Raw genomic sequence first — 230,686 nt, 5'->3', positions numbered from 1 at the left:
CTACGTAGAACCCTAAGGAAATATCAAAGTAGGAGTTTTTGATTTCTGCACCGTCAATTTCGGTTTTCCCTATAAGATTATAGCTTGCGGCTAGGCGAAATTTTCCCCACTCGAAACCAGTGCGTATCAAACCACCGAATTTTCCATCTAATTCTGCTTCAGCATCCGGACCAAAATCTTTAAAACTGATATTTGCCAAAGCATTATAGCCTGCTCCAGCTCCTACAAATGGGGCAAATGAGGAACTTCCATTATGGAAGTAGTAATCAAAAGTTCCCAAATACGATGAGCTGGCAGCCAAATCAGCCTCTAAAGAGACGCCATCTGAGGATACATTTTTAGCTAGAAAGGCTGACTCAAATCGTATCCCGACGTTCATATTATCTGCAACATTGTATTTGGCTTCAAAAGCAGTAGAAATACCGCCACCACCATCAGGCATTGCATATCCAAAATCTAGGCCAGCTCGGAATTTGCCTTCCTCTTGTGCTTGGACTGTTTGTAAGATTGATGTCATGATAGCCAAAGCATAAAATAGTTTTTTCATAATAATAGTTTAAGAATTGGATAATGATTTTATTATCGGGTTCCTTCCCGATATCTGGGCAGCGAAATAATATCATTGGATTTGTTTAAAAGGCTGTTAATTAATGTATGGGCGTTTTGGGTTTATAAATACATTACCTGAATTGATGCTTGTATCTGAAGTACAGCCTTTATTTTTGTAACTGTAGAATTTAATTGTCAATTGTTATTTTAAATTTTTGAACCTTTTGGGGCCATTTCAATTTAAACAGTTTACCATCCATCAAGACCAATGTGCTATGAAAGTGGGCACAGATGGGGTGCTGTTGGGTGCTTGGACTGCATTGAACCACAGTCCCAATTCTATTTTGGACATTGGTGCCGGTACAGGATTGATAGCGTTGCAATTGGCCCAAAGATGTAATGCCGAACTCATTGACGCCATTGAGCTGGACGACGCTGCCTACGAACAATGTGTAGCCAATTTCGAGGCTTCACCTTGGGGCGATCGCTTGTTCTGCTACCACGCCGGTTTTGATGAATTTGTTGAAGAAATGGATGAGCAATACGATCTTATTGTTTCCAATCCGCCGTTTTATTCCGAAGAAGTGGGAAGCGGAGATGTATCACGCGACAAGGCAAGACAAAACAATTCGTTGCCCTTTGATGAACTTTTGGAAGGTGTGTCTAGCATATTGAATGAAGAAGGCATATTTTCGGTGATCATTCCCTATAAGGAAGAAATGGAATTTGTGAAGTTGGCAGATGTTTATGGGTTATATCCCAAACGCATTACTCGGGTAAAAGGGAATCCAACGGTGGATTTTAAGCGAAGTTTGATGGAATTTGGATTTGAAAAGGGCAACGTTTTGGAAGCGGAGTTGACCATTGAAACAGCGCGCCATAAGTATACTGAGGAGTACATGGAACTGACCAGACCCTTTTATTTGAAAATGTAACATTAGCACAATGAAATGTTATATTTCGTCATTATATTTGATCAAAACTTAAGCACATGAAGCCTGATTTGTTTGAAGCCCCTGATTACTACAATTTGGACGATTTATTGTCCGAAGAACATAAATTGGTGAGGGATGCTGCCCGTCAATGGGTGAAAAGGGATGTATCTCCCATTATTGAGGAATATGCCCAAAAAGCAGAGTTTCCGAAACAAATTATAGGTGGATTGGCCGAAATAGGGGCTTTCGGACCCTACATTCCGGAGGAATATGGTGGAGCGGGTTTGGACCAGATCAGTTATGGTTTGATCATGCAAGAAATCGAAAGGGGTGATAGTGGTGTTCGTTCCACGGCATCGGTTCAGTCTTCTTTGGTGATGTATCCCATTTTTGCCTACGGATCGGAAGCACAACGTAAAAAATATTTGCCCAAATTGGCCTCCGGTGAATGGATGGGCTGTTTCGGGCTTACCGAACCCAACCATGGATCCAACCCGGGAGGAATGGAAACCAAATTCAAGGACATGGGCGATCATTATTTGCTGAATGGTGCCAAGCTGTGGATTTCCAACTCCCCTTTTGCCGATGTAGCGGTGGTTTGGGCCAAAAATGAAGAAGGGCGCATCCATGGGTTGATTGTGGAGCGTGGTATGGAAGGTTTCTCTACCCCCGAAACTCACAACAAATGGTCGCTTCGGGCTTCGGCCACTGGTGAATTGATCTTTGACAATGTGAAAGTGCCCAAAGAAAATCTATTGCCGGGCAAGAACGGATTGGGCGCTCCGCTTGGTTGCTTGGATTCAGCACGATATGGTATTGCATGGGGTGCCATTGGCGCTGCCATGGATTGTTACGATACCGCCTTACGTTATGCCAAGGAGCGTATCCAATTTGGAAAACCCATTGCCGCCTACCAATTGCAACAGAAAAAGTTGGCCGAGATGATCACGGAGATTACCAAAGCACAATTGTTGGCCTTCCGATTGGGGCAACTCAAAAATGAAGGTCGCGCCACCACGGCCCAAATCTCCATGGCCAAGCGCAACAATGTGGAAATGGCCATCAAAATTGCCAGGGAAGCCAGGCAAGTGTTGGGAGGAATGGGCATAACGGGCGAATACAGTATTATGCGCCATATGATGAACCTGGAAAGTGTGATCACTTACGAAGGTACCCACGACATCCACCTATTGATCACAGGGGCAGATATTACCGGCATTTCTGCCTTTAAATAATCAGGTGCTTAAGACTGACTTGCCTGTTAATTTAGCTATCGTTTCAAATTGAAAAAATCCATTACCTCATCATAATTGTAGACGTCCACGCCCTTAATTTCGAGATTTTTTATGATGTCGGTTTTACCCAATTTTGAAGATAGGGTGGAAGCTTCCGCTATTATAATTGTGATATTCTGAACAATGTTTGCAGGAAAATCAAAACCAATTTTATTGGCATCATAAAAGTTGATTATAAGTTTTCCTTCATACATGGCCACAGCAACGTCCAGAACTGGATCTGTTGAAATTGTTCCTGGTATGAAATAATATATTCCACCGATATCAAGGTAAAACATAAAGGAATTGTTTTGTATCAAATCAATGGTAAATTCAGGGACATCGATTTTCCATTGGTTTCCTGAAAATTGACTGGTATCAATAATCAATTTCTTCACATTTGCATTCCCATCTTGGCCTTGTTCGCCCTGTGGTCCTTGCTCTCCTTGCTCTCCTTGGGCTCCTTGCTCTCCTTGTTCGCCCTGTGGTCCTTGCTCTCCTTGAATTCCCTGGGCTCCTTGTGGTCCTTGTGGTCCTTGTTCACCGGTATCACCGGTACAGGATACATTATTAACGGAAACAACTAATGCAATTAAAATCAATTGAAGATACTTTCTCATAATAAATTTTTGAACAATAATAGGAAGAATGTATCCTTGATTCTAAGAGAAGTTTATAGATGTCCTAAATCAATTGATGGATATTAATTTTTAATTGATGGAGGTATTTAACTGAAGCACTCAAGTATTTTAGGAATTAAGCAACTTCAAAAGTTAATGGAAGGTATCATTGGTTTTCTCTACAATGACCTTAATAGATTTACTGATTGGAGTCTGACTTTTGTCGGCAAATTGGTCTATGGGCACCAGTAAATTGGTTTCGGGAAAATACGCAGCCATGTTCCCTTTAGGTATGTTGTACGGCACTACCAAGAACTGTTCTGCCGTTCGTTTGACACCTCCATAATTACTGTGTAAATTGACCACATCCAAACGTTGCAGGTTTCTTTTGGCCATGTCCTTCTTGTTCATGAATACCACCCTACGTTCGTTGTGGATGCCCCGATAACGGTCATTTAATCCATAAATGGTCGTATTGAACTGGTCATGGGAACGAATCGTCATCAACAGCAGTTCGTCAGGTTGTAGATTATGTTCGGGCAAGGTGTTGATGGTCAAACGGGCCATACCGTTGGGCAGCATCCGAAAGTCACGTTCCCTTACATTGTTCGGTAAATAATAGCCAAATCCCTTGGACCGTTCACTTGTGTTTTCGAAGCCCTTCACCGTTTTGTCGATCAATTCTCGAATCAGGTCATAATTCTGGCCCAATGCAAACCAATCCATGCTATGGTTGCCCTTAAAATACGCGTGGGCCATCAAAGCAGTGATTTCCGGTTCACTTTTGATATGCTCCGAGGCCGGTTTCAATATCCCTTTGCTCTGACGCACTTTGCCGGTACTGCTTTCCATGGTCAAAAATTGGGCAGTCCCATTTTTCTCATCCTTTTCGGAACGGCCAAAGGTCGGCAGCAAGAGGGCCGTTCTTCCCGTGATCAAATGGCTTCTGTTCAATTTGGTGCTGATCTGGACGGTAAGACTGCAATTTTGAACGGCCTTTGCCGTATATGCCGTATCCGAGGCAGCCATAACAAAGTTGCCTCCCAAACAAATAAACACTTTGGCCTTTTCATCATGCATGGCCTGAATTGCATGCACGGTATCGTAGCCCGGTTCGGTTGGAGGGTCAAAATTGAGATGTTCCCTTATTTTTTCATTCAAGGTTTTGTTTACATAATGCATAATGCCGACGGAACGATCGCCCTGTACATTGCTATGTCCGCGAACCGGGCAGGTCCCGGCAAATGGTTTGCCAATGGCGCCTTTCAACAAGAGGATATTCACATATTCCTGAATACATTCAACAGCATTTTTATGTTGGGTAAGGCCCATGGCCCAACACACAATGATTTTGGAATTTTCGGCCAATAGCTGCGCCACTTGGTCAATTTTTCGCATTGATACCCCGGTTCTGCGCTGCAAGAATTCTTCATCGTACTGCCTCAGGTCCTCAATGAGCGCGTCATAGCCCTCCACATATTCCACAATAAAGGGGTGGTCCAGTACATTTGAATTTTTGGCATCCAAAGCAACCAATTTCTTCAAGATCAATTTGGCCAGTGCTACATCTTCATTAATCCGAACAGGTAGGTGGACGTCGGCCATCGGTTGGCCACTGCCCAACATGTCCGAAACATTTTGGGGATTTTTAAAATTGACCAACCCGGTTTCTTCCAGTGGGTTGATGCTGATGACCTTACCACCGTTCTTCTTGCATTTTTCCAATGCCGAGAGCATCCGCGGATGATTGGTGCCTGGGTTTTGACCGACCACCAGAACTACCTCTGCGCCATAAAGGTCATCCAAGGTAACGGAGCCTTTTCCAATGCCAAGGGTCTGCGAAAGGGCCACTCCCGATGATTCATGGCACATGTTGGAGCAATCGGGCATGTTGTTGGTGCCAAAGGCACGGGCAAACATCCCGTATAAAAAAGCGGCCTCGTTGCTCGACCGTCCGGAGGTGTAAAAAATGGCCTCGTTGGGGTCTTTCAATTGATGGAGTTCATCAGCGATCAATTCGAAGGCATCTTGCCACGAAATCGGTTCGTAATGGACTTTTCCGGGTTTCAGTACCAAAGGTTCCACAACCCGGCCCAATTTGTTCAGTTCATAATCCGAGAGTTGGGAAAGCTCCTCCACGGAATGTTTGGCAAAGAATTCCGCTCCAATATGGTCCCGGGTTGCTTCATCGGCCAAGGCCTTGGCCCCATTTTCACAATACTCTGCAATTTTGGAAGGATGCTCTGGAACGGGCCACGCGCAGCTCGGACACCGAAAACCGTCCTCTTGGTTCATTTCCAAAAGGGTTTTCATCGACCGAACGATTCCCATTTCCTTGAACGTGTGCCGCATGGCTTCCTTTACACCTGTAAATCCGGCAGAAATTTGCATGGGCTCCTTAAGGCGAAGTCCTGTGAATTGTATATTCCCGGTCAATGATACGTTTCGTTGGGTCTCTTTTTCCATGGTCGACTTAACATTGCAATTTTGGGTTGGGGTAATTGTCCGATTCATCTTCCGAGCGATTTTCCAAACAGGTAAAATCCTTTTCCAGCAATAGATGCAGGGTATTGCCTTCGGGAAGAACCATTTGGTTTTCAAAACCTATGGTTTCGTCTTGGAACCATGTTTTTCCCATGGTTTCCGGGACCAAAAGAGTCACCTGATTGTCCGCATAGCTTGCTTGTAGCTGTTCAATATCTGGATGCAATGCCACCTGATAGCGAAACGTTGTTGGGCCAAATGGAGTGGTTTCCCTTACGTTGCCGGTTTCTGATAATTGCCGTACCTCGGATTGGGTAAGCCTTAATCGGATCGTATTGCCTTTGATGCGGATTTTCATGGATGTTGGATTCTACATCCTAAGTTACGGTATTCCGCTCACTTGTTCGAACCCAACCTTTTTTTGCTGGTCCGCATGTCGGCATATCGGGGGTCTTGGATGTAATCCTGCTTCTGCATTTTGACGACCTCGATGCTCAAAAACCCGAATTCTTCCACCACTTTGCCATAAAAGCGGTAAATGCCCTTGCCCCGGAAATAGTACTTGGCAGCGACCGGGGGAAAAAGTACGGTATCGAAGACTTCGCCATGCTGGTCCACCAGAGTGGCAAAATACATGCGCTTGCCATCGTGGGTCGAAGTATTCTTTACGGTCACCAGATAGCCATAAATGTCGATATGTTTGTTCAGGTATTGGGGAAGGTCTCTTTGCCCGTGGGCGTTTTTGGGAGGTTCCGCCAAAAGCTCAAAGGGACTGCAAAGGCAGAAGCCCAAAAGTTCGAGCTGTTCAAAGGCGGTTTCCAACTGCGTGGTGTTCAGTTTCGGAATCTGAAAGTTTTGATGTCTTGGCGGGAATAGCTTGGGATGCTCCAACCGGTCGTTCTTGGAGAGCATGAGGTGTGCCTTCCACAGCAGTTCGTGTTTGTTGATGCCGGTGAACCGAAACGCATCGATACGGATAAGGATGGCCAATTGTTCCATCGATATGAACACGCGGTCCAAAAAATCTTCCATGGAAGTGAATGCCCCGTGCTGCAGCCGTTCCTTAATGATGCGCTCCATGACCCTGTTTTCAAGGTCCCGCAGGTACATCAATCCCAAATAGATGTGCTTCCCATAGATCCGATTTACCCCCATGCTGTTGTTCACGCAAGGAGGGTGAATGGTGGCTCCCAACATCCGGGCATCATGGATGTAGAATTCCGAACGGTAAAATCCACCTCCGTTGTTGAGCACGGCCACCAAATATTCCAACGGAAAATAGGCCCGAAGGAACAGGCTTTGGTAACTCTCCACGGCATAGGAAGCGGAGTGCCCCTTGGCAAAGGCATAACCGGCAAAACTGGCCACTTGGTTCCACACTTCGGAAATCAACTTTTCGTCATAGCCCTTTTTTCTGCAGTTGGCAATGAACTTGTCCTGCACTTTTTGGAACTCTGCCCGGGAACGGAACTTGCCGCTCATGCCACGGCGGAGCACATCGGCCTCGCCCAGGTCCAAACCCGCAAAATGGTGGGCCACCTTGATCACATCCTCTTGGTAGACCATCACGCCGTAAGTGTCGGGCATAATGTCCAACATAACCGGGTGTCCTTTTTCTTCGGCTCTCCCTGGGTTTCGATGCCGTAGGATGTATTCCCGCATCATCCCACTTTTGGCCACTCCGGGCCGGATGATGGAGCTGGCTGCCACAAGTCCCAAATAGTTGTCCACTTCCAATTTTTTCAGCAACATGCGCATAGCGGGCGATTCCACATAAAAACAGCCCATGCACTGTGCTGTCTTGACCAAGTTGTTGATGGTTCCATCTTTTTTAAAGCCTTTGATGTCGTGGATGTCGATATCCCCATGCTTTTCGGGTTGGTTGTAGGCCACAATTTCCAAAGCTTCCTTGATCTTGCCCAATCCACGTTGCCCGAGAATGTCAAATTTGTACAGGCCCACATCTTCGGCGATCACCATGTCGTATTGGGTGGTGGGAAATCCTTTTGGGGGCAGATGGGTGGCCGAAAACCAGTGCAGGGGCTTTTCACTGATCAAAATACCCCCGGCATGGATGCTCAGGTAATTCGGTTTGCCCATCAGGAGTTTGCCATACTTCAACACCAATTTAGACATTTGGTCCAGTTCGTTGGGATTATACCTGCCTTCCGATAAAAAATCAATTTCATGGGGCGGGAGCCCGAAGACTTTTCCCAATTCCCGTATAACCCCTCGTTCTTTAAACGTCACATAAGTCCCGAGCAGGGCAACGTGCTTGAACCGTTTAAAAATGTATTGGGTCATGGCTGGCCGGTCTTTCCAGGAAAAATCAATATCGAAATCGGGGGGATTGGTCCGGTACAAGTTGATGAACCGCTCAAAATAGAGATCGAGTTCCATGGGATCTACATCGGTGATGCGCAATAGGTAGGCCACAATACTGTTGGCGCCACTGCCGCGGCCCACATAAAAAAATCCCCTGCGGCGCGCTTCGGAAACAATGTCCCAATTGATCAAGAAGTAGGATACAAACCCCATTTTTTTGATGAGGTCCAGTTCTTTCTGCAAGCGATGGGCGATGGGCTCGTCCACTTTTTCATAACGGTAGGGGAGCCCCTCGGCGCAGAGTTGTTCAATAAGCCTTTCGTCTTCTGCTACGCTGCCCAAATAGGTTTTCAGGTTTTGGGGTTTTCTGTCCTTGGAAAAATCGAAATGGATGGTACAACTGTTGAGCAGTTTTTCGGTGTTCTCCAGAATAAAGGGAAATTCGGAAAAGGCTGCCGCCAGATTTTGAACAGGGTACATTTTTTCCTCTTCGTCCGCTTCTTGATCACTGGACAGTTTGCTCAAGAGCACATTGTTGTCGATGGCCCGGAGCAATCGGTGTGCATTAAAATCCTGTTTGTTCCGAAAAGTCACGGGTTGCTGTACCACCAATTTGTGCCTTTGTGCCGCTAATCGTGAAAACGGCAGTCGACGCAGGTCTTTGATGGAAATCCCGATGAACTCATGATCGAGGAAATTTTCCAGTTCATTGAGGAGTACCTGTTCAAAAGGATAAACCACAAATGCGTGTTTAAAGCTTGGTGCCCTGTCCGGTATTTTCAGTTCGTGGTGAAGGTGGTGCGACAGAAAATCGTTCAGTTCCAAATAGCCTTCGTTGTTTTGGGCAATGCCAATGAAGCAGGGTTGCACCCCATTCCTGAAATCGATGCCCAAAAGGGGGCGTACCCCAAACTCAGGTGCCTTTCGAACAAAGTTGAGCCCGGCGGAGGTATTGTTGATATCGGTGAGCACCAGTTGGGTCACGTGGTTTTGTTGGGCCAACTGCAATAGTTCCACCTCCGAGAAAGTCCCGAAACGTAGGCTGTAATATGTGTGACAGTTGAGGTACAATCTTTAGTTATCAGTTATCAGTTATCAGTTATCAGTTGTCAGTTGTCAGTTGTCAGTTGTCAGGGCGAGCGGAGTCGAGAGGCGAGATCGACTTGTATATTTTGAATTTAAATGACCTCTCGATTTAAGTTTGGTTTATATCCAGTGGTCGTCTTGTATCTTGTGTCTAACAGCGTAGCGGTCTCAGGTCTGACTACTGTTTTCTATGGGCCAATACCACGGGCGGTTCCCCATTAAAAGGGTTGTGCATGCTTCCGATGGTCTTGGCACCCATGGCCGAGGCGCGCAACACGCTCCGATTCCCAAATCGGTTTCTTACATAGTCCATGGCTTGGTATAGGTTCAGGGTCTCCTCCGTATCCTCGAAAAGGTTGATCTGGTAATTGCCGGACACCAAATGGCTGAACCGGATGCCGATCAACCGCACCAACATCCGTTTGTTGTACAGACCGTTGAACAGGTCCAAAATTTTAGGAATGAGCACATGGTCTGCACTGGTATAGGGAATGCGGAGTTGCTTGGAATAGGTGTTGAAATCGGAATAGCGGATCTTTACAGCAATGCAGGCCGTCAATTTATCCCCACGCCGTAATTGATAGGCCAGGTTTTCCGTCATGGCGACCAAGATGCCTTTCAGTTTGACCACATCAATGGTATCCCTGTCAAAGGTACGTTCCGTAGAAATGGACTTTCGTTCGTGAAAGGGAATCACGGGGGTGTTGTCTATGCCGTTGGCCCTTTTCCAAATTACAGTTCCATTGGTGCCCAGCACCCGCTGCATGATATCCATGGGCATTTCCTGAATGGTCCTTACCTGTCGTATGCCCAAATTTCTTAGGGTTTGATAGGTTTTGTCGCCCACCATGGGAATTTTTTTGATGGAAAGGGGAGCCAAAAACGGTTTTTCCAGGCCAAAGTCTATTTTAAGTTGGTTGTTGGGTTTTGCCTCATTGGTGGCCACCTTGGATACCACCTTGTTCACCGACAGCCCGAAGGAAATGGGGAGTCCGGTTTCCCGAATGATCTTTTGCCGCATCTCCGTAGCATATTTGTAGCAGCCAAAAAAGCGGTCCATGCCCGAGAGGTCGGCATAGAATTCATCAATGCTCGATTTTTCAAAAACGGGCACATGTTCTTTGATGATCTCCGTGACCGTATCTGAATATTTGCTGTACGTGCCGGCATTCCCTCGGATCACCACGGCCTCGGGACAAAGTTCCTTGGCCATTTTCATGGGCATGCCGGAATGCACGCCAAATCCACGGGTCTCGTAGCTGCAGGCAGCCACTACACCACGGTCGCTCGTGCCCCCTACCAATAAGGGCTTGTGTTTGAGTTCTGTGTTGATCAAGCGTTCCACGGACACATAAAATGTGTCCAGGTCCAAGTGCAAAATTGTCTTTTTCATGTTTAGCCGAAGATGAAGACTAAATTATGGAATAAATCCAAAAAAAAGGAAATAATCCAAAAAATAATACAAACAAAATCCACAGTTGTTTTTTCCGGAAAAATCACCATATCTTTGTCCCGTTGTGTTGGATTCCGATCTTAAGGATTGGAATCAGGTTGAAGCATCGAAGGATGCTCGCCAATGAAAGGCTTTCCGTTTGGAAGGCTTTTTTTGTTTGTGAGACCGGTTTTGAACCAGTTCAAAACTTAGGTCGAACAAATTCCGCTGAAAAGCGGAATCTTCTCCTTATAAAAGGCATCAATTTGACCATACAAAGTATTAGTGAAATTCCTGCCTGCGGCAGACAGGCGTGTCAAACCATTCCACGCATTAGATTCTTCACTCCGTTCAGAATGACAATTTGAAACACTGTCAACTTCCTGAAACCGCATGCGCCACGTAGTGCACCAAAGAAGCGGCCAACTTGGCGGTTTGCCCGTCAATATCAAATCTGGGGTTCATCTCGGCAATATCCAAACTGATGAGTTTTCCTGAGGCAATAATGGTTTTTAAGCATTCCAGAACGATGTGCGGGGTGAAACCCATGGGCGAAGGGGCACTTACTCCCGGGGCGAAGGCTGAAGAAAAACCATCCAAATCGATGGTCACATAAATATGGTCCACATTTTTGGCAAATGCATTGATAAAAGTGGTGATTTCTTGTAAAAAAGCGGGCTGGAAGGTCTCTGACATCACATAAATTACATCGAGATCCTTGGCCGTTTGGAAAAGGTTCCGGTCGTTGGCATCCCTACGGATTCCGAGGCAGAGGTAATTGAAATCGATGCCTTCTTGCCGGCACTCTTTGGCAATTTGATAAAATGGGGTTCCGGAATTGCCTTGGTCCGTTTTTTTTCGCAGATCGAAATGGGCATCAAAATTAATGATACCGATGGACTGTCCCTGTTTTTTGGCATCCAGATATTGCTTAATGCCACAATAATGGCCATAGGCCATGTCGTGACCACCACCCAGCACAATAGGAAACTGTTTTTTATGCAATAGGGTACAAACCGCCTCCGCAAGTTGACTTTGGGAAGCTTCCATATCGCTGTTTGCACAAGTGATGGAACCCGCATCGTGCAAGAGCACATGACTGGCCAAATGGTTGGGCATTTTGCCAAAACTGCTTTTGATCACATCGGGTCCGTCCACGGCACCAACACGCCCTTGATTACGGTGGACACCGGCATCACAGGCATACCCCAATAACACAATGGACTTTTTCTGGGCTTCCGGCATTTCATTCAAGGGGGTGCAATGTACTTTTTCGTGCAAGTACAGCCATTTGTTGGAAATCCGTCCGCTCCAAAGATCCTTTTTCGGGGGTTCGTAGTGTTTCATGACATTAAAAAAGGTTGTCCAATAGTTCCGACTTGACCAGATGGGGCAAAGTTACTTTTAAATTTGGAGTACGCTCCATTTCCCGTTCTATGGCAAACCGAGCTTCTTTGTTCCGAGCCCAGCTTCTTCGAGATATGCCATTGTTCACATCGAAGAACAGCATACGCTTCAATCGGATGGATGCTTCTTCGGAGCCGTCGAGCACCATGCCGAAGCCACCGTTGATCACTTCACCCCAGCCAACGCCCCCACCGTTGTGGATGGATACCCAAGTGGCGCCCCTAAAACTGTCGCCGATCACATTTTGGATGGCCATGTCTGCGGTGAACTTGCTGCCGTCATAAATATTGCTGGTCTCCCGAAAGGGCGAATCCGTGCCGCTTACATCATGATGATCTCGGCCCAACACCACCGGAGCGCTGATTTCACCCTCGGCAATGGCCGTATTGAAGGCATCGGCTATTTTGCTTCGCCCTTCGGCATCGGCGTACAAGATTCTTGCCTGTGATCCCACCACCAATTTGTTTTGTTCCGCTTCGGAAATCCATTTGATGTTGTCCTGCATCTGCTGTTGAATTTCCTCAGGAGCTTCCGCTTTGATGTTTCTCATCACTTCAAGGGCAATGGCATCGGTTTTTTGTAGGTCTTTTGGGTTGCCCGAGGTGCACACCCATCGGAAGGGTCCAAAACCATAATCGAAGCACATGGGTCCCAAAATGTCCTGCACGTAGGAAGGATATCTAAAATCGATATTGTTTTCGGACATCACATCGCCACCTGCACGGGAAACTTCCAACAAAAAGGCATTGCCATAATCAAAAAAGTAGGTGCCTTTTGAAGTGTGCTTGTTAATGGCGTTGATCTGTCTGCGAAGGGATTCCTGTACTTTTTCCTTGAACGCTTCCGGATTTTCCACCATAAGTGCATTGGATTCTTCAAAGGAGAGCCCAACGGGATAATACCCTCCTGCCCACGGATTGTGCAAGGAGGTTTGGTCGGATCCCAAATGCACAAAAATGCCTTCTTCATAAAAATGCTCCCAAACATCCACCACATTGCCGATGTAGGCCAGCGAAACCACTTCGTTGTTGGCAATGGCTTCCTTCACCCTGACCATCAATAGTTGTAGGTCCACCAACAATTCGTCCACCCAACCTTGCTCGTGTCGTTTTTTGGCAGCTTCCGGATTTACCTCTGCACAAACGGTGATGCATCCGGCAATGTTACCGGCTTTGGGTTGTGCCCCGCTCATGCCTCCCAAGCCTGCGGTCAGGAACACCTTTCCTTCGGGGGATTCATTTTTGGCCAATACTTTTCTGAAGGCATTCATCACCGTAATTGCCGTTCCATGTACAATGCCCTGCGGACCGATGTACATGTACGAGCCTGCCGTCATTTGCCCGTATTGGGTAACCCCAAGCGCATTGTAGCGCTCCCAGTCGTCCGGTTTGGAATAATTAGGAATCATCATACCATTGGTGACCACCACGCGAGGAGCTTCTTTGTGTGATGGAAACAGCCCCATGGGGTGACCTGAATACATGTGCAATGTTTGCTCCTCGGTCATTTGGGCGAGATATTGCATAGTGAGCAGATATTGCGCCCAGTTCTGGAAAACGGCCCCATTGCCACCATAGGTGATCAGCTCCTCAGGGTGCTGTGCCACTGCAGGGTCCAAATTGTTTTGGATCATCAGCATAATGGCGGCAGCCTGTTTGGTTTTGGCAGGATATTCGGAAATGGGTCGGGCCTGCATTTTATAGTCCGGCTTAAAACGATGCATGTAGATCCGACCAAATGTTTTTAACTCCTCGGCAAACTCCTGGGCCAATTCTTTGTGCCAAGCTTCCGGAAAATAGCGCAATGCATTTTGCACCGCCAGCTTTTTCTCTTCTAGGGACAAAATATCTTTGCGTTTCGGTGCTGGATTTCCATTTTTGGGATACGGTTTCTTTTTAGGGAGTTCGTTAGGGATTCCCTGCAGTATTTGTTTATGAAATGCAGTCAATGTCGAAGTCATGATCAATCGTTTTGGTGGATAGGTTCCCCTTTCTTCCAGACTTGGCTGGGTTTCAATTGGCCTTGATGATAGGTGATTACCTGATAATTATTTGTAGGGAACACAACAAAATCGGCCCAAGTTCCCGATGCCAGTTTTCCTCGATCGGCCATGCGCAATGCCGCAGCTGCCCTAAAGGTGATTCCTGCCAAAACCTCGGTGTTTGATAGCTTCTCGAACGTGCCCAAAATACTGGCTTGGGTCAACAGGTCGCCCATGGGGGCTGAACCCGGATTGTGGTCGCTGGCAATGGACAGGGCGCCGCCGGCATCCAAAATTTTACGCGCTGGCGTGTAGGCGCAACCCAAACCAAGTGATGCTCCCGGAAGGGCAGTGGCAATGGTGTTGCTTTTGGCCAACAACTGGATTTCCTTTTCGGTGCTGGCTTCCAAATGGTCGGCACTCACGGCACCAAAATCTACGGCCACCTGGCTTCCGCCAATGGTAAACTGATCGGCATGTACGGTGATGTCGAATCCCATGTCCTTGGCTTTTTGAAAATAGGGTTTGATCTCTTCGGGGGAAAAAGCACTTTCCTCCACAAAGGCATCTACCCGTTGTGCCAAGTTTTCAGACTTGATGATGGGGAAAAGAGTGTTAATGATTTCGTCAAGATAGGCCTTATCCTGATTCCAGTCCTTCGGTTTCATGTGTGCCGCCAAGCAAGTAGGCACCAAAGTGGCCGAAACGGTTGCATTGGCTTTTTTGATGGCACGGAGCATTTTAAGTTCTTCATCCACGGAAAGGCCATAACCACTTTTAACCTCAATGGTAGTGATTCCGTTTTTCAGATGCTTCTTACTTCTTGAAACGATACCTTGCACCAATGCTTCCTCGGAAGCCTTTCGGGTTTGGGTCACCGTGTCCCAGATGCCACCCCCGGCCTTCGCAATTTCCAAATAGGTCTTCCCGGCATTTCGGAAGGCATAGTCCCTGGCTCGGGTTCCTGCAAAGCAGATGTGGGTATGTGAATCCACAAATCCGGGGAGACACACGGCATCACCTTGAATTTGATGGATATCCGCATCCTCGGATTTCAGATCTTCAAAAGTTCCGACTTTCAAAATTTTTCCTTCGTGCACCAAAATTGCACCGTTTTCAATGATGGGCAATTGTTCGTCCTTCAAGGCGCCTTTTAAGGGCAGTCCTGTCATGGGCAATAATTGGGTAAAGGGTCCTATTAAAAGTGGTTTCATATCAATACGTGTCAAATTCTTCAATATGGGGTGTTTCCCATTCCAGATTTTTCTCTTGCATCACGGTTTCCACCAAGGAGATGATTTCACGGTTCTGAAGCATGTTAATGCCCGTTTCAATATCATCCGCAAAAACCCGATCGTTTTCGGCAAACGCAACCTTGGTACGAAGGTATTGATGGATTTCGTCCAATACGATGCCCGATTTCAGGGGTTTTCTGTATTCAAATGCTTGGGCTGCGGTAAGCAGTTCAATGGCTTGGATCTTTTCAACATTTTCTATGATCTGCAATGCCTTTCTCCCACTGATGGATCCCATGCTCACATGGTCTTCCTGCCCCAAGGAAGTGGGAATACTATCGGCACTTGCCGGGAAACACAAGCTTTTGTTTTCACTGGCCAATGCGGCTGAGGTATACTGCAGAATCATGTAACCTGAATTGATGCCCGTGTCCTTCATCAACAGTTTTGGTACTCCGGGGCTGTTGCCTTCCAAAGCCAGATAGATACGACGGTCCGAAATATTTCCGATTTCTGAAGCGGCCAAAGCGGCATAATCCAAGGCCATGGCCAACGGTTGCCCGTGAAAATTTCCACCACTTATGGTGAGCTCATCGTCAATGATCACTGGATTGTCGGTCACGGAGTTGAGCTCGATTTCCAGCAATTCCTTCAAGTGTAGCCAAGCATTTCGCGATGCGCCGTGCACTTGGGGAATACAACGTAAAGAGTAAGGGTCCTGAACCCGTTCGCAATCGATATGGTCTTCCAAGATTTCGGAGCCCTGCAATAGGGTGCGGATCCTACCGGCCACATGTTGGTTGCCTTTAAACGGGCGCAACTGGTGCAATTCCTCATAAAAGGGTTTCATGGATCCTTGCAGCCCCTCGATCATCATGGCACCGATAATGTCGGCATTTTTTAAGCAATGTTGCAGCTTCTGCACTACCAAAACCCCATGTGCAGCGATAAACTGGGTGCCATTGATCAGGGCAAGCCCTTCTTTGGGTCCCAGTTCCAATGGTAGCAAACTGGTTTTTTGAAAGAGTTCTTTGGTAGTAATGGTCTTTCCTTGATACTCCACCTTGCCCAATCCAATCAATGGCAGAAACAAATGGGAAAGCGGAGCCAGATCACCGGATGCCCCCACCGAACCTTGACTGGGAACTACGGGAATGGCATCGTTTTCCAAATGCCAGAGCATACGTTGCAAGGTGCTTTCGGCAATGCCGGAAAACCCTTTGGCCAAGGCATGAATTTTTAGGATCAGCATCACCTTTGCCAATTCGGTGGCAATGGGCGTGCCCACCCCCACACTGTGACTCTGTAGTATATTGGATTGGAGGATTTTGGTGTCCTCTTTCGAAATCTTGGTGTTGCACAAGGGACCAAATCCTGTATTGATGCCGTATACCGTGTGACCTTTTTCCACAATGCGTTGTACGCGTTGGTAACTGGCATTCACGTTTTTAAGGCATTCATCAGTGAATGTTCCTGTAACGGTGCCACGGGCCAATCCCAGGGCAATACCTGCGGTTAAGTGGTCCTCTCCAAATCGAAAAGTCTTGGGCATGGCTGTAAATTTCTTTTGAACCTAAAATTAGAACATTGGTTTAATAATCACCAATACTTATTTTTGTAATAATCAATAAGTATGAATTATCAAATAGAACTCCGACATTTCATTTATTTTTTGGCCGTCGCCGAAGAACTGCACTATCGAAAGGCGGCGGAAAAATTGTTTATATCCCAACCCGGACTGAGCACCCAGATCAAACAGATGGAAGAAATATTGGGGACACAACTGTTCGTGCGTGACAAGAAAAAAGTGCAATTAACGCCGGCAGGTGCCTATTTGAAAAAAGAAGTGGAATTTATCCTGAACCACTTGGACCAGACCAAAAAACAGGTGAAACTTATCGGTAGTGGACAAATGGGTGAGGTGCGCATCGGATTTTTAGGATCGGCCATGCAAAGTGTGGTTCCCGATCTGTTGTTGCAATTGAAAGAAAAATTCCCAGGAGTGCATACCACATTGGAAGAATTGTCGAACCGGTCACAGATCAATGCCATTTTGGCCGATCGACTCGATTTGGGGTTTGTGCGGTTGGCTCGGGTACCCAAAGGACTTGAAGTAAAATCGGTTTTTGAGGACACCTTTTCCTTGGTTTTACCAGAGGATCATCCTTTGGATGAAAGGGATTTTAAACATATTGGACAAGTGGCCAACGAGGATTTCATTCTGTTTTCCCAGGATTATAGTCCCATGTACTACGATACCGTGCTCAGTATTTGTGAAGACCGTGGCTTTGTTCCGAATGTTTCGCACAAATCGGTACACGCGCAGACCATTTTTAAATTGGTGGAGAACAAACTGGGCATTGCCATAGTGCCCACGACATTGCAGCATGGGTTTCAGATGAAAGTAAAGTTCATTGAAATGAAGAACATCAAACAACGGGCTGTGCTCTCCATGGTTTGGAAAAGCGACAATCGCAACCCGGCCCTCCAAAATTGCATGGATTTGCTCCTAAAATTATGAGAACAACTTTTTCAAGAGTAACTTTGGGACTCAACATAATATGATGCTATGATTTTTGACCTTATTGCCAAAAGACGGAGTATTTTTCCCGTTCAATACAACGATAAACCCATCGATAAAGCTACCCTCGAAAAAATTTTGGAAGCAGCCAATTGGGCACCTACGCACAAGAAAACGGAGCCTTGGCGCTTTAAGGTGCTAACAGGTAAAAAGAAGGATGAAATGGGTGCGTTTTTGTCCAAAAAATACCAAGAGGTGGATCCCAAACCCAAACAGGTGACCATCAAAAAATTGGAAGACAATGCCGTGCGTTCGGCAGCGGCCATTGCCATTTGCATGCAACGGGATCCCATGGAAAGTTTGCCCGAGTGGGAAGAAGTGGCCTCCGTGGCGATGGCAGTCCAGAATATGTGGTTGTGCTGTACCGAATTGGGCATTGGCTGTTACTGGGCTTCTCCTGGGCTCATCAAGTTTATGGGCGAATTTTTCGACCTGAACGAAGGGGAGCGTTGCCTAGGCTTTTTATATATGGGCAATTATGATGGAGAAGTGGAACCATCGGCCCGAAAACCCATTTCCGAAAAAGTGGAGTGGTTGGATTAGGAAAAGCTAAATAGATCTCCCGCATATTTTATGGTGATGTACACGTAAATTATGGCGTAGAAAACAGTCACCACAAATTTCATAAAGGTGCCCGTTAAGAATCCCAAAAAAGAACCAAAAGCCGCCTTCATGGCGGTTTTTTGATGGGTTTTGTTCAATAATTCCCCCACCAAGGCCCCAATAAAGGGCCAGATAATAATACCAAGTGGACCGAAAATAGGTACAAAAATGGCCACCAAAAGTCCAACAATGGTGCCCCACATACCTGCCTTGCTGCCACCAAAACGTTTGGTGCCCATGGCTGGGATTACATAATCCAAAATAGTAATGGTGATGGCAATCACAAAGGTGATGGCCAACACCCACCAGTTATCGGGCACGGCCTTGGTCAGGTACAGCAGCAGCAGACCCACCCAGCTGATGGGAGGCCCGGGCAAAACAGGCAAAAAACTGCCCAAGATGCCGACCAACATCAACAAGAATCCCAAAATCAATAAGGCAATGTCCATGGTTCTATTTTACTGTTAGACAAATTTACTACTGATTTGTTACGCCCGTACATTAAAAAACATTGAGTTTGGAATAGCCAGGAGGTTTAATATCGTTCATACGCAGATAGGTGATTGCCTGCGCCCTGTGATGTGCAGTATGGCTTTCTCCCCGAAGTATCAAATCGAGGTTGGTGTGACCGGCAAGATACCATGGTTTTTCCTTTTCCAATCCTTTGCTGAGGTCATTATCAGTAAGCGTTTGTAAACTGGAAATCACAAAATCAAAGGTGGTGTTCAGGTAATTTGCCACGAGGGTTTTGTTGACTTCGGGCGACCTTTTTACCAAAACGTCCGGTTGAAATAGGTTAATCGGGTCCGGACGTTCCAATAAAAAATCGGCCTTCATCATTGCATCAAAGTCGGGATAGGTTTTGGGATCGATCAGAATACCGATAAAACTATTGTTGGTAAATCCCAAGTGCATAAAATGTTGTGCAAAGCTCATCTGTTCGGGTGAAGGTCTAAACTCCAATTGTTCCAAAGGCATGGCATCCAGAATGGCCAAGGTATAGGTTTGGGACTGTTTCCATCTTTTGACAAGATTGGCCACAAGGGGATTGTCCAAGGATGGGATTTTGGCAGAGAGCAAGGCCAACGGACCAAGACCGACCATGCCAAATAAAAATCTTCGATTCATACGATGTGTGTTTGTATGTGCAATGCTTTTAAAGGTATCGCATTAAAATGAAATTGTAGGAAGGTTTAAGAGTTGTTTATCAGACCTTTTCACTCCAAGGGATATTTTTTAACTAAAAAATTAGTTTAAACTAAATATTTAGTTATATTTGTTTCATAATGAACTAAAAAATTAGTTGAAAAATGAAACAACTCACCAAGGCGGAAGAAGAAGTAATGCAATTGCTTTGGCAATTAAAAAAAGCCAATGTAGCCTCACTTTTGGATGAATTGCCCGAACCCAAGCCGGCCTACAATACGGTTTCCACCATTGTCAGGATTTTGGAGGACAAAGGTTTTGTCTCACATGAAAAAGTAGGGAAGGGGCATGTATACTTTCCTTTGGTAAAGAAGGAAGAATATAGCAACCAACGCATCAACACCTTGGTGGATGGCTACTTTCAAGGGTCGTTTAAAAGTATGGTGTCCTTTTTTATGAAGAAGAACGACATCAGCCTGAAGGAACTGGAAGAAATCATGAAAAACATTAAAGAGGAAGAAAAATGATTACCTATATCTTGGAAACCTTGGCATTTCAGTTGGTCTTTTTGTTGGCCTACGACCTTTTTCTAAAGAAAGAAACTTTTTTTCAATGGAACCGACTCTACCTTTTGGCCACCTTCGGGTTGAGTTTGGTGCTGCCGTGGATAAAAGTGGAAGCTCTAAAATCCAGTATGCCGGAACAATTGGGAACCGCTACCGTTTACCTGAACCAATTGGACGGGTTGGTTTTGGGACCGGAAGGCACCGAAGCTTCTTTTTGGTCGATCATGCCCTGGTATTTTTGGGTAATGGCAATCGGTGCTGCGGTGGCAGCTTTTTGGTTTGGACAAAAACTGTTTCAGTTGGCGCAACTTCGTCGCCAAGGGATCGTGGACCAATTCCCGGAGTTCACCAAAGTCACCGTAAAGGAAAGCGCATTGGCCTTTTCTTTTTTTAGGAACATTTTTTTGGGAGCGGAAATCCGAAAGGATAAGGAGGCCAACATCATCGCCCACGAATTGGTGCATGTACGGCAGCACCATTCCTTGGACCTGCTCTTATTTGAATTGGCCCGTATTGTCTTTTGGTTCAATCCGCTGGTATATGTGTACCAAAACCGCATGGCCGAACTGCACGAGTTCATTGCAGATGCCCAGGCCGTGAAGCACAATAAAAAAGAACATTTTGAAATCCTGTTGTCCGAAGCGTTCAGCACGCAACGCATCAGTTTCGTCAATCAATTTTTTACGAAATCATTAATCAAAAAACGAATAGTCATGTTACAAAAAAAACGTTCGAAAGCCGTTTGGCAGTTAAAGTATGTATTGTTGTTGCCCTTGGTATTGGGGATGTTGGTGTATACTTCCTGTGAATCAGAAGTACCTGAACCTGTAAAAGTATCAGAGAATGAAACCTTGGAAGCAAAGTTGACCATATTGAACAAGGAAATTGAATCTATGGATTCACTTACACCCAATGAGAGGGAAAGCATCATGAAAATCACCCAAACATTGGTAAAAAAAATAAATGAATCTCCCCAAAATGTAAATGGTTGGACTGTTACAACGGGTATGAATAATCCCAATGTTGAATTAGTTCCTTTCGCTACCATAGATGAGGTGCCAGTTTTTCCTGGTTGTGTAAATGTTGAGGATAAAAGAGCTTGCTTTCAAGAGCAGATATTTCAGCATATTCGCAAGCATTTCAACTATCCCAAGGAGGCGCAAGAAAAGGGAATTCAAGGAAAAGTGAATATGGTATTTATCATTGGAGCAGATGGCACCATTAAAGATATTAGAACAAAAGGTCCTGATCCGTTATTGGAAGAAGAGGCGAAGCGCATAGTAAGTCGATTACCTTTAATGGAACCGGGAAAACATCAAGGTCAGGCAGTAGATGTTCCGTTTTCTGTTCCAATAACCTTTAAATTGAAGTAAAAAAACATTGAAAAAAATCCTTGTTCTCTTTTTGTTGATATCATTACAAGCCGGTGCCCAGTCATCGGCTTTGTCCGTTGCCGACAGTCTGTACACCATGGGCAATTATGCGGCAGCCATAAACGAATATGCCAAAGAAGGCAATGCGCAAGCCAGTCTTCAGATTGCCCGTGCGTACCATGCCGTCGGGAACTTCGATAAGGCATTGGCCCAATACGAGGCCACCCTTAAAAGTTACCCCAATATGGAGATTGCCCGGTTCGAGTTCGGTAAACTCCTGCTCAAAACCAAAAATTACCAACCTGCACTGGAGGCCTTCAACACTTTGATTGTGGAGAACCAACAGAACCCGGAATATTTTTACTACTTGGGTCGCACTTTGGAAAACTCCCTTAAGCAAGAAGAGGCCAATGAAGCTTTCCGAAAAGCAGTTGCTCTGGACAGTACCCATTTGCGCAGTCTCTATTCCCTTGGAAAGTATTTTGTGGGGCAGGAAATTAGGGATTCTGCGTTGGTCTATGTGGATCAAGGACTTCGGTTTTATGAAAATGATGTGTCCATGATCAACCTTAAGGCACAGGCCTATTTCAACAATGGGCAGTACCAACCAGCCATTCCCTGGTTTGAAAAGTTGATCGCGTTGGGAGAGGATAGGCCTTTTGTTTTGGAACGATTGGCACACAGTTATTACCGTAGCTACGAAAACGAAAAAGCCGTTGAAGCTTATCGAATGTTGTCTGTAGTGCCTGGTTATTTGGCCGAAGCCTATTTGGGAATGGGGCAAGCGTTTATGCAGGACAAACAGTTGGACAGTGCCCAGGTATATATCAAAAAATCCATCGAAGAACGCACCGAAACCTTTGAAAAGGAATATGCCGATCTGGGCCGCATTGCCCGCCTTCAAAACAAGACCAAGGAATCGATGGCGTACTACAAAATGGCGTGGGAAGAAAACAAGGAGAATCCATACAATTATTATCAGGTCTGCGTTCTTGCCGATGAATACTTCAAGGACCCCAAAACAAGGTTACCCTATTTTGAACGGTTGTTGGACCTATATCCCGATCTACCGCCATTTTTAAAGGAACGGGTGCTGAAACGCGTTTCTGAGATTAAGGAGGAAATACACTACGCGGGCAATTAATTTCTTTAAAATGTCGTAATTTCAGCCAAATTCTAGGGGCTGTTATGCGGAAGTTTTTGTGGATGTCACTTTTTGTAGGGCTGCTCGCTTCGTGCGAGCTTTTTGAGTCCAAAGAGGACAAGGCCCAAAAATTGGTCAACGAGGAACTTTTAGCCATCGATTGGAACGATGTGGACCAATATCCCCACTTCGATAGTTGTGACGAATTGGCCGTTAAGGAGGCCCAAAAACAATGTTTCCAAACCGTAATGATCGATACCTTCTCGAAAGCGTTGTCCGGACTCAAATTTCAGGTACAGCACGATTTGAATGATACGGTCTACGTTGATTTTTTGATCGATGAACATGGTTTCATCTCGGTACTCAATGTGGAGGAAAAGACTTCCGTGCTCAATGAAATAGCCGATTTCAACGCAAAAATAACGGCACGTTTGAACGATTTGACCACAGTGGCCCCGGCCTTGAAAAGAGGGAATCCAGTGAGTCTTCGGTTTAGGCTCCCACTCTTGTTAAACACCAATTGAACTTTGGCAACAGAAAAAATCATATTGGGGATAGACCCCGGAACCACCATCATGGGTTTTGGCATCATAAAAGTGATCAACAAACAGATGCACTTTGTACAGATGAACGAATTGCTGCTCAAAAAATATGAAGATCCCTATACCAAGCTCAAGCTTATATTTGAGCGGACCATAGAGCTCATCGATACCTACCACCCCGATGAAATTGCCATTGAGGCCCCTTTTTATGGAAAAAATGTGCAGTCCATGCTCAAATTGGGCCGTGCCCAGGGGGTGGCCATGGCGGCGGGGCTATCCCGCCAGATTCCAATCACGGAGTACATGCCCAAAAAAATCAAGATGGCCATAACCGGAAATGGAAATGCAAGCAAAGAGCAAGTGGCCAAAATGCTTCAAAGTGTTTTAAAATTGAAATCCCTTCCCAAAAATTTGGATAGTACCGATGGACTTGCAGCTGCTGTTTGCCATTTTTACAATGAAGGTAGGGTAGAGGTAGGTAAGAGCTACACCGGTTGGGAAGCCTTCGTCAAACAAAATCCGGATAAGCTCAATAAACAATAAACAGTCAAAATCTGATGTCAGACATCAGATATCAGATATCCGATTGCCAAATGATTGATAATTGTACCTTGTTTATTGCTAATTGTTAATTGAATGAGTGGCGTTTATATTCATGTGCCTTTTTGCAAGCAAGCTTGCCATTATTGTGACTTTCATTTTTCCACCCAAACGGGAAAAAAGGAGGCCATGGTCGATGCATTGGTGAAGGAAATAAAGATGCGGAAGGATGAGGTGCAAGATACTCTGGAGACCATCTATTTTGGGGGTGGTACTCCTTCGGTTTTAACGACTGAAGAAATTGAACGCTTGATCCAAACCGTTTATGACCATTACAAAGTAATTGATTACCCAGAAATCACCTTGGAAGCAAATCCGGACGATTTGTCCAGCCATCAAATCATCCAATTGTCCAAAAGTCGAATTAATCGTCTCAGCATCGGCATCCAATCCTTTTTTGATGAAGATCTGAAGCTGATGAACCGTGCCCACAACGCGAGTGAAGCGGAACAAAGCATTCAAGAGGCCACGGAATATTTTGATAACATCACCATTGATTTGATCTACGGGATTCCGGGAATGGACAATGCCCGGTGGGAAGCCAACATCCAAAAAGCACTGGAATTGGGTTTGCCCCATATTTCAAGCTACGCCTTAACGGTGGAGCCCAAGACCGCACTCAAAAAATTCATTGAAAAAGGGGTTGTGCCCAATGTGGATGATGAACAGGCCCAAGAGCAATTCTATATGTTGGTGGACATTTTGGAAGCCCATGGATTTGTAAACTATGAAATCTCCAACTTTGGCAAACCGGGCTATTTTTCCCAAAACAATACCTCCTATTGGCTGGGTAAAAAATACATCGGGATAGGTCCGTCCGCACATTCTTTTGATGGGGAGCATCGCAGTTGGAACGTGCGTAACAACCCCACCTATATCAAAAAAATAAAGGAAGGGGTCTTGCCCAGTGACGTGGAAACCCTTACCACTATTGATCGTTACAACGAATCTGTGATGACGGGCCTTCGTACCATTTGGGGCGTACCACTAAAAACCATTGAAGATGACTTTGGCCCAAATTATCTCAAGTATCTGGAAATTCAAGCCGCCAAGTTTGTCGAACAAGGATTTTTGCAGTGGGATGAAGACGTGCTGAAGACCACCAAAAAAGGAAAGTTTTTGGCCGATGGAATTGCTTCGGATTTATTTATGGTTAACTTGGGATTATGATTGCGACCATAAAACATAACTCCCGAAATTATAAGATCGACCTGTCCCAACCATTGGATATTTCCATCCCGTTGACCGGGGCACAAAACAATGTGAACGCTTGGTATTTGGGTCCTCCCACCATCCAACCGCACAAAGAAGGGGATTTTGTGGGCAGTGTAGCCGAAGGCGCGCCAGTAAACTTTAACGATATCTGGTTCAACCCGCACTCACACGTAACCCATACCGAATGTTTGGGGCATATCACGGAAGAGTTTCATTCGGTGAACAAAAGCCTTAAAAAGTTTTTTTGTCTGGCCGAGTTGATCACAGTGGCCCCTGAGCAGCTGAACGGTGATTTTGTCATATCCGAAAAGCAATTGAAATATGCCTTGGGCAACAAAAAACGGCAAGCAGTGGTGATTCGGACCATTCCCAACCTAAGCGATAAAAAGTTCAGACAATATTCCGATTCCAACCCACCCTATTTGCTGGAAGAGGCTACCCACTATTTGGTTCAAAAGGGTGTGGACCATTTGCTCATCGATCTGCCTTCCGTGGACAAGGAAAAGGATGATGGTGAACTTTTGGCCCACAAAGCTTTCTGGAACATGAACGGGAAGCGACGCAAAAAGGCCACGATCACCGAATTTATATTTGTGCCCAATCCCGTCACCGATGGCACCTATTTTTTGGACTTGCAGGTTGCACCATTCGAGAACGATGCCAGCCCAAGCCGGCCGGTGCTCTATAAAATTGAGGAATGATGAAGACGATCATTAAATTGGAAGAGGTAATGATGTTGGCGTTGGGCATCTATCTGTTTGATCAACTGGATTTTGCCTGGTGGTGGTTTGTGGTACTGTTGCTGGTCCCAGATATTGGCATGTTGGGCTATTTGTTCGGCAATAAGGTAGGGGCGGCCACTTACAATCTTTTTCACCATAAGGGAATCGCTATTTTGGTGTATTTGACGGGGACGTACATTGCATTGCCCGTTCTGCAGTTGGCAGGAATCATCCTGTTTTCGCACTCTTCGTTTGACCGCGCCCTAGGATACGGCTTAAAATATGACAATGGATTTAAATACACCCATTTAGGGGAAATTGGAAATTGAGATGGGAGAAGTTGTAGATACCATTCTTGGACTTGTTCTTGGTGCCATTCTGATGTATTGGATGTTCTCCCTGTTCCGTAAAAAGCGAAACAAAGAAGTAACCTTACAGCAGTCCACGGTACTATTGGAAAAAATACGCAGTGTGTACAAATTGGTCTCTGTGGAAGGGGATTTTGCTGAAATCTACCACTACGAGAACACCAAGGACAGTTTTATGAGCCTTTTCCGAAGCAAGAAAAAGGCGTTGATCGTCATTAAGGCCAAGGCACATATCGGGTACGACCTGAATAAACTGGAACTTAAGGCCGATAACGAAAACCGAAAAATCATTTTAAGCCGTTTTCCACAACCGGAAGTGTTGTCGATTGAGCCCGATCTGCAGTTCTATGATATCAAAAACGGGATTTTCAACAGCTTTTCACCGACAGACCTTACCCAGCTTAATCAAGAAGCAAAGGAACATATCAAAAACAAGATCCCAGAAAGTGGATTGATGGAAACTGCACGGAAAGAAGCGTTGCAAGCTGTCTTTGTCGTGGAAAAAATCGTGGAGACCATTGGCTGGAAATTGGACTACTCCGCCTTGGAAATATCAAATCGTGAAAAACAATTTATAGAAGAATAAATATGAAAATCAAGTTTTTGACTTTAATGTTGATGGGTATGATCACAGCAGTTGGCTTTTCGCAAAGCAAAGAGCAAACCTTTGACCACGCCTTTGCCCACGTGGTTTATTTTTGGTTGAAAAATCCGGATAGCAAAGCAGATCGGGCAAAGTTCGAGGCCTCCTTGCAAAAGTTCTTGGATAATTCCGAATATGCCAAAACCAAGTTTATCGGGAAACCGCCCAAAGCCATCCGGGCTGTGGTGGACGACTCGTTCACCTATTCCTTGATCTTATCTTTTGATTCGGCGGAAGCGCAGGCAGCATACCAGGTAGAAGCGCCCCATTTGGTCTTCATCAACGAGTGTGAAGATTTGTGGGAAAAGGTCATTGTGTACGATTCTGAAGGTCTTTAAAAATGAATGTCGAAGAACTCCGTCTGCGGTGTTTGGCAAAAAAGGGAGTAACGGAAGAGTTTCCTTTTGATGCCGATACCTTGGTGTTCAAGGTAATGGGTAAAATGTTCGCCTTGGTACCTTTAGAGCGGATGCCCCCGCAATGCAACCTGAAATGTGATCCGGAAAAATCGGAGGAACTTCGGGAACAGTATGATAGATTGATAACACCTGGGTACCACATGAGCAAGGTACATTGGAACACGTTGTATTACGAACAATTGCCACCACAATTGGTTGCCGAATTGATAGATCATTCCTATGACTTGATTGTGGGCAGCCTTACCAAAAAACTCAAACAACAATTAGCGGATCTTGGCTAAAAATTACATGGAGCAACAACTGGAATTTTATACTTCGCAAAGGAACAAATATCGTCAACAGCTGCAGCAGGTAAAAAAGAGGCTGGCCCTTTTGGCCACGTTGCGGCTCTTCGTTTTTTTGGGACTTGTGGGTAGCATTTATTTACTGTGGGGTTCTGTTTGGTTATGGGGGTTGGTACCTTTGGGTTTATCACTTTTCTTGGTGCTGGTTGCACGTTTTGCCAATCTGAAATCCGAAAAGGGATATTTGGAGCGGTTGATCCAAATCAATGAAACCGAATTGTCCGTACTCGAGCGAAAATTTCATCATTTGCCGAATGGAAAGGAGTTTTTGGAGCCGGAACATCCCTTTGCACAAGACTTGGATCTGTTCGGAAGAGGTTCCTTCTACCAATACCTGAACAGAACGGCCCTTGATCAAGGTAGTGGTATTTTGGCCGGACTATTATTGAGTGATCGACCCAAAAACATACCCCAAAAACAAGAGGCCATAAAGGAATTGGCCCAGCTTCCCGAATGGCGACAGCGTTTTTGGGCCTTGGCAGGGGGAACCAGACCTGAGGTATCGCACAGCGTGGTTTCCAATTGGTTAAAAGGGCACAAGCCTTTTCTTCCTAAATGGATAAAATTTGGCGCTCCTGTCTTTACATTGATTTCCATTTTAATAGTGGTGTTTGGGGTCATGGGCCAAATACCCGAAGTCCTGATCTTATATTGGTATTTGTTCGGGTTATTATTGGTAGGTTCCAAGGCAAAAAAGATAGTGGCATTCTCAACCGCCATTTCAAAGGTGCAGGATACCATCGATCAATACCAAAGGCTCATTTTGGAGTTGGAACAGCAAACATTTCAGTCGGATGTATTGAAAGAACAGCAGGAAAAACTACTGTTGGATGGGCAAAAAACTTCTAAGGTTTTAAAGCGTTTCACACAACACATGGCGATGTTGGACCAACAAAACAATTTGTTGGTGCTGATGCTTGGCCAAGGATTCATGCTTTGGAGTTTGTACTTTGCCTATCAGGTGGAGGATTGGGTGGCAAAATACGGACATCGGGTAGAGGGTTGGTTCGAGGCCATTGCCTTTTTTGATGCCTACAACTGTTTGGGCAACTATGCCTTTAACCACCCCGATCATACTTTCCCCAAAATTGTGGATGACAAAGGGGTTTTACGGGCCAGAGCGGTGGGACACCCCTTGATTGCCCCAATCAAAAATGTGTTAAACGATTTTTCCATTGACAAAGGCCGTTTTTGTATTGTGACTGGAGCCAACATGGCCGGAAAAAGTACCTTTCTTCGCGCTGTTGGACTGCAGATCGTGATGGCCAATATGGGGTTGCCGGTGTTAGGGAAAGATGTAAAATATGCTCCGGTACGATTGTTGACCAGCATGCGTTCCTCGGATTCTTTGACGGATGAAACCTCCTATTTCTATGCCGAATTGAAACGATTGAAATTCATCGTCGAGGAATTGGAAAAAGGGGATTGTTTCGTCATTCTGGATGAAATCCTTAAAGGGACCAACAGTGTGGACAAGGCCGAAGGTTCCAAAAAGTTTGTGGAACGCTTGGTGCGCGCCGGGGCCACTGGCTTGATAGCCACCCACGACCTAAGTCTTTGCACCCTTGCGGATGTGTTGCCCCATGTGGAAAACCGCTATTTCGATGCCCAGATCAAAAATGACGAACTCTACTTTGACTACAAATTTAAAGAGGGTATCTGCCAGAACATGAATGCCTCCTTTCTCTTAAAACATATGGGGATTGTGGATTAGAGTCGCCAAATGGTGCTTTTTGATGTTCAGTCACAGCGGATGTACTGGTGCTTTACAGTAAGCCAAAAAAAGGAATTACACTTATCGGTTAGTATAAGAGTAGTGGCGGATTTAAGACCACAATTTTTTCCACCATGACCGTTGTTTATTGTTTGCATTAGTTTTCAATTTAGCATTATCCCCGCCATTTCTTTTATACATTGTTGGGCGTAGACTTTCTTCTTCCATTTCTTTATCTGGGTTATAAACTTTAACTTCAACTTTTTCTCTATCGGTAACAACAATTCCTTTTTCATTTGGCCAATTAGAATTCACGTATTCGAATTTTCCAATTTCCACCATTTTTTCTAAAATTCTCCTACCCTCAGCATAATCACAGTAGATTTCAACTGGCAAAGGCAGATATTCTTTAGTCGACTTAATAAATCCTGTAAAAAAATAAGGGTCAAGTTGTCCGAATTCCAATCCGTAAGTCAAAGGAATTTCAATTCGTTGTCCAGTTTTATTATTGGTTAACCCACAATGTATTCCATGAAAAGCATATCTCCATCCGTTCATTTGTCCAACTGGCTTATATCCGAACTTCTCAGTATGACGTAGAGTGTTCATTGGGTATTCAGGGTCAATTTTTACGTTATATTTTTCAGCAAATTCATTTATCAGTTTAGTTGCTAAATTCCGATAATCCTTTGCGCATTTTACAAAGAACTCTTGGTGTTCCTCGATTTCTTTGTCCGTAATTAACTTGACAATATTTATTTCAGGTTCAATTGTATGAACTGCAATTTGGAATTCAGGATGTTCAAATTTCCATTGACCACCAATTTTTTCTCTTTTTGATTTAATCTTATTACCAAATACAATTTTCCATTCAATTCCTCTTTCAAGTGATTTGATGGCTTTAAAATCTGGAATATCATCCAGACCATTACAAACTTGTATTTTTTTGATTAGTTCCAATTTTTTCAGAGCACTCACAACATTAAAGATATGATTCGTTTCAATACTTCGGCTGCGCTCAGTACAAAGTGAATTATATCGACTGATACCTGCCTGTCGGCAGACAGGAGTGAAGTTAGGGTTTTTCCGGTTAAAATTCCATCGCCAATGGATGGACATCTTTTTTAAATTGATAACCTAGTAAGATAATTGGGTTTTGGGCTCAATTTTGGCTATAAGCCCTTTACCTGAACATTGTGGAAAGAGTCGGCCTGAAGTCGCAACAATTCCTCGGCTTTTTGCTTTTTATAGCGGTACAGTTCCTCCTCGTTTTTGATGTCTGCGTAAATTTGTTCGTTGATCTCGCCATCGGTAGCCAACAACAATTTGCGTTGTTCCACTTTCTGGGTCACCCATGTGGCCACCACACTTTCTTGTTCTTCAAATTTGAAATCGTACTCCCCTTTGGGTGCCAACAGTTTGGCAATGATCGGGGCCGTTTCAATGGCCAGGAACAACAAAAAAATAAAAAAGGAAGGAAACCAAGGTAATTTACCCAAGGCGTTGATACGGGCCATGAGTCCATCAAAACCATCGATAATGGGTTGGGAGTTGGTTACAGCCGAGTTGTAATCAGTTTCAAGGGCCGCAATTTGTGCTTCAATGCCAGCTATTTTGGCAGCATTGGCTTCTTTTAGGGCATTGAGCTCCGCCAAGGCGGCATCATGCTTTTCCCGTTTTTCCTTGTACACGGGTCCTTTGCCCAACAAGCCTGTGCCTGCCGTTCCTTCCGCTTCAGAAATATAGGTATCGTATAAAGCGTTGGTTTCGGCTTCTTTGGTGGCAATTTCCCCTTTTAGGTTGGCAATGTCCTGGTTCAGGCTTTCCATTTTTGGGGTGTATTGCAAGGCCAATTGTTCCTTGTTGTTCAAAGTCATGCTGTTTTTTTCCTCCAGCAATACCTGATTGATTTCCTTTTCAAAAATTTTCATCTCCAAAGGCTTGGAAATCACCACGGCGATAATGATGGCCAAAAGGATTCGCGGGGTCGCCTGAAAAATTTCACTTTTAATGTTGTCCCGTTTCTTGATGGTGGAAACTATGTATCGGTCCAAATTGAAGATCAACAGTCCCCAGATCAATCCAAAAAAGATGGCGGTGTAGATGTTGTCAAAAACAGTGAATAGGGCATAGCCGCTGGCAATAAATGCCATTACGGCGGTAAAGAATACAGTGGCCCCGATGCCCGCATATTTGTTCTGCTCTCCATTGGAACAGGTTTTTAAAATGTCGGTATCGGCACCGGAACAAAAAATAAAAAAACGTTGTAGCATAATCGTGTTCTCTTTGATTGATAGGGTATTAGAACGTGGTTTTGGGGTATTTGTTACATAAAAAGCCCCAATTATGGGGCTTTTAACATTATTTGGAACTGAAGGACCCTAGTTTTCGATTACAATGGGTTGGTTGGATAGCTTAACAACAGGATGTTCTCCATTCGATTCCCGGGAGTCTATGTTAATTTTACGATTGTTCTGAAGCACCTTGATCGCCTCCTTGGCAGTAATTTCTTTGCCATTGTACCAGAAGGTTGCTCCCTTCGCGGCCATTTCCTTGACGTGCTCCATTGGGGATTTGGGTATTGGCGGAGCAGGGGGTGCAGGGGGTAGGTTGGGCTGTATTTCGCTTACATTTTTAGTTGCCGAGGGCGGCATCGGGGGTTTGGTGGCGTCCGGAGCTGGTGGTGGAGGGGGGAAGTTGGGAAACGACTCTGCATCTTCCTGTTGCTTTTTGGACATTTTGCCATACAGCACTTTTAACCGCATTACCTCTTTTTTGTTGATGACCATGTGGCTTTGATCCATGTCGTTGTACTTTTTGGCCAACGCATTGTACTCTTTCATTTCTTCCCGGGAAGCGCTTTGCTGTTGCATTTTGTTGGTTGGCAAACACTCGGGAAATGGTGCTGCATTCTCCTTTTGTATATTGTCCATATTGCCATAAATGCTTTCCAACACTTTCAGATCTTTTAAGGGAATTACCCTTTTAGCAATGGGCACGGCATTGTATTTTTTGGCCAATTGGTTGTAGATTTTCAAATCGGATGGAGAAACGTTACTTTCCAAACCAATAATTTGGTCAGCAGAATTATCGATTTCAATTTGACGCTTTTCGGCAAATCCCGATAGCAATAAAGCCGTTAATGGAAGAACCAACAGGCTTCTCCATACAATTGATTTTCTTGATGTGTTTGTTTTCATGACTGTAAAACGTTTTTTGATTGATGAATAATTAATGGCATTGGCAATGCCGGTCGACTGATATGTTCCAAAACTATCGTGTGATAAATACGACAATAAAGTGTTTTGATAAGCTGATGGATTCCTGTGTCTATTGACGACTTCCCGATCCGCCAAAAACTCATGGTTTAATTTGATGTAGGATTTTAAGAGATAGATCAACGGGTTGAACCAAAAAACCACTTGGGCCAGTTCGATCAGCAAAATATCGAGACTATGTTTTTGTTTTGCATGCGTTTCCTCGTGAAGGATTACATCTTCAGGAATTTTTTGAGCTTCAAATTGGTTTTTGTTCAAAAAAACAAAGTTGAAAAAAGTATGGGGCGGCAGTTGTTGCGCCAATAATACCCGGGTAATAAAATGGTCTTTGAATCTTGGGTTCTGGCGGATGCGCAGCCAAATTTGCCCTAGATTTTTGATGAACCGAAAGGCAAATACCAAAACGCCCAAAAAATAAATGCTCCAAAGAATTTCGCGCCATTCCATTTCGGCAGCATCCGTTAGTGGTTCTGCTAAAGGGGTTATCGTATTGTTGAAATCTGAAATCGAAGTGGGGACTGCATCGTTTTGTGCCATGTCCACATACTCCACAAAGACCATATTGGGAATGATAATTGATGCCAAAAGCGCTCCCAGCAGATAAAAGCGTTTGAAATGGTGCATACTTTCATTTTCCAACACTAGTTTATAAAAGACCAGAAAAATGGCCAGGCAAGCGGTCGATTTTACAAGAAACGGTAGCATGGTTACTTCTTTTTGATTTCGTTATCGATCAATTTCTTCAGTTCTTCCAATTCGGCTTTGCTCAAATTGGTTTCTTGGGTAAAAAATGATGCAAATTGGGTGGCGCTATCATTAAAAAAGTTTTTGATGAGTCCGTTCACATGTTTGGAGAAATAGTCCTTCTTCTTCACCAAGGGATAATACTCCCTGCTTCTGCCAACATTGTTGTAGGCAACAAACCCTTTGTCCGTCATCCGTTTTAAAAGTGTTGCAACCGTGGTTGTGGCCGGTTTGGGTTCCGGGTAGGCATCCAAAAGATCCTTCATAAAGGCTTTCCTTAATTTCCAAACGATGTTCATCAGCTCTTCCTCGGATTTTGACAACTGCATGGTGCAAAATTTTGAATTGTTATTCTACAAACATAGAATAAAAATATTAATTCTACAAATGTAGAGTTTAATTATTTTGAAAAGGGCTGTACAAGCTGTTCTAAAATGTTAAGTTTGCCGTAAAATAGCATACCATGGGATTATTTGAAGATTTACAGGAAAGAAGTGGAAGTAAATGTGAGCTTTGTGGCTCCACGGAAGGGTTGGGGATTTATGAAGTAACACCTGTTTCCACTGGAGGTTTGGATGGTAGTGTTTTGGCTTGCAATACCTGTAAATCCCAAATTGAAAACCCGGATTCGATGGACTCCAACCATTGGCGTTGTTTAAACGATAGCATGTGGAGCGAACACGATGCCGTAAAGGTGGTGGCATGGCGAATGTTGAACCGATTAAAGTCGGAAGGCTGGCCCCAAGACCTGTTGGACATGATGTATTTGGAAGATGAGGTATTTGCTTGGGCCAAGGCAACAGGGGAAGGCCAGGATGCCGGCGAACAAATTGTACACAGGGATGCCAACGGTGCCATTTTGGAAGCTGGTGACAATGTGGTGTTGATCAAAGATTTGAAAGTAAAAGGATCAAGCATGGTCGCAAAACAGGGAACCGCCGTTAGACGGATTTCCCTGGATCACGAAAATGCTGAATATATTGAAGGCAAGGTGGACGGACAACAAATCGTTATCCTTACCAAATACGTCAAGAAAACCTAAGCTTTCAGTTCCGCATAATATTTATAGAAGTAAGGGATGGTCTCTATCCCTTTCAAAAAGTTGAACACGCCAAAGTGTTCGTTCGGGGAGTGGATCGCATCACTGTCCAACCCGAATCCCAATAAAATGGTCTTGCTTTCCAACACTTTCTCAAAAAGTGCCACAATGGGAATACTGCCGCCGGTCCGTTGGGGAACGGGACTTTTTCCAAAGGTTTTTTCAATGGCCTTGGCCGCTGCCTGGTAACCCTCACTATCAATTGGGGTTACATAGGCTTGTCCGCCATGGTGTGGGGTTACTTTCACCTTCACACTTTTGGGAGCCAAGGATGTAAAATATTCGGTAAACAATCTCGTGATTTCATGCCAGTCTTGGTCAGGCACCAATCGCATCGAAATTTTGGCATAGGCCTTACTGGCAATCACCGTTTTGGCACCTTCTCCGGTGTAGCCGCCCCAAATTCCGTTTACATCCAAGGTGGGTCTAATGCCGAAGCGCTCTGGGGTTGTATATCCTTTTTCCCCCATAACATCATCAATATCCAAGGATTCCTTGTATTCCTCGAGGTCGAAGGGGGCCTTGGCCATTTCGGCACGTTCCTCGTCGGAAATGATTTGGACCTTGTCATAAAATCCGGGAATGGTAATATGGTTGTTTTCATCGTGCAGGGCCGCGATCATTTTGGCCAGTACATTGATGGGATTGGGCGCCGCTCCACCGTAAATCCCGGAATGTAGGTCACGATTGGCACCGGTGACCTCCACTTCCACATAACTCAATCCCCTTAGTCCGGTTGTAATGGAAGGGTCTTGGTTGGAAATCATCCCTGTATCCGAAATAAGGATGATATCATTTTTCAGTTTCTCTTTGTTTTCCGCAAGGAATCCGGCCAAACTATCGCTGCCCACTTCTTCTTCCCCCTCGATCATAAACTTGACGTTGCAGGGCAATTGGTTGTTTTTGATCATGAACTCCACAGCCTTCACGTGCATGAAAAACTGGCCTTTGTCGTCGCAAGCACCTCGGGCAAAGATGGCCCCATCGGGGTGCAATTTGGTGGTTTTGATCACCGGCTCAAAAGGAGGGGAATCCCAGAGGTTCAAAGGGTCTGGCGGTTGCACATCGTAGTGTCCGTAGACCAAAACGGTAGGCAATTTTGGGTCGATGATCTTATCGGCATAGACCACGGGATATCCTTTGGTCTCACAGATTTCCGCGTTTTCGCAGCCAGCCTCGATCAAGGATTGCTTCACTGCCTTTGCGGTTTCCAAAACATCTTGGGAATAAGCGGTATCCGCGCTTATGGACGGGAGTTTTAATAGTTCGACAAGTTCGTTGATGAATCGGTCTTTGTGGGTGTTGATGTAATTATTGATATCTTCCATAGGTAGTTTAAAATGGACACTAAAAGTACAAAAAACAAGTTTTTAAAGTGACCCGGTTTGCAAATCGGAAAATTGAATTATATTTGCACTCCTTTCCGCGGGTGTGGTGGAACTGGTAGACACGCTAGACTTAGGATCTAGTGCTGCAAGGCGTGGGGGTTCGACTCCCTTCACCCGCACTTCAAAAAAGACCCGAACAATTGTTCGGGTCTTTTTTATTTCCTCATGTTCCACTAAGGTTTCGCCTGCTGCTTTTCCAAAATAAATGTTATCTAAAGTTCTACTTCCAATTTTAATCCGTTCCTTTACGGAACATTAAAATTATGGACGAAAATTATACCGGTCCTTAAATAAAAAAGACAGCCCGTCAAATCACCTCATAAACAAAGGGCCCTTCTTAATTATTTTTCGCTTGTACAAATATTCGAATTTCAATGGTCGGTAGGCCATACAACGAAATTACAGTTGCTATTCACCACATTGTGCCCTGATCCTACGGCCCTCTATTTTGTCTTCAACTCCATAATTCATGGTTAAAATTTTCATTAACTAAAATGATCGAAAAATGCTTAAAGTAAAAATAGTACCGGGTGAAAACATTGAAAGGGCTTTGAAAAGGTACCGAAACAAAGTGAGAAACACCCAACAGTTGAAACGTATACGGAACAATGAACAGTTCACCAAAAAATCAAAAGTGAAACGGGAACAATTGGCCAAGGCCGTGTACCGTAACGAGTACATGCAAAAGATGGAGGAGTAATTTTATGGAGAAAGATTTGAACCTGGCCGTTTTGATAGACGGGGATAATATTCCATCCAGGTATGTAAAGGAGATGTTGGAAGAAATTGCAAAATATGGTAATCCGAGTATCAAAAGAATTTATGGGGACTGGACAAAACCAAGTCTGGTAAAATGGAAGGACGTACTGCTTAAAAACGCCATTACCCCCGTACAACAATATGGCTATACCACGGGCAAAAATGCCACGGATAGTGCCATGATCATCGATGCCATGGATATCCTTTATTCGGGAAAGGTCAATGGTTTTTCATTGGTTTCAAGCGATAGTGACTTTACCCGGCTGGCCATTCGGTTAAGGGAAGCGGGCATGACCGTATTTGGCATCGGGGAACGAAAAACACCCGATCCGTTCATAGTATCCTGTGACAAGTTCATCTACCTCGAAATTTTGCACAAGACCGATCCGGCGGAATCCACCACCATCAAAAAAGAAAAGAATGCAGGTGTTGATAAAATAACCCCAAAGGTGATTGACTTGATTCTTTCGACCATTGCCGATGTGGAGGACGAGGAAGGCTGGGCCTTTTTGGGAGAGGTCGGGGCGCTTATACAAAAGAAACAGCCCAATTTCGATGCCCGTAATTATGGCTTTCGAAAATTGACCCCCTTGGTCAAATCCTTGAACCAAATTGAAATAGGTACACGGAAAAACCCAAAAGGAAATGGAAACTTGATATATGTAAGGGCAATTTCTTAAAGAAAAATTCTATGCGGTCACTCACAATAGCGAAACAGATTACCAAAAGAGACACCCCTGCCCTCACCAAATACCTCAATGATATCAGTCGAATTCCGATGATTACCGAGGAAGAGGAGGTGGAGTTGGCCGTACGCATTCGAAAGGGTGATGCCCAAGCATTGGATAAATTGGTAACGGCGAACCTAAGGTTTGTTGTTTCGGTGGCCAAGCAATATCAATCCAGAGGACTCAACTTGCATGACCTGATCAATGAGGGTAATCTTGGATTGGTCAAGGCGGCCTCAAAGTTTGATGAAACACGTGGCTTCAAGTTCATTTCCTATGCAGTTTGGTGGGTGCGACAGGGAATTATTCAGGCATTGACCGAAAAATCCAGAATGGTTAGGCTGCCATTGAACAAAATAAACGTCATCAATAAAATCAACCAGGTTTCTTCCCATTTTGAACAGATCCATCAACGACCACCATCGGCGGATGAAATTTCCGAGCGTATCGATTTTTCGTTGACGGAGATCGAACTCTGCTTAAAACATTCATCATGGCCAATAAGTATGGATCAACCATTGGCTCCGGGTGATAGCAGTTTGAACCTTTACGATAAAATGGGTTCCGATGGTTCCGATAGCCCTGAAAAGGACATGCTGTCACAATCGTTAAGGGTGGAGATGAACGATATGTTGGAGATGTTGTCGTACCGTGAGGCTTACGTGATCAAAATGCATTTCGGTATCGATTCAAATGCTCCCTTAGCCTTCGAACAGATAGCAGCCGATCTGAATATTACCAAGGAACGTGTGCGTCAAATCAAAATCCGGGCGCTGGCCAGGTTGAGACAATCCAGTAAAAGCGACATCTTAAAGGAATACTTGGATTGATTGGATTTTAGTCTCATTTTACAATAAAATTTGGGCAAGAAAGTTCTTCTATATTAAAAAATGAGTAATTTTTTCCGACCTTTAGTTTAGATAGCTAAAAAAAACCAATCAACTTAACTACAACTGCCAGAATTATGTACAAGGAAATTTATTTGGTCGATGATGAAGACCTGGTCAATACTGTAAATACCATCCATTTTAGACGAATGGGTATGGAGGACAGGGTCAAAAGCTTTACAAATCCTGAATTGGCCCTTGACGAGCTTAGATTTCGAGACAACCCCAATGTTAAAACGCTGATTCTTTTGGATATCAACATGCCAGAGATGAGCGGTTTTGAATTTTTGGAGTTTATGATGCTTGAAGAATTTCCTGAAACCAACGAAGTACTGCTAGTAACTTCCTCAGAATCCGATGCGGACAAGGAGGAGGCCAAAAAGTATGAAAAGTACGTTAAAGAATTTATTACCAAACCTTTGCAGATCAGTCACTTGGAAGATTATTTGCAAGGTTCGTTCAAATAATACACCCAATTCACGGCCAATTTGTAATACCAACCCTCTCTTAAACCTTGGATTTTGAAAGAGAAGCAGATACTTATTCATAACAAAGTAGAAATTGTTGAGGATAGAGACGATGTGGTTTGGGCCATGGATAGTGATTACAGGCTGACCGCCTTTAACTCTTCTTTTGAACTACGACTCCGTGTTGAGGGTCTGGGTAATGCCATGAAGGGAATGGATATGAGGCCTGTTTATGAAAAAGGCGTGTTCTTTAGCCCGTGCAAGCAAGGTTGTGAGCGCGCCTTAAAACGGTATGCCACAACTTCCGAACATACCTTTCTCCAAAATCATGAAACGGTTGTGCATGAGTTCTCCTTTCAACCTTTCATGGATAGTTCTGGGAATGTGATTGGGTGTTGTATTTGGCAAAAGGATATTACATGGGAACTCGATAACATCCGCCGGCTGGAAGAGAGTGAGCAAAAATATCGGGAAGCCCAGGAAATCGCAAATGTAGGCCATTGGAACTGGGACATGGTGCGGGATGAGATTACCTGGTCCGACCAGTTGTTCCGGATATTTGGCCAAGAACCGGGCAAGTTTGAGGCAACCTATAGTGCGTTAATGGAGATTATTCATCCCGATGATCAGGAAGCTTTCAATACCAATGTTGAAAAATGCATCCGAAATGAAGCACTGCACGACATCGTGCATAGGATCGTGGTCAACGACGGGCAGATCAGATATGTCCATCAAAAAGGTAAGGCCTATTTTGATGAGCAAGGTGTTCCCTACCGAATGTCGGGTACCACCCAGGATGTGACCAAAGATATATTGGCCAACCAACAGATTGTGAATCAGAATCACGAACTCCAAAATTTTGTCCGTATTATATCCCATAATTTAAGGGGGCCCATCGCCAATCTTTTGATGCTCTCCAAAATCTATGAGTTTGGGAAGGATGAGGTGAACGATGACATTGTTGGGAAGATAGAACTGACTACCGAAGCCTTGGATCAGACCATTAAGGATCTTAATCTGTCACTCTCTTTAAAGAATGCCAACAGGGAATCGTTTCGGGAGGTACAATTTTCGGAAGTGATGAAAGATGTGGATGGCCTATTGGTCGAGGAAATTTTAAAAAATAAGGCTATTGTTCAAACCGATTTTTCGGAGGCCGATAGTATTGTGGGCATTAAAAGTTACTTTGTAAACATCTTTTACAACCTCATACTGAATGCCTTGAACTATTCCAAGGACGATGTTAGGCCCGAGATTCAAATTTCCACAGAAGATGTGGGAACGGCCATCATTCTTCGGGTTGCCGATAATGGAATCGGGATGGAGTTGTCCCCGGAACGCGAGCGCAAAATTTTTGATATGTATGGGAGACTCAGTGGTGAAACCGAAGGTAAGGGATTGGGGTTGTATCTGGTGAAAACGCAAGCGGAGGCCATGAATGGAAAAATCCATGTGGTGAGTGAAAAGGAGATGGGTACCACCTTTATTTTTCAATTCGAGAAGAGTTAAATGACTCAATCCACTAATAAGGCAATTGCCCCAGATCTACATTTCCTCCGGAAATGATCACACCGATTTTTTTTCCCGAAAATTCCTTTTTGTTCTTTAGAACAGCTGCAAAGGCTACAGCACTGGATGGCTCACAGACAATTTTGAGACGTTCCCAAATAATCCGCATGGCCGAAACAATCTCGGCTTCTTCCACCCGAACAATGCGCTCCACATATTTTTGTATGACGGGAAAGTTGCGATCGCCCAATTGGGTTTTAAGTCCATCTGCAATGGTGTTCGTTGAGGTATTGGTTTCAATTTTTCCACTTTTAAGGGAACGGTAGGCATCATCAACGGCCATGGGCTCCCCTGCTATGGTTTTGCAGTGGTCCCCAAAATAATGGGCAGCAAGGGCCGTACCGGCCAACAATCCGCCTCCACCAACAGGAGTTACGACAATATCCAGGTCTGGATGGTCCTCCAAAAGTTCCATGCAGGCCGTTGCATTGCCAATGATCACATTGTCATCATTGGATGGGTGGATAAAGGTTGCCCCATATTTTTGAATAATTTCTTGGGAGGCATTCTCACGTGCAGGCAAGTTGGGTTCGCATTCGATCACCATTCCTCCATATCCTTTAACCGCTTCCTTTTTTACCTTGGGAGCTGAACTTGGCATCACGATATAGGCTTTTATCCCCAAATTCTGTGCTGCCAGGGATAGTGCTTGGGCAAAATTGCCCGAGGAGTGGGTGACCACACCGTTTTGTTTTTCTTTATCACTCAATTGCATAATGGCGTTTGCCGCACCCCGCATTTTAAATGCGCCCATTCGTTGGAAATTTTCACATTTAAAGAAGACGTTGGCATTGACCATTGCATCAATTAAACGGGATTTGAGCACAGGGGTACGATGAATAAAAGGCCGTATCCGTTTTTCGCAATCCAAAAGAAGTTGTTTGTCCATCCAAAAAAATTAAGCTCGGTTTTATCATTTAAAACCGAGCTTAAAGATAGTGAGGAGGGATCAATTAATTATGTGTTTCCACGTTTTGTTCTTCCTCCTGTTCTTCTTCTACCGAAAGTCCTTCCATGCCTAATTCCGGGATGACCAACAATGGAATTTGGGTGTGGAATGCGGTTCGTTTAATAATGGGCTCCCGTGTCATTTTTTCCATATAGCTGTGCTGGTAATTGAGCATGGCCAACAGGTGAATGTCCAATTCTTGGGAGAACATTTCCAAGGTGTGCGAAACAGAGTTCAGTTCGGATACCGTGTGCACATAGTGTTCCACATCGCCCAGATACTTTCTGAGCATGTTCAAATTGAACTGCTGCAATTCCGTAAGGGCCTTGATGCCATACTGCACATGCACAATACGAATGGTGGCCTTGAACATTTTCGCCATTTCTAACAACGGCGATAGTTCAGATGAAGTGTAGAACCTATTGAAGTCCGTGGCAAAGGCAATTTCGGTTGGGGTAACATACTCAAAATGGTAGGGTATGGCCAAAATAGGGCACCTTTTCACACTCTTGATGATACGAACGGTATTACTGCCCATAAAAACTTCATCGACGCCCGAAGCGCCCTTGGTTCCTGTGACCACCAAATGAATGCCAAAGGTATCCACAATGTCCTTTACCTCCTCCATCAATAGGTTAAAGGAGGAAATGGTCTCAAAGCTATGGTTGGGATTCCCATATTTACTTTTTATCTGGTTTACGGTTTTTTGCAATCCTCGTTCAGAATTCTCCCTTACCGCATCCACAATACGCACGCCATCCACCATTTTAGCCATAAACCGGCTACTTGGAATCACTGGGGTATAGGTATTGAGCAGATAAAAAGTACACCGTTTGTTGCGGAACAATTGCATGGCATAATCGATGGCATTCCATGCATTTTCCGAAAAATCCGTAGGTATTAAAATCTTCTGCATCTGACTAAGATTAAGATGCGATAAAATTAAACCGTGGGTATTGGGGATTCTATGACAATTGTCAGGTTCGGAAATTAGGTCTAAAAACCTTCCACCATTTCCATGAGCTTGCGCTCATTTTTGATACCGATTTTTTTGCCGGAAGTGTGGATCAATCCCTTCTTCTTGAATTCGGAAATGATACGGATGGCAGACTCGGTGGCGGTACCCACCACATTGGAAATATCCTCTCGGGAGAGGGTAAGGGCCAAGAAGCCTTCTTCATCCTCGCCAAAATTGTTCTTCAGGTATAGGAAAGCTTCCGCAATGCGCTGCTTCACCGTTTTTTGGGAGATGTTCACGATCACATCATCGGCTTCCTTTAGGTCATGGGCCATGTGTCGTAAAACTTCAAGTGTAAAGTTTGGATTCTTTTGTAAGGTATTGGTAATGCTTTCCTTGGGAATAAAGCAGACTTCCATATCCTGAACCGCAATGGCCGATAGGTTGGTGCTTTCCTCTGCAATAACGGAGCGCTGACCGAGTACTTCACCTTTGGTGGCCAATTTTACGATTTGGTCCTTGCCGTTGGCACTCAATTTGGAAAGTTTGGAAATACCGTTGCGGACGCAGTAAACCCCATTGAGTTTGTCGCCTTCCTCAAATAAGGCATCCCCTTTTTTAATGGATTTGGTAATCTTGGAATCGGAGACGGATTTTAACTCTTCCTTGCTCATGGCCCGAAGGGAGTTGAACTGTCTTATGATACAATTTTCACATCTGCTTTCCATACATATTTGTTTACCTGATTGAACAAAATTAAAGGTTACCCGCCTACAATTTACTGATAAATATCATATTTTTAAGGAGGATACCATCCCAAATTTGCATCAGGTAAAGCAAATGTAAATGACAGACACGACCTGTTACCACTGTGGTGATGCGTGCGGTAAGAACGGGGTGCATTTTGATGATAAGGATTTTTGTTGCAATGGTTGCAAGACCGTTTACGAGATTTTTACATCCAATGGCCTGGCCACCTATTACGAAATTGAGGCCAAAGCGGGCACCACCCCGAACGAAGTGCGCAAGAAATACGATTTTTTGGATAACCAAGAAATTGTAGGTCAACTGGTGGAGTTCAATGAAGATGGGGTACAGGTAGTGAGTTTGAGCATTCCTTCCATCCATTGCAGTTCCTGCATCTGGGTTTTGGAAAACCTGAACAAATTGCATTCGGCCATCTCCGTTTCACAGGTCGATTTTCCCAAAAAGACCATTCGGGTCACGTATCGTACCCAGGATTTTTCACTGAAGGCTTTGGTGCTTCTCTTGGGCAGCATCGGGTATGAGCCCTATATTTCTTTGGAGGAATTTAATAAGAAGGATAAGAAAGTAGATCGTTCCCTCATCTATAAATTGGGCGTGGCAGGATTTGCCTTTGGCAACGTAATGCTGTTATCCTTCCCCGAATATTTTGAGGTACAGGAATACTGGTTGGACCAATACAAAGTGGTCTTTCGATGGCTGATGTTCGCTTTTTCCTTGCCCGTTGTCTTTTATGCTGGGCAAGATTATTTCATATCGGCCTACAAAGGACTGCGTTCCAAATTATTGAACATCGATGTGCCTATTGCGTTAGGGATTCTTACCCTTTTCCTGCGAAGTACAGCAGATATCATTTTTGATCTGGGATCGGGATTTTTCGATAGTCTCACAGGATTGGTGTTCTTTCTGTTATTGGGTAAATTCTTTCAGCAAAAAACATACGCCTATCTATCCTTTGAACGGGACTACAAATCCTATTTTCCCATCGCCGTTACCCGATTGACCAAGTCTGGGGAAGAAGAGAATGTGCAGGTGTACCATATTGATAAGGGCGATCGGATTTTGATCCGAAGCCATGAGATCATACCTGTCGACTGTATTTTGATCAAGGGGAATGCCGAGATCGATTACAGTTTTGTAACCGGGGAATCGGAAGCTGTGTTTCGGGAGTCAGGTGAAAAATTGTTCGCCGGTGGCAAACAGATTGGGGATGTTTTGGAGGTGGAGGTACTCAAGTCCGTATCCCAGAGTTATTTGACTCAATTATGGGGTAATGCCGTTTTCGCCAAGGACAAGTCAAGCCATTTTCAAAATATTACGGACAGTATTGGCAAGCGATTTACCATTGCGGTATTGAGCATTGCAACATTGGCCACCGTGTATTGGTTGGCTGTTGATCCAACCCTGGCACTCAATGTTTTTACCTCAGTATTGATCATTGCCTGTCCGTGTGCCATAGCCTTGGCGGCACCCTTTACCTTGGGAAATATGTTGCGCATTTTTGGCAAGTATAAATTTTACCTTAAGAATACCAATGTCATCGAACGACTGGCCAAGATCGACACGGCCATTTTTGATAAAACGGGAACGCTGACCACCAATCAGAAAGATACCGTTTGTTACGAAGGTTTGGAATTGACCGAAGCCGAGACGGCCTTGTTGAAGACCACCTTACGGGCGTCCAACCATCCATTGAGTCGGTCCCTTTACGATATTTTGAAATCCAATGCCATCATGACCCTTGATGAATTTCAGGAGCATACAGGTAAAGGAATTGAAGGGAAGGCCAATGCACATACCATTAAGGTGGGTTCCGCAGCCTATGTTGGCGAGGAGCAAAGCACTTCCATGACGAACACGGCTGTTTACGTAAGTTCCGATGAAAATGTAAAAGGAAAATTCGTGTTTAAAAACACCTATCGGGAAGGAATAGACGATGTTTTTGAAGCACTTGGAACGGAGTATGGCCTGGGTATTCTCTCCGGGGACAACGATGGTGAACGAAACCGACTTGAGGAATTGGTTCCCAAAACAACTTCCATGTTGTTCAATCAAAAGCCGGAAGATAAACTGGAGTATATCAAAAAGCTCCAAGAAGAACATAAGGTAATGATGGTGGGTGATGGCCTGAACGATGCAGGAGCTTTGGCCCAAAGTGATGTGGGATTGGCCGTTTCGGAGAACATCAACGTGTTTTCCCCGGCCTGTGACGGTATTCTGGATGCTTCCAATATGAATTTGTTGCCCCGTTTTCTCAGGCTGTCGAAAAATGCGATGCAGGTGATCAAAATGAGTTTCATTTTATCGCTCTGCTACAATATAGTGGGACTGTATTTTGCGGTGACCGGTCAGTTGCAACCGGTGATCGCGGCCATACTGATGCCCCTTAGTTCCATAAGCATTGTGGTGTTTACGACAATTGCCACAAATTTTTTGGAAAAAAAATTAAAAAATTAATTGAAAAGGTGACTAATGTCATTTTATGAAGTGGACCATAGAAGTAGTTTTACCCTCAAAATAAGGCAGGTATGAGCGTTATTTATGTGTTGTTGGCCATAAGTATTACAGTGGCCGTGGCATTTTTTGCAGCCTTTGTTCTTTCCGTAAAAAGCGGGCAGTACGATGATACGTACACGCCATCGGTCCGAATGTTGTTCGAGGATGAGGTGGTCAAGGACAAAAAAGAATCTACCCTGAATAATCAAAAATCAAACAAGAATACTACAACAAACCAATAAATATGGAAATACAACAGTTCCGCTACGATAACAAAATCGTGCAAAAGTTCTTATACGCCACCATCCTATGGGGCGTGGTAGGTATGTCGGTAGGTCTTTTGTTGGCCTTCATGTTTTTATTCCCCAATGTTACCGAGGGTATTCCGTGGCTGAGTTTTGGGCGATTGCGTCCCTTGCACACCAACGCAGTGATCTTTGCCTTTGTGGGCAACGCGATTTTTGCGGGGGTGTATTACTCTTTGCAGCGACTGCTCAAGGCCCGAATGTTCAGCGATGCGCTGAGCAATATCAATTTCTGGGGCTGGCAGTTGATCATCGTGGCCGCGGCATTGACCTTGCCATTGGGTTACACAACATCCAAGGAATACGCAGAATTGGAATGGCCCATAGACCTTGCCATTGCAGTGGTCTGGGTAGTCTTCGGATGGAACATGATCGGTACCATTTTAAAGAGAAGACAACGACATTTGTATGTGGCCATTTGGTTTTATTTGGCCACGTTTGTTACCGTGGCGGTTCTCCACATTTTCAATAGTTTGGAGTTGCCGGTATCAGCTTTAAAAAGTTATTCTGTCTATGCAGGGGTTCAAGATGCCCTGGTGCAGTGGTGGTACGGGCACAATGCGGTGGCCTTCTTTTTGACCACTCCATTTTTGGGACTGATGTACTACTTTGTGCCCAAAGCGGCAAACCGCCCCATCTATTCGTATAGACTTTCCATCGTCCACTTCTGGTCGTTGATCTTTATCTACATTTGGGCCGGACCACACCACTTATTGTATTCCGCCCTTCCTGATTGGGCCCAAAACTTAGGGGTTGTGTTCTCCGTAATGTTGATCGCGCCATCTTGGGGTGGTATGATCAACGGTTTGTTGACCCTTCGTGGGGTATGGGACAAGGTTAGAACCGATGCCACCTTGAAATTTATGGTGGTTGCCATTACCGGTTATGGTATGGCCACTTTTGAAGGTCCAATGCTTTCTTTGAAAAACGTAAATGCCATTGCCCACTTTAGTGACTGGATCATCGCCCACGTGCACGTTGGTGCATTGGCGTGGAACGGATTCCTGACCTTTGGTATGATCTATTGGTTGGTACCAAGAATGTTCAAGACCGATTTGCACTCCAAAGGATTGGCCAATTTCCACTTCTGGATCGGTACCTTGGGTATTGTACTGTACGCCCTGCCCATGTATGTTGCAGGATTTACACAAGCATTGATGTGGAAAGATTTCAACCCCGATGGCACCTTGGTGTATGGTAACTTCTTGGAAACCGTTACACAGATCATCCCCATGTATTGGATGAGGGCCATTGGAGGTACCCTTTATATTCTGGGAATGTTCGTGTTGCTCTACAACATCGTAATGACCATTCGGGCTGGAAGCAAAGTGGAAGATGAATTGGCCGAAGCTCCAGCATTGACAAGGGTATCCAAAAAACGTGTGGCCGGAGAAACTTTCCACAACTGGTTGGAAAGAAAACCGGTACAATTGACCATTTTGGCCACCATAGCCATTCTGATCGGAGGTATTGTCCAGATCATCCCAACCATTTTGGTAAAATCGAATATTCCGACCATCACCAGTGTAAAACCCTATACTCCATTGGAATTGGAAGGTCGTGACCTCTACATCCGTGAAGGTTGTGTGGGCTGTCACTCACAAATGATCCGTCCGTTCCGAAGTGAGGTGGAACGTTACGGTGAATACGCCAAAGCAGGGGAATATGTGTACGATCACCCCTTCCTTTGGGGAAGTAAACGAACCGGACCCGATTTGTTGAGGGTCGGCGGCAAGTATTCTGACAACTGGCACTTGAACCACATGTACGATCCACAAAGTACCTCGGCAGGTTCGATCATGCCATCGTACGAATGGTTGGTACGTGACGAACACGATAGAAGTGGGGTTCAGGCCAAGATGGAAGTCATGGTAAAATTGGGCGTGCCCTATACCGAAGAGGATATTGCCAATGCACCGGAATCCATGGCAGCACAAGCGGAACAGATTGAGAAAAACCTGTACTCCGATCCAGAATTTGTGAAAACGTATGAGGCAGATAAAAAATATGCCGAAGAAAACGGAGAGGAATTCATCGAAATGCGCAATCGGGAAATCGTGGCATTGATCGCGTATCTGCAACGATTGGGTACCGATATCAAGATCAAGAATACAGAAGAAACACTATCACAAAACAAATAACCATGTTGAAATTTGTAAAGAACCATATGGAGAGCATTGAGGGCGTTGCAAACTACCCCATGATCTCATTGATGATCTTCTTTGTCTTTTTTGTGCTGTTGTTCTGGTGGGTGTTTACTGCCACCAAGGAACACGTCAAGGAAATGGCGGAGCTCCCCTTAGAAAACGATGACCAACATAACAAACTATAACATTATGAGTACTAGAACACCTTGGTGGATACGTGTCCCAGTTTTATTCTTCTTGATCTTCGGATTAATGGAATACTTTATAGACTCTGGTGAAAAACCAGCAATCATCGAATATCCCATTACGCAATTTTTCATGCTATTGGTGTTGATGATCTTGATTGCCATAGAATTGATCCTCAGCTCCATTGAGAACATCATGTTCCAGACCCTTTCCGAAGAAGGAAAGGCCAAATATTTGGAAGCTAAGGAAAAGAAATACGAATGGACCTGGGCGAAGAACATCATGAAGCGGTTGACCAAGAGCCGTTCCATCGAACGCGAACAGGAAATTGTGCTCGATCATAATTACGACGGTATTCGGGAGCTCGACAATGTACTGCCACCTTGGTGGGTGTACCTGTTCTATGCGACCATCATCTTTGCCGTAGTGTATTTGGTGCGCTTCCATATCATTGGTGATTACGATCAGGAACTGGAGTACGAACAGGAAGTGGCGGCTGCACAAATTGCCATCGAGGAATATAAAAAGAACGCCAAGGATTTGGTGGACGTAAATACAGTGGAAGTGTTGACCGACGCTGCCGATTTGAGTGCAGGTGAAAAAATATTCCAAACCAACTGCGTGGCCTGTCATATGGCAGACGGCGGTGGTGGAATTGGTCCGAACCTGACCGACGAGTATTGGATTTTAGGAGGAGGCATCAAAAATGTCTTCAACACCATTTCCGAAGGGGGTCGCGATGGTAAAGGTATGGTAAGCTGGAAGCAAACATTGAAGCCAGTCGAAATTGCCCAAGTGGCGAGCTACATATTGACTTTGGGAGGCACAACACCGGCAAATCCAAAGGCACCGGAAGGGGATATCTGGGTAGATCCCAATGCTCCTCAACCTAGCGAGACCGAATCCAATGCGCCAGAAATGGAGCAACCAACGGATTCCACAAACGTTGCCATGAACTGATTCACAAGGTTCGGGGTAACTAATAGTCAAAACTAAAAAATTGCAATGGAAGAAAACTTTAGGGATTCCATAGGCACAATCACAGAAGAAGGAAAGCGAAATTGGATTTTTCCCAAAAAACCAAGCGGTAGGTATTACGATTACCGAAAGTATGTAAGTTACTTTCTGCTGATTTTTTTGATTGCGGCACCGTTCATCAAAATACAGGGCCACCAATTCTTGCTGTTCAATGTGTTGGATAGGCGATTCAATATTTTTGGATTTCCATTCTGGCCGCAGGATTTCCATTTGGTCGTGATATCCATGATCATTGGGGTGATCTTCATTGCATTGTTCACCGTGGCCTATGGCCGGATCTTTTGTGGGTGGATGTGTCCCCAGACCATTTTTTTGGAAATGGTTTTCCGTCGCATTGAATATTGGATTGATGGGGATCGTGGGGCGCAGATGCGGTTGAAAAAGGCTCCTTGGACCAACAAAAAGATTCGAAAGCGGGTATTGAAATGGTTCATCTTTTTCTTGATATCCTTTATTATTTCGAATGTGTTTTTGGCCTACTTGATCGGGAGCGATCAATTACTGGCCTATATCACCGACGGACCCATGGCCCACATGGGCACGATGATTCCGTTGCTGATATTCACAGGGGTGTTCTATTTCATCTTTGCCTGGTTTAGGGAACAGGTTTGTATCATTGCATGCCCCTATGGAAGGCTCCAAGGCGTGTTGTTGGATGACAAGTCCATTGTTGTGGCCTACGACCATAAAAGGGGAGAGGGCGAAAACGGAAGAAAGAAGTTTCGAAAAAATGAAGATAGGGATGCATTGGGACATGGCGATTGTATCGATTGCTTCCAATGTGTACATGTGTGCCCAACAGGAATCGATATTCGAAATGGGACCCAACTGGAATGTGTGAACTGTACCGCTTGTATCGATGAGTGCGATCACATTATGGACAGCATCAACAAACCCCGTGGTTTGATCAGATATGCCAGTGAGGATGAGATCACCAATAATAACAAGTTTAAGTTTACAGCTCGGATGAAGGGCTATACGGCAGTTTTGGTGGTCTTGACCGGTATTTTGATCGGTATGTTGTTCATGAGGAACGAAGTGGAGGCCAACGTACTTCGCTTACCGGGACAATTGTATGAACGAAAGGATAACAACATCATCAGCAATGTGTACACGTATAAATTGGTGAACAAGACCACCAAGGATATCAATGATGTAACCTTTAAGTTGTTGTCCCACAAAGGGGCAATAAAAATGGTGTCCCAGGATTCGTTTACGGTACCAGCAGAAAATTTGGCCGAAGGAACCCTGTTCATAGAAATCAATGCATCGGCATTGACCGGGGATAAGGACAGACTGAAAATTGGGGTGTACAGTGGCGATCAATTGATCGAGACCACCATTACCCAGTTCTTGGCACCGAGAAGTTATAATTAAAAAAAATTGACATGAAAATAAATTGGGGAACAGGCATTGTATTGGCATTCATAGGGTTTATTTCCTTTATCCTATACTTTGTGTTCCGTATGAGCACCGATGACCGGGCCAACCACGATTTGGTGACCGAGGAATATTATAAGAAGGAACTCACCTATCAACAAGAATTGGATGCATCCAATTCGGCCACAGAAATGAATGCCAACCTTACCGTGGAAAAAACGGATGAAGGCTTGGTGATCTATTTCCCAGAACGATTTGATCCCACTAAAATTTCGGGAACAGTGTCCCTATATAGACCGTCTAACAAGCACTTGGATACCAACTTTCCTATAAGTTTGTCCAAAACACATTTGCTCATACCTGACAATCGCTTGGTAGACGGTCGCTGGGACATTACCGTAAAATGGGAGTATGAAGGTAAGTCATTTATGCACAAGGAAAAACTTACTTACTGATCATGTTAACGTCCGCTTTGGTATTGGGTTTATTGGGAAGTCTGCACTGCTTGGGCATGTGTGGTCCCATTGCCTTTATGCTTCCGTTGGACCAAGAAAATACCATCAAAAAAACCACACAATTGTCCATTTATCATGTTGGAAGGCTCTTGGCCTACGGGGTGATCGGCGTTCTATTCGGAACATTGGGCAAGGGTTTGGAGCTCTTTGGAATACAACAAAAACTCTCCATAGGCATCGGGGTACTCATGATTATATTGGTGCTCATTCCTACCAAATATTTGAACGGACACAAGGTTTTTCAACCGATTTATTCCATTTTGGGAAAGGTCAAGTCCCGACTGGGCAGTGAATTGAAAAAGAAAACTCCGGACGCCTTTTTGACCATTGGCTTTTTAAATGGGTTTTTGCCCTGCGGATTGGTCTATATGGCCCTTTTGGGCGCAGTGGCCATGGGCAGCCCTTGGGAAGGCGGACTGTACATGATGCTTTTTGGCTTGGGCACCGTTCCCTTAATGTCCGCAGTGGTCTATTCCAAAGGTTTGATCAAAGGTCCAGTCCGGTCCAAAATTCAAAAATTGATTCCTGTATTTGTGGTGATCATTGGTATTTTGTTTATTGTACGTGGTCTTGGGTTGGGAATTCCGTATGTGTCTCCCAAACCGGCTGCGGGCAATACGGTTACCGCGACCATTGAATGTCATCAACCATAACTAAATACTGTTCCAAGTGAAAATAACAACAGCCGAAGAAGCGGTAGGGATTGTCAAATCCGGAGACCGTGTATTCTTTCAAGGGGCGGCCATGACCCCAAACGAATTGATAGATGCCCTATGTGAACGACATGGGGAAATAAAAGACGTGGAAATCATTTCCATCCACACGGAAGGGGATGCCAAGTATACCCGAAAACCATATTGCGAAGCCTTTACTTTGAACACCTGTTTTGTCGGGGGCAACGTGAGGTCTTTTGTGAACACCTACATGGGCGATTACATCCCCGTTTTCTTAAGTGAGATACCGTGGTTGTTCGCCGATGAGTACTTGCCGTTGGATGTTGCCTTTGTACAAGTGTCACCGCCCGACAAACATGGCTATTGTTCGTTGGGTGTGTCCGTGGATGTTGCCTTACCAGCCGTTAGGACTGCCAAAAAGATTGTTGCCCAAATAAATCCCCAAGTACCGCGTACCCATGGTACCGGAATCGTCCATATTGATGAGATCGAGTATGCCATAGAGGTGAATAGGCCCATTCATGAACATAATCCCACGGAAATTACAGAAGTGGAACATGAAATTGGACGACACGTGGCATCGTTGATCGAAGATGGCGCAACTTTGCAAATGGGAATCGGGAACATTCCCAATGCGGTATTGTCCAACTTGGGCAATCATAAAAATCTGGGCATACACACCGAAATGTTTTCCGATGGTGTTTTGCCATTGATCGAAAGCGGCGTGATCAACGGAAAGGAAAAAGCAGTGAAACGGGGAAAAATCGTGAGCTGCTTTGCGGTGGGCTCCCGAAAACTGTACGATTTTATCGATGACAACCCCATTTGTGATTTTAGGGACTCTGGCTATACCAACGATACGGCCAGAATTCGAAGAAATCCCAAGGCAACTGCAATCAATAGCGCCATAGAAATTGACCTTACCGGACAGGTATGTGCCGATACCATCGGTGGGTTCCAGTTCTCTGGAGTGGGTGGCCAAATGGATTTTATGCGCGGCGCCTCACTCTCACCAGGGGGCAAACCCATCATTGCCATGTCGTCCACCACCAAAAAAGGGGTTTCCAAAATAGTGCCCTTCTTAAAACAAGGCGCGGGCGTAACCACCACCAGGGCACACATGCATTATGTGGCCACCGAATTTGGGGTGGTGAATCTATTTGGAAAGAACTTGCATCAAAGGGCCGAAGCACTTATTTCCATTGCGCATCCAGACCATCGGGAGGCATTGGAAAAGGCCGCCTATGAACGGTTTCACGGATAAAAAATCACGGTCAAAAGCATAAAAAAAGGGGGCAATTTTAAAATTGCCCCCTTTTCTTGAATCGCATGAAACCAATCAAAAAAATGCAATCCATCAAATTTTAAACGTGATTACCGGTGCTTCGGAATGGTTGGCGATATCTTCGCCAATACTGCCCATAAAGAAGTGCGATAACCCTCTTCTGCCATGGGTGGGTATCCCAATAAGATCGGCAGAAACCTGATCACTGTAATTTAAAACGCCTTTTTCCACGGTGTAGTCGTTATAGATCTCAACGGCAACATCCATGCTGGCCGCATCCAATAATTTGGAAATTTTGGTATTGGCATCTTCAGTGCTCAAGAATTCATCACCGGGTGTATTGATGTAGACCAAATGCAATTTTGTTTTGAGCAGATCTGCCATCCCTTTGGCTTTCTTAAGTGCAGGAAGACTTTCTTCTTCAAAATCACTGGCAAACACGAAGGTTTTGGGTTTAAACTCCTTAATGTCACCTTTGATTACCAATACAGGGATATCGGCGGTACGGACAACGCGCTCGGTATTGGAACCGATAAAGATTTCTTGAAGGCCATCGGCACCATGGGACCCCATAACAATAAGATCTGCCTTGTGCTTTTCGGCCACTTCGTTCACTTCACTGAACACTTTGTAGTGTTTGATCACAGGGGTAACCTTAACATCCTTCAAATACGGTTTGTCCAAAAATTCCGCGAAACGTTTTTCGCCGATCTTGATGAGGTGCACCACCTGTTCCTGTGAAATATAGCCGGATTCACCCATAATGGCGGGCGAAAGTTCCAACATATGCAACACCAATAGCTCTGCCCCGTGTTCTTTGGCCAAGGATGCTGCCACCTTTAAGGCCAATTCGGATTGATTTGAAAAATCAATGGGTACGATTATACTTTTCATTTTGTTGTTTTTTAGGTTAAAAGGTCATGGAAAATATTCGGGTATCTGGTTTTTTTCTGTGCAACTTCAGATCAAAGGCCATACTGATATTCCTAACAAAGGGTCGCCCCTTTTCGGTCACTTCGATGGATCGGTCATCAATAACAACCAAACCATCGGTTTGCAGTTCGGATAAGTTGTCCACTATCTTGCGAAAATCTACTATTGCTTCCTCTTCCTCGTTCCAATCCGTTTTGAATTGACACATGATATTGAGGATATGTTTGCGCATGATCTGATCTTCCTTATTAAGGATGTGCCCCCTAAAAATAGGGATTACCCCTTGCGAAACCAAATTTTCATATTCTTCCACGTTTTTCACATTTTGGGCAAATCCATACCAACTATCGCTAATGCTTGATGCGCCAAGACCGATCATCAGTTTAGTCTTAAACGGGGTATAGCCCATAAAATTGCGATGGAGGGTGCCATTCACCAAAGCTTTGTACAAGCTATCGGTGGGCAGTGCAAAATGGTCCATGCCCACATCCTTGTAACCAAATTCACCCAGCATCCGTTTGCCCAATTCGTACTGGGCTTTCTTCACTTCTGTGGGTGGAAGGTCTGAATCTTTAAAGCCTCGCTGGCCATTGCCTTTGAGCCACGGTACGTGGGCATAGCTGTAAAATGCTATTCGGTCCGGTTTGAGGGCATTGGTTTTTATAATGGTTTCCTTAACATGGTCCGTATCTTGAAATGGTAAACCATAGATAATATCATGCCCCACGGATGTAAAGCCGATTTCACGGGCCCACTCGGTAACATTTTTCACGTTTTCAAACGGTTGTACACGATTTATGGCTCGTTGTACGGAGAGATTATAGTCCTGTACGCCATAACACACTCTTCGGAAACCAACATCATAAAGTGCCTGTAAATGGCCTTTGGTGGTATTGTTTGGATGCCCCTCGAAGCTGAATTCCATGTCCGTTGCCTTTTTTCCGAACCGAAGGATGCCCTCGATCAAGGTCCTAAGGTTTTCAGGGGAAAAAAAAGTGGGAGTACCGCCACCAAGGTGCAGTTCCTTGATCAAAGGTTTGGCGCCCAACAAAGCATGGTACAATTCCCATTCCTTTAGTATGGCTTGGATATAAGGCAGTTCCACATCGTGCCTTTTGGTAATGCGTTTGTGGCAACCGCAGAAGGTGCACATACTTTCGCAAAAAGGGAGATGTATATAAATACTGATGCCTTCATCTTGACTTTCCGTAAAAGCCCGAAGAACGGTGGTATTCCATTGTTTGCCCGAAAAGCTGTCCACGTCCCAATAGGGAACGGTCGGATAACTCGTATAACGGGGTCCGGGCACATTATACTTTTGAACTAAATCACACATAGCTGCATACCTTATCATTATAGCTCAAAAATACTTGGATGTGGATTTACAAAATATGACAAATGTCAGTATGGGAGGTGGCCAATATAAGACAAGGCTTTGTGGCCTGACAAGTATCATATTTTTCGGGGATAATGTACTGTAGATTTATACTATCTGTAATGGAGATTAATTTCTGTTCCTATGGGTGAACATATTGCAAAAAGTAATTTTGACGAACGGGAACGCATGGTCTTTGTCCAACATTTGATAGATGATATCAAGTCCTTGGAGACCATGATCAAGGAAAGAATGATCGAAAGTGATGTGGTTCGTATCGGAGCGGAACAGGAAATGTGCCTGATCAATTCCGATTATCGACCTGCGGCCAAATCCCTTGAGATCATCAAAGCTATTGACGACCCTCATTTTACTACCGAACTGGCCAGCTATAACATGGAGGCCAATCTAGACCCGGTACAATTGGGCAATGAGTGCTTTCGTTCCATGCAAGAACAGTTGGAATCCCTTTTGAAAAAGGCGCGGAACAAGGCCGAAGAACACAATACACGCATTTTGCTTACGGGTATATTGCCCACCATAAGCAGGGATGAACTTCGAATGGAGTTCATGACCCCGATACTGCGCTATTACAAATTGAACGATATTTTAAAAGCATGGCGAGGAGACGATTTTTCGGTTCGGATAAAAGGCGCGGATGAATTGTCGCTCCATCATGATTCGGTACTCTTTGAGGCATGCAATACCAGCTTCCAACTACATTTACAGATTCCCCAAGACGATTTTATAAAAAGTTACAATTGGGCCCAGGCCATTTCGGGGCCAGTGCTGGGAACTGCCTGTAACTCGCCCTTACTTTTGGGCAAAGAATTGTGGCGGGAAACCCGAATAGCCCTATTTCAACAAAGTTTGGATACCCGCAAATGGACCAAGGCCGTTAAAGAGCAAGTGGCAAGGGTCGGGTTTGGTGAACGCTGGCAAATAGCTTCACCTGCCGAGATTTTTAAACAGGACATTTCCACCCATCGTATTTTACTGACCAAACCTATTGAGCGAAGTTCACTGGATGTGCTTCGTGAGGGAAAAATACCCAAATTGGAAGCACTGAGTTTGTTCAACAGTACCGTGTACCGATGGAACCGCCCTTGCTATGGGGTAGGCAATGGAAAACCCCATTTGCGAATCGAAAACCGCTATATTCCCTCGGGCCCCACGGTAATTGATGAAATTGCCAATTTTGCGTTTTGGGTGGGTCTTATGGTGGGGCGACCAACAAAATATGATGATCTTCCTTGTATTATGGATTTTAGGGAGGCCAAGGTCAATTTTTTACGGGCCGCCCAGAACGGTAGGCAAGCCATGTTCTCGTGGATGGGCCGTGCCATGACGGTGAAAAAGTTGGTGAGGGAGGAACTGCTTCCCATCGCATACGAAGGACTCCGAAAATTCCAAGTTAATGAATCGGATATTGTTGAGCTGTTGGGCATTATCGATGAAAGGGTAGGAAAAGGAACTGGGGCCGATTGGCAGATCAATAACTTCAGGTCGCTTCGCAAACAGATCAAGTTGGATAGCGCCATTGTACAACTCACAAAGGCCATGTACCATAACCAGTTGACCAATGTTCCGGTGCACCAATGGAAAAACATCGAAGGCATGGACAAGACCATGGAGGCCTTTCATTGGGTGGGCCAGATCATGTCCACCAAACTCATGAAGTTGTATGAAGACGATTATGCCAATTTGGCCATCGCGATCATGCAATGGAACAATATCCACCATCTACCTGTGGAAAACGGAAAGGGTGAACTGGTTGGCTTGCTTACCTGGAGCCATATCGAAAAATTGGGTCGTATGGACATGCATGAGGTACGGGTATCCGATATTATGATCAATGAAGTGATCACTGTGGAGCCCAAAACAGAAATTGAAGTGGCCAAAAAAATGATGGCAGATCACCAAATAGGCTGTTTGCCAGTTTGTGTGGATACCCATATTGTGGGCATCATCAGTAAAGTGGATTTATAGGAATGGCAACAGTTCGCAGCCTGGCATTACAGGAGACATTGGAAGTTGAACGTGTCATCGACCATTTAAAAGGTACAGATGATGGCCCCACTGTGGTTTTCTTTGGAGGTATCCATGGCAATGAGCCGGCGGGCGTTTTTGCCTTGAAACAGGTGTTCGGTGAAATTAGGGAATCGCATTTGCCGATTAGGGGAGAGGTGTACGGGTTGGCAGGGAACTTGGGCGCATTGCAAAATGGCACTAGGTATCAAAAGGAAGATCTCAATCGCATTTGGTTTCCCAATCGAATAGATGGTATTTCGCTTGAATCATCGAATGGGTATGATGAAGAATTGGAACTCCAAAATCTGTATGCCTTATTACGGGAAATCATCAAAAATGGAAAACCGCCTTTTTACTTCTTGGACCTTCATACCACTTCCAGTGACTCATCCCCTTTTATGGTGATGAACGATAGTCTGTTGAACCGAAAATTTGCGTCCCAGTATCCCTTACCGGTCATTTTGGGAATTGAAGAATACTTGCATGGTGCCCTATTGAGCTATATCAACGAATTGGGCTATGTTTCCTTAGGGTTTGAAAGTGGGCAACATGACGATGAAAGGGCCATTGAAAATAGTGTAAACTTTGTGCAGTATTCGTTGGGATTGACACAATCCATTGCCCTGTCCGAACGAAGGATGGCCGCATTAAAATGGGCCATTTCCCGTGCTGCTACGGCACCTCATAAGTTTTATGAGATATACCATCAACATGATATTGGGCCCGATGGCCATTTTAAAATGTTTCCGGGGTTTGTCAATTTTCAGGTGGTGGCCAAGGGCAGAAGTTTGGCCATGGTTGATGGTGTGGAACTAAAGACGACCAAAAAGCGTCAGATATTTATGCCTTTGTATCAAAAGCAAGGCAGTGAAGGATTTTATTTTATAAAACCGGTGCCCCGATTTTTACTTTGGCTTTCCAAACAATTAAGGCAATTTAAGGTGGATCACCTTTTGGTATGCCTCCCTGGGGTAGCATGGCGCTCCAAGGAAAAGGATACCTTGGTGGTCGATCAAAAAGTGGCCCGCTTCTTCGCCAAATCCGTTTTTCACCTGTTGGGGTATCGAGCCAGACAATTCGATACTACCCATTTGGTGGTCAAAAGCAGGGAACGTGCTTCCAAATCCGAGGAGTATCGGAACACCCCTTGGTTCAAGCCATAAAAAAAGGTCCAAGTTTTGGCTTGGACCTTTTTCACATTTCCCCAAAAGTTATTCTTTCATTACAAAGTTGATGGGGATGCTGTATTTTACACTTACGGGTTTACCGCGTTGCTCACCTGGTTTTACCTGTGGAAGGGAAGCTATAATTCGAACAGCCTCTGCTTCCAACAATCGGTCCGGACCCCGTTTTTGGATATCGGTGACCCTTCCTTTGGAATCGATTACGAATTGCAAGTGGACCCGTCCGGTAATGTGCATTTCAAGTGCTGTAGGAGGATAGGTGAAATTCTTTTTGATGTGCTCCTGAACTTTTTCATTGAAACATTCCTTGCGTTCCTGCTGGGTCTTTAAATCTTCACAACCTGGAAAAACAGGTACATACTCAATAATGGCAAAGGGGACAACTACGTCATCTTCAACTTCTTCTACCTCAACATCATTAATATTAACGATGGCATCCTCGATAAAGGTTTCTTGACTACTTTCAGTACTTTCTATTACAGTTTCTTCCACATCGACCACGTCTTCCACTATCTCTATTACATCGGGAGCAGAGGGAGGTGGGGGAGGTGGGGGAGTACGAAGCATTTCTGTGATGGGAACATCTTCCTTAAGATCGTCGGTCAATTGTACAACTTCTGATATTTCGGATTCACTTTCATAGACCTTAACTTCCAAAGATTGCCATGTAACTAACAATACCGAAGTTAGGCCTATCATGAAATAAAGACTGCTATTGCGTCCTATTTCGGCATTTGGGTTCTTTTTGGGTTTCATGACTTTTTCTATTTAACTAACGTAAAGATAGATAGGTCATAAAATAAAAAACATGATAATAATCAGGCTTTTAAATTGCTGATTCTACATTTTGGACAACTCTTTTTTGTTGTTTTCCCAAATTAGGGCGGCAGCACCACATATCGCGGCAGTTTTGCCTTCCATCCCGGAAAGCAATAATTTTACCTTACCGCGGTACACTTCCAAAAGGAAGGCATTGAAGTACTTTTCCAAGGGATCCATGATCCATTTGCCGCTGTTGGTGAGGCCACCCATGAGGATAAAGGCTTCGGGTTGTGTAAATGCAGTAAAATTGGCCAGGGCCTGAGCCATGATCCGTGCCGTATAATCGAAAGCCATTAAGGCAATTTCATCCCCTTCTTCCGCCGCCTGGGTAATTTCCTCGCCATGAAGGTCGTTATAGGCAATATTTCTAAATCGGCTATCCATCAAATATTTGCTCTGCATATACATAATGGTCCGCTTAAGTCCAGTCGCCGAAACATAGGCTTCAAGACCACCTCTAACACCAAGTCCGGTCAATCTTCCATCGCCCATGGTCATGTCCACATGGCCCAGTTCTCCGGCAAAACCGTCGAATCCATCAATAAGTTGGCCATTGGCCACAATACCGGCACCAAATCCGGTTCCAAGAGTTATCACGATAAAGTCGGTCATGTTTTTGGCAGTACCAAACAGCATTTCCCCCAAGGCCGCGGCGCTGGCATCGTTCATGATCCGAATGGGCATGTCCATCCGTTTTTTAAGTTTTTCCACCAAGGGAATACTGCCTTTCCAAACAAGGTTGCTTGCATTTTCTATAGTTCCCTTTTTACTGGAAGCATTGGGAGCGCCAATGCCGCATCCAATAAGATTGACGGAGGTGCCTATATTGCCGACCAGCGTATCCACCGAATTTTGGATTTTATCGAAATATTCCTCCAGATTCGGATAATCCTTTGTGTTGAAATGGCTTTGGTCCAAACAGATTCCCTGTGCATCCACCAAACCAATTTTGGTTTTGGTACCACCGATGTCAATGCCAATTACTAAATCCATAATTTTAGGTTGTGATGATTTGCAGATTTTAAATATAGCCAATATGCTATCAAAAAAATAACTTCCCAAACTTTTATGGCGACGGATTTTTTCCTAATATCAGGCAAAAGTTTAAAAACTGACCTCTGTCATGTTTTAGATGAAGGGCCGGGTCTACTTTTGAAATAACAGAATGAAAATTTAAATGTTTTAGGTATGAGCAGTGTAAACAAAATATTGGTTCCTTTCGATTTTTCCGAAGCTTCCCTGAATGCCTTGGAATATGTGGCCAATTTTGTGGGGCCACAACGATCTGTGGATATTTTGGCACTTTATGTAAGTGTTATGCCGATCAGTGAAGGTGATTTGGCGAAACTTAAAGTTGATTTTGAAAAAGTGGTCGATTCCATTGGGGTTCGCTTGCAAAGGAAACCGGAATTCAAAACGGAAATCGGTGATGTGACCAATACTATTTTAAAGATCCAAGAGCAAACGGGCGCCGATTTGATCATGATGGGCACCATGGGAGACAAAGTGACCGATGAGGCGATTACCAATACCTCCAAATTGGTGTTGGATGCTAATTGTTCAGTGATTTCCATCCCCTACGGCTGCCCCATAAAGGAACCCAAAAATGTAGCGTTGTTGTTGGGTCGTGAAAAAATTGAGGATAAGGAAGTGTTGGCCAGTTTGTTGGATTTGGCCAGAACGTTCGATTCCCGTATTCATGTGCTCACTATATACAAAGAGTCCATTTATGAAGAGGATGCCATTGTAGAGAATACCGAAGAGTTGTTGGAATATTACTTGGAGCATTTTTATGCCGATCATACCTTCAACAAAAATGCAGATGTCGAAGCAGGTATTTTAAGCTATATTGAGGAAAAGGACATCGATCTTTTGGTCATTTTGCCACGAAACCATGTGCGAAAAAGTACACCATCCGAAGGTCGATTGACCAAAATGTTGACCTTGCATTCCGAGATTCCGGTTTTGGCTTTGGACTAGTTCCAAGATGATTTAATGTTTTATGGAGGCTTATTGATTTCAAATGGCCTCTCGCCAAGTTATGATGAAGGCAATTGGATTTTTGACGATTTGCCTCTACCGTTCACTTTGAACAATTGGCCTGGAATAAGTTGATATTGACAACCATTAATACTATAAAATATGAGCTCAACCAAAGACCTTGGCAAGTATGGATTGCAAAACGTAACAGCACATTGGAACCTCAATGCCGAGACCTTGCAAAAAATCACTTTGGAAAAGGGGATGGGTACGGAGACCTCCAACGGCACCCTTTGTATCAATACTGGAAAATTTACAGGGCGTTCCCCAAAAGATCGTTTTTTGGTGAAGGACGAATACACTTCCGATAAAGTGTGGTGGGGACGCATCAACAAACCCATCTCACCTGAAAATTTTGATAAACTGTACGATGAAGTTGTAGAATATCTTTCAGGCAAGGAAGTCTATGTGAGGGATGCCTACGTTTGTGCCGATCCAAAATATCGGATGAATGTTAGGACTATTACAGAATATCCGTGGTCCAATTATTTCATCAAGAACATGTTCCTCCGATTGGATGAAAAGGATTTGGATGGTTTCGAAGAGGAATGGCTGGTACTTTGTGCGCCAGGGTACGAGGCACCAAATCCTGCAGAAGTTGGTATTTTGAGCGGAAATTTCTCCATATTGAATTTTACCAAAAAAGTGGCACTTGTGGGCGGGTCTGCCTATACCGGCGAAATGAAAAAGGGTATTTTCTCTGCCTTGAACCTTATTTTGCCCACGGAAAAAGAGGTGTTGCCCATGCACTGCTCCGCCAACGTTGGGGAAGATGGGGTCACGGCCATATTTTTCGGGCTTTCCGGAACAGGAAAGACCACGTTATCCGCCGATCCCAGCCGAAAACTGATCGGGGACGATGAGCATGGTTGGACCAAGGAAAACACCATTTTCAATTTTGAGGGTGGTTGCTATGCAAAAGTTATCGATTTAACCGAAGAAAAGGAGCCGGATATTTATAGGGCCATTCGCCCAGGAGCCCTTTTGGAAAATGTGGTGTTCAAAAAAGGGACCAAAGAGGTGGATTATTTTGACAGCAGTATCACCCAAAATACTAGGGTGAGCTATCCCATTGATCATATTGACAATATTCAGGTGCCTTCCTATGCTTCCAATCCCAAACATATTTTTTTCCTAACCTGTGATGCCTTTGGGGTGTTGCCCCCGGTCTCCAAACTGACCCCGGGTCAGGCGGCCTACCATTTCATTTCAGGATATACGGCCAAAGTGGCTGGTACGGAAGCGGGCATTACCGAACCTGTTCCATCATTCTCTGCTTGTTTTGGAGAACCTTTTATGCCATTGCACCCAGCAGTCTATGCCGAAATGCTGAGCAAAAAAATGCGCGAGGCAGGGGTGAGCGTTTGGTTGGTGAATACGGGATGGAGTGGTGGTCCCTACGGCGTGGGATCACGAATCAAATTGAAGTACACACGCGCCATGATTTCGGCCATTTTGGAAGGTAAATTGGATGAAGTGGATTATGAGACACACCCCATTTTTGGATTGTTCATGCCCAAATATTGTCCAGGTGTGCCCACCGAACTCTTGGATCCCATGAACACATGGCTTCAAAAAGGGGCCTATGTGAGCAAGGCCATCCAATTGGCACATTCGTTCCATATCAACTTTGACAAATTCGCCAGTCAAGCTTCCGAAGAAATCATGAAAGGTGGACCATTGATCGATTCGCACCATAGTTTAAATGAACATATATAAACGCATAACCCAATCACAGTGAGCGATAAAGACCGATTTTTAATTGAAACCTTAGGGGCGAGCAACTATGAATCCCCACTGAAACTGAGCACCACCAAAGGGGATCATATCTTCAATTTTGTGAAGGAATCGGATAAATTGCTGTTCGATTTATCCTTGGAACAATGTTCCTATTTTTTGAACAAGGGCCAAGATCCGCTTTGTTTGGAAAAATCAGGTCCCCGAAAGCAAATTTTTTTCGATGCCAAAAATACTACTGCGGCCATTGTGACCTGTGGTGGTCTTTGCCCGGGAATCAACAATGTGATTCGGGGCGTGGTCATGGCGCTTCATTATTTTTATGGGGTAAAAAGAATCATCGGCGTGCCGTATGGTTACGAAGGATTGAATCCGGCCAAAGGTCATGAGCTTATCGATCTTAATCCGGAAAAGGTCAAGGATGTCCATCAATTTGGAGGTACGTTTTTGGGATCCTCCCGAGGAGCCCAGGATGTTTCCATTATGGTGGATACACTTCAGGAAAACAAGGTGGATATGTTGTTTGCCATTGGTGGGGATGGTACTTTAAAAGGGGTGAATGCCATTGGTGAGGAAATTGCCCGGCGGAATGCCAAAATTAGTGTGGTAGGAATTCCCAAAACCATTGATAACGATATTGATTTGATAGACGAATCCTTCGGATTTGAAACCGCATTTGATGTGGCAAGTCCCATTTTAAGGGATGCCCATAATGAAGCCACTGGTGCCTATAATGGTATTTCCATCATTAAACTGATGGGGCGCGATAGCGGGTTCATTGCCGCCTCGGCAGCTTTGGCCATGCCTGTGGTCAATTTTGTGCTGATTCCGGAAATGGACTTTTCTTTGGAAGGTGAAAATGGGTTCCTGACCATTCTGGAAGATCGTCTAAAATCGAAAAAGCATGCCGTTATTGTGGTGGCAGAAGGGGCAGGACAACAGTTGTTCGAGCATCGGCAAGTGGTAAAGGATGCTTCAGGAAACATCAAACATGAAGACATTGGGATTTTTCTAAAGGAGCAGATTGGAGCGTATTTTAAGGAAAAAAATGTTCCAGTTACCATAAAGTATATCGACCCCAGTTATATTGTGCGGTGTGCCCCTGCCAATTCCAGCGACAGTGTGTATTGTAGTCGATTGGCGTACCATGCCGTGCATGGGGCCATGGCCGGAAAGACTAAATTTGTGGCCTGTAAGGTAAACAACCATTATGTGTATGTGCCCATCTCCGAGGTTACCAAAAAACGGAAGAAGATAGACCTTGAAGGGGAGTTTTGGTTTTCGGTTTTGCAAAGTACCGGACAACCATTTTCGTTAGGATAATGGATCGAATTTTGAGCTGACATTTGTCATTGAAATTTGATTTAAGTAGTAATAGATTTGAATAGATTCAAAACAATTATCATGGAAGTACAAGTTCAATATCAAAAAATGATGACCAGTGAATCATTGACCCAATTGTTGATGAAAAAACTGGATGGTTTGGAAAACAAGTACAACTGGTTGATCAAGGCCAATGTGCTATTTAAAACGGAGAACGATAAAACCGGTGAAGGTAAGATTTGCGAGATAGAGCTGAGTGCGCCCGGTCCAAGGATCTTTGCCAAGTCCAAAACCGATGATTTTGAAAAGTCCATGGCCGAAACCATAGAAGACCTAAAAAAGCAACTGGAGAAAAGACAAGCTACTTTTAGCTCTCACTGATCATTGGATCAAGATGAATATTGCGCATGAATCCTTAAATTGAAATCGATGAAACTCAAATTGGTCACCATTAGTTTTTTGCTCTTGATGGGATGTTCCTCCACCAAGTTGGTGGGCACATGGAAAAACCCCGATATAGTGCTCTTTGATGCCTACCAGGTTCTTGTTGTAGGTATGGTCCAAGATGATAGGGCCCGAATGGAGTTCGAGACCAAGTTTGCGGATGCATTGAAAGCCCAAGGAGTGGATGCCATGCGCAGTATTGATCTTTTTGATGTGGAATTTACCTCCTCCAAACGATCTGAGCAGGAGTTGGAAGACGTGGAACAACAATTATTGGACAAAGGTTTTGATGCCATCTTGTTTACCAAAGTGGTGGGTACCGAAAACCGAAGGACGTTTAAGGAACACTTGAACAGTGTCGATAAGATGTTCATGCGTTTTAGCAACGATTATTTGGAGCACCAAGAGATCTATTACGATCCAGAGTACTATGACAGTTTCAACATTTACCATGCAGAAACGTCCTTGTACTGTATTTGTGTTGGAAAGGAAATTGAATTGATATGGCGGGGTGAGGTGGATGTTACCGAACCGGCCAATGTAAACAAGGCCATAGACTCCTATATCAAATTGATCACAAAGTCAATGGGTGAGCAAGAAGTGATTTTCTAGGAAAGGCCCAATGCGTCCATTACGCCCAAAAAGTCCAATAAAATACAAACGGGTATCGCAATTAGGATAACGATGAGCACAAAGACCATCACCCTTAAAAAGGAGACGATAAGCTTGTCCCCCAAAGAAGCTTCATTTGCCATAGTAGTGTAATTTCCATCAATTTAAGGAATTATTTGCTCAAATCTATGGCTTACGAGGTCAATATTCGATTAAAGGATGGATTTTTCGTGTGTCCTGTAAACCAATTATTTGGTATCCTTTTTTCCACCGCTCAACAACTTGCCCAACTCTTCCAAACTGATACCTTTTGTTTCAGGCATCATAAAGATCACCCAAAGCAATTGTAGCACCATCATAACGGAGAAAAAGATAAAAATGGGCCAAGGGTTGTCCTTGAAAATACCAATTTCGGAATCCAAAAATGTAGGGGTCAGCAAGGTAATCAATGCGGCAAAAACCCAATGGGTTCCCGTTCCCCAAGCCTGGCCATACGACCTGACTTTGTTCGGAAATATTTCGGAAATGAACACCCAGATTACGGCTCCTTGTCCCACTGCATGGGAGGCGATGAACACCAAAATAAAGATCAACAAGAGTACCGAACTGGCAGAGGTATAGAAGCACCAACCCACCATGGCCAAACTGATGATATAGCCAATGGATCCTATGTACATCAATTGTTTTCGGCCCAATTTATCGATGAGGGCGATGCCCACAAAGGTGAATATCAAATTGATCACACCGATTGAAATGGAACTGAACAGGGATTCCCCCGATGCAAGCCCGGCCCGCTCCAGAATTTCGGGAGCATAATACAACACAAAGTTGATACCGGAAAGCTGGTTGAAAAACGCCAATAAAAAGGCCAAGATCAGGGGTTTATTGTACTTGCCCGAGAACAGGTTTTCCTTGTGTTTTTCAGCAGCTTCGAACACCGCAACCTTTATTTCCGAAAGGTGTATGGAAGCCCGTTCGCTTTCGATGCCCAAGCGGGTTATGGATTCAATTATCACACTGTCCGCCCTGTTTTTGAGCAACAACCACCTTGGACTGTTCGGAATTTTCATCACCATCAGTGTATAGATAAGGGCGGGCAATCCTTCAATGCCCAACATCCATCGCCAAGCCACATTTTCGTCAAAAATGACCCCGATGAGGTAATTGGAAATAAAGGCGATCAATATCCCAAAAACTATATTGAACTGGTACATGGCGGTAAGCCTACCGCGAGTGGCAGCAGTTGAAATTTCAGAGATGTATACTGGAGCGGCCACGGAAGATGCGCCAACACCTACACCGCCAATGAATCTAAAAAAGGAAAAACTGTAGGCTTCAGGTGCCATGGCTGAACCAACGGCAGAGATAAAATAAAGGACGCCGATCCAGAAAAGGGTTTTCTTTCGTCCCAACCGATCGGTGGGTATACCTCCGAACAAAGAGCCCAACACGGTTCCCCATAATGCCATGGACATAATGAAAATACCATGGAAGGTAAAAATGGAATCACCCAAAAACCAATTGGTGTGCCACAATTCCTTTATAGGTTGGTTGGCACCGGAAATCACAACGGTATCGAACCCAAACAAAAATCCGGCCAAGGCCGCCGTCAACGAAATCCTGAAAATGCGTTTATCCATGTTGGTTGATTTTTGCTAAAGCTAACCAAATTTTATAAATACTTGGAAATGGATTCGGTGATAAGATCAGCTGCACCTTTGTTTGCTGCGATGTAGTTTGCATTTATGGCGCCCACCTGTTCTCTTTGTTGTGCATCAGTTATGAAAGTGTCCATTACCTTGTAAAATTCGGTTTGGTTGGAGACGGATAAAATACCACCGTTGGCCACCAAGTCCTCGGCTTCCTTAAATCCATGGTATTTTGGCCCAATAACGACGGGAACCCCAAAAACGGCAGGTTCCATGGTATTGTGCAAACCGGTTGCAAAGCCACCACCTACATAGGCCATATCGGCATAACTATAGATTTTGGTCAATAACCCAATGGTGTCCACCACCAACACATCGTAGTCCTTCATATTTTTGTTGTCCATTTCGGAATAACAAATGGTCTTTTTCTGCAGAGCGGCCAAGATTTTGGAAATATGGGCTTCCTTGATTTCATGTGGGGCAATCACGAATTTAAAGTTGGAATCGGATCGGTTGATGTAGGGAATCAGCAACTCCTCATCTTCGGGCCATGTACTGCCGGCCACAAGACAAGGATGATTGTTTTTGAACTCCGTCATAAAATCCAATTGATTGTCACGTTTCAGTATTTCCGAAACACGATCCAATCGTGTGTCCCCGCTAACCGTACAGTTTTCAAAACCGATGGATTGAAGAAGTGCTTTGGAACTGTTGTCCTGAACAAAGAAATGGGAAAAGGTGGTAAGGCTTCTGCGCATGAAACCACCGTAAGGCTTAAAGTAAATCTGTCTTTTTGAAAAGAGGGCCGAAACCAAGAACGTAGGAATGTTGCGTTGTTTTAGTTCCTTTAGGTAATTGGGCCAGATTTCGTATTTCACAAATACAGCAAATTCAGGTTGTACCAAATTCAGAAACCTTGTTGCATTGGAAATTGTATCCATCGGCAGGTACACCACCACATCGGCAGCGCTGGTGTTCTTCTTTACTTCATACCCCGACGGCGAGAAAAAGGTTAGGATGAGCCGATGATCGGGAAATTGTTTTCGCAATCGTTCCAAAATAGGCAGCCCCTGTTCAAATTCGCCCAAGGAGGCCACATGCATCCATATGTTTTCTTTGTCAGATGAAAGTTTGGTTTCAAGTTCAGGAAATGTGTTCTTCCTACCCGAAACAAACAATTGGATCTTCGGTTGGAAAAGTGCGACCACCTTCAGAATGTTCCCGACCAGCAAAACCAAAAAGTTGTAAATAAATCGCAAGGGCATCATTTTTTGCTAAAATACATTCTTTCGGTAAGAGGGCATTATGGCATCTTAATTTCTTAATTTTGACGCATAATATATTCCGATGAAAAAAATTCAGATGGTTGACCTCAATGGTCAATATGAAGGTATCAAAAAAGAGGTAAATGATTCCATTGCGGAGATTTTGGAAACCTCTGCTTTTATCAACGGTCCACATGTGCACGCTTTTCAAAAAGAATTGGAGGCCTATTTGGGCGTAAAACATGTGATTCCCTGTGCCAATGGTACCGATGCCCTTCAAATTTGTATGATGGGTTTGGGTCTGCAACCAGGGGATGAGGTAATCACTGCAGACTTTACCTTTGCGGCCACCGTGGAGGTGATTGCTCTATTGAATCTGGTCCCTGTTTTGGTGGATGTGGAACCCGATACCTTCAACATTGATATCAATGCCATTGAAAAGGCCATTACGCCAAAAACCAAGGCCATTGTGCCCGTGCATCTGTTTGGGCAATGTGCCAATATGGACGCGATTATGAAATTGGCCGAAAAGCACAATTTATTTGTGATTGAGGATAATGCCCAGGCCATTGGTGCCACTTATACCGCTCCCGATGGTAAAAAAATGAAATCTGGGACCATCGGTCACTTGGCTTCCACGTCATTTTTCCCATCAAAAAACTTGGGATGCTATGGCGATGGCGGTGCCATTTTTACCAATGATGATGATTTGGCACATACCCTTCGCGGAATCGTAAACCATGGGATGTACGAACGGTACTACCATGATGTGGTGGGTGTCAATTCCCGATTGGATTCCATTCAAGCCGCTGTGTTACGAGCCAAACTGCCCAAATTGGATGGTTATAACGAGAGCCGTTGGCAGGCTGCATTAAAATATTCCAAGGCCTTTGAAGGACAGGAGCATATTGTAACACCAAAGATTTCTTGCGCTTGTGGTATGATAAAAAGTACATGCGATTGCCACGTGTTCCACCAATACACCCTTAAGATCTTAAACGGAAAAAGAGATGCCCTGGTAAAACATTTGAACGAAAATGGCGTTCCTTGTGGAGTGTACTATCCAGTTCCATTGCATAAACAAAAGGCTTATGCCGATAGTCGATACAAGGAAGAAGATTTTCCGGTAACCAATCAACTGGTCAAGGAAGTGATTTCCTTACCGATGCATACGGAGTTGGACGATGAACAGATCCATTACATCACCCAGTTGGTGATTGACTTTGTAAACAATGGGTAAATTATTTTCTTTTTTCCTTTTTCTTTTTTCAGTACTGGTATCAGCCCAGGATTCGATCAATGCTGAAGGAATAACTTTTTTATCGGATTTTGAGGAAAGCCATTTCACCAATTTTGCTAATGGCGCAGAGGAAGATTATATCGCTGCTCTTTTGGGAATTGACTCGACCATGACGGTGTCCAAGGCGGCTAAAATTAAGTCCAATGTCGATAACTTTCTTGAAGGGTTAAAGAAAAAATCCCTGTCATATAATCCCAAAAAAAAGGTCAAGTATATTTTCAATGAAGTTCATGATAGATTTTTCAGAAAATACGAATTGGACGCCAATTTTTCGGATATTTTCAAATCACAGACCTATAATTGTGTTTCGGGTACAGCACTTTACACCTATGCATTCGACTATTTAGGGGTGCCCTACCAAATCAAAGAAACCCCAACCCATGTTTTTTTAGTAGCCTATCCTTTTCAGTATGATATTTATGTGGAAACCACCCTTCCCGGAAAAGCAGGTTCCTATGTCCCATCAGAGTTTATCATTAAAAAGGCAATAGATAATCTAGTTTCCATGAAAATATTGACATCCGATTATGTCAATTCCGTAGGTTACAACAAAGCATACAATGATTATTACTATGGTAACGAGAACATAACGAAAAAGGACTTGGTTGGCATCCAATATTACAATAAGGGAATCTTTTTGTTAAATGGATCAAAATACCAAAGAGCCTACTGGAACATGCAAAAATCCAGCTTGGTCTATGAGAATGAAAAGACAAAAATTTTCAATGAAGGAATTTTGACTTTATTAATGGATGAGCTTGACTTTTCCAATATGGAAAATTTCAAATGGTTCATCACTTTCACAAAAATAAACCAAGAAACCGATTACTTGAAGTATAAACTGTATTCAATAATATCGAATGACAAGCTTTCTGAATTCGATATGGTACAGGTAGAAGAAAAGTTGGCTGAGGTTGAGAACACGGATCTGAGAAATGCGCTCATGGAAACTTTTTATTCCTTCAAGGCGGAGAAAGCGTACAAATTTCAAAATACCTCCGAGGCACTTGAATATGCGCAAAAGATTTATGAGCTGAATCCGAACAACATAAATGCAAAAAATTATATTGCACTGATTGAATTGGACAAATTAGCTCAGAAAAATATATCGGATGCACGTCTTGAGGATTTGACCGACCTGGTTGAGCGATATCCATTCCTTGAGGAATTTGGGTTATACAATAGATATCGAGTATACCTGTATTCCTTTCTTGTGGCAAATAGCTTTAATAATAATCAGAAAGTAGCTGGCGATGCTTATTTAAATGAATTGGAGCAGCTTCTCAAAGAGAACAAAGAGGGCAGTTTGGATTTCAATCAAGGTGCAATCGGCAAAGCCTACGGAGAAATCGGTGCTTATTTTTATCGAAAGGGACAAAAGGAGAATGCCATGAGGATGTTAAAGAGGGGTCTGGAGTTTTCTCCTGAAAATGAAGATATTGAACGAAAAATTCGATTAATAAATCAATCATATTGATGAAGATATTGGTTACGGGAGGTCTTGGCTACATCGGTTCCCATACCGTGGTGGAGCTTCAAAATGAAGGTTTTGATGTGGTTGCCGTGGACAACCTTTCCAATGCGTCCATCGAAGTTTTGGATGGTATCGAGGCCATAACGGGAAAGAAACCCTTGTTTGAGCAAATGGACCTGAGGGATAAAGCCAAAGTCCAAGAATTGTTCAAAAAGCATACCGATATTGCCGGGGTTATCCATTTTGCAGCATCCAAAGCAGTTGGGGAAAGCGTGGAAAAACCATTGCTGTACTACGAGAACAATTTAGGCGTGTTGGTGTACATTTTGCAAGAATTGCAAAAAAAGGAGGGTGCCAGTTTTATTTTTAGTTCGTCTTGTACCGTGTATGGCCAAGCCGATGAAATGCCGATTACGGAAAGCGCACCGGTGAAACCTGCAGAATCTCCCTACGGCAACACCAAACAAGTGGGAGAGGAAATTATCCGGGATACCTGTCTGGTTACCCCAAATATCAAGGCCATTGCTTTACGCTATTTCAATCCGATCGGGGCCCATTCTACAGCAAAAATAGGCGAGTTACCATTGGGAGTTCCCCAAAACTTGGTGCCGTTTATCACCCAAACGGCGGTTGGGCTTCGGGCACAACTTTCGGTATTTGGTGATGATTACCCCACCCCAGATGGTACCTGTATTCGTGATTATATCCATGTGGTGGATTTGGCCAAGGCACATGTAAAGGCCTTGCAGCGTCTCCTTAATGGTGAAAACGAATCCAATTATGAAGTGTTCAATTTGGGAACAGGAAAAGGGAGTTCCGTTATGGAAGTGATCCAAAGCTTTGAGCGTGTTTCCGGAAAAAAACTGAACTACAAGATTGTGGATCGGCGGCCAGGGGATGTGATCCAAGCCTTTGCCGATACCACCAAGGCCAATACTGTGTTAGGTTGGAAGGCCCAATCCACTTTGGATGAGGCTATGAAATCGGCTTGGGATTGGGAACTACAGGTGGAAAAAAACAGAAGTGCCAAATCCTAAAGGCACTTTTGGTCGTACATAAGGTATGTTGACCAATTATAGCAATAGTTTGGAGTTGTTGGAAGCAGTTCAACGTGAACAGCTCTACCAAAAATTGATACAACAGATCAAAAAGGATTTTGATCTGGCCAACATTGCCATTGAGATTCCTTCAGAAATTACCCCCGCAGCGCTCAAGAGTGTTGTTCACGAAAAATTGTACGTACTATTGGTGGAGCGGTTTGACCAATACTTGAACCTGTTGTACGTGATCGATATTTCTGAAAGTGAGGTAAAAAATATTAAGGCCATGGACGCTGTTGACGTTACGGCAGAGGTAACCTTTTTGTTGTTGAAAAGGGAATGGCAAAAAGTATGGTACAAGGCCAAGTACAGTTCCTGAACCTTTGGTTCACACCTTTACATAAATGCCTTTTTTGTCCATAACGTACCCCACTACCCAGCAGGTAAGCATAATCCAGAGCGCGAAGAGCAATGATCCCATATAGCCACCGGACCAAGAGATGAAAACGTTATCGGCAATCCAACGATACAGCGACGAATCGCCCACATCAATCGAAAAAAGGCTAATTACAAACAGTTCGGAAAGCAAATAGATGAACAGGGTATTTTTGCCAAACACCTCAAAAAAGTAGCTCCAGCCTTTGGTTTTCCGCATATCCAGAAAATAGATCAGCGTGGCAATCGCAACAAGGTCAATACCGCAAGTGAGCAATACAAAGGAGCTGGTCCATAGTTTTTTGTTGATGGGGAGCAAGAGGTCCCAGGCCAATCCGGCAAAAACCAATGCAAAACCGACCATCATCAATTTCGAGATGGTCTCATAGTTTTGTCCATTTTGTTGGATGAATTTTCCGGCCAAATAACCAATGATTACATTCACAATCGCCGGCAACGTACTCAAAAGACCTTCGGGATCAAAAGCGATGCCTTCACCGTGGTACATATGATTGGGACCGATAAGCCATTCATCCAATTTAAGCACGGCATTGCCGGTAAGGGTAAGGTCTCCAAACCCAATCAAGATCAAATGGTAAGCTGCCAAAAAAGCAATGCTCAACCAAATCGCGGTCCTCGTCTTCACAAAGTGAAGAATGATGGAGGCGAACATGTAACACAGCGCAATACGTTGCAATACCCCAAAAATTCGGGTGTCTGAAAAAGGTTTTAGTTGCCCATCATCAAAAAAAGGAAACCAATACATCAAAAAGCCCAAAAGAAAAATAATGGCCGTACGCTTGAACACTTTTTTGAAAACCGCAGAATTACCCATGCTTTCGTATTTCTTCATGCTAAAGCTCATGGAATTGCCCACCACAAAAAGAAAGGTTGGGAAAACAAGGTCGGTCAGGGTAAAACCGTTCCATTCGGCGTGCAGCAAGGGAGAAAAGGTGGTGGAGCCCCTTCCGGGCGAATTCACAATGATCATCAAGGCCACATCAAGGCCCCTGAAAACATCCAAGGATAGGTAACGGTTTTTAAGCGTGGACATGTTTGGTTGGTTTTGAAGTGCCCCCAAGTTATATTTTTTTTAGTTTGCCCCATTCATTTCCAACAATTATTTCGTTATTGTCGCTTTCCCAACAGTTCTGTAAAATGTTTGTGATTTTTGGGCAATATTTGGTTAAATCGCATTTGTATAAACGGTAAAACCCGTATTTTTGAAGAAATTTTCCATAAAGATTTGGAGAAACATAAGGAATGGACAAATATTCATTTTTAAATGCTGCGCATACCTCGTTCTTTGCGGAGCTATACGATAAATATCTTACAAACCCCGATAGTGTAGAGCCCAGTTGGAGGGCTTTTTTTCAAGGATTCGATTTCGGTATGGAAAGTTCCTTGGACGAATTGGGATTGGTCGAAGAAAAGATGGGTATGGCCGTGCTGCCCAATGGCAAGCAGGTGGAAATGCCCGAGACCCTTCAAAAGGAATTCCAGGTCATTCGATTGATCGATGGCTATAGAACCCGTGGCCACTTGTTTACCAAGACCAACCCAGTACGCGAGCGTAGAAAGTATGAGCCCACTTTGGAACTGGCCAATTTTGGTCTTTCCAATGAGGACTTGGATACCACGTTCGATGCAGGTAAAATTTTGGGCATTGGTCCGGCCACATTAAAAGAGATTGTAACCCATTTGGAGAGCATCTATTGCGATGCCATTGGGGTGGAATACATGTACATCCGAACCCCGGAACGTATCCAATGGATCCAGGATTGGCTCAATGTAAACGATAACCATCCAAAGTTCTCTGCGGATGAAAAGAAGAATATCCTAAGAAGACTCAACGAAGCCGTTTCCTTCGAAAGTTTCTTGCACACCAAATATGTGGGGCAAAAACGGTTTTCGTTGGAAGGAAATGAATCCCTTATTCCCGCATTGGATGTGATCATCGAAAAAGCGGCCGACAAAGGGGTGAAGCAGTTTGTGATGGGGATGGCCCACCGTGGCCGTTTGAATGTGTTGACCAACATATTCGGGAAATCCCCAAAGGACATCTTTAGCGAGTTCGATGGTAAGGATTATGAAGAAACCATCTTTGATGGGGACGTAAAATACCACTTGGGTTGGACTTCCATGCGGGAGACCGATACGGGCAAAATGGTCAATATGAACATTGCCCCGAACCCATCGCACTTGGAAACCGTAAACTCCATTGTGGAAGGTATTGCGCGGGCCAAGCAAGATCAGGATCATAGCGGGAATATCTCAGAAGTACTGCCCATTTTGGTACATGGAGATGCTGCTTTTGCTGGTCAGGGTGTGGTGTACGAAACCATACAGATGGCCGGATTGGACGGTTACCACACAGGAGGTACCATCCATATTGTGGTAAACAACCAGATCGGATTTACCACCAACTATTTGGATGCACGTTCGTCAACGTATTGTACCGATGTGGGCAAGGTGACCCTTTCCCCGGTATTGCATGTGAATGCGGACGATGCCGAGGCCGTGGTGCATGCAGCAACCTTTGCTTTGGAGTATCGTATGCGCTATAAAAGGGATGTGTTCTTGGATATGTTGGGTTACCGTAAATACGGCCACAATGAAGGGGATGAGCCCAAGTTCACCCAACCCTTATTGTACAAGGCCATATCCAAGCACGACAATCCAAGGGATATCTACGCAGCTAAATTGATAGCTGAGGGCATCATCGATGAGAATTATGTCAAGGATCTAGAGGAAAAATACAAGAGTGATCTGGAAGAAAATCTTTTGGATTCCCGTAAAATAGAAAAGACCCGTATCACTCCTTTTATGCAGGATGAATGGGAAGGCTTTGAGCAGGTGACCGAAGAAGCGATGCTGAAACCGATGGACACCACTTACGACCTCAAAAAGTTGGATGTTATAGCCGAAAAGATCACTGAACTTCCCAAGGACAAAAAGTTCTTGCGTAAACTGGAGCGTTTGGTAGAGGCCCGTCACGACATGTACTTCAAGGATAACAAACTCGACTGGGCCATGGGCGAACTTTTGGCCTATGGATCCTTGTTGGAAGAAGGCTATAACGTGAGAATGACCGGTCAGGATGTGGAGCGGGGAACCTTCTCGCACCGTCATGCCGTGATCAAAACAGAAATGCACGAAGAGGAAGTGGTATTGTTGAACGACTTGGGTGAACACCAAAACGGTCAGTTCCACATCTATAATTCATTGTTGTCCGAATATGCCGTTATGGGGTTTGATTATGGTTACGCCATGGCAAGCCCAAAAACGTTGACTATTTGGGAAGCACAGTTCGGGGATTTCAGTAATGGGGCCCAGATCATCATCGACCAATATTTGTCGGCTGCGGAGGATAAATGGAAATTGCAGAACGGATTGGTGCTATTGTTGCCACACGGTTATGAAGGCCAAGGTGCCGAGCATTCCTCTGCGCGTATGGAACGATACCTTCAATTGTGTGCCAAGGACAATATGTATGTGGCCGATGTGACCACACCTGCCAACCTGTTCCATTTGTTGCGCAGACAGATGAAGGCCAAATACCGCAAACCATTGGTGGTGTTTACGCCAAAAAGTTTGTTGCGTCACCCTAAAGTGGTCTCCACCAAGGAAGAAATGGCCAATGGCAGTTTCCAAATGGTGATTGACGATGCCGAAGCCAAAGTGGCCAAAGTAAAGACCTTGGTTTTCTGTACTGGTAAGTTTTATTATGACCTTTGGGACAAAAGAGAAGAATTGGGCAGGGATGATGTCGCTTTGGTGCGAGTGGAACAGTTGTTTCCATTGCCTGCTGAGGAAATGCGAGCCATCATCAAGAAATACAAGAATGCCAACGACATTGTCTGGGCACAGGAAGAACCCCGCAACATGGGTGCTTGGAGCTTTATCTTGATGCATTTGGATGAGGCCAGACAATTCAGGGTGGCTTCCCGAAGATTTTATGGGGCGCCGGCCGCTGGTAGCGCGGTGCGTTCCAAAAGACGTCACGCCCAAGTTTTGGAGTACGTTTTCGACAAGAGTAAGGATAATATGAAAATTCGATAATACAAGTATAAACGATAACAGCATGGTTTTAGAAATGAAAGTCCCCTCTCCCGGGGAATCCATAACAGAGGTTGAAATTGCCGAATGGTTGGTAGCCGATGGTGACTATGTGGAGAAGGATCAGGCCATAGCCGAGGTGGACTCGGACAAGGCAACATTGGAGCTTCCTGCCGAGGAAAGCGGAATTATTACCCTTAAGGCAGAAGTTGGGGATGCCGTTGCGGTGGGTGAAGTGGTTTGCCTTATCGATACCAGCGCCAAAAAACCGGAAGGAGCCAAAAAAGCCGAGAAGAAGGAGGAGGAGCCCAAAAAAGAGGAACCTAAAGCTGAGGTGAAAAAGGAAGAACCCAAAAAGGAAACCTATGCCTCCGGCACGCCATCGCCAGCGGCCAAAAAAATATTGGATGAGAAAGGCATTGAGCCTTCGTCCGTTTCTGGTTCGGGTAGGGATGGTCGTATCACCAAGGAAGATGCCATACAAGCAGTTCCATCCATGGGCACGCCCACCGGTGGCAGCCGTGGTGAAACCCGTTCCAAATTATCCATGCTCCGCAGAAAAGTGGCAGAACGTTTGGTAGCTGCCAAAAATGAAACCGCCATGTTGACTACCTTCAACGAGGTGGATATGTCGGCCATTTTTGAATTGCGTTCGAAATATAAGGATGAGTTCAAGGATAAGCATGGGGTAAGCCTAGGTTTTATGTCCTTCTTCACCAAAGCGGTGATCCGTGCCTTACAAATGTACCCAGCTGTAAATTCTATGATTGATGGCAAGGAAATGATCACCTATGATTTCTGTGATATCAGCATTGCGGTATCCGGACCCAAAGGATTGATGGTGCCCGTGATTCGAAATGCGGAAAATTTGACCTTTAGGGGTATCGAGGCCGAAGTGAAACGCTTGGCCCTTCGTGCCAGGGAAGGTGATATTACCGTGGATGAAATGACCGGGGGTACCTTTACCATTACCAATGGGGGAGTGTTCGGTTCCATGTTGAGTACACCGATCATCAACCCACCACAAAGTGGTATTTTGGGTATGCACAATATTGTAGAGCGTGCCATTGTTCGAGATGGTGCCATTGCAATTGCCCCTGTTATGTATGTGGCTTTGTCCTACGACCACAGGATCATTGACGGAAAAGAATCTGTCGGATTCTTGGTGGCCGTAAAAGAAGCATTGGAAAGTCCGGAAGAATTGTTGATGGACAACAACGTGAAAAAAGCGTTGGAGCTATAAAATAAAATCATTCCAAACGAGTCCTCTGAGCGAAGTCGAAGTGGATTTGGGAGGGGTAAAGAACAAATGCCTTTACTTTTTTAAGTAGAGGCATTTTTTATTGTAGTCGATAATGGCACGTGCCTTTTTGAGTACATCGGCACCAATAATGCCATCAACGGGTAAGGCATTGTGTGAAACTAGGGCTTGGTTTACATGGACCAGGTCGAACAATACAATTTTCTGTTTCTTTTTTTTCCATTTCCCGATTTCGATGGTGTTTTTTGTGGAGATCAAGGTTTCCATATCAACGGCACCTGCACCGGCGGCCTTCACATCGGTGGCCTCGGAGGCCATGGCAAAAAACTCGATCTTGTCCATGCCCACACAGGTGTTGGAGGCCCCTGTATCCAAAATGAACTTGCCGGAAATGCCATTGATCTTAGCCACGATTTCAAAGTGGTTCGTTTCGGTAAACACCAAGGGGATTTTAATATAGTCTTTGGATTTCAGGAACTTTTTTAATGATGTCATATTGTTTATTGAGTGATGTCATGCTGAGAGCAATCGAAGCATCTTTACATATAATGCGGGACAAAGTTTTGGGACAACTAAGATAAATCTATTTTTGTGATATGATCATAACCGACACCCATACCCATTTATATAGCGAAGCCTTTGACGAAGACCGTGATGCCATGATGCAACGTGCACTGGATGCCGGAGTGCAACGCTTTTTTATCCCTGCCATCGATTCCACCTATACCCAGGCCATGCTGGATTTGGAGTCCAATTATCCAAAGAATGTGTTTTTGATGATGGGTCTGCATCCCACCCATGTCAAGGAGAATTATAAGGAAGAGCTTGCACTGGTAGAGAAGTGGCTGACCAAACGGAAGTTTTATGCTGTAGGTGAAATCGGTATCGACCTGTATTGGGACAAGACCTTTTTGAAGCAACAGCAAGAAGCTTTCGTGTATCAGATCCGATTGGCCAAAAAGCATCAATTGCCCATCGTGATTCATTGTCGGGAATCGTTCGATGAGATTTTTGAAATCCTTGAACAAGAAAAAGGGGACGACCTTTTTGGAATTTTCCATTGTTTTACTGGAACCCTGGAGCAAGCGCACAAAGCCCTATCCTATAATATGAAGTTGGGCATCGGGGGAGTGGCCACGTTCAAGAACGGGAAGATCGACCAGTTTTTAAATCAAATTGATTTAAAGCACATTGTGTTGGAAACCGATTCGCCCTATTTGGCACCGGTTCCGTATCGCGGCAAACGAAACGAAAGTGCCTATGTGAATCAGGTGCTGGAAAAGTTATTCTTTATATATGATAGGCCTGTCGAGGAAATTGCGGAAATTACCACCCAAAATTCCGTTGAAGTATTTGGAGTATAGCCCATGAAAAAGAAGACCAACATATTATTGATTTATACCGGCGGCACCATTGGTATGGTCAAGGATTACAAAACCGGAGCCTTGCGTGCTTTCAATTTTGAGGAGCTCATCAAGAACATTCCCGAACTGGACCAATTGGATTGCAGTCTTAAGGGAGTCTCTTTCAAGGAGCCCATCGATTCTTCCAACATGAATCCCAAATACTGGGCTTTGATCGCATCCATCATCGAGGACAATTACGAAGACAATGATGGTTTTGTGGTGCTGCATGGTAGCGACACCATGAGCTATTCGGCTTCCGCCCTCAGTTTTATGTTGGAGCATTTGGCCAAGCCGGTGATCTTTACCGGATCCCAATTGCCCATTGGCGATCTACGTACCGATGCCAAGGAGAACCTGATTACCTCCATTGAGATAGCTGCATTACAGGAAAAGGGGAAGCCGGTGGTACAGGAAGTGGGCCTGTATTTTGAGTACAAGCTATACCGGGGCAATCGCACCACTAAGATCAATGCGGAACATTTTGAGGCCTTTGCTTCTTTGAACCATCCCCCTTTGGTGGAATCGGGAGTGCATTTAAAAGTGCACTCTAATTATTTGGTAAAAAAGTCAATGAAAAACAAATCCCTCATCGTGCATAAAAGCATGGACGATCGGGTGGCTATACTTAAATTGTTTCCGGGCATCAATAAGGAAGTGGTGCATGCCGTCTTGAATATTCCCGGTTTGAAGGCTTTGATCCTGGAAACCTATGGGGCAGGAAATGCCCCGATGGACGAATGGTTTTTGAACGAATTGAAGCTGGCCGTAAAAAAAGGATTGCACATCATCAATGTAACCCAATGCTCGGGGGGCAGTGTTTTTATGGGGCATTACGAGACCAGTGAAAAGCTTAAGGAAATGCAACTGGTTAACGGCAAGGATATTACAACGGAGGCCGCAGTTGCCAAGGCCATGTACCTTTTGGGGACAGGGGTGCCGGACAAACTGTTCAAGACAATTTTCGAAACCTCACTTCGTGGGGAAATGGTGTAAAATTAACGCCTCAAATTTCTAAAACTGATTATTTTTTCGTTTATTGGTCGCCCTAAATGAAGGAATAGAGAGGTGGCCGAGTGGTCGAAGGCGCACGCCTGGAAAGTGTGTATACACCAAAAGTGTATCGAGGGTTCGAATCCCTTCCTCTCTGCTAGGTATTTTAGTTTTTCAATTGCAAAATTTTTATATCTTTAACATTATTAACTAACTAAATTTAAGTTTTAAGTAAAATGAAAAAAATATCCTTTACTCTGGCTGCTGCCGGAATGTTTGTTTTGGGAACTACATCTGCATCTGCAGCAATGTTACAAGAAGAGGCTGAGGCCAGCAAAGGTTTCACCCAGGTATTGAAAGAACAGTTCATCCAAGGGGGGCCTGCCTTCATGGGAGTTGTACTGCTTTGTTTGATCTTGGGATTGGCTGTGGCTATTGAAAGAATCATTTATTTGAATTTGGCAACCACCAACACTACCAAATTGAAGCAACAAGTGGAGGACGCTTTGGCTTCAGGTGGTATCGAAGCTGCCAAAGAAGTTTGTAGAAACACAAAAGGACCTGTTGCTTCCATTTTCTACCAAGGTTTGGATAGAGCTGATGAAGGTTTGGAGTCCGCTGAAAAAGCAGTTGTGGCCTACGGAGGTGTTCAAATGGGCCAGTTGGAGAAAAACGTGTCTTGGTTGTCCCTATTTATCGCCATTGCCCCGATGCTTGGGTTCATGGGTACGGTAATCGGTATGATTCAGGCCTTCCAGAAAATTGCTGCTGTAGGTAACTTGAGTGCTTCCTTGATTGCGGGAGACATCCAAGTGGCGTTGTTGACAACCGTATTCGGTTTGATCACTGCGATTATCCTTCAGATTTTCTACAACTACATCATTGCTAAAATCGATAGTATCGTAAACGACATGGAAGACAGCTCCATATCCTTGATTGATATGTTGGCCGCTCACAAGAAATAATTACGAATTAAAAACTATCGGGAATCATGAATAAACTAGTAAAAATTATACTCATCGTCATCGGATTGCTTGCAGCCGTACTATGGTTCTCCCTTCCGTCTGCCGATGATCCAAATGCCATCAACAGTGGATCAATGAACTTCATGTTCATTATTATGTACATTTTGTTGGCGATTGCTGTGGTTTCGGCCGTGTTCTTTGGATTCACAAAATTGCTTTCCACCAAGGGAAGTTTGAAGAAAGCCCTGTTCGGTATTGGCGGATTGGCTATCGTTGTGGCCATATCATACGGACTGTCCTCTGACAACACCCAAGTGGTAACAGAGATGGCATCCAGAGGTATTGAAACTACGGAAAGTACTGTAAAAAACATTGGAATGGGATTGAACGTATTCTTTATCCTAACCGTTATAGCGGTTGTTCTAATGGTTTTTCCAGGTTTGAAGAAAATGTTTGTAAAGTAAAAAAGTTGAATTATGCCTAGAAGAAAAGGAGCACCGGAAGTAAATGCCGGTTCCATGGCGGACATTGCTTTCCTACTGTTGATCTTTTTCTTGGTGACCACCACCATTGAAACCGACGCAGGTCTGGATCGTATGTTGCCGCCCATTGAGCCGCCAGATCAAGATGTTGTTATTAAGCAAAAGAACATTTTTACTGTAAACATCAATAAAAATGGTCAATTGTTGGTGGAAGATAATTTGATGAACTTGAAGGATTTGAGAAAAGCTGCAACAGCTTTTCTTGAAAACAATGCGGATGGATCCTGTACTTATTGCAAGGGCAAGAAAGATCAGTCATCATCCGATAATCCAACAAAGGCCATCATCTCGTTGAAGAATGACAGGGAGACCAAGTACAGTACCTACATCACCGTTCAAAACGAATTGGTGGGTGCGTACAATGATTTGCGTAACCGTGAAGCCCAAAGACTATATGGTCAGGACTTCACCAAAATGGAAGCAGATTACTTGAATCCTGAAACCCCTTCAGCGATTAGGGACGATTTAAAGGACAAGGTAAAACGAATCCAAGATATGTTCCCGCAAAAGCTTTCAGAAGCAGAAACATCAACCAATTAAAAACTAGAATTTAGTATGGCTAAGTTTACAAAAAAGAAGGACGGGGATTTGCCAGCGGTATCCACTGCATCTTTGCCGGATATCGTGTTCATGTTGCTGTTCTTTTTTATGACCGTAACCACGATGAAAGACAGTTCGTTAATGGTTGAAAACACGCTTCCCAACGCAACAGAGGTAAAGAAATTGGAGAAGAAGGACCGCGTAATTTACATTTACGTGGGAAAACCGACCCAGGAATATCAAAAGGTATTTGGTTCTGAACCTAAGATTCAGTTGAACGATAAGTTTGCCAATGTAGATGAAGTTGGTACATTTATTTTGGCTGAGCGTGCTAAAAAACCTCAAGAACTTCAAAACGTATTGACTACTGCATTAAAGGTGGATAAGAATGCCAACATGGGTCTTATCACTGATATAAAACAAGAATTGAGAAAGGTAAACGCCCTAAAGGTAAACTACACTACCTATGAAGGCGATGCATTTAACAATCTACAGTAGACAATAACTTAGATTTAGTGGGAAACGCTCCAAATCATTGATTTGGAGCGTTTTTTGTTTCTGTGGTTCCATTCTTGGAATTCTTTTGGAATAATTGTTGTGTTGGTGTTAAGGAGCACCAAAACCATATTTCAATCCAATCATTTTTCATTATGAGAAGAACCAGAGAAAATCCCGAAGTTCATGCAGGGTCCATGGCCGACATTGCATTTTTGTTATTGATCTTTTTTTTGGTCACCACGACCATTGAGACCGATAAGGGTCTAGATCGAAAATTGCCGCAAGAAGATAACCAAACCTCCATCGTGGTTAACGAGCGCAATGTATTCCGAATAAGTTTGAACAAGTACGATCAATTATTGGTGGAAGAAAAAATAATGTCCACCGATCAACTCAAGGACCAAGTCATCGCTTTTTTGGACAATGGCGGTGAGGTTGGGACCGATGGAACCTATTGCGATTATTGCAAAGGATCGCGTAATCCGGAATTGTCAGATAACCCAAAGGAGGCAATAATAGTTTTAAATAGTGATAGAAATGCTTCTTATGGTATGTATGTAAATATACAGGACCAATTGGCAGCTGCCTATAATACATTGCGTAATCGTGAAGCACAACGGCTGTATGGGCAAGATTTCGATCAGATGGAAGATCGCTATTATGCCCCAGAGTCCAACGCCTCAGAAAAGAACATCCTAAAGGAGCGTGTTGAAACCATTCGCAGTTTGTTTCCCATGAACATAAGTGAGGCAGAATTGAATGTTCAATCCCAAAATCAGAACTTATGAGTGCTTTCAATGGACGAAACAGATCGGAGCCCGCAATTTCTACAGCATCTTTACCCGACATCGTATTTATGCTCCTGTTCTTTTTTATGACAGTAACTACCATTAGCAACAACGAACTTTTGGTTGAAAACGAATTGCCAATGGCCACTGCGATCAATACACTGGACAAGAAGGACAGACTGATTGAAATTTATGTGGGCATGCCAAAACAAGAATTGGCAAAAACATTGGGTAATGCACTGCGGATACAACTCAATGACCAAATTGCACAGATCACTGATATTGGACCCTTTGTTTTGCAAGAGCTGTCCAAAAAACCAGAGTCCATTAGGAACTTTGTAACAGTGGCATTAAAGGTCGATAAAAACGTAAAAGTGGGAATGGTTGCCGATATCAAAAAAGAACTTCAAGAAGTTCATGTGTACAAAGTAAATTATACTACGCATCAAGGAGAATCTGGCAATCAAAAGTTTTAATCCAAAACCTGAACTGAAAACAATCCAAATGCGTAATTTGGATTGTTTTTAGTTTTGGAACATATTACAATGAGTCGTTACCTCCTTTTATTGGTTTTTCTCGTATCCACTTCCGGGTTTTCCCAAGAACAAATGGTCGATTCCACCACGGCAGACACAAAATATTTGGAAGACCAATTTTATATTGGATTGGGCTATAACGTATTGTTGGAAAAACCAACCGATGTGGTCCAGCGGAATCTGTCGTATGGCTTGCAGTTGGGTATTATCAAGGACATTCCGTTCAACAGTCGTAGAAATTTTGGCGTTGGACTTGGCTTGGGCTATGCCATCAATTCCTATTACTCCAATATAGTGGCCAGTGAGACAGGCGGTTCCATAACTTACGAAATCATGGATCAGGCCGATTTTAATAGGAGCAAGTTGGAGACCCATGCGATAGAATTGCCCTTTGAAATTCGTTGGCGTACCTCAACTGCCGAAGAGTACAAATTTTGGCGTATTTATGCGGGTGCCAAATTGGGCTATGTCTTTTCTGGGAGGTCTCGGGTGGTCATGGAAGATGGCACGGTTGCCTTTGTCAATAACGATATCGAAAAGTGGCAGTACGGCCTAATGGTGAATTTTGGATACAACACTTGGAACATTCATGCCTACTATGCCCTTAATCCACTGCTCAAAGAGGGTACCCAATTGACCAATGGGGATACCATTGATATGCGGACCCTTCGTATTGGCGTAATTTTCTATATTCTATAGCCAATATTTAAGAATGATCAGCTGGGAAACACAGCCCACCATAAATCCAATCAAGAGTTCATTTTTGGTATGTGCCTTCAAGTAGAGCCTTGAAGTGGCCACCATACCTGTAAATAGCGTAAAAAGGCTTATGGCTAGGGTTATATTGATTTCAAAGTGGATGCTCAACGCGATCATGTAGGTCAAAATACTGCCCATGCCCAACAAATGCATACTGGTCTTGAACCTAAGGAATAACAAGATCAAGGTTGCACCGGTAGCGGTCAACAGTCCCGTAAAAAAATAGAACAGTTCGTTTACATAATTGTTGGGGATTACCTTGTACAATATCATCAGAAAGATGATACTGCTAATGTAGAGTGGGTATTTTCGCTCCTGAAGAGTGGGTAGAAATATGGAATGGATTACCCCCATATTCTTTAGGATCAAAAAGAAAATGATCGGAATGATCACCGTAAGAATGAAAATCGGCACAATGTTGCCACTTTGCATTTCCAAAGTGCTGTAAGGGGCAATGGTAAAATACAGCACGGTACCACCGAACGGAATAAAGAGCGGATGGAAAATATAGGAGATAATGTTGTGAAAGTGGTTCGTCAAATTTGCTTTCTTAAACGGGCCACGGGAATGCCCAATTGTTCGCGATATTTCGCTACCGTACGTCGGGCTATTGGATAGCCTCGTTCCTTAAGGATCTTGGCCAGTTTATCATCGGTCAATGGTTTTTTCTTTTGCTCATCCCCAATTACCGTTTCCAAAATTTTCTTGATCTCCTTGGTGGATACATCCTCACCCTGTTCATTTTTCATGGCTTCGGAAAAGAAGTCCTTAATGAGTTTGGTGCCATAGGGGGTATCCACATATTTACTGTTGGCAACACGGGAAACCGTCGAAACATCCATGTCGATTTTGTCCGCTATATCCTTTAAGATCATGGGACGCAGTTTTCGTTCATCCCCGGTTAGGAAATATTCTTCCTGGTAGTCCATGATGGTTTTCATGGTGATGTACAACGTCTGTTGGCGTTGTTTGATGGCGTCGATGAACCATTTGGCAGCATCCAATTTCTGTTTGATGAAAAGCACCGTGTCCTTTTGGGACTTGGATTTTTCCTTGGCGTTTTTGTAGCCCTCCAACATATTGCTGTATTCCTTGGAAACATGTAACTCCGGAGCGTTTCTGCCGTTCAGGGTAAGTTCCAGTTCCCCATCCACGATCTTGATGGAAAAATCGGGGACGATATGCTCTATCATTCGGGTTCCGCCCGAATAGGAACCTCCTGGTTTGGGGTTCAATCGCTCAATTTCCGAAATCGCATCCTTCAGTTCTGCTTCCGAAACATGGTGTTTTTGAATGAGCTTATCGTAATGCTTTTTGGTAAACTGGTCAAAGGATTTTTCCAAAATGCTGATGGCCAGTTCCACGGATGGTTTCTGTTCTTTTCGCTTCAATTGAATGATCAGACATTCATCCAATGAACGGGCACCCACACCGGGTGGATCCAAATCTTGCACCACCTTCAGCACGGATTCTATCTTCTTTTCCTCCACATAAATGTTTTGGGTAAAGGCAAGGTCGTCCATAATGTCGCCCAGTGGCCTACGGATATAACCGCTCTCGTCCACACTGCCCACCAAAAACTCGGCAATCGCCCATTCCTCATCATCCAAATACACCGTATTGAGTTGGTTGATCAAGTATTGGTTGAACGAAATTCCAGCGGCATAGGGAATGCTTTTTTCCTCATCGTCCGAACTATAATTGTTTGCTTGGGTACGATAGTCCGGAATTTCATCATCACTCAGGTAATCATCTATATTGATATCATCGGTCTCAATGGTCTCGCTATCCGATGAATCGTCATAGGCATCATCATACACATCATCCATAGCTTCGCTCTCCGCCTTTCCACTCTCAAGGGCAGGGTTTTCTTCCAACTCCTGTTTTAAGCGCTGTTCAAAAGCCTGTGTGGGCAATTGAATGAGCTTCATGAGCTGAATCTGCTGTGGAGACAGTTTTTGTGAAAGCTTAAACTGTAGATGTTGCTTCAGCATAGGAACAGATTTATGATCCTCCTTACTATAAAGTTATAAATTCAATTTAAAACTCAGCGTTCTGAGGTGTTCTTGGGTAGGGAATAACATCCCTGATGTTGCCCATACCAGTGGTGAACTGTACCATGCGCTCAAAACCAAGTCCAAAACCGCTGTGTACCGCGGTTCCAAATTTGCGAAGGTCCAAGTACCACCAAAGTTCCTTGTCGTCTATGCCCAGATCTTTGATCTTTTGTTGCAATACCTCCAAACGTTCCTCTCGCTGCGATCCTCCAACAATTTCACCAATACCGGGGAAAAGCACATCCATGGCCCGAACTGTTTTACCATCTTCGTTCAAGCGCATATAGAAGGCTTTGATCTTGGCCGGATAATCAAAAAGGATCACCGGGCATTTAAAGTGTTTCTCCACCAAAAAGCGCTCGTGCTCACTTTGAAGATCGGCACCCCATTCATCAATGGAATATTGGAATTTTTTCTTTTTGTTGGGTTTGCTGTTCCTTAAAATATCGATGGCTTCGGTGTACGAAACCCTTTTGAAATTGTTCTCGACCACGAACTTCAATTTTTCGATCAATGCCATTTCGGAACGTTCTTGCTGGGGTTTGGATTTTTCCTCGTCCAACAACCGGTTTTCCAAAAATTCCAAATCGTCCTTGCAGTTATCCAAAACATATTGGATAATGAACTTGATAAAATCCTCGGCAAGGTCCATATTGGCATCGAGGTCGTTGAAGGCCACTTCGGGTTCGATCATCCAAAACTCGGCCAAGTGTCTGGAGGTATTCGAATTCTCTGCCCTAAAAGTGGGGCCAAAGGTGTATACTTTTCCCAATCCCATGGCATAGGTTTCGGCTTCCAACTGTCCGGAAACGGTCAAATTGGTCTCCTTGCCAAAAAAGTCTTCTTCAAAATCAACTTCTCCATTGTCATTCAATGGTGGATTTTTGGGATTTAAGGTCGATACCCGGAACATTTCCCCTGCACCTTCGGCATCGGAACCGGTAATGATCGGGGCATGCATATAGTAAAAGCCGTTTTGCTGAAAATAGCTGTGGATGGCAAATGCCAGGGCAGAACGCACACGCATTACCGCAGCAAAGGTGTTGGTCCGAATGCGCAAGTGTGCCTTTTCCCTCAAGAACTCCAAGGAGTGCTTTTTGGGTTGAATAGGGTAGGTTTCGGGGTCTGCCGAGCCATGCACGAACACATCGGAAGCCTGGATCTCGATGCTCTGGCCTTTTCCTTGGCTCTCTACCAATTCCCCAGAAATCTTTAGGGCAGCACCCGTGTTTATTTGTTTCAGTACAGCCTCGTCCAAATTTTCGAAGTCGACCACACATTGCAAATTATGGATCGTGGAACCATCGTTCAATGCGATAAAGCGGTTGCTCCTAAATGTTTTTACCCATCCATTTACTTCTATGGAATCTCCTACGGGTTGCTTTTCTAGCAATTCTTTTATGGAATAAGACTTCATTGTAAACTATAGTAATTTAAACGGTAAAGATAGGTTTTTGAAAAAAATTGAAGGCAATGGATTCACCTAATTTATCTAGGTTTTGCGGACTATTTGTCCTTCAAATTGTCCTCATCCTTCGGCAGTATGTCGATCTGCGGTTTTTTAAGGACCTGTTTGTTGGCAATGCTCCTTTCCAAAGACAACAATAGCGATGGCAGAAGAATCAAATTGGACAACATGGCAAAGAGCAGCGTGGCGGATACCAAACCTCCCAACGCTTTGGTGCCTCCGAAACTCGAAATGATGAACACGGAGAAGCCAAAGAACAGTACAATGGAGGTATAGAACATGCTCACCCCGGTTTCCCGAAGGGCGGCATAAACCGATCGTTTAATGTGCCAACGGTGCGTGGCAAGCTCTTGTCGGTATTTGGCCAAAAAGTGGATGGTGTCATCCACCGAAATTCCGAATGCAATACTGAACACCAGAATGGTCGATGGCTTTATCGGAATACCCAGGTAGCCCATGACCCCTGCAGTGACCAACAAGGGCAGCAGGTTGGGCACCAGGGAAATGATCACCATTCGGAACGATCGGAACAGGTATGCCATGAACAGTGAGATCAATCCAATGGCCAGTGCCAACGACAACAACAGGTTCTTGACCAAGTATTTGGTTCCCTTTAAAAACAGAAGGGCCTTGCCGGTCATATACACATGGTACCGATCACTTGGGAAAAACTTATCGATGGCAGCCTGTACATCCTGCTCAATTTCTTCCATACGATCGATCTTCACATCTTGCATGTAAGTGGTCAATCGTGCCGTTTGGCCGGTGCTGTCCACAAAACTTTCCAAAAGATTGCCATCCGTTGAGGATTTTCGGGCGGCATCCATGATAAAGGTATTCTCTTGGCTGGTGGGCAACTGATAATATTTTGGAATGCCATTATAGAAGGCCTGTTTGGAATATTTCACCAAATCCACAATGGAAATGGGTCTTGAGAGTTCCGGTATTTCGTCAATTAGGGTGCCTAATTGATCCATTCGTTTTAGGGTGGCCGGTTTTGTTACCCCATTTTTACGTTCGGTATCCACTACGATCTCCATGGGCATGATACCATCAAACTCCTCTTCAAAAAATTGGATGTCCTTATAAAAATGGGTGTTTTTGGGCAGGTCTTCGATTCGGCTACCTGTAATTTTAATTTGATAGATGCCCACAACGCTCAATACCAAAACCACCACAGTGGTAATATAAACTGCAACTCGATGGTCCCTTACCATCCGCTCCATCCAGTTTACAAAAAAGTCCATCCACTTTTTGTTCAAATGCTTAAGGTGCTTGGTTTTGGGTAGCGGCATAAAACTGTATATGATCGGGATAATCAAAAGGGACAGGATGAAAATCCCAACAATATTTATCGAGGCCACGATACCAAATTCCCTGAGCAGGTCACTGTCCAAAATAATGAATGTGGCAAAACCGGAAGCCGTGGTAATGTTCGTCATCAAGGTGGCATTTCCAATTTTGGAAATCACCCGTTGCAGCGATAGTGCCTGGTTTCCGTGCTTGTTAACTTCTTGTTGGTATTTATTGATCAGGAATATACAGTTGGGTATACCGATTACAATGATCAACGGTGGAATAAGGGCGGTGAGAATCGTGATTTCATACTGTAGAAGACCAAGTATGCCAAAGGCCCACATCACCCCAATGATCACAATGCACATAGAGATAAAGGTGGCCCTGAAACTTCTAAAGAAAAAGAAGAAGATCACCGAGGTCACCAAAAGTGCAGCGACAATAAAAACACCGATTTCATCGGTAATGGATTTGGTGTTCCAAGTACGGATATAGGGCATGCCGGATACCCGGACATCGAGTTGGGTTTCTTCTTCAAAGCTTTTGATCAAATCGCCAAGGTCGTTGAGAATGAATTCATTCCTGACCGCGGTGTTCATTATGTCCTTGTCCAAATAGGCAATGGTCTGGATTGTGCCACTTTTGGGATTGTACACCAGATTGTCGTAAAAGGGCAAGTTGTTGAACAAATGATTTTTTAAGGAATCGATTTCTTCGGTTGTCTTGGGTGGAGACTTCAGAAAAGGTTTCATGGTGAAGGCTTGGGTTTCGTCATCCTTCACCAATACTTTCAGGTTTTCCAAACCTACTATAAAATCGACTTCGGGAAAAGCTTCCAACTGTTTGCCCAATCGGTTCCAACGGTTAAAGTTTTCGGGCGTAAAAAGGGCAGAATCCCGAACGGCAAAGACAATGGCATTGCCTTCTTCACCAAATATTTTGGTGAATGCATTGTATTGTATGGTGGCAGGGTGGTCGTCGGGCAGAATATTGGCCTCAGTATTGGAAAAGCGGATGTTTTTCCACTGCATTGCAAAAAAAACAGTGGCACCGGCAATCCCTAAAAGTATGAGGATTCTATTGCGGAGAATTATTCGAGCGACCTTGGGCCAAAATCCTTTAGTGAGCTTTGCTACCATTTGGGTTTTGTTGGGCGCAAAGGTAGAAAATGATCCGCTGTGTTCCTAAAAAAGGACTGGATCATTGGGTAAAATTATACCTTCATGATCTCGGCCTCCTTAACGGCCAAAATGGAATCCACTTTTTTGCTGTAGGTGTTGGTAAGTTCTTGAACATCCACCTCGGCATTTTTTAACAGGTCCTCCGAAATTTCAAGGGCTTTCAGCTCTTTGTTGGCTTCTTGCCTTGCACTTCGGATACTAACTTTGGCATCCTCTGCCTCTGCCTTGGCCTGTTTTACCAATTGTACCCTACGTTCCTCGGTCAATGGAGGTACATTTATAATGATCATTTCGCCGTTGTTCATTGGATTGAAGCCCAAATTGGCATTCATGATGGCTGTTTCAATTTCGCCCATGAGATTTTTCTCCCAAGGTTGCACCGAAATGGTTCGGGCATCCGGAGTGTTGATGTTGGATACCTGGGAAAGTGGTGTTTGGGAACCATAATACTCCACCATTACGGAAGAAAGCATTATCGGGCTGGCCTTACCGGCACGGATTTTAATGAAAGCCTTTTCCAAATGTGAAATGCTGGCATCCATACTTTCTTTTGTGCTATCCAGTACAAATTTTACTTCTTCGTCCATGCTCTAAATTTTTATTACGATATCAAAAATGGGTCCAATTAAACATTTACCACCGTTCCAATGTTCTCCCCGGAAACGATTTTCATCAAATTTCCTTTTGTGTTCATATCAAAAACAACAATGGGCAATTCGTTTTCCTGACTCAATGTGAACGCCGTGGTATCCATTACTTTTAAACCTTTCGAAAGCACTTCTTGGAACGATAGGGAATCGAATTTGGTGGCATTCTTGTCCTTTTCAGGGTCAGAGGTATAGATTCCATCCACCCTTGTGCCTTTGAGGATTACATCGGCATTGATTTCGATGGCCCGCAACACGGCAGCGGAATCGGTAGTGAAATACGGATTTCCGGTACCACCTCCAAAAATTACGACCCTTCCTTTTTCCAAGTGCCTCATTGCCCTTCTACGGATGAAGGGTTCGGCCACTTCATTGATTTTGATGGCAGATTGCAATCGGGTCTGTACCCCTTTCAATTCCAAGGCGCTCTGCAGTGCCAATCCGTTGATCACGGTGGCCAACATTCCCATGTGGTCGCCCTGTACGCGGTCCATACCCTGACTTGCCCCAGCAAGTCCCCTAAATATGTTGCCGCCACCAATCACGATGGCCACTTCGATACCTTTGTCCACCACAGACTTGATCTCGTCGGCATATTCGGCCAATCGGTCCGCATCTATGCCGTACTGTTTTTTGCCCATCAAGGCTTCTCCACTCAGTTTTAATAAAATTCTTTTGTATCGCATTGAAGGTATCTTGAAGTCGGGACAAAAATAATCAAAATTATTTATGGGAAATCATGGAAAAATGGGAAGTCTACCGAAATAAATGCATAAAAAATCCATACATTCTGTAACCTTTTTCCAAAACAACGGTATATCCTACAACTGACCTAAATAACAAGAAATTGCAAAATCTGACCGACAATGTCTTAATGATGAAAGTGAAAAGTGGCGACTTGGACAAGTTGGGTTTGCTTTACGAACGTCATAAGCGAAAGCTCTTTGGGTTTTTCTACAATTTGGGCAACAATCCTTCGGTCAGTGAGGATTTGGTCCAAAATGTATTTGTGCGGATTTTAAAATATCGGGAATCCTATTCGGGAGACGGTGCATTTGCCGCGTGGATGTTCCAAATGGCAAGGAATGTGAACAACGACCATCACAAGAAGATTTCCAAGGAAAGGATTTTCGATGGAATAGCTCCAGAAGATGTGATGGAAGGGTCGGATGATGGATTGAATGAAACCATGGACCAACAGGGCGATGCCATTCGGTTAAAAAGGGCCTTGACCTTTCTGCCAGATGATAAAAGGGAAATTTTGCTCCTGAGCAAATACAGGGAATTAAAATTTCACGAAATAGCCCAAATAGTGGGATGTTCGGAAGGGGCGGCTAAGGTTAGGGTGCACAGGGCTTTGAACGATTTAAGAAAAATTTTTTTAGAAATGGAAATGCTATGATGGAGGAAGAAAAATTTGAATTACTGGCAATGGATTTTTTGGCCGGGACCATGAACGAAGTGGATGCCAAGGCATTTGAGGAGCTTCTTTTAAACAACCCTGGGTACAAGGAAAGGTTTTTGGTCCTAAAAGAAGGATGGGCCATGATGGACGCCATGGAATCACCGGAACCTTCCAATCAGATGGATGGGGCATTTTATGAAATGCTGAACGTCGAAATGGAGCAACAAAAAAAGAAGACGTCAAATGGACAATTGCCCGCATGGTTGACAGATCTGATTAAGCCGCAATGGGCCTTTGGAATGCTATTGTTGATTGTAGGATTGACCTTGGGCTATTTTTTAGCACCATCGGTAGGGTCGAGGCCGGAGCCCCAAGACATGGTGATTGCCCAAAATGAAACGGAAGAGGTGCGACAAAAATTGGTTCTGACCCTTTTAGATCAGCCATCGGCCAACCAACGGTTGCAAGGGGTCAGCGAGGCAAATAAATTCCAATCGGCGGATAGCATTGTCATCAAGGCCTTGTTGCAGACCCTTAATCGGGACGCTGATGTAAATGTTCGCTTGGCAGCAATTGAGTCGTTGACCAACTATGTGGACAATCCCATGGTGCGGCAGGGTTTGGTACAGTCCATTCCCAATCAGGAATCTCCGTTGTTGCAAATTACATTGGCCAACCTGATGGTGGCCCTTCAGGAAAAAGCTTCCATAGCACCTTTCAAGCAATTGTTGAAAGAGAAGCAATTGGATACCACTGTGAAGAAACGAATAGAGAAAACCATAGAATCCATCATATAGTTTATTTATCAATCGGCCCTTTGGCCAAAATCAAATTACGAACAGTCTAATATTTTAAAACGATGAAACAGTTAGTATTCATGGCATGCCTATGCTTAAGCTTGGGTGTGTGGAGTGCTTCGGCACAACAAAAAGAGTTTAGTGAAACCATCAAGAAACAAGTCCCTTTGGGCAACGAATCGGCCAATAGTCTGGTAATTCGGAATGTTTTTGGTTCCGTGACCGTGGAAGGGTACAATGGCAGTACGGTGGTTGTGGAAGTGGAGAAAATCATAAGGGCCGATAACACCTCGGATCTGGAGTTGGGCAAAAAAGAACTTCAACTTAAGGTCCTGCAAGAATCCGATCGTGTGATTTTGCATCCCGATGCCCCCTACATGCAGTTTAATGCCGACAAGTTGAGTTACAATTGGTGCAACAACAATGAGGATGTTCCCTATGAACATGTGCTCAACTTTACGGTTAAAGTACCCAATGCAGTGCAGGTAAATGTAAGTACCGTAAACAACGGAGAAGTACATGTGGCGAATACCAAAGGCAATTACGTGGAAGCCAACAACGTGAACGGCGGTATTCGTTTGACCAACATTACGGGCAAAACGAAGGTGAACTGTGTGAATGGCGATGTGGATATTTCCTATGCCCAAAATCCCAAAGTTTCCTCACGGTACTATGCCTTAAACGGCGATATCAATATTTCATATCAGGCGTCCCTTTCGGCCAATATTTCCTTTAAAAGCATGAACGGGGAAATGTTCACCGATTTTGATATTGACAAACAGTTTGTGAAAACCAGTAAGAATGGGGGCGATAAGGGTAAGCCCAAATATAAATTCGAATCCCGACCGGTGGTGCAGATCGGCAGTGGTCAAGTGGATTTCGATTTTGAAACCTTGAACGGAAATGTATTCATCAAAAAAATCTAATGTTATGAGAAAGATCAATGTTATTACACTACTTGTTGTGTTTTTGGGCACAGGAATGCTTTCGGCCCAAAAGAAGGAAATCGATTTGTTCACTGTTCCGTTGAGCAATCCTGATCAACCAGGCAAATTGGAACTGGGGCAGATATCCGGAACCATCAATGTAACCGGTTATGAAGGAAAGGAAGTCATGGTGAAGGTAAATGTGTATGAAAGTGACAAAGTAAACAAGGAAACCAAAAATGGGATGAAACGCGTTGGTAATTCCGGGTTGAACATCAGTGCCGAAGAGGATGATAATGTGGTGACGATAAACAATGAATTGTGGAGCCGTAGAACAGATTTCATCATTCAAGTACCCTATAATTTTTCATTGAAGTTAAGTACGGTCAATGATGGCGATATCAATGTGGATGGGGTTACCGGTGATTTGGAGATAAGTAATGTGAATGGGGCCATAACCTTGGCCAATGTGGAAGGTGCTGTTTCGGCCAATACCACCAACGGACCGGTGAAGGTCGATTTCAAGAAAATGGGTAATGCCACCGATATGGCGTTCAGTAGTTTCAATGGCAATGTGGAAGTGTCGTTCCCCAGTTCTTTAAAAGCCAATATCAAGGCCAAGTCCGATATGGGGGATGTGTACACCGATTTTGATATGGCGGTACAGGAAAATAAACCTGAAACGGAGAAAAAGGAAGGCAAAGGAGCTTATAAGGTGAAAATAGAGCAGTGGGTGAAAGGGAAGATCAATGGCGGTGGACCAGAGCTGTTGTTCAAGACCTTTAATGGGGATATTTTGATCAAATCGAAATCATAACCGGACCAACACGAAATAAAAATGCCCCTTTTAAAGGGGCATTTTTTTATTGTGCAAAGGGAAAAATTATCCCAAAGCCACCCTTTTAAATCCAGTTACTTCCAAGCTGGAGTCAACAGATTTTACATATTGGGCAACGCTTTGTTTGCTGTCTTTAATGAAATCTTGGTTCACCAAAGTGTTGTCCTTGAAGAAACGGTTCAATTTTCCTTTGGCGATGTTGTCCAACATGGCCTCAGGTTTTCCTTCTTGACGCAACTGGTCCTTGGCAATTTCGATTTCTTTGTCAATAATGGATTGGTCCACACCAGCCTCGTTTAGGGCAACCGGGTTCATTGCGGCAGCTTGCATGGCAACATCTTTTGCAGCTTCAGCAGCACCGTCAACATTGGCGGACAATCCAACCAAGGTAGCAATTTTGTTTCCGGCGTGGATGTAGGAACCAACAAAAGGAGCGCTCAATTTCTCGAAGCTTCCAATCTCGATTTTCTCACCGATCACACCAGTTTGCTCGGTCAATTTATCAGCAACGGTCATACCTTCGAACGAAGCGGCCAAAAAAGCCTCTTTGTTGTCAAAACCAAGGGCCAAATCGGCCAAATCGTTGGCAAGTTTCACAAAGCTTTCGTTCTTGGCAACGAAGTCTGTTTCGCAGTTCAAGGAGATAACCACACCTTCTGTGCTATCGGCATTCACCTTAGCGATGGCTGCACCTTCAGAGGATTCCCTGTCAGCTCTGTTGGCAGCAACTTTTTGGCCTTTCTTTCTAAGGATCTCGATTGCTTTTTCGAAATCACCATCAGCTTCTACCAAGGCTTTTTTACAATCCATCATACCAGCTCCGGTGGTCTGTCTCAATTTATTTACTTCTGCGGCGGTAATCTTAGCCATTTTCTATGCTTTTTAAAGATTTATGTAAAGTAAAACACTAAAAACGTGTTTCGTTTAAGGGCAATGTTAAATCAATTCTTATTGTTCAACACCACCTTTGGCGTTGTCTTGCCATTCTTTCAATTCGTCCCATTTACCTGTGGCGGCCATCTTGGCTTGTTTTGGCCAAGAAGTTGGGTCTAGGTGTGCCAATGTTGAGCTGGCCTCGGTCAAAATCTCCTTGATTTTTTCAGGAGTTGTTTTGGCAAGGTCTGCGTAGCTGGCAATGCCTTTTCCGATAAGGGCTTCCTCAGCTTTGGGTCCAACACCTTCAATTTTAGTCAAATCGTCGGCCTTCACCTTTTTTGGGGCTGGCTTGGCTTTTTTGGCTTTCTTGTCTTCCTTTACCACTTCCTCCTCGTCATCAACGATTACGGTTTTGGTTTCCATTACTTCTTCTTCCTCGTCCTCCTTATCGTTGGCTTTGTCATTCTTGCGCTCGGCCAAACCTTCGGCAACCGCTTTGGTCACTTCTTCCAAAATAGCCTCGATGGATTTGCTGGCATCGTCATTGGATGGGATAACAAAGTCAATCGGTCTTGGGTCGGAGTTGGTATCGACCATGGCGAAAATTGGAATGTTCAATTTTTGGGCCTCTTTTACGGCAATGTGCTCACGCATGGTATCCACTATAAAGATGGCACCTGGCAAACGGGTCATGTCGGCGATGGAACCCAAGTTTTTTTCCAACTTGGCACGCAAACGATCAACCTGCAATCTTTCTTTTTTGGAAAGGGTGTTAAAGGTTCCGTCTTTCTTCATGCGATCGATGGAAGCCATTTTCTTAACAGCCTTACGAATGGTCACAAAGTTGGTCAACATACCACCTGGCCATCTTTCGGTGATGTAGGGCATGTTCACTTTGGATACTTTATCCGCAACAATGTCTTTTGCTTGTTTTTTTGTGGCTACAAAAAGGATCTTACGTCCTGAAGCTGCAATTTTTTTAAGGGCTTCGTTGGCCTCTTCCAGTTTTGCAACAGTTTTGTAGAGATTGATCACGTGGATTCCGTTACGCTCCATGTAGATGTAGGGAGCCATGTTCGGATTCCATTTTCTGGTTAGGTGCCCAAAATGCACACCTGCTTCGAGTAAATTCTTTACTTCAATTTTACTTGCCATTTTTTGTATTTAGTTTACGTTCCGTTGTAGTAGCAATGGATTGGTGGTCACTTGGGTTCGCCCTATCCATTTAGATGCTAAACTAATTTCCAAAAAAGTCGATTTTTTCCCTTTTGGAACAACGACAACTTGGTTAAAAATTTAACCCTGAAATTGATTTCCAGGGTTTTCAATGAACTTATATATTTGGTGCCAAGGCACCGAATAATATTAACGTTTGGAGAACTGGAATTTCTTACGGGCTTTCTTCTGACCGAATTTCTTTCTTTCCACCATTCTTGGATCCCTGGTCAAAAGGCCTTCTGGCTTAAGAATGCTTCGGTTCTCAGCATCGATTTCGCACATTGCCCTTGACAAAGCCAAACGGATAGCCTCGGCTTGACCGGTGATACCACCACCGTAAACATTAACCTTTACGTCGTAGCTTTCTTCGTTTTCGGTCAAAGTAAAAGGCTGTTTTACTTTGTATTGTAGTGTAGCAGTAGTGAAGTAATCGTTCAAATCCTTCTTGTTCACGGTAATGTTTCCAGAACCTTGTGAAACGTATACCCTTGCCACAGCAGTTTTTCTTCTGCCTATCTTATGAACCACTTCCATTATTTGTAGTCGTTTAAGTTTATTGCCTTTGGTTTTTGAGCTTCTTGTCCGTGTTCCGCACCAGCGTATACTTTAAGGTTTCTGAAAAGATCAGCGCCCAATTTGTTCTTTGGCAGCATTCCCTTAACAGAATTTTCAATGATACGCTCTGGGTGTTTGGTCAAAACATCTTTTGCAGAAGCAGAACGTTGACCACCTGGATAACCAGTATATCTCAAGTAAACCTTGTCATCCCACTTGTTGCCGGTCATGTTGATCTTTTCAGCATTGATGACAATAACATTGTCTCCACAATCCACGTGGGGCGTAAAATTGGTCTTGTATTTTCCTCTAAGCAATTTGGCTACTTTGGACGCCAATCTTCCCAAGGTCTGTCCTTCAGCATCAACCAATAACCACTCCTTATCAACGGTAGATTTATTGGCGGAAATAGTCTTATAACTTAATGTATCCACTTCTCTAATAGTATTGATTTAATAACCTATCCCGATAAACGGGCTGCAAATGTACAATTATTAGATTGAATTACAAACGGTTGATTGGGAATATTTTTTAGGTTTTTTCATTTTGCCCCAACCTTCTTCAAAACAGGGCAAATGTAATCCTGTGGGTTGTTAAAATAACCTTAAAGTTCCAAAACGGTGTAACTGATGTGAAAATGCGAGGTCTTTACAGTGTCAATCCAATCAAAAAACGACGTTTTGAAGCACTCTGGCCTATTTTTCCTTGCCCTATTGTTATCCCTATTTGTTCAAGCCCAAGATTCTACCGAAGTAATTGAAAAGAAAAAATACTATACCAAAGCCCTTGGAGAGTATGCGGCACCAACGATCAATGGTATCTTGGAAGATAAAGTTTGGGAACAAGTTGAATGGGGCGGTGATTATATTGAATGGCAGCCCGATGAAAATACCCCACCCACCCATCAAACACAGTTTAAAATTCTCTACGATAGCAAGAACCTATATATAGGTGTTCGCTGTTTAGATCCGGAGCCCGATAAAATTGTAAAACGCCTATCCCGAAGGGATGGTTTCGATGGGGACTGGATCGAGTTCAACATCGATAGTTATTTTGATAAACGGACGGCCTTTTCCTTTACCATTACTGCCGCCGGGGTAAAGGGGGATGAGTTCATTTCCAACAACGGCAACAATTGGGACTCTAGTTGGAACCCAATCTGGTATGCCAAAACCAATATAGATGATGAGGGATGGACAGCAGAGATACGAATTCCGCTGAGTCAGCTTAAATTCAGTACTGAGAAGGAACAGGTATGGGGTTTTCAGTCGACCCGTAGGATATTCCGTGCCGAAGAACGATCAGTGTGGCAACGGAAGCCAGTGGATCAACCTGGTTGGGTGAGCGAGTTTGGCGAATTACACGGTCTGAAGAACATCCAGCCCCAAAAACAGTTGGAGATCCAACCCTATACCGTGGCCAAGGTGGAAACCTATGAAGCTGAGGACGGTAACCCGTTTCAGGATGGAAGCGACAACAGCATTACCGGTGGTTTGGATGCCAAGATCGGCATCACCAACGACCTTACCCTGGATCTTACGGTAAACCCCGATTTTGGCCAGGTGGATGCCGATCCATCCGCCATTGCTTTGGATGGTTTCCAAATATTTTTCCAAGAACGACGCCCTTTCTTTGTGGAGAACAAAAACATTTTTGATTTTTCGGTGTCCCAGTCGCAAGCGGGCAATACCTTTGGCTCCGACAATATTTTCTATTCGAGGCGGATTGGTCGAAGTCCCCAAGGCTATCCCGACACTTCCGATGGGGAATTTGTGGACCAACCGGATAACACGCCCATCATTGGAGCTGCAAAGTTCAGTGGGAAGACCAAGAATGGGTGGGCCATTGGGGTGTTGGAAAGTGTGACTTCGCAACGACAGGCGACCATAGTAAACGGTAGCGGGGACCGGCGCAAAGAGATTGTGGAGCCGCTCACCAATTATTTTGTGGGTCGTTTACAAAAGGATTTCAACCAACGGAACTCCTATATCGGGGGCATTATTACGGCGACCAATCGGGAAAACCTTCCGGAAGAGCTCAATTTTCTCCACGAAGCAGCTTACACGGGCGGATTGGATTTTAAACACCAATGGAACAATAGGGATTGGTACGTGGGAGGTAACATCACCTTCAGCCATATCCAAGGGAGCGAAGAGGCCATCACCAATACCCAGCAATCCATTACCCATTTGTTCAACCGGGTGGATGCAGATCATGTAGCCGTGGATACCACCCGTACATCGCTTACGGGTACTGGGGGCAATGTGCAAATAGGGAAGATCGGCAACGGGCATTGGCGATTCGAATCCGGGGCCACATGGCGGTCGCCCGAATTGGATTTGAACGATATCGGTTTTCAACGGCAGGCCGATGATATCCGGCACTATACCTGGATCGGTTACCAGACCCTGAAACCCGACAGCACCTTTCGGCGTGTGGGCATCAACTACAACCATTGGTCGGCCTGGGATTTTGCGGGCAATCACAATTACATGCAGTTCAATACCAATAGTTGGCAAAACTGGAAAGGCAACTGGTTCACCAATGCTGGATTCAATTTTGCGCCCATCCAATATTCCAACTTCAATCTAAGGGGCGGGCCCAGATTGCGAATTTCCCCATGGATGAGTTTTTGGAACAGCATCAACACCGACAACAGAAAGAAAATTCGTTTTTCTGCATTCCACAATGGCAGAAAAGCCGTCGACAATTCCTTTAAGTCCTATTATGTGGAGGCCGGATTTGTCTACCAACCGCTCAATGCCCTTCGGATTTCGGCCTTTCCGTCGTTGAGCATCAATCACGATAAATTGCAGTTCATCAATAATTTTGATGACGTGGGCGGTTCACCGCGGTACCTGAATGGGGAGATCGATCAACGAACTTTGAGCATGTCGTTCCGGTTGAACTATACCATCAATCCTAATTTAACGATACAATACTGGGGGCAACCCTTTATTTCACGGGGGCGGTATTCCAATTTCAAACATGTGACCGACCCATTGGCCAAACGCTTTGAAGATCGTATTGTGCAGTACAATGACAACCAAATCAGTTTTGCGGATGGCACCTATTCTGTGGATGAAAACCTCGATGGATTGGAAGACTTCAATTTTGACGATCCCGATTTTTCCTTTGTGCAGTTCCGCTCCAATTTAGTAATACGATGGGAATACATTCCGGGATCCGAAATCTTTTTGGTCTGGTCGCAGGATGTGACCCAATCCGGGAATCCTGCGGAAGGACTGTTGCCGAGTTTGGGGGATAACATTTTTGGACAGAAGCCCCACAACATCTTTTTGTTAAAAGCCACCTATCGATTTGTATTATAGTTTAGTGTCATTCCGCACGGATGCTGAGCTAAGCCGAAGTACAGGAATGACAATGTATCCAATTAATGGAAATTTGTCAATTCGAGTGGTTTTGAAGTGAAACGAAAAAACTGTATCGAGAATCGACACAGGATATTGTGTAAACTAGTTCTCGATACTTTTTCCTAAAGGAAAAAACTCGAACTGACAACCTAGAGCTTCATTATCCTCCGCAAAGCAGCAACCAAAGCCTCATTCGCTTCCTGATCACCTATAGTGATGCGCACCTTGCCCGGTGCCCCAAATTGGGAAACGGGCCGTACCATAATGCCTTCTTCCATCATTTTGTCGGTGAATTCCATTTCTGGGAAGGGCGGATCTATGATGAAAAAGTTGGCTTGGCTGGGCCAATATTTGATTCCCAACTCATCAAAGGCCTTGGCAATAAATTTTCGACCCTCAAGTACCGTCTGAACGGTTTTCTCAATAAATTCGGAGTCGTTCAAGGCCCCGATGGCCGCTTCCAAGGAAGTGAGCGGCAATAGGAAAGGTTTATGGATCAACCGCACATAATTGGCAATGGTCGCGGTGGTATAGCCGTAACCGATACGCTGACCGGCCAAACCATAGGTTTTGGAAAAACTGTTCAGTCCAAGTACGTTATGTCCGGCCAGTACATAGGGCAGGGCGGTCACATAATCCTCGGCATCGGCAAAGTGTCGGTACACCTCGTCAAAAACAATGAGAATGTTTTGTGGTACCCGGGCCATAAAATCATCCATCACAGCTTTGGGAATATAGGTTCCCGTGGGATTGTTCGGACTGGTCAAAAAGATGATCTTGGTGCGGTCGGTAATCGCGTTCAATATCCCTTCCACATCCAGGTCGTAGTTGGGGGCCAACAAGGGAATATCGATGGTCTTGGCGCCATACCATCTGGAGAACACCGAATAGGGCAAAAAACAGGGATTGGAGTAAATCACCTCGTCCCCTTCGGAAACAAAGGCCCGTAACAGGATGTCCAAAATCTCCGAACCGCTGTTGCCGCACAAAAATTGGTCGGCAGCGAGTTGGTTGTTAAAGTCCTTCACCAACGCTTCTCGCAGGCGAATGTCCGTTTGATCGGGATAGATATCGATGTGATCCAAGGCTGCCTTCATGGCGGCAATGGCCTTGGGCGATGCTCCCAATGGATTCTCGTTGGAGGATAGCTTGTAGATTTTTTTATGGGAAGGGGGAATGTTTTTTCCGCCCTTGTATACTTCTTTGGGCTCCAAGTGGGCCTTAAAAATGGATTCGATGCTTTTTTTCATTTTTTTAGCTTTGCTAAAATGTTCTGTTTACTGAATTAAGTATACTATTAGTAGAACGATTACTATCACAATTAACAGAAACAATAATTTTAAAATTTTATCTTGACCTTGCGTTTTTTTCAATTTGTCCAACGCAGTTTTTTCTGGTAACAGAAACCCTCTCCACGAATATTCAGGTTCTGACAAATACCATTTTGTGTTACAATTTTTGCATTTGTATATGTAGTAACCCAAGCCACCATATTTTAAGGTGACATTTTTGATAAATTGTAAATGCTCTCGACCTAATTTTTGTGTTAAGATTAAATCTACTTCTTCAAACTTTTCTGAAGTTTCGAATGATTCAAAGTGTTCATTAAAACAAAATTCACACATGGTCCAATAACTTAATTAGGAATTTACAATCCCTCCGCATACAACAATAACGCCATCGCCTTTTCCGTGTCGCCATGTTCCAGAATCTGCTGGGCCAATTCGTGGATTTCTCGCTTGGACAGGTTCTTGGCATGCTCCGATACCCCGGCAATATCAATCTCCAAGGTGGAGGGCAGGCTTTCCAAATTGCCCAGTCGTCCCAAATTGTTGCCGGTAAGCACATCGCTTTCCCGAATACCCTTGGGCAAGGCATCCACTCCAATACCTTTAGTGCGTAGGGGTTTGGGAATTTCAAACAGGGCATCCTTGGTCGCCCTGATGTACCAATTGGCACCCATGCGGCCCACCAAATCCAATTTTTCGGTATCCAATACGCCACCTGTCAAATAACTTTCGTTGATGTGAATGAGTTCCACCTTTGCCATGATCAAATTGCCCGCGCCGGGAGTTTGTGCCAGTTCGATCACTTCCTGTACCGTACATTCAAAAGAAACTGGGGCTTCGGCCACCCGAGGGGGTTTTACCTTTTCGCTGGGCACTTCGGTAAATCCGGCCTTTACAAATTCGTTTACGCCCTTATCGTAAGCCGTACTGGAAAGCGACATCTGTTCCACCATCGGTTGGTTCACAATATTGATGACCACTTCGGGCACTTCAAGCACGTTTTGGTGGGTGTGTTTCAGGGAATTGTCCCGTCCGCTTCGCGCCGGTGAAAAGATCATGATTGGCGGATTGGAACTGAACACATTAAAAAAACTGTACGGGCTCAGGTTCACATTGCCGTCCTTGTCCACAGTACTGGCAAAACAGATGGGTCGTGGTGCCACGGCCGTAAGCAATATTTGGTGCAAATCGGGCTGTGCCAATTCGGTTGGATCGATGGTTTTCATCATACTTTTTATTCCTTAGGTGACTGAGGGTAGTCGAAGTCACAATTCAAGATTCATTCAATTCGCAAAGTCGAGGTCACAATTCGAGTCTTGGTAGCTTCGACTCAGCTCAGCTACCGAGTTTATTTAGCGGGCAACACCTTGGTGGAAACTTCTCCAAAACCAACGCGTTTGCCATCCTTTTCGGCATAGCCACGCATGGTAACGGTGTCGCCATCCAAAATGAACTTGCGCTCGGAACCGTCCTTCAATTGCACCGGTTTAGTGCCCATCCAGGCCAATTCCAACATGGAGCCATAGGCGTTTTCATCCTTTCCGGAAATGGTTCCGGAGGCCATCATATCGCCCACGTTGATGTTGCAACCATTTACCGTATGGTGTGCCAATTGTTGGGCCATGTTCCAATACATGTACTTGAAATTGCTATGGCAAATGGTATTTGCTTCACCGCCGTTTGGGGTGATGTCCACTTCCAAGTTGATGTCGTAGTTTTTGGCGCCTTCGTACTCTAAATAGGGCAATACTTTCGGTTCTTGGGTAGGTCCGGCCACTCGGAAAGGTTCCAAGGCCTCCATGGTCACCACCCAAGGAGAGATGGAAGATGCAAAATTCTTGGCCAAAAAGGGTCCCAAGGGCACGTATTCCCATTTTTGGATGTCACGTGCCGACCAGTCGTTGAACAATACCAAGCCAAAAATGTAATCCTCAGCCTCCTTGGTGGAAACCGAATCGCCCAATTGGGTGTCCTTTCCACAGATAAAGCCCATTTCCAACTCAAAATCCAACCGTTGGGTGGGTCCGAAAACGGGGGCATTTGCACCGTTCGGTAAGGTTTGTCCCTTCGGGCGGTGAATGGCCTGTCCGCTCACAATAATGGAGCTGGCCCTACCGTGATAGCCCACTGGAATGTGTTTCCAGTTGGGCAATAAGGCATTTTCCGGGTCACGGAACATTTTGCCTACGTTGGTGGCGTGTTCTATACTCGAATAAAAATCGGTGTAATCCCCTACGTACACCGGCATGTGCATTTGGGCTTCCGACTGCTTTACAAAAAGCTCCGGCTTTCCGGCCAACACAGAATGGTCGTCTTGTAGCCAGTGCTGGATATTTTTACGTACTCTTTTGGTGATTTCCTTGCCCAAGGCGATAAAATCGTTCAGGGTGTCCTTTTCCAACACGGCGGTATTGAAGTCGAACACATCGAGTTCGGCCACGGCGGCCAAATCCAAGATATGCTCACCAACGGCCACACCCACACGTGGGCTGCGGTCTTCGGTGGAAAAAATCCCAAAGGGAATGTTATGGATAGAAAAATCTGAGTTTTCAGGTATGTTTATGATCATGAAATGATTTTTAATGTCATTCCCGTGGAAACGGGAATCTTATACTTATTGTCATTTCGAACGCATGTGAGAAATCTAATTGTTTGAGATTTCTCAATCGCTTCGCTCATTTCGAAATGACATTTATTTTGAGTCTATTCCAACCACGATTTGTAATACTTGCCATCGTCAATTTTCAGGGCATTTTCAGTGACCATCAACGGTTTGAAGGTGTCAATCATCACGGCCAATTCCTCTGTGCCCTTTTTACCGATACTTGCCTCGTAGGTGCCCGGGTGCGGCCCGTGCGGAATGCCCGCGGGGTGCAGTGAAATATAGCCGGGTCCGATACCGGTACGGCTCATAAAGTCACCATCTACGTAATACAACACCTCATCCGAATCGATGTTCGAGTGGTTGTAGGGTGCCGGTATGGCCTTGGGATGGTAATCGTACAATCTCGGGCAGAATGAACACACCACAAAGGCGCCGGTTTCAAACGTTTGGTGCACTGGTGGCGGTTGGTGTACCCTTCCCGTAATCGGTTCAAAATTGTGGATGGAAAAACCGTAAGGGAAGTTGTACCCATCCCAGCCGACCACATCAAAAGGATGGGTGGCGTAGACCAGATGGTGCAACATGCCCTGCTTTTTGACCTTCATCACAAATTCTCCCTTTTCATCGTAGGTTTCGAGGTCTTGGGGCAATTTATAGTCGCGCTCGCAAAAAGGCGAATGCTCCAACAATTGGCCAAACCAGTTACGGTACCGTTTCGGGGTGTAAATGGGATGGAAAGATTCCGCATAAAGGATGCGGTTGTCTTCGGTATCAAATTCAATTTGATAGATCATTCCCCTCGGTATGATGAGGTAATCCCCATACTCAAAAGGAATGTTGCCCAAAAAGGTGCGCAAGGTTCCAGAGCCTTTGTGGATGAACAGCATTTCGTCCGCATCGGCATTTTTATAAAAATAATCTGTCACCGATTTGCGGGGAGCGGCCAAGCCTACATGCACATCATTGTTGACGAGCAAGGGTTCACGCGCTTCCAAAAAATCATCCTTTGGAGCGACATCAAACCCGATAAATTTACGACTGGTGATGTTCTTTTCCACCGCAATCTTTGGCGATAGGTCCATGGCCTTTCCAATTTCCTTGACCTGTGTGGGCCGGTGGATGTGATAGGATAGGGACGACATACCATCGAACCCAATCGTGCCAAAAAGCTGCTCGTAGTAAAGGCTGCCGTCCGGCTTTTCGAATTGGGTATGCCGCTTTTGCGGAATTTTTCCGAGTTTATGATATATGGGCATTCGTAAAGTTTTAAGTTAAAGGTGCTGGGTTATGGGTAAAATGATTTACTCAATATTCAACACCTAAAAAGTACAATTTTTAATGCAAAGTGCCTCGAATTTCCTGCTCACGCTCGATGGCTTCGAACAAGGCCTTAAAATTCCCTTTTCCGAATGATTGTGCTCCCTTTCTTTGGATGATCTCAAAGAACATGGTCGGTCTGGGCTCTACGGGCCTGGTGAAGATTTGCAATAAGTAACCTTCATCGTCGCGGTCCACCAAAATGCCCAATTCACGTAATGGGGCAATGTCCTCGTCGATTTCACCTACACGGTCGGTCACGGCATCGTAGTACGTATCCGGAACACGTAGGAATTCAACGCCACGACTTTTCAAATCGCGAACGGTTTTGATGATGTCATCGGTTGCTACGGCAATGTGCTGTACGCCTTCGCCTTCGTAAAAATCCAAATACTCTTCCACCTGTGATTTTTTCTTTCCTTCCGCAGGTTCGTTGATCGGGAATTTGATGCGCCCGTTGCCGTTGCTCATCACCTTGCTCATCAATGCGGTGTATTCGGTGGAAATGTCATTGTCATCAAACGAAAGGATGTTTTTGAAGCCCAAAACGTTCTCATAAAAACTTACCCAGTGGTTCATTTTGTTCCATCCAACATTGCCTACCATGTGGTCTACAAACATCAAACCGGTTGAAGTTGGATTGTAGTCTGGGGTTTCCCATTTTTTGAATCCTGGCAAAAAAGTTCCATTGTAGTCCTTGCGCTCCACAAAAATGTGCACGGTTTCTCCGTAGGTGTAGATTCCGGAACGTACCACCTTACCGCTGGCATCTTCTTCCACTTTGGGTTCCATGTACGATTTGGCGCCGCGTTCCATGGCCGCATTATAGGCATAGGTTGCATCCTCTACCCAAAGGGCCACCACTTTTACACCGTCACCATGCTTGTCGATGTGTTTTCCGATTTCGGTTCCACTCTGCAGGGGTGAGGTGAGTACCAAACGGATTTTATCCTGCGCCACCACATAGCTTTCCCTGTCCTTCAGTCCGGTTTCCAATCCGGCATAGGCCAAAGACTGAAATCCGAAGGCCGTTTTGTAAAAATGGGCGGCTTGCTTGGAATTGCCTACATACAGTTCAATATAATCGGTGCCGTTGATCGGCATAAAATCGGTGGATGTATCCTTGGTTTTTTGAAGTGTTGAAGTATCCATAGTACGGTATGTTTTTGTTTTTTCAGTTAATTTTGTTGTTGATGCAACAAAAGTAATAATTTTGGCTTACGAAAGCGATTTCGTGGATCAAAAATTGGGTTAAAATTTATTGGGGTTTTATGGATGAATTCCCGTGAAGAACACTTTCCCTATTTTTGTGCCCAATCATAAAAACATGCTCAGCCGTATCGATGAAATACAGGGAATGGGGTTCCACTTGGACCTGGTACTCCGCAAAATCCAAAAGGCCTATTTGCGTGCCTTTGAAGATCTTGGGGTAAATACCACTATTGAGCAATGGGTGATCTTGTACCAAATCCATCAGTTGGGCAAAAAGGCCAGCCAACGCGACATTGTAAAGGGCAATTTCCGAAATAGGGCAACAATTTCCCGGGTGATCAGCGGCTTGGAGCGCAACGGTTGGATCACAAAGACCCGTTTTGATGGAGATCAAAAACGGTTTAAGCTTGCACTTACGCCCAAGGGACAGGAAATCCTGGACCGAACCTTACCCACTGCACTGCAATTGCGAAAATTGGCGCTCAAGGATATTGACCCAACAGAATTCGAAACGTTTTTACGGGTCCTGGATCAAATCGGAGAGAATTACGAAGCCGATTGACCCCAATGGTCAAAAGCCAGTTTGGCAATGGTGGCCAACCCGATGAGCAAGATGAACAACAAACTCAACTTTCTGAATTTTTCCTGCGGGATGTGATGCAGGATGCGCTTTCCCAAATACGTTCCCACCAAACCTATGGTCAAAAGGAAGGGCAGATAACTTAGTTCCTGTTTCCCGATATACCCATTTTCATAATACACGAAGGTCCTGGAGAAATCGATCATAAAATCGATAAAGGCAGAGGTGGCAATAAAGGCATTTTTGTCCAGATTGAAAGCGGCCATGGTAAGTCCGCGGATGGCCCCTCCGGTACCCAGTAGCCCGGCAGAAAATCCGGATAAGGTGCCTCCAACAACGGCATTTCTTTTGTTGGGAAGAACCACGATCTCGCTTCGCAACAAAAACAACAAACTGAAAAGGACCAGAAAAATACCCAATACAATTTCCAAGACACCCGTGTTCACCCATTTGGACATAAATCCGCCCAAGACAACAAAAACAACAGATGGAAGGCCAATATAGAGCAGCAATTTTTTGTCCAACCCTTTTTTGAACAGCCATATTTTACTGAGGTTGCTGGAGAGGTGAAAAATGGCCGTCATGCCCAACACGGAATAAAAGTCGAAATAGAAGTTTCCAATGGGGACAAAAAAGACGGAGGAACCAAATCCTCCAATGGTTCCCACGATTTCCGCAACCAGTGCCAGTAAGAGAAAAATATAGTTGAATTTCATGCTTTGGCAAAAAGATCAAGGTAGTGTTTTTACCCGATTCCCAACATGATCTATTTCATGGAATCGTAATATTCCTTGAGTACCCAAAAGGCCTTTTTCTTGGTTCCATCTTCCGAAATCAACCCTTTTCTGTTGTAATCGTCCTGAATTTTGGGCAAGGGTCTGCGTGGTGAACGAAAATCGACCAAAATCCAAGGTGACATACCTCGCAATTGTTTGATTTTGGAAAGCATTTCCAAATTTTCTTGATACAGGAATTCCTGATATTCCTCCGTCCAGCGGGTACTTTTATCACCATGAAGCCCTTGTTTGGCCCCACCCCCAAATTCCGAAATGATCACGGGTTTGTTCTGGGTAATGTTCCATTGGATGTCCCTACAAATTTCAGGCGTACCCACATACCAGCCCATATACTGGTTAAAACTGAGCACATCGACCAGTTCGGCCATGGGATCGTCAATGATTTTGATATTGGGATCATTTTTTGAATTGCTTTGTTCCAACGCGGCACTGATCAATCGGGTTGGGTCCAGAAATCGCGCTTTTTCAATCAACTCGCTTAAAAATTGGTTTCTGGCTTCACTAACAGGTGTTTCGTTGGCCATGGACCAGATGATGACCGACGCTCGATTCTTGTCCCGAAATATCATTTCTTCCAATTGGTTGGCGGCGTTGTTGAACGTTTCCGGGTTTTTCCACTGTATGGTCCAATACACGGGATTCTCTTCCCAAACCAGAATCCCCATTTCATCGGCCAATCGAACAATGTGTTCGTTATGGGGATAATGGGCCAATCGCACATAATTGCCGCCCATCTCCTTGATCCAGTCCAATACTTTTTTGGCATCTTCCACCGTATTTGCACGCCCCTTGGTAATCGGGCTTTCCTCATGCAGACTGATGCCTTTTAAAAATATAGGCTCACCATTGAGCAAAATGTTTTCGTTTTGCGTGGAAATGCTCCGGAATCCTATTTGGTCTTGGAGTTGCTCCGTGTCGGTTATCAACCGTACTTGGTATAACTTCGGATTTTTTGGTGACCAATAGCTTATTTTTTTTGATTTCATTTTAAACTGGGCCTTTCCGGAAGCATCTGTGGTGACTATCGTTTGCAGTTTCAGTTCTGGAATTTGGATGGAAACAGTTTGGTTGTTTATCGATGAACCTTCCAATTGTACTTCACCAACGATCAGTCCATTATCCTGTTTGTCCAAATGAATAAAGTAATCCCGGATAAAAGTGGAAGGGGTTTCAATCAATTTTACATCACGGGTGATGCCACCGTAGTTCCACCAATCGGTATTTAAGGTGGGTACGCCTTCTTTTGTGCGTTTATTGTCCATCTTTACAACCAAAAAATTGTCTTTTTCCTTTAGCAGATTGGTGACTTCAAAATTGAACGGGGTAAAGCCACCCATATGGACACCCAATTTCTGACCGTTCAAATACACCTCGGTTTTATAATTGGCAGCCCCGAAATACACAAAAACCCTATTACTGTCTTTTGATTTCACATAATCAAAGGACCTTTTATACCAAATCGTGCCCTCGTAGTAGTACAATTTCTCTTTTTGGGTATTCCAGTCCCCCGGTACCTGAATCGTATCGGAAAGGTCAAAGTCATATTCGATCAAATCGGATGGACTTTTTGCCTTGGTGTTCGTAAAATACGCATTGGGGGAAGGATTGTCCTGCTGGTCGAAGGGCTCATACCGATAATTGTAATAACCATTTTCATAAGGGTCTACAATATAGTGCCAGTTTCCATTTAAAGAAGTGGACGGTCTGTTGTAGGCGTTGATGAGTAAATTGTGACCCTCCTGTCCAGAAAGGTTGAAACTCAAGCAGAATAGGGCCAAGAGTCCAAAAAGTTGGTGTTTCATTGTGTTTTGCTATGGTTTTTTAAAGATAGGAAACAAACGATATGTCATTTTAACCAAAAAAAATCTTAAAAACGGGCATTTAAGGTAATGGAGCATAGAAACTGGTCAATTTATTGGACGTGGGCGCAATTAATCCACCGCAACTTTGTACCTGTATACTGAAAATGTACACAGCTATGAAGAAAACAATTTTTTATCCAACGATTTGGTCAACGGTCCCCTATACGCCGAGCGTAATGGCGGATTGGTACAGTGCCCCACAAAAGGGAGCTGAGTTGATCTTGAAGAATGAGGCGGCTAAGTCGCTGAAGGTTTCCGAAATGATCTTGAACATTACCAAGTTCTCGGCCATCGATGAACAAGGCAATGAGTACTTTATAATAGATTTTCCTGGACAGAACCCTGTTACCCTTAAAGGTATCCCCTCGGGCAGTTTCTTGCGCTCGCGCAGCGTGGTCTCCCTTCCGGATGGTAATTACACCAAACTCCGCTTTTATGTGGCGGGATGGGGCAACCGGTTTACCTACCAGGATGGGGTAGAGGAATCTGCCAACCAAGTACCGTACATTGATTTTACCATTGATGGTGGGTTCTGTGTGGAGGAAGGCAATGCCCCTGAAGTTAAATTGTGGTTCGATTTTGCTCCATTTCAGTGGAGGCGACACTTTAAACCGCTTACGGATTTGTTTATGCGGAGCAGAAGCCCACAACCACGATTGGCCAACAGTTTTGGCAACTAATACGTTATGAAGAAGGATGAAAAAGGCACCGAAACGGTGCCTTTTTTATTTTTCAAATTTTTCACCGAACGCCTCTAAAGCCTTCACTTTCCCATCGGACCCAATCAAAAAGTTGAAATCAATCTCTGCCCGATATGGATTTTCCTTGGTCGACATAAAGGTGTTGTATTGCCAATGGTAGGTGTCCAACGACACAAAACTGTTGAAATCAATACTAAACCCATTGTCCGTTCTTTTCACCATAGCCTTTCCCAGCATGGGATGGGTATATTCGCCTTCATAGGCTGCTAGGTCCAAAGTGGGGTCAGTGTCCTTGACCCTGTCGCTGCGCATTTTCTCCACATATTCTTTTTGTTGCTTTTTGAACTTGGAATAGAGTTCAAAAATATCCTGATGCCAGTCCGTACTGTTGTCATCAAAGGCAAATAGATCCATGGCTTTGTACATGATGGCATGCCGTAATTCCGCATGGTCCATATTGGCGAACACATAAACGGCGGTGTTCTTATCCCGAATAATGCCACAAATGGCAATCAGTCCCCCGAGACTTCCTGTGTGAAAATCGAGTTTTTCACCGCGGTAATCGTGCTGGAACCAACCCAAACCATAGGTTTTCCAGTGGGGCTTGGTGAGTTGTTGGGTAGGGTAGAAGCTCGCATCGGTAACAAATGCGTGGGGCTTAAACAGGTAATCGAAGGTTTTTTTGCTCAAAATGGTGTCGTTGCCCACCACAGCATCGTTCTCCAGGTATTTTAAGTAATTGGTCACATCCGAAAGGCTGGCCCAGATCATACCCGCGGCCCCGATCTGATCTGAAAGATTGTAATCCACCTGCACAATACCTTCATCCAAATCGTTGAGGTAGGGGGTGGTATAATTTCCTTTTTTAAAGATGTCCGCGGATTTGGCCACAGCATCCGTCATTCCTATAGGTTTAAAAATATTTTCGGTGACGAAATCGGTCCAGTGTTGTCCACTCACGGCTTGTATCACTTCCCCGGCCACCGCATACATTACATTATTGTAATCGAAACCGGCGCGCATCGGGTATCCTTTTTTGGAATGGGCAAATCGTTTTAAGGTTTCTTTGGTGGACACACTGTCCAACGCCCAAAGCAAATCGGCCTGTTCTATGCCCAGATTGTGGGTGAGCAGGTCTTGAACACGTGCTTCTTCGGTAATGTAGGGGTCCGAAAGTTGAAAATAGGGGAGATGATCACGCACTTTGTCCGTCCAGTTCAATTTACCCTGATCTACCAAAATGCCCAAGGCTTGGCAAACAATGGCCTTGGTGGTACTGGCCATGGTAAAAAGGGTATGTTCGTCAACTGGGGCTTTGCTTTCCAAATTTTTGACCCCATAGGCTTTGCGAAATTGGACTTCCCCATCTTTCACCACTACGGTAACAAGACCGGGAACTTCCCAATCCGCCATACCCTGGACAATCATGGCATCCAACTGTTTGGCTTTGTTATTTTGGGCGTGACTGGGATGAATTAAAAGAAAAAGACAGGTAATGCAATAAAGAAAGTGTTTCATTTTTGGAAAAGGTTGGTGGTTATCCCACTAAGATACAATGAAATGGCGTATGGATAAAGTTGGTTTGTGATTATTGATTACAAATAAATGAGGGTAAGTTTCCGATCGCAATTTGTATTTTCAGGGAATTAATTTTCCACTTATGGCTTCGCGTAGACATTTTCTTCAAAATACGGCATTGTTTGGTCTGACCCCATTGGTCCCGAGGTTGTATATGGATGATTTCTTTCCAGTTTCATTGGACATGATGGATTCGATGGGCGATGACGAATTGTTCACCTTGATCAGAAGTCAATTGTTGATACCACCTAATCGAATTTACCTGAACACGGGCAGTTTGGGCCCAAGTCCCGTGAAGATTTTGGATTTGGTACATGCAACCATGAGAACCTTGGAAATGAACCCCGTGGTTGAAAACTGGGGCACTCTTGGCAAAGAAATGGAAGCTGTGAGGGAGCTAGTTGCCGAATTCGTCAATGCGGATAAAGAACATATTTTATTGACCCGGAATACCACAGAGGGGTTGAATGTGGTTGCCCAATCTTTAAAGCTACAACCTGGGGATGAAATCCTTACCACTGACCAAGAGCACGGTGGCGCCATGGTCGGGTTGGACTACCTTGTCGAAAATCAAGGGACGGTGGTAAGGAAGCTATCGTTCCCAATGCCCACCAACAGTGTGGAGGAAATTGTCGAAACCGTTCAATCCAATATTACAGAACGAACCAAAGTCCTTTTGTTAAGCCATGTGAATACCATTACTGGATTGGTGATGCCATTCGAGGCCATTGCCCGAATCACCAAGCCCAAAGGCATCATCTTGATTGCGGATGGGGCACAGGCCATGGGACAAATCCCAGTAGATGTGGAAGCAATGGGTGTGGATGCCTATGCCTGCAGCGGCCACAAATGGTTGATGGGCCCAAAAGAGACAGGCTTTCTCTATGTGGCTCCAGAGTTCAAATCCCAAATCAATATGGCCTTTACCCACTCAGGTTTTGGTAGTTATTCAGCATCGTCGGGTACACGAAATGTGGCGACCCTGATCGGGTTGGGAGCAGCTATTCAATGGTATCGGGAAATTGGCAAGGATCGGGTGTATAAAAGGTGTTTGGAGATACGTAATTATTGCTACGACCAATTGACAAAGTTAAAGGGGCTCCACATCATTAGCTCGGAAGCTGATATACTTAGTTGCGGCATCGTCAGTTTTACCTTGGAAGAGGCCAAAAACTCAGAAATAGCCCGTAAACTTAAAGATCAGGATATCATTATCAAAACCCTTCCCGGTATCAACGGAAACCGGATTTCCTGTCACATGTTCACCAGCAAAAAGGATATAGATGACTTTATCCAAGCCTTGTGGAAAGCGTTGTAGATTTCTCAATTTATTATCAATCAAGCTTACCGCCCTGCCATTGTTCCCAAATGGTACTTAAATCCACTCCAGTAGCTTTGGACATGATGGGCTCAATTTCATCATATTCAAAAGCCCGTTGATTCGTTTTTGTCCAATTTAAAAGGCCCAACAGGGCATCTTTTATTGATTTTTGCCCGTTGGTTTCCTTTTGAATTACCATGTCCAGGTCGTGTGCCAATAAGGCCCCACGAGAGAAGAGGTTCTTGCCTATCCTGAAATCCGCAGCATATTGGGAAGAGCCAAGTAAAGACAGTTCCTTCAAAGATTTTTCCTTGATGAATTTTGGGGCTTCTTCCATATTCCTTTTATAAAAATTCAAGATGCCAGACCGTTCCAAGACATAGGCGTAAGAAATATACCAGGTAAAGCCTTCGTTCAACCAAATGGTCTCGATCAAAGGGGCCACTTGCCATGCAAAGGGACGATATCCTCTTCCGTAAGACCTGAGAGGAATCCATGAATGCCCCATGTGGTGTACAATGCTTCCGATGTTTGCCTTCGGATCGTATGATGTAACCGCTCGTGAAAGGTCACCCGTATAGGTCATGCTGTTCAAATGCTCCATGGAAAACCCATAATCGTGTCGGTCAGATTTTGGGTTGATGAACTCCTCATAAATGGTGTAGTGGGGCATGGGTACATACCCGTAAAAATCTTTGAGACCATTAAGTGCCAACAATCCCCTTCTACCAATTTCCTCCAGATTTACCTCCGTTTCACTGTAAATGGCCACAAAAAGAGGTATGGGCGCATTTGGGACTTGATATATTTGGGAATCCTTGCCCAAGGTGTACTGTCCGTCTGCCAAAACACCAAAATTCTCTGCTTGAAAGCTCGCTGAACCCTTTGGGCGATCCAATGTAGGAGCCAACGTGCTAAAAATGGGCCAAGATGGTTCTGTTTTGAAGGTAAGCTCAATTGGATTTTCCTCCAAACCTTCCACAAACCCAAAAACGGAGTAACCCAATAGTCCCACGTAGTTTGTTCTGGATTTAGAGCTGGCGTCCCCGTCCAATAATTGGGTTTCCATTTTTTCAAGATCTAATTGGTAACTTACTTGTGCCAGTTGTTCACTCTCTGCTTCAAAAGTAAAAAAAGAGCCATCACCTATGGTGCCCTTTGCCATTGTTCCGTTGGTAGAAGTGCCCACTACCTGTTCCACAAATGCCCTGTAGTTAGTAAGGCTATAGGTGCCCGGAGCACTTCGGGGAATAATCAATCGTACCTTCTCGGCATTCATGGGCTCAAAATTAATGGCCACTTCAATGTTGTTGGAATTGGGGGTATGGGTCAAGGTGTAGTACACCGTTTGTTGCCCGTACATAATCCATCCAAACAACAAAAGGATGTAAAAAGGAAAGGTTCTCATGATAGGGTCAGGTTGTTACTTCGCTAAGATACAAGGAATTATAAAACCTAAGCATGGTCCTACAAAAACAAAGGGTCGAATTTGTTCAACTAGACAGGATTGACAATGGACTCCAGTTGTGAGGCATCATAAAAATTGGTCAAAATGGAATCCATGGGTTCTTTGCCTGCCGTAATAGCCTCAATTTTGTTCCATAGTCCCCCATTGAGCAGCGGACGCAGGGGTTGTTGCTGTTTGGTAATATTTCCTAACACTTTTTTGATCTTGTTGTCCCACACCTTGTAGTATTTCAGCAGGTCGTTCGGGTAAACGATCTTGCGGCGCGTGCCTTCATCGGCTGCCCTAAAGGGTAGGGGAATGTTGAGGTAGCCGTAATCGTCGGTGAGCTGTTCCCCAGGCTGTATGTCCCGAACGGCGATTTCAAAATCGTAGGCGGTGGTCAAACAGTTGGAGTTGAAACTGTGGTTCACGTACCTTCCATTGTCCCAACAAAGGATATAGTTGCCCTTGTTGTTCCGAAAGGTGTAGGTGTCTAAAATGGTTTGGTAGATGGGTTCCATTTGTTGGAGTTCCAAGGGGGTGAATTCCCGGTCCAATTTGTCCAAAACCCAAGTGATGGTGCCTGCAGGAATGAATTTGGTCGCGACCACGCCGTACCCAATTTCGTTGCTGATAAAGCGTAATTCTGTATCTGGATGAATCATTGTATATCGAATGAATTTTCGATGGAAGGTATAAAATTGTTCGATCCGTTGATGGGAATTTTTTGGGATGTAAAATGGTATGATAAGCAGGTTTCCACCATGAAAAAACCCAGCAAATTCGCTGGGTTTTTAGGATTACTCTTGATTTCCGTCTTGGTCATAACCGTCGGGCCGTTTCCAGCGAACGGGTGCGGGTGGTTCGGGTTTCATAAAAAACTCCTGGGTTTTCAACAATCGTAGGGCTTCTTGAACAGCTCGTTCCAATTGGGGGTCTTTGCCTTCCACAACGTCTTTTGGATTTTGGATTACTTCAATATCGGGGCTTATACCCTTTCCTTCCACATCCCATTCCCCTTTGGTGTTGTAAAATCCTCCACGGGGTGCCACCATGCGGCCACCATCAATAAACCGTGGCGTATCCCAGGTTCCGACCAATCCACCCCAGGTTCGGGTTCCCACCAAGGGCCCTAGCTGTTTTTCCTTGAACATATAGGGTAATAAGTCACCTCCGGAACCGGCCCGCTCATTGATGATCATTACCTTTGGTCCCCAAATGCCTGCGATGGGGCTCGTCCATGGCCTGTTGTCGTTGGCTTTACTGTTAAAATAGCCAAAAGGTTCACGGGCCATAATGTCGATCATATAATCGGCCGCGGAGCCTCCGCCATTGTTGCGCTCATCCAGAATGACTCCTTTTCTGTCCTGCTGGGAAAAATAGTATTTGTTAAAGCTTCTGAACCCGTTGCCACTGGTATTGGGAATGTAGACGTAGGCCAGTTTTCCATTGGAAAGTTCGTCCACCTTTTTGCGGTTACTTTCCACCCAGTCCATGTAACGTAATTGGAATTCGTTTGCTACAGGCTTCACGGTCACTTTTTTGGCCCCGGAAATATTGGGTGTGCCATTTACAGTGATGCTGATGGTGCGATCCGCTGTCTGGGCCAATAATTCATAAATGTTTTGATCGGCCGAAAGCGGTGTGCCATTGATGGCCAATAGATAGTCCCCTTCCTTGACCTCCATGCCCGGCATGGCCAAAGGAGCGCGCACATCTGGATTCCAATGTTCCCCGGTATAAATTTTTTGAATTTTATAAAAGCCATTCTCCTTTGTGAAATCAGCACCCAAAAGACCCACGGGCACCTGGTCCACATCTGGCATGTCGCCACCGGAAACATAGGAATGGCCGATGGCTACTTCCCCGCTTAGAATATCCACCACATAGTTGAGGTCGGTGCGGTGCCTAATATGTTTGATCCAAGGCTGGTACCAACTGTAGATTTCATCCCAAGGTGCGCCATGTACATTGTCCACGTACAGAAAATCGCGCATGTAGCGCCACCCTTCCTTAAAAATCTGGGCATATTCCGCTTGGGGATCTATTTTGATCTTGGCGTCGATGTTCAATTTATCCTCCGGTTTTGGAGCATTCTTGGTTTCTGAAATCATCCAGTTACCGCTGTTGCGTATTAGGGCGAACTCTCCGTTATCGGATACGACCATTTCTAGGACCCCGTCCGTAAAATCGGAGGCCTTTTCCTTGTCTACCTCATATTTGTGCACTTTTAGCCCTCGTGCGTTTGGAATGGCCTCGGCCACAAACAATTGTTTTTCGGTACCCGGTTGTAAAAATTGATAGTTCCGCGCTGGAAGCTCCAAGGCGACAACCCGATCTTGGATATTTGCAAAATCGATGACAACCGGCTTTGTGGTTGCTGCAGTTTCTTCCTTTTTGCCGTTTTTCTTCAATTTTGACCCATTTTCAGTCTCTTTTTCCTCTTTTTTGGGTGATTCTTCATCGGTTTTGGGCAAATTGGGCGCTTTTCCGGAAGCACTCAAGACCAAGGCATACAAACTTCTTGTAACACCTGGGTCGTAGGAACTCATATCCAACCAGCCTGATGCCAATCCATAGTCCGTGCTGGCCAAAAAATACAGGTACTCTCCGGAAACATCCCAAACTGGACTTGTGGCATCGGCTGTGCCTTCACTTACCTGAACCGTTTTACCGGTTTGGGTGTCATAAATAAAAATGGCCTTGAAATGACTGTCCTGTTGCTTTTCGTAGGTAATAAAGCGACTATCGGGCGACCAAACGGGATTCATGGTTCGGTTGGGATGCGCATAGCGGTCGGTATCCACTTTGGTGACCTTGCCCGATTTTACATCCACATACCACATGTTGTAATCCGTATCGGTATAAGCGATGTATTGCCCATTGGGTGACCAATCCGGTTTAAAATAAAAAGTAGGGTTGTCCAGTGGAAAGGATTTTTGGTCTCCTCCGTACTGATCGGCCACCACCAATTGGTACTCCCCATTGGCATCGGAAAACCAAGCAATTTTATCCCCTTTGGGCGACCATACCGGATAGCGATCGGCCACACCTGATGTTTGGGTTAGGTTGCGCCAACTTCCCTCTTCTTTGGGAAAGGTGAAAATATCGCCTCGATATTCGAAAACGGCCCGTTTGCCATTGGGGGAGATATTGGGATTGCTTACGCCGTTCGCGGATACATCTTCCCAGCGTTCGCGGCTAAAATTAAGGTCACCTTTAACTGCGATGGTCAACGGTTGTGTTTCTTTGGTGTTCAAATTCAAAAGATGCAATCGGCCACCTTGCTCATACACTAGTTGATTCCCGAAGGCATCCAAATTTTTGACATCAAATTTTTTATGAAAGGTAACCTGCTCCTCAGTCTGGGTAATGATATCGAAACTCCAAATATTGCTGGTATAATCGCGTTCCGACAAGTAATAGACCTTATTGCCCGACCAAACAGGGTACAAATGTCGTTCCTGGTCCAATTGTGGGGTTGTCATTAAATCATAGGTTTTTAGGTCCACGATCCAAATGGGCATGGCTTGTCCGCCCCTGTAATTGCGCCACTCTGGGTCCCATGAAGTGATGGGTGTGTAGGCGATATGGAAACCATCAGTGGAAATGCTGCCGTAGGCCCCTCGGGGAATGGCCATTGCCTTGGGCAGGCCACCTTCAGGGGAAACAGTAAAAAATTGGCTGGTCATGGTCGGCCTTGCGTTACGTGTGGACCGGAAAAGAATTTCTCCTTCGGGGGTCCAACCCTGTACCTCGTCCATGGCCGGGTGATAGGTGATACGTTCCGGAGTGCCTCCATTGGCAGGAATCACATACACATCGCTATTGCCATCGTACTCCGCAGTAAAGGCAATCCATTGACCATCGGGCGAAAAATGCGGGTCGGATTCATAACCGATTCCACTGGTAAGACGTTCGGCCGTTCCACCAGTGAGTGGGGCTTTCCAGAGGTCGTTGGCATACACAAAGACCACTGCATTGTTGGAAAGGGTAGGTTCCCTTAGCAGAAGTGTTCCCTCTTGCGCCACCAATTGTGCAAGTGCAAACAAGGCAATGCCTAGAACATATTTTTTTCTCATGGGTATAATTTGAAGTAAAGGTTGAACAAAAAGGACAAGATTTTCCTGTTGCCTAAAAATACAGAAAACATCCAAATTGGATTGAAACAACCGTCCAAAAAGTAAACTAGGTAAGCTGCCCTTTTACTTCACTTTTCTGTAAAGGGTAGGCAATGAGGGAAATTCGATATAATGGATCTCGGGAAAATCTAGTTGTCTAACAACCTTCGGTGGTAGTTGATTTGTCCCAGATGGTAATTTAAATGGCTTAAGAGGTGGATCACTGTAAACTCCGTTCCAATGGGTTTGCCCCAAATTTGAATGGGAAACTCCCCGGACAACGTTTCATCGGTCAGGGTATCGAGTCCCTTTTCCACGACGACCATGGTTTCGTCAATTTGTTGCAAAAGCGTGGTTCTCGGTACATCCTTGCCGGCAAATTCAAATTCGCGATCGCGTATATAATCCGTTTTTGCGAGTGCGGCTCCAATAAAGGCATTAAGGTTGCCGATGAGGTGCAAACACAGGTTTCCTGCCGAATTGGTGATGGATTTATCGGTTCGCCAAAGGTTTTCTTCAGAGGAATACTGTTCAATTTCAGTTTTGAGTTTTTCCAGATCTCTTTTGAAGAGCGATTGCAAGGTGGCTTTCATCTTGATTGGGTTTTTAAGGTTGATCAACCACTTAGTCGTTTCAACTTGTCCAAAATTTCATAAACTGAAAAACTGCGGGCAAAACGGTACATTTCCTTGTCATCTGATTTAAGGATCACGACTGGTAATGTAAAAACCATGGATTGTCCCGTAAATTCGACTTCTTCCTCCACATCCACCACCCGGATGGCCACATGGGGAAATTCTTCCTCCACGGCGGCCAGCAATTTTGGCTTCAACACCTTGCAGACATTGCAGGTCTTTCCGGTGAAGTACAGAAGTTCTATGTGTTGATCCTCCATCGCTTAATAGTCCGAATAATCGGTAGGGTAGAGGAACCAAATGTCGGCATGCGATACATTGTTTTGATATTTGGGTAAGGCACTCATTTCTTTCCATTCAGGGGAATCCACAAAAGCTTCCCAGTTTTTGTCACGCGTGGCCATATCGGCATGGGTGGTCATGTATATCAGGTTGGGCATGTGGGCGCCGGAAATTACCTCACCATAGAACACGGCATTGAAGTTCAATCGGTCGAACAATTTGACTTCGCCTCCTGCATTGAACATATCTACCTTGTTTACATATAATTTTTCGGTGGGGGACTCGTAACTCCGCAGTTCGTAGATGCGCTCGGCACGTGGACTGTCCAGATTCGGTACCTGCATCATGGGCATATCGGTAAAGGCCTGCATTAGGATGGACTCAATACGGTCATAAGGGGCATTATCGTATGCTGCATTGAGGTACGCGCTTCCTGCTGCTGCATATTCAGCGTCTTCACCCAATTTGTTGTCCAACGCCAAAAAATCCTCCATAGATTTGAAGGGAAGAAGCACGTAGGTTCTTTGAACGGTGTCCTTTTCGTTGGTGCGGAATTTAAAAACGCCCACCTTATCGATGCCTTGTTTTTTAACAGCTGGGATAAAAGCATTTTGCAAATAGTTGTCCGTGGCGGCCACTTGGTCTTCCGAACTGAATGAATAGACCTTGAGTTGGTAAAATTCCCGTTCGTTGGCAACGGTTTCGGGGGTTTCGTTGGTTTCCGATTTTTCGGGGTTGGGATTGCCGCAACTGGCAAGCGTTGCGGTTACCAATAATGCAAGAAGTTGGATTGTTTTCATGTGTAGTGTAGTTGGATTTAGGCTTTAAAACCGTCTTCAATTTACGTATTTAATTGCGTTTTACCACTTCTGGACCATTCTGTTTTTTTCTTTTTGAAGCCAAAGCCATCAATCCTAAAATGGGACCCAAGGCCAAGATCATATACATGCTGTTTGACGTGCTCCAATTCCGCATTATGTTGAGCAATTGAATGCTGATAATGGTAATGGCAAAGCCAATGCAGTTGACAATGGTCAGGGCCGTACCCTTAATTTCTGGGGAAGCATTTTGGGCCACCAAGGTGGAAAACAGGGGCGAATCGGCGATGACCACCATGCCCCAAAACATAAGAAAAGCGACAAAAAGTCCTTCCGAGGCTTGTGCAAATAGAAAGGGAGACATCAAGCAGCAGCAACAAGAAAGCAAAAGCGCTGTAAAGGCCACTTTTTTAGTACCCAATGCTTGAGCCAAATAGCCGCCCAATACGCAGGCCAATCCCCCAAGGGCAATGATTGCAAACGTCAACAACGGAATATTGAATGAAACTCCATTGTGTAGGCTTGCATAGGTTTGTAGCATAATGGGAACAAAGGCCCAAAACGTATACAGTTCCCACATATGGCCAAAATACCCAAAGGCCGCGGAACGAAACTTGCTGTTTCGGAACACTTTTATAAAAGCCGATAATTGCAGTTTTTGGCTTGGTTTACGGAAAGAGCCGTCCGGAACCAATCCCACCATGAGTACCCCTCCCAAAACTGCTAAACCCGAGGTGGCCACCAAGACCCTATTCCAAGGAACCGCATGGGTCATGTTTTTCAATAGATGGGGAAATGCGGTACCGACCACCAAGGCGCCGACCAAAAAACCCAAGGATTTGCCCAGTCCTTTTTCATAATAATCGGCGGCAATCTTCATACCGACGGGATAGATGCCCGCCAAGAAAAAGCCGGTAAAAAAGCGAAAGGTAAGGAGACTCGCCAGGCCGTTGTCTTCCCAAATGACCCCCAGATTGAACAAAGCACCCAAGAGGGCACAGGTTAAAAATACCTTGGAGGGGGAAAAGCGGTCGGCAATGGACAAAATGGCAAAAATCAAGGTGCCTACAATAAATCCAAACTGAACGGCCGAGGTCAAATGCCCCACGGCGCTGTTGCCCAACCCAAAAGTGGCCACCAAATCTTGCATGACCCCATTGCCGGCAAACCACAACGAAGTGCAGCAAAACTGCGAAAACACAATAACGGGGAGTATGAGTTTGGAGGGTTTCATTGAGGTTATTGTGACAAATGATAAAATTTAATCTTGCTTAAACACTTTCAATGGCCTTAATGCTTTTAGTCGAAATCAAAACCTCATTCATTAAACTGAACGAGAAATTTTCGGGACCGCCGTTTTCCTCCAAAGTGTAATCAATAAATGCAATCTGGATTTTGGATTTGTTCTGCAGTTCCAATACCAATTGAACAAACCGTTGTTCCTTTTCGGTACGCATGGTGTAATCCACAATGTACTCAAATTCCAAACTTTTAAACTCCGCGTTGATCACGTTTAGGCCACGACATTTTTCAACCTCTGCAATGTTCTCGTTGTGCAAGGCAACATGATTGTTGTGGGTATAAATTTCAGATAAGGGCCTGTTCTCGATCACATATGATTCCAAATCGGGACTGAAGGCGGCCGAGACCACTCCGGCCGGGAATTTGATCTCCACACCTCCGTCTATGATCCAATAGCCTTCGTCCGCAAATTCAAAAAAGTTGGGGTTTACTTGGTAAAAGGTGAGTTCATTAATGGGTCCAGATTGGATAATGGTTTTGAGGTCATTTTCCAATTGTTCGTGTGTTTGGTTCATTTAAAAATAAAAGGGTTTATTTATTATTGTCAGACGTTTTTAAATCCATGATCAACTTTCCCGTTAGTTGGCCTCCGGCCATACAGCCAGAACAAACCTTGGTCAGCATTGGATTCCGTTTCAATTTCTCAATTCTCAATTTAATGGCCTCTTGTTGGTCTTGATTGAATTCATCAAGATGATTATAATAATATTCAATGGCCATTAATCGCGTAGCAGGATTTTTGCTGTACAACAAATACTCGCAGTTCTCATTTGAAATAATGGCTTTAAATATATTTCTGATGTGCAGTACTCTCATTCCATAGCCACAGCGGTTGCCATACAAGATGCCAGAAAAAGGATTCATTACTTCATCTAGTGCACTGTCATTCCGTTTTTCAATGCCATCCAAGGGGTCGGTGGCATTACTGATGCCATGAACCAAAGGTTTTACCTTGTCGTCCTGGTCAATTTCAAAAAGCCCTGAGAGCTTTGTTCGGTAAATTTTTTTTATTCGGTTTGATTTGTTTGGAATGTATGTGTCCAGCTCGTATGCTATAACTTCATTGTTGTAATAAAGAATATTGTAGCGGACGGAGAGGCTGCCTTTACCAATACCACTTTGCTTTAATTGATAGCCAAACCCCAAGTTTTCCCGATTCTCATTTTTGACTTCAAGAACTTCTAATAGTTTCTCTGTTGAAGTGTTGTAGGCTTTAGTCAGTTGTGATATGAAGAGAGTGTCTATCCTTACATGATATTTTTTCACTTCGGTTTTTTGGGAAAATGAAAAATTCCAAATTCCGAAGGCCACGATTGTCAATATGAAATGCCTTATTTTCAAATTGATGAATTTTATTATTTCCCCCGCTTTGCCCGCAACTTCTGTACTTCTTCCACGGTAAGTCCGGTGATTTCGGAAATGGTATCCACGTCCATGCCTTTACCCTTCATTTGCCGGGCTATTTCCACTTTTTCTTTTCGTTTGGCGATTTCGGAAGCCTCTTTTTTAAAACGTTTTTCCAACACGTAGCTGGGTACATATTGGGTGCTTTCCAACAGTTCGTCCATAAGCCCAGTGTCCTTAAAGCTCAGGTAGCTTTTGGTGGAAATGATCAAATGGTCCAGTACATGGGTGTTCACAATAATGCCCACCTGTATAAGGCGGTCGGTAATGTCCTTGTCCGCTTCGGTTGGGGTCAGTTCCCCCGTAGGGTGGTTGTGGCACAGGATGATTTTTACGGCCCTTTTCTGCAGGGCCAGGCTAAAGACTTCCATGGGTTCTGCCAAGGCACGGTTGACGGTGCCCAGGCTGATCAGCTCTATGAACAAAATACGGTTGTTGTTCTCCAGCCCGATGACCCAAAAATGCTCCCGGTTCTGGTCTATTTTGTCCTCGCGCAAGAGAATGCGCTGCATAATGCTGTAAATGTCGTCCGAGTTGAGGATTTTGATTTTTTGGGCTTCGGTTAGTTTAATGTCCATGGATTAAAGATAGCATTTTGTAGGATTTTTGTTTGGGGAGGTTGGGGAGGGTTATTGTACAAGTTAATTTAAAATATCAACTTCTTCCAGTTTAAATTTTTCAATTGAGTTGATTTCTTCTTCTAGCCAATCAAGATACTTATCTGCTTGATTAGGAAGGTCATGATAGTTTAGACATCTAATAATGGCAGCAATATAATTGTAAGATTTTGAAACTCTTATTAGGTTTTTGTTCATTTCTTCCAATTTTATAGTTGAAATTATTCTGGATCGTTTTTCGAACCCCCCTTTTGTTGCTTTACCATGCTGAATGGACAAAGTTTCTGAGGAAAGATTACCACTAAAATCTTTCCACCCTAGTCTATAAGAACCATGGGTTATTGTATTCCTTATTTCAGGCAGCTTTTCTTGTTTAGATGAAAGTCTTTGGTTTAATCGAACAAGGCGTTCACAATTCCTAAAATTGTCTGCAATTATCGAATCCAATTTTATTCTTAACGGATAGGCAGTTATGCTTTCTGTAAGAGATTCAATACTTTTTACCTGTAATTCAGTTTGGTCTTCTTTAAAAATGATTCGGGGTATTAAGAATCTAATCCAATCATTTATGTCCTCAAACCTGACAATAAATTCTCCAATCAACATAAATTGCTTCTCGACATTTATATTTTTTAATGGATCTTTCATTGATTTTCTTACTTTTAAGTAAGGAGTTAATGCAATTCTAATCAGTTTTTGTCTACGGCCAAGTTTAAAGATAACATTTTGTAGGATTCTTGTTTTGGGAGGTTGATTTTCACCGTTCCAATTAGGAGACGTCGGTTTTATTCTCTGCATATAGTCGGTTCACTTTAGGCTGAATAATCCAGATTCCAATGAAATAGAACCACAAAAGAAAAAATTCACCTATAAAATCTCCAAACCCGACCTTTCGTTTCAATTCCACAGTTTTTAGGGTTTTTGCCGCAAAATAAAAGGTGTGTAAAATACAGAACATGGAGAACAAATGGAGTGGTACAATGATCGCGACAATAATCCCTAAATTCAAGAAAAATGACTCCGCGTCCACCGAAAATAAACTGGACATGGAAGTAACCATAAACAGAAAGTACACCAAAGGAATAAAAAAGAAAATCTTGAACCGCGTTGTTTTCATTTTAGCCTCGACGGGTACCCATTTTTGTAATCCTATGGCCAACGCCCATAACCAACCAAAAAATAATAGGCCAAAACAAAGCATCACTATAAGGAACCATTCAAATTGGATAAATTTTTCGTCCAAGACTTGGGTAAATCCGTTGTTTTCCATTTCTGTGGATGGAACCGATTCAACTAACCAGATTCTTGCATATATATAAATCTGGGAAACCAATGGAACCCCCACCATGAGCAAGAATAACTGCCAATGTTTTGCTTTAAGGAAGATGTTGGTCATTCTCTATTTTATACGTTGTGGTTAATGCGCCTCCAGCCAGTTCTCACCAACGCCCACTTCCACATCCAACGGTACGGAGAGTTTGTAGGCATGTTCCATTTCGGATTTAATGAGTTCCTTCATGGTGTCCAACTCGGGTTTATAACAATCGAACACCAATTCATCGTGCACCTGCAACAACATTTTGGTCTTGTATTGGCCTTCCGCCAGCTTTTTATGGATGTTGATCATCGCAATCTTGATGATGTCCGCCGCACTTCCCTGAATGGGAGCGTTCACGGCGTTTCGCTCTGCGGCGCCACGCACTACTTGGTTCCCGGCATTGATATCTTTTAGATACCGCCGACGGCCCAACACGGTTTGTACATAACCATGCTCGCGGGCAAAGTCAATCTGTTCACTGATGTAATTGCGCAATTTCGGGTAGGTTTTGTAATAGGTGTCGATGAGGTCCTTGGCCTCGGTGCGGCTCAAATCGGTCTGGTTGCTCAATCCAAAGGCCGATACCCCATAAATAATCCCAAAGTTCACCGTTTTGGCATTGCTACGCTGCTCACGGGTCACTTCCTCGATTGGCACATTGAATACTTTGGAAGCGGTGGAAGCGTGTATGTCTTCCCCGTTCTGGAAGGCCGAAATCATGGTGTCCTCCTCGCTTAAGGCGGCAATGATGCGGAGTTCTATCTGTGAATAATCCGCAGCCAAAAGCACATAATTATCATCCCGAGGGATAAACGCCTTGCGCACTTGTCGTCCCCGTTCGGTTCGGATGGGAATGTTCTGCAAATTGGGGTTGTTGCTGCTCAAACGGCCCGTTGCGGCCACGGTTTGCATATAATCGGTGTGTACCCGGCCCGTTGCTTTTTGTATCTCATTGGGTAGGGCGTCCACATAGGTGCTCTTCAATTTGGCCAACCCACGGTACTCCAATACATTTCTGATGATGGCATGGTCCTTCGCCAAGTACGAAAGTACATCCTCTGCGGTGGAATATTGCCCCGTTTTGGTCTTTTTGGGCTTGTCTACCAGCTTTAATTTTTCGAACAGGATATCACCCAACTGTTTGGGGGAGGCAATGTTGAATTCCTCTCCGGCTTCTTCATAAATCTGTTGTTCCAATTTCTTGATGTCCTCATCCAGCGCTTTCGAAAGTTCGTGCAGGTAGCCCTCATCCAAATTGATGCCTTCCCGCTCCATATCGGCGAGTACGCGAAGCAAGGGAATTTCGATGTCCTCGAACAGTTTGTCGGTTTGGGCCTCTTTTAGTTCGGGTCTAAAATGCTGTGCCAATTGATAGGTGATGTCGGCATCCTCCACGGCATATTCCGTTTGCTTGTCCACGGGCACCTGACGCATGTTCAACTGGTTTTTACCCTTTTTTCCGATTAATTCGGTGATGGAAATAGGGGTGTAGTTGAGGTAGGTTTCCGAAAGCACATCCATGTTGTGGCGCATATCGGGGTTGATGAGGTAGTGGGCCAACATGGTATCGAACAGCTTGCCTTTCACGTCCACACCATAGTTGAGCATCACCTTGATGTCGTATTTAAGGTTCTGGCCTATTTTTTCAATGGCCTCCGATTCAAAGAACGGACGCAGTTTTTCCAAGAGGGGCATGGCATCGTCCCGTGTTTCGGGGAAGGGAACGTAAAACCCTTTGCCCGCTGCCCAACTGAAGGCAATACCCACCAACTCTGCTTCCAACGGATTCAGGGAAGTGGTCTCGGTATCAAAACAGACCGAAGTTTGTTTCATAAGCATTTCCAAGAACAGGTCCATGCTTTTACCCGGGTGCACGGTCTGGTAAAAATGGGGTACATCGGCTAGGGTCTTGCGGCTGTTCACATCTTTGATGGTCGCTGCGGCTTCCGCTGGGTCGCCCCCAAATAGGGTGAACTGTCCACTGCCGGCCACTTTGGCTTCTTGTTTGGCGGTTTCGGTGCTGGTCACCGGGGTGCTGGCTTCTGCTTCTTCCGTAAACAGTTTGATGAATTGGTCCTTCAATCTGCGGAATTCCAGTTCCTCAAAGATTTCCTGCACTTTTTCGGCATCGGGCGGACACATTTCGTAGTCCTCCGCATGGAAAGTGACCTCACAATCGGTCTTGATCTCGGCCAGTTTTCGGGAGAGTCGACCGAGTTCGGCATTCTCCTCCACTTTTTCCTTCATCTTGCCCTTCAGTTTGTCCGTATTGGCCAACAGGCCTTCCAACGAATCAAAATCCTCCAGGAATTTTTTAGCAGTTTTATCGCCCACACCAGGTAGGCCGGGAATGTTGTCACTGGCATCACCCATCATCCCCAGATAATCGATTACCTGTTCGGGGCGTTTCACCCCAAAGCGTTTCTGTACTTCGGGAATGCCCCAAATTTCTATCCCGTTGCCCATTCGGGCGGGGCGGTACATAAAAATGTTTTCACTCACCAACTGACCAAAATCCTTATCGGGAGTGACCATGAACACCTTGTAGTTTTCCTTTTCGGCCTGTTTGGCCAAGGTGCCGATCAAATCATCGGCCTCGTAGCCCTCCAGTTCCACCACTGGGATTTTCATGGCCTTCAAGATCTGTTGTATATAGGGCACCGCTATGCGGATGGCATCGGGGGTCTCGTCCCGGTTGGCCTTGTAGTCCTCGAAAAGTTCGGTGCGCTCCACACTGCCGCCTTTGTCGAAAGCCACGGCCAAATGGTCGGGCTGTTCGCGTTTGATCACATCAAAAAGGGAGTTCATGAACCCCATGATAGCGGAGGTGTCCATCCCTTTGGAATTGATGCGCGGGTTTTTGATCAGAGCGTAATATCCTCTAAAAATAAGTGCGTAGGCGTCGAGTAAAAAAAGTCGTTTTTGGTCGGACATGTATTTTCAATTGTCAATTATCAATTAGCAATGGGCAATAAATAGGTGGGGATTAAAAGTACGAATTGCTTCTAAAAAGACATCAGATGTAAGAAATAAGATTTCGGAATTGATGATTTTAGAACCTAGATAAAAGAGTCAAGAGTCAGGAGCCAAGATGTAATGCTTCCTGATTCTAGTAGCGCAGCGGTCTGGTATCTAACAGCGCAGCGTTCCAACATCTAATTATAAAAACTCTTCACTTCGCGGTTCTCATGCCCATTGGCACTGTATTCCCTATACGTGAAACCCGGATGCACACAATAGCCGCCCGTTTCCCCATTTTTGTTGATGGCTAAAAAGCCGATCTGGAAATCCTTGCGTCCTTCGTTTTTCTTCATGATACGCTTTACACCTTCCTCACAGGCTTCTTGTGGGCTTTTGCCTTGTCGCATCAGTTCCACGATCAAAAAGCTGCCCACGGTACGGATTACCTCTTCACCCACGCCCGTGGCCGTGGCACCGCCCACTTCGTTGTCCACGTACAGCCCTGCTCCGATGATGGGGGAATCCCCGATGCGACCCCCAACTTTGTAGGCCATGCCGCTGGTGGTACAGGCTCCGGCCATGTCCCCATTTTCATCAATGGCGAGCATCCCGATGGTGTCGTGGTTTTCAATATTGATGGTGGTTTCGTATTTAGAGGTTTTCAGCCATTCTTCGTATTGTTTGCGGGTGCTCTCGGTCAACAGGTCCTCTTTTTTAAAGCCTTGTTCGTAGGCAAATTTTTCAGCTCCCTTTCCCGCCAAAATGATATGAGGGGTTTCTTCCATCACCTTTCGAGCCACGGAAACTGGATGTACAATATTTTGAAGATACACCACGGAACCGCAATTGCCATCTTTGTCCATGATGCAGGCATCCAGCGTCACGTTACCATCACGGTCGGGACGACCGCCCTTGCCCACGGTTTCATTTTTTTCATCCGCTTCTTCTACCATTACGCCTTGTTCCACGGCATCGAGAGAAGATCCTCCCTTGCTTAGCACTTCCCAAGCCTTTTCTGAAGCGTTGTAAAAGTTCCAGGTACAGACCACAATGGGTTTGATGGGAGTTACTGGGGCATTGGCTACAACAGCTTCTTCTTCGGTCTTGTTTTCTGTTTTGCAGGATACCACAGCTGAGGCGGTAACGAGTCCGGCAGCGGTTAGACCGGAATTTTTGAGGAATTTGCGACGTTGCATGGGAATGGATGTTTACTTTTAAGTTACGAATGCTAAATATAGCAATATGCTTGTAGAAGTTTGTGCCAATTCACTGGAATCGGCCATGAATGCTGAAAAGGCAGGAGCCGACCGTATTGAACTGTGTTCGGAACTTGGGGTGGGGGGCGTTACACCCTCCATGGGATTGATACGGTTGGTGAAGGAACGGTTGTCCATTCCTGTGCATGTACTCGTGCGTCCGCGAAGTGGTCATTTTACCTATTACAATACCGAGTTTGAGGTGATGCTGGCCGATATCGAAGCCTGTAAAAAGACTGGAGTGGATGGTATCGTTTCGGGCGTTTTGCGGAAAGACTTTTCGGTGGATGTGGAACGTACCCAAAAGTTAGTTGAACGGAGTGGTTCGTTACATTTTACCTTCCATCGGGCTTTTGATTGGGTCGCAAACCCACTGGAAGCCTTGGCACATTTGGAGCACATCGGAGTAAACACGGTTCTGACCTCGGGTGGTGAACCCTCTGCAGAAAAAGGATTGAAAAATCTTGAAGCATGGCAACAACAAACAGCACTGACCCTAATGGCCGGGGGCGGTGTTTCACCGAGCAATGCCCATCATTTTAAGGAAATTGGCCTAAAGGCCATCCATTGTTCCGGAACGGTTTTTGGAGATGTATTGGAGTTATCGGGGAAGATTCCCATGAATTCGTCCAAGCATTTGGTGGAAGATCGGGTTGCGATAACGGACCCAGAAACGATTCGCAAGGTGGTTTCAGCCGTTAAATAAAATTAAAAAGCCCTCGATTCTAGGAGATTAGCTCTAATTTTGTAAAAAAATTGTATGACTCGTTTTATTGTTCTGGCCATCCTTTACGTTGTATTGGCTGCATACGGTTTCCAGGCTTTTCGAACCTTGTTCAAAAGCCCGTTGCTGCAGTGGTCCTATATCGTATTGTTTTTGGGGGTGCTTGTTTTCTTGGGGATTAAGGTGTTTACCCATATTCCCGGCGAAGGGTTTAAGGGCACCGCTGCCATTGCCGGAAGTATTTTTGCAGCCTTCTTTTTGTTGGCCTTGGTGTTGGGGTTCTTCCTTTTGGTGGAAGATGTGGTTCGTTTGATCGGTTTTGGATACAATAAAATTGTGGGTGTGGCCGATACCGAAGCGGGTTATTTTCCATCCCGAAGAAAATTCGTGAGCGGTTTGGCCCTTGGACTGGCGGCGCTTCCGTTCGGAGCCATTCTCTACGGCATGTACCGCGGAAAATACAACTATCAGGTATTGAAGTACGAACTGGAATTCGACGACCTGCCCGATGCCTTTCACAACTATCAGATCACCCAAATTTCGGATGTGCATAGTGGTAGTTTTGACGACTACAATAAAGTGTCCTATGGCGTGGATCTTATAAATCAACAGCAAAGTGATGTCATTTTCTTTACTGGGGACATCGTGAACAACAAGTCGGAGGAACTCGAGCCTTGGAAAGAGGTTTTTGCACGATTGGAAGCCAAGGATGGGGTGTTTTCCATTTTGGGCAACCATGATTATGGGGATTATGCCGTGTGGGACACTGAGGAAGAGAAAGCGCAGAATTTGGAAGACCTTAAGGTCATGCAACAGGAAATGGGCTTCGACCTGTTGTTGAACACCAATCGATTTCTCGAAAAAGAGGGTCAAAAAATTGCGTTGGTCGGCGTGGAAAACTGGGGTCGCGGCGGATTTAAAAAAGCGGGTGACCTACAAAAGGCCAAGGAAGGTGTCCACAAAGATGATTTTAAAATATTGTTGAGCCACGATCCCTCACATTGGGAAGATGTGGTCCTCCAAGACGATTACCATTTCCATTTGACTTTAAGCGGACACACCCACGGCATGCAGTTTGGGGTGGAAATACCCGGGTGGGTAAAATGGAGTCCGGTGAAATGGCGCTACAAGTATTGGGCGGGCATTTACAGTGAGTTGGGGCAGTTCATCAATGTGAACCGAGGTTTCGGTTTCATCGGTTACCCAGGCCGTTTTGGCATCTGGCCAGAGATTTCCGTAATCACTTTAAAGAAGAGGGGGTTGGCTTAAGCTGCTTCCGCTTGCATAACATAAAAAAGCACCGATTTCACAATCGGTGCTTTTTCGTTTGGTCTGGTTACGGTCAGTGTTTATTTGTTCAACTTCCAGGAGACGCCAATGCCTACCATGGCCGTTGTCATATCATAGGAAACTTCACTGCCAGGAATGGCTCCATAGGGAGGATAGTTTTGAATGAACTGTGGGTTCAAAACGGGGCCTGAAGTTGCATCTCCACTGGTGCCGTAATGGAAAAGGGCATCTATGGCAAAGCGTTCGCTGGCCTCGTAGGTAAAGCCCACTTGAAATGCATTTTTAATGATAGCGGTGGCTGGAATATTAAAGAAGGCCACATCGCTGTTGATGGGGTTGGAGCTATAGGTGTATCCCAAACGGATGGGAAATTTGCTGATGCCCTTGTATTGGATACCGGCAGAAATAATATTGATGTTCTCCCATCCAAATCCTGCTACCGAAGCTGTTTGGGTCCAACCAGTGGTAGAGAAACCATCGGTGTTTTCATAATCCACCATACGATAATCCACGGCGAGGTCAATGGTTCCCAAACTATATCCTAAACCAAAGGAAAGAATGGCGGGATAGTCCATATTGAACTTATTGGTGCTTGTGGATCCATCCAAATAGGTATTGTCCAGTTCAAAGTCGCCAAAATTTTGGGTGGTTTTATAGGATACCCCAGCTTTGAATCCGGAATCGGAATCGTAGAACACCCCGATTTGACCTCCAAAGCCCAAGGCAGATGCTTTATCGGTGGAAGGATAACCGGCTTGGTTTGGATTGGCGGTTGGGTTCGGCATCAACTCCAAGGCAGCATAGTTAAAAGTGGGCTGCAACCCAATGGAGAATTGATCGGAAATTTCGTAGGCCCAGGCAAAACCAACCTGCAACAGCATGTAGTCGGATTCTATCCTTCCAAATCCACCATTGGCTTGTGGCATGTTGATGGGGTTCGACATATTTTCGGGAAAGGTGACCCCAAAACCACTGATACCAAAAGCTGAAACACCAAAGGTATGTTTGCTTTCGGGTTTGCTCCATACATAGGCCAAGGCAGGCATGGGTGAAATGCCCCTGTCATCCTCGGTGGTGCCACTGAAGAAGTTCCCGGTAGGCTGTCCATTGCCATCAAATTCGGGCACGGTAGAACTCAATTCCGGGGAAGAAAAGAATAGGCCCAGATCTACCTTTAAGATGTTATCATCAAAAGCGGAAATGGTGGCTGGGTTCCAGTGTAGGGCTCCGGAAATATCCAAGGGCTGGGCCGTTGCGGCGCCCCCCATCGACATATTTACAGATCCGACACCTTGCATAATGTGTCCTGCTTGCCCAAAAATGACAGTAGTCATCAAAAAGGCACAAAGCGTTGCGAATAAATTTTTCATTTGAAGAGGTTTTGCACATCCAAAATACTGAAAAATAGGAAATTGGGTCAGTTTTTGAGCGTGATATTAAATCTACCGTAAACCTACTGCGTAAGTGGACTAAAATGAATGATAAATGTCAGTATTTATGCAATCAAATAGTAAGTGATGACTTTTAGGAACTTATACCCGATCGGAAGGGTGAATATGGAAGTTGCACAGGTTTAACGTCAATTTAACTTGTGTTGCCTTCCGAATGGACAACCTTCATGTAAAACTTTAACAATTTTTCTTACTTTTGAGCGTAAACCATTGAATACCTATGTCCAAATTTGGTGAACTTATCGATTTAAACGTTCCGGTACTACTGGATTTTTATGCAGAATGGAACGAGCAATCCACTTCCATGCACCCTGTGCTTCGCGATGTTGCTGCCGCATTGGGGGATAAGGGAAAAGTGATCAAAATTGATGTCGACAAAAACAAAGAGCTATCCCAAGCCCTTCGCATTAAAGGCTTGCCTACCCTTATGATCTACAAAAAAGGCGAGATGGTCTGGAGGCAGAGCGGCGAACAGGACGCCAATACGCTGATAGGCATCTTAAACGAATATATCTAAGAAAAAAGCGAGGTTTAAACCTCGCTTTTTTTATTCATTTCCTATTGAATCGTTGATGGCACCAATGGTATCCAATGGAATGGAGTCTTCCATATCCGGGTCCATGGGCAGGGGTTCTTCCAGTATTTCCTCCTCATCGTCCACAAATTGGGAGAACTTGTCGATGTATTCATTAAAGATGATCGTTTCCGATTCAGCAAATTCCTTGTCCCGATTCTCAATTAAAATATCGATGTTCCTACGGTAGGCCTGCATATCGGATAGGATATCGTCAATTCTTTCATATTGTTCGTCCAACGGAATGTTGGCATAGTATTCCAAATGCTCTTGGTAGACCTTTTTGAGTTTGCCATACAGTTCCCTTGCCTTGTCGGTTTCTCCTACCTTGTAATAGCCATCCACAAAGGGTTCCACAAAAGTGTAGAAGTAATAGTGTTCGACAGGCATGTTCGTCATGGCCATATCGATAACATCCTTGGCCTTGTCTATTTTATTTTCCGCAATCAAGGTTTCCATCAGTCGGGCGAGGTTGCTTCGGAACGAAAGTCCCTGTGAGCGTGTTTGGGGATCATGATAGATTTTATCACTGCCAGAGTTGCCCCAATCCCAATCCTTGACAATGTCGTACATCAGGTCGGAATCAATACGGCCCATTTCAAAGGAATTGCGGTTGGGCGTTTTAATCGGCACCAATTTATAGATAAGACCATCCAACTGCAGGTAATCCTTCATCCAGATGTATTCGGCACTATCAAAACTTCCCCCGGAGAAATAAATGGGACGTTTCCAATCGTTGTTGGCGATCACGTCCAACATCAGGATTCGATTCTTCGGTAATGCACTTTGCGGCAGATCGATATCAATATAATCCACGATCAAGGCGGAGTCCTTTTCTTTGACCAAACCGCTCTTGATCACATTTTCCTTATTTACGGGAATCCGGATCTTATTGGTGGGGTAGTACACAATATCCAAGGTGCTTTCTGGATATTGATCCACATCGGCACCACGTTTATCCAAAACAAAACCGAATTTGGTCTCGGGATTGTCGCTGCCGATCCAGTTCATAAAGTCTTTTATGCTCCAACGGCTTTCCGAGATTGGCCTGCCGAAAATATCGTCCGCTTTGTTGTAATAGACGGCATCCCGGGTGCCGTAGCGGTATTTGTCGTGTGTCAATTGCGACGGAATGGGATCACTTTCGTACGCCTTGCGTTTCATCTGGTCGATGTACCAATCCGTAGCAAAAAGACTGGTGTTTACAATGCGGACGTCGGTACGATAGTTTTCAATTTCCTGTGCATACCACAATGGAAAGGTATCGTTGTCACCAATGGTGAACAAAATGGCGCCTGCATCTTCCTGGCAGGAATCCAAATAGGATTTTGCCGTTGATTTTGCCGTATACCTGTCGGAGCGATCATGGTCGTCCCAGTTTTGGAACGCCATCAGGAAGGGCACGGCCACAAGGCAAAGCGTCGTTATAACCGGTGCGGCAATCTTGGCGGACAACAGTTTTTTGACTTCCTCAAAAAGCCCATATACCCCGAGCCCTATCCAAATACAGAAGATGTAGAACGAGCCCACAAGGGAGTAGTCCCTTTCCCTGGGTTGGAAAATATAGGGGTTGGTGTAAAACTGAATCGCCAATCCGGTGAACATAAAGAACACAAAGAGTACCCAAAATTGTTTTGGGTTCTTGGTGATCTGAAAAACGATACCGATAATCCCCAAGAGCAAGGGCAAAAAGAAATAGGTGTTACGGCCTTTGTTGTTTTCCCAGTCGCTGGGCAGGTTATCTTGACTGCCCCGGAAAAGGCTGTCCACAAATCCGATTCCGCTCAACCAGTTGCCGTTTTCATCGTAGCGGCCTTGGATGTCGTTTTGCTTACCCACAAAATTCCACATGAAGTAGCGCATGTACATATATCCAAATTGGAAATCGAACATATACCTGAAGTTCTGGCCCAAGGTGGGAGGCTGCACTTCAATGTATTCGCCAAACTCCCGAAGGAACCTCAAGTATTGGTCCGAATCGAGCTCACCACGACTGTAGGCTGTTTTAAATTGGTTTACGGCTTCCCTAAGATCGTTGTTGGAGATGTATTCCGATTTGATCCTAAAATCCAACGCCCCAAAATAGCGCATGTAATTTTCGGCATGTTGGTCGCTCCACATTCGGGGCAGGAATCCCACGTGTTTTTCATTGGGGCCGGGCAGGGCGCCTTTGTAATGGTTAACAATCACATATTTGCCCAGTTTTAGGTCTTTTTCGTATTTGGGGCTCTCGTCCCGATCTTCACCGGCCGGTGCAAAGGCATCTGAATAATAGGCACCATAAAAGGGACTTTCCACACCGGGGTATTGTTCCCGATTATAATAGGCCAAAAGGGCTCTGGCATCGGCAGGGTTGTTCTCGTTCACCACCGTTTTGGCATTGGCCCTGATCGGCAACATCAGCCACGAAGAGAATCCAAGGATTAGGAACATTAAACACAGGATGATCAGGTTACCTGTGTAAAACTTATGTTTTCGGGTATAGCGAAGTCCAAAATAGAACACTGCGATAAAAACCAGTCCCATAATGATGGATCCCGAGTTGAAGGGCAGGCCTATCTCGTTGATGAAAAAGACCTCGCTCCAACCAAATAATTTTAACACGTAGGTGAGGGAAAATTTATAGACCAGAATCAAAACCGCCACCACTACAATGTTGGCGAACAAAAAGTTTTTGACCGTTGTGGTCTTGCATTTTTTGAAATAATAGAGCAGGCCAATGGAAGGAATGGCCAAAAAACCCATAAACTGGATGCCAAAGGTGAGACCGACCACAAAACTGATGAGCAAAATCCATCGATTGCCCCTTGGGTCATCCAAGTTATCCACCCATTTGAGTCCCAGCCAAAGTAGCAGGGCCATGATCAAACTGGCCATACCATACACTTCGGTCTCTACGGCATTGAACCAAAAACTATCCGAAAAGGTAAATGCCAACGCGCCAACCAATCCACTGCCCAACACGGCGATGGCCTTGCTGTTGGAAAGTTCTTTTTTAGAACCTATAAGCTTGCGCACCAAATTGGTGATGGTCCAGAAAGTGAAAAGCACGGCAAAGGCACTGGATACCACCGAAACGGCGTTGACCATGAGCGCGATCTTGGATTCGTCGCCAAAGGCGAACATGGCGAAAAAGGCTCCGATCATTTGAAGTAAAGGTGCTCCAGGGGGGTGGCCTACCTGCAATTTTGCGGCGGTGGAAATATACTCCCCTGCATCCCAAAAACTTCCTGTGGGTTCAACGGTAAGGGCATAAACGGAAAAAGCGATTGCGAAGGAAACCCATCCGAGGATGGTATCCCATTTTTTGAAGTCTTTTGCAAACATAGAGATGGTTGTTAACCGTGTTGGGGCGAATTTAGTAAATCTAGCACAGAAGGTTGGCGGTTTTTGCAAAAGCTTTAACATGGGGGTAAATAAAAATAGTGGGTATTCTTCTTAAAATATTTGTTGAAACCAAAGTTTGTTTTAAATTTGCACGCTCAAAAGCTGGATCAGTTTAGCTTTTACGGTACTGGCCTATGGTGTAATTGGCAACACTACTGATTTTGGTTCAGTCATTCTAGGTTCGAGTCCTAGTAGGCCAACGAAAACCCCTCAAGACTATGTTTTGAGGGGTTTATTTTTTCTCCTTATTAGATTGGGTTCCCTCAATGGACCGTTTTTTTGAACTTTTAGTGTAAAACGACTCCACTGGTTTGTCAAAGTTCATTTCCCCGTACTAGATAAATAGTTTACATTCTACCGTTTATTTAAACTTTCAGGTTATGGTTTTTGGATATGCACGGGTGAGTACGAAATCACAAAAACACGATTTGCAGGTGGATGCCTTTCTGAAGGAAGGAATCAAACCCAAGAACATCTATGCCGACATTTCATCAGGAGCAAAAGCGGAACGAAAGGGTCTTGATGAATTGTTATCCATTTTACGTGAAGGTGATACACTTGTGGTCTGGAAACTGGACCGAATAGCCCGAAGCCTTTCACATCTCACTAAACTCATCGAAGATTTTGAAAAGAAGGGAATCCACTTCAAAAGTATCCAGGAAAGTTTTATCGATACCACATCCCCACATGGAAGGTTCATTTTTAATCTGTTCGCTTCGGTTGCCCAATTGGAAAGGGACATCATCATTGAACGTACACGGGCAGGCATGGAAAGCTCAAGAAGGCGTGGCTTGAAAATCGGCAGGAAGCCTGGTCTCAGTAAACAGGCATTGAACAAGGCTATGTTGGCGGAACGATATTACAGGGACAACAAGCTAAGTATTGAAGAAATCATGAAACTTATTGATGTTGGATCAAAAAAGACGCTCTATAAGTATTTGGCATACCAAGGGAGAAGAAAGTGCCTTGAGTGCGGAACACTCTTCTGGGACAAGAAACAGGATTTGGACAAAGCTCATTGTAAAAGGCACAAAAGGAAAATCAAAAAGTAACAATTGCTTGAATTGTAAGAATAATATGTATTTTAATGGTCTATAAGCACCATAACCATTAATAATATTACTTCATGAAAAGATTAATATTTGGATTGATTCCATTTATAATTATCGCCTGCAATAAAAAACCAAACAATCAATTTGAACTAATTGGGAAGACCAAAGACATTTTAGACGGTACAGTTCTTTATCTTGAAAATACCAGTTCGGGAACGGCAATCGATTCAGCTGTTGTGGAAAACAATTCCTTTCACTTCAAAACCGATTTGACAAAAACACCTGTACAAGTGGTTTTGAATACAAAGGACTTTTCCCATTATAGATTTTTATGGTTGGAAAACAATCAAATGACCTTTGATGCCACAAACTCCGATTTCAGAAACGCAATTGTAACAGGTTCTGATGAGGAAAACTTAAGTTACAATCTGAGTATAGAGACTGAAACACTTCCTAGGGATGAAAGAACCCAAAAAGAGCAAGAGTTTGTCAAACAGCATCCGAACAGTCTTCATGGAGCTTATGTCCTCTCGGTATATTCTACGACTTGGGGCAAGGAAAAAACGAAAGAACTATATGACAATCTTTCAATAGAAAACAAGCGAACTGAATACGGAAAGAAAATTGCAAACTATATTAAGCTCAATAAAAATCCGAGAATTGGAGATAGTTATGTTGATTTTGAAATGCAAGACATTGACGGTGGAATGAGGAAACTTTCCGAATTCAGGGACAAAGTGGTTTTGTTGGAGTTTTGGTCTTCTAGTTGTTTGCCCTGCAGAAAGGAAAACCCGAATCTAGTCAAAACCTATGAGAAGTATAATTCAAAAGGATTTGAAGTATTTGCTGTTTCACAAGACACCAAAAGAGAAAGTTGGATTGAGGCAATTGAAAAGGACGGATTACCTTGGCCTCAGGTCAGTGATTTAAAAGGCCACGAAAATACAGCTTCTTTGATTTACGGAATTCATGCAATTCCCAACAACTTTTTGATTGACCAGAACGGAGTTATTTTGGAGCAGAACATTCATGGAGAAAAGTTGAATGCAAAACTGGATGAGCTATTAAATTAAATAAGTTCAATAAAACGATGAAGCAAGAGATATGGCAATTGAGTAATGAAATTATTAATGAGTTTTTCAATATTGTGAGGTTGCCACATGAAATTGAATCATTAGGCGTAAATGATGCCAAGGAAATTATTCAAGAGTTTTTAGAAAATAATGAATTTGGACTAGCCATTGATCATCTTGAATATTTTATAAAAGAATGTAATTTGAAATTAAATCCTTTTTCAATTATCAAGGATGCATCTAATATCAGAAAAGTTCAAATAAACGATGGAAGTTGAAAGTATATCACAATTGATTTCAGGTGTAATAGAATCAGATTCATTTAAAAATATGCTTGAAAAGGTAAATTGCAATTACCCCAATCTGAAACAAGAAAATCACATTCGTAATTTGATTTTAGAGGAACTTAACGAAAGGTTTAAAGGAACAGATGTGAAAGCATTTGCAGAGCATCCTAGGGAAAATAAAACTAGAGCTGACCTCAGTGTCGTCAATAAGAATAATCCTGAAAGTCCAATCAAAATTGAATTTAAATATCAATTTAGTGGAGATTTTAAAAGTTTGTCCGATTACAGTTTTATGATTCGAAATGACTTTTTAAAGAGAAATTCAGACTTATTTATACTAGTAATTGCAAATTGGAACATTGCAGACAAACAGAAATTTGATGATACTTGGAAAATAACTCCGAGCTTGAATAGATATATTGCCAAATCTGAGATTTGGAAATCAAATGTTTTAAAAAGTTTCGAAGAATTTAAAGATGCAAAATTAAAGCCATTAGATGCCATTTCCATTTCTCGTCCCTATTTGGTGGAATATCATTTTTATATGTTACAACGTATTTAATAGGGAAAAAAGTTCAAATAAACGATTCTAATAGATGAAATTGGTACATAATTGAAATATCTATGTGTAAAAACTTAACCTTTCTTTTCTTTTTAATTTTTACTCTCTCTTCATCTAGTCAAAGTGATTCAACCAAAATTGCATTCATTGCATATTGGTCTTTAGGTGATAGTTACAATTTTAAAGTAACTAAAACTAAAAAACGATGGACCAATGAAAAACTATCAATAAATGATTCCATACAATACATTGCAAATTTTAAAGTAATTGATTCAACCGAAAAATCATATACAATACAATGGTCTTACAATAATTTCCTTGCTGATAGTTATAAGGAAAATTTAAATAAGATTTATGAAGATAAAAAAGCATTTAATGATATAGTTTATCAATATAATGTCACAAATGTGATCTATAAAACGGATGAGTATGGAGAATTCTTGGAAATAGTAAACTGGAAGGATATAAGTAGTCTAATGAGCAACTTACTTGGTGAATTGGAAAGAAACATTAAGCTTCGTAAACCAGATAAAATCAATGAAATTAGACAAGCCATAGAACCTCTAGCAAACATTTATAGTTCAAAGGAAGGGATTGAACAGTTGATTGTATACGAATTACAATATTTTCATTTTCCTTTTGGTTCAGAATATGATTTGAATGAGCCTTACGAATATGAATCAGAATTGCCAAATATGGTTGGAGGAGATCCTGTAAAGGCGGATGCAAAACTATCAATTGTTGAAGCTGATAAAAAAGACTTTTACTGTGTATTAAAAGAAGAAGCTATTATCAATCCAATTGATACCAAAAGACAAGTCACAATGTTGTTTAAAAAAATGGGTTTAGAAGAGGATAAAGCAGAAGAGTTGATGAAATCTGCAATTTTCTATATCACTGATTTGAATTATTATCAATACTATTATGATCCAGGTATTCCTCATAGAATTTATGGTAGTCGAAAGACAATTTTGAATTTGGATAATACCAAAGTTGAAAATCTTGCGGAATTGGAAATAGAGTTAATTTATGATGAATAAATACTTCATTTCATGCATTGTTTTAGACTTCAAGTACAAATAAACGACCAAAGCCAATACCATAAACTTAAAATGAAAAAACTACTGATATTCCCACTTTTCCTTTCTGCCCTTATCTCATTTGGACAGGAATTGTCATGTGATGATTTTAAAGAAGGAGAGTTTATTTCAAGCATGACTGAACCTGTGAAAATAGAATGGAAAATAGTCAGAGAGGGAAGTTCCCAAATAGAAATCCCTGGGGTATTACCAGATGAATTAAAAGGAACTGACTTCCCAATGAATCCACGGTATGGAATTATAGAATGGATAGATGATTGCACCTATAAATTGACATATGATTCGACAAAATCAGAGTTGACCGATATGCAAAAAATGGTGAATCAGCTAGGTGGATTTATTAACGAAATGGTCAAAATTGAAGGGAATTGTTTTTTTTACAAATCGACTCTCAAATACAACGGAGGTGAACAATCTATAGAGGGTAAATTTTGTAAAGAATAAAAAGAACTAAAACTAAATCATAGTTCAAAAAAACGATATACAGGTTAGGAAATATAAGATGGCACTCAAACAATGGTATACAATTTTGATGTTAGCACTATTCGCTGGTTGCCAAGATCAAGGAAGCCTTGATGGAAATTATTCTATGTGTCATAACGGAGAATATCTTGAGGTATATTTTAAAGGAGATTCGATGAGGGTTGCATCTGAAAATGAATGGGCGAAATTATCTGATTGGAATCAAATTACGATTAGTAAGGACACAATTTTTTTTGAAACTTTTGGAGAATGGCGTGACTCCATAAAAGCAAGGTTAAAGTATGTTGGAAAGAGTAAAATCCAAATGCAGAATTTAAATAATGGTGAAACCCTAACTATGCGAAGAATAGAAAATGGAGTAACTTTTGAAAATGTGAATGAGTTCTGGAAAGGCTTTATCAACAGGAGACATTCGGAAATATGTAACTGAATAATAGTTTAAATAAACGATTACCAACAAAATTCAATTCATGAATTTGAGAAAAAGCTTAATTTTTTTATCACTACTTCTTTTTGTCAGTTGTCAAAAAGGGAAGAAGACATCAGAAATAAAAGAGGATTCAAAGATTGAAAATGAAAGTCAAGTTGCGAATACTGAATCTAATTCTAAGATTAACAAAAATTCCAATTTGGACAATAATGGCCAAATATTTCGAGACATAACTCAATTGGAAAAATACAAAGGATTTACAAAAATTCTTGGATCAGTTCTGGATGGTACAGACAAAGCAATTGCATATATCCAAAAAGACAGTCTTCAGGTTCTTGTTTTAGAACAAATTATTAGAGATAACCCATCAAAAGTCAAATATAAAATTTTAGATGAAGTTCGATTAATTGCAGATAGGTCAAAGCTTTTTTCGGAACCTACTACCTGTAAAATTATTGATGGCCCTGACGAGAAGTTTGTTTACGGAATTGCCATTGATCAGGATAAAGAGTTTTTTGATATCAATCATCTCATTAAAGTGTGGGTGGTGAACTTAAAGGAAGGAAGATTCAAGGAAATTGAAGCTGCCAAAGTTGAGTGTTATAATCATTGGTTTGGTTATGAAGGTTAATCAGTTTGGGGTAACTGCTTCACATAATAATATCAAAGTTCAAATAAACGATGAGTAGAAATAAATATGATAATGCTTTTTTAGAAGAAGCTCACAAGCGAAGTATCTTTCATGATAAGGAATTAAATGAAAGTAAGAAATGTGGCTGCTTTCATTGTCAAAACATTTTTGAAGTAAATAAAATAATTGATTGGGTTGATGAAGAGGATTCTAGGGGAAAAACAGCTCTGTGTCCGTTTTGCGCAATAGATTCGGTTTTATCAGATAACCTACCTATTGATGATACAGAATTTTTGAAGGCGATGAATAAAAGGTATTGTACATAGAGAGCCTTAATGAATCAAAAGTTCAAATAAACGATAAATGAAAGCGGCATTGATATTATTTGGTTTAATGTTGATAATAACCCTGACTCCTTATAAAGGCAGCAGCCAAATAACAAAAACCAAACTACATAGAATAATAAGAATAGATTCTGTTGGCCAAGTTTATTTAATCTATACCCGTAAAAACAATTGTCTCTTTAAAATTATGTCTGCCAAAGAAAAAATAAATGATTGCAATGCTTTAAAATTGAATCAATATTATGATTTGGATGTTAAGTCCTATTTTGAAGGAAGGGACATTGTGACGTTGGAATTAGCTGGCGTTGAATTCAACGGTACTGAGATTCTATTCGAGAGAGACTCAATAAATAATTTATATGTAGCCAATAATATTAAGGGACTTTGTTTTGTTGACTAATTTGAAATAAAACAAAAAGTTCTAATCCAATATAGAGGATTGAAAAAATAGATAAATCTAAATGACGGAATACCAAAGTTCAAATAAACGATTCATACCAAATTGAAGATTTACTCATGAAAACATTTAAAGCAAAAGGACAAAAATATACAAGTACACTACTTCTTATCCTTTTCTTTTTTTCATCATGCGGTCAAATTCAAAACAAATCAGATACTAAAAAGGTAACCCTTGCAGACAAGTACCAGTCATATTTATACGGATTATATGATAAGGGGCAATTTAATGGCAATGCACTAATCATTGAAAATGGTGAAATGGTATTTCAAGGAACGTTTGGAATAAGCAATTTCAACCCTATTGATTCCTTGAAACTGAACTCGGTATTTAGGTTAGGTTCTGTGAGTAAACAATTTACCGCAATGGGTATTATGATCTTAAAAGAAGCGGGTAAATTATCCTATGATCAGGATGTTAGGGAGTTTATTCCAGAACTCTCCTATCAAGGAATAACCATAAGGCATCTACTAAATCACACCTCTGGTTTACCTGACTATACTATGACCATGAACGAACATTGGAAAATAGATCTATCATATGACGACCCGGAAAGATTGATATCCGGTAATGAGGATATCCTTAAGATGTTGTCTGAATATAAGCCCCCTGTTCATTTTAAACCTGGGGAAAAGTGGGAATATAGCAATACAGGTTACAATTTGCTTGCTACCATTATTTCCAGAGCATCTGGGAAGACATTTGATGAATTTCTACAAGAACATATCTTCACCCCTGCCAAGATGTCCAACACCTCCGTTTATAGATATGTCCCCGGTTTTGATGAAAAGATGCCAAATAGGGTCTTTGGATTTGGAACGAAATTTAATGGAACTGATAGGTTTTCTACTGATTTCCATTACCTAAATGCAGCCAAAGGAGAAGGTGGAATATATTCTACACTAGAAGATCTAATGAAATGGGACAGAATATTATATACAGAGGAGCTGGTTTCCAAACAAACACTAGAGGTGGCTTTTTCTCCGGGAATATTAAATAATGGAGAGAAAACAAATTATGGTTTTGGTTGGTTTATTGATGTATCACCAAACGGTAAAAAAGTGGTAAAGCACATGGGTGGATGGGCTGGTTTCTTGACCAACATTTATCGAGAAATAGAAGAGGACAACTGTATCATAACATTAACGAATAACAATAGTAGGTATTTCAATTTAGATGATGGTTTAATTGATATTCTTCACAATAAACCACCGAAATTCCCAAGAATATTTATTGCGGACGTAATAGGGAAAAAAGTTCAGGCCGAAGGAATTACAACTGCTATTGAGCACTATAAAAAATTAAAATCAGAGCAACCGGATTACTATATTTTTCATGAAAATGAACTTAATTTTCTGGGATATGAATTGCTGGAAGATAAAAAGATGGATGAGGCCATAGGTATATTTAAATTGAATCAAGAGGAGTATCCCAAATCAGCCAATGTGTATGATAGTTATGGTGATGCATTACTGGCGAAAGGAGATACATTTAATGCACTGATAAATTTTAAGAAGGTTCAAACCATAGATTCTACGTTTTTTGGCATAAAGAAAAAAATAAAATCGATTGAAGAAGATTCTATGTCTAACGGTGTATATGAAAAATAGTGTTTAAGTGCCTAATCAAATTTCGGTTTTATAAATTTAAGGTCAGGACTAAACCAAAAATCAAGTGTATAAGACCCTTAACTTTCATATAACAACCGTTACCAAAGTTCAAATAAACGATTGTGAAGAGTTCAAAAATTTTAATTGTAGTTGTTCTAATTGTAATGGGATGGATTTTTGGGTTCTATTTAATGAATAAAAAAGTGGAAAATGCATTGGGGCTCAATGATGATTTCTTCATAAGTGTTGCACAAACATATTACAATGATAGCTTTAGTGGGATAGTGTCAAAAAAGTTTATTGATTGGGATAATCACGGATATAAGAAAATAGTTCTTGTGAATCAATCTAAAACCAGAGAAGTTAGATTGGATTATGAATGGATAGGATTGTTTAAGTTCATTGAAGTGGGTGATTCGATTTCAAAAGAGAAGAATAACCTAGACATGAGACTTAGAAGGAAGGAACTTGATACAATAATCAGACTTAATTTTTCAGGCATCAAAAACAGTTGGGACTATATCGATTTCTTGTATGAATTGGATAGTATATACGATAAATAAAGCTCAAATAAACAATTGACCTATATTTTGGTTTTATATGAAAATTAGGAATTCATCGGTCTATCTAATCATTTTTTTGTTCTTCATTGTTGGTTACGGACAGGGCAGTGAATATTTGGATGGAGAAATTGTTACGCGTTCTGGAGACACACTTATCGTGAAGATTAAAGTCTTGGATAGGTTCCAAAGTTTTAGGAAGATAAATTACATGACGGCGTCTGGTGCCAAAAAGAAAATGTTGGCTGAAGATATTAGAATGTACAAGAGGGGCAAAGAAGAATATGAAACTCTGATTCTTGCCTATGGGGTATACGTACTGGCAAAGAAACTAATTCACGGACCATACCTCAATTTATATGTGGTAGAGAGTAAGGAATCCCTTAATCAAAGAATTTTAAATGAAGCCCTTGGCAAAAAAATGCCAATGGTTAGACAACATAAATATTTAAAACTCAAAACCGGTCAGGTTATAAATGCCACAATGTCCGGCAAAAGTAAAATCAAAAAGTTTCTAAATGGATTCCCCTTAGTTGTTGAAAAGATTGAAAAGGGGAAAATAAAAAGTGTTGAGAAAATTATAGTTGAATGCAATAATATAAGGTAATGCATTCCATTTTTGATTTACAAAACTTCAAATAAAAAAATGTCTCAAAAAAGAAAAGGACAACTAACAACCCATATTGAATGGACAAAGCATCTTGGGAAGTTTGGCAAACGTCTCTTTTGAAAGGGACAAAAATTGATTAAAGTTCAAACAAACTAATGGGATGAAAGATGATTTGTAATTCAACCATAAATATTCTTTGTCCAAGCCTTTTAAAATAGATCAACTGGACAATATTTATAACTTAAGCCACCCTTAAATTGCTGTTAACCTCTCGTTAAGCTATCTGGATTTTTATATTTTTAGAACAGCTGCACGCCAAGTGGCATTCTCCCCCAACAATATCGGATAACATCCGACAAAATAGATTCCGCTTAAAATAAATACTAAAAGTACCATCAATGAAACATCAACTACTATCGGTTTTACTTTTGTTGATTTCCATAGGTTGCCAGGGTCAAAACAGGGAAAAGTTCAATCTAGATTTTGAAAATCAAAAAGAAGGAAGCAAACTTCCGGATGATTGGTTCCAATGGGGGGGTCATAATTTGTCCGTTGATACCCAAGCTTACTCGGGAACAAAGGCCGGAAAGATTTCTTCGCTGGATGGTGCCAACTTCGGAAGCATTGCCTATAAAATACCTGCAAAGTACGAAGGTAAGGGCATACAGCTTGAGGGTTATATGAAAACCAAGGAAGTTCAGGATGGCTTTGCCGGTCTATTGATAAGAATAGACGGAAAAGGCACTTCGTTGGCATTTGATAACATGCAAAATCAAAATATAACAGGAACCAATGATTGGAAAAAATATACGATAACCCTTAAATATCCTGAAGGCGCTGAAATGATTTATGTTGCCGGAATCCTCGTTGGGAAAGGGGAAGCTTGGTTTGATGATTTTACCATAACCATAGACGGCGAAAATTTACAAACACTTAAAGAAGTTGAAAGGGAACTAGCAAAAGCAGAGCTGGACAAAGAATTCGACTCGGGATCAATGGTCGACCTTTCCAATATCACGGAAGAGAAGATTGAAGATTTAGAGTTGCTGGGCAAAGTTTGGGGCTTTCTCAAATACCATCATCCAGAAACGGCCAAGGGAAATTATAATTGGGACTATGAGCTGTTCAGGATTTTGCCAAAATACCTTCAAACCCAAAACGATACAGAAAGAAACAACCTCTTGATCGATTGGATTGCTTCCTTGGGCGATTTACCAACGTGTTCCAAATGCGGGCCCACAAGTAAAGATGCGGTAATTCGCCCCGACCATAAGTGGATCGAGGACCAAGAAAATCCACTAAGGGAGAAGTTACTGGATGTATACAACAACCGTTCCCAGGGAAATCATTATTACATAGGCATGGCCCCAGGTGTAGGTAACCCGATTTTTAAAAATGAAGCGGCCTATTATCTTATGCCTTTCCCTGACGATGGATACAGACTACTTTCGCTATATAGATATTGGAACATGATTCATTATTTTTTCCCCTACAAGCATCTGACCGATAAAGATTGGAACGCTGTATTAGGTGAATATATCCCACTCTTCTTGAATGCCAAAAACGAACTTCAATATGAAATGGCAGCCATACAGCTTATCGGGGAAGTGAAGGATACCCACGCCAATATCTGGGAAGGTGCTGGCAGGATAAATGACTGGAAGGGATCAAACTATCCTCCGGTCCATGTCCGTTTTATTGAAGATAAATTGGTGGTAACGGATTACTATAACGAAGAACGCAAAGACGAGGTTGGATTGGAGATCGGAGACATCATAACCAAGGTCAATAACAGGCCCGTAACCGAAATAGTGCAAGAGAGAACCAAATATTATCCGGCATCAAATTACCCCACCAGGCTAAGAGATATTTCTACCGATCTTTTGCGCTCAAATAACAATGAAATTGAAATCCTTGTAGCATCAAAAAATAAAACATTGGAGACTAAAACACTAAAACTCTATCCGAAGGATAGCCTTGATACCTACCGATGGTATAGAAGGGAAGATTTCAAGTCTTTCAAAATGTTGGATAACAACATTGGCTATGTGACCCTTCAAACCATCAAGGAAGAGGACATACCTTTGATCAAAAAGCAATTTAAAGACACCAAAGGGATAATCATTGACATCAGAAACTACCCTTCAACGTTTGTTCCGTTCACATTGGGTTCCTATTTTGTTTCTTCCTCTACTCCTTTTGTGAAGTTTACCAATGGCAGTATAGATAATCCCGGGGAATTCGTGTTTACCGAAAATTTGGAAATTCCCAATAACGGAGACACCTATAATGGAAAATTGGTGGTTTTGGTCAATGAGCTTTCCCAGAGTCAAGCCGAATACACGTCCATGGCATTTAGGGCGGGCGACAATACCACAATAATTGGTAGTACCACTGCGGGTGCTGACGGAAATGTTTCTACCATATACTTGCCAGGAGGGATCAGAACGATGATTTCAGGTATTGGGGTATATTATCCAAATGGGGAAGAGACGCAAAGAATAGGTATTGTTCCTGATATTGAAGTGAAACCTACAATTGCAGGAATACGAAATGGGAGGGACGAATTGCTGGAAAAGGCCATTGAAATAATTGCAAAAGGAAAATAAGTTCAAATAAACGATTGTCGCCTAAATAAAATAGATAAGTTCCATCTCATTTTAGAAATCCAAATACGATGAAGCAAAGCTCAAAAAATCTTTATCTATTAATTGTCCTTTTGTCCATCGTGGCTTGCAATTATTCAAAAGATAAAAACAGTACGAAGGAAAACGATGGCTGGAAAAAGGTTGGTCAAGTTGAAAAAACCATCAGAAACGTCCATTTTACATTTCCAGATAGTGGATTCGCATTTGACAACAAAGAAGATTTGATAGAAGAAAGTTTCAATGCACTTAAAACTGATCGTGATTTGCTTGGACTTAAAGAATTTAAGGATACCATTTTTATACGGTTCTTACGTTCGCGTGAAGAAATGTTCCCTTTAACTGGAACCCATGCCCTCGGTAATGCCTACCCCCATATCAAGACCGTGTATGTAGTGTCCAATGAAACTTCCAAATCGCCGATTAAGCATGAATTGATGCACTTGATGGCAATGTTGGAATGGGATTATCCAAGAGCATCATCCGATTGGATGAACGAAGGATTGGGAACTTTTGCTGAGAACAGCTGTAGTGGATGGAATGTTTCGGAACTCTACAGATACCTTCTTGAAACCGACCAACTCATTCCAATGGAATCACTAACAACTGATTTCTATGGACAACCCGAAATGTATGCCAATCATCAATCGGGATATTTAGTTCAATGTCTATTGAAAAATTATGGAATAGACCAGTTTGTACAACTTTGGAAGAGTGGATTTGGGGAATTTGAGCATATTTACGGCTTACCGTTTGAAAGTCTTAAGGATAAACTTGAAAAGGACTTGCTGGTCAAATATCCAGAGTCTCCAGCAATAAATGAAGACACATTTAATAAGCCTTGTGAATAAATGTTTTACTCAGAAATTATTATCCATTATGAGAGTTGGAAATAAAAGCTCGAATAAACGATGTCAAAACACCCCAAAAAAAGCAACGGTTCTTAAAATTGTTTTGACTGCGCTTTTCGGCTTTACTCCGTTGTGGTCAAATGCGCAAATAACCGTGGAAGCCTATAATCCTGCCTCCACGTTGATCGTTCCGGATCATATCGTCTCCGCTGCCAAGTATCCATTTATCGATGTTCACAGTCACCAATACTTGAGGACCCCGCAAGATTTCCAAAAACTGAAAATGGCCATGGATTCCTTACAAATGAAGTTCATGATCAACCTTAATGGAGGTTGGGGGTCCCAGTTAAAAGAAGCAGTGGAAAGTATTTACAAGAATGGCATGTCCGACCGATTGGCCGTGTTTGCAAATATCGACTTTCAAGGGTTTGGATTTGTACAATGGACCGAATATAGCGTGAACCAACTTAAAGAGGATGTTGCCAATGGGGCAAAGGGCTTAAAGATTTTCAAAGAATTGGGCATAGCCTATACCGATATTCATGGAAATCGGATTCCGATCAATGACCCCCGATTGGACCCCATCTGGGCGGCCTGCGGAGAACTGGGCATACCCGTGCTGATTCATTCCGGTGCCCCGAAATCTTTTTGGGATCCCATGGATGAAAAAAATGAGCGATGGTTGGAGCTGTACAAATACCCAGATCGTAGGTATGCGAACAGTGCCATTCCATCATGGGAACAATTGATGCAAGAACAACATGACGTTTTCGCCAAACACCCCAAAACCATTTTTATAAATGCCCATTTTGGATGGCATTCAAACGATCTGGCGGAACTATCGGCTATTTTGAAAAAATACCCCAATGTGTACATCGAGTTTGGCGCCGTAATCGCGGAATTGGGTAGACAGCCCCGAATGGCAAAGCAGTTTTTTGAATCCCATCAGGATAGGATCCTGTTCGGGAAGGACTCTTGGGTTCCTTCTGAGTATGTAACATATTTCAGGGTTTTGGAAACAGCGGATGAATACTTTCCTTACCACAAAAAGTACCATGCCTTTTGGAGGATGTATGGAATGGGGTTGTCGGATGAAGTGCTTAAAAAAGTGTACTATAAAAACGCCCTAAAAATCATTCCGGGTATTGATTCAAGTTGGTTCGAAAAATAACGCCCAATAATTGACCCATATTTTCCAACGGGTTTTCAAAAAAAGGACTTCCAACTTTCAACTACGGAACTGCCAGGATTTTGAATCCGTGCATGATCAGTTCAACATGCGGAATTCATTGGGGCTATGGCCCACTTTGTTTTTGAACAACCAATGAAAGACTAAAATTCATAACTTTAAGCAAAACCTCAAAAAAATGGCAACATTCAACCTGAACATCAACGGAAAAACACAAACCGTGGACGTTGACCCATCCACACCGATACTTTGGGTCCTGCGGGACCATCTGAACTTGGTCGGCACCAAATACGGCTGTGGCATTGCACAATGCGGTGCATGTACCGTCCATTTGGATGGTTCGGCAACCCGATCATGTATGCTTCCCGTTTCTTCGGTCGGTAACTCAAAGATCACAACCATCGAAGGATTGTCCGAAAATGGGGACCACCCGGTTCAAAAAGCCTGGTTGGAAGTGGATGTGCCCCAGTGCGGGTATTGCCAGGCAGGTCAGATTATGACGGCCTCCGCATTACTGGAAAAAAATCCGAACCCTAATGATGAGGAAATCGAAATGGCCATGAACGGCAATATTTGTCGTTGTGGCACGTACCTCCGCATCAGAAAAGCCGTGAAATTGGCAGCAAGCAAAGCATCCTAGTACAACCAAAAATCAACTAAAATGACACTCGTAAAAACACAGATAGGAAGAAGGGCATTCATTAAAAACACCAGTTTGGCTGGGGGTGGACTTGTGCTGGGATTCAGTTTTTTCAATGCCTGCAAGCCCAAGGAGGCAGAGGCCTTGGCCGTTGAACTCGAAATGCCCAAAGAATGGTTTGAGATCAATGGCTACCTAAAAATCGGAGACAATGGTGTGGTCACCATTATGTCGCCCAACCCAGAAATTGGACAGAATGTGCGGACTTCGATGCCCATGATTGTTGCCGATGAATTGGAGATTGATTGGAGCAATGTTGTTGTGGAACAGGCTCCGCTGAACACCAATTTATACAGCTGGCAGGTGGCAGGTGGTAGTAGGTCCATCAGCAGTTCTTGGCAAAACCTGAGAATGGCAGGAGCCACTGCAAGGCAAATGTTAAAGGAGGCAGCGGCCCAAGCATGGCAGGTACCCGTAGGAGAAATTACTGCAAAAGCTGGAGTTTTAACGCATGAGGTCACTGGAAAAACAGCCGGTTACGGGGAAATGGCATCGGCCGCATCCCAAATGGAAGTGCCTGAAGAAATAGAATTGAAAGAAACATCCGAATTCTCGATCATCGGTACCTCAAGAAAAAACGTGGATGGTAAGAAAATTACAACCGGCAAACCCTTGTACGGTATTGATGTGCAACGGGAGGGCATGTTGATTGCAGGGTTGGTGCATCCGCCTGCTTTTGGTAAAAGGCTCAAATCCTTTGATGCGGAAGCAGCCAAACAAATGCCAGGTATTCGTGATGTATTCTCGATTAAATTATACGATGAAGACTTTGACAAAATGGCCTTCCACTTTACCGCATTCAACGAAGTGGTGGTTGTTGTTGGAGAATCCACTTGGCAAGTGTTTCAGGCCAAAAAGGCCATCAACATAGAATGGGAAGATGCACCGGAAGCAACACAACATCTTACCCTTTTTGGCAACAAAATGGAAATGAAACATCCGGCAGGCATGGAAAACTCCGAACAGCACACGGACAAATTGAAAAAAATGATGTCCGGCAAAGGAAATGTGGCCCGTAGGGATGGAAACCCGGAAGAGGCATTTGAAAAAGCGGCCAAAATTATTGAGCGAAGCTATAGTTGTCCTTTCTTGGCCCACAATACCATGGAGCCCATGAACTTTTTTGCCAACGTCACCGAAGACCATGCTGAGTTGTTGGGCCCAACACAGACTCCGGAGTGGATGGAACCTGCGGTTGCAGAACGTTTGGGCCTTCCCTTGGAAAAAGTAGACATTCAGATGACCCGTCAAGGTGGCGGTTTTGGACGCAGGCTGTATGGACATTTTATGGTGGAAGTGGCTGCCATTTCCCAACGCATGAAAGCTCCGGTAAAACTGATGTACACCCGTGAAGATGACATGTCCCAAGGTATTTATCGTCCTTCATATTATGCCACCTATCGCGCAGCCTTTGATGCCGAAAACAATTTGATTGGATTTCATGTAAAAGCGGGTGGCGTTCCAGAAAGCCCGCTATTTGCCAATCGTTTTCCGGCTGGCGCCATTGACAATTATTTGGCCGAAGATTTTACCGTGGACACCAACATAACCACAGGGGCATTTCGTGCGCCACGCTCCAATTTTATTGCAGGAGCGGAACAGTCGTTCTTGGATGAAGTGGCGGAAGAATTGGGCAAAGATCCCATCGATTTCCGATTGGAATTGTTGAAACGGGCCCAAGAAAATCCTGTGGGTGATGCAACAGCCAATGACTATGATGCCGCCCGATACGCAGGAGTTTTGGAACTGGTGAGGGAGAAATCAAATTGGGGGCAGGACCAACCTGGTGTGCATAGAGGGGTTTCGGCCTATTTCTGCCATCAAAGTTATGTGGCCCAAGTGTTGGATATTGTCATGGAAAATAATGAGCCGGTAGTGCAAAAGGTCACCTCGGCCATAGACTGTGGTATCGTGGTGAACCCCGATGCAGCGACCAACATGGCGGAAGGTGGAGTGGTCGATGGCATAGGACATGCCATGTACAGTGGACTCACCTTTAACAATGGTACCCCAGATCAACAAAATTTTGATCGCTATCGTTTAATACGCAATCGGGAAGCGCCAAAGGCAATCGAGACCCATTTTGTACAAAATACCATTGACCCTACAGGAATGGGCGAACCGCCATTCCCACCGATAATGGGTGCATTGGCCAATGCCTTGTATAAGGCGTCGGGCAGGAGGTATTACCACCAGCCCTTTATTACGGATCGGGTATTCAAAGGCTAGGCCGGATTTATGGAGATTCAAGACTTTGGGCCCTGTCGGTGCTCAAAAATCTTGATGTATAACATGGTGGACATTTTTTGGGCGCGGTTTTTGGCAATCCAAGCTCGTTCACCCGTAAAGAGTTGGTCCAGGGTTTCGAACCAAAGATTCATCCATAATCCAAAATGCTCCGGTGTAATGGTGCCGTTCATGGCATCATCCATTTGCTGATGGGCCAAAATGGGGTTGCCTTCGTACGTCCGTTTGAGGAACAGTTGGGTTTCCCAGAAATCGGTAAGGGTATCCAAATGGGCATCCCAATCGTGTATAATCCCATTGAAAATTGGACCTAAAACTAGATCCTTTCTTACTTTAGCATAAAAGGTATGCACCAAGTGTGCTACATCTTCTTTGTTCTCAATTTCTTTCATTCAAAGTTGTAAGTACCATTTAGTTTGATGGGACCAATAGTTCCTTGGTCACAGCGGTTGAATCAATTTTGGCCCGTGAATAGTGTACTGGAAAATAGCGGTCGTTCGCCCAACTTTCAAACAAGTTCTTATAAAATGGGCTTTCAGGATCGCCGGATTGTCCCGGTGCATTGGTGCCGACCGATCTGTCCCAATCGTTCACATCCACAATGATCCGAAATGTGGCACCCGAGGTTTGGTTGTCACGGCTTCCGGTCACTCCTGGAGTGTATTGATTGCCACCCCTGGGCATTTTTACCGTATTCAATTGGGATTGCAATTCTGCATTGACGACATTTCCCAACGGATGGATGTATTGGACATGTTTAAAGTCTGGACCACCATATTTCCAAGTTTCCATTTGCTCCCCGAACTTCTCGGAAAGTGCGTTGATCGCGGAAGCAAAGGTTCCCGTTACATACCGATCTCTCTTTGCAATGGCATTTGGGCCAAACTTCTCCTCGGGGTGTAGCAGCCATTGCATTAATTTGGTCAGTTGAATGTATTCTATTACTTCTTCCGCCTTTGGATCTGGGAAATAGTCGAAATAACTGTTTAACAATTCCCGTTCCCACGTAACATAAATAGCGGCTTCGGCTGAATTTTTGTCCAGCACAAAATCCCAATCGGATAATAGTTGTACGGCTTTTTTGGCGGGCTCTTCGGTAAAAGTCTGTTCCTTCAAAAGGGGTACAAGCGTGCGGGCTGGAAGGGACAAATAATCATTTTGAAGGGCCTTCATGTCCTCCATGGTCAGTTTTTTGCCCGAGCCCAAAACTTCTTTCAAGCGATCACCACGAAAAGGATCGCTCCACATATAGCCAACGGCATCCCATTCCGTATAACTTTCAGGAGTCACATTCTGGTTGGCCGTGGAAATAAAACCGCTTTCGGGATTAAAATCATGGGGTTTCTCTTTGATGGGCAAATAGCCGTCCCACTCGTACCTGCCATCTCCGGGTACCGGGACCAATCCACTAAAATTTCTTCGGACGGGAGCAATGCCGACGGCTTGCCATCCAATATTGCCTTCCTTGTCGGCCCATATCATGTTTTCACCAGGGATGTTGCTAAAATTACAGGCATCCCGGAATTCTTCCCAGTTTTTGGCTTGGTTCATGCGCAACGATGCCAAATAAGGGGAGCTGCCGGGTTCCATCCAGGCACATCGTACGGCATAGGCCACATGGTTGGTGGAATCGATATAGGTTACCGGACCGTGACGGGTATATTTTAAATCCACTTTTTTGGGTTCACTGTTCTTCACGGGGATGTTTTCCGTGATTACTTCCATGTCTTCCCAAGCATCTTTGTATTTGTATTGGTTGGGGTTTTCAGGATTTAATTCGTAGACCATCAAATCTTCCCCATCTGTTCTAAACACAGTCAATCCCCATGCCCCATATTCGTTGTGACCAATGGAAATGCCCGGAATCTCCGGTTCGCCTCCGCCGATCACATCCCAACCGGGAGCGGAAAGGTGCGCCCAATACCGTAGGGAGGGCACTGCCAATGTTCTATGGGGATCGTTGGCCATAAAGGCGTGGCCGTTGGCCGCCAAGGACGGACTGGTGACCCAATTGTTGCTGCCGATCCACATTTTATCCGCTTCCGATTCATTCTCTGGAGCTGAGGTGGTGTACAACGCCAACCCTGTTTCCACGCGATAGGCTGGCAATATATCTTCGGGTTCAAATTTTACGGGTTTTCGATAGGCTTCGTACAATTCCAAAATATTATGGGATAACAAATTCGGGTTGATTGCAGGATCCAAGTCAATTTTTGGTTCTTTGGGATGAAACCAATAATACTCATTTGTTTTTTCCGGTCCCAATTGGGCGACCGCCCTGCCGATTTCCAGTTCATCGGTGATGTTGCCCAACAGGCCCTGGTGTCGGGAAATGACCACTTCAGGCGTCCATTTTTGGGGTAAAATGCCTAAAGCTTTAAAGGTTACGGGCAATAATTCCGGGTTTTGTAGCACTTCTTCGATGTAGGCATTAACCCCATCGGTATAAGCTGTGATGATTTCTTCGCCATCGGGATGGTACTGTTGCATCTCGGTCTTCATATCGCCCCGAAATTTGAACAACCGGGTTCCGATATCCCGTTTCAGTTCCCGTTCTCCCAATATTTCCGCAACGGTTCCCGTGGCCTGTCTTCGCCAAATCTCAAATTGAAACAAACGATCCTTGGCCGCATAATACCCTTGTGCAAAGAACAGGTCGTGTTGGTTGTTGGCATATATGTGGTTGATGCCTACTTCATCCCTGATCACTTCAACAGTATCGGTAAGCCCATCCAAATGAATTGCATTGGGGTCTTCCTGTTTTTTACAGGCCGAAATAACAAAGAAAAGTGCTAGTAGGGTGTTCCGAAGTATTGTCATGGGTTACGGTTTGATGGGTTATTTTAAAATGGTTTAGCCAGTAATGGAATCATTCTTTTTGTGGATGATGTATGTTGTGATTGATTTGACCTTTGTGCCTTTGGCACTTGTGAACTCATAGAAATCCGCAAAGCCATACCTATTTCCGTCCATCATGGTCATTACCCCGTGCACAGCTGCTTCCTTTCCATGGGTGATAATACTGTGAATGGTCAATTCGGTGGCTTTGTTCCCGCTCATTTTTTGAAGTTCGGCTTTAAATTGAGCTTTGCCCGCAATGGGGGAATCGCCCACCAGTGTCCATACCACATTGTCATCCATAAAGGCCATGGCGGTATCCAGGTCATAAGTGACAAATTGGACCGTCAGGTTTTTGATCAATTCCTTTTTGGGTGCGTTGGCACAATCCACTTTGGTATGTAGTTTCATACGGCCTTAGTTTTTGTACATGGAATGCCATCTAAGTTACGCAGATGTTGTTAAAAAATGGCAAAATGGTTGCATATCCCATCAATTCAGGTGATTTCTCGACCCTGTACCCGCAGGTTTTGCTATGTTGAGCCTGACAAAATGGGGTGGGGGATGCTCTTATTCCTTGTTTTCTTGATTATCGAGCAGGGAAATGGCGATTCCTGTTAAAAGTGCCACGGCGATAAACCCAAGGGAAAGCCATTCCGGAAAACTGTAATGATGGGCCAAAATCAGTTTGATGCCCACAAAACTCAGAATGGCCACCAAACTATACTTAAGGTGGTGGAACTTTTTGATCATGTGGGCGAGGAAGAAGTACATCGACCGCAGTCCCAAAATGGCAAAGATGTTGGAACTGAACACCAAAAAAGGATCGGAAGTAATGGCCAATATGGCGGGTACACTGTCCAAAGCGAACAAGATATCGGTAAACTCAATAACCACCAAAGCAATGAACAATGGAGTCGCTGCGGTAATGTGCTTTACTTTAATGAAAAAACGCTGCCCGTCCATCTTCGAGGTAATGGGCATTACCTTTCGCAGGTTTCGGTACACAAAAGATCGTTTTGGGTTAAACGGTCTGTCCTTGTCAACCAACATGCGAATGGCCGTAAAAAGGAGAAAACCTCCGAACACGTAGGTGGTAAAACTGAACTTTTTAATAAGGGCAACGCCAAAGAAAATCATCAGGGCTCGAAAAATAATGGCACCCAAAATGCCCCAAAACAACACTCGGTGCTGGTATTTTTGGGGAATTTGAAAAGAACCGAAGACAACGGCGATCACAAAAATATTGTCAACACTTAGGGACAGTTCTATGAGATAACCGGTTAAGTATTTAATACTGGCCAGCATGGGCGACAGTCCATCCGGATTTTCAATGTGGTCGTTGCCGTATAACCAATAAATCACAAAAGCAAACAATAAGGACAAACTGACCCAAATCGTGGTCCATATCGAGGCTTCCTTAACACTGATGACATGGGCCGTTTTGTTGAAAACGCCCAAATCCAAGGCCAAAAAAGCAAATATTCCAAGAATGAAGATTACCCAAACGATCATATCCTAAAGCAATAGCGACTGCGAAAATACAAAGGGATTCGTGAAGAATATTAAAGATAGATCATTTTTCCAAAAATGGATTTTAGAGAAACTTGGGTTAGTTAAAATCGGGTGTAAACAGCGAAACTGGCTCCTGTCTTCCTTCCAGTTCCATGGTGCCCAAAGGTTGGAGCGTCAAGCCACCCATTGTGGACAACAGAGTTGCCAATCGCCCGGAAACAATGAGTTCTTGGTTGAAGGTTTTGCAGAGTTTTTGGATGCGTGCGGTAACGTTGAGTACATCCCCGGTAAAGAAAATTTCTTTTTTAAGGGCACCGATTTCACCAGTGGTTACATTACCGGCATGTAGCCCGGCCCTGAAGGAAGGAGCCACACCATAGGTCTTTTCAAAATAGGGCCGTTTTTTTTCCAGGCTTTGCTTCATGGTCAAAAAACAATGTAGGCAGTTTTGGTCTTTGAGGCCTTTCTGTTCTTGCCAGGTAATCACGATTTCATCCCCGATGTATTGATACACCTCTCCCCGAAACTGGATAATGGCGTCGGAAAGCTGGTTGTAATAATCCCGTAAGAACTTAAAATAGGCTTGGTGGCCCAATCTTTCGGCCAATGAGGTGGAGGATTGCATGTCCACGAACATAAAAATCCGGGACTCTTCTTTGGGCGCATGGTATTTTCCCGAAAAAAAATTGAGCAGTACATCATGTCCCAAATGTTCACTGATACCCGCGTAGAGCAAAGAGACAAAAATGCTGAAGGTCAACGAGACCATGGTGCTGAGGAATGTGAGGCTACCGAGATAGTTGGATAATTTGGTCAGGACCAGATCATCAAATAGAGAAGTATTCAATTCAATACTGGCAGCCAAGGGATACGTGACCAGATTGATGATCAGCATAAAAATCAAATAAAACCCGGTCTTGTAAAAAATTTTGAGGCCAACCCCCTTGGATTTAAAAAGTTTGCCGAGCCACAAAACTTCAACCGCCCCCATGGCAATTCCAACCACAAACACCGCTAGGGAGGCAAACAGAAAAATGTCCCATGTAACGGTAATATCGGTATCCGGCCTATGGTTTTCATGTCCGGTGGCCATGGCTTCGATAAGAAGAATGAACCAACTCAAAACGAGCCAAATAAGGCCGAACGGCAGAATGCGTTTCATGTAGTACAGCACCTTGGCCTTTTTTACTCGAATCATGTTATAAAGGTAATAGGAATTTGTAATGTGCTGGCTTAAAATGTGACCAAGAGGTACTCCATAATACCGCTAACATGAAAATTGAATTGACCCGATTATCAACGATTGACAAGTCCAACATTATCAATTTGATGAATCATCCTTTGGTTCGCAGACAAATGCCACTTTTTGACGGAGAGTTCAAGCCACGTGATTGTGACAGTTTTGTTGCGGCTAAAGAAAAGTTATGGGACGATTTTGGATTTGGCCCATGGGCTTTTTTGGTCGATGGCCAATTCGCCGGGTGGGGCGGATTGCAACCGGAAGAAGGCGATGCCGATCTGGCCCTGGTACTACACCCGGACTTTTGGGGCTGTGGCAAGGCCATTTATAATAAAATCCTGGAACAAGCTTTTGGGCCCATGGGCCTCAGTTCCATTACCCTTTTGCTGCCAACATCCAGAGTTAGGGTCAGTGGTGTTATTGGTCTTGGCTTTAAGGAAGAAGGGATTGTTACCATCAAGGGCCATCCCTTCAAAAGGTTTCGGCTTAACAAAAGTAACTAGGTCTTTCCCATTCAATTTTAGATATATCAATTTACCAATTTAATTCAGGCTTCGCTACGGATTAATAAGTACTTTAGTTGGGTAATGGTGTCAATCAAGATTCTCATTGTCAGTGGTTTCTATGTTTGATTCGATTGCAATGCACATAACTTGCCCAATAAACAAACACAACATGGAACAGCGAATTTATGAACAGGATTTTAAGGACTCCATAAACGACCCAGAGCGTTTTTGGATGGACCAAGCAGCACAGATTCAATGGTTTCAAAAACCCAAACAAGCACTTGCCAAAGATGAACATGGGTTTTACCATTGGTTCAAGGGAGGTAAATTGAATACCTCCTATTTGGCACTCGATTATCACATTGAAAATGGTCGGGGCGATGATATTGCCCTAATCTATGATTCCCCGGTTACGCAATCCGTGGAAAAATATTCCTATCTGCAACTAAGGGATAGAGTCAGTAGGTTGGCCGGAGGCATGCAGCGGTTGGGTGTGGAAAAGGGGGACACGGTGATCATTTATATGCCCATGATACCTGAGGCGGTAGTGTCGATGCTGGCCTGCGCACGACTGGGAGCCATTCATTCGGTGGTTTTTGGTGGATTTGCACCCCATGAACTGGCCATTCGAATCGACGATGCCAAGCCCAAATTGATCATTACGGCAACTTCGGGGATAGAGGTGGATCGCATCATTCCCTACAAACCTATGGTGGACGAGGCCATTCAAAAAGCAACCCATAAACCGGAACAGGTGATCGTTTACAATCGAAAACTGGGGGCTGTGCGTCCAGACGGAGAAAACGATATCGATTATGCCACCCTCATGAAGATCGCCGACCCCGTGCGTTGGACCGAAGTGGATGCAACCGATCCGCTCTATATTCTGTATACTTCCGGAACCACCGGCAAACCCAAAGGTATTATTCGGGACAATGGAGGGCATGCCGTGGCCATGCAGTACAGTATGAAACATATTTATGGGCTACATCCACGAGAAGTGTTTTGGGCCGCCAGTGATGTGGGCTGGGTAGTAGGACATAGCTATATTGTGTACGCACCACTGATCTATGGTTGCACTACGGTACTTTTTGAAGGCAAGCCTGTGCGCACCCCGGACGCCTCCACATTTTGGCGGGTGATCAGCGATCATGATGTAAAGGTTATGTTTACGGCTCCTACCGCCATTCGGGCCATAAAAAAGGAAGATCCCGAGGGTGAGCTGATCAAGCAATTCGACATGTCGGGATTGCGATATCTTTTCTTGGCAGGGGAGCGGTGTGATGTGAGCACCCTGCATTGGGCAGAAGATCAATTGAACGTTCCTGTTATTGACCATTGGTGGCAAACCGAAACCGGCTGGCCCATAGTGGCCAATATGATGGGATTTGAAACCCATTTCGAAGTAAAACCGGGATCGGCCACCAAGCCAGTTTGCGGTTATAACGTGCAGATTTTACGCGAAGATGGTACCCAGGCCAATCGGGGCGAGGAAGGCTACGTGGCCGTTAAACTACCGTTGCCTCCGGGAACCTTGCCCAATCTTTGGGGGGATGCCGAACGCTTTGTAAAGGGGTATCTCCAAAAATTTGAAGGCTATTATTTTTCTGGCGATGGCGGCTATATCGATGAAGAAGGCTATGTGTTCATTACGGGTAGGGTGGATGATATCATCAACGTGGCAGGATACCGATTGTCGACCGCGGAAATGGAAGAGGTTGTGGCCAAACACCCCGATGTCGCCGAATGTTGCGTGGTAGGCATCGAAGACGATTTAAAAGGACAGATTCCTATGGCCATTGCAGTGCTAAAAGCTGGCTCGGCCATTGAGCATTTTCAGTTGCAGACAGAGGTGGTGGCCGATGTGCGAAAGGAAATAGGCCCAGTGGCTTCCCTCAAGAAAGTTTTGGTGGCCGAGCGCCTTCCCAAAACCCGTTCGGGTAAGATTCTCAGGAAAATAATCAGGGCGATTGCCGATGGCAAGGAATTCAATGTGCCTTCCACCATCGATGATCCAGAAATACTAACAGAGATACAGACCTTGTTCCAAGATCAAATGGTTGGGATTTATGAAAAAAAGGTGCTTTAGGAAATAATGCTTGCCACCCGAATTAGCTTAATTTTTGTTTACCCGATAGGTTACTTTTCGGTTGGTTATCACCGTACCTACTTTCATCGTAAGTGTAGCTTCACTTGAGGTAAGTGCACTGCAACTTGCCGTGGAATTGGAAACCAGAACACGAAATAGGTACCCGGTTTTATCCAACTGCGGTGAGATCACCGAAAGGTTCGCCGTTTGTGTTCCCGAATAGTCGGGTCCATCGACCAGCGCCACAAAATTACTACCGCCATCCGTACTAACTTCCCATTGATAGGTGTCGGTGCCATTGGCCGTTACAGAGAAAAAGCCACTGTTACCAACAATCAAGGTTTGATCTGTAGGTTGTGTGGATATGGAAAATGGTGAAACGGTTATAGTCTGTTCCACATCCAACGTGTTGCCCGAAGCATCGGTGATCCTGTAGGTTCTTGTTATGATTTCCGGATTGGTCCCTCCATCGCTCACATCGCCCACAAAAGTTACGATGGGATTTGTATCACAATTATCAGCTTCATCCGTAACAACGGTTATATCGGCTGCAGGAACATCCGCAGGACAATAAACGGTCAAAGGGGCTGGTGCACTTGCAGTAGGTGGTGTGGGGTCCACGGTAATGGTTGTGCTTGCCGCAATGTTTGGGGGGGGTGGATCACCGGGTATACCACCGTATTCGACCAAATACCCTTGCGGTTGATAAGCGCCACTGGCAGCTCCCGTATTGGAAAGGTCGTTCCACGAGCCGGGCAAACCGACCCCTGGAGCCGTAATGTGTGCATAATCTTCATCTCCGGAATTGTTCGGTTCGCCATTGTTCCAGAATTCATATCCAAAAGCTGTACCAGTAGCATTCCCCCTCCAAAACAAGGTGCCTGCTTCGGGGCCGGTAACCCAATACCAATCGCCTTCCAAAGCTGCATCACTTGCCCCGATCCATCCTGCCCCTGGAGCTTGGGACCCCAAGAGGTCCGATTCTTCCTGGGAAGAAATAGTGGCCAAATACCCCTGCAATCCATTGAACGTTCGTAGCGCGGCCGCATCCCGTGCGTTGGTCCAGGTAATGCCCAAGGAAGGTACATACTCGTAATAGTGGCCCGTAGAGGCCAGGTAATTGGCTTCGTTGAGCACAATGGAAAATGATCTTGTGTCACCCGAGTTCACGGTTGCCGTTGTTTGAAAAACAACAGCGCTGATGGCCGCTTCAAATTCGGCAAGGGTTGCAAGTCCATTCAAGGTTAGCCTTCCTTCCGAAGCACTCCATGTTGCTACAATATTCGGGTGGGTCCCGGTTAAGCTCAAAAGGTCCCCGGTCGCATCATAATTTGATGCAATCTGCACAAAAGCCGCATCAAGTGTTGTGCTGTCGGAATCGGTGATAGAAACACTTTCCACCACTGGGATTGGGCTGCCAGGACAAAATAGTTGGTCTCCTGTAGCCGCAATGGAAGGTGGTTGGTCGCTGTTGATGGTATCGTCCCTAAAGTCGAGGTCGCCCCCGGAATTCAAATCGCCATCAGAATCGGGCAGTATAAGACTGCCGCCCGAGGTGTTGGTGGGATCATCCACAGTACCGCCCGGATCGCCGTAGCCTGTTGTGGTATCCATTCCATCATCCAATCCGTCGTTATCACTATCGGAGCCAGAAAGGGTCAGGGCCGCTTCGGTGGTGTCGTTGGTGCCGTCATTGTCACTGTCCGTGTCCAAAAAATCGGGTGTACCGTCCCCATCGGTATCTATATAGGCAATACCAGCTGTTTCATAGGCATTGTCCAAACCATCATTATCCGTGTCACTTCCTGAAGGGGGCGTATACGCCAAGGAGGTCTGGGCTTCCACATTGTCTGGAATCCCATCACCGTCACTATCCAGATCTTGGTAATTGGGAATCCCATCGCCATCAGTATCCACCGTGCTACAATCAAAGGAACCGCCATAACTGGCACCATATACCCTTGCGCCAACTTGCCATGCAATCACCTTGATATATTGCAAATTACTTCCGCTTACGGTAAAAGTAACTTCCCGAATGGATCCCGGGGTGGTCCCATTGGCACCCACCAGCCAGCCATCGCTTCCTCCAGCGGCTGAGGACCGTTGTATCTGCATATCGGTGCTGGAAACGGCTGGGTCTGCCCCCAAAAAAACACTGACCGTGGTTCCAACCGTAACAGGTTGGTCAAATTGAAGCAGTATTTCCGATTGTCCCTCATAGGTCGATACGGCATTTGCGGCATATGTGGTTCCCGGGTTGCCTTCTGCATTCGAAGGATTGGTGAAAAAGGCAAGATTTGACGCCGTCTGTACATAGTTTCCGCCAAGTCCACCACATTCATCAGAATCCAAGATGCCATCGTTGTCATCGTCCAAATCGGTACTGTCCGGTACGCCATCGTTATCCAAGTCTGGCGCCGAACAATTGGAATATAAAATGGAAAAGGGCACATTTTGTTTGGTAATGGATGGACCCTGATATTGGACCGTCAACGTTTCACCACCTCCATTTTCAAAAAACAGCACCGTTATGGTATGTAGCCCGGCAGTAAGTGTAATGTTTCCAGATCTTTCCTGATTGCCATGAAGGCCATCGTTGCTGACCACTTCTGTGCCATCAATAAATAATTTGGACCCATCATCGGACGAGGTAAAAAAGGTGTAATTGCCCGCAGCATCGATTTGTATGTAACCGTTGTACCTGATGCTAAACGTATCGGCATCGCCCGGGTCTTCTTGGTTTTGGAGCGCGTCCACATCAAAGCTGGTAAACACTCCTGTGCCCAGGGCACCGGATGTTGGAATATTGTCCACGGTATTTCCAGAGGGAACGCTGTCATAAAACTCAAAGTCGATTTCTCCATTACAGATGCCTGAAACACCTGATACAGATACGTTATCGATGAAATATTGTTCGTTGTTGTTATTGTTGAACATGCGGACCCTTATTTCCAGGGAAGTATTTCCGGTGCTGGATAGGTTAACGGTATAGGAAGGGTCCAGTGGGTTGGAGTTGGATCCAGATGCATTCACAAATTGCTGCCAAGAACCGCCATCAATTCGGTATTCACCAATAAAATAATCTTGGCCATCGTCCATTCGGTTGGGATCATTGACCCTGGTGTCCATGTTAAAACTTATGAAGTCGTATCCGGTTATGTCTATGGGATTCACCTGCCACGTACCCACGCCGCCCAAGTTCCGGGCTCGTAGTTCGTTGTTTCGAACCGAAAGACTACCTCCTCTATCCGTTGTCCAGTTCGAGGCAGAAGGTCCTGTTGCCGTACCACTGGTTGTGCCATTGGTGTACGTGAAATTTTCGTTCCAGATTGAGGTTTGTGAAAAGGAAAGGAACGTTCCATACAATAAAAAACAAATAAGTAAAGCTCTTTGGCCATTGAAAAAACTTGGTGTTTTTTCTTTGACAAGCATTGTTGATGTCATTTTCCTTGTTAATTCAAAACAAAACTACCTTTAATAGGATGCCTGTAAAATATTTGTTGTGAAATGGGGAAATGGGTTGGTTAATGACTGCTATTTCTGGGTTTAATCGTGGTTGGGCCATGTGAACCTAGATTTTTTGTGCTATTTCTCTATTGTGACCAGGGGCTAACGGCAATCCAGGGGTAGCCAAATAAAACATTGTCAAATGATTTGTGTGCCACATACTTGCATCTGCATGAATATTTATCGTATATTTGCGCGACTGAACGGATAGAGGAATATTCATGAGGGGACTTTGAGTCCCCTCTTTTATTACTGAAATTTATGCTGAAGGAGAAAGTGGAATCCTTACTGGGCAAGGCTTTGGAAGAGCATCCTTCCTTGTTTTTGATAGATTTTACGATTGGTGGGGACAACACCATAAAAGTGGTGTTGGACGGTGATAAAGGTGTTACCCTTCAGGATTGTATGGATGTAAGCCGAGCCATAGAACACAATCTGGATAGGGAAGAAGAGGATTTTTCCCTGGAAGTGGCCTCCGCAGGAGCAACGTCACCTTTGAAAATGCCGCGTCAGTATACTAAGAATATTGGTAGAAAATTAAAGGTAAGGACCGATTCCGGCGAATTGGAAGGAACATTGGTTCAGGCCACTGACAATAACATTACCTTGGAGTGGAAGGCCCGCGAGCCAAAGCCCGTTGGTAAAGGAAAAGTAACAGTACAGAAAAAACGGGACATCCCGTTTTCTGAAATCCAGGAAGCAAAAGTTATATTAAAATTTTAATTGAAGTAGAAAATGGAAAACCTAGCGCTCATCGAATCCTTTTCGGAGTTTAAGGACGATAAGTTTATAGACAGGGTGACCCTTATGGCTATTTTGGAAGAAGTATTCCGAAGTGCCCTCAAGAAGAAATTCGGATCTGACGATAATTTTGATATCATCATCAACCCAGATAAAGGGGATTTGGAGATCTGGAGAAACCGCGTTGTGGTAGAGGATGGTGAAGTGGAAGATCCCAATGAGGAAATTTCCCTTTCCGAAGCTAGAAAGATCGAACCCGATTTTGAGGTGGGTGAGGACGTTTCCGAAGAGGTGAAACTGATCGATTTGGGAAGAAGGGCCATTTTGGCATTGCGCCAAAATTTGATTTCCAAGATCCATGAGCACGACAATACCACGATCTACAAGCAATTTAAAGATCTGGAAGGTGAAATCTACACCGCTGAGGTGCACCATATCCGCCATAAGGCGGTCATTTTGTTGGATGATGAAGGAAACGAGATCATCCTTCCAAAGGAAAAGCAGATTCCTTCCGACTTTTTCCGTAAAGGAGATAACGTTCGTGGAATCATAGAGAGCGTGGAGCTCAAGGGAAATAAACCAACCATCATTATGTCAAGGACATCGCCGATTTTCTTGGAGCAATTGTTCTTCCAAGAAATACCAGAGGTTTTTGATGGTTTGATCACCATCAAAAAGGCAGTTCGCATTCCAGGTGAAAAGGCAAAAGTGGCTGTGGATTCCTATGATGACCGTATCGATCCCGTTGGGGCTTGCGTGGGTATGAAGGGATCCCGAATCCATGGTATTGTACGTGAATTGGGCAACGAGAACATCGATGTGATCAATTGGACGAACAATCCACAATTAATGGTGACCCGTGCGCTGAGTCCAGCTAGGGTATCATCGGTTAAATTGAACGAAGAAAAAAAGACCGCACAAGTGTTCTTGAAACCTGAAGAGGTGTCCAAGGCCATTGGTAGGGGAGGACATAACATTCGATTGGCCGGTCAGTTGACAGGGTATGAGATCGATGTGTTCCGCGAAGGTGTGGAGGAAGATGTGGAATTGACGGAGTTCTCGGATGAAATAGAAAGCTGGGTGATCGAAGAATTCAAGAAAATTGGATTGGATACGGCACGCAGTGTATTGGAGCAGGACGTGAACGACTTGGTAAAACGTACCGATCTTGAGGAGGAAACAGTTCAGGATGTTATCCGTATCCTCAGGGAAGAATTTGAAGATTAGACTTATATTAGCAGCGAATTTTAGGGCAAGGAAAACAATTTATGGCAGGAAACCCAACAATACGACTTAACAAGGTTCTGAGAGAATTGAACATTTCATTGGACAGGGCAGTGGATTATCTGGCCTCAGTAGGGCATGATGTAGAGGCAAGGCCGACCACGAAGATCTCCGATGAAGTGTATCAAGTCCTGTTGGATGAGTTCCAAACGGATAAGAGCAAAAAAGTGGCCTCCAAGGAAGTGGGCGAAGAAAAGCGCAAGGAGAAAGAGGCCATTCGAATCCAAATGGAACAAGAACAGGAAGAACGCAGGATAGCCAAGGAGAAACGCAGTGCCGAGCAGCAGGTGATCAAGGCCAAAGCGGAACTTTCAGGTCCCAAAACTGTGGGTAAAATCGATTTGGACCCTAAACCGGCCCCTGCCAAGGTAGAGGAAGAACCGGAAAAGGTTGTTGAGGCCCCTAAACCTGAGGAACCAGTTCAAAAAGAAGAAAAGCCCCAGGAAAAAGAAGAGGTTGTCGTAAAAGTTGAAGAAAAGGTTGAGCCCAAACCAGAAGCGGAAGAACAGCCCAAAGAATCAGAGACCATCAAGACCCAATATCAAAAACTATCGGGTCCAAAGATCACTGGGGATAAAATCGATCTTTCCAAGTTTGAAAAGCCGAAGAAGAAGAAGGAGGACAGCCAAAAGCAAGGTGGTAGTTCCGATGCCAATGATCGCAAGAAACGCAGAAAGCGAATTGTAAAAGGAGGACCACAAGCAGGTAACGGACGTCCCGTAAAAGGAGGAAACGGCGTTGGACGCAAAGGGCAACGTTCGGCCGTTCCCAAAGTGGAGCCCACAGAAGAAGAAGTACAAAAGCAAGTGCGGGAAACCTTGGAAAAACTCCAAGGAAAATCCGGCAAGGGCAAAGGTGCCAAATATAGAAGGGAAAAAAGAGATCAGCACCGTCAACAAACGGAAAAAGATCTTGAACAACAGGAACTGGATAGCAAAATCCTCAAAGTTACCGAGTTTGTGACCGTAAACGAGGTGGCGACCATGATGGGGGTTTCCACAACCCAGATCATTTCGGCCTGTATGTCCTTGGGTATCATGGTGACCATGAACCAACGTTTGGATGCCGAGACCCTTTCCATTGTGGCTGACGAGTTCGGTTACGAAGTGGAATTTGTGACGGCCGAGATAGAAGAGGCCATCGAAGAACAACAGGATGCACCCGAAGATTTAAAACCAAGAGCACCGATTGTTACCGTAATGGGTCACGTGGATCATGGTAAAACATCCTTGTTGGATTATATCCGTAAAGAAAATGTAATTGCCGGTGAAAGTGGTGGTATTACCCAGCACATCGGCGCATATGGTGTTGCTTTGGACAATGGACAACGCATCACTTTCTTGGATACTCCGGGTCACGAAGCGTTTACCGCGATGCGTGCCAGGGGCGCCCAGGTAACCGATATTGCCATTATTGTGGTAGCTGCGGATGACGATATCATGCCACAGACCAAAGAGGCGATCAGCCACGCACAAGCTGCGGGCGTGCCTATTGTTTTTGCCATCAACAAAGTGGATAAGCCTACGGCGAACCCCGATAAAATCAAAGAAGGACTGGCCCAAATGAACCTTTTGGTGGAAGACTGGGGTGGTAAGATCCAATCCCACGATATTTCTGCCAAAACTGGGCAAGGTGTAAAAGAATTGCTGGAGAAGGTATTGCTGGAAGCAGAATTGTTGGAATTAAAGGCAAATCCCGACAAATTGGCCTCCGGAACCGTTGTGGAAGCCTTCTTGGATAAAGGTAGGGGATATGTGGCCACTATTTTGGTGCAATCCGGAACCCTTAATATAGGTGATTATGTATTGGCCGGAACCTGCAGTGGTAAGATAAAGGCCATGCAAGACGAGCGCGGCAAAATCGTGAAGAGTGTTGGTCCATCAACCCCAATTTCCATTTTAGGGTTGGATGGTGCGCCACAGGCGGGCGATCGTTTCAACGTCTTGGAGGACGAACGGGAAGCAAAACAAATTGCGGCCAAACGATCTCAGTTGCAACGTGAGCAATCTGTAAGGGCACAACGACATATTACCCTTGATGAGATCGGTCGACGAATTGCCTTGGGTGAGTTTAAGGAATTGAACATCATCTTGAAAGGTGACGTGGATGGTTCCGTTGAAGCGCTTACCGATTCCTTCCAAAAACTATCCACCGATGAGATTCAGGTGAATATCATCCACAAAGGAGTCGGTGCCATCACCGAATCCGACGTATTGTTGGCCAGTGCCTCCGATGCGATCATTATTGGATTTAATGTTAGGCCAATGGGCAATGCCCGCCAGTTGGCCGATAAGGAGGAAATCGATATCCGTACGTATTCCATTATCTATGATGCCATCAATGATTTGAAGGATGCGATGGAAGGTATGTTGTCGCCAGAAATCAAGGAAGAGGTTACGGGTAATGCCGAAATCAGGGAAACCTTCAAGATTTCCAAAATCGGAACCATTGCCGGTTGTATGGTAACCAGCGGTAAAATCTTCCGTAATTCACAGATTCGATTGATTCGTGATGGGGTAGTGGTCTACACCGGTGAATTGGCGTCCTTGAAACGATTTAAGGATGATGTTAAGGAAGTATCCAAAGGATATGACTGTGGATTGCAGATTAAAAATTACAATGATATCAGGGAAGGGGACATTGTTGAAGCCTTCCAAGAAGTGGCCGTTAAAAAGAAACTATAGTTTTTCAAAAGGTCCATAAATTAAAAATCCCGCTTTTGGCGGGATTTTTTTATTAGGATTTGGATGCTTTCTCCGGTTTCAGGAGCATGGCATCCGGGTATTTTTTACGCACCTCCAAATATTTCCGTTCGGCCTCCAATTTGGTCTTGAACCGGCCTAATCGAACACGGTAGGTAGGCGATTCAAATTCTATTTTGGAGTACCAATCGGGAAAATCGATTTCTACTTGCGACTTCAGGTTTTGAGCTTTCTGAAAGTCGCCAAATCCCACTTGGATTTGATAATATCCCGTATTGGAATTCGCTTCCGTATACAGTTTTACCAGTTGATCAATCTTGGGATCTTGTTGAATGGATACGTTCCCTTCCTGTGCGGAAAGTTGAATGGCAATACCAATCATTAGGGCAGTAAATACGGGAGTTTTCATGGTGTTCCGGTATTTTTTAAAAGTTACTTTTGACAAATGTAGGATATTCTGTTTTAACCCACTTGTACCGCATTTATTTAGAATCTTTATAAATTAGATGTTATAAATACCTTAACATTTCAAAAAATGACTGTATGTCTTACTTTTGTGACCACTCTTGGCAGGGTAAAATGCTATTGTTCTCAATTTCAATAGAAACAACCATGCCAAAGATTTCGTTAGAAATTTCGTTAATATGAAAAAGGTTTTATACCGCCATCTATTTTCAAAAGTTTTAGGTTTATCTCTCCTACTTTACTCCACATCATTTTATGCACAGGAAGAAGCTCAGGCTGTTGCGGAAACAGCTACTGAGACTGCTGCCGATGCTACGGGTGGAGATCCGGCAAAGGGGAAGCAACTTTTTAACCAGAACTGTGCCGCTTGTCACGCATTGGATCGTAAAATGACCGGTCCTGCCTTGGCCAATGTGGAATCAAGGCTTGCTGAGGATGAAGGCTTGGACAAAGAGTGGATTTATACGTGGGTTAAAAACAGTCCAGGGATGATTGCCTCTGGGGATGCCTATGCCAACAAGATCTACAATGAGTACAATCAGGCGGCGATGACGCCTTTCCCAACGTTGTCCAACCAGGACATCGATGATATTTTGGCCTACACGGCCGCTCCGCCCCCTGCTCCTGTGGCCGCTGCCACCCCTGCTGCAACTGGTGGTGATGCCGGTGCTGCCTCGGGAGGTATTTCCAACGAAATGATCTTGGGTGCCTTGGCCTTGGTATTTGGTCTGTTGGTGGTCATGCTCATTTTGGTGAACAAAACCTTGCGCAGGATTGCGGAGGCCAATGGTGTGGTGTTGGCAGAGGAACGTGAAAAGCGCATGCCCATTTGGAAAGCATTCGTGAAGAACCAGTTCCTGATGTTGGTCAGTGCTATTTTCCTATTGTTGGTGAGTGCGTATTTCGCTTATGGTTACTTAATGCAGGTAGGTATCGACCAAGGTTACGCGCCAATTCAGCCCATCCATTATTCACACAAGATCCACGCGGGTGACAATAAAATCGATTGTAAGTATTGCCACTCTTCCGCAAGGGTTTCCAAAACATCGGGAATTCCTTCCTTGAACGTTTGTATGAATTGCCACAAATCCATTTACGAGTACAAGGGCAATCCTGAAGGACCCAGTGCCGAGGATTTGGCGAACGGATACACCAACGAGTTCTACACCGGCGAAATCAAAAAGCTGTACAAAGCTGTCGGATGGGATGAGGAGAATCAAAAATATACAGGTGAATCACAACCGGTACAATGGGTGCGAATCCATAATTTACCAGACTTTGCTTATTTCAACCACTCCCAGCACGTTTCTGTGGCCGGCGTAGAGTGCCAGACATGTCACGGTCCTGTTGAGGAAATGGAAGTGATGTACCAGTTTGCGCCCCTTACCATGGGATGGTGTATCAACTGCCACAGGGAAACCAATGTGAAGGTTGAGGGCAATGAGTACTATGCGGCCATCCACGAAGAACTTTCCAAAAAGTATGGTGTGCAGGAATTGACTGCTGCCATGATGGGTGGTTTGGAATGTGGTAAATGTCACTATTAAGAATTAAAAGAAGATAATCTCAGATATATCGTATGGCATCAAACAAAAAATATTGGAAAAGTGAAGCGGAGCTGAATCCGAACGATTCCATTGTTGAGGCGCTAAGAAACAACGAGTTTACAGAGGAGATTCCCGTTGATGAATTTTTGGGCGACAAGGAAAACCTTGCTGCTTCCAACACGTCACGAAGGGACTTTCTTAAATATGTCGGCTTCAGTACAGCGGCAGCCACCTTGGCAGCGTGTGAAGGACCGGTTCATAAATCTATTCCTTACGTGGTGCAACCGGATGAAATCGTTCCGGGCGTGGCTAACTATTATGCGACCACCATTGCCGATGGTTTCGATTTTGCCAGTATTTTGGTAAAGACCAGGGAGGGTAGGCCCATCAAAATTGAAAACAATACAGATGCCAAGGTAAACGGCAGTGCCAATGCAAGGGTACAAGCTTCCGTACTTACCTTATATGATAGTAAAAGGGTTCAAGGACCAATGTCCAATGGTGAGCCTGTTGAGTGGAAAGTATTGGATGCGACGGTTAAGGCTAAATTGAATGCCTTGAAAGGTTCGAATAGGCAAGTGGTGCTCTTGACCCAGACCTACGCGAGTCCATCCACCGATAAATTGATTGCGGAATTTAAGGCAGCTTATGGTGACAACGTAAACCATGTGGTGTACGATGCCATTTCTGAAGATGCTGCATTGAATGCTTATCAAATGGCCTATGGTGAAAGGGCCTTGGCCGATTACGATTTTGAGAAAGCCGATTTGATCGTATCCTTCGGAGCCGACTTCCTGGGAGATTGGCAAGGTGGTGGATATGATGCTGGCTATGCCAAAGGCCGAGTGCCCAAAAAAGGCAAAATGTCGCGCCACATCCAAATGGAGGCCAATATGTCTTTGACCGGTGCCAATGCGGACAAGCGTATACCAATGACGCCCACGCAACAAAAGATCGCTTTGGCCAAGTTGTATGGCAAATTGAACGGCAGCAATGTTGGTGGTGGCACTTCTGATGTAGACGGTGCTGTAGACCAAGTAGCTGCAGAAATTAGAAAAGCCGGTAGCAAGGCAGTGGTGGTTTCTGGTTTGAACGATGTGAACGCCCAAACCGTGGTGTTGGCCATCAACAAATTATTGGCCAGCGAAGCGTTTGATGCCGCTACTCCAAAATATGTGCGTCAAGGAGATACTGCCAAGGTATCCAAATTGATCGCCGATATGAATGCCGGTCGTGTTGGAGCTTTGATCATGGACGGAGTTAATCCGGCCTATACCTTGCCCAATGCAGAGGAGTTTGTTTCAGGATTGGAAAAGGTGGATGTTTCCGTGACCTTTGCCTTCAATAATGATGAAACAGCACAGTCTACGACATTTGTTGCGGCTGCTTCCCACTATTTGGAATCTTGGGGGGATGCCCAATTCAAAAAAGGACAATACACTTTAATGCAGCCAGCCATTCGCGAGTTGTTTGACACTAGACAGTTTCAGACAGCCTTGTTGACATGGATGGGCAGTGAAAAAACATATTACGATTACATCAAGGAAACTTGGAATACCGATATCCTGCAGGGTGGTTCTTGGAACATGGCCCTTCGCGATGGGGTCTTTGCTGCTCCTGTAATCGAAGCGGAAGTGGTTGAAGCGGTTTCGGAAGAAACGGAAGGCGATGCACCAAGTGTGGTGCCTGTGGCTTCAGCTATCCGTTCTTTGGTGAACTCCACAAGTGCAGGCACTGAATTGGTGCTTTATTCAAAAGTGGGTATGGGAGACGGACGTCAGGCCAATAACCCATGGTTGCAAGAGTTCCCCGATCCTATTTCCAGAGTGTCTTGGGATAACTATGTTACGGTTTCCAAAGCGGATGCCGAACAATGGGGGCTTGAAAACACGATTGAGGCAGATGGTGGTGTCAATGGTAGCTACGTGAAATTGACCGTTGATGGAAAAGTCTTGGAAAATGTTCCGGTGATCATACAACCAGGGCAAGCGGTAGGAACTGTTGGTCTTTCTTTCGGATACGGAAGAAAAGCTGGAATGCAGGAAGAGATGGCAACAGGTGTTAATGCCTATGCATTGTACACCAACTTCTCCGATGTACAGTCCGTAACTATTGAAAAAGCAGCTGGTGTTCATGAGTTTGCCTGTATCCAGTCCCATAAAACATTAATGGGTAGAGGGGATATCATCAAGGAAACCACCTTGGAAATCTTCAATACCAAAGATCACGCAGAGTGGAATCCAATGCCACATGTGTCGTTGAACCACAACGAAATCCCTGTGACATCTCCAGATGCCGACCTTTGGGATGAGTTTGATAGGTCCATCGGCCACCACTTTAACCTGTCCATCGATTTGAACGCATGTACCGGTTGTGGGGCGTGTGTGATCGCATGTCATGCCGAAAACAACGTACCTGTGGTTGGAAAACGCGAAATGCGTCGTTCCAGGGATATGCACTGGTTGCGTATCGATAGGTATTATTCTTCTGAAGAGACCTTCGCTGAAGACAACGAGAAAAAAGAGGAAATGGATGGTCTTTGGGGCGATAAGGGTTCCTTGGGCGGATTCAGGGAGATGGAAGACCCATCGGCCAACCCTCAAGTTGCCTTCCAGCCCGTAATGTGCCAACACTGTAACCATGCACCCTGTGAAACGGTGTGTCCGGTAGCGGCCACATCTCACGGTAGACAAGGTCAAAACCATATGGCATACAACCGTTGTGTGGGTACAAGATATTGTGCCAACAACTGTCCTTATAAAGTACGTAGGTTCAACTGGTTCTTGTACAATAACAATGACGAGTTCAACTTCAACATGAACAATGACTTGGGCAAAATGGTTCTTAATCCAGATGTGAACGTTCGTTCCAGAGGGGTGATGGAAAAATGCTCCATGTGTATCCAAAAAACCCAAAAAACCATCTTGGATGCCAAGAGGGATGGAAGGGTGATCAAAGACGGTGAATTCCAAACGGCATGTTCAGCAGCTTGCGGAACCGGAGCGATGGTCTTTGGAGATATCAATGATAAGGAGAGCAAAGTGGCCCACTTGAAGGAAGATGATAGAATGTACCACTTGTTGGAGCATGTGGGAACAAAACCCAATGTGTTCTATCATGTTAAGGTCAGAAACACCAACGAGGCTTAATCAATAAAAGAAGTAACTAGAAGATAAATTATGGCGTCGCACTACGAAGCACCTATTCGAAAGCCCTTAGTGGTCGGAGACAAAGGATACCACGATGTAACAGTGGACATTGCCCGTCCAGTCGAGGGAAAGGCCAATAAACAATGGTGGATTGTTTTCACCATAGCGCTTGTGGCATTCCTTTGGGGTCTAGGATGTATCATTTATACCATATCCACAGGTATTGGGGTTTGGGGTCTTAACCGAACCGTTAACTGGGCCTGGGACATCACCAACTTTGTATGGTGGGTGGGTATCGGTCACGCAGGAACCCTGATTTCGGCCGTACTTTTGCTGTTCAGACAGAAATGGAGAATGGCCATTAACCGTTCCGCGGAGGCGATGACCATCTTCTCGGTTGTTCAGGCCGGTCTCTTCCCGATCATCCACATGGGTCGTCCATGGTTGGGCTATTGGGTACTTCCCATCCCGAACCAGTTCGGGTCGCTTTGGGTGAACTTTAACTCCCCATTGCTTTGGGACGTATTTGCGATTTCTACCTATCTATCCGTTTCCTTGGTGTTCTGGTGGACAGGTCTGTTGCCTGACTTCGCCATGATCCGGGATAGGGCGGTAAAACCCTTCCAAAAGAAAATATACAGCCTGTTGAGCTTCGGTTGGACAGGACGCGCAAAGGATTGGCAGCGTTTTGAGGAAGTTTCCTTGGTGTTGGCAGGTTTGGCCACGCCTCTGGTACTTTCCGTACACACTATTGTATCCTTTGACTTTGCTACATCGGTTATGCCAGGATGGCACACCACCATTTTCCCACCTTACTTTGTTGCCGGTGCGATTTTCTCTGGTTTTGCGATGGTGAACACCCTTTTGATCATCATGCGTAAAGTGTGTAATCTTGAAGCTTATATTACTGTACAGCACATCGAGTTGATGAACATTGTGATCATGATCACCGGTTCCATTGTGGGTTGTGCCTACATTACCGAGTTGTTCATTGCATGGTATTCCGGGGTGGAATACGAGCAATATGCCTTCCTGAACAGGGCTACAGGTCCTTACTGGTGGGCCTACTGGTCCATGATGACCTGTAACGTGTTCTCGCCACAGTTCATGTGGTTCAAAAAATTGCGTACCAGTATCATGTTCTCTTTCTTCATCTCCATTGTCGTGAACATTGGTATGTGGTTCGAGCGTTTTGTGATCATCGTGACTTCTTTGCACAGGGATTACCTTCCTTCTGCTTGGACGATGTTCTCACCAACTTTTGTGGATATCGGAATCTTTGTGGGAACCATCGGATTCTTCTTCGTACTCTTCCTATTGTACTCAAGAACCTTCCCGGTAATTGCCCAGGCGGAGGTAAAATCCATTTTGAAATCTTCAGGAGAGCGCTTTAAAAAGTTAAGGGAAGCAGGTCAGCCCCTTTATCAAATGCCAGCAGGCGTAAACAAAGTGGTAAGCCATGAGGAATCCATCACTGATGATGTACTGATGGGCGAACCAAAACCCACGGTAGGTGATAAAATAGGAGTTTCGGAATTGTTGAGTGCAGTGGGAACTTTTGATGCAGCTACCGAAACACCCGACGATTTAAAACTGATCAAGGGAGTTGGACCAGAAATGGAACGTACCTTAAATGAAATTGGCATATTTACCTATGCACAGGTAGCCAGAATGACCGAAAACGAATATAATTTGTTAGACTCGATAACCGGAAGGTTCCCTGGTCGTGCACAACGCGACGATTGGGCTGGTCAAGCAAAGTTGTTAAACGATAAAAAATAATTATGGCATCAAAAGTTATACAGGCACTTTACAATGATGACGATGTGTTGATGCATGCCGTAAAAAAAGTTAGGGCAGCGCACCACCATATTGAGGAAGTGTATACTCCGTTTCCCGTTCACGGTCTAGACAAGGCCATGGGATTGGAGGGCACACGTATCGCTATAACCTCATTCCTATACGGATGTTTGGGGCTTGCGGTTGCCATAGTAATGATGAACTATATCATGATCGAGGATTGGCCACAAGACATTGGTGGAAAGCCAAGTTTCAGTTACTTGGACAACATGCCTGCCTTTGTGCCGATTATGTTCGAAATGACCGTGTTCTTTGCAGCGCACTTGATGGTGATCACTTTCTATCTAAGAAGTAGAATGTGGCCCTTCAAAAAAGCGGAGAACCCAGATAAGCGTACCACGGATGACCACTTTTTGATGGAAATCGGAGTGCACGACAATGAAAATGAACTTGCCGACCTATTATGGGAAACCGGGGCGGTGGAAGTAAAAGTTACAGAAAAGGAGTCTTAATAATATGAAGCAATTAGGTAAAATAAGTGTTGCTTTGGTTTTGGTGGCTTTTGTGGCCTCTTGTGCCGACAAGAACAGTCCGAACTACCAATTTATGCCAAACATGTACGAACCTGTAGGATATGAAACCTATCAAGGGGTGGACAATGGTCTTTTCCCTGATGGCACCGAGGCCATGTTGCCTGCCGAAGGTACCATTCCAAGAGGTTATCTGCCCTATGAGTTCGAAAACACTCCGGAAGGTAAAGAGTTGGCAAGGTTGAACACCAGTCCATTGGATTCCTTGAACATGGAAGAAGATTTGGCGAAGGGCAAAGAGTTGTACGATATCTATTGTGCCATTTGCCATGGCACCAAAGGTGATGGACAGGGCAACTTGGTGAAACGAGAAAAAATATTGGGTGTTCCCAGCTATGATGATGTAGCGAGAAACATTACCGTAGGTACCACCTACCACACCATTTATTACGGATTGAACTCCATGGGGTCCTATGCCTCCCAGTTCGCCAATGAAAAAGAAATGTGGCAGGTATCTGAGTACGTAATGAAGTTAAAGGAAGACCTAACAAAATAATTGGATAAGAGCAAACTATGTATACCTTTTCAAACAAACTTAGAATAGGATCTTTTATTGCCATGGCCCTTGGGGTTATTTTCTTGGCAATAGGTTTTGTGTCCACTCCATCAACGGTGGAAGAGGCAAAGGCCATGGTGGCATCCGCACACGGGGATGGCCATGGGGAAGCCCATGCCGAAGAAGCAGTAAGCCATGGTGAAGATCAAGGGCATGGTGCCGAAGCCGCTCATGATGCATCGCATGATGAACATTTGTTGCACCAATTGCAGAATAGACCTTGGTCTGCTTTGTATGTGGCCGCCTTCTTTTTCTTTATGATTGCATTGGGTGTGTTGGCATTCTATGCCATCCAAAGAGCGGCACAGGCCGGTTGGTCGCCGTTGTTGTTCCGGGTTATGGAAGGTATTACTGCATATTTGGTGCCAGGGGGTATCATTTTGTTTGTGATTTTGTTATTGTCCACTTTGCATATGAACCATTTGTTTGTATGGATGGATGCCGATACCGTTGCGCACGATGAATTGTTACAGGGCAAGGCGGGTTATTTGGATACGACCTTCTTCTTAATCCGTGCTGCGATTTTCTTGGGTGGATGGATTTTCTACCGTGAATATTCCCGAAAATTGTCTTTGGCACAGGATGAAGCCAACGACAACAGCAACTTCGTTAAAAACTTTAGATGGTCTGCCGGATTCTTGGTATTCTATTTGGTAACCGAGTCCATGATGTCTTGGGATTGGATCATGAGTTTGGACCCACATTGGTTCAGTACCTTGTTTGGATGGTATGTATTTGCCAGTATGTTCGTATCAGGAATTACTGTGATCGCCATGGTAACCATTTACCTGAAATCCAAAGGCTATTTGGAAAATGTGAACAACAGCCACATCCACGATTTGGCGAAGTTCATGTTCGGTATCAGTATTTTCTGGACCTATTTGTGGTTCTCACAGTTTATGTTGATCTGGTATGCGAACATTCCGGAAGAGGTTACCTATTATGTGGCCCGTTTCCAAGATTATAAATTGCCATTCTTTGGTATGTTGGCCATGAACTTCATTTTCCCATTGTTGGTGTTGATGAACAGCGACTACAAAAGGGTGAACTGGTTTGTGATCATGACGGGTATTGTTGTCCTATTTGGTCACTATTTGGATGTGTTCAATATGGTGATGCCTGCCACCGTTGGTGATCAATGGTTCATTGGCCTGCCAGAAATAGGTGGTATATTGTTCTTTGGTGGTCTGTTCGTGTTTTGGGTGTTCACCGCCCTTACAAAGGCCCCATTGCAGCCAAAACGAAACCCATTTATTGAGGAAAGTAGACATTTTCATTATTAATACGATTTAAGTCTTAGATAGATACACGATGACTGCATTATTAACATTGACTGTTTTAGTACTGGTGGCGATTGCGATCTGGCAAATGACCAAGATTTTCGAATTGTCACAGTCAAAAACAGATAACCCTGAGGTAGCAAACGATTCCGATAACAAAAACAATGGTTATCTGTTGTTCGGGTTCCTGATCTTTATCTACGGAATCACCATTTTCAGTTTTGTAAAGTACAGCAAGATGTTGTTGCCCGAAGCAGCTTCGGAGCATGGAGGCGAGTACGACCAATTGATGTGGGTTTCCTTTGGAATCATCTTTTTTGTGCAGACCATTACACAGGCCCTGTTGCATTATTTCGGATATAAATACCGAGGTCAAAAAGGACGAAAGGCCCTTTTCTATGCCGATAACGACCGATTGGAGTTTATCTGGACCATTATCCCTGTAATTGTATTGGCCGGTTTGATCCTTTGGGGATTGTACACTTGGACCAGTATCATGGATATCAATGAAGATGACGATCCCTTGGTAGTGGAACTGTATGCCCAACAATTTAACTGGACCGCGCGCTACGCTGGAGATGATAACGTGCTTGGTGATGCCAATGTACGTTTGATCGATATAGACAGAGCAAACGTGTTGGGTATCGATGAATCCGATCCCAATGGTGACGACGATGTAATCGTTAAGGAATTGCATTTGCCGGTAGGAAGAAAGGTGAACTTCAAAATGAGGTCACAGGATGTGTTGCACTCAGCCTACATGCCTCACTTTAGGGCACAAATGAACTGCGTACCCGGTATGATCACACAATTCTCCTTTACACCAACAGTGACCACGGAAGAAATGCGATTGAACCCTGATGTGGTTGAAAAAGTAAGAAGAACAAATGAACTTAGGGCAAAGTGGGCGGCCGAAGGGAAGCCGAACTCCGACCCATGGGAATTTGACTATTTGTTGTTGTGCAACAAGATATGTGGAAAGTCACACTATAACATGCAAATGAAGATCATAGTGGAGACCGAGGAAGAATTTAATAAATGGATGGCGGAACAGAAGACCTTTAAGGCTAGTATGACACCTGCAGAATAATTATCCAAAAGAAAAGTACCATAACAAAATACTAAATCAGATTATGTCAGCTACTGGACACGAACACGGACACGACGATCACGGACATCATCATAAGGAGACCTTTATAACGAAGTATGTCTTCAGCCAGGACCACAAGATGATATCCAAACAGTATCTCATTACGGGTCTAATCATGGGATTCGTAGGTATTGCCATGTCATTGCTGTTCCGAATGCAATTGGCTTGGCCTGGCCAGTCGTTCCCAATTTTCGAAGCTTTACTTGGAAAATGGGCGCCTGATGGGGTAATGGATGCCGATATTTATTTGGCATTGGTTACCATTCACGGTACCATCATGGTATTCTTCGTGTTGACTGCCGGTTTGAGTGGTACCTTCAGTAACTTATTGATTCCATTGCAGATCGGTGCCCGAGATATGGCGTCCGGTTTCTTGAACATGGTATCGTACTGGTTGTTCTTCCTTTCTTCGGTGATCATGGTTACCTCCTTATTTGTTGAAGCAGGACCCGCAGCCGCTGGTTGGACAATTTATCCACCGTTGAGTGCATTGCCTATGGCACAGCCTGGATCGGGAGCAGGTATGACCCTATGGTTGGTTTCCATGGCCATCTTTATCGCATCATCCCTACTAGGTTCATTGAACTATATTGTAACGGTACTCAACTTAAGAACCAAGGGTATGTCCATGACCCGTTTGCCATTGACGATTTGGGCATTTTTCGTAACCGCCATTATCGGTGTGGTTTCGTTCCCAGTTTTGTTGTCAGCAGCTTTGTTGTTGATCATGGATAGGAGCTTTGGTACTTCCTTCTTCTTGTCGGATATTTTTATCCAAGGAGAGGTATTGCATTATCAAGGTGGTTCACCCGTGTTGTATGAGCATTTGTTCTGGTTCTTGGGTCACCCTGAGGTTTACATCGTATTGTTGCCAGCTTTGGGTATCACTTCCGAAGTGATGTCGACCAACGCCAGAAAACCGATTTTCGGATACCGCGCCATGGTGGCCTCTATTTTGGCCATCGCATTCTTGTCAACGATTGTGTGGGGTCACCACATGTTCGTTTCTGGGATGAACCCATTCTTGGGATCGGTATTTACGTTTACCACATTGTTGATCGCGATTCCATCTGCGGTAAAAGCATTTAACTATATCACCACGTTATGGAAAGGTAACCTCCAATTGAACCCAGCGATGTTGTTCTCCATTGGCTTGGTTTCTACTTTCATTACAGGAGGTCTGACCGGTATCATTTTAGGTGATAGTACGTTGGACATTAACGTTCACGACACCTATTTTGTAGTGGCACACTTCCACTTGGTAATGGGTATATCCGCACTTTACGGATTGTTCGCCGGGGTGTACCACTGGTTCCCAAAAATGTTCCAAGGTCGAATGATGAACAAGAACTTGGGTTACGTCCACTTCTGGATTACGGCAATCTGTGCCTATGGGGTATTCTTCCCAATGCACTTTGTGGGAATGGCCGGGGTGCCAAGACGTTATTATGAGAATACAGCCTTCCCAATGTTTGATGAGCTGACCAATGTACAGGTGTTGATGACCGTATTTGCCATCATAGCAGGTTTGGCACAGTTGGTATTTGTGTACAACTTCATCACAAGTATCTTCTACGGTAAAAGAGGACCTGTAAACCCATGGGGCTCTAACACTTTGGAATGGACAGCGCCACAGGAACATATCCATGGTAACTGGCCAGGTGAAATTCCTCACGTGTACCGTTGGGCATACGATTATAGCAAGACCTATGAAAATGGTGAATACATTATAGCAGGTCAGGATTTCGTTCCACAGAACGTTCCGCTTCAGGAAAATGAAGAAGAAATGAACCATTAACCATGGTATAAGCATATAAAAGCCCATCCAATTTGGATGGGCTTTTTTGTTGCCATTTGTTTCAATTGCAATTGTTCGCCTATTTGTAATATCTTTAGGATGCAATCCCCACAAATTATAGTACCGTGAAAAAAATCCTTCTTCTCATAGTAGTAGTTTTCCCTTTGCTATGCAACGCACAACGAAAACCCCGGATAAAAGGCAGTCGTATAGTAACCGAAGTCAATGGTGAATTGCCCGCATTTAACGCCATTGCGCTCAATGACAATCTGGACATCAACATCAAGAGGTCGTACGGGCCGGGTTATTCCATTGTAGCGGACGATAATTTGATCGACATTTTAAAATTCAATGTGCAGGACAGCACTTTGGTCATCAGTTCCTATTATGATGTAACTGCAAAAAAGAAATTCGAAATCACAGTCAATTACACCGAATTGAAGGCCATTACCCTAAAAGATGGTAGTTTGGTCGCTATGGATATCATCGAAAGTGACGAGCTTTTTGTGGATGGATTCAATAACAGCAGATTGGACATCAAAGCCAATGCCGCGGTTATGGATATTAATTTGGAAGATACCGTAAATGCCAATTTTAATGTGGATGTCGATTCTTTGAACATAACCATGGGCGGCCGGTCGGAGGCTTATGTCTATGCCGTTAACGAAACCGCCTTGTTGGATCAAGAAGGAAATGCTTCGTTGACGATGGAAGGTACTTCGGACCGTATACAAGCACAGTTAATAGGCAATGCTAAATACAGGGGAGAAGGCATGGAAGCGGGCAGTCTTAAGCTGACCATTGCCAACGACGCCAGTGCAAGGTGCTACGCCTACCGCGATTTTGAACTGAGCGCCAAGGGAAATACCAATACGTACTTGTACGGCACACCTAAAATCTCCATTTTGGAATTTTTGGATACGACCCAACTCATTAAAAAACAGGAATGATTCAGTAGGTTGCCGCCACTGTCCGTTTTCAACTATCTTTGTGGGACCATGAATGAAAATTTAGATCCATCTGCCCAAAATTTCAGTCAAGAGGAGCTCGATATTGAAAGGGCCCTGCGGCCTATTTCCTTCGACGACTTTACAGGACAGGCCCAGGTCTTGGAAAACCTGAAAGTATTTGTTCAGGCCGCCAACCTTCGCGGGGAAGCGTTGGACCACACCCTTTTTCATGGCCCTCCTGGATTGGGAAAGACCACCTTGGCCCATATTTTGGCCAACGAGCTTGGGGTGAATATAAAGGTGACCTCTGGTCCTGTATTGGATAAACCGGGTGACCTTGCTGGCTTGTTGACCAATTTGGAGGAGCGCGATGTACTCTTTATAGATGAAATTCATAGGTTGAGCCCCATTGTGGAAGAATACCTCTATTCCGCTATGGAAGATTATAAGATCGACATCATGATCGAAACCGGGCCGAATGCCAGAACCGTTCAGATCAACCTTAGTCCCTTTACGCTGATCGGTGCCACTACGCGCTCTGGATTGCTTACGGCACCCATGCGGGCCAGGTTCGGTATCCAAAGTCGATTGGAATACTATAACACCGAACTGTTGTCGACTATCGTTGAACGCAGTGCGGAAATCTTAAAAGTTCCCATTACCCAAGAGGCCGCCATAGAGATTGCCGGCAGAAGTAGGGGAACCCCACGAATTTGTAATGCTTTATTGAGACGGGTAAGGGATTTTGCCCAGATCAAGGGTAACGGTAGTATCGATATAAACATTTCGCAATTCGGTCTGAAGGCCCTTAATGTGGATGCCCATGGCTTGGACGAAATGGACAATAAAATCCTGAGTACCATTATCGATAAATTCAAAGGAGGCCCCGTCGGAATTACCACATTGGCCACTGCTGTTTCCGAAAGTGCTGAGACCATTGAAGAGGTATATGAACCGTTTCTGATCCAGCAAGGTTTCATCATGCGTACGCCGAGGGGAAGGGAGGTCACCGAATTGGCTTACAAGCATTTGGGAAGAACAAAAGGTGGTGTACAGGGTGGGTTGTTTTAAGTCCACTATTTTTTTTTGTAAATCCGATTATATTTAAAAATCCAAAACATTTCGTATATTGATATATTACTTAGCTGATTAATGGCCCAAGTGATCAATGGGAAATTTTCATTGAAGCTTAGCCGTTGGCAAGCAGTGATCCACAATCCACTTAGAACAAACTCCTACTTAACTGCCTTAGGGCTATTAAATTATGCTATATGGATGGATCAACTCATGAATCAAACTCAAGAGGACAAGAAGAATTTAAGTCTTTATCCCTTCAAATTCGAAAGTTGAGCTTTCGAATAGGTGTTGGAATGGCACTTATGCTGGTTGTGGTATTTGGTATGTTGATGATGCGTTTTGGACTTTTTGGTGGTTCCAAAAATACAGGTCCATTGTTGGATACCGCTTTTTACATGGATTATGATGTTACCAAACTCTCTTCCACCGCAAAAAACGAACAAATAAAATATGGGTATGAAATTATACGGAATACCTCCCTTCATATAGGACCGAAACAATCGGATAGTACCCAAATATATGCTGGCAACAATCTGGCCTGTGCCAGTTGCCATTTGGATGGAGGTACAAAACCCTACGCGGCACCTTTGATAGGGGTTGTGAAACGATTCCCACAATACCGTGGGCGGGAAGATAAAATTGGAACCATCGAGGATCGAATCAATGGGTGTATGGAACGCAGTATGAACGGTAAAAGATTACCAGATGACCATAAGGCCATGCAGGCCATGGTTGCTTACATGGAATGGCTCGGCAGGGCCACCCCCAATGATGGCAAGGTAGAGGGGCAAGGTTTTACCAAGGTCGTGCTGCCCAATCGCGAAGTGGATTTGGAGCATGGCAAGCAAGTGTTCGAACAACAATGCGTAGTTTGTCACGGTGCGGATGGCCAAGGCCAAATTGTGGCAAACAGTGACCAATACCTATACCCACCTTTATGGGGAACAGATTCCTATAACAATGGTGCGGGAATGACTAGGGTAATCACCGCTATGGAATTCATTAAGGCCAATATGCCCTTGGGTGTTACCTATGATAATCCCATCCTTACCGATGAGGAAGCCTATGATGTGGCAGGATTCATCAACCAACAACAACGACCTACCAAAATGAACCGGGAAAAAGACTTCCCCGACCTGGTGAAAAAGCCAGTTTCCACTCCATATGGCCCTTATGTTGATTCATTCCCGGAAAAACAACACCAACTGGGGCCCTTCCAACCTATTATGGAGTTCTACCAAAAAGAATATCAACTCCGTAAAACCAAATAAACACAACTAAAAATGGAAACAACAAATGCAACATCGCGAAGAAAGTTTATGGGAGCGATGATGCTGGGTGCTACTGCATCCACATTATCGGCTTTTACCAATCCGGCCATGGCTGGACTGAAGGATTTTTCACCTTTGGCAATGAAGGATGCAGAGGAATGGATGAAATCCATTAAGGGAAGTCACCGGGTGGTCTATGATGGTTCGTACCCGCATAAGGGCTTTCCCATTATTTGGAACTGGGCCTATTACCTTTCCAATAATGAGATGGGCTCGCCCGATATGGATATCACCGCAATGACCGTGCTTCGGCACGATGCCATTCCCATTGCGTTGCACGACGACCTTTGGAAAAAGTACCCTTTGGGAGAAATGTTCCATATGAAAAAAGCGGATGGAACCCCTTACGACCGCAACCCTTATTATGAACCCCAAGAAGGTGATTTTCCGCTGCCTATGATCCAAGGAATAAAGGATATGTTGGACCGAGGAGCCATGTTCTGTGTCTGTAATTTGGCCTTGAACGTGTACAGTGGCTTTGCGGCCCAAGCATCGGGCGCAGATCCAAAAGAGGTATATGAGGAATGGAAGGCAGGTGTATTGCCCGGCATACAGATTGTTCCTTCCGGGGTTTGGGCCTTGGGCAGGGCACAGGAAGAAGGCTGTGGTTACATTTTCGCAGGAAATATTGTTTAGGACATGAAAAGCATCGTTCTATTCTTCAGTATCATGGTGTTCGGCTTTGCCGTTGCCCAGCAAGAACCCATACAGGTGGTATTTGATGTCACCAGTGCCAACCCAGATGTACATCGAACCGCGGCCAAACATCTTAGATTGATGGCCGAGGCCTATCCGGATTCCCAATTTGAAATGGTCGTTTACAGTGGGGCCATTAAACTGGTGGACCGAAAATCATCCGTGGCCGGAGAAACCTTGTCCGAAATGGTCAAGCGCGACAATGTGTCGGTCGTTGTCTGTGAACAGACCATGAAACGGCACAAGATGGGCATGGAAGATCTTATCCCCGGTGTCAAAACCGTTCCCGATGGCATCTTCGAGATCGTAATGCTGCAAAAGCAGGGCTGGGGTTACATCAAAGAAGTAAATTGAAGCCGCGCTTTAATTTGATAAAATGATGGATTACCTTTAAGGCATGAAGGCCGCTAAATGGACACAACTCATAAAAACCGAGGCAAAACGTCTCGGTTTTTTGTCGTGTGGTATTTCCAAGGCCGGATTTTTGGAAGAGGAAGCGCCCCGTTTGGAAAAATGGCTCAACCAAAACATGCACGGCGAAATGCAGTACATGGAAAACCACTTTGACAAACGGTTGGACCCCAAAAAATTGGTGGAGGGCGCGCGATCCGTAATCTCCTTGTTGTTGAACTACTATCCGAACGATGTCCAAAATCCCGATTCCTATAAAATTTCCAAATATGCCTATGGCACCGATTATCACTTTGTGATCAAGGATAAACTGAAGCACCTATTACATTTTATACAGGAAGAGATTGGCGAAGTGCACGGACGTGCCTTTGTGGATTCGGCCCCGGTTTTGGACAAGGCATGGGCTGCCAAGAGTGGTCTGGGATGGATAGGCAAGAACAGTAACCTATTGACCCAACAGGTCGGTTCGTTCTATTTTATTGCCGAATTGATCGTGGATCTGGAACTGGAATACGATGCGCCGGTTACCGATCATTGTGGCACCTGTACGGCCTGTATCGATGCATGTCCCACCCAAGCCATAGTGGCACCCTATGTGGTGGATGGCAGTAAATGCATTTCCTATTTTACTATCGAGCTGAAAAATGAAATCCCGACTGAGTTCAAGGGTAAATTGGACGATTGGATGTTCGGCTGCGATGTATGCCAGGATGTTTGTCCGTGGAACCGCTTTTCCAAACCCCATAACGAACCTTTGTTCGATCCCAATCCCGAATTGGTATCCTTTACAAAAAAAGACTGGGAGGAAATCACGGATGATGTTTTCAAAAAGGTGTTCCAAAAATCGGCCGTCAAACGAACCAAACTAGCAGGCTTAAAACGCAATATTGATTTTGTCAAGGAATAGCCCATCGGCTTTTTCCAATTATTTCTGCTCCAATTACGAAAATATACTATCTTGAAGGCGGGTTGGATTAAGGATTTCGTAATTATACAGACCCATATTGCAAACTAACTAAAGTCATACCGCGATGAAGATTACCAAGCCTAGGTTGAGCTTTTGGCAAATCTGGAATATGAATGTTGGATTTTTTGGGATTCAATTCAGTTTTGGACTACAACAAACAGCCGTAAGTCCCATATTTTCTTTTTTGGGAGCAGAGCACAATGAACTGCCCCTGTTAAATTTGGCAGGCCCGGTCACGGGGCTGTTGATTCAGCCCATTATTGGGGCCATATCGGATAAAACCTGGTCACCCAAATGGGGCGGCCGTCGTAAACCCTTCTTTTTGATTGGGGCCATTTTGGCCAGTTTGTGTTTGTTTGCCTTTCCCTACAGCCCAGAGTTATGGTTTGCGGTGGGGCTATTGTGGATATTGGATGTGGGCAACAATACGGCCATGGAACCCTATAGGGCGTTCGTGGGGGACAAGCTACCGGATAATCAGTTGACTTTTGGCTATCAGATGCAGAGTTTGTTTGTTGGTGCTGGGATAACCTTGGCCAATTTGTCGTTGTTTGCTTTTCAACACTGGTTCAGTACCTCTGCGGAAACTGGCGGTCTATTTGACACCGCGGCAGAGACATCCTCCGCCATACCTACTTGGGTGTATTATTCCTTCTTTTTGGGCGCTTTGGCCTCCATTGGAACCGTATTGTGGTCCGTATGGAAAACTCCTGAGATACCACCTTCAGATGAAGAATTGAAAGAAATTCAAAAACATAATGAAGATACTCCGGCGCCTATTGTTCAAATATTGAGCGTGCTGTTTGTCATTTTTTCAGTGCCTCTTTTACTGGGATATCTGGTGGCTGAGCTGTACCCGGGTCTATGGGACAATATCAATCTTTGGGTCATTATTGTGATGCTGTTTGCCTTTGTGTGGTTATACATGCTGTATCGCATCATAAAAAGGAATCCAGAAAAGCAATCCATTAAAAAATTGGGGGATACCTTGAGTCCGCTGTTGGAGGCTGCAGAAGCGATTGGGGAAATGCCCAACTTCCTGTGGAAGTTGGCTGCCGTTTACTTTTTTCAGTGGTATGCCTTGTTTGTGTACTGGCAATTTATGCCGCCCATGTTGCGAAGCAGTCTGTACGGAATAACCAATGAAGACCATGAAAAGTTTGAGTCCATTATGGCTTCGTTTCGTGGTGGTGCCCAAATCAGCGCCGAGGATATGTCCTTCGCGGAACAGATTCAATCATTGGCGGAACAGGCACTCGGGCATGCCGGCTTAATGAATGGGACCTACAATTTTGTGACCATGATCGTCGCATTGGCCTTGGTGCCCATTGCCTCAAGGATTGGGTCAAAACTGGTGTACGTGCTTTGTTTGTTCCTTACGGGTCTGGCCATGCTGTCCATGCCATTGATAACTGACAAGTGGTTGTTGTTGGCCCCTATGGTACTGTTTGGAATTGGTTGGGCCGCCATGATGGGAATTCCGTATGCCATGGTTTCAAAAGTGATTCCAGAAGAACGTAGAGGGGTGTATATGGGCATCGTAAACATGATGATTGTAATTCCCATGCTCATCCAAACGGTGAGCTTCGGACCGGTCATCAAGAATTTGATGGACAACAGTGCCATAAACGCCATTTTGTTCGGAGGGGTTTTCTTCATCATTGCAGGATTGTTGGCTATGCGCCTTAACCTCCCCAAAGACAAAAGGGACTCTGAATTGGAAACTGAAATTCTATAACAAATCTTGGATCAGGAGTGTAGGCCTTACGTCATAGTTGAGGTTTACCTTTTTATCAAAATTGGTGGTTGGGATATTCCTATAAAAACTAGGAATGCCCTAACTTTACCGATTCATTGGCTAACGTATGAGCAAGGAAAAACAAAGACGTGAAGCGTTACTGTACCACGCAAAGCCCCAACCCGGGAAAATCAAGATTGTACCCACAAAACCCTATTCCACACAACGGGATCTGGCCCTGGCCTATTCGCCGGGCGTTGCAGAACCCTGTTTGGAAATAGAAAAGAACAAGGACGATGTTTATAAATACACCGCCAAAGGAAATATCGTTGCGGTAATTTCCAACGGTACAGCGGTATTGGGACTGGGCAATATTGGCCCGGAAGCATCCAAACCGGTAATGGAAGGAAAGAGTCTGTTGTTCAAGATTTTTGCCGATATCGACGGTATCGATATTGAACTGGACACAGAGGACGTGGATAAATTTATCGAAACGGTAAAGGTCATCGCCCCCACCTTTGGTGGCATCAATTTGGAAGATATCAAAGCACCCGAAGCTTTCGAGATCGAACGAAGACTGAAGGAAGAACTCGATATTCCGGTAATGCACGATGACCAACACGGTACGGCCATCATATCAGCCGCAGCCTTGTTGAATGCCCTTGAAATTTCCAATAAGAAAATCGATGAGGTTCGGATCGTGGTGAGTGGTGCCGGTGCTGCTGCCGTATCCTGCACACGTTTGTACAAGGCTTTTGGTGCCAAGGGTGAAAATATTGTGATGTTGGATAGTAAGGGTGTCATCCGTAGTGACCGGGACAACCTTTCCGTGGAGAAAAAGGAGTTTGCCACCGACCGGAAAATAGACACTTTGGAGGAAGCCATGAAAGATGCCGATGTTTTTATAGGACTTTCCATTGCCAATGTCGTTACTCCAAAAATGTTGAAGTCCATGGCGAATAACCCCATTGTGTTTGCCATGGCCAACCCAGACCCGGAGATTGAATATGAATTGGCCTGTAAGACCCGAAAGGATCTTATTATGGCCACGGGTCGTTCCGACCATCCGAACCAAGTAAACAATGTGCTCGGATTCCCATTTATTTTTAGGGGAGCTTTGGATGTAAGGGCCACCAAAATCAACGAGGATATGAAAATGGCAGCCGTGCGCGCCTTGGCCGAGTTGACCAGGGAACCGGTGCCGGAACAAGTGAACATTGCCTACGATACCACAAGGTTGGCCTTTGGCAGGGACTATATCATTCCAAAGCCCTTCGACCCAAGATTGATTACCAAAATTCCGCCAGCAGTAGCCAGAGCCGCTATGGAAAGTGGTGTGGCCAAGTCACCCATTCAGGATTGGGACAAATACGAAGAAGAACTCTACCAGCGTTCGGGCAACGATAACAAAGTCGTTCGTTTGATGCACAACAGGGCCAAATTGAACCCAAAACGCATTGTGTTTGCCGAGGCAGAGTTACTGGATGTGTTGAAAGCGGCCCAAATAGTCCATGATGAGGGTATAGCACAACCCATTCTTTTGGGACACAAGCCTACCATTGAAAACCTGAAAAAAGAATTGGATTTTGATGCAGAGGTACCCATCATCGACCCACGTTCGGATGAATCCAAGGAAATGCGTATTCGATACGCACTTAGACTTTGGGAATCCAGAAAACGTAAAGGTGAGACCAAATACAGTGCCCGTGTAAACATGGGAAAACGGAATTATTTTGGCGCCATGATGTTGTTGGAGGGTGATGCCGACGGTATGATTTCGGGTTATTCGCGTTCATACCCAAAAGTGTTGAAACCGGTATTTGAGGTGTTGGGTAGGGCCAAAAATGTACGGAATGCTTCCACGGTAAACATCATGATCACCGCAAAAGGGCCTATGTTCTTGGCAGATACCTCTATCAACATAGATCCGGATGCCGAGCAATTGGCAGAAATTGCCCAAATGACCGCCAATGTGGCCAAAACCTTTGGTTTCGACCCGGTAATGGCCATGCTCTCATACGCCAACTTTGGTTCCTCGTCCCATCCGAATGCACAAAAGGTTAGGGAGGCTGTTCGCATTTTGCATGAACGAAATCCTGAATTGGTGGTTGACGGGGAAATACAGACCGATTTTGCCCTCAGCCAAGAGTTATGCAACAACAATTTTCCTTTTTCAAAAATTTCCTGTAAAAAGGTGAACACCTTGATTTTTCCCAATTTGGAATCGGCCAACATTACCTATAAACTGCTCAAGGGTCTGAACAATGCCGACTCCATTGGTCCCATCATGGTCGGTTTGCCACGTGCGGCACACATTATTCAGTTGGGCGCCAGTGTGGACGAAATGGTGAATATGGCAGCAGTGGCAGTTATCGATGCCCAAGAGCGTGAAAAGCGCAGAAAGGCCAGAATGGGTGAGGAATAATAAGAATAAATAAACCAACAACTTAAATGATTACCCATCTTAGAGGAAAACTGGTAGAGAAAAACCCGACCTATGTTATTGTGGAATGCAATGGGGTGGGTTATTTTTTAAATATATCCCTACATACCTTTTCCTTGTTGAAGGATCAAGAGAACATCCATATTTATACCCATTTGTTGATCAAGGAAGATGCCCATACCTTGTTCGGTTTTGCCGAACGGTCGGAGCGGGAGATTTTTAGATTGTTGCTTTCCGTTTCAGGTGTGGGATCAAGCACGGCAAGGACCATGTTGTCTTCGCTTTCCCCAACCGATGTGAGGGATGCAATCGCTAATGGCGATGTGCCTACCATTCAGGGCATCAAGGGGATAGGTGCAAAGACCGCACAGCGTGTAATCTTGGACCTGAAGGACAAGATTTTGAAAGTCTACGATATGGGAGAAGTTTCCCTACAATCAAACAATACAAATAAAGAAGAAGCGTTATCTGCATTAGAGGTTCTTGGTTTCACCAGAAAGCAATCTGAAAAGGTAGTGGACAAGGTGCTGGGCCAAGATGCTTCATTAAGCGTTGAGAACATTATTAAACAGGCGCTGAAAAATTTGTAACTAGTTTGAAAAGAGGGGCAAAACCAATACTTAAACCTACGCGTTTCAAGTACATATGCTTTATGGTTTGTTTTCTGGCCGTGACCATCTCCAGGGCTCAGGAAACCAACGAGCAAGCTCAGGATTCGGTACCGACCGGAGTTGAGCTCGGTCGCCTTATTTTGGAAAACCCCGATAGCATCATTGCCAAATACACGTACGATCCCAAGACAGACCGATACATTTACACCGAAAGCGTTGGTGATTTCAACATCAATTATCCCGTAATCCTTACGCCAGAGCAGTACTATGATTTGGTGCGAAAGGAGCAGATGCGTTCCTACTTCAAGCAAAAGGCCGATGCCTACGCCGGAAAAAAGGAAGGAAGTGAAGAGGCCAGAAAAAACCTGTTACCCAATTTTTATGTGAACAACAACTTTTTCGAATCCATTTTTGGGGGCAATACCATTGAAGTAATCCCCCAAGGATCCGTGGCCATGGACCTTGGTGTGCTATGGCAAAAGAACGATAACCCGGCCCTGTCGCCACGAAACCGAACCAATCTATCCTTCGATTTCGACCAGCGCATTAGTTTGAGTTTGTTGGGAAAGGTGGGAGAGCGACTTCAAGTTACTGCCAACTACGATACCGAGGCCACATTCGATTTCCAGAATTTGGTCAAATTGGACTATACGCCCACAGAGGACGATATTCTGCAAAAGATAGAGATCGGTAATGTGAACATGCCCCTCAACAGTTCACTGATTACCGGTGCCCAAAGTTTATTTGGGGTGAAGACTCAATTGCAGTTTGGAAAAACCAAGGTGACCGCTGTATTTTCGGAACAGCGTTCCCAAAACAAGACCATAGTGGCCCAAGGTGGCGGAACCTTGACCGATTTCAGCCTGACCGCTTTGGATTATGATGAAGATCGGCACTTCTTCTTGGCCCAATATTTTAGGGACAATTATGATCGTGCCTTGGAGAACTACCCCTTCATTCAAAGTCAGGTGCAGATTACCCGATTGGAAGTTTGGGTGACCAATAGAAACCAGCAGACCCAGAATGTACGGAATGTGGTGGCTATCCAAGATTTGGGTGAAGCCTTGGAGAATCGGACCCGTATCGGACAGAACAATGGTGATCCAGCGGGCTTTTTCAATCCATCGGCTGTGATCTCTGGATTGCCCCAAAATGCGGCCAATGCCTATGATCCCAATCAAATTGGCAGCGGCGGTGCCTTAACGGCTTCCATCCGAGATATTGCTACCGTAGAATCGGGTTTCAATATTCCTGGATATCCTGTGAACCAAGGTTTTGATTATGCCATTTTGGAAAACGCCCGAAAGTTGGAAGTGGGCAGGGACTATGAGTTCGATTCCCAACTGGGCTACATTTCCTTGAGTCAAAGTTTGAGCAACGATGAAGTATTGGGTGTGGCGTTTCAGTATACCTACGACGGGCAGGTGTTCCAAGTAGGGGAATTTGCCAACGGTGGTATCGATGCTACCACGGTTTCTGGCGGCATAAACCCCATAATCGAGAACAACACCTTGATCTTAAAATTGCTGAAGAGCAACATTACCAATGTGGAGGATCCCATTTGGGATTTGATGATGAAGAACATCTACTCAACGGGAGCTTACCAGTTGAGCCAGGAAGATTTTAAACTGAACATTCTCTATTCCGATCCAACACCCCGTAACTACATTACTCCAGTAGATCCCAATGCAGGGTGGCCCAACGGGTTGGAAGATCAGATTTTGTTGCGGGTCTTTAATTTGGACCGCTTGAACGCCTATAACGATATTCAACCAGGAGGTGATGGTTTCTTTGATTATTACGAGGGCATAACCGTGGACTCCCAAACCGGGCGAATCATTTTTACCAAGGTGGAACCCTTTGGGGAATACCTTTTTGAGCTTTTGGGTGGGGGTACGTACGATGTGGAAAATGATCAAGGGTACAATGCCAACCAAAGACGCTATGTGTTCCGGAACATGTATGCCAAAACTAAGGCAGCTTCGTTGCAGAACGCGGAAAAGAATCGGTTTCAATTAAAGGGACGATATAAATCACAGGGAAACAGTGGTATTCCGATCAATGCATTCAATGTACCAAGAGGTTCGGTTCGGGTTACCGCCGGAGGGCGTCAATTACAGGAAGGAATCGACTATACCGTAAACTATGCAGCAGGAACCGTGCAAATTTTGGATCCCAGTTTGGCGGCGTCCGACACGCCCATCAATATTTCGGTGGAAAACAACGCGGTTTTCGGTCAACAAACAAGACGATTTGCAGGGGTAAATGTGGAGCATCAATTCAATGAAAATTTTGTTTTGGGAGGTACCTTTCTCAATTTGAATGAGCGACCATTGACCCAAAAATCCAACTATGGCATCGAACCGGTGAACAATACCATTTTTGGTTTGAACAGTAATTTCAGTACCGAAATTCCCTTTCTTACCCGTTTGGCCAACAAATTGCCCAATATCGATACCGATGTGCCCTCCAACCTTTCCTTGAGGGGCGAAGTAGCATTTTTAAAGCCCAATTCACCGAAAAATGCTGATTTTCAAGGGGAAACAACTACATACTTGGATGATTTTGAAGGCGCACAGGCCTTGATTGATATACGTTCATCCTTAGGTTGGACCTTGGCAAGCCCACCGGTAGAATTTTTGCAAGATAGAACAGGGATTGATGTGGGATACGAACGGGCCAAAATGGCTTGGTATACCATCGACCCCATTTTTTATACCAACCAGCGTCCAGCCGCTCTTTCAGACAATGATATCTCAACGAACGCCACACGCAGGGTCTTTATCGATGAGGTGTTTACCGAAACAGACATAGCACAAGGGCAAACCCAAGTGCAAAGTACCTTGGACATTGTGTATTATCCCAACCGAAAAGGGCCTTACAATGCCAATCCAAGTTTTGAAACAGAAACGCCGAATAGCAAATGGGCAGGTATTATGCGGCCGTTGAGCAGTACCAACTTTGAACAGTCCAACGTGGAGTTCGTGCAGTTTTGGGTCTTGGATCCCTACGTGGATGGATTGACATCGGATGCCAATGCAGGGGAACTGGTCTTGAACTTGGGAAATATTTCCGAGGACATTTTGAAGGATGGGCGTAAACAATACGAAAACGGTTTGCCAGCGACCACCAATAACGAAGTGCCTCGTGCCACAATTTGGGGACAAGTACCATCTACCCAGTCCTTGGTCTATGCCTTTGATGCAGATGAAAATAACAGAACCCTACAAGATGCCGGTCTGGACGGTTTGGACGATACCGCGGAACAAAGCATTTACAACGGCCCGGCAGAAGATCCTGCTTTGGACAACTACCAGTACTATTTGAACAGGGAAGGTAGTATTTTGGAGCGCTACCTCGATTTTAACAATACACAGGGCAACTCACCGGTAACCGTGACCAATACCAACCGTGGTTCGACCACCCTTCCCGATGTGGAGGATATCGACAGGGATTTGACCATGAACACGGTGAACAGCTACTACGAATATCGCATTCAAATCAAGCCGAATACCACCATCAACGACAAGTATGTGACCGATATCCGCGAAGGTTTGACCCCAACCTTGCCCAATGGCTCCCAATTGAACAGAAGGTGGATCCAGTACAAGATTCCGTTGAGCGATTTCACCGATGCAGTAGGAGGCATTACCGATTTTAGGTCCATCAGTTTTATGCGGATGTACCTGACCGGTTTTCAGGATGATGTGGTGTTGCGCTTTGCTACCTTGGATTTGGTACGGGGTGATTGGCGAACCTATACCAACACTCTACAACCCGATGTGGACAATGATCCGACCGACGATGGAACGATTACCGACGTGAACACGGTGAACATTGAAGAGAACTTTGGTAGACAGCCCATTCCTTATGTGCTGCCTCCAGGTGTGGTCAGGGAACAATTGAACAATAACAACACCATTATCCGTCAGAACGAACAGTCGCTTTCCTTTGTGGTGGAGAATTTGGAATCCCAGGATTCCAGGGCCGTGTTCAAAAATGTGAACATTGATGTGCGCCAATATGAGCGATTGAAAATGTTCATGCACGCCGAAAAAATATTGAATGGGGATTATTCGGATAGTGACACTCCATTGGTCGGTTTTCTTCGGATTGGAACCGATTTTTCCGAGAACTTCTACCAAATCGAATTGCCTTTGCAGTTCACGTCCTATGGTGCGGTAAGTCCAGAGGAAGTTTGGCCCGATGTGAACGAGATCGATATTGCGCTGAACGATTTGAGCAAGGTTAAATCAAAAGGGATTGCCGAGCAGACACTGAACACCATCAACTATTATGAAATTATTGATGGTGAAGCCGTGGCGGTGGATGAATTTGCCCCCAGAACCTTGGGCAGGTTACGTATCGGAATTCGGGGTAACCCTTCATTGGGAAGCATTCGTGGAATGATGGTGGGTGTAAAGAACATTGATGTGGTTCCTGCCCGTGGCGAGGTTTGGTTCAACGAACTTCGATTGGCCGGATTGGATAACAACGGGGGGTGGGCCGCCATCGCGGCATTGGATGCCAACATGGCCGATTTTGCCAATGTTACCGCAACCGGTAGCAAGAGTACCTCCGGATTCGGGTCTATCGACCAAACACCCAACGAACGATCAAGGGAAGATGCCATTTCGTATGATGTGGTCACCAATGTGAATGTAGGCCAGTTGTTTCCCAAAAAATGGAATCTGCAATTGCCGTTCAACTATGGTATTTCCGAAACCTTGATCACCCCGGAATTTGATCCCGTGTACGATGATTTAAAATTAGACGACCGAATTGCAGCTGCTGGCACAGCCGAAGAAGCAGAGGCGATTAAAAAACAGGCCGAGGATTATACCAAACGAACCAGTATCAACTTGATTGGGGTTCGTAAAAATAGGGGTGAAGAAGCAGAGGAAAACTTCTTCGATGTTGAAAACTTCACGTTCAACTATTCCTATAATGAAACCAACCACCGGGATTTTGAAATTGCGAACCTTCGTGATCAAAATGTAACCACTGGAGTGGTGTACAACCATAACTTTAGACCGGCACCCGTGGCACCGTTTGCCAAAAAGGATTCCTTGTTCACGGGAAGGTACTGGCAATGGCTAAAAGATATGAACTTCAATTTGTTGCCCACCAGTCTTTCGGTCAACGCCAACTATAACCGTTCCTTCAACCAACAGCGTTTTAGGGATGTATTGGAGCCAGGCGTGGAAACCTTGCAATTGCCTTTGTTGCAACAACGGAACTACCTGTTCAACTGGCAATATGCCTTGAACTACAGTATCACCAAATCCTTGCGATTGAACTTGACGGCTTCGAACAACAATATCGTCCGGAACTATTTCAATGTGGATGATGATCCCGATTCGGGCATCAACCAAATGTTGGATTTATGGGACGGCTTCTTCGATATTGGCGAACCCAACCGACATTCCCAACAGATGGAGCTGAACTACGAACTGCCATTCAGCAAGATTCCGTTCCTGAATTTCATCAACGCCCAGTACACCTATACCAGCAATTTTGATTGGCAACGTGGTGGGGATGCCTTGCTTGAGGTGGCCGGGGAGAACATCAATATTGTACAGAATGCCAACACCCATAACCTAACGGCCACGATGAGCATGCAGCGACTCTATGATTTTCTGGGGTTGAAAAAACGCGATGGCAAGGTGGTGGCCAACCAAGCCCCTGTTCGACGGGACAAAGCGGGTAATCCGGCTACTGATAAGGAGGATAATGGGCCACGTAAAACAAGTAAGGCATTCAATACTTTGGTGGATGTGGTGACCATGGTAAAACGATTGAACGTGAACTATAGTGAGAACAACGGAACCGTGTTGCCGGGGTATACCCAGTCCATAGGATTTATTGGAACCACCAGACCTACCTTGGGATTTGTTTTTGGAAGTCAGGCCGATGTTCGTTTTGAAGCCGCACGAAACGGTTGGTTGACCGATTATCCTGAATACAATGCGCAATACATCCAGAATGTTAGAAAACAATTGGATGTTACGGCAACGGCACAGCCTACGCAAGATATTACCATTGATTTGAACGCCAACAGGCAATATACCAGCAGGTCCCAAGAAAATTACAGTCCCGAACGATGGATCAACTTTGAGGACGGATTGGTAAACGAGATGGGGAACTTTAGTATTTCCACTGTAATGATCGGTACCATTTTCAATAAAAGTGATGAGTTCGATTCGGAGACCTTTGAACAGTTCAAGCAAAATAGGATCACGATTGCCAACCGATTGGTTTCGGACAGGGGGCAAGACCCAGGTACCTTGGATGAAGACGGTTTTCCGGAACGGTACGGCAAAACCCAGCAGGAAGTTTTGCTGCCTGCCTTCTTTGCAGCTTACACCGGACAGGATGTGAATCGGGTAAACCTTGATGCCTTTAGGGAAATTCCGATCCCAAACTGGAATATAAAGTACACTGGGTTGATGAAGAACAAATGGTTCAAAAAGAAGTTCAAACGCTTCTCGTTGACCCATGGCTATCGTGCTGCATATAGCATCAACCAGTTTCAGACCAATTTGGAAAAGCAAAATACCCAATTTGATGCCGAAACGGGCGACGTATTGCCCGAAACCTTGATCAATAATGTGGTGCTGACGGATGAGTTCAATCCGTTGATGCGTGTGGATTTCGAAATGACCAACTCCTTCAGTTTCTTGGCCGAGGTGCGTACCGATCGAACACTATCATTGAGTTTTGACAACAACCTGCTCACCGAAATCAATGGCAAACAATATACCCTTGGTCTTGGATACCGTTTCAAGGATGTGAAGTTCGTGACCAACATTGGGGGAGAAAAGACCCGATTGAAAGGCGATTTGAACCTTAAGGCCGACCTTTCACTACGGGACAATATTACCATCATAAGGAACTTGGATATTGACAACAACCAGATCACTTCTGGGCAAAAATTGATGTCGATCAAGTTTACGGCCGATTATGCCCTGAGCAAAAGCCTGAACGCACTTTTCTTCTACGATCATTCCTTCTCCAAGTTCGCTGTTTCCACTGCATTCCCTCAGACAACGATCAATGGTGGATTCACCCTGCGTTACAATTTTGGGAACTAGAAAAGGTTTACATGTATTTTTCTTCCATTTTGTTCGACTGATTGTTTGAAAAGCTTTGGGCAATCCTTTACATTTGTCCATCGACTAATTCAAACCGATAAAAATGAACATACCATCAGAATTAAAGTATACCAAGGACCACGAGTGGGTGAAGATCGATGGGGATATCGCAACCGTGGGCATCACGGATTTTGCCCAAAGTGAGTTGGGGGATATCGTGTACGTTGAAGTGGAAACTTTGGATGAGACCTTGGACAAAGAAGAAGTGTTTGGCACTGTGGAAGCGGTAAAGACTGTTTCCGATCTTTTCTTGCCATTGACAGGTGAAATTGTAGAATTCAATGAAGCCCTGGAGGACGAGCCCGAAAAAGTAAACACCGATCCTTATGGCGACGGGTGGATGATCAAAATAAAAATAAGTGATCCAGCCGAGGTCGAAGACCTTTTGAGCGATGCGGATTACAAGGCATTGATCGGTGCTTAAAAAACACGGATATACCTTATTGTTTATAAGCTGGGTACTGTTCATCACAATGCTCAGCTTATTTTCTTTCTCCCAGATGGATCTCGATGAAGGTAACTGGAACATTCCCTACGCAGATAAAATAGTACATTTCTTATTTTATTTGATGTTTGCCATACTGTGCACAATGATGTTCCGGGAACGAACCCAAGGGGAGATGGGTATTGCCAAAGCCACCAGATCAGCGGTTGTGCTGGCCATATCTTACGGCATACTTATTGAGGTGTTACAATATACACTGACCACGGACCGAATGGCCGAATGGGCCGATGCTTTGGCCAATTCATTGGGGGCATTCGCAGGAATAGGACTGATTCGATGGCTTTTTTCTAAGGAAAAGCCGTTAAAATGGAAATTTTAATTGTTTATTTAACCAATTAATAATTAAATTAGCAAACACTAAATTTAGAAAAGGATGGAATTAAAGAAGAATCCAAAAGCAGACGTAGCGAGAAACAGCACCCTGTACTTTGTAGTCGGGTTGGCTGCTGTTTTGGGAGTCGTTTACGGTGCCATGGAGTGGAAGAAATACGATAAGGCCAATGATTATGACATTGCCTTGAATGTAGAAGACCAGTTGGATGAAGAAGTACCGATGACGGAACAGATCAAAACTCCACCGCCACCACCGCCACCAGCAGCGCCCGAAGTAATCGAGGTTGTAGAGGATGAGGAAGAAGTGGAAGAAACTGTAATCGAATCCACCGAAACCAGCCAGGAAGAAGAAGTGGTTGAAATCGAGGAAGTGGAAGTAGAGGAAGTGGAAGAAGATATTTCAGTGCCTTTTGCCGTAATTGAAGACGTACCCGTTTTCCCAGGTTGTGAAAGCGCCAAGGATAAAAAAGCATGTTTTCAGGAAAAAATGCAGGACCACATCCGTAAAAACTTCCGTTACCCTGAAATCGCCCAAGAAATGGGTGTACAAGGTAGGGTGAGCGTAGTGTTCGTTATCCAGAAAGATGGTAGCATCGGGGATATCAGAATGCGTGGACCGGATAAAAACTTGGAAGCAGAAGCAATGCGAATTATTTCAAAATTGCCTAAAATGACTCCAGGTAAGCAAAGAGGAAGACCAGTAAAGGTACCTTTCAGTATTCCGATTACCTTTAAATTGCAATAAATGATTTAAGTTTCTGCTGAGGCAGGAATGGAAAAAGCCCTGATGGTAACGTCAGGGCTTTTTTTATGGCCACTAGCGTTAAATCCTTCTCCAACAATCATAAAAGACATTCATTGGTTGCATAACAGTACGGCCGACGTTATCTTTGCCAGCCAATTAAGTAAGTGGATGAAATCTGCAGTAGGTTCCGTTAAAAGCAATACCCTTTCCTTGATTTATTCCGATTTCAAGGAAATCACCAAGGCCAAGTTGGCCGTTAGTGTGGTGTTTTCATCCATTGCAGGGTATTTTTTGGGCGCTCACCAGATCAGTGTGGTTTCCCTTTTGTTGTTGACTTTTGGAGGTTATTGCATGGTTGGTGCATCCAACGCCTATAACCAGATCATTGAAAAGGACTTGGATGCTTTGATGAAACGGACCAAGAATAGGCCCATTCCATCTGGCAGGATGTCGGTAAAAACCGCACTCACTATTGCCATCGTCTTAACAGTTTTAGGTGTACTTTCATTATTGGCACTTAGTCCAAAGACCGCAATGTTCGGTGCACTTTCCATTTTTTTGTATACAAGTGTGTACACTCCCTTAAAGACCAAGACGCCATTGTCGGTATTTGTAGGTGCCTTTCCCGGTGCCATTCCCTTCATGTTGGGTTGGGTAGCGGCAACGGACGATTTCGGTATAGAGCCGGGAACACTCTTCATGATCCAATTTTTTTGGCAGTTCCCTCACTTTTGGGCTTTGGGATGGATGCTCGATGAGGATTATAAAAAGGCAGGTTTTAAAATGTTGCCTACCGGTAACAAGGATAAAGGAACGGCGATTCAGATCATTTTCTATACCTTCTGGATGATCGTTATATCCATTGTACCCGTTTTTGGTATTACTGGACGATTGCAGTTGTCCATTACTGCAGCGGCCATTGTGCTTTTGGCAGGGTTGGTAATGCTGTTTTATGCTTTTAGATTGTACGAGAAAAGAGATAACGGTTCTGCGCGAAAGCTTATGTTGGCCAGTGTAACCTACATCTCTTTGATTCAAATAATATATGTTGTAGATAAGTTTATCAGTTAATATGGATTTGACCCAAGGAACAGAACAGGAAAAATTACGCAGGGCCAAAAAAATGATGCTCTGGTTTGGCATTGTTAGTTTGATCATGGGATTTGCTGGTTGGACCAGTGCCTATATCGTGAGTAGCAAGCGCGACGATTGGATCAGTGATCTGCAATTACCCGATGCCTTTTTTGTAAGTACGGCCATTATTGTGTTGAGCAGTATTACCTATGTCATTGCCAAAAGAGCGGTAAGTAAGGGCAATCAACGCTTGGGCACCTTGTTTTTGGGTTTGACCTTGGTGCTGGGCATTTCGTTCATTGTTTTACAATTTGTGGGTTTCTCCCAAATGTTGGCCAATGGCTACTATTTTACGGGACCAACGAGCAATATTAAAATGTCCTATGTATTCTTGATTGCAGCGGTACACATTGCCCACGTGGTGGCGGGACTCATTTCACTATTGGTGGTAATGGTGCAACAGTTTAGGGGAAAATATACACCGGAAAATATGTTGGGGATGGAGCTGGGTGCCACTTTTTGGCATTTTTTGGATTTTCTTTGGGTATACTTAATTCTATTTATGTATTTCGTGAAATAATTTTTGCTTGGAGTGGTTTTACTTCAAGTTTATCTTTTCGAATACATCAAAAAATGTAAATTTGTGAAAGTTTTACTAAAACGACCTTTTTTATGGATGCAACGGTAACGACCGGTACAGAAGACAGCGTTTGGGGAGGCGGAAATCGACCACTCGGCGCAAGCTATGGAAAAATGATGATGTGGTTCTTTATCATCTCGGATGCCCTGACCTTTTCTGGGTTCTTGGTGGCATACGGTTTTTCAAGGTTTAAGTTCATCGAATCATGGCCCATTGCCGATGAAGTGTTTACCCACTTCCCATTTTTACATGGTGTGGATGCACCCATGTACTATGTGGCCTTCATGACCTTTATTCTGATCATGTCGTCCGTTACCATGGTACTTGCCGTGGATGCAGGCCATAATATGAAACAAAAAAAGGTAATTCTTTACATGTTCCTTACCGTGATTGGCGGTTTGATCTTCGTCGGGTCACAGGCTTGGGAATGGGCAACTTTCATTAAAGGCGATTACGGAGCGTTGGAAACAAAGGCGGGAAGAATCCTTCAGTTTGTTGATGCGGAAACAGGAAAAAGGGCTGCCTTGGCAGACTTTACCACCGAATTGCCGGAAGAACGTGTAAAACATATGAGCAATGAAGGCATTTGGTTCCAGAGTGAAGGGTACAAAACTTCATTTTCATTGAATGAGGTGGTGGAAGGTTTCAAGGCCAATCCGAACATCCTGATCAGGACCGAGCAATTGAACGATGAGGGCGAGAAAACGGTTTTGGACCGTGCACAGTCTTTGGCGCAGATCAATAATGCTGTCCAAGTGGTGGAAGGCGCAAATCTTATACACAACGAATACGGAAACCGACTATTTGCCGATTTCTTTTTCTTTATCACCGGATTCCACGGATTCCACGTATTCTCCGGGGTAGTGATCAACATCATCATTTTCTTCAACGTAATCTTGGGCACCTACGAGCGTAGGGGTCATTACGAAATGGTGGAAAAGGTTGGACTCTACTGGCACTTTGTGGATTTGGTATGGGTATTCGTATTTACATTCTTTTATTTGGTTTAAAAACATCGATTATAAATGGCACACGCACACAAACTTGAGATTTTTAGGGGACTGTTGAAATTTAAGTCCAACGTTCAAAAAATTTGGGGTGTTCTTATTTTCCTTTCCATCGTAACAACGGTCGAGGTAGCACTGGGTATCGTGAAACCACATGCGCTAACACATAGCCACATTTTGGGGATGAAATTGTTGAACTGGATATTCATCGCCCTTACCTTGGTAAAAGCATACTACATTGCATGGGATTTTATGCACTTGCGTGACGAGAAAACCGCATTGCGAAGGGTTATCGTTTGGACGCCCGTGTTCTTGATCTGTTATTTGATATTTATCCTGCTATTTGAAGCGGATTATATCTACAACGTTTACAAGGACGGGTTTGTAACCTGGAATTTCTAAGAAACTATTAACAGCATAAAAAGACGGTTTTCATACCGTCTTTTTTTATTTTTGTACAGTTGAGAATGCTATGAAAAAAACTGTAGTTCTTGTTATCCTTTTTGTGTTTCCCATTGTGGCCTATCTCTTTTTTGCCTCGGGGGTAAACAACTTCGGAAAGCTACCGGTACTGACAGAAAATGTCTCCGATGTATCCGAACTGGACGGGAGCCTGGTTCTTGATGGTAAAATTACCATTCTAGGATTTTTGGGAAATGATGTGAACGCCAAAAAAGGAAATGCCTTCAATCTCAATCAAAAAATTTACAAGCGCTTCGGTGATTTTAACGACTTTCAAGTGATAATGGTCGTGACCCATGGCAATGAAGAAAAAGCGGCGGCCCTAAAAAAGGAATTGGGTGAATTATCGGAAGTGGATAAATGGAATTTTACATTTGGTTCCTCGGAACAGATTGAAGACCTCTTTCAGAGCTTGGGTACCAATCTTTCCCTTGATGATAATTTGGCGACTCCTTATGTTTTTATAATTGATAAAGAGCGTAATCTTAGAGGTAGGGAAGACGATGAGGATGAAGGCCTTAAATACGGTTTTGATACAACTTCCGTAGCCGAACTCAATAATAAAATGGTGGACGATGTCAAGATTATCTTGGCCGAGTATCGCCTTGCTTTAAAAAAGAACAATGCCAACAGGAGCAAATAGTAAAAAGAAGTATACCTACGTGTGGGTGTCCGCGATCATTTTATTGTTCGGCACCTTTGCCGTTTACGAAATAACCAAGCGGATAAAGGGAGGTACCATGGTCGAAAATGACCGTATGAGCACAGGAATGCAGCACAAGCCATTGGCCTTTGTGGTCAACGACGGAAAAAAACGAAAAGTGCCCGATTTTGCATTTTATGACCAAGACAGTGTGTTGGTAACCAACACCGATTATTTGGGCAAAGTGTATGTAGTAGAATTTTTCTTCACTACCTGCCCCACCATTTGTCCGATAATGACCGAGAATTTGGTCGCCATAGAGCAAATGTTTCAAACGGAGGAAGATTTCGGAGTAGCCTCCTTTACCATCAATCCAAGATATGATACCCCTTCAATATTGAAAAAGTATGCCAAAAAGTATGGTATTACCAATGCAAACTGGCATTTAATGACTGGCGACAGGGACAAAATATATCAATTGGCTCAAGAAGGATTTTATATCTATGCCAGTGAGGAACAGGATGCTCCGGGAGGTTTTGAGCACTCAGGGATGTTCGCATTGGTGGACAAAAATGGGTATATTCGTTCCCGTGAGGATCAGTTCGGTAACCCATTAATTTATTACCGCGGAACCATAACAGAAAAGCAGGGAGTAAATGATGAAGGTGAATCCCAGCAGATTACCATTTTAAAAGAGGACATTAAAAAACTATTGGCAGAATGACCGAGGAAATTTCTTTAAGGGAAAAAAAATTCAACAAATGGATCACAGTGATTTCCATTGCGATTCCATTGGTTGTGGCATTGTTGTTTGGGTATAAGATACCCAATGCAAAACCGCTATCTTTTCTACCACCAATATATGCCACTATAAATGGCATTACGGCCATTTTGTTGGTTGTGGCAGTGGTTGCCATTAAAAATGGCAAGGAATCCCTGCACCAAAAATTAATGACCACCAACATTGTACTTTCCGCTCTTTTCTTGGTAATGTACGTTGCCTATCACATGACTTCGGAAACTACCATTTACGGAGGCGATGGTTTTTGGAAATATGTGTATTATTTTATTTTGATGACACACATCGTTCTGTCCATCTCGGTAATCCCTTTAGTATTGATCACCTATTCGAAGGTCTATTTGGACGATTTCGAGAGCCACAGAATTTGGGCAAAATACACTTTCCCCATTTGGTTATATGTGGCAGTTACCGGTGTTATCGTGTATCTGATGATTTCCCCCTACTATCAATTCTAAAGCCATGAACCGAAAGCTCTTGTTGGTTGTTGTTTTGCTCTTGCTTCTTCCGTCTTTGGCAGAGGCCCAGTGTGCCATGTGCAGGGCCGTGGTGGAGAGCGAGGCCGATGGAAAAACAGCTCAGGGTATCAACAATGGCATTGTATATCTCATGGCCCTTCCTTATGTTTTGGTGGCCGGACTTTTTTATTTTATCTACAGAAAGATGAGAGGGTAAACCATTCCTCAACTTTTTTGCGGTTTTAGTGTAACATTTTGCGATTTTTTTCATCTAATAGATGTACGCCTGCGTATTTCATCAATCAAAAATCGCTAACCCATGTTCGACTTGGAGCGGTGGCAAGAAATCTTTGACACCATACGAAAGAACAAACTCCGCACTTTTTTAACCGGGCTTTCCGTGGCCTCCGGTATCTTCATTTTGGTAATTCTTTTGGGTTTTGGGCAAGGCATGCGCAATGGAATCGAGCATGAATTCAAAGAAGATGCCTCCACTAGTATATGGGTATGGCCTGGGGTAACTTCCAAAGAATACAAAGGGCTCAATCCTGGCCGGCGTATTCAACTGGTAAACGAAAATTATAACAATGCCGATGCCATGTTCAAAAGTGATATTGAATATGGCTCCTCGCGCATCTTTGTTCGCGGTATAACCGTTAATTATGGCAAAGAGGCCTTGATCTATGGTGTGCAGGGTGTTGCCGCAGATTTTCAATTTATCGAAAATGCCTCCATGCTGGAAGGTCGGTTTATCAACTATCAGGATGAAATAAGTGCCGGAAAAGTGGCCATCATCGGCAATAAGATCAAAAAAGATGTTTTCCATGAGGTCGATACGCCCATTGGGGAGTTTATAGACATTTCAGGTATACCTTTCAAGGTAATTGGAGTGTTCAAGGAAATGGAGGAACGGGAAGAAGAGCGTATCTATATTCCAATTACCACCGCACAAAAAGCGTTCAATGGAGGAAACCGGGTAAACAACATGTCCTTTACGCTCCCGCCCGTCGATAATTTTGATCAGGCAGTGGCCCAGGCCATCAACTTCAAAAATGGGCTTAAGGAATACTTGCAACAGGTGCACACCATCGACCCAGAGGACAGCAGTGCTTTGGAGGTATGGAGTGCCATGGAAGAGGCCAAAAGGTACTACGGCCTTACCAATAACATCAAATTATTTTTCTGGTTTGTGGGCATTTGTACCATCATTGCCGGAGTGGTGGGTGTGAGCAACATCATGATGATCGTGGTGAAGGAACGCACCCGGGAAATTGGAATCAGAAAGGCACTCGGGGCCAAACCTTGGTCCATCATCGGAATGATCTTGCACGAAGCCATTTTTGTAACAGCTATATCCGGGTTTGGCGGACTTATTTTTAGTATGGCATTATTGGAACTGGTCGGACCCAATATTGAGGTCGATTACGTTTTGAATCCATCCGTGAATTTTAATGTAGCCTTCTCAACCGTGCTCGTATTGATCGTAGCAGGTACCCTGGCAGGATTTGTGCCAGCCTATCGTGCGGCAAAAGTGAAGGTCATAGAATCCCTTCGGGATGAATAAGAAACTATAAAACCAACAACCAACGATGTTTAATAAAGATAGATGGCGGGAAATCTTGGAGGTGCTAACGAGCAACGTTTGGCGCACAATCTTCACGGCCTTTGGCGTCTGCTGGGGCATCTTTATTCTTATTGTATTGTTGGCAGCAGGGAAGGGTCTTGAAAATGGCATAAAAAAGGATTTCGGCGATATAGCCACCAACACCATGTTCATGTGGACCCGGGCCACCACCAGGGCCTACGAAGGATTGCCACAGGGCAGACGATTCGAGTTCAAAATCAGTGATGTGCAGGCGATTCGAGACAATGTGCCCAACCTTCGTTTTATTTCCCCAAGAAACCAATTGGGTGGTTTTGGTGGCAACAATAATGTGGTGCGTGGTATCCGGACGGGTGCCTACAACGTGTATGGCGATTATCCTGAAATCATCAATCAAGATCCCATGGCAGTGACCTCTGGCCGGTTTTTGAACTACAACGACATCACCGAAAAACGGAAAGTGGCCATAATTGGATTGGGGGTCAAGAACGATTTATACGATAAAGATGAGGATCCGCTGGGGACTTATATCAAAATCCAAGGGGTGAACTTCATGGTTATTGGTACCTATAAAAAGAACAATAGCGGAGGTGGGGAGGAAGGTCAAAAGGAAATTTTTGTGCCTTTTACTTCGTTTTCCCAAGCCTTTAACAGGGGTGAAGATGTCGGGTGGATGGCGATTACGGCCAATGATGGCAGTTCCATTTCGGTATTGAAGGATAAAATTGTCAGTGTGATGAAGGAAAGGCACAAGGTACATCCCGAGGATACCCGTGCGGTTGGTTATTTTGATCTGTACGAGCAATACAACCGTGTGGAAAGTCTTTTTGGCGCGCTAAAAGCGGTGGCCTACATCGTGGGTATTATGGTCTTGCTTTCGGGTATCATCGGTGTCAGTAACATTATGCTCATTGTGGTTAAGGAACGCACCAAGGAAATAGGCATCCGTAGGGCGCTGGGCGAACAACCTTGGTCCATCAAAAAACAGATTCTGATGGAATCCATTTTCCTTACGCTGATATCGGGCATGGTTGGGATTATTTTCGGCTCGTTGGTCATTTTCGGAATCAACTCGCTGTTGGACAGTGTGGGGCCTGTGGATATGTTCATGAGCCCCAGTGTGAGTGTAGGTGTTGTGTCGGGCGCTTTGACCATTTTAATGGTATCCGGGCTGTTGGCTGGTTTCATTCCCGCACAGAGTGCGATAAGGGTTAGGCCCATTGAGGCGTTACGAACAGAATAAAAGTGAAAAATCAATCAAAATAAATAAAGGACTAAAATGAAAAAATCGGTAACCATTGTCATCTTGTTGCTCATCGTGATCGTGTTCGGTGGCTCCATGTACTATCTCTACCAAAAAAATGCGGAAGACCCGATCGTGTACCAAACCGAGACCCCATCCACCCAGACCATTGTGAAAAAAGCAGTGGCAACAGGTAGTATTCTTCCCTTGGAGGAAGTATTAATTAAACCCAATATTTCTGGGGTGATCGAAGAAATTTTTGTGGAAGGTGGCGATTATGTCAAATCCGGCGACCTGTTGGCCCGTATCAAGGTCGTGCCCAATCTTTCTGCGTTGAACGATGCCAAGAATGCAATTGATGAGGCCAAAATTAGTCTGGATGATCAAAAGCGCAATTTTGAACGGCAATCCACTTTGTTCGGGAAAGGAGTGATCTCCAAGGCCGACATGGAACGCGCCCAAGTATCGTACGATCAAGCGAAACAAGCCTATGCTGCTGCCAACAAGCGGTATGATATTGTAAAAACCGGTACCACCAGTGGCTTGAGCAATGCGGCCAATACCATGATCCGCGCCACGGTAAGTGGTATGGTACTCGAAGTGCCCGTGGAGGTCGGCAACCAGGTAATCGAAAGCAACAACTTTAACGAGGGTACCACCATTGCCGCTATTGCCGATGTGGATAAAATGATCTTTGAAGGAAAGGTGGACGAGTCCGAAGTAGGAAAGATCAAGGAAGACCTTCCTTTGGAAATTACGGTCGGTGCCATAGAAAACAAGGTTTTTGATGCCATTCTGGATTATATCGCCCCAAAGGGAAAAGAAGAGAACGGTGCTATCCAGTTTGAAATAAAGGGCAGCCTCACCAAACATGACACCACGTTCATACGGGCCGGCTTAAGTGCCAACGCATCCATTATTTTGGCACGGGCTGATGGTGTGTTGGCCATAAAAGAAGCTTTGGTGCAATTTGATGATGAATCCAAAAAGCCCTTTGTGGAAGTGGAAACGGCCCCCCAACAATTTGAGCGTCGTGAGGTGGAATTGGGTGTGAGCGATGGCATTTTCGTGGAGGTCAAATCTGGCCTGTCGGCAAGTGATAAAGTAAAAATCTGGAACGCTTTGGCTGAGGAATAATCGGTTAATCAATCATTTAACAAAATATTTAAACAATTGCTGTAACATTTTAACAACTTGTAGGTCTAACAAGCAAGAGGTTAAAAATCGATAGCTAACATAACCAATCATGATAGAAATCAAAGATCTTCATAAATCCTATAAAATGGGTAGCAACTCCCTTCATGTCTTGAAAGGGATCAATTTTAATATAGAGGACGGGGAGTTGGTCGCCATTATGGGATCTTCAGGTTCGGGTAAGTCTACCCTTTTGAACATTTTGGGAATGCTGGACGGTGCCGATTCGGGGGAATATACTTTGGATGGCGTTCCGATCAAAAACCTAAGTGAGACCAAAGCGGCCCTATACCGAAACAAGTTTTTGGGTTTCGTTTTCCAATCCTTTAACCTGATCAATTATAAGAGCGCATTGGAAAATGTGGCCTTACCATTGTACTACCAAAAAGTGCCCAGAAAAGAACGTCAGGAAAAGGCCATGCAATATTTGGATAAAGTGGGATTGAAGCCTTGGGCGCACCATTTGCCCAGCGAGCTTTCCGGCGGACAGAAACAACGGGTGGCCATTGCACGTGCCATGGCAGCGGAGCCAAAAGTGTTATTGGCCGATGAGCCAACAGGTGCCTTGGACAGTAAGACCTCCTATGAAGTAATGGCTTTGATCCAGAAAATAAACGATGAGGGCAACACTATTTTGGTGGTTACCCACGAAGAAGACATTGCACACATGTGCAAGCGTATTGTGCACCTAAAGGATGGTGTGATCGTAGAGGATAAAAAAATCGAACAAGTAAGGGCAGAGCAGTATGTTTGATCGCGACATTTGGCAAGAGATTTTCAATACCATCAAGACCAATAAGCTAAGGACGTTCCTTACGGGTTTTTCAGTGGGGTGGGCCATCTTCATTTTGGTGATGTTGTTGGCTTCCGTCAATGGGATGCAGAACGGTTTTTACAATCAGTTCAATGACGACGCCACCAATTCCATTTTTGTACGGCCTGGTGTAACCTCCAAAGCTTATGGTGGCTTTGAAGCTGGTCGCCGTATCCAATTGAAGAACGATGATGTTGAATACATCAAAAAAAGTTTTCCTGAGGATGTGGAATACATCAGTGCCAGATATTACGCGAATGCAGCTGCGAGATATAAAAGTGAAACCGGATCCTATCAGATTCAAGCGACAAGCCCAGATCACCAGGCCATTGAAAAAACATTGGTTGTTGCCGGCAGGTATGTAAACGAGGCCGATATCGTGAACAAGGCCAAAGTGGCCGTTATTGGAAGAAAGGTGGCCGAAGATCTTTTTAAGGATGAGGATGCCTTGGGCAAATTTGTGGAGTTGAACAATTTGCCCTTCCGGGTAATTGGCATATTTACTGATGATGGTGATGATAATGCGGAACGACGAATTTATGCACCCATTTCCACCTACCAAAGGATATACGGGAATACCAATGATGTGAATATGATTGCTTTGACGTACAATCCAACCTATGATATTTCCACAGCACTGGAATTTTCAGATAGACTGGAGGTTTTACTGAAGCGAAGACATCGGATCGATCCAGATGATCAGGCTGGCCTTTACATATTTAATTATGCTCAGGCTTTTGATGATATCAGCAGTTTTACGGCTGTATTGAATGGGATTGGGATTGGGGTTGCTTTTTTGATATTGATTGCAGGTATTGTTGGGATTGGCAATATCATGGTTTTTACCATTAAAGAACGAACCAAGGAAATAGGGGTGCGAAAGGCATTGGGTGCAAGACCAAATCAAATAATTAACCTGGTATTGTTGGAGTCGGTTTTTATCACCACCCTCTCTGGTTTTGTAGGACTGTTGTTCGCATGGATGATCCTGGCTGCCATTGGGCCCACAATACAATCCCCGGCCTTCAGTAATCCATCGGTGGATGCATCCACAGTGATCACGGCCACCATCATCTTGATCATTGCTGGAGTTTTGGCGGGTTGGATTCCGGCCATGAAAGCGGCAAACGTTAAACCAATTGTAGCACTAAGCGATAAATAATTATGTGGTTATTCGACAGGGATTTATGGTTTGAAATATTTCATACACTGGGCAAGAACATGTTTCGTACGTTCTTGACCATGCTGGGTGTGATTTTCGCCATGATCATATTGGTGCTTTTGCTTGGTTCCGCCAATGGCATGAGCAATGGGTTCAATAAACTTTTTGCGGGTACAGCCTCCAACAGTTTGTTTGTATGGGGGCAGCAGACCTCAATGCCTTACAAAGGTTTTGAACGTGGGCGACGTATACGTTATAAAATTGAAGATGCCGAAATCTTGAAAAAGCAGATTCCAGAAATTGAAGTTTTGGCACCACGAATTGAGTTGGGGAGCCATCGTGGCGTCGTAACTGTTTACAGAAATGGACAAACCAGTGGTTCGTCGGTGTATGGGGACTTTCCTGAAATCGATAATATCACCAAAAAGAAATTAGTGGAAGGTAGGTTCTTGAACCAGACCGATATCGATGATTCCAAAAAGGTGTGTGTTATCGGTGAAGAAACCTATAAACTGCTTTTTGACAAAGGGGAAGAAGCCATAGGTCAGGAAATCCGTATCAACGGCATCTACTTTTCGGTGGTGGGCATCTACAAACCGAACAACAATATCAATATCGATGGTGAAAATGCGGTGTTCATTCCATTTACCACTTTCCAAAAAGCATTCAATTCCGGGGACCGAATGGGCTGGATGGCCATTGCAGTGGAAGAGGGAACCCAAGTAGCGGTTGTGGAAAAACAGATCAAGGATATCTTAAAGTTGAAATACGATATCCATCCGGACGATGAACGTGCCATTGGCAGTTTCGATATGTCGGAAATATTCAACAATATCACCGCCTTTACCACGGTGTTAAAAGGGTTCTCCTTCTTTGTGGGCATCTTTACCCTGTTGGCAGGTGTAATTGCCATCAGTAATATTCTACTGATCACTGTAAAGGAGCGTACCAAGGAGATTGGGGTTCGAAGGGCATTGGGGGCCACCCCTAAAATCGTGAAACGTCAAATTGTGGTGGAAGCCATCGTATTGACAGCATTTGCTGGCTTGGTCGGTTTTGCCATCGCAGTGGGCATCCTATCCATTATGAATTCCATGTGGGGCAGTGGGGATGATTTCCCCTTCGTGAATCCAATGATCAGTGTGCCCCAGTTCATAGTTTCATTCATATTGATGGTAGGACTTAGCGTATTGATAGGACTATTGCCGGCAAACCGGGCCGTTAAGGTACGCCCCATAGAAGCATTGAGAGAAGAATAATCAACTATTATAAATAACGAATCAAATAAACGATAATGAACAAGTATGTAAAATACGGATTGATTGGAGTAGTGGTCATCGGGATCTTGGCCGCCATTGTTTACTTTCTTAAACAGAACAGTACACCCGTAGAACTCTATAAAACTGAAACGGTGGAACGCAAGGACATCGTCAACAAGGTCATTGTGACCGGTAAAGTGATTCCAGAGGATGAAATCAACATCAAACCGCAGATTTCCGGGATTATCGATAAGATAATGCTGGAAGAAGGTACCCAAGTGAAGGCTGGCGACTTGATTGCCGTGATCAAAGTGGTGCCCAATGAGCAATCGCTCAACCAAGCTGCCGGTAGGGTGCGTAATGCAGAATTGGCCTTGAACAATGCCAGGATTGAGTACGATCGTAATAAGGCTCTGTTTGATAAAGGTGTGATTTCCAGTCAAGATTTCAACAACCTGAAGTTGACCTTTGATCAGGCAACCCAGGAATTGAAAAATGCCCAGGCAGACTATCAGATCATCAGAAAAGGATCTGCCGGTGGGTCCACAAGTGCCAACACCAACATACGTGCGACGGTTTCCGGAACTATTTTGGAAATTCCGGTCAAAGAAGGTGACCAAGTCATCCAAAGTAACAATTTTAATGATGGTACCACCATAGCCACCATTGCCGATATGAACAAAATGATCTTTGAAGGCGAAGTGGATGAGGCCGAAGTAGGTAAACTGCATGTGGGCATGCCGTTGGAAATCAGCATGGGTGCCCTGGAAGAGGAAAAGTTCCAGGCCAAATTGAAGTTCATCGCACCCAAAGGTGTTGAGGAAGAAGGCGCGGTCCAGTTCAAGATCGAAGGGGATATGCAGATTCCAGATTCTACTTCTTATGTGAGGGCCGGTTACAGTGCCAACGCATCCATTGTACTGGAAGAGAAAAAGGATGTACTTGCGATAAAAGAAGCTTTGTTACAGTTCGATAAAGAAACCGAAAAGCCTTATGTGGAAGTTGAGGTAGGCGAAAACAAGTTTGAAAGAAAAGACCTGGAATTGGGTGTGAGTGATGGTATTGATGTAGAAATTGTTTCCGGAATCGATGAGGACGCCAAGATCAAAGTTTGGAACAAGCTTGAGAAAAAATCGGATGAAGATTAAGAATGGCTAACCAATATTTAAAGAACAAAAATCAAAAAACGAATGAAAAATAGCATAACGATCATACTACTGTTGTTCACAGTTACCTTGTCCACAGCACAAATGCGCAAATGGACACTTGAGGAATGTGTGACCTATGCAGTGGAGAACAACCTGACCATAGAACAGTTTGAACTGGATCTTGAAAACGCCAAAATAGACAAGTCGGATGCATTGGGTGATTTATTGCCCACGTTGAATGGTCAGGCGTCAGCTTCCAGCAACACGGGTTTTTCCATTAACCCAACCAATAACTTGCCAACAAACAGCACGGCATTCAACGTAAATGCTGGATTGAGTTCCAACGTGACCTTATTCAATGGTTTGCGGAACATCCATCAGATGAACCGTGCCAAAATGAATGCCATTGCGAACCAATACCGTCTGGATAATCTAAAGGATGATATTCGATTGAACGTGGCAAATGCCTATTTGCAGGTATTGTCCGGCAAGGAGCAATTGAAGACCTTTAAGGCGCAATATGCCGTCACCGAGCAAGATTTGAAACGAACCAAGGAATTGGTCGAGTCCGGAGTGTTGCCCAAAGGGGATTTGTTGGAAATTGAGGCTACCGCTGCCAACCAAGAGCAACAGATTGTTAACGGAGAGGGCAACGTGTTGATTGCCCGTGTAAATCTTGCACAATTATTACAGATAACTGATTATGAGAACTTCGATATCGCAGAGGAAGAATTCGAGATTCCACCATCGGACATTTTAAAAAATTCCCCCAAGGTGATTTTTGACAAAGCATTGTCTTTTAGAAACGATATCAAATTCTCCCAATCCAACGTGGATTTGGCTGAACAGGATTTGAAGATCGCCAAGGGGGCCTATTTGCCTACCCTCGGCGCTTTCTTTCAATATGGATCAAGGTATTCTGATGTAACCCAAATTCCTGACGGTAATGGTGGGGTTTATACTCCAAACTTTACCGATCAGTTATGGATATTTGATGGTATCAGTTATGGGGCCCAGTTGAACATTCCAATTTTCAATGGCTGGAGCACCAGAAACAACGTAAAACGATCCAAGATTACTTTGGAAAAGGCCAAGTTGCAGTTTGAGCAGGACAAGTTGGATCTGGAAAACACCATTCAACAGGCTTATGTTGATGTTAGCACTTTTGAAAAGGCTTACGTAGCTGCGTTGAAAACCTTGGAAGCCCGTACATTGGCCTATGATTATGCTAAGGAACGTTATGACAACGGCTTGATGAATGCCTTCGATTTTAGTCAGGCCCAAGCCAGGGTGGATAATGCCAGGGCCGATGTGATTCGAACCAAATACGATTATATTTTCCGATTAAAGATATTGGAGTTCTATTTTGGTTTGCCCATTGCATTGAACTAGTAGTATATTTGTGGCCGCTATGGCCATACTATTGAATTTAGAAACAGCAACGACCAATTGCTCCGTAAGCATCTCCAAGGATGATAAGATTATTGCCCTAAAGGAGAACAATGCGGAAAATTATTCCCATTCGGAACAATTGCACATCTTTATCAAAGAAGCCTTGCAAGAGGCTTCTTTGTCATTTTCGGACATTGATGCTGTGTCCATCAGTAAGGGCCCGGGTTCCTATACCGGATTGCGTATAGGTGTGTCTGCAGTTAAGGGACTCTGTTTTTCGCTGGATGTTCCATTAATTTCCATTCCCACCCTGGAAAGTATGGCGCGCCAAGTTGAACTCCAAGCTGGTGAAATTGTGATTCCAGTTTTGGATGCCCGTCGTATGGAGGTATATTCCTGCGTGTATGATGCAGATTACCAAGAAATTCGGGAAACCCGTGCTGAAATTATTGATGAAGGTTCCTTTGCGGAATATGTATCGACTTCAAAAGTTTATCTTATCGGTAGTGGTTCAGAAAAATGTAGGGGTGTTCTGGAACACCCCAATTTTCAGTTTGACGCAACCATTGTTCCCTCAGCAAGGGAAATGGCTGCTTTGGCCTTTAAAAAATTTCAGGCAAAGCAATTTGAGGACGTGGCCTATTTTGAGCCTTACTATTTAAAAGACTTCGTTATCCAAAGCAAGAAAAAGGTTTAACTTTTTACAGGTTGGTGCATAACTCGTTGTGGGAATGGAATTTCGATACCTGCAGCATCAAAGCGAAGTTTGGTTTGTTCGATCACATAAAAGTGGGCTGGCCAGAACACATCGGTATTGGCCCAAAAGCGCAAGGTAAGGTTTACGGAGCTGTCACCCAGTTCGCCTACGTATACTTCTGGGGCAGGTTCGGTATTGATATTCGGATTGTCTGCACAGATTTTGAGGAGGATATCTTTAGCTTCCTTAATGTTGGAGCCATAACCGATTCCCACGTCAATTTTGTCCCGACGCGTACTTTCCATGTTGTAGTTGACAATGTTCCCATTCGATAATTGTCCGTTCGGAAGAATGGCAATCTGGTTGCCGAACGTGCTCAATTTGGTATTGAATATGGAAATTTCCTTAACGGTGCCGTCGATACCTTGTGCCGAAATAAAATCCCCGACCTTAAAAGGTTTGAAAATGAGGATGAGCACCCCACCGGCAAAATTGGCCAACGACCCTTGCAGTGCAAGACCAATCGCAAGACCGGCCGCACCGATAATGGCCACCAAAGAAGAGGTTTTTACCCCAAGTTGGGTCACGACCAATACAAATAGAAGTGCTTTTAGGGCAATGCTGATAAAACTCTGAAGGAAGGATTCCAAGGTTTCTTCGTAATCCTTTTTGGCGAAAAAGCGACGGACCATTTTATTGATCAGCTTGATGATCCAATAGCCGACAATAAAAATTACAACGGCCGTGATCAAATTGGGCAGCACGCCTAAAGTCCAATCTACGGCTTCATCAATATAAGTTTGGTAGTTTTCAAATGCGTTCATAATGGTTTCTGTTTTTTTATAACCTAAGAAATATCGATTTGAATTAAAAAAAAAGAAAGGTAAACAAATGTTAATATTAGTTGCCCACAAGTTGTAAAGCCTTGCTGGCCGTGTCCACGGGCAATTTACAAGCACCTTCCTGGCAAACATAGATCAAGGTCAGATCTTCGGCAAACCTATTTTGGAGTAGTTCAATAGCCCCATCTTTGGGGCTGCCAACAAGTATGCTGTTCGGAACATAAGCCCGGGCAATTTCTTCACCCAATGTTTTATAATCCTTGCCCACGATGGCGACCTCATAAAAATTTTGGTTAAGAAGAAGTGCCAGGTCGAGCCAATTGGCAAATCCCTGTGCCCGCTGCTCAAAATCTTTTTGGATGTTTTTTACCATTTGTTTGGCGATGGTGTCATAACCTTCTTCAGCAAAAAGCTTGTCCATTTTAAAAAGGTTATGTGCCATTATCGAATTGGAGGAAGATATCACATTGTCATCGGTTTCTATCGTTCTTCGAATCAACGAATGGTCATTGTCTGAAGTGTAAAAAAACATGCCTGATGTTTCATCGTAAAAATGGTCTCGTGTGTGGTCCAACAGGTTTTTGGCCGTCTGGAGCCACTGCATGTCAAAAGTGACTTCGTAAAGCGAAATATAGGCATCGATTACAATGGCATAATCTTCCAAAAAGGCATTGATGCTGCTTTTCCCCTCTTTATGGTTGCGGAATAGGGAATAATCGCTCTTCATGAGCTCCTTCTTTATGAAATGGGCATTGTTGAGGGCCATTTCCAGATAATCGTCGTTGCCCACATAGCGATGGGCATCCACGAGTCCCTTGAGCATGAGCCCGTTCCAAGAGGTCAATATTTTATCATCGAGCCTAGGTTTGGACCTCTTGTTGCGCTCCTTTTTGAGTTTCGAAAGTGCAGCTGTGATTTTCGATTTCAGTTCAGGTACCGACAGATTGAATTCTGCTGCAATCGCATCATCGGATTTGTCTTTGATCAAAACGTAATTGCCGCTTTCCCAATGCCCATAAGAATTGATATTGAAATAGGCTTGGAACAATTCAAAATCGTTGCTCAAAAGCGATTGTAGTTCCTCTTGGGTCCAAACATAATAGGCGCCCTCCTCCAATTCACCATTTTCATCCAAACTATCGGCATCCAACGAGGAGTAAAACCCTCCGGATTCATCCAAAAGTTCTTCTTGGGTAAAGGCAATTGTTCCCGCTACAACATCTTTGTACAACGGGTTTTTGGATACGGCGTAGGCCTTGGCATACAGGCTGATCAATTGGCCATTGTCGTACAGCATCTTTTCAAAATGGGGCACGTGCCATTTGGTGTCCACAGCATAGCGCGAAAAACCGCCGCCCACATGATCGTACACACCGCCATAGGCCATTCGGGTGAGGGTAGTATCCACAAACTCCATGAGGTCGGGCCGATCCATGGCCGTGGCATAATGCAAAAGAAAATTCCAGTTGTTGGGCATCATGAACTTGGGGGCCCGTTTGTGTCCACCCAAAAAAGTATCGAAATAATTGGACCAATTATGTACTGCAGCGTCCAATTGATCAAGGTTGAATAGATCGCTTTCGGTGTCGGTTTCCACCAAATTGATGGCATGTAGGCCATTGGACAGATCGGAGGCGTACTTTTCAATCCTGGGTTTGTCTTTTTGATACAATTCGGCCAGCTGCTGAAGCGATTTGACCCAATTATCCTTCGGAACATAGGTTGCGCCCCAAAAGGGTCTGCCGTCGGGCAAAGCCACAATGTTCAGGGGCCATCCGCCGTTGCCAGAGATCATTTGGATGGCATCCATATAGATTTGATCCACATCGGGCCGTTCTTCCCGGTCAATTTTTATATTGATGAAATGCTCATTCATCAGCTGGGCCACGGCCTCATCCTCAAAGCATTCCTTTTCCATGACATGGCACCAATGACAAGCCGCATAACCGATACTGATCAACAGCAACTTGTCCTCTTTTTTGGCCCGTTCCAGAACCTCGGCTTGCCAAGCCTCCCAGTTTACGGGATTATGGGCATGTTGAAGCAGGTAGGGGCTGGTTTCGTTGATAAGGGCATTGGTGTGTTTGTAGGTCACTTCGTTGGATTTTTGTTTACAACCAAAGGTTACCATCAAAATTAGGAGTAAGTGAGGTAACTTTTTGTGCATTCCTTCAAATTGGGTTAAAAAAAATGTGCCCCTTAAAGGGACACACTTTCAAATGGGATTCAGTGCTATTTCACCTCAAAGGTAATTTTGACGTTAACACGGTAATCGTCAATTTTTCCATCCTTTACCGTTGCACTCTGCTCATTAATATATACTGAGCGAATGTTCTTTACGGATTTGGAGGCTTGTTCCAATGCATTTTTGGCTGCGTCTTCCCAGCCTTTATCGGAATTAGCCAATACTTCAATAACTTTTAATACTGCCATGGTCAATGTTTTTTAGTTTTCTTCAAGATAACAAAAATTGACCGGAATATGACCTGACCTGTTGACTAATTTAACCATTCAGCGCAACCACTTCCTGTATTTTGTCGCCCATCATGTTTTTGAGCATGGTTTCAATACCATTTTTTAAGGTAAATGTGGAAGAAGGGCATCCACTACAGGCCCCTTGGAGAATTACACTGACTGTGCCGCTCTCCGCTTCATAGGATTGAAATTGGATATTGCCCCCATCACTGGCCACGGCAGGCTTGACATACTCCTCCAAGATATCGATGATCTGCTGCGATGTGTCATCGTAGTTGGTTTCGGTCCGCTGCTGCTGTTTGGTGGCATTGGATTTTTGGATGGTCTCTGCAGCGACGGCATCCTTCCCTTCAGAAAAGAAATCACGGATGAATTCCCTGAGTTGCATGTTCACTTCTTCCCAATCGGCCACTTCGTATTTGGTTACCGAAACATAATTTTCGTCCATGAAGACCTCCTTCACAAACGGAAAATGGAACAAGGCACTCGCCAAGGGCGAATTTTTGGCCTCATCGATGTTCTTGAACTCAAAAGTTGCCGGAACAATCCGTTTGTTGCAGACGAACTTCATCACGGCCGGGTTGGGCGTTACTTCGGCATAAACGGTTATCGGCTGTTTTTTGTTGGAATCCTCTTCTTGCACAATGGGTTCCCCAGCATTTAGGTATTCCACAAGCTGTTGGGCCACTTCATGTTTAACATCGTCCCATTCCACAATGTCGAAACGCTCCAAGCCTACAAAATTGCTGGCGATGTACACCGTTTTTACAAAGGGAAGGTAAAAAAGTTGCTGCGCCAAGGGCGAATCCTTGGCCTCATCAATATTTTTATATTCGTATTGGCCCTTGACCAAGAAATGGTTGGCCTCAAATTTTAGTATCTTCGGGTTGTTGGTGGCAACAACCGTAATGTTATATTCTTTCATTGTTCCTATTTGATGCAAAAATACCAATAGTTGTCATCAGCAACAAAATATTATAATAATGTACATCACAAACCGTTATCATAGTGTTTGATTCGTTTTAAGTCACAACCATTAGCCCCAGACCTCACATGAGACGCAATTTGTCCTCGATTCTCATCGCCCTGCTTTTTGGGTTTTTTGCCAAGGCGCAGGAAGGTATTCCCGTATATTTTGACTATTTGGCGGACAACTACTATTTGGTGTATCCTTCCATGGCCGGAATTGCCGAGGGAACCAAAATTCGGCTTACAGCGAGAAAGCAATGGTTCAATGTAGATGAAGCACCCAGTCTTCAAACGTTTAATATCAATTCGAGGGTAGGGGAACGAAGCGGTATCGGTGGTATTTTGTTCAATGATTCCAACGGATATCATTCCCAGACGGGCTTTAAGGCAACCTATGCGCACCACCTGCAATTGGGTGGCGATTTCAGGACCTTGAATCAATTGTCCTTTGGGTTGAGTGCAGGGGTGATTCTGAGCAGTTTGGACGAAACCGAGTTTCGTTCCGTGATTCCCGACCCCGTAGTGACCGGGGTAAAAAATACCACAAGTTATTTCAACGTGGATTTAGGGGCTTCCTATAACCTCTTCGAGTTTTATGCCCACGCCGCCATTTTAAATATTTTGGGAAGTGGTCGTGACTTGTACACAGCGGCCGAGTTTGATAATTTACGAAGGTATTTATTGTCGGCAGGTTACGTTTTTGGTCGCAATACACGAATCGAGCCATCCATATTGTTTCAAATGACCGATTTCACCAAGGAAAAGACCGTGGATTTGAATGCCAAGGTGTACAAGGATGTAAGTTTTGGGACTGTTTGGGCAGGGTTGTCCTATCGACGTAGTTTTGATGGGGCACAATTTCAGTCCAATGGGAATTTTGGCGAGCAACGCTTGCAATTGTTTACCCCGATCATTGGGGTGAATGTGAACCGGTTCCTATTCTCATACAACTATTCCTACCAGTCAGGGGATATTCGGTTTGACAATGGAGGATTCCACCAAATTACGTTGGGTTATGATTTTGGTCAGAGCGACAATGGCAAACGTTACGATTGCTACTGTCCCGCTGCGAATAATTAGGATAATCCCGAATAGATGTCGGTTCGAGCTCAGTCGAGAACTTTTATGACATCTCGACTGCGCTCGATGTGACATGCGTTAATTATCCCACTTAAAATTTTTCTTGGAAGCCTGTGCTTTAATGGCAGATAGCATGGCATTTTCCAATTCTCCTTTTTGTGCCGCTTGGTTTTGGGCGATATAAGCCTCCCGCTTGGCATTGAGTTCCTGGATTTCCTTCTGTATTTTTTCGCGTTCCGCTTTTTTATCAGCAATGTAGGCCTTGATTTCGGTTTCACTTTTTCCTTGAAGTTCTGTAGGAAGGTCTTCGTCTTTCATTTCAGAAATGATGGTTTCGTTATCCTCAACGGCATCGACCAAATCCCATTGGGAGTTTTTGTACAATCGGGAACTTTTGCTCACGGTTCGCTGTACCGCCACTGCTTCCTCCAGTTCGGCTGCGTTGGAATCCTGAGCTGCCTGAAGGGCTTTCTTCTCAAGCCCCCTGGCTCCGTAGGAAATGTAGGTTTTGTTCAATTTGGCATTCAAACGGATGATGATATCGTCGTAGGGAGTGTTGATGTGCACCACCTGTCGATTGTGGTCGATGGCCATATATTCACCTCCCGTCAATACAGCGCCACTTTTCCACATAGTAGAAATGCCTTGCTCATAATTTCCACAGAAAATGGTATTTACAATCACATCCTTCTCCTTGGCGTTTATCGCTGCGTCCTTATAATCCAGTTTACCTTGGGTAAAAGGTTCGTTGCCGGCAATGAAGATCATTTTAAGGTCATCGGGATTTTTCCCCCAATCCAATTGCTTTAAAGAGGTGTGGATAACTTCCCCACAATACTCTTCGCCCCCGTTGGTGGTCAGGGAAAAGAGTTTTTCGGAGATTTCATCCAGATCATGGCTAAAACCGAGTACCTGACGGATATACCCTTCGCGGGAAGAAAGATTGTCGTTGCCATATTCGTAAAGGGCAATTTGAAGGTCGGGGCGGGTTTGGTTGCCACATTTGGCATGGGTAAACTCATTCACAATATCCCAAAGCTGTGCCTTGGCCTGGTTGATCAAACCATCCATACTATTACTGGTGTCCAACAACAAAGCAATTTTCACGAACTGCTTGCTTGGTTTTTCAGGAGTGGATTTTGTAACGAGTACAGTGTTGTCATTGGTTTGTGCCTTCAAGTTACAGGCATAGCTGGTACTTGTAGCTAGCAAAACAAAAGCGGTTCCTATTAATTTATTCAAATGTTTCATGATGCAATAATTTTTATTGATGCTCTAAATGTATCGGCAACTTTCTGCAATAAAAACCAGGATCGAGTGAACGGGCATTTTGAATGAGCCATGCGGGCCAGCCACTGCGTAAAGGGGTCAAATAGGTCCTTGTAAGCGACCGTTTCGGCAAAAATCCATTTTTTAATACGCTTCGGATGAACTAAGTTTACTTGAATTATGGGTAAAAGGCTTTACATAATACTATTGTTCTTGCTGGCGACACTTCCGGCGTTTTCCCAAGTGGACAATGCCCGGGTGGAAGTGGAGATCAGGGGTTCGGTTAAGGGCAAGGAAAACTATGCCCCCATTTCAGGTGTCCAGATATCCACAAATAAAGGTAGTTATGCCCGAACCAATAGCTTGGGTGAGTTTAAGATCAAGGCCGCCATTGGTGATATTATTGTTTTTGAAAGCCCTGAAATTGAAACGGTCCGTCATCGTATTACTTCCGAGGAAGATATTGATGTACTGGTGGAAGGCTATGGAGATGCCAGTGCCTCCAAAAGGGCAAAAAGGGAAACCAAAAGTGCTGGAAATGCGCTATTGGACCATCAACGGTTTTTGGACTCTGCCAACCAGTACAAGAAAACCGATTTTGAGAAAAGTATTGACTTTATTGCCCGCTCGATAGAACCTTTGGGGTCTTCGGGGTATAAGGCCGAATTGTCAAAATCATTGTCCGCTTTGGGAGAAATCTATATGTACCATAAGCAGTATGATCTGGCCATAACGAATTTTAAGGATGCACTGGCCGCCAGACAGTCCAACACCACCAAATTGCTGTTGGGCAAAACCTATGTGTTGAACAAGGAGTACGAAAATGCGGAATCCACCTTGTTGCCCTTGATCGACATGAAAAATATGGTACCCTTTCAGCGCGTTGAATTATACGAAGCCTTGGGCGATGCGAACAAAGGATTGGCCAATGCCAAAAAAGCATTGGATTATTACCAACAGGGGCTTACCATTGCGGAGAAAAACCAGATTTCACCAAAGGTAATCGACCTAAACTCGAAAATGGCGGATGTTTTTGCCTATGAAGATCGCTTGGTCGAAGCTGAAGGATTCTATCAAAACTCACTGAACCTTTCCCGCAAAGTGGCCCCGGAACGCTTAATCCAGGAAAGCGAAAAGGTGGCCGATTACTACAATCAAAAAAGTAGGTATGCCGATGAGATCCAGCTTCGGAAGAGCACCCTAAACGAATTGAAACAATTGCCCAAGCGAAGCGTTACGGAAGCACAGCCCGGTTTCCTAGGCGCAGATACCATTACCAGCCAACGAATCAATTACAAAATAGCCAACGCCTACATTGCCCAAGAAAAGTTGGATGAAGCTATTCCGTACTTGGAGAAAAGTATAGTGGAGGCCGATAAAGAAGATGATTTGGTGGTCCAGAAGGACGCCACCCGAAAGCTGTCCGAAGTCTACAAGTATACCGGGGATTTCACCAAAGCACTGGCGTCATACCAAGATTATGTAGCAGTGGTGGATAGCCTGTACGTCCGTAAGGAACAGGAATTGTCGCGGGCAGCCCGTTTAAATCGGGAAATTGCCAATACGCAAAACCGCATTTCCAGCTTGGAGCAAGAGCGCCAGCTTTCCCAGAGCAAGTACAATTTGGCCGTTACCGAGCAACAATTGTTCGAGGAAACCAGCAAGAGGCAAAAATGGATCATCTATTCCCTTTTGTTCGGGATTGCCCTGTTGGCCTTTACCGCCTTTTTGTACTACCGTAGCAACAAACAGCAAAAATTGGCCAATAATTTGTTGGCCCTAAAGTCGCTGCGTACCCAAATGAACCCTCATTTCATTTTTAATGCGCTCAATTCGGTGAACACCTATATCGCTAAAAGTGATGAACGGAGTGCCAACCGGTTTCTTAGTGAGTTTTCGGTCCTTATGCGTAGTGTGCTTGAAAATTCGGAGGAAGATTTTATTCCCTTGACCAAGGAATTGGAGTTGTTGGAACTGTATGTTAAACTGGAACATTCCCGCTTTGCGGACAAGTTTGAGTACGAGATCCAAGTGGCCGATAGCGTGGATATGGACGCTTTTCAGATTCCGCCCATGTTATTGCAGCCCTATATTGAAAATGCGATTTGGCACGGGCTTCGCTACAAGGAAGAAAAGGGTTTCTTGAAGATAAACGTGCGTGAAATCACTTCCGATGTATTGGAGATTACCATTACCGATAATGGAATAGGCCGTAAAAAGTCAGCCGCATTGAAAACAACCAACCAACGCAAACAAAAGAGCAAGGGAATGGGCAATATCAAAAAACGTATCGAAATCTTGAACAACATGTACAAGAACCGGGTGGAGGTTTCCATTTCCGACCTTAATGAAAACCAAACCGGGACCAAAGTGTCCCTCAAACTTAAAAAACAATGATGCAGCTCAGGGCAATCATCGTGGAGGATGAAATGAACAGCCGTGAAATCCTTCGTAACTATTTGGCCAAGTATTGCAATGGGGTGGATGTTTTGGGTGAGGCTGCCAATATTGAGGAAGGATTGAAAGCCATCCAGAACCATGGACCGGATTTGGTATTTTTGGACGTGGAAATGCCCTTTGGCAATGCGTTCGATCTATTGGAGCGCATCCCCGAGCGAAATTTTGAAACCATCTTCGTTACCGCATACAACCAATATGCCATTGATGCTCTCAACCAGCATGCTGCGTACTATTTGATGAAGCCCATCAATATTGACGAGCTGATCAAGGCGGTGGATTATGTACGATCCATCAAGGAAAAGGAAAATGCCTTGGAAGGCCAAGTGCTCAAAGCCAAACCATTAAAGGCGGAAGGCAAGATCACCCTGCCCCAGCAAGATGGTTTCCAAGTGTTGGAAGTAGGGGATATTTTTTTCTGTAAGGCCGACGATAATTACACCGAAATCTATTTGGACAAAAAGAAAATAGTGGTGAGCAAAACGTTAAAGTATTTTGAAGATGCCTTGCAACCTTATCCATTTGCGCGTATCCATAAATCCTATTTGGTCAATGTGACCGAAGTGGTCAAATACAAAAAAGGAAAGGGCGGTAGCGTGGTACTGTCCAATGGGAAGGAGCTTTCCGTATCCGCTTCCAAAAAAGCCGAATTACTGTCGTATTTTCAATAAATTGTTGGGCTGTGTTCCTGAGCGGGAGTCGAAGGAACTGGGTGAAATCTGAAAAAAAATTGTCACATCGAGCGCAGTCGAGATGTTGTATAAAGTAAAGTGTAAAAGCATGATCATAAAATCAGTGAGGGGAAAATCCCCAAAAATGGGAAAGGATTGCTATGTGGCCGAAAATGCCACCATTGTGGGTGAGGTCACCATGGGCGACCAATGCAGTATTTGGTTCAATGCCGTAGTCCGTGGCGATGTCCATTACATCAAAATGGGCAATAAGGTAAACGTACAGGATGGGGCCGTGATCCATTGCACCTATGAAAAGTCCCCGACCACCATAGGCAACAATGTGTCCATTGGGCACAATGCCATAGTGCATGGTTGCACCTTAAAGGACAATGTGTTGGTGGGGATGGGGAGTATCATAATGGATGATTGTGTGGTAGAGAGCAATTCCATCATCGCCGCCGGTGCCGTGGTCACTAAAGGAACCCATGTGGAAGCCGGTAGTATTTATGCGGGGATGCCCGCCAAGAAGATCAAGGACATCAGTCCCGAACTCAGCAAAGGGGAAATTGACCGGATTGCCAACAACTATGTCAAATACGCCAGTTGGTTCAAGGAAGACTAACAATCGAAAACTCCAACCATCCAACAATCCAATAATCCAACAATCCAACAATCCAACAATCCATCAATCCATCAATCCATCAATCCGAAACGCCATCTGAGAATATTCCCTATTTTTGTCCCACTCAAAAAACACGACTAAGATGAATGCATATATTTTTCCAGGACAAGGAGCACAATTTGTAGGAATGGGATTGGATCTTTACGAGAACCATTCCGTGGCACAGGAACTTTTTGAACGCGCCAATGAAATTTTGGGCTTTTCCATTACCGACATCATGTTTGAAGGCACAGTGGAGGATTTGAAACAGACCAAAGTGACCCAACCTGCCATCTTTTTGCATTCAGTGATTTTGAGCAAAGTCTTGGGGAATAGCTTCAAACCGGACATGGTAGCAGGACATTCTTTGGGTGAATTTTCTGCTTTGGTGGCCAACGGCACCCTTAATTTTGAGGACGGATTGCAATTGGTTTCCCAACGGGCAATGGCCATGCAGAAAGCTTGCGAGATCAAACCCAGTACCATGGCAGCCGTTTTGGGATTGGAGGATGCCGTTGTGGAATCGATTTGTGCCGAAACCGAAGGAATTGTGGTGCCCGCCAACTATAACTGTCCGGGACAATTGGTGATTTCCGGTGAGGTGGATGCGGTGAACGTGGCCTGTGAGCGTTTGAAGGAAGCCGGCGCAAAAAGAGCCTTGTTGCTGCCTGTGGGTGGTGCCTTCCATTCCCCATTGATGGAGCCGGCACGTGAAGAACTGGCCGCAGCCATTGAAAATACCAAATTTGGTACACCAAGTTGCCCGATCTATCAAAATGTGACCACCACTGCTGTGTCCGATGCCGACGAAATCAAAAAGAACCTGATCTTGCAACTGACGGCCCCCGTAAAATGGACGCAAAGCGTGCAACAAATGGTGAGGGATGGCGCAACCCACTTTGTGGAAGTTGGGCCTGGAAAGGTACTTCAGGGCTTGGTGAAAAAAATCAGTCCAGAGGCCGAAACCAGTTCCGCCACCGTTTCCTAAAAACGGGCCGACACTTTATCCGAATAAATAGAGATTTAAACTAATTGGTAGCGGGGTTTCCTCTCCTTTTTCGTAATATTGGAGGCTCCCAAGTTACCTACTCTTGCAATGGCACCATAGAAAGAAACTAAATCTGACTGTAGGATGTTGTCCTTGCTTAAAAAACCCTCAAATCCACCCTTTACCAGCTTCGGTCGGGGTAAAATCCTGTTTTTTTTGTTCTTGTTTGTTGCAGTTCTGGGGTATGGGCAAACTTTGACCATTTCTGATGCAAGCGGTGCTGAAGATGGAGGTGCAATAACCGTTTCTGTTACCTTAGATATTGCAGTTGCAGGAGGTTTTGCCGTGGATGTAAACTCCACAGACGGATCTGCCACATTAGCTGATAATGACTATACCCAAATACTTGGTCAAACTTTAACTTTTGCTGGAACAATAGGAGAAGTTCAATCTTTTGATTTAGTTCCTACTTCTGATTCCACAGTTGAGCCTGATGAAAATTTGACAATTTCCATGAATAATCTTCAGGGAAATGCAATCCCTGTTGATATTACAGATCAATCTACAATTACATTAACAAATGATGATGCATTTGTCGCGACGATAACGGCCACGGACAACGCTGCGGCTGAGAACCCCTTGGACACGGGCGAATATACGGTTAGCCTGGATGCGGTGAACGGCACGGGCTCCGCGATAACGGTGAA

At 44.3% G+C, this 230,686-nt stretch carries 206 protein-coding genes and 3 tRNA genes (1 of these 209 cut by a window edge); 134 read left to right on the top strand and 75 right to left on the bottom strand.

Annotated elements, in window-relative coordinates:
* Positions 1-547, bottom strand: partial view of a porin family protein gene (locus tag EO131_RS12045; RefSeq protein WP_127022329.1) — the 5' portion only. 23 nt of this gene lie to the left of the window's left edge; 547 of the gene's 570 nt are visible here — the first part of the coding sequence; the start codon lies at positions 545-547; the stop codon falls past the left edge of the window.
* 277 nt (positions 548-824) lie between these two features.
* Between EO131_RS12045 and EO131_RS12040 the strand changes: the two genes are divergently transcribed.
* Both EO131_RS12040 and EO131_RS12035 read left to right on the top strand, forming a co-directional pair.
* Positions 825-1,484, top strand: a complete 660-nt coding sequence (locus EO131_RS12040; protein WP_127022327.1) for a tRNA1(Val) (adenine(37)-N6)-methyltransferase — start codon at positions 825-827, stop codon at positions 1,482-1,484.
* A gap of 56 nt (positions 1,485-1,540) precedes the next feature.
* Positions 1,541-2,719 (top strand): acyl-CoA dehydrogenase family protein, encoded by a 1,179-nt coding sequence (locus EO131_RS12035; RefSeq protein ID WP_127022323.1) that lies wholly within the window; start codon positions 1,541-1,543, stop codon positions 2,717-2,719.
* A gap of 35 nt (positions 2,720-2,754) precedes the next feature.
* Here the strand turns inward: EO131_RS12035 and EO131_RS12030 are convergent, their stop codons facing one another.
* The 9 genes from EO131_RS12030 to hutH form a co-directional block, all read right to left on the bottom strand.
* On the bottom strand, positions 2,755-3,378 hold the full coding sequence (locus tag EO131_RS12030; RefSeq protein ID WP_127022320.1) for a collagen-like protein: 624 nt from the start codon (positions 3,376-3,378) through the stop codon (positions 2,755-2,757).
* Between the two features lie 153 nt (positions 3,379-3,531).
* On the bottom strand, positions 3,532-5,844 hold the full coding sequence (locus EO131_RS12025) for an FdhF/YdeP family oxidoreductase (protein ID WP_127022955.1): 2,313 nt from the start codon (positions 5,842-5,844) through the stop codon (positions 3,532-3,534).
* Positions 5,845-5,851: 7 nt separating this feature from the next.
* Positions 5,852-6,220, bottom strand: coding sequence for a DUF7009 family protein (locus EO131_RS12020; protein ID WP_127022317.1), 369 nt, complete (start codon positions 6,218-6,220; stop codon positions 5,852-5,854).
* Positions 6,221-6,258: 38 nt separating this feature from the next.
* Entirely contained in the window at positions 6,259-9,258 is a 3,000-nt protein-coding gene (locus EO131_RS12015; protein ID WP_127022314.1) for a DNA polymerase III subunit alpha, read from the bottom strand.
* A 193-nt stretch (positions 9,259-9,451) separates the two neighbouring features.
* Positions 9,452-10,666 (bottom strand): DNA polymerase IV, encoded by a 1,215-nt coding sequence (dinB, locus tag EO131_RS12010; RefSeq protein ID WP_127022310.1) that lies wholly within the window; start codon positions 10,664-10,666, stop codon positions 9,452-9,454.
* 414 nt (positions 10,667-11,080) lie between these two features.
* A complete protein-coding gene (hutG, locus tag EO131_RS12005) occupies positions 11,081-12,052 on the bottom strand; it encodes a formimidoylglutamase (RefSeq protein WP_127022307.1) in 972 nt (323 codons plus the stop codon).
* A 4-nt stretch (positions 12,053-12,056) separates the two neighbouring features.
* Complete coding sequence (locus EO131_RS12000) at positions 12,057-14,072, bottom strand: urocanate hydratase (protein WP_127022304.1); 2,016 nt, start codon at positions 14,070-14,072, stop codon at positions 12,057-12,059.
* Positions 14,073-14,074: 2 nt separating this feature from the next.
* Positions 14,075-15,307 carry an imidazolonepropionase gene (gene hutI, locus EO131_RS11995; RefSeq protein WP_127022301.1) on the bottom strand — a complete coding sequence of 411 codons (1,233 nt, stop codon included), beginning with the start codon at positions 15,305-15,307 and terminating at the stop codon, positions 14,075-14,077.
* Between the two features lies 1 nt (position 15,308).
* Positions 15,309-16,880 (bottom strand): histidine ammonia-lyase, encoded by a 1,572-nt coding sequence (gene hutH, locus EO131_RS11990; RefSeq protein ID WP_127022298.1) that lies wholly within the window; start codon positions 16,878-16,880, stop codon positions 15,309-15,311.
* A gap of 81 nt (positions 16,881-16,961) precedes the next feature.
* On the opposite strand from hutH, the gene EO131_RS11985 reads away from it, so the two are divergent.
* Both EO131_RS11985 and EO131_RS11980 read left to right on the top strand, forming a co-directional pair.
* A complete protein-coding gene (locus EO131_RS11985; protein ID WP_127022295.1) occupies positions 16,962-17,849 on the top strand; it encodes a LysR family transcriptional regulator in 888 nt (295 codons plus the stop codon).
* Between the two features lie 48 nt (positions 17,850-17,897).
* Positions 17,898-18,452, top strand: coding sequence for a nitroreductase family protein (locus EO131_RS11980; protein WP_127022292.1), 555 nt, complete (start codon positions 17,898-17,900; stop codon positions 18,450-18,452).
* Here the strand turns inward: EO131_RS11980 and EO131_RS11975 are convergent.
* Together EO131_RS11975 and EO131_RS11970 are read right to left on the bottom strand one after the other, a co-directional pair.
* On the bottom strand, positions 18,449-18,961 hold the full coding sequence (locus EO131_RS11975) for a DUF456 domain-containing protein (RefSeq protein ID WP_127022289.1): 513 nt from the start codon (positions 18,959-18,961) through the stop codon (positions 18,449-18,451). The genes EO131_RS11980 and EO131_RS11975 overlap by 4 nt on opposite strands.
* A 52-nt stretch (positions 18,962-19,013) precedes the next feature.
* Entirely contained in the window at positions 19,014-19,640 is a 627-nt protein-coding gene (locus tag EO131_RS11970) for a DinB family protein (RefSeq protein ID WP_127022286.1), read from the bottom strand.
* A gap of 182 nt (positions 19,641-19,822) precedes the next feature.
* On the opposite strand from EO131_RS11970, the gene EO131_RS11965 reads away from it, so the two are divergent.
* The 12 genes from EO131_RS11965 (at position 19,823) to EO131_RS11910 (ending at position 29,308) form a co-directional block, all read left to right on the top strand.
* A complete protein-coding gene (locus EO131_RS11965) occupies positions 19,823-20,185 on the top strand; it encodes a BlaI/MecI/CopY family transcriptional regulator (protein WP_127022283.1) in 363 nt (120 codons plus the stop codon).
* On the top strand, positions 20,182-21,597 hold the full coding sequence (locus EO131_RS11960; protein ID WP_127022280.1) for a M56 family metallopeptidase: 1,416 nt from the start codon (positions 20,182-20,184) through the stop codon (positions 21,595-21,597). Before EO131_RS11965 ends, EO131_RS11960 begins: the two co-directional genes overlap by 4 nt.
* Positions 21,598-21,604: 7 nt before the next feature.
* Positions 21,605-22,741 carry a tetratricopeptide repeat protein gene (locus EO131_RS11955; protein ID WP_127022277.1) on the top strand — a complete coding sequence of 379 codons (1,137 nt, stop codon included), beginning with the start codon at positions 21,605-21,607 and terminating at the stop codon, positions 22,739-22,741.
* Positions 22,742-22,785: 44 nt separating this feature from the next.
* On the top strand, positions 22,786-23,265 hold the full coding sequence (locus EO131_RS11950; protein WP_127022274.1) for a hypothetical protein: 480 nt from the start codon (positions 22,786-22,788) through the stop codon (positions 23,263-23,265).
* A gap of 3 nt (positions 23,266-23,268) precedes the next feature.
* Positions 23,269-23,826 carry a crossover junction endodeoxyribonuclease RuvC gene (gene ruvC / locus EO131_RS11945; protein ID WP_127022271.1) on the top strand — a complete coding sequence of 186 codons (558 nt, stop codon included), beginning with the start codon at positions 23,269-23,271 and terminating at the stop codon, positions 23,824-23,826.
* Positions 23,827-23,919: 93 nt separating this feature from the next.
* Entirely contained in the window at positions 23,920-25,053 is a 1,134-nt protein-coding gene (gene hemW, locus EO131_RS11940; RefSeq protein ID WP_127022268.1) for a radical SAM family heme chaperone HemW, read from the top strand.
* Positions 25,050-25,799, top strand: a complete 750-nt coding sequence (locus EO131_RS11935; RefSeq protein ID WP_127022265.1) for a cyclase family protein — start codon at positions 25,050-25,052, stop codon at positions 25,797-25,799. Before hemW ends, EO131_RS11935 begins: the two co-directional genes overlap by 4 nt.
* Positions 25,799-26,149 carry a DUF4260 domain-containing protein gene (locus EO131_RS11930; protein ID WP_127022952.1) on the top strand — a complete coding sequence of 117 codons (351 nt, stop codon included), beginning with the start codon at positions 25,799-25,801 and terminating at the stop codon, positions 26,147-26,149. Before EO131_RS11935 ends, EO131_RS11930 begins: the two co-directional genes overlap by 1 nt.
* Before the next feature lies 1 nt (position 26,150).
* Positions 26,151-26,774, top strand: coding sequence for a DUF4230 domain-containing protein (locus EO131_RS11925; RefSeq protein ID WP_127022262.1), 624 nt, complete (start codon positions 26,151-26,153; stop codon positions 26,772-26,774).
* Between the two features lie 2 nt (positions 26,775-26,776).
* Positions 26,777-27,169 carry a Dabb family protein gene (locus EO131_RS11920; protein ID WP_127022259.1) on the top strand — a complete coding sequence of 131 codons (393 nt, stop codon included), beginning with the start codon at positions 26,777-26,779 and terminating at the stop codon, positions 27,167-27,169.
* Positions 27,170-27,171: 2 nt separating this feature from the next.
* Positions 27,172-27,531 (top strand): MmcQ/YjbR family DNA-binding protein, encoded by a 360-nt coding sequence (locus EO131_RS11915; protein WP_127022256.1) that lies wholly within the window; start codon positions 27,172-27,174, stop codon positions 27,529-27,531.
* Complete coding sequence (locus tag EO131_RS11910) at positions 27,524-29,308, top strand: MutS-related protein (RefSeq protein WP_241243835.1); 1,785 nt, start codon at positions 27,524-27,526, stop codon at positions 29,306-29,308. Before EO131_RS11915 ends, EO131_RS11910 begins: the two co-directional genes overlap by 8 nt.
* Positions 29,309-29,419: 111 nt before the next feature.
* On the opposite strand, the gene EO131_RS11905 is transcribed toward EO131_RS11910, so the two are convergent.
* From EO131_RS11905 to EO131_RS11890, 4 genes are all read right to left on the bottom strand, one after another.
* The gene (locus tag EO131_RS11905) at positions 29,420-30,427 is read right to left on the bottom strand and encodes a DUF6896 domain-containing protein (protein ID WP_206512885.1); all 1,008 of its coding nucleotides are present in this window, start codon (positions 30,425-30,427) and stop codon (positions 29,420-29,422) included.
* Positions 30,428-30,480: 53 nt separating this feature from the next.
* Positions 30,481-31,581 (bottom strand): DUF4407 domain-containing protein, encoded by a 1,101-nt coding sequence (locus EO131_RS11900; protein ID WP_127022254.1) that lies wholly within the window; start codon positions 31,579-31,581, stop codon positions 30,481-30,483.
* 108 nt (positions 31,582-31,689) lie between these two features.
* On the bottom strand, positions 31,690-33,291 hold the full coding sequence (locus tag EO131_RS11895; protein ID WP_127022251.1) for a M56 family metallopeptidase: 1,602 nt from the start codon (positions 33,289-33,291) through the stop codon (positions 31,690-31,692).
* Between the two features lie 2 nt (positions 33,292-33,293).
* The gene (locus tag EO131_RS11890) at positions 33,294-33,659 is read right to left on the bottom strand and encodes a BlaI/MecI/CopY family transcriptional regulator (RefSeq protein WP_127022248.1); all 366 of its coding nucleotides are present in this window, start codon (positions 33,657-33,659) and stop codon (positions 33,294-33,296) included.
* Positions 33,660-33,793: 134 nt separating this feature from the next.
* Here EO131_RS11890 and EO131_RS11885 point away from each other — a divergent pair, with 134 nt between their 5' ends.
* Positions 33,794-34,372, top strand: coding sequence for a PhnA domain-containing protein (locus tag EO131_RS11885; protein WP_127022245.1), 579 nt, complete (start codon positions 33,794-33,796; stop codon positions 34,370-34,372).
* Here EO131_RS11885 and EO131_RS11880 read toward each other — a convergent pair.
* Complete coding sequence (locus EO131_RS11880) at positions 34,369-35,757, bottom strand: dipeptidase (RefSeq protein ID WP_127022242.1); 1,389 nt, start codon at positions 35,755-35,757, stop codon at positions 34,369-34,371. The two genes, EO131_RS11885 and EO131_RS11880, sit on opposite strands and share 4 nt — an antisense overlap.
* Before the next feature lie 97 nt (positions 35,758-35,854).
* On the opposite strand from EO131_RS11880, the gene EO131_RS11875 reads away from it, so the two are divergent.
* The 6 genes from EO131_RS11875 to EO131_RS11850 all read left to right on the top strand — a co-directional run bounded on the left by EO131_RS11875 (position 35,855) and on the right by EO131_RS11850 (position 40,167).
* Positions 35,855-35,936: transfer RNA gene (locus EO131_RS11875), tRNA-Leu, on the top strand.
* 386 nt (positions 35,937-36,322) lie between these two features.
* Positions 36,323-36,517: a 30S ribosomal protein S21 gene (gene rpsU / locus EO131_RS11870; RefSeq protein WP_127022239.1), complete on the top strand. Its 195-nt coding sequence runs from the start codon at positions 36,323-36,325 to the stop codon at positions 36,515-36,517.
* Positions 36,518-36,521: 4 nt separating this feature from the next.
* Positions 36,522-37,256: an NYN domain-containing protein gene (locus tag EO131_RS11865; protein WP_127022236.1), complete on the top strand. Its 735-nt coding sequence runs from the start codon at positions 36,522-36,524 to the stop codon at positions 37,254-37,256.
* Positions 37,257-37,267: 11 nt separating this feature from the next.
* On the top strand, positions 37,268-38,134 hold the full coding sequence (locus tag EO131_RS11860) for a sigma-70 family RNA polymerase sigma factor (protein WP_127022233.1): 867 nt from the start codon (positions 37,268-37,270) through the stop codon (positions 38,132-38,134).
* Positions 38,135-38,268: 134 nt separating this feature from the next.
* Positions 38,269-38,658 carry a response regulator gene (locus EO131_RS11855; RefSeq protein ID WP_127022230.1) on the top strand — a complete coding sequence of 130 codons (390 nt, stop codon included), beginning with the start codon at positions 38,269-38,271 and terminating at the stop codon, positions 38,656-38,658.
* 54 nt (positions 38,659-38,712) lie between these two features.
* Complete coding sequence (locus tag EO131_RS11850; protein WP_127022227.1) at positions 38,713-40,167, top strand: sensor histidine kinase; 1,455 nt, start codon at positions 38,713-38,715, stop codon at positions 40,165-40,167.
* 13 nt (positions 40,168-40,180) lie between these two features.
* Here the strand turns inward: EO131_RS11850 and EO131_RS11845 are convergent, their stop codons facing one another.
* From EO131_RS11845 to EO131_RS11835, 3 genes are all read right to left on the bottom strand, one after another.
* Entirely contained in the window at positions 40,181-41,116 is a 936-nt protein-coding gene (locus tag EO131_RS11845) for a pyridoxal-phosphate dependent enzyme (RefSeq protein WP_127022223.1), read from the bottom strand.
* 64 nt (positions 41,117-41,180) lie between these two features.
* Positions 41,181-42,092, bottom strand: coding sequence for a universal stress protein (locus EO131_RS11840; protein ID WP_127022220.1), 912 nt, complete (start codon positions 42,090-42,092; stop codon positions 41,181-41,183).
* An 80-nt stretch (positions 42,093-42,172) separates the two neighbouring features.
* Positions 42,173-42,862, bottom strand: coding sequence for a Crp/Fnr family transcriptional regulator (locus EO131_RS11835; protein WP_127022217.1), 690 nt, complete (start codon positions 42,860-42,862; stop codon positions 42,173-42,175).
* A gap of 118 nt (positions 42,863-42,980) precedes the next feature.
* Here EO131_RS11835 and EO131_RS11830 point away from each other — a divergent pair, with 118 nt between their 5' ends.
* The 9 genes from EO131_RS11830 to EO131_RS11790 all read left to right on the top strand — a co-directional run bounded on the left by EO131_RS11830 (position 42,981) and on the right by EO131_RS11790 (position 52,904).
* Positions 42,981-45,356 (top strand): heavy metal translocating P-type ATPase, encoded by a 2,376-nt coding sequence (locus EO131_RS11830; RefSeq protein ID WP_127022214.1) that lies wholly within the window; start codon positions 42,981-42,983, stop codon positions 45,354-45,356.
* Between the two features lie 71 nt (positions 45,357-45,427).
* Positions 45,428-45,637 (top strand): cbb3-type cytochrome oxidase assembly protein CcoS, encoded by a 210-nt coding sequence (gene ccoS / locus EO131_RS11825; RefSeq protein ID WP_127022211.1) that lies wholly within the window; start codon positions 45,428-45,430, stop codon positions 45,635-45,637.
* 2 nt (positions 45,638-45,639) lie between these two features.
* Positions 45,640-47,841, top strand: a complete 2,202-nt coding sequence (ccoN, locus tag EO131_RS11820; protein WP_127022208.1) for a cytochrome-c oxidase, cbb3-type subunit I — start codon at positions 45,640-45,642, stop codon at positions 47,839-47,841.
* Between the two features lie 2 nt (positions 47,842-47,843).
* Positions 47,844-48,032, top strand: a complete 189-nt coding sequence (locus EO131_RS11815) for a CcoQ/FixQ family Cbb3-type cytochrome c oxidase assembly chaperone (protein ID WP_127022205.1) — start codon at positions 47,844-47,846, stop codon at positions 48,030-48,032.
* Positions 48,033-48,036: 4 nt separating this feature from the next.
* Positions 48,037-48,993 (top strand): cbb3-type cytochrome c oxidase N-terminal domain-containing protein, encoded by a 957-nt coding sequence (locus EO131_RS11810; protein WP_127022202.1) that lies wholly within the window; start codon positions 48,037-48,039, stop codon positions 48,991-48,993.
* A 45-nt stretch (positions 48,994-49,038) separates the two neighbouring features.
* The gene (ccoG, locus tag EO131_RS11805) at positions 49,039-50,448 is read left to right on the top strand and encodes a cytochrome c oxidase accessory protein CcoG (protein WP_127022199.1); all 1,410 of its coding nucleotides are present in this window, start codon (positions 49,039-49,041) and stop codon (positions 50,446-50,448) included.
* Positions 50,449-50,459: 11 nt separating this feature from the next.
* The gene (locus EO131_RS11800) at positions 50,460-50,906 is read left to right on the top strand and encodes a FixH family protein (RefSeq protein WP_127022196.1); all 447 of its coding nucleotides are present in this window, start codon (positions 50,460-50,462) and stop codon (positions 50,904-50,906) included.
* A gap of 2 nt (positions 50,907-50,908) precedes the next feature.
* Positions 50,909-51,619 (top strand): sulfite exporter TauE/SafE family protein, encoded by a 711-nt coding sequence (locus tag EO131_RS11795; RefSeq protein WP_127022193.1) that lies wholly within the window; start codon positions 50,909-50,911, stop codon positions 51,617-51,619.
* A 16-nt stretch (positions 51,620-51,635) separates the two neighbouring features.
* Complete coding sequence (locus EO131_RS11790; RefSeq protein WP_127022190.1) at positions 51,636-52,904, top strand: acetyl-CoA hydrolase/transferase family protein; 1,269 nt, start codon at positions 51,636-51,638, stop codon at positions 52,902-52,904.
* Between the two features lie 93 nt (positions 52,905-52,997).
* Here the strand turns inward: EO131_RS11790 and EO131_RS11785 are convergent, their stop codons facing one another.
* Positions 52,998-53,819 carry a universal stress protein gene (locus tag EO131_RS11785; RefSeq protein WP_127022187.1) on the bottom strand — a complete coding sequence of 274 codons (822 nt, stop codon included), beginning with the start codon at positions 53,817-53,819 and terminating at the stop codon, positions 52,998-53,000.
* A 16-nt stretch (positions 53,820-53,835) separates the two neighbouring features.
* Positions 53,836-55,194, bottom strand: a complete 1,359-nt coding sequence (hemN, locus tag EO131_RS11780) for an oxygen-independent coproporphyrinogen III oxidase (protein WP_127022184.1) — start codon at positions 55,192-55,194, stop codon at positions 53,836-53,838.
* Positions 55,195-55,377: 183 nt separating this feature from the next.
* Between hemN and EO131_RS11775 the strand changes: the two genes are divergently transcribed.
* Both EO131_RS11775 and EO131_RS11770 read left to right on the top strand, forming a co-directional pair.
* On the top strand, positions 55,378-57,222 hold the full coding sequence (locus EO131_RS11775; RefSeq protein ID WP_127022181.1) for a glutamate-cysteine ligase family protein: 1,845 nt from the start codon (positions 55,378-55,380) through the stop codon (positions 57,220-57,222).
* A 2-nt stretch (positions 57,223-57,224) separates the two neighbouring features.
* Positions 57,225-58,427 carry a succinylglutamate desuccinylase/aspartoacylase family protein gene (locus tag EO131_RS11770; RefSeq protein WP_127022178.1) on the top strand — a complete coding sequence of 401 codons (1,203 nt, stop codon included), beginning with the start codon at positions 57,225-57,227 and terminating at the stop codon, positions 58,425-58,427.
* A 48-nt stretch (positions 58,428-58,475) separates the two neighbouring features.
* Here the strand turns inward: EO131_RS11770 and EO131_RS11765 are convergent, their stop codons facing one another.
* Together EO131_RS11765 and EO131_RS11760 are read right to left on the bottom strand one after the other, a co-directional pair.
* Entirely contained in the window at positions 58,476-59,204 is a 729-nt protein-coding gene (locus tag EO131_RS11765; protein WP_127022175.1) for an energy transducer TonB, read from the bottom strand.
* A gap of 84 nt (positions 59,205-59,288) precedes the next feature.
* Complete coding sequence (locus EO131_RS11760; RefSeq protein ID WP_127022172.1) at positions 59,289-60,263, bottom strand: ROK family protein; 975 nt, start codon at positions 60,261-60,263, stop codon at positions 59,289-59,291.
* A gap of 195 nt (positions 60,264-60,458) precedes the next feature.
* On the opposite strand from EO131_RS11760, the gene EO131_RS11755 reads away from it, so the two are divergent.
* The 5 genes from EO131_RS11755 (at position 60,459) to EO131_RS11735 (ending at position 65,426) form a co-directional block, all read left to right on the top strand.
* Positions 60,459-61,250 carry a universal stress protein gene (locus EO131_RS11755; protein WP_127022168.1) on the top strand — a complete coding sequence of 264 codons (792 nt, stop codon included), beginning with the start codon at positions 60,459-60,461 and terminating at the stop codon, positions 61,248-61,250.
* 162 nt (positions 61,251-61,412) lie between these two features.
* Positions 61,413-63,029, top strand: a complete 1,617-nt coding sequence (gene pckA / locus EO131_RS11750) for a phosphoenolpyruvate carboxykinase (ATP) (RefSeq protein WP_127022166.1) — start codon at positions 61,413-61,415, stop codon at positions 63,027-63,029.
* A gap of 18 nt (positions 63,030-63,047) precedes the next feature.
* On the top strand, positions 63,048-64,370 hold the full coding sequence (locus EO131_RS11745) for an ATP-dependent 6-phosphofructokinase (RefSeq protein WP_127022164.1): 1,323 nt from the start codon (positions 63,048-63,050) through the stop codon (positions 64,368-64,370).
* An 81-nt stretch (positions 64,371-64,451) separates the two neighbouring features.
* Positions 64,452-64,751, top strand: a complete 300-nt coding sequence (locus tag EO131_RS11740) for an HPF/RaiA family ribosome-associated protein (RefSeq protein WP_127022162.1) — start codon at positions 64,452-64,454, stop codon at positions 64,749-64,751.
* Between the two features lie 48 nt (positions 64,752-64,799).
* The gene (locus EO131_RS11735; RefSeq protein WP_127022160.1) at positions 64,800-65,426 is read left to right on the top strand and encodes a hypothetical protein; all 627 of its coding nucleotides are present in this window, start codon (positions 64,800-64,802) and stop codon (positions 65,424-65,426) included.
* Here the strand turns inward: EO131_RS11735 and EO131_RS17160 are convergent.
* The 3 genes from EO131_RS17160 to EO131_RS11725 all read right to left on the bottom strand — a co-directional run bounded on the left by EO131_RS17160 (position 65,423) and on the right by EO131_RS11725 (position 68,340).
* Positions 65,423-65,569, bottom strand: a complete 147-nt coding sequence (locus EO131_RS17160; protein WP_164731681.1) for a hypothetical protein — start codon at positions 65,567-65,569, stop codon at positions 65,423-65,425. The two genes, EO131_RS11735 and EO131_RS17160, sit on opposite strands and share 4 nt — an antisense overlap.
* A 105-nt stretch (positions 65,570-65,674) precedes the next feature.
* Complete coding sequence (locus tag EO131_RS11730; RefSeq protein ID WP_127022158.1) at positions 65,675-67,066, bottom strand: sugar porter family MFS transporter; 1,392 nt, start codon at positions 67,064-67,066, stop codon at positions 65,675-65,677.
* Positions 67,067-67,098: 32 nt separating this feature from the next.
* Positions 67,099-68,340: a 3-deoxy-D-manno-octulosonic acid transferase gene (locus EO131_RS11725; protein ID WP_127022945.1), complete on the bottom strand. Its 1,242-nt coding sequence runs from the start codon at positions 68,338-68,340 to the stop codon at positions 67,099-67,101.
* 82 nt (positions 68,341-68,422) lie between these two features.
* On the opposite strand from EO131_RS11725, the gene EO131_RS11720 reads away from it, so the two are divergent.
* From EO131_RS11720 to EO131_RS11705, 4 genes are read left to right on the top strand one after another with little or no spacing between them, the layout of a single operon-like run.
* The gene (locus EO131_RS11720; RefSeq protein WP_127022155.1) at positions 68,423-69,580 is read left to right on the top strand and encodes a DegT/DnrJ/EryC1/StrS family aminotransferase; all 1,158 of its coding nucleotides are present in this window, start codon (positions 68,423-68,425) and stop codon (positions 69,578-69,580) included.
* Positions 69,573-71,117 (top strand): tetratricopeptide repeat protein, encoded by a 1,545-nt coding sequence (locus tag EO131_RS11715; protein ID WP_127022153.1) that lies wholly within the window; start codon positions 69,573-69,575, stop codon positions 71,115-71,117. Before EO131_RS11720 ends, EO131_RS11715 begins: the two co-directional genes overlap by 8 nt.
* Positions 71,117-72,151, top strand: coding sequence for a UDP-glucose 4-epimerase GalE (gene galE, locus EO131_RS11710; protein WP_127022150.1), 1,035 nt, complete (start codon positions 71,117-71,119; stop codon positions 72,149-72,151). The genes EO131_RS11715 and galE overlap by 1 nt, the downstream gene beginning before the upstream one ends.
* A 25-nt stretch (positions 72,152-72,176) precedes the next feature.
* Positions 72,177-72,533, top strand: a complete 357-nt coding sequence (locus EO131_RS11705; RefSeq protein WP_127022147.1) for a hypothetical protein — start codon at positions 72,177-72,179, stop codon at positions 72,531-72,533.
* A gap of 9 nt (positions 72,534-72,542) precedes the next feature.
* Here the strand turns inward: EO131_RS11705 and EO131_RS11700 are convergent, their stop codons facing one another.
* On the bottom strand, positions 72,543-73,643 hold the full coding sequence (locus EO131_RS11700; RefSeq protein ID WP_127022144.1) for an acyltransferase family protein: 1,101 nt from the start codon (positions 73,641-73,643) through the stop codon (positions 72,543-72,545).
* Positions 73,644-73,852: 209 nt separating this feature from the next.
* On the opposite strand from EO131_RS11700, the gene EO131_RS11695 reads away from it, so the two are divergent.
* Positions 73,853-76,651 (top strand): 2-oxoglutarate dehydrogenase E1 component, encoded by a 2,799-nt coding sequence (locus tag EO131_RS11695; protein WP_127022141.1) that lies wholly within the window; start codon positions 73,853-73,855, stop codon positions 76,649-76,651.
* Positions 76,652-76,673: 22 nt separating this feature from the next.
* Positions 76,674-77,891 carry a 2-oxoglutarate dehydrogenase complex dihydrolipoyllysine-residue succinyltransferase gene (odhB, locus tag EO131_RS11690; protein WP_127022138.1) on the top strand — a complete coding sequence of 406 codons (1,218 nt, stop codon included), beginning with the start codon at positions 76,674-76,676 and terminating at the stop codon, positions 77,889-77,891.
* Between the two features lie 72 nt (positions 77,892-77,963).
* Here odhB and EO131_RS11685 read toward each other — a convergent pair whose 3' ends face one another.
* Complete coding sequence (locus tag EO131_RS11685; RefSeq protein WP_127022135.1) at positions 77,964-78,404, bottom strand: retropepsin-like aspartic protease family protein; 441 nt, start codon at positions 78,402-78,404, stop codon at positions 77,964-77,966.
* Positions 78,405-78,505: 101 nt separating this feature from the next.
* Here EO131_RS11685 and EO131_RS11680 point away from each other — a divergent pair, with 101 nt between their 5' ends.
* From EO131_RS11680 to EO131_RS11635, 10 genes are all read left to right on the top strand, one after another.
* Entirely contained in the window at positions 78,506-79,273 is a 768-nt protein-coding gene (locus EO131_RS11680) for a TatD family hydrolase (protein ID WP_127022132.1), read from the top strand.
* A 3-nt stretch (positions 79,274-79,276) separates the two neighbouring features.
* Complete coding sequence (locus tag EO131_RS11675; RefSeq protein ID WP_127022129.1) at positions 79,277-80,308, top strand: asparaginase; 1,032 nt, start codon at positions 79,277-79,279, stop codon at positions 80,306-80,308.
* 66 nt (positions 80,309-80,374) lie between these two features.
* Positions 80,375-80,462, top strand: a tRNA-Ser gene (locus EO131_RS11670).
* Positions 80,463-80,541: 79 nt separating this feature from the next.
* Entirely contained in the window at positions 80,542-81,270 is a 729-nt protein-coding gene (locus EO131_RS11665) for a MotA/TolQ/ExbB proton channel family protein (RefSeq protein ID WP_127022126.1), read from the top strand.
* Positions 81,271-81,296: 26 nt separating this feature from the next.
* Entirely contained in the window at positions 81,297-81,734 is a 438-nt protein-coding gene (locus EO131_RS11660; protein ID WP_127022123.1) for a hypothetical protein, read from the top strand.
* A gap of 12 nt (positions 81,735-81,746) precedes the next feature.
* Positions 81,747-82,352, top strand: coding sequence for an ExbD/TolR family protein (locus EO131_RS11655; protein ID WP_127022120.1), 606 nt, complete (start codon positions 81,747-81,749; stop codon positions 82,350-82,352).
* A 15-nt stretch (positions 82,353-82,367) separates the two neighbouring features.
* Entirely contained in the window at positions 82,368-82,850 is a 483-nt protein-coding gene (locus EO131_RS11650) for an ExbD/TolR family protein (protein ID WP_127022117.1), read from the top strand.
* Between the two features lie 152 nt (positions 82,851-83,002).
* A complete protein-coding gene (locus tag EO131_RS11645) occupies positions 83,003-83,638 on the top strand; it encodes an ExbD/TolR family protein (protein ID WP_127022114.1) in 636 nt (211 codons plus the stop codon).
* Entirely contained in the window at positions 83,635-84,114 is a 480-nt protein-coding gene (locus tag EO131_RS11640; protein WP_127022111.1) for an ExbD/TolR family protein, read from the top strand. The genes EO131_RS11645 and EO131_RS11640 overlap by 4 nt, the downstream gene beginning before the upstream one ends.
* 69 nt (positions 84,115-84,183) lie before the next feature.
* Entirely contained in the window at positions 84,184-84,873 is a 690-nt protein-coding gene (locus EO131_RS11635) for a porin family protein (protein WP_127022108.1), read from the top strand.
* On the opposite strand, the gene EO131_RS11630 is transcribed toward EO131_RS11635, so the two are convergent.
* The 6 genes from EO131_RS11630 to pyrH form a co-directional block, all read right to left on the bottom strand.
* Positions 84,868-85,473: a hypothetical protein gene (locus EO131_RS11630; RefSeq protein WP_127022105.1), complete on the bottom strand. Its 606-nt coding sequence runs from the start codon at positions 85,471-85,473 to the stop codon at positions 84,868-84,870. The two genes, EO131_RS11635 and EO131_RS11630, sit on opposite strands and share 6 nt — an antisense overlap.
* On the bottom strand, positions 85,470-86,927 hold the full coding sequence (gene rpoN / locus EO131_RS11625) for an RNA polymerase factor sigma-54 (RefSeq protein ID WP_127022102.1): 1,458 nt from the start codon (positions 86,925-86,927) through the stop codon (positions 85,470-85,472). The genes EO131_RS11630 and rpoN overlap by 4 nt, the downstream gene beginning before the upstream one ends.
* Before the next feature lie 46 nt (positions 86,928-86,973).
* Entirely contained in the window at positions 86,974-88,407 is a 1,434-nt protein-coding gene (gene asnS, locus EO131_RS11620) for an asparagine--tRNA ligase (protein ID WP_127022099.1), read from the bottom strand.
* An 89-nt stretch (positions 88,408-88,496) separates the two neighbouring features.
* Positions 88,497-90,893: an efflux RND transporter permease subunit gene (locus EO131_RS11615; protein WP_127022097.1), complete on the bottom strand. Its 2,397-nt coding sequence runs from the start codon at positions 90,891-90,893 to the stop codon at positions 88,497-88,499.
* A gap of 74 nt (positions 90,894-90,967) precedes the next feature.
* On the bottom strand, positions 90,968-91,522 hold the full coding sequence (gene frr / locus EO131_RS11610; protein ID WP_127022094.1) for a ribosome recycling factor: 555 nt from the start codon (positions 91,520-91,522) through the stop codon (positions 90,968-90,970).
* 38 nt (positions 91,523-91,560) lie between these two features.
* The gene (pyrH, locus tag EO131_RS11605; RefSeq protein WP_127022091.1) at positions 91,561-92,268 is read right to left on the bottom strand and encodes a UMP kinase; all 708 of its coding nucleotides are present in this window, start codon (positions 92,266-92,268) and stop codon (positions 91,561-91,563) included.
* A 161-nt stretch (positions 92,269-92,429) separates the two neighbouring features.
* Between pyrH and EO131_RS11600 the strand changes: the two genes are divergently transcribed.
* From EO131_RS11600 to EO131_RS11585, 4 genes are all read left to right on the top strand, one after another.
* A complete protein-coding gene (locus EO131_RS11600; RefSeq protein WP_127022088.1) occupies positions 92,430-92,984 on the top strand; it encodes an RNA polymerase sigma factor in 555 nt (184 codons plus the stop codon).
* The gene (locus EO131_RS11595; RefSeq protein WP_127022085.1) at positions 92,981-93,784 is read left to right on the top strand and encodes a HEAT repeat domain-containing protein; all 804 of its coding nucleotides are present in this window, start codon (positions 92,981-92,983) and stop codon (positions 93,782-93,784) included. The genes EO131_RS11600 and EO131_RS11595 overlap by 4 nt, the downstream gene beginning before the upstream one ends.
* Before the next feature lie 62 nt (positions 93,785-93,846).
* Positions 93,847-94,710: a DUF4097 family beta strand repeat-containing protein gene (locus EO131_RS11590; protein ID WP_127022082.1), complete on the top strand. Its 864-nt coding sequence runs from the start codon at positions 93,847-93,849 to the stop codon at positions 94,708-94,710.
* A gap of 4 nt (positions 94,711-94,714) precedes the next feature.
* Complete coding sequence (locus EO131_RS11585; RefSeq protein ID WP_164731680.1) at positions 94,715-95,527, top strand: DUF4097 family beta strand repeat-containing protein; 813 nt, start codon at positions 94,715-94,717, stop codon at positions 95,525-95,527.
* A gap of 66 nt (positions 95,528-95,593) precedes the next feature.
* Here the strand turns inward: EO131_RS11585 and tsf are convergent, their stop codons facing one another.
* The 4 genes from tsf to rplM all read right to left on the bottom strand — a co-directional run bounded on the left by tsf (position 95,594) and on the right by rplM (position 98,631).
* The gene (gene tsf, locus EO131_RS11580; RefSeq protein WP_127022077.1) at positions 95,594-96,418 is read right to left on the bottom strand and encodes a translation elongation factor Ts; all 825 of its coding nucleotides are present in this window, start codon (positions 96,416-96,418) and stop codon (positions 95,594-95,596) included.
* A gap of 78 nt (positions 96,419-96,496) precedes the next feature.
* Complete coding sequence (rpsB, locus tag EO131_RS11575; RefSeq protein ID WP_127022074.1) at positions 96,497-97,579, bottom strand: 30S ribosomal protein S2; 1,083 nt, start codon at positions 97,577-97,579, stop codon at positions 96,497-96,499.
* Between the two features lie 210 nt (positions 97,580-97,789).
* Positions 97,790-98,176 (bottom strand): 30S ribosomal protein S9, encoded by a 387-nt coding sequence (rpsI, locus tag EO131_RS11570; RefSeq protein WP_127022071.1) that lies wholly within the window; start codon positions 98,174-98,176, stop codon positions 97,790-97,792.
* Positions 98,176-98,631: a 50S ribosomal protein L13 gene (rplM, locus tag EO131_RS11565; RefSeq protein WP_127022068.1), complete on the bottom strand. Its 456-nt coding sequence runs from the start codon at positions 98,629-98,631 to the stop codon at positions 98,176-98,178. Before rplM ends, rpsI begins: the two co-directional genes overlap by 1 nt.
* A 246-nt stretch (positions 98,632-98,877) precedes the next feature.
* On the opposite strand from rplM, the gene EO131_RS11560 reads away from it, so the two are divergent.
* Entirely contained in the window at positions 98,878-101,529 is a 2,652-nt protein-coding gene (locus EO131_RS11560) for a DUF5916 domain-containing protein (protein WP_127022065.1), read from the top strand.
* A 191-nt stretch (positions 101,530-101,720) separates the two neighbouring features.
* Here the strand turns inward: EO131_RS11560 and EO131_RS11555 are convergent, their stop codons facing one another.
* The 5 genes from EO131_RS11555 to hppD all read right to left on the bottom strand — a co-directional run bounded on the left by EO131_RS11555 (position 101,721) and on the right by hppD (position 107,934).
* The gene (locus EO131_RS11555; protein ID WP_127022061.1) at positions 101,721-102,821 is read right to left on the bottom strand and encodes a pyridoxal phosphate-dependent aminotransferase; all 1,101 of its coding nucleotides are present in this window, start codon (positions 102,819-102,821) and stop codon (positions 101,721-101,723) included.
* A 398-nt stretch (positions 102,822-103,219) separates the two neighbouring features.
* Positions 103,220-104,086, bottom strand: a complete 867-nt coding sequence (locus tag EO131_RS11550; protein WP_164731693.1) for a flavin reductase family protein — start codon at positions 104,084-104,086, stop codon at positions 103,220-103,222.
* A gap of 122 nt (positions 104,087-104,208) precedes the next feature.
* Positions 104,209-105,429, bottom strand: a complete 1,221-nt coding sequence (fahA, locus tag EO131_RS11545) for a fumarylacetoacetase (RefSeq protein WP_127022055.1) — start codon at positions 105,427-105,429, stop codon at positions 104,209-104,211.
* Between the two features lie 134 nt (positions 105,430-105,563).
* Positions 105,564-106,721: a homogentisate 1,2-dioxygenase gene (locus tag EO131_RS11540; RefSeq protein ID WP_127022052.1), complete on the bottom strand. Its 1,158-nt coding sequence runs from the start codon at positions 106,719-106,721 to the stop codon at positions 105,564-105,566.
* Between the two features lie 79 nt (positions 106,722-106,800).
* A complete protein-coding gene (hppD, locus tag EO131_RS11535; protein ID WP_127022049.1) occupies positions 106,801-107,934 on the bottom strand; it encodes a 4-hydroxyphenylpyruvate dioxygenase in 1,134 nt (377 codons plus the stop codon).
* Positions 107,935-108,109: 175 nt separating this feature from the next.
* Between hppD and EO131_RS11530 the strand changes: the two genes are divergently transcribed.
* Complete coding sequence (locus tag EO131_RS11530; protein ID WP_127022046.1) at positions 108,110-108,556, top strand: MarR family winged helix-turn-helix transcriptional regulator; 447 nt, start codon at positions 108,110-108,112, stop codon at positions 108,554-108,556.
* Here the strand turns inward: EO131_RS11530 and EO131_RS11525 are convergent.
* Complete coding sequence (locus tag EO131_RS11525; protein ID WP_127022043.1) at positions 108,541-109,290, bottom strand: sulfite exporter TauE/SafE family protein; 750 nt, start codon at positions 109,288-109,290, stop codon at positions 108,541-108,543. The genes EO131_RS11530 and EO131_RS11525 overlap by 16 nt on opposite strands.
* A 50-nt stretch (positions 109,291-109,340) precedes the next feature.
* Complete coding sequence (locus tag EO131_RS11520; protein ID WP_127022040.1) at positions 109,341-111,173, bottom strand: glycoside hydrolase family 2 protein; 1,833 nt, start codon at positions 111,171-111,173, stop codon at positions 109,341-109,343.
* Between the two features lie 176 nt (positions 111,174-111,349).
* Between EO131_RS11520 and EO131_RS11515 the strand changes: the two genes are divergently transcribed.
* The gene (locus EO131_RS11515; RefSeq protein WP_127022037.1) at positions 111,350-111,913 is read left to right on the top strand and encodes a hypothetical protein; all 564 of its coding nucleotides are present in this window, start codon (positions 111,350-111,352) and stop codon (positions 111,911-111,913) included.
* A 45-nt stretch (positions 111,914-111,958) separates the two neighbouring features.
* On the opposite strand, the gene EO131_RS11510 is transcribed toward EO131_RS11515, so the two are convergent.
* Positions 111,959-113,452 (bottom strand): serine hydrolase, encoded by a 1,494-nt coding sequence (locus EO131_RS11510; protein ID WP_127022034.1) that lies wholly within the window; start codon positions 113,450-113,452, stop codon positions 111,959-111,961.
* 142 nt (positions 113,453-113,594) lie between these two features.
* On the opposite strand from EO131_RS11510, the gene EO131_RS11505 reads away from it, so the two are divergent.
* Positions 113,595-114,830, top strand: a complete 1,236-nt coding sequence (locus EO131_RS11505) for an aminotransferase class V-fold PLP-dependent enzyme (protein ID WP_127022031.1) — start codon at positions 113,595-113,597, stop codon at positions 114,828-114,830.
* 16 nt (positions 114,831-114,846) lie between these two features.
* On the opposite strand, the gene EO131_RS11500 is transcribed toward EO131_RS11505, so the two are convergent.
* The 14 genes from EO131_RS11500 to EO131_RS11435 all read right to left on the bottom strand — a co-directional run bounded on the left by EO131_RS11500 (position 114,847) and on the right by EO131_RS11435 (position 130,934).
* Complete coding sequence (locus EO131_RS11500) at positions 114,847-116,241, bottom strand: M61 family metallopeptidase (protein WP_127022028.1); 1,395 nt, start codon at positions 116,239-116,241, stop codon at positions 114,847-114,849.
* Positions 116,242-116,330: 89 nt separating this feature from the next.
* Positions 116,331-116,945, bottom strand: coding sequence for an SET domain-containing protein (locus EO131_RS11495; RefSeq protein WP_127022025.1), 615 nt, complete (start codon positions 116,943-116,945; stop codon positions 116,331-116,333).
* A 135-nt stretch (positions 116,946-117,080) separates the two neighbouring features.
* On the bottom strand, positions 117,081-120,362 hold the full coding sequence (locus tag EO131_RS11490) for a S41 family peptidase (RefSeq protein ID WP_127022022.1): 3,282 nt from the start codon (positions 120,360-120,362) through the stop codon (positions 117,081-117,083).
* 188 nt (positions 120,363-120,550) lie between these two features.
* The gene (locus EO131_RS11485; protein ID WP_127022019.1) at positions 120,551-120,994 is read right to left on the bottom strand and encodes a DUF1572 family protein; all 444 of its coding nucleotides are present in this window, start codon (positions 120,992-120,994) and stop codon (positions 120,551-120,553) included.
* Positions 120,995-121,017: 23 nt separating this feature from the next.
* The gene (locus tag EO131_RS11480; RefSeq protein ID WP_127022016.1) at positions 121,018-121,296 is read right to left on the bottom strand and encodes a thioredoxin domain-containing protein; all 279 of its coding nucleotides are present in this window, start codon (positions 121,294-121,296) and stop codon (positions 121,018-121,020) included.
* A gap of 3 nt (positions 121,297-121,299) precedes the next feature.
* Complete coding sequence (locus tag EO131_RS11475) at positions 121,300-122,118, bottom strand: NIPSNAP family protein (protein WP_127022014.1); 819 nt, start codon at positions 122,116-122,118, stop codon at positions 121,300-121,302.
* A gap of 49 nt (positions 122,119-122,167) precedes the next feature.
* Positions 122,168-123,370, bottom strand: coding sequence for an MFS transporter (locus EO131_RS11470; protein ID WP_127022011.1), 1,203 nt, complete (start codon positions 123,368-123,370; stop codon positions 122,168-122,170).
* 37 nt (positions 123,371-123,407) lie between these two features.
* Entirely contained in the window at positions 123,408-123,953 is a 546-nt protein-coding gene (locus EO131_RS11465; RefSeq protein WP_127022009.1) for a hypothetical protein, read from the bottom strand.
* A gap of 16 nt (positions 123,954-123,969) precedes the next feature.
* On the bottom strand, positions 123,970-124,704 hold the full coding sequence (locus tag EO131_RS11460; protein ID WP_127022008.1) for a hypothetical protein: 735 nt from the start codon (positions 124,702-124,704) through the stop codon (positions 123,970-123,972).
* 89 nt (positions 124,705-124,793) lie between these two features.
* The gene (locus EO131_RS11455) at positions 124,794-125,420 is read right to left on the bottom strand and encodes a JAB domain-containing protein (RefSeq protein ID WP_127022006.1); all 627 of its coding nucleotides are present in this window, start codon (positions 125,418-125,420) and stop codon (positions 124,794-124,796) included.
* 63 nt (positions 125,421-125,483) lie between these two features.
* Positions 125,484-126,257: a hypothetical protein gene (locus tag EO131_RS11450; protein ID WP_127022004.1), complete on the bottom strand. Its 774-nt coding sequence runs from the start codon at positions 126,255-126,257 to the stop codon at positions 125,484-125,486.
* Positions 126,229-126,729, bottom strand: a complete 501-nt coding sequence (locus tag EO131_RS11445) for a hypothetical protein (RefSeq protein ID WP_127022002.1) — start codon at positions 126,727-126,729, stop codon at positions 126,229-126,231. Before EO131_RS11445 ends, EO131_RS11450 begins: the two co-directional genes overlap by 29 nt.
* A gap of 147 nt (positions 126,730-126,876) precedes the next feature.
* Positions 126,877-129,711, bottom strand: coding sequence for a DNA polymerase I (gene polA, locus EO131_RS11440; protein ID WP_127022000.1), 2,835 nt, complete (start codon positions 129,709-129,711; stop codon positions 126,877-126,879).
* Positions 129,712-129,932: 221 nt separating this feature from the next.
* Entirely contained in the window at positions 129,933-130,934 is a 1,002-nt protein-coding gene (locus EO131_RS11435) for an isoaspartyl peptidase/L-asparaginase family protein (RefSeq protein ID WP_127021998.1), read from the bottom strand.
* Positions 130,935-130,980: 46 nt separating this feature from the next.
* On the opposite strand from EO131_RS11435, the gene EO131_RS11430 reads away from it, so the two are divergent.
* Positions 130,981-131,700, top strand: coding sequence for a copper homeostasis protein CutC (locus EO131_RS11430; RefSeq protein WP_127021996.1), 720 nt, complete (start codon positions 130,981-130,983; stop codon positions 131,698-131,700).
* 54 nt (positions 131,701-131,754) lie between these two features.
* Positions 131,755-132,987, top strand: a complete 1,233-nt coding sequence (locus EO131_RS11425) for a metallophosphoesterase (protein WP_127021994.1) — start codon at positions 131,755-131,757, stop codon at positions 132,985-132,987.
* Positions 132,988-133,067: 80 nt separating this feature from the next.
* On the opposite strand, the gene EO131_RS11420 is transcribed toward EO131_RS11425, so the two are convergent.
* The gene (locus EO131_RS11420) at positions 133,068-134,378 is read right to left on the bottom strand and encodes an OmpP1/FadL family transporter (protein ID WP_127021992.1); all 1,311 of its coding nucleotides are present in this window, start codon (positions 134,376-134,378) and stop codon (positions 133,068-133,070) included.
* A gap of 301 nt (positions 134,379-134,679) precedes the next feature.
* Here EO131_RS11420 and EO131_RS11415 point away from each other — a divergent pair, with 301 nt between their 5' ends.
* Positions 134,680-134,976: a thioredoxin family protein gene (locus EO131_RS11415; protein ID WP_127021990.1), complete on the top strand. Its 297-nt coding sequence runs from the start codon at positions 134,680-134,682 to the stop codon at positions 134,974-134,976.
* A 30-nt stretch (positions 134,977-135,006) separates the two neighbouring features.
* Here the strand turns inward: EO131_RS11415 and EO131_RS11410 are convergent, their stop codons facing one another.
* Positions 135,007-138,360 carry a glycosyltransferase family 117 protein gene (locus EO131_RS11410; RefSeq protein ID WP_127021988.1) on the bottom strand — a complete coding sequence of 1,118 codons (3,354 nt, stop codon included), beginning with the start codon at positions 138,358-138,360 and terminating at the stop codon, positions 135,007-135,009.
* Between the two features lie 188 nt (positions 138,361-138,548).
* Between EO131_RS11410 and EO131_RS11405 the strand changes: the two genes are divergently transcribed.
* From EO131_RS11405 to EO131_RS11315, 19 genes are all read left to right on the top strand, one after another.
* Positions 138,549-138,620: transfer RNA gene (locus tag EO131_RS11405), tRNA-Gln, on the top strand.
* A 180-nt stretch (positions 138,621-138,800) separates the two neighbouring features.
* Positions 138,801-139,472, top strand: coding sequence for a recombinase family protein (locus tag EO131_RS11400; protein WP_127021986.1), 672 nt, complete (start codon positions 138,801-138,803; stop codon positions 139,470-139,472).
* Positions 139,473-139,546: 74 nt separating this feature from the next.
* Positions 139,547-140,545, top strand: a complete 999-nt coding sequence (locus EO131_RS11395; RefSeq protein ID WP_127021984.1) for a TlpA disulfide reductase family protein — start codon at positions 139,547-139,549, stop codon at positions 140,543-140,545.
* A gap of 17 nt (positions 140,546-140,562) precedes the next feature.
* The gene (locus tag EO131_RS11390) at positions 140,563-140,823 is read left to right on the top strand and encodes a hypothetical protein (RefSeq protein ID WP_127021982.1); all 261 of its coding nucleotides are present in this window, start codon (positions 140,563-140,565) and stop codon (positions 140,821-140,823) included.
* Complete coding sequence (locus EO131_RS11385; RefSeq protein WP_127021980.1) at positions 140,813-141,394, top strand: hypothetical protein; 582 nt, start codon at positions 140,813-140,815, stop codon at positions 141,392-141,394. Before EO131_RS11390 ends, EO131_RS11385 begins: the two co-directional genes overlap by 11 nt.
* Before the next feature lie 62 nt (positions 141,395-141,456).
* Positions 141,457-142,434, top strand: a complete 978-nt coding sequence (locus EO131_RS11380) for a hypothetical protein (protein WP_127021978.1) — start codon at positions 141,457-141,459, stop codon at positions 142,432-142,434.
* Positions 142,435-142,506: 72 nt separating this feature from the next.
* The gene (locus tag EO131_RS11375) at positions 142,507-142,938 is read left to right on the top strand and encodes a hypothetical protein (RefSeq protein ID WP_127021976.1); all 432 of its coding nucleotides are present in this window, start codon (positions 142,507-142,509) and stop codon (positions 142,936-142,938) included.
* A 58-nt stretch (positions 142,939-142,996) separates the two neighbouring features.
* Positions 142,997-143,407, top strand: a complete 411-nt coding sequence (locus tag EO131_RS11370) for a hypothetical protein (protein ID WP_127021974.1) — start codon at positions 142,997-142,999, stop codon at positions 143,405-143,407.
* Positions 143,408-143,447: 40 nt separating this feature from the next.
* Positions 143,448-144,038 carry a hypothetical protein gene (locus tag EO131_RS11365; RefSeq protein ID WP_127021972.1) on the top strand — a complete coding sequence of 197 codons (591 nt, stop codon included), beginning with the start codon at positions 143,448-143,450 and terminating at the stop codon, positions 144,036-144,038.
* A gap of 50 nt (positions 144,039-144,088) precedes the next feature.
* Positions 144,089-144,364 carry a hypothetical protein gene (locus EO131_RS11360; RefSeq protein ID WP_127021970.1) on the top strand — a complete coding sequence of 92 codons (276 nt, stop codon included), beginning with the start codon at positions 144,089-144,091 and terminating at the stop codon, positions 144,362-144,364.
* Between the two features lie 37 nt (positions 144,365-144,401).
* Positions 144,402-144,782, top strand: a complete 381-nt coding sequence (locus tag EO131_RS11355; RefSeq protein WP_127021968.1) for a hypothetical protein — start codon at positions 144,402-144,404, stop codon at positions 144,780-144,782.
* Between the two features lie 116 nt (positions 144,783-144,898).
* Positions 144,899-146,449, top strand: a complete 1,551-nt coding sequence (locus EO131_RS11350; RefSeq protein WP_127021965.1) for a serine hydrolase domain-containing protein — start codon at positions 144,899-144,901, stop codon at positions 146,447-146,449.
* Between the two features lie 122 nt (positions 146,450-146,571).
* Positions 146,572-147,012 carry a hypothetical protein gene (locus tag EO131_RS11345; protein WP_127021963.1) on the top strand — a complete coding sequence of 147 codons (441 nt, stop codon included), beginning with the start codon at positions 146,572-146,574 and terminating at the stop codon, positions 147,010-147,012.
* Between the two features lie 37 nt (positions 147,013-147,049).
* Positions 147,050-147,616, top strand: a complete 567-nt coding sequence (locus tag EO131_RS11340; protein ID WP_164731679.1) for a hypothetical protein — start codon at positions 147,050-147,052, stop codon at positions 147,614-147,616.
* A gap of 401 nt (positions 147,617-148,017) precedes the next feature.
* Positions 148,018-150,228 (top strand): S41 family peptidase, encoded by a 2,211-nt coding sequence (locus tag EO131_RS11335; RefSeq protein WP_127021959.1) that lies wholly within the window; start codon positions 148,018-148,020, stop codon positions 150,226-150,228.
* A 68-nt stretch (positions 150,229-150,296) separates the two neighbouring features.
* The gene (locus EO131_RS11330; protein WP_127021957.1) at positions 150,297-151,115 is read left to right on the top strand and encodes a gluzincin family metallopeptidase; all 819 of its coding nucleotides are present in this window, start codon (positions 150,297-150,299) and stop codon (positions 151,113-151,115) included.
* 28 nt (positions 151,116-151,143) lie between these two features.
* Positions 151,144-152,286, top strand: coding sequence for an amidohydrolase family protein (locus EO131_RS11325; protein ID WP_127021955.1), 1,143 nt, complete (start codon positions 151,144-151,146; stop codon positions 152,284-152,286).
* Positions 152,287-152,482: 196 nt separating this feature from the next.
* Positions 152,483-152,944: a (2Fe-2S)-binding protein gene (locus EO131_RS11320; RefSeq protein WP_127021953.1), complete on the top strand. Its 462-nt coding sequence runs from the start codon at positions 152,483-152,485 to the stop codon at positions 152,942-152,944.
* A 21-nt stretch (positions 152,945-152,965) separates the two neighbouring features.
* Complete coding sequence (locus EO131_RS11315; protein ID WP_127021951.1) at positions 152,966-155,233, top strand: xanthine dehydrogenase family protein molybdopterin-binding subunit; 2,268 nt, start codon at positions 152,966-152,968, stop codon at positions 155,231-155,233.
* 17 nt (positions 155,234-155,250) lie between these two features.
* On the opposite strand, the gene EO131_RS11310 is transcribed toward EO131_RS11315, so the two are convergent.
* The 5 genes from EO131_RS11310 to EO131_RS11290 form a co-directional block, all read right to left on the bottom strand.
* On the bottom strand, positions 155,251-155,643 hold the full coding sequence (locus tag EO131_RS11310) for a group III truncated hemoglobin (protein WP_127021949.1): 393 nt from the start codon (positions 155,641-155,643) through the stop codon (positions 155,251-155,253).
* Positions 155,644-155,662: 19 nt separating this feature from the next.
* A complete protein-coding gene (locus tag EO131_RS11305) occupies positions 155,663-158,071 on the bottom strand; it encodes a penicillin acylase family protein (RefSeq protein ID WP_127021947.1) in 2,409 nt (802 codons plus the stop codon).
* A gap of 33 nt (positions 158,072-158,104) precedes the next feature.
* On the bottom strand, positions 158,105-158,500 hold the full coding sequence (locus EO131_RS11300) for a nuclear transport factor 2 family protein (RefSeq protein WP_127021945.1): 396 nt from the start codon (positions 158,498-158,500) through the stop codon (positions 158,105-158,107).
* 159 nt (positions 158,501-158,659) lie between these two features.
* Positions 158,660-159,604, bottom strand: a complete 945-nt coding sequence (locus tag EO131_RS11295; RefSeq protein WP_127021943.1) for a TerC family protein — start codon at positions 159,602-159,604, stop codon at positions 158,660-158,662.
* Between the two features lie 97 nt (positions 159,605-159,701).
* Positions 159,702-160,802 (bottom strand): adenylate/guanylate cyclase domain-containing protein, encoded by a 1,101-nt coding sequence (locus tag EO131_RS11290; protein WP_241243834.1) that lies wholly within the window; start codon positions 160,800-160,802, stop codon positions 159,702-159,704.
* Between the two features lie 74 nt (positions 160,803-160,876).
* On the opposite strand from EO131_RS11290, the gene EO131_RS11285 reads away from it, so the two are divergent.
* Together EO131_RS11285 and EO131_RS11280 are read left to right on the top strand one after the other, a co-directional pair.
* A complete protein-coding gene (locus EO131_RS11285; RefSeq protein ID WP_127021941.1) occupies positions 160,877-161,347 on the top strand; it encodes a GNAT family N-acetyltransferase in 471 nt (156 codons plus the stop codon).
* A 172-nt stretch (positions 161,348-161,519) separates the two neighbouring features.
* Positions 161,520-163,439, top strand: a complete 1,920-nt coding sequence (locus EO131_RS11280) for a propionyl-CoA synthetase (protein ID WP_127021939.1) — start codon at positions 161,520-161,522, stop codon at positions 163,437-163,439.
* 27 nt (positions 163,440-163,466) lie between these two features.
* Here the strand turns inward: EO131_RS11280 and EO131_RS11275 are convergent, their stop codons facing one another.
* The gene (locus tag EO131_RS11275; RefSeq protein WP_206512884.1) at positions 163,467-166,805 is read right to left on the bottom strand and encodes a PA14 domain-containing protein; all 3,339 of its coding nucleotides are present in this window, start codon (positions 166,803-166,805) and stop codon (positions 163,467-163,469) included.
* Between the two features lie 402 nt (positions 166,806-167,207).
* Between EO131_RS11275 and rimP the strand changes: the two genes are divergently transcribed.
* Genes rimP through infB form a run of 3 tightly spaced genes read left to right on the top strand, consistent with a single transcriptional unit; the run spans position 167,208 to position 171,655 of the window.
* Positions 167,208-167,669, top strand: a complete 462-nt coding sequence (gene rimP, locus EO131_RS11270) for a ribosome assembly cofactor RimP (RefSeq protein WP_127021935.1) — start codon at positions 167,208-167,210, stop codon at positions 167,667-167,669.
* 12 nt (positions 167,670-167,681) lie between these two features.
* Positions 167,682-168,914, top strand: a complete 1,233-nt coding sequence (gene nusA, locus EO131_RS11265) for a transcription termination factor NusA (RefSeq protein WP_127021933.1) — start codon at positions 167,682-167,684, stop codon at positions 168,912-168,914.
* A 41-nt stretch (positions 168,915-168,955) separates the two neighbouring features.
* The gene (infB, locus tag EO131_RS11260; protein ID WP_127021931.1) at positions 168,956-171,655 is read left to right on the top strand and encodes a translation initiation factor IF-2; all 2,700 of its coding nucleotides are present in this window, start codon (positions 168,956-168,958) and stop codon (positions 171,653-171,655) included.
* A gap of 52 nt (positions 171,656-171,707) precedes the next feature.
* Here infB and EO131_RS11255 read toward each other — a convergent pair whose 3' ends face one another.
* The gene (locus tag EO131_RS11255) at positions 171,708-172,082 is read right to left on the bottom strand and encodes an SPOR domain-containing protein (RefSeq protein WP_127021929.1); all 375 of its coding nucleotides are present in this window, start codon (positions 172,080-172,082) and stop codon (positions 171,708-171,710) included.
* A gap of 235 nt (positions 172,083-172,317) precedes the next feature.
* Here EO131_RS11255 and EO131_RS11250 point away from each other — a divergent pair, with 235 nt between their 5' ends.
* From EO131_RS11250 to tsaB, 38 genes are all read left to right on the top strand, one after another.
* Positions 172,318-173,685 carry a c-type cytochrome gene (locus EO131_RS11250; protein ID WP_127021927.1) on the top strand — a complete coding sequence of 456 codons (1,368 nt, stop codon included), beginning with the start codon at positions 172,318-172,320 and terminating at the stop codon, positions 173,683-173,685.
* A gap of 32 nt (positions 173,686-173,717) precedes the next feature.
* Positions 173,718-176,834 (top strand): TAT-variant-translocated molybdopterin oxidoreductase, encoded by a 3,117-nt coding sequence (locus EO131_RS11245; RefSeq protein WP_127021925.1) that lies wholly within the window; start codon positions 173,718-173,720, stop codon positions 176,832-176,834.
* Between the two features lie 30 nt (positions 176,835-176,864).
* Complete coding sequence (gene nrfD, locus EO131_RS11240) at positions 176,865-178,616, top strand: NrfD/PsrC family molybdoenzyme membrane anchor subunit (protein WP_127021923.1); 1,752 nt, start codon at positions 176,865-176,867, stop codon at positions 178,614-178,616.
* A 2-nt stretch (positions 178,617-178,618) separates the two neighbouring features.
* Entirely contained in the window at positions 178,619-179,146 is a 528-nt protein-coding gene (locus EO131_RS11235; protein ID WP_127021921.1) for a DUF3341 domain-containing protein, read from the top strand.
* 4 nt (positions 179,147-179,150) lie between these two features.
* The gene (locus EO131_RS11230; RefSeq protein ID WP_127021919.1) at positions 179,151-179,720 is read left to right on the top strand and encodes a c-type cytochrome; all 570 of its coding nucleotides are present in this window, start codon (positions 179,151-179,153) and stop codon (positions 179,718-179,720) included.
* Positions 179,721-179,737: 17 nt separating this feature from the next.
* Entirely contained in the window at positions 179,738-181,063 is a 1,326-nt protein-coding gene (locus tag EO131_RS11225) for a quinol:cytochrome C oxidoreductase (protein ID WP_127021917.1), read from the top strand.
* Positions 181,064-181,091: 28 nt separating this feature from the next.
* The gene (locus EO131_RS11220) at positions 181,092-182,150 is read left to right on the top strand and encodes a cytochrome c oxidase subunit II (RefSeq protein WP_127021915.1); all 1,059 of its coding nucleotides are present in this window, start codon (positions 181,092-181,094) and stop codon (positions 182,148-182,150) included.
* 43 nt (positions 182,151-182,193) lie between these two features.
* Positions 182,194-184,008, top strand: coding sequence for a cytochrome c oxidase subunit I (locus EO131_RS11215; RefSeq protein WP_127021913.1), 1,815 nt, complete (start codon positions 182,194-182,196; stop codon positions 184,006-184,008).
* A gap of 125 nt (positions 184,009-184,133) precedes the next feature.
* Positions 184,134-184,958 (top strand): GIN domain-containing protein, encoded by an 825-nt coding sequence (locus tag EO131_RS11210; protein ID WP_164731677.1) that lies wholly within the window; start codon positions 184,134-184,136, stop codon positions 184,956-184,958.
* 48 nt (positions 184,959-185,006) lie between these two features.
* Positions 185,007-186,029: a Holliday junction branch migration DNA helicase RuvB gene (ruvB, locus tag EO131_RS11205; protein ID WP_127021909.1), complete on the top strand. Its 1,023-nt coding sequence runs from the start codon at positions 185,007-185,009 to the stop codon at positions 186,027-186,029.
* A 299-nt stretch (positions 186,030-186,328) separates the two neighbouring features.
* Complete coding sequence (locus tag EO131_RS11200) at positions 186,329-187,306, top strand: c-type cytochrome (RefSeq protein ID WP_164731676.1); 978 nt, start codon at positions 186,329-186,331, stop codon at positions 187,304-187,306.
* 12 nt (positions 187,307-187,318) lie between these two features.
* Positions 187,319-188,002: a Tat (twin-arginine translocation) pathway signal sequence containing protein gene (locus EO131_RS11195; RefSeq protein ID WP_127021905.1), complete on the top strand. Its 684-nt coding sequence runs from the start codon at positions 187,319-187,321 to the stop codon at positions 188,000-188,002.
* A 3-nt stretch (positions 188,003-188,005) separates the two neighbouring features.
* On the top strand, positions 188,006-188,416 hold the full coding sequence (locus EO131_RS11190; RefSeq protein WP_127021903.1) for a DsrE family protein: 411 nt from the start codon (positions 188,006-188,008) through the stop codon (positions 188,414-188,416).
* 43 nt (positions 188,417-188,459) lie between these two features.
* Positions 188,460-189,380: a tRNA epoxyqueuosine(34) reductase QueG gene (gene queG, locus EO131_RS11185; RefSeq protein WP_127021901.1), complete on the top strand. Its 921-nt coding sequence runs from the start codon at positions 188,460-188,462 to the stop codon at positions 189,378-189,380.
* Between the two features lie 169 nt (positions 189,381-189,549).
* Positions 189,550-191,178, top strand: a complete 1,629-nt coding sequence (locus EO131_RS17345; protein WP_241243833.1) for an MFS transporter — start codon at positions 189,550-189,552, stop codon at positions 191,176-191,178.
* Between the two features lie 127 nt (positions 191,179-191,305).
* Positions 191,306-193,603 (top strand): NADP-dependent malic enzyme, encoded by a 2,298-nt coding sequence (locus EO131_RS11175; protein ID WP_127021897.1) that lies wholly within the window; start codon positions 191,306-191,308, stop codon positions 193,601-193,603.
* A gap of 26 nt (positions 193,604-193,629) precedes the next feature.
* On the top strand, positions 193,630-194,211 hold the full coding sequence (gene ruvA / locus EO131_RS11170) for a Holliday junction branch migration protein RuvA (RefSeq protein ID WP_127021895.1): 582 nt from the start codon (positions 193,630-193,632) through the stop codon (positions 194,209-194,211).
* Between the two features lie 5 nt (positions 194,212-194,216).
* A complete protein-coding gene (gene sov / locus EO131_RS11165; RefSeq protein WP_127021893.1) occupies positions 194,217-201,326 on the top strand; it encodes a T9SS outer membrane translocon Sov/SprA in 7,110 nt (2,369 codons plus the stop codon).
* Between the two features lie 103 nt (positions 201,327-201,429).
* A complete protein-coding gene (gene gcvH, locus EO131_RS11160; protein ID WP_127021891.1) occupies positions 201,430-201,810 on the top strand; it encodes a glycine cleavage system protein GcvH in 381 nt (126 codons plus the stop codon).
* Positions 201,811-201,859: 49 nt separating this feature from the next.
* Positions 201,860-202,210 carry a VanZ family protein gene (locus EO131_RS11155; RefSeq protein WP_127021889.1) on the top strand — a complete coding sequence of 117 codons (351 nt, stop codon included), beginning with the start codon at positions 201,860-201,862 and terminating at the stop codon, positions 202,208-202,210.
* A gap of 54 nt (positions 202,211-202,264) precedes the next feature.
* Positions 202,265-202,969: an energy transducer TonB gene (locus EO131_RS11150; protein WP_127021887.1), complete on the top strand. Its 705-nt coding sequence runs from the start codon at positions 202,265-202,267 to the stop codon at positions 202,967-202,969.
* Positions 202,970-203,137: 168 nt separating this feature from the next.
* Positions 203,138-204,040, top strand: a complete 903-nt coding sequence (gene cyoE / locus EO131_RS11145; RefSeq protein ID WP_127021885.1) for a heme o synthase — start codon at positions 203,138-203,140, stop codon at positions 204,038-204,040.
* Between the two features lies 1 nt (position 204,041).
* Entirely contained in the window at positions 204,042-204,623 is a 582-nt protein-coding gene (locus tag EO131_RS11140) for a cytochrome c oxidase subunit 3 (RefSeq protein ID WP_127021883.1), read from the top strand.
* A gap of 92 nt (positions 204,624-204,715) precedes the next feature.
* Positions 204,716-205,693, top strand: coding sequence for a cytochrome c oxidase subunit 3 (locus tag EO131_RS11135; protein WP_127021881.1), 978 nt, complete (start codon positions 204,716-204,718; stop codon positions 205,691-205,693).
* A 15-nt stretch (positions 205,694-205,708) separates the two neighbouring features.
* Complete coding sequence (locus tag EO131_RS11130; protein ID WP_127021879.1) at positions 205,709-206,092, top strand: cytochrome C oxidase subunit IV family protein; 384 nt, start codon at positions 205,709-205,711, stop codon at positions 206,090-206,092.
* A gap of 70 nt (positions 206,093-206,162) precedes the next feature.
* The gene (locus EO131_RS11125; RefSeq protein ID WP_127021877.1) at positions 206,163-206,795 is read left to right on the top strand and encodes a hypothetical protein; all 633 of its coding nucleotides are present in this window, start codon (positions 206,163-206,165) and stop codon (positions 206,793-206,795) included.
* Positions 206,776-207,519, top strand: coding sequence for an SCO family protein (locus EO131_RS11120; RefSeq protein WP_127021875.1), 744 nt, complete (start codon positions 206,776-206,778; stop codon positions 207,517-207,519). Before EO131_RS11125 ends, EO131_RS11120 begins: the two co-directional genes overlap by 20 nt.
* Positions 207,516-208,052, top strand: coding sequence for a DUF420 domain-containing protein (locus EO131_RS11115; protein WP_127021873.1), 537 nt, complete (start codon positions 207,516-207,518; stop codon positions 208,050-208,052). The genes EO131_RS11120 and EO131_RS11115 overlap by 4 nt, the downstream gene beginning before the upstream one ends.
* Positions 208,053-208,056: 4 nt before the next feature.
* Positions 208,057-208,269: a hypothetical protein gene (locus EO131_RS11110; RefSeq protein WP_127021871.1), complete on the top strand. Its 213-nt coding sequence runs from the start codon at positions 208,057-208,059 to the stop codon at positions 208,267-208,269.
* Between the two features lie 102 nt (positions 208,270-208,371).
* On the top strand, positions 208,372-209,616 hold the full coding sequence (locus EO131_RS11105) for an ABC transporter permease (protein ID WP_127021869.1): 1,245 nt from the start codon (positions 208,372-208,374) through the stop codon (positions 209,614-209,616).
* A gap of 25 nt (positions 209,617-209,641) precedes the next feature.
* On the top strand, positions 209,642-210,898 hold the full coding sequence (locus EO131_RS11100) for an ABC transporter permease (RefSeq protein WP_127021867.1): 1,257 nt from the start codon (positions 209,642-209,644) through the stop codon (positions 210,896-210,898).
* 36 nt (positions 210,899-210,934) lie between these two features.
* Positions 210,935-212,035, top strand: coding sequence for an efflux RND transporter periplasmic adaptor subunit (locus EO131_RS11095; RefSeq protein ID WP_127021865.1), 1,101 nt, complete (start codon positions 210,935-210,937; stop codon positions 212,033-212,035).
* Between the two features lie 109 nt (positions 212,036-212,144).
* The gene (locus EO131_RS11090; RefSeq protein ID WP_127021863.1) at positions 212,145-212,846 is read left to right on the top strand and encodes an ABC transporter ATP-binding protein; all 702 of its coding nucleotides are present in this window, start codon (positions 212,145-212,147) and stop codon (positions 212,844-212,846) included.
* Positions 212,839-214,068, top strand: coding sequence for an ABC transporter permease (locus tag EO131_RS11085; protein ID WP_127021861.1), 1,230 nt, complete (start codon positions 212,839-212,841; stop codon positions 214,066-214,068). The genes EO131_RS11090 and EO131_RS11085 overlap by 8 nt, the downstream gene beginning before the upstream one ends.
* Positions 214,069-214,127: 59 nt before the next feature.
* A complete protein-coding gene (locus tag EO131_RS11080; protein ID WP_313790037.1) occupies positions 214,128-215,327 on the top strand; it encodes an ABC transporter permease in 1,200 nt (399 codons plus the stop codon).
* 35 nt (positions 215,328-215,362) lie between these two features.
* On the top strand, positions 215,363-216,475 hold the full coding sequence (locus tag EO131_RS11075) for an efflux RND transporter periplasmic adaptor subunit (protein WP_127021857.1): 1,113 nt from the start codon (positions 215,363-215,365) through the stop codon (positions 216,473-216,475).
* Between the two features lie 42 nt (positions 216,476-216,517).
* Positions 216,518-217,867: a TolC family protein gene (locus EO131_RS11070; RefSeq protein WP_127021855.1), complete on the top strand. Its 1,350-nt coding sequence runs from the start codon at positions 216,518-216,520 to the stop codon at positions 217,865-217,867.
* A 19-nt stretch (positions 217,868-217,886) separates the two neighbouring features.
* Positions 217,887-218,564 carry a tRNA (adenosine(37)-N6)-threonylcarbamoyltransferase complex dimerization subunit type 1 TsaB gene (gene tsaB, locus EO131_RS11065; RefSeq protein WP_127021853.1) on the top strand — a complete coding sequence of 226 codons (678 nt, stop codon included), beginning with the start codon at positions 217,887-217,889 and terminating at the stop codon, positions 218,562-218,564.
* Here the strand turns inward: tsaB and EO131_RS11060 are convergent.
* The 4 genes from EO131_RS11060 to EO131_RS11045 form a co-directional block, all read right to left on the bottom strand.
* Positions 218,561-219,388, bottom strand: a complete 828-nt coding sequence (locus EO131_RS11060) for a mechanosensitive ion channel family protein (protein ID WP_127021851.1) — start codon at positions 219,386-219,388, stop codon at positions 218,561-218,563. The two genes, tsaB and EO131_RS11060, sit on opposite strands and share 4 nt — an antisense overlap.
* 76 nt (positions 219,389-219,464) lie before the next feature.
* Positions 219,465-221,573, bottom strand: a complete 2,109-nt coding sequence (locus EO131_RS11055; protein ID WP_127021849.1) for a thioredoxin domain-containing protein — start codon at positions 221,571-221,573, stop codon at positions 219,465-219,467.
* Positions 221,574-221,638: 65 nt separating this feature from the next.
* Positions 221,639-221,839, bottom strand: coding sequence for a dodecin family protein (locus EO131_RS11050; protein WP_127021847.1), 201 nt, complete (start codon positions 221,837-221,839; stop codon positions 221,639-221,641).
* A gap of 70 nt (positions 221,840-221,909) precedes the next feature.
* On the bottom strand, positions 221,910-222,806 hold the full coding sequence (locus EO131_RS11045; RefSeq protein ID WP_127021845.1) for a NifU family protein: 897 nt from the start codon (positions 222,804-222,806) through the stop codon (positions 221,910-221,912).
* Between the two features lie 128 nt (positions 222,807-222,934).
* On the opposite strand from EO131_RS11045, the gene EO131_RS11040 reads away from it, so the two are divergent.
* Positions 222,935-223,930, top strand: a complete 996-nt coding sequence (locus EO131_RS11040) for a PorP/SprF family type IX secretion system membrane protein (RefSeq protein WP_127021843.1) — start codon at positions 222,935-222,937, stop codon at positions 223,928-223,930.
* Positions 223,931-224,008: 78 nt separating this feature from the next.
* On the opposite strand, the gene EO131_RS11035 is transcribed toward EO131_RS11040, so the two are convergent.
* Positions 224,009-225,181, bottom strand: a complete 1,173-nt coding sequence (locus EO131_RS11035; RefSeq protein ID WP_127021841.1) for a vWA domain-containing protein — start codon at positions 225,179-225,181, stop codon at positions 224,009-224,011.
* Between the two features lie 198 nt (positions 225,182-225,379).
* On the opposite strand from EO131_RS11035, the gene EO131_RS11030 reads away from it, so the two are divergent.
* From EO131_RS11030 to EO131_RS11010, 5 genes are all read left to right on the top strand, one after another.
* Positions 225,380-227,596: a tetratricopeptide repeat-containing sensor histidine kinase gene (locus EO131_RS11030; protein WP_127021839.1), complete on the top strand. Its 2,217-nt coding sequence runs from the start codon at positions 225,380-225,382 to the stop codon at positions 227,594-227,596.
* Entirely contained in the window at positions 227,596-228,327 is a 732-nt protein-coding gene (locus EO131_RS11025; protein ID WP_127022939.1) for a LytR/AlgR family response regulator transcription factor, read from the top strand. Before EO131_RS11030 ends, EO131_RS11025 begins: the two co-directional genes overlap by 1 nt.
* Before the next feature lie 109 nt (positions 228,328-228,436).
* The gene (locus tag EO131_RS11020; protein ID WP_127021837.1) at positions 228,437-228,952 is read left to right on the top strand and encodes a gamma carbonic anhydrase family protein; all 516 of its coding nucleotides are present in this window, start codon (positions 228,437-228,439) and stop codon (positions 228,950-228,952) included.
* Between the two features lie 142 nt (positions 228,953-229,094).
* Positions 229,095-229,979 (top strand): ACP S-malonyltransferase, encoded by an 885-nt coding sequence (gene fabD, locus EO131_RS11015; protein ID WP_127021835.1) that lies wholly within the window; start codon positions 229,095-229,097, stop codon positions 229,977-229,979.
* Positions 229,980-230,123: 144 nt separating this feature from the next.
* The coding region (locus EO131_RS11010; protein WP_164731675.1) for a Calx-beta domain-containing protein at positions 230,124-230,686 on the top strand (563 nt) is incomplete at its 3' end.

Source organism: Flagellimonas beolgyonensis (assembly GCF_003992615.1).
GTDB lineage: Bacteria > Bacteroidota > Bacteroidia > Flavobacteriales > Flavobacteriaceae > Flagellimonas > Flagellimonas beolgyonensis.
This window is presented reverse-complemented; position numbering and strand designations above follow the sequence as displayed.

What these genes read in the sequence shown, in the direction of transcription:
- EO131_RS12040 (WP_127022327.1), top strand. Translation starts at nt 825, where the DNA reads ATGAAAGTGGGCACAGATGGGGTGCTGTTGGGTGCTTGGACTGCATTG.
- EO131_RS12035 (WP_127022323.1), top strand. Translation starts at nt 1,541, where the DNA reads ATGAAGCCTGATTTGTTTGAAGCCCCTGATTACTACAATTTGGACGAT.
- EO131_RS12030 (WP_127022320.1), bottom strand. Translation starts at nt 3,378, where the DNA reads ATGAGAAAGTATCTTCAATTGATTTTAATTGCATTAGTTGTTTCCGTT.
- EO131_RS12025 (WP_127022955.1), bottom strand. Translation starts at nt 5,844, where the DNA reads ATGGAAAAAGAGACCCAACGAAACGTATCATTGACCGGGAATATACAA.
- EO131_RS12020 (WP_127022317.1), bottom strand. Translation starts at nt 6,220, where the DNA reads ATGAAAATCCGCATCAAAGGCAATACGATCCGATTAAGGCTTACCCAA.
- dinB (WP_127022310.1), bottom strand. Translation starts at nt 10,666, where the DNA reads ATGAAAAAGACAATTTTGCACTTGGACCTGGACACATTTTATGTGTCC.
- hutG (WP_127022307.1), bottom strand. Translation starts at nt 12,052, where the DNA reads ATGAAACACTACGAACCCCCGAAAAAGGATCTTTGGAGCGGACGGATT.
- EO131_RS12000 (WP_127022304.1), bottom strand. Translation starts at nt 14,072, where the DNA reads ATGACTTCGACATTGACTGCATTTCATAAACAAATACTGCAGGGAATC.
- hutI (WP_127022301.1), bottom strand. Translation starts at nt 15,307, where the DNA reads ATGAAACCACTTTTAATAGGACCCTTTACCCAATTATTGCCCATGACA.
- hutH (WP_127022298.1), bottom strand. Translation starts at nt 16,880, where the DNA reads ATGCCCAAGACTTTTCGATTTGGAGAGGACCACTTAACCGCAGGTATT.
- EO131_RS11985 (WP_127022295.1), top strand. Translation starts at nt 16,962, where the DNA reads ATGAATTATCAAATAGAACTCCGACATTTCATTTATTTTTTGGCCGTC.
- EO131_RS11980 (WP_127022292.1), top strand. Translation starts at nt 17,898, where the DNA reads ATGATTTTTGACCTTATTGCCAAAAGACGGAGTATTTTTCCCGTTCAA.
- EO131_RS11975 (WP_127022289.1), bottom strand. Translation starts at nt 18,961, where the DNA reads ATGGACATTGCCTTATTGATTTTGGGATTCTTGTTGATGTTGGTCGGC.
- EO131_RS11970 (WP_127022286.1), bottom strand. Translation starts at nt 19,640, where the DNA reads ATGAATCGAAGATTTTTATTTGGCATGGTCGGTCTTGGTCCGTTGGCC.
- EO131_RS11965 (WP_127022283.1), top strand. Translation starts at nt 19,823, where the DNA reads ATGAAACAACTCACCAAGGCGGAAGAAGAAGTAATGCAATTGCTTTGG.
- EO131_RS11960 (WP_127022280.1), top strand. Translation starts at nt 20,182, where the DNA reads ATGATTACCTATATCTTGGAAACCTTGGCATTTCAGTTGGTCTTTTTG.
- EO131_RS11950 (WP_127022274.1), top strand. Translation starts at nt 22,786, where the DNA reads ATGCGGAAGTTTTTGTGGATGTCACTTTTTGTAGGGCTGCTCGCTTCG.
- hemW (WP_127022268.1), top strand. Translation starts at nt 23,920, where the DNA reads ATGAGTGGCGTTTATATTCATGTGCCTTTTTGCAAGCAAGCTTGCCAT.
- EO131_RS11935 (WP_127022265.1), top strand. Translation starts at nt 25,050, where the DNA reads ATGATTGCGACCATAAAACATAACTCCCGAAATTATAAGATCGACCTG.
- EO131_RS11930 (WP_127022952.1), top strand. Translation starts at nt 25,799, where the DNA reads ATGAAGACGATCATTAAATTGGAAGAGGTAATGATGTTGGCGTTGGGC.
- EO131_RS11925 (WP_127022262.1), top strand. Translation starts at nt 26,151, where the DNA reads ATGGGAGAAGTTGTAGATACCATTCTTGGACTTGTTCTTGGTGCCATT.
- EO131_RS11920 (WP_127022259.1), top strand. Translation starts at nt 26,777, where the DNA reads ATGAAAATCAAGTTTTTGACTTTAATGTTGATGGGTATGATCACAGCA.
- EO131_RS11915 (WP_127022256.1), top strand. Translation starts at nt 27,172, where the DNA reads ATGAATGTCGAAGAACTCCGTCTGCGGTGTTTGGCAAAAAAGGGAGTA.
- EO131_RS11905 (WP_206512885.1), bottom strand. Translation starts at nt 30,427, where the DNA reads ATGTCCATCCATTGGCGATGGAATTTTAACCGGAAAAACCCTAACTTC.
- EO131_RS11900 (WP_127022254.1), bottom strand. Translation starts at nt 31,581, where the DNA reads ATGCTACAACGTTTTTTTATTTTTTGTTCCGGTGCCGATACCGACATT.
- EO131_RS11895 (WP_127022251.1), bottom strand. Translation starts at nt 33,291, where the DNA reads ATGCTACCGTTTCTTGTAAAATCGACCGCTTGCCTGGCCATTTTTCTG.
- EO131_RS11890 (WP_127022248.1), bottom strand. Translation starts at nt 33,659, where the DNA reads ATGCAGTTGTCAAAATCCGAGGAAGAGCTGATGAACATCGTTTGGAAA.
- EO131_RS11885 (WP_127022245.1), top strand. Translation starts at nt 33,794, where the DNA reads ATGGGATTATTTGAAGATTTACAGGAAAGAAGTGGAAGTAAATGTGAG.
- EO131_RS11880 (WP_127022242.1), bottom strand. Translation starts at nt 35,757, where the DNA reads ATGGAAGATATCAATAATTACATCAACACCCACAAAGACCGATTCATC.
- rpsU (WP_127022239.1), top strand. Translation starts at nt 36,323, where the DNA reads ATGCTTAAAGTAAAAATAGTACCGGGTGAAAACATTGAAAGGGCTTTG.
- EO131_RS11865 (WP_127022236.1), top strand. Translation starts at nt 36,522, where the DNA reads ATGGAGAAAGATTTGAACCTGGCCGTTTTGATAGACGGGGATAATATT.
- EO131_RS11860 (WP_127022233.1), top strand. Translation starts at nt 37,268, where the DNA reads ATGCGGTCACTCACAATAGCGAAACAGATTACCAAAAGAGACACCCCT.
- EO131_RS11855 (WP_127022230.1), top strand. Translation starts at nt 38,269, where the DNA reads ATGTACAAGGAAATTTATTTGGTCGATGATGAAGACCTGGTCAATACT.
- EO131_RS11845 (WP_127022223.1), bottom strand. Translation starts at nt 41,116, where the DNA reads ATGGACAAACAACTTCTTTTGGATTGCGAAAAACGGATACGGCCTTTT.
- EO131_RS11840 (WP_127022220.1), bottom strand. Translation starts at nt 42,092, where the DNA reads ATGCAGAAGATTTTAATACCTACGGATTTTTCGGAAAATGCATGGAAT.
- EO131_RS11835 (WP_127022217.1), bottom strand. Translation starts at nt 42,862, where the DNA reads ATGGAAAGCAGATGTGAAAATTGTATCATAAGACAGTTCAACTCCCTT.
- EO131_RS11830 (WP_127022214.1), top strand. Translation starts at nt 42,981, where the DNA reads ATGACAGACACGACCTGTTACCACTGTGGTGATGCGTGCGGTAAGAAC.
- ccoS (WP_127022211.1), top strand. Translation starts at nt 45,428, where the DNA reads ATGAGCGTTATTTATGTGTTGTTGGCCATAAGTATTACAGTGGCCGTG.
- ccoN (WP_127022208.1), top strand. Translation starts at nt 45,640, where the DNA reads ATGGAAATACAACAGTTCCGCTACGATAACAAAATCGTGCAAAAGTTC.
- EO131_RS11815 (WP_127022205.1), top strand. Translation starts at nt 47,844, where the DNA reads ATGTTGAAATTTGTAAAGAACCATATGGAGAGCATTGAGGGCGTTGCA.
- EO131_RS11810 (WP_127022202.1), top strand. Translation starts at nt 48,037, where the DNA reads ATGAGTACTAGAACACCTTGGTGGATACGTGTCCCAGTTTTATTCTTC.
- ccoG (WP_127022199.1), top strand. Translation starts at nt 49,039, where the DNA reads ATGGAAGAAAACTTTAGGGATTCCATAGGCACAATCACAGAAGAAGGA.
- EO131_RS11800 (WP_127022196.1), top strand. Translation starts at nt 50,460, where the DNA reads ATGAAAATAAATTGGGGAACAGGCATTGTATTGGCATTCATAGGGTTT.
- EO131_RS11795 (WP_127022193.1), top strand. Translation starts at nt 50,909, where the DNA reads ATGTTAACGTCCGCTTTGGTATTGGGTTTATTGGGAAGTCTGCACTGC.
- EO131_RS11785 (WP_127022187.1), bottom strand. Translation starts at nt 53,819, where the DNA reads ATGAAAAGTATAATCGTACCCATTGATTTTTCAAATCAATCCGAATTG.
- hemN (WP_127022184.1), bottom strand. Translation starts at nt 55,194, where the DNA reads ATGTGTGATTTAGTTCAAAAGTATAATGTGCCCGGACCCCGTTATACG.
- EO131_RS11775 (WP_127022181.1), top strand. Translation starts at nt 55,378, where the DNA reads ATGGGTGAACATATTGCAAAAAGTAATTTTGACGAACGGGAACGCATG.
- EO131_RS11770 (WP_127022178.1), top strand. Translation starts at nt 57,225, where the DNA reads ATGGCAACAGTTCGCAGCCTGGCATTACAGGAGACATTGGAAGTTGAA.
- EO131_RS11765 (WP_127022175.1), bottom strand. Translation starts at nt 59,204, where the DNA reads ATGAAACCCAAAAAGAACCCAAATGCCGAAATAGGACGCAATAGCAGT.
- EO131_RS11760 (WP_127022172.1), bottom strand. Translation starts at nt 60,263, where the DNA reads ATGGATTTAGTAATTGGCATTGACATCGGTGGTACCAAAACCAAAATT.
- EO131_RS11755 (WP_127022168.1), top strand. Translation starts at nt 60,459, where the DNA reads ATGAGCAGTGTAAACAAAATATTGGTTCCTTTCGATTTTTCCGAAGCT.
- pckA (WP_127022166.1), top strand. Translation starts at nt 61,413, where the DNA reads ATGAGCTCAACCAAAGACCTTGGCAAGTATGGATTGCAAAACGTAACA.
- EO131_RS11740 (WP_127022162.1), top strand. Translation starts at nt 64,452, where the DNA reads ATGGAAGTACAAGTTCAATATCAAAAAATGATGACCAGTGAATCATTG.
- EO131_RS11735 (WP_127022160.1), top strand. Translation starts at nt 64,800, where the DNA reads ATGAAACTCAAATTGGTCACCATTAGTTTTTTGCTCTTGATGGGATGT.
- EO131_RS17160 (WP_164731681.1), bottom strand. Translation starts at nt 65,569, where the DNA reads ATGGCAAATGAAGCTTCTTTGGGGGACAAGCTTATCGTCTCCTTTTTA.
- EO131_RS11730 (WP_127022158.1), bottom strand. Translation starts at nt 67,066, where the DNA reads ATGGATAAACGCATTTTCAGGATTTCGTTGACGGCGGCCTTGGCCGGA.
- EO131_RS11725 (WP_127022945.1), bottom strand. Translation starts at nt 68,340, where the DNA reads ATGCCCTTGCGATTTATTTACAACTTTTTGGTTTTGCTGGTCGGGAAC.
- EO131_RS11720 (WP_127022155.1), top strand. Translation starts at nt 68,423, where the DNA reads ATGAAAAAAATTCAGATGGTTGACCTCAATGGTCAATATGAAGGTATC.
- EO131_RS11715 (WP_127022153.1), top strand. Translation starts at nt 69,573, where the DNA reads ATGGGTAAATTATTTTCTTTTTTCCTTTTTCTTTTTTCAGTACTGGTA.
- galE (WP_127022150.1), top strand. Translation starts at nt 71,117, where the DNA reads ATGAAGATATTGGTTACGGGAGGTCTTGGCTACATCGGTTCCCATACC.
- EO131_RS11705 (WP_127022147.1), top strand. Translation starts at nt 72,177, where the DNA reads ATGTTGACCAATTATAGCAATAGTTTGGAGTTGTTGGAAGCAGTTCAA.
- EO131_RS11700 (WP_127022144.1), bottom strand. Translation starts at nt 73,643, where the DNA reads ATGTCCACGCTTAAAAACCGTTACCTATCCTTGGATGTTTTCAGGGGC.
- EO131_RS11695 (WP_127022141.1), top strand. Translation starts at nt 73,853, where the DNA reads ATGGACAAATATTCATTTTTAAATGCTGCGCATACCTCGTTCTTTGCG.
- odhB (WP_127022138.1), top strand. Translation starts at nt 76,674, where the DNA reads ATGGTTTTAGAAATGAAAGTCCCCTCTCCCGGGGAATCCATAACAGAG.
- EO131_RS11685 (WP_127022135.1), bottom strand. Translation starts at nt 78,404, where the DNA reads ATGACATCATTAAAAAAGTTCCTGAAATCCAAAGACTATATTAAAATC.
- EO131_RS11680 (WP_127022132.1), top strand. Translation starts at nt 78,506, where the DNA reads ATGATCATAACCGACACCCATACCCATTTATATAGCGAAGCCTTTGAC.
- EO131_RS11675 (WP_127022129.1), top strand. Translation starts at nt 79,277, where the DNA reads ATGAAAAAGAAGACCAACATATTATTGATTTATACCGGCGGCACCATT.
- EO131_RS11665 (WP_127022126.1), top strand. Translation starts at nt 80,542, where the DNA reads ATGAAAAAAATATCCTTTACTCTGGCTGCTGCCGGAATGTTTGTTTTG.
- EO131_RS11660 (WP_127022123.1), top strand. Translation starts at nt 81,297, where the DNA reads ATGAATAAACTAGTAAAAATTATACTCATCGTCATCGGATTGCTTGCA.
- EO131_RS11655 (WP_127022120.1), top strand. Translation starts at nt 81,747, where the DNA reads ATGCCTAGAAGAAAAGGAGCACCGGAAGTAAATGCCGGTTCCATGGCG.
- EO131_RS11650 (WP_127022117.1), top strand. Translation starts at nt 82,368, where the DNA reads ATGGCTAAGTTTACAAAAAAGAAGGACGGGGATTTGCCAGCGGTATCC.
- EO131_RS11645 (WP_127022114.1), top strand. Translation starts at nt 83,003, where the DNA reads ATGAGAAGAACCAGAGAAAATCCCGAAGTTCATGCAGGGTCCATGGCC.
- EO131_RS11640 (WP_127022111.1), top strand. Translation starts at nt 83,635, where the DNA reads ATGAGTGCTTTCAATGGACGAAACAGATCGGAGCCCGCAATTTCTACA.
- EO131_RS11635 (WP_127022108.1), top strand. Translation starts at nt 84,184, where the DNA reads ATGAGTCGTTACCTCCTTTTATTGGTTTTTCTCGTATCCACTTCCGGG.
- rpoN (WP_127022102.1), bottom strand. Translation starts at nt 86,927, where the DNA reads ATGCTGAAGCAACATCTACAGTTTAAGCTTTCACAAAAACTGTCTCCA.
- asnS (WP_127022099.1), bottom strand. Translation starts at nt 88,407, where the DNA reads ATGAAGTCTTATTCCATAAAAGAATTGCTAGAAAAGCAACCCGTAGGA.
- EO131_RS11615 (WP_127022097.1), bottom strand. Translation starts at nt 90,893, where the DNA reads ATGGTAGCAAAGCTCACTAAAGGATTTTGGCCCAAGGTCGCTCGAATA.
- frr (WP_127022094.1), bottom strand. Translation starts at nt 91,522, where the DNA reads ATGGACGAAGAAGTAAAATTTGTACTGGATAGCACAAAAGAAAGTATG.
- pyrH (WP_127022091.1), bottom strand. Translation starts at nt 92,268, where the DNA reads ATGCGATACAAAAGAATTTTATTAAAACTGAGTGGAGAAGCCTTGATG.
- EO131_RS11595 (WP_127022085.1), top strand. Translation starts at nt 92,981, where the DNA reads ATGATGGAGGAAGAAAAATTTGAATTACTGGCAATGGATTTTTTGGCC.
- EO131_RS11590 (WP_127022082.1), top strand. Translation starts at nt 93,847, where the DNA reads ATGAAACAGTTAGTATTCATGGCATGCCTATGCTTAAGCTTGGGTGTG.
- EO131_RS11585 (WP_164731680.1), top strand. Translation starts at nt 94,715, where the DNA reads ATGAGAAAGATCAATGTTATTACACTACTTGTTGTGTTTTTGGGCACA.
- tsf (WP_127022077.1), bottom strand. Translation starts at nt 96,418, where the DNA reads ATGGCTAAGATTACCGCCGCAGAAGTAAATAAATTGAGACAGACCACC.
- rpsB (WP_127022074.1), bottom strand. Translation starts at nt 97,579, where the DNA reads ATGGCAAGTAAAATTGAAGTAAAGAATTTACTCGAAGCAGGTGTGCAT.
- rpsI (WP_127022071.1), bottom strand. Translation starts at nt 98,176, where the DNA reads ATGGAAGTGGTTCATAAGATAGGCAGAAGAAAAACTGCTGTGGCAAGG.
- EO131_RS11555 (WP_127022061.1), bottom strand. Translation starts at nt 102,821, where the DNA reads ATGAAAAAAAGCATCGAATCCATTTTTAAGGCCCACTTGGAGCCCAAA.
- EO131_RS11550 (WP_164731693.1), bottom strand. Translation starts at nt 104,086, where the DNA reads ATGAAAACCATCGATCCAACCGAATTGGCACAGCCCGATTTGCACCAA.
- fahA (WP_127022055.1), bottom strand. Translation starts at nt 105,429, where the DNA reads ATGATCATAAACATACCTGAAAACTCAGATTTTTCTATCCATAACATT.
- EO131_RS11540 (WP_127022052.1), bottom strand. Translation starts at nt 106,721, where the DNA reads ATGCCCATATATCATAAACTCGGAAAAATTCCGCAAAAGCGGCATACC.
- hppD (WP_127022049.1), bottom strand. Translation starts at nt 107,934, where the DNA reads ATGGATACTTCAACACTTCAAAAAACCAAGGATACATCCACCGATTTT.
- EO131_RS11530 (WP_127022046.1), top strand. Translation starts at nt 108,110, where the DNA reads ATGCTCAGCCGTATCGATGAAATACAGGGAATGGGGTTCCACTTGGAC.
- EO131_RS11525 (WP_127022043.1), bottom strand. Translation starts at nt 109,290, where the DNA reads ATGAAATTCAACTATATTTTTCTCTTACTGGCACTGGTTGCGGAAATC.
- EO131_RS11520 (WP_127022040.1), bottom strand. Translation starts at nt 111,173, where the DNA reads ATGAAACACCAACTTTTTGGACTCTTGGCCCTATTCTGCTTGAGTTTC.
- EO131_RS11515 (WP_127022037.1), top strand. Translation starts at nt 111,350, where the DNA reads ATGAAGAAAACAATTTTTTATCCAACGATTTGGTCAACGGTCCCCTAT.
- EO131_RS11510 (WP_127022034.1), bottom strand. Translation starts at nt 113,452, where the DNA reads ATGAAACACTTTCTTTATTGCATTACCTGTCTTTTTCTTTTAATTCAT.
- EO131_RS11505 (WP_127022031.1), top strand. Translation starts at nt 113,595, where the DNA reads ATGGCTTCGCGTAGACATTTTCTTCAAAATACGGCATTGTTTGGTCTG.
- EO131_RS11500 (WP_127022028.1), bottom strand. Translation starts at nt 116,241, where the DNA reads ATGAGAACCTTTCCTTTTTACATCCTTTTGTTGTTTGGATGGATTATG.
- EO131_RS11495 (WP_127022025.1), bottom strand. Translation starts at nt 116,945, where the DNA reads ATGATTCATCCAGATACAGAATTACGCTTTATCAGCAACGAAATTGGG.
- EO131_RS11490 (WP_127022022.1), bottom strand. Translation starts at nt 120,362, where the DNA reads ATGAGAAAAAAATATGTTCTAGGCATTGCCTTGTTTGCACTTGCACAA.
- EO131_RS11485 (WP_127022019.1), bottom strand. Translation starts at nt 120,994, where the DNA reads ATGAAAGCCACCTTGCAATCGCTCTTCAAAAGAGATCTGGAAAAACTC.
- EO131_RS11480 (WP_127022016.1), bottom strand. Translation starts at nt 121,296, where the DNA reads ATGGAGGATCAACACATAGAACTTCTGTACTTCACCGGAAAGACCTGC.
- EO131_RS11475 (WP_127022014.1), bottom strand. Translation starts at nt 122,118, where the DNA reads ATGAAAACAATCCAACTTCTTGCATTATTGGTAACCGCAACGCTTGCC.
- EO131_RS11470 (WP_127022011.1), bottom strand. Translation starts at nt 123,370, where the DNA reads ATGAAACCCTCCAAACTCATACTCCCCGTTATTGTGTTTTCGCAGTTT.
- EO131_RS11465 (WP_127022009.1), bottom strand. Translation starts at nt 123,953, where the DNA reads ATGAACCAAACACACGAACAATTGGAAAATGACCTCAAAACCATTATC.
- EO131_RS11455 (WP_127022006.1), bottom strand. Translation starts at nt 125,420, where the DNA reads ATGGACATTAAACTAACCGAAGCCCAAAAAATCAAAATCCTCAACTCG.
- EO131_RS11450 (WP_127022004.1), bottom strand. Translation starts at nt 126,257, where the DNA reads ATGCAGAGAATAAAACCGACGTCTCCTAATTGGAACGGTGAAAATCAA.
- EO131_RS11445 (WP_127022002.1), bottom strand. Translation starts at nt 126,729, where the DNA reads ATGGAAAACAACGGATTTACCCAAGTCTTGGACGAAAAATTTATCCAA.
- polA (WP_127022000.1), bottom strand. Translation starts at nt 129,711, where the DNA reads ATGTCCGACCAAAAACGACTTTTTTTACTCGACGCCTACGCACTTATT.
- EO131_RS11435 (WP_127021998.1), bottom strand. Translation starts at nt 130,934, where the DNA reads ATGCAACGTCGCAAATTCCTCAAAAATTCCGGTCTAACCGCTGCCGGA.
- EO131_RS11430 (WP_127021996.1), top strand. Translation starts at nt 130,981, where the DNA reads ATGCTTGTAGAAGTTTGTGCCAATTCACTGGAATCGGCCATGAATGCT.
- EO131_RS11425 (WP_127021994.1), top strand. Translation starts at nt 131,755, where the DNA reads ATGACTCGTTTTATTGTTCTGGCCATCCTTTACGTTGTATTGGCTGCA.
- EO131_RS11420 (WP_127021992.1), bottom strand. Translation starts at nt 134,378, where the DNA reads ATGAAAAATTTATTCGCAACGCTTTGTGCCTTTTTGATGACTACTGTC.
- EO131_RS11415 (WP_127021990.1), top strand. Translation starts at nt 134,680, where the DNA reads ATGTCCAAATTTGGTGAACTTATCGATTTAAACGTTCCGGTACTACTG.
- EO131_RS11410 (WP_127021988.1), bottom strand. Translation starts at nt 138,360, where the DNA reads ATGTTTGCAAAAGACTTCAAAAAATGGGATACCATCCTCGGATGGGTT.
- EO131_RS11400 (WP_127021986.1), top strand. Translation starts at nt 138,801, where the DNA reads ATGGTTTTTGGATATGCACGGGTGAGTACGAAATCACAAAAACACGAT.
- EO131_RS11395 (WP_127021984.1), top strand. Translation starts at nt 139,547, where the DNA reads ATGAAAAGATTAATATTTGGATTGATTCCATTTATAATTATCGCCTGC.
- EO131_RS11390 (WP_127021982.1), top strand. Translation starts at nt 140,563, where the DNA reads ATGAAGCAAGAGATATGGCAATTGAGTAATGAAATTATTAATGAGTTT.
- EO131_RS11385 (WP_127021980.1), top strand. Translation starts at nt 140,813, where the DNA reads ATGGAAGTTGAAAGTATATCACAATTGATTTCAGGTGTAATAGAATCA.
- EO131_RS11380 (WP_127021978.1), top strand. Translation starts at nt 141,457, where the DNA reads ATGTGTAAAAACTTAACCTTTCTTTTCTTTTTAATTTTTACTCTCTCT.
- EO131_RS11375 (WP_127021976.1), top strand. Translation starts at nt 142,507, where the DNA reads ATGAAAAAACTACTGATATTCCCACTTTTCCTTTCTGCCCTTATCTCA.
- EO131_RS11370 (WP_127021974.1), top strand. Translation starts at nt 142,997, where the DNA reads ATGGCACTCAAACAATGGTATACAATTTTGATGTTAGCACTATTCGCT.
- EO131_RS11365 (WP_127021972.1), top strand. Translation starts at nt 143,448, where the DNA reads ATGAATTTGAGAAAAAGCTTAATTTTTTTATCACTACTTCTTTTTGTC.
- EO131_RS11360 (WP_127021970.1), top strand. Translation starts at nt 144,089, where the DNA reads ATGAGTAGAAATAAATATGATAATGCTTTTTTAGAAGAAGCTCACAAG.
- EO131_RS11355 (WP_127021968.1), top strand. Translation starts at nt 144,402, where the DNA reads ATGAAAGCGGCATTGATATTATTTGGTTTAATGTTGATAATAACCCTG.
- EO131_RS11350 (WP_127021965.1), top strand. Translation starts at nt 144,899, where the DNA reads ATGAAAACATTTAAAGCAAAAGGACAAAAATATACAAGTACACTACTT.
- EO131_RS11340 (WP_164731679.1), top strand. Translation starts at nt 147,050, where the DNA reads ATGAAAATTAGGAATTCATCGGTCTATCTAATCATTTTTTTGTTCTTC.
- EO131_RS11335 (WP_127021959.1), top strand. Translation starts at nt 148,018, where the DNA reads ATGAAACATCAACTACTATCGGTTTTACTTTTGTTGATTTCCATAGGT.
- EO131_RS11330 (WP_127021957.1), top strand. Translation starts at nt 150,297, where the DNA reads ATGAAGCAAAGCTCAAAAAATCTTTATCTATTAATTGTCCTTTTGTCC.
- EO131_RS11325 (WP_127021955.1), top strand. Translation starts at nt 151,144, where the DNA reads ATGAGAGTTGGAAATAAAAGCTCGAATAAACGATGTCAAAACACCCCA.
- EO131_RS11320 (WP_127021953.1), top strand. Translation starts at nt 152,483, where the DNA reads ATGGCAACATTCAACCTGAACATCAACGGAAAAACACAAACCGTGGAC.
- EO131_RS11315 (WP_127021951.1), top strand. Translation starts at nt 152,966, where the DNA reads ATGACACTCGTAAAAACACAGATAGGAAGAAGGGCATTCATTAAAAAC.
- EO131_RS11310 (WP_127021949.1), bottom strand. Translation starts at nt 155,643, where the DNA reads ATGAAAGAAATTGAGAACAAAGAAGATGTAGCACACTTGGTGCATACC.
- EO131_RS11305 (WP_127021947.1), bottom strand. Translation starts at nt 158,071, where the DNA reads ATGACAATACTTCGGAACACCCTACTAGCACTTTTCTTTGTTATTTCG.
- EO131_RS11300 (WP_127021945.1), bottom strand. Translation starts at nt 158,500, where the DNA reads ATGAAACTACATACCAAAGTGGATTGTGCCAACGCACCCAAAAAGGAA.
- EO131_RS11295 (WP_127021943.1), bottom strand. Translation starts at nt 159,604, where the DNA reads ATGATCGTTTGGGTAATCTTCATTCTTGGAATATTTGCTTTTTTGGCC.
- EO131_RS11290 (WP_241243834.1), bottom strand. Translation starts at nt 160,802, where the DNA reads ATGATTCGAGTAAAAAAGGCCAAGGTGCTGTACTACATGAAACGCATT.
- EO131_RS11285 (WP_127021941.1), top strand. Translation starts at nt 160,877, where the DNA reads ATGAAAATTGAATTGACCCGATTATCAACGATTGACAAGTCCAACATT.
- EO131_RS11280 (WP_127021939.1), top strand. Translation starts at nt 161,520, where the DNA reads ATGGAACAGCGAATTTATGAACAGGATTTTAAGGACTCCATAAACGAC.
- rimP (WP_127021935.1), top strand. Translation starts at nt 167,208, where the DNA reads ATGCTGAAGGAGAAAGTGGAATCCTTACTGGGCAAGGCTTTGGAAGAG.
- nusA (WP_127021933.1), top strand. Translation starts at nt 167,682, where the DNA reads ATGGAAAACCTAGCGCTCATCGAATCCTTTTCGGAGTTTAAGGACGAT.
- infB (WP_127021931.1), top strand. Translation starts at nt 168,956, where the DNA reads ATGGCAGGAAACCCAACAATACGACTTAACAAGGTTCTGAGAGAATTG.
- EO131_RS11255 (WP_127021929.1), bottom strand. Translation starts at nt 172,082, where the DNA reads ATGAAAACTCCCGTATTTACTGCCCTAATGATTGGTATTGCCATTCAA.
- EO131_RS11250 (WP_127021927.1), top strand. Translation starts at nt 172,318, where the DNA reads ATGAAAAAGGTTTTATACCGCCATCTATTTTCAAAAGTTTTAGGTTTA.
- EO131_RS11245 (WP_127021925.1), top strand. Translation starts at nt 173,718, where the DNA reads ATGGCATCAAACAAAAAATATTGGAAAAGTGAAGCGGAGCTGAATCCG.
- nrfD (WP_127021923.1), top strand. Translation starts at nt 176,865, where the DNA reads ATGGCGTCGCACTACGAAGCACCTATTCGAAAGCCCTTAGTGGTCGGA.
- EO131_RS11235 (WP_127021921.1), top strand. Translation starts at nt 178,619, where the DNA reads ATGGCATCAAAAGTTATACAGGCACTTTACAATGATGACGATGTGTTG.
- EO131_RS11230 (WP_127021919.1), top strand. Translation starts at nt 179,151, where the DNA reads ATGAAGCAATTAGGTAAAATAAGTGTTGCTTTGGTTTTGGTGGCTTTT.
- EO131_RS11225 (WP_127021917.1), top strand. Translation starts at nt 179,738, where the DNA reads ATGTATACCTTTTCAAACAAACTTAGAATAGGATCTTTTATTGCCATG.
- EO131_RS11220 (WP_127021915.1), top strand. Translation starts at nt 181,092, where the DNA reads ATGACTGCATTATTAACATTGACTGTTTTAGTACTGGTGGCGATTGCG.
- EO131_RS11215 (WP_127021913.1), top strand. Translation starts at nt 182,194, where the DNA reads ATGTCAGCTACTGGACACGAACACGGACACGACGATCACGGACATCAT.
- ruvB (WP_127021909.1), top strand. Translation starts at nt 185,007, where the DNA reads ATGAATGAAAATTTAGATCCATCTGCCCAAAATTTCAGTCAAGAGGAG.
- EO131_RS11200 (WP_164731676.1), top strand. Translation starts at nt 186,329, where the DNA reads ATGGCACTTATGCTGGTTGTGGTATTTGGTATGTTGATGATGCGTTTT.
- EO131_RS11195 (WP_127021905.1), top strand. Translation starts at nt 187,319, where the DNA reads ATGGAAACAACAAATGCAACATCGCGAAGAAAGTTTATGGGAGCGATG.
- EO131_RS11190 (WP_127021903.1), top strand. Translation starts at nt 188,006, where the DNA reads ATGAAAAGCATCGTTCTATTCTTCAGTATCATGGTGTTCGGCTTTGCC.
- queG (WP_127021901.1), top strand. Translation starts at nt 188,460, where the DNA reads ATGAAGGCCGCTAAATGGACACAACTCATAAAAACCGAGGCAAAACGT.
- EO131_RS17345 (WP_241243833.1), top strand. Translation starts at nt 189,550, where the DNA reads ATGAATGTTGGATTTTTTGGGATTCAATTCAGTTTTGGACTACAACAA.
- EO131_RS11175 (WP_127021897.1), top strand. Translation starts at nt 191,306, where the DNA reads ATGAGCAAGGAAAAACAAAGACGTGAAGCGTTACTGTACCACGCAAAG.
- ruvA (WP_127021895.1), top strand. Translation starts at nt 193,630, where the DNA reads ATGATTACCCATCTTAGAGGAAAACTGGTAGAGAAAAACCCGACCTAT.
- gcvH (WP_127021891.1), top strand. Translation starts at nt 201,430, where the DNA reads ATGAACATACCATCAGAATTAAAGTATACCAAGGACCACGAGTGGGTG.
- EO131_RS11155 (WP_127021889.1), top strand. Translation starts at nt 201,860, where the DNA reads ATGCTCAGCTTATTTTCTTTCTCCCAGATGGATCTCGATGAAGGTAAC.
- EO131_RS11150 (WP_127021887.1), top strand. Translation starts at nt 202,265, where the DNA reads ATGGAATTAAAGAAGAATCCAAAAGCAGACGTAGCGAGAAACAGCACC.
- cyoE (WP_127021885.1), top strand. Translation starts at nt 203,138, where the DNA reads ATGAAATCTGCAGTAGGTTCCGTTAAAAGCAATACCCTTTCCTTGATT.
- EO131_RS11140 (WP_127021883.1), top strand. Translation starts at nt 204,042, where the DNA reads ATGGATTTGACCCAAGGAACAGAACAGGAAAAATTACGCAGGGCCAAA.
- EO131_RS11135 (WP_127021881.1), top strand. Translation starts at nt 204,716, where the DNA reads ATGGATGCAACGGTAACGACCGGTACAGAAGACAGCGTTTGGGGAGGC.
- EO131_RS11130 (WP_127021879.1), top strand. Translation starts at nt 205,709, where the DNA reads ATGGCACACGCACACAAACTTGAGATTTTTAGGGGACTGTTGAAATTT.
- EO131_RS11125 (WP_127021877.1), top strand. Translation starts at nt 206,163, where the DNA reads ATGAAAAAAACTGTAGTTCTTGTTATCCTTTTTGTGTTTCCCATTGTG.
- EO131_RS11120 (WP_127021875.1), top strand. Translation starts at nt 206,776, where the DNA reads ATGCCAACAGGAGCAAATAGTAAAAAGAAGTATACCTACGTGTGGGTG.
- EO131_RS11115 (WP_127021873.1), top strand. Translation starts at nt 207,516, where the DNA reads ATGACCGAGGAAATTTCTTTAAGGGAAAAAAAATTCAACAAATGGATC.
- EO131_RS11110 (WP_127021871.1), top strand. Translation starts at nt 208,057, where the DNA reads ATGAACCGAAAGCTCTTGTTGGTTGTTGTTTTGCTCTTGCTTCTTCCG.
- EO131_RS11105 (WP_127021869.1), top strand. Translation starts at nt 208,372, where the DNA reads ATGTTCGACTTGGAGCGGTGGCAAGAAATCTTTGACACCATACGAAAG.
- EO131_RS11100 (WP_127021867.1), top strand. Translation starts at nt 209,642, where the DNA reads ATGTTTAATAAAGATAGATGGCGGGAAATCTTGGAGGTGCTAACGAGC.
- EO131_RS11095 (WP_127021865.1), top strand. Translation starts at nt 210,935, where the DNA reads ATGAAAAAATCGGTAACCATTGTCATCTTGTTGCTCATCGTGATCGTG.
- EO131_RS11090 (WP_127021863.1), top strand. Translation starts at nt 212,145, where the DNA reads ATGATAGAAATCAAAGATCTTCATAAATCCTATAAAATGGGTAGCAAC.
- EO131_RS11085 (WP_127021861.1), top strand. Translation starts at nt 212,839, where the DNA reads ATGTTTGATCGCGACATTTGGCAAGAGATTTTCAATACCATCAAGACC.
- EO131_RS11080 (WP_313790037.1), top strand. Translation starts at nt 214,128, where the DNA reads ATGTTTCGTACGTTCTTGACCATGCTGGGTGTGATTTTCGCCATGATC.
- EO131_RS11075 (WP_127021857.1), top strand. Translation starts at nt 215,363, where the DNA reads ATGAACAAGTATGTAAAATACGGATTGATTGGAGTAGTGGTCATCGGG.
- EO131_RS11070 (WP_127021855.1), top strand. Translation starts at nt 216,518, where the DNA reads ATGAAAAATAGCATAACGATCATACTACTGTTGTTCACAGTTACCTTG.
- tsaB (WP_127021853.1), top strand. Translation starts at nt 217,887, where the DNA reads ATGGCCATACTATTGAATTTAGAAACAGCAACGACCAATTGCTCCGTA.
- EO131_RS11060 (WP_127021851.1), bottom strand. Translation starts at nt 219,388, where the DNA reads ATGAACGCATTTGAAAACTACCAAACTTATATTGATGAAGCCGTAGAT.
- EO131_RS11055 (WP_127021849.1), bottom strand. Translation starts at nt 221,573, where the DNA reads ATGCACAAAAAGTTACCTCACTTACTCCTAATTTTGATGGTAACCTTT.
- EO131_RS11050 (WP_127021847.1), bottom strand. Translation starts at nt 221,839, where the DNA reads ATGGCAGTATTAAAAGTTATTGAAGTATTGGCTAATTCCGATAAAGGC.
- EO131_RS11045 (WP_127021845.1), bottom strand. Translation starts at nt 222,806, where the DNA reads ATGAAAGAATATAACATTACGGTTGTTGCCACCAACAACCCGAAGATA.
- EO131_RS11040 (WP_127021843.1), top strand. Translation starts at nt 222,935, where the DNA reads ATGAGACGCAATTTGTCCTCGATTCTCATCGCCCTGCTTTTTGGGTTT.
- EO131_RS11035 (WP_127021841.1), bottom strand. Translation starts at nt 225,181, where the DNA reads ATGAAACATTTGAATAAATTAATAGGAACCGCTTTTGTTTTGCTAGCT.
- EO131_RS11030 (WP_127021839.1), top strand. Translation starts at nt 225,380, where the DNA reads ATGGGTAAAAGGCTTTACATAATACTATTGTTCTTGCTGGCGACACTT.
- EO131_RS11025 (WP_127022939.1), top strand. Translation starts at nt 227,596, where the DNA reads ATGCAGCTCAGGGCAATCATCGTGGAGGATGAAATGAACAGCCGTGAA.
- EO131_RS11020 (WP_127021837.1), top strand. Translation starts at nt 228,437, where the DNA reads ATGATCATAAAATCAGTGAGGGGAAAATCCCCAAAAATGGGAAAGGAT.
- fabD (WP_127021835.1), top strand. Translation starts at nt 229,095, where the DNA reads ATGAATGCATATATTTTTCCAGGACAAGGAGCACAATTTGTAGGAATG.